Below are 230,686 nucleotides of genomic sequence, written 5' to 3'. Positions count from 1 at the left end.
AACATGCAGCGTCAGGCGGTTCCCCTTCTGACCACAGAAGCCCCGGCGGTAGGAACCGGGATGGAGACAAAAGCGGCCGTGGACTCCGGAGTCTGCGTGGTTGCGAAGCATTCCGGCGTGGTGGAACGCTCTGTTTCCAATGAGATTACCATCCGTACCGAGGAAGGCAGACGGGAAGTATATAAACTGACCAAATTTTCCCGAAGCAACCAGTCCAACTGCTACAACCAGAGGCCCATTGTATTTAAAGGCGACAGAGTAGAAGCAGGGCAGGTAATTGCAGACGGTCCCTCCACTTCCAACGGAGAGCTGGCACTGGGGAAAAATCCTCTGATTGGATTTATGACCTGGGAGGGTTATAATTACGAAGATGCGGTTTTATTAAGTGAACGGCTGGTGCAGGAAGATGTTTATACTTCCGTGCACATTGAAGAATATGAGGCGGAAGCCCGCGATACCAAACTGGGACCGGAAGAAATTACCAGAGACGTGCCCGGTGTGGGTGACGACGCACTGAAAGATCTGGATGAACGGGGAATTATCCGTATTGGGGCGGAAGTCCGCGCCGGAGATATTCTGGTGGGCAAAGTAACTCCCAAGGGAGAGACAGAGCTGACAGCAGAAGAACGTCTTCTGCGGGCAATTTTCGGTGAAAAGGCAAGGGAGGTCAGAGACACATCCCTGAAAGTACCCCATGGAGAATACGGTATCGTGGTAGACGCCAAAGTATTTACCAGAGAAAACGGAGATGAATTATCCCCTGGCGTAAATCAGGCAGTCCGCATTTACATTGCTCAGAAACGTAAGATTTCCGTGGGCGACAAGATGGCGGGACGTCATGGAAACAAGGGTGTGGTTTCCCGTGTACTTCCGGTGGAAGATATGCCTTTCCTGCCCAATGGCCGGCCTCTTGATATTGTGCTGAATCCTCTGGGCGTGCCTTCCCGTATGAATATCGGGCAGGTGCTGGAAATCCATTTAAGCCTTGCGGCAAAAGCCCTTGGATTTAATATTGCGACTCCGGTATTTGACGGAGCAAGAGAAGATGACATTATGGATACCCTGGACCTGGCAAATGATTATGTCAATCTGTCCTGGGAAGATTTTGAGACAAAGTATAAAGCAGAACTCCTGCCGGAAGTTATGGAATATCTCTATGAAAACCGGGGACATCGGGAAGTGTGGAAGGGCGTGCCCCTTTCCCGTGACGGAAAAGTAAGGCTCCGTGACGGAAGAACGGGAGAATATTTTGACAGCCCCGTAACCATCGGGCACATGCATTATCTGAAACTCCACCATCTGGTAGACGACAAGATTCATGCCCGTTCCACCGGACCATATTCACTGGTAACTCAGCAGCCGCTGGGAGGAAAAGCCCAGTTCGGAGGACAGCGTTTCGGTGAGATGGAGGTATGGGCTCTGGAGGCATACGGCGCATCCTATACTCTGCAGGAAATCCTTACGGTAAAATCTGATGACGTAATCGGACGTGTGAAAACTTACGAAGCGATAATCAAGGGTGATAATATTCCCGAACCGGGAATTCCGGAATCCTTTAAGGTACTTTTGAAAGAGCTGCAGTCTCTGGGCCTGGACGTAAAAGTTCTGGACGAAAACAGAGAAGAAGTGGAGCTGATGGAAACCAGCGAGTACGGCAATACGGATTTGAATTCCATTATCACAGGAGACCGCAATTTTGCCTTTGAAGAGGAAGAATCCTTCGGAGCCATGGGCTTCAGCAAGCAGGAATTCAGCGAAGACGAAGAACTGGTGGATATCGAAGAAGAGGAAGAAGAAGCGTTGGAACTGGAGGACGATTTCGCTGACTTTGACAGTGTTCTGGATGATTAGTCAAATATCCTGCAGAAATGAGGAAGGGAGAATCACATATGCCGGAAACAATGAATAAAGAAAAATACCAGCCAATTACCTTTGACGCCATCAAGATTGGACTGGCATCACCTGAAAAAATAAGAGAATGGTCCCGCGGAGAAGTAAAAAAACCCGAAACCATTAACTATAGAACCCTGAAACCGGAAAAGGACGGACTGTTCTGCGAAAAGATTTTCGGACCCAGCAAGGACTGGGAATGCCACTGCGGAAAGTATAAGAAAATCCGTTATAAAGGCGTAGTCTGCGACCGCTGCGGTGTGGAAATTACCAAGGCAAGCGTCCGCAGGGAACGCATGGGGCATATCGAGCTGGCAGCTCCCGTTTCCCATATCTGGTATTTTAAGGGAATCCCCAGCAGAATGGGACTGATTCTGGATTTATCACCCAGGACTCTGGAAAAGGTGCTGTATTTTGCCTCCTATATTGTACTGGACAAAGGCACCAGTGATTTGCAGTACAAACAGGTATTGTCGGAAGCAGAATACCAGGAAGCAAGAGAAAAATACGGCAGTGATTTCCGGGTAGGCATGGGCGCGGAATCCATCAAAGAACTGCTGGAAGCCATTGACCTGGAAAAAGATGCGGTGGAATTAAAGACAGCTTTAAAAGACGCCACGGGCCAGAAACGTGCCAGAATTATCAAACGTCTGGAGGTTGTGGAGGCTTTCCGGGGATCGGGAAACCGGCCGGAGTGGATGATTATGGATGTGATTCCTGTGATTCCGCCGGATTTACGCCCCATGGTACAGCTGGATGGAGGAAGATTTGCAACCTCCGACTTAAACGATCTGTACCGCCGGATTATCAACCGGAACAACCGTCTGCGCAGGCTGCTGGAGCTGGGCGCACCGGATATTATTGTGAGAAATGAAAAACGTATGCTGCAGGAAGCAGTAGACGCCTTAATTGATAACGGCAGGAGAGGACGTCCGGTGACCGGGCCCGGAAACCGTGCGCTGAAATCCCTGTCTGACATGTTAAAAGGAAAATCCGGACGGTTCCGTCAGAACCTGCTGGGTAAACGTGTGGATTATTCCGGACGTTCCGTTATCGTGGTGGGACCGGAGCTGAAAATTTACCAGTGCGGCCTGCCGAAAGAAATGGCCATTGAGCTGTTTAAGCCTTTTGTTATGAAAGAACTGGTATGCAACGGAACGGCCCATAACATTAAGAGCGCAAAAAAAATGGTGGAGCGTCTCCAGTCAGAGGTATGGGACGTTCTGGAAGAAGTAATCAAAGAACATCCGGTTATGCTGAACCGTGCGCCTACTCTTCACAGACTGGGAATTCAGGCATTTGAGCCCATACTGGTAGAAGGTAAGGCTATTAAGCTCCATCCGCTGGTATGTACGGCATTTAACGCGGATTTCGATGGGGACCAGATGGCTGTGCATCTTCCATTGTCTGTGGAAGCCCAGTCAGAGTGCAGATTTTTGCTGCTGTCTCCCAATAACCTGCTGAAGCCTTCTGACGGAGGCCCGGTGGCAGTGCCTTCTCAGGATATGGTCCTTGGTATTTATTACCTGACACAGGAACGTCCGGGAGCACTGGGAGAAGGAAAATTTTTCAAAAACGTAAATGAAGCGATTCTGGCCTATGAAAACGAGGCTCTGACCCTTCATTCCAGAATAAAAGTGCGCATTACCAGAACTATGCCGGGAGGCGAGGAAATCAGCGGCAATGTGGAGTCCACCCTGGGCCGCTTTATTTTCAATGAAATACTTCCTCAGGACCTGGGATTTGTGGACAGAAGCAATCCGGAGGACGTTCTGAAACTGGAAATTGATTTCCATGTGGGGAAAAAGGGTCTGAAACAGATTCTGGAAAAAGTAATCAATATCCACGGTGCTACCAGAACAGCGGAAGTGCTGGACGATATCAAAGCCATGGGTTATAAATATTCCACCAGAGCGGCCATGACGGTTTCCATTTCCGACATGACGGTGCCGGAGAAAAAACCTGCCCTGATTAAGAATGCTCAGGATACGGTGGATAAGATTACCAGGAACTACAAGCGCGGTCTGATTACGGAAGAAGAACGCTATAAAGAAGTTGTGGAAACCTGGAAAGAAACAGACGACATCCTGACGAAAGAGCTGCTGGATGGTCTGGATAAATACAATAACATTTATATGATGGCAGATTCCGGAGCCCGTGGTTCTGACAAACAGATTAAACAGCTTGCAGGTATGCGAGGCCTGATGGCTGATACCACAGGACGGACTATTGAGCTGCCCATCAAATCAAACTTCCGTGAAGGACTGGACGTACTGGAATATTTCATGTCCGCCCATGGAGCACGGAAAGGACTTTCCGATACTGCGCTTCGTACCGCAGACTCCGGTTATCTGACCAGACGTCTGGTGGACGTATCGCAGGAGCTGATTATCCGTGATATTGACTGCTGCGAAGGAAAAGAAGCGCCTGGAATGTATGTAAAGGCCTTTATGGACGGAAAAGAAGAAATTGAAAGTCTTCAGGAGCGTATTACCGGGCGGTTTGCCTGTGAAGATATCTGCGATGCAGAAGGAAACGTACTGGTCAGGGCCAATCATATGATTACCCCGAAACGTGCCGCCCTTGTGATGAGCAAAGGAGTGGATGACAAAGGGGAGTCTCTGGACAGAGTAAAAATCCGTACGGTGCTGACCTGCCGTTCCCATAACGGTATCTGTGCAAAATGCTACGGCGCCAATATGGCTACCGGTCAGGCAGTACAGGTGGGAGAATCCGTGGGCATTATTGCGGCCCAGTCCATCGGTGAGCCGGGAACGCAGCTTACCATGCGTACCTTCCATACCGGCGGCGTTGCCGGTAACGACATCACACAGGGTCTTCCCCGTGTGGAGGAGCTGTTTGAGGCGCGTAAGCCAAAGGGTCTTGCAATTATCACCGAATTTGCAGGAGTTGCCACCATCAAGGATACCAAGAAAAAACGTGAAATTATCGTAACTAACGATGAAACGGGAGAAACCAAGGCATACCTGATTCCCTATGGTTCCAGAATCAAAATTATGGACGGGGCAGTGCTGGAAGCCGGCGACGAGCTGACGGAAGGAAGCGTAAATCCCCATGATATTTTGAAAATCAAGGGCGTTCGGGCAGTACAGGATTATATGATTCAGGAAGTGCAGCGTGTATACCGTCTGCAGGGTGTGGAAATCAACGATAAGCATATTGAGGTGATTGTACGCCAGATGCTGAAAAAAATCCGCATTGAAAACAACGGAGATTCTGAATTCCTCCCTGGAACCCTGGTGGATATACTGGAATATGAGGACACCAATGAGAGTCTGGAAGAAGAAGGACTGGAGCCGGCAGAAGGCAAACAGGTGATGCTGGGAATTACCAAGGCCTCACTTGCCACCAATTCTTTCCTGTCCGCAGCATCCTTCCAGGAGACCACAAAGGTATTGACTGAGGCAGCCATCAAGGGTAAGGTTGACCCGCTGATTGGCCTGAAAGAAAATGTAATTATCGGTAAACTGATTCCTGCCGGAACCGGTATGAAACGTTACCGCGACATCCGCCTTTCTACGGATGTAAACGAGATGGACAGTATTTATTTTGAAGAAGAAATGCTGGATTTCAGCTATGTACCGGAAGAGGATGAACCGGAGGAAGAAGACTTCGGGGAAGAATTTGACGAGCTGGATGAGGTGGAAGAACTGGAAGTGCTGGAAACAGAATAAAATATGCGAAAACTGTCCTGGACTGTAAAATCAGAACAGAAGCCATCCTTTTTGCTGTAGCGGAAAGGATGGCTTTTTTTCTTCTGCAGGAAAAAATAATTATCGCACTGCGGCGGAAAGGGATGATGTCGCAGAAACGACCCGCCGCAGGCGGAGAATCCTGCAAAGCAGGATTCTTTTTCCAGGTCAGGAAAACAGATTTGTGAATAGAAATGGAAAATCCGGGAAAAATTAGAAAAAGTCCTTGACATGGCGATTTTATCCTTATATAATGATTTAGCGTGCATATGAATATGCACTTATATTTTTACCGTGGAAGCGCGGCTTTCACAGTAGGGATGCCCATGCGGCCCGCCAAAGGGCAGGCAGTGCATGATGTAAATTTACAGGAGGTGAAAAGAATGCCAACATTTAACCAGTTAGTAAGAAAAGGAAGACAGACATCTACAAAGAAATCTACCGCACCGGCTTTACAGAAAGGATACAACTCCTTAAAGAAACGCCCCACGGATACTTCTGCACCCCAGAAGAGAGGTGTTTGTACCGCAGTAAAAACTGCAACTCCTAAGAAACCTAACTCTGCTCTTCGTAAAATCGCCAGAGTTCGTCTTTCCAACGGAATCGAAGTGACAAGCTATATTCCGGGAGAAGGCCATAACCTGCAGGAGCACAGCGTTGTTCTGATCAGGGGCGGAAGAGTAAAAGACTTGCCGGGTACCAGATACCACATTATCCGTGGAACTTTGGATACCGCAGGCGTTGCAAACAGACGCCAGGCACGTTCCAAATATGGTGCAAAGAGACCAAAAGATGCCAAAAAATAATCTGATATAATTTCAGAATGATTCTGGCAGACAATAGTATCACAATGGTTAGTGTTGGAAACCGCGAGAGCGTACATTCTTTTTGACGCATAGAGACAGACGGAAAGCAGCAGGCTTTCCCCACAGACAGATTTCCGCACGAACACAGAACTGTGAGTACCGTTGAATTAATCGAGAAAATCAAAAAGATGATTAAGGAGGGAAGCGACGTGCCACGTAAAGGACATACTCAGAAGAGAGACGTATTAGCAGATCCACTGTACAATAATAAAGTGGTTACAAAACTTATCAACAACATTATGCTGGATGGTAAGAAAGGCGTAGCTCAGAAAATTGTATATGGAGCATTTAACAGAGTTGCAGAAAAAACCGACAAGCCGGCAATCGAAGTATTTGAAGAGGCTATGAACAATATTATGCCCGTACTGGAAGTAAAGGCAAGACGTATCGGTGGTGCAACATATCAGGTGCCAATTGAGGTAAGACCTGACAGGCGTCAGGCTCTGGCTCTCCGCTGGCTGACTCTTTTCTCACGTAAGAGAGGCGAGAAGACCATGGAAGAGAGACTGGCAAATGAAATTATGGATGCGGCGAACAATACCGGTGCATCTGTAAAGAGAAAAGAAGATATGCACAAAATGGCAGAGGCAAACAAAGCATTTGCGCATTATCGTTTTTAACATTTTTAGGAGGAAAAGACCTTGGCTGGAAGAGAATATCCATTAGAGAGAACCAGAAACATTGGTATTATGGCTCATATTGATGCTGGTAAAACCACCACCACAGAGCGTATTCTTTACTATACCGGTGTTAATTATAAGATTGGTGATACTCATGAAGGTACTGCCACCATGGACTGGATGGAGCAGGAACAGGAAAGAGGTATTACCATTACTTCAGCCGCTACAACATGTCACTGGACGTTACAGGAAAACTGTAAGCCGAAAGAAGGTGCTTTAGAGCATCGTATCAATATTATTGATACTCCGGGACACGTTGACTTTACAGTTGAAGTTGAGCGTTCACTCCGTGTATTAGATGGTGCCGTAGGCGTTTTCTGCGCAAAGGGCGGAGTAGAGCCCCAGTCTGAAAATGTATGGCGTCAGGCTGATACCTATAACGTGCCCAGAATGGCATTTATTAACAAGATGGACATTTTGGGAGCTGACTTCTATGGAGCTGTGGAGCAGATTAAGTCACGTCTGGGTAAAAATGCAATCTGCATTCAGCTGCCCATTGGCAAAGAAGATGATTTTAAGGGAATTGTTGACCTGTTTGAAATGAAAGCCTACATCTATAATGATGACAAGGGTGATGATATTTCAATTGTTGATATTCCGGATGATATGAAAGACGATGCAGAACTGTATCGTACAGAACTGGTGGAAAAAGTTTGCGAACTGGACGACGACCTGATGATGGAGTACCTGGAAGGGGAAGAACCATCTGTGGAAGCCATGAAAGCAGCTTTGAGAAAAGGTACCTGTGAGTGTGCAGCTGTTCCCGTATGCTGCGGTACTGCTTACCGAAACAAAGGTGTTCAGAAATTACTGGACGCAGTAATTGAATATATGCCGTCTCCGGTAGATATCCCTGCAATTAAGGGAACAGACATGGAAGGCAATGAAGTAGAAAGACATTCTTCTGACGAAGAACCGTTCTCAGCGCTGGCATTTAAGATTATGACAGACCCGTTTGTGGGAAAACTGGCATTTTTCCGTGTATATTCCGGTACGATGAACTCCGGTTCTTATGTTTTGAATGCTACCAAAGACAAAAAAGAGCGTGTGGGACGTATCCTTCAGATGCATGCCAATAAGAGAGCGGAGTTAGACAAAGTTTACTCCGGTGATATTGCGGCAGCAGTAGGATTTAAGTTTACCGCAACAGGAGATACCATCTGTGATGAACAGCATCCGGTAATTCTGGAGTCCATGGAGTTCCCGGAACCGGTTATTGAGCTGGCAATCGAACCCAAGACAAAAGCAGGACAGGGCAAGATGGGCGAGGCTCTTGCAAAACTTGCAGAGGAAGACCCGACGTTCCGTGCACACACCAACGCAGAGACAGGACAGACCATCATTGCAGGTATGGGTGAACTCCATCTGGAGATCATTGTTGACCGTCTCCTTCGTGAATTCAAGGTGGAAGCAAACGTAGGCGCACCTCAGGTTGCATACAAAGAGACCTTTACCAAGCCCATTGAGCAGGAATACAAGTATGCAAAACAGTCCGGTGGACGCGGACAGTACGGACACTGTAAAGTCAGATTTGAGCCCATGGATGCCAATGGCGACGAACTGTTCAAATTTGATTCCGAGGTTGTGGGCGGTGCAATTCCGAAAGAATATATCCCTGCAGTCGGGGAAGGTATTGAGGAAGCTACCAAAGCCGGTATTCTGGCAGGATTCCCGGTTGTAGGCGTTCACGCTACCGTATACGATGGTTCTTACCATGAAGTGGACTCTTCTGAAATGGCTTTCCATATTGCCGGTTCCATGGCATTCAAAGAAGCCATGAAGAAAGCAACACCGGTACTGCTGGAGCCTATTATGAAAGTGGAAGTAACCATGCCGGAAGAATATATGGGCGATGTAATCGGAGACATCAACTCCCGTCGCGGACGTATCGAAGGTATGGATGACCTGGGCGGCGGCAAGATTGTACGCGCATTTGTGCCTCTTGCTGAAATGTTCGGATATTCCACAGATTTACGTTCCAGAACACAGGGACGTGGAAACTACTCCATGTTCTTTGAAAAATACGAACAGGTACCGAAGAGTGTTCAGGAAAAAGTAATCACCGCAAAAGACTGATTTTTCTCTGCCGGCTAAGAGCAGCAAATTTGCCGGCAAAGACATGGAAAGTCATAGAAAGCACTTGAAAATCCGGTGATTATCGAATATAATCATAAATAGCTGATTATAATTTTCTATTCAATTAAGACAGCCCAGAAGGGCAGAAAATTAAGGAGGACGTTACAAAATGGCTAAAGCTAAATTTGAAAGAAACAAACCACATTGCAATATCGGAACCATTGGTCACGTTGACCATGGTAAAACAACCTTAACAGCAGCTATCACAAAAGTATTATCTGAAAGAGTTGCAGGAAACGAAGCTACCGATTTCGAAAACATCGACAAAGCTCCGGAAGAAAGAGAAAGAGGTATCACTATCTCTACCGCTCACGTTGAGTATGAAACAGACAACAGACATTATGCACACGTTGACTGCCCAGGCCATGCTGACTATGTAAAGAACATGATCACCGGTGCTGCACAGATGGATGGTGCTATCCTGGTAGTAGCTGCTACAGACGGTGTTATGGCTCAGACAAAAGAGCACATCCTTCTGTCCCGTCAGGTAGGCGTACCTTACATCGTTGTATTCATGAACAAATGCGACATGGTTGATGATGAAGAGCTGCTTGAACTGGTAGAAATGGAAATTACTGAAATTCTGGAAGAGTATGAATTCACAGACTGCCCGATTATCAAAGGTTCCGCTCTGAAAGCTCTGGAAGATCCGAGTGGAGAATGGGGCGACAAAGTTATGGAACTGATGGCAGCAGTTGACGAGCATATTCCGGATCCTCAGCGTGCAACAGATCAGCCGTTCCTGATGCCTATCGAGGATATCTTCACAATTACAGGTCGTGGAACTGTTGCTACCGGTAGAGTAGAGCGTGGTGTTCTGCATGTAAACGAAGAAGTTGAAATCGTTGGTATCAAAGAAGAAACCAAGAAAACCGTTGTAACCGGTATCGAAATGTTCCGTAAACTGTTAGACGAAGCTCAGGCTGGTGATAACATCGGTGCACTGCTTCGTGGTATCCAGAGAACTGAAATCGAAAGAGGACAGGTTCTTGCAAAACCTGGTACAGTAACATGCCATACCAAATTTACTGCTCAGGTTTACGTTCTGACAAAAGATGAAGGTGGACGTCATACTCCATTCTTCAACAACTACAGACCTCAGTTCTATTTCAGAACAACTGACGTTACAGGCGTTTGCAACCTGCCGGAAGGTACAGAAATGTGCATGCCTGGTGATAACGTAGAGATGAGCATTGAGCTGATTCATCCGATCGCTATGGAGCAGGGTCTTACATTCGCTATCCGCGAAGGTGGCAGAACTGTAGGTTCAGGCCGTGTTGCTACTATCGTAGAATAATCTTTAAATCAGAGTTAAATAAGTAAAATAAGCACCGCAATCCTTTGAGAAATCAAGGGGTTGCGGTTTCTTAATGCCTGAAAATAACAGCAAATAAAAGGAAAGCCACCTGCTGGGATTTCATTGAAAAAGCCTGCGGTTCTAAAATAGCTCTGTTTTTCCAGATATCAAACATATCCTTTGGCGTAAAGCAGAATTCAAAACTTTTCCGGCTCTCATTCAGTGAAGCAGGGAATCCATATTCTGAAACAGCAGGCGGAAACACTGACAGAGGATAAAGCACGGACCGATTGCAGGAAAAAGCAGTTGATTTGGGACATTTGGAGCGTGATTCCGGCAGAGAGAGCAGGTGCAGTCGAATTAGACAGTTAAAGGCAATGGAATGGGCAGAAAAAGCAAGTAAACGCCCAAAACGTATCTTTAACATGAGCCGACAGGAAAGGGGATTGACAGGATATAACAAATATGGAAAAAAAGCAGGGTGCGTCTGTGTACTAAAATCGTAGCAGATACAGATTTTTACGAAACGGATAAAGAAATGTAAAAGCTGATAGACCGGGTATGTTTGTCGGAACAGATAAAAGAGAACAACAATACAATCTGTAGCCTGACCGGGGAATGTAAGAAGATAGAGCCAGATTGCCGGGAGGGAGTGCGGGCGCAGCCGGAGCGCATGAAAGAACTCTGCAAAGAGAGGAATAATCTGTATGAGAAACGAAATGACCTGAAAGAGCAGAAACAAAAGAGTGAGAAGTCGTTGGAGAGATAAGAAATGTGGGGCGTGGCGGTTGCTGTGCCCTGTATTTTTGTGGTAAATGAGGAACGGAAGTGATATAATCAGATGAATAAATCGTTATTTTATGGAGGATATGGGTGAAGACATTTAATGAGCTAATTCTGGTGAATTATTGTTATCCAGATTGTATTCCATTAAAGAATATAATGAGACTTCCACAAAAAGAAGCATTTGCATTGGCTTCTGCGTTTGCAGAATCACATCCGGAAACTACAGCTTTTTATCGATTTGCAGATTTTGAAAATTATTATGCATTACGAAAAAAACAGGATGAATATTTATATTCACGATTCATTGAATCAGGTGGTATTCCGGAAGAAAAACATCCACTCTCTTTTGTGATAGAAGGAAGCGATTATCTTCTTGACTGGTTTGGAAAAGGAACAGAATCCAGATTACGTTTACAGGATATTCTGTCTTGCCACATCAGTTTCACAATAGGGGACAGTGGAGCTGATTACAGGAAATACGGAAATATAAAATTACTGACAATGGAGGATATAAAAGAGCAACTGCTGAAGTATGGTAACAATTTTGATACTTTTATGGAAGCAACAGGTAGGCATTATATAGAAGCACAGCTTTGGACAGACAAATATATTACAGAGGAATACCTGATAAAATAAAAGTTGTAGATATTGCAGAGAGAATATATGATAAATTTAAACGTTTTTCCTGTCAGGCTGTCTCTGTTCAGGTAAGACAACAGCTGGCAATATATTGATACATAAATATAACATGTTTTATTGTGAAGGTGATCATAAGAGGTTTGATTACTGTTTTCAGGCGGTTGCTGTGCCTTGTATTTTTGTGGTAAATGGAGCATGAACATGGTATAATCAAAGTTATAATCTTAAGGCCGCACAGGAGGTTGTTTATATTTGAAAAATTATGTTGTTTACAGGCATACAGGCAATTTGTCTGAGTCAGATAATGGTTGGGTAAAAGAATTAAATTTCATTTCCTGGAATAACAGAGAGCCTGCTTATGATATAAGAACATGGAATCAGGATCATACAAGATATGGTAAGGGCATTATGATTACGCCGAAGCAAATGTTTAAAATAAAAACTATTAAACGAAATAGATATATTTTAATAATATGGACGGTGCGAAAGGGAAAAGAGGGCAAATGGGTGCTGTGATTTTTCATCTTTAGATGAATTATATGCGGCCAGGAAGGCTGACGGAATTATTTAAAAAAGAGACTGGGAGGAAAGTATGGAATATGTAACGGCCACTTCCGACATGGTGAGTGCGATTTATAATGTTTTACATACAACGATTAAAACGGTATATGCAAAGTATTATCCCAAAGGGGTAGTGGATTTCTTTTGCCAACTTCATAGTGAAGAACATATTTTAGATGGTATAGCGTCTGGGAATATGGGTGTATTAGTTGAAAACCGTGTGGTTGTCGGAACGGGCTGTTTTGATGATAATCATATTACGGGGGTATATGTGCTGCCTGATTATCAGAAGCAAGGCTTTGGATCGTATATTATGGATTGCCTGGAAACTGAAATTTCAAAAAAATATGATGTGGCTGTTTTAGACGCTTCACTTTCGGCAGTGTTTTTATATGAGCACAGAGGTTATAAAACTGTGGGACATGGAATTTGTGAGTTGGAAAATGAGGTAAAACTGGTTTATGAAATTATGGAGAAAAAACTTAAAAATCAGTTGGTTTGAAGGTATATGAAAAGCGGTATAAAATGAAATGTAAAATCAGAAAATGGGAATTGTCAGATGCAAAAGGTTTAGCAATGGCTCTTTCTAATAGAAAAATACAGGATAATCTTCGAGATGGATTGCCATATCCTTACACAGAACAGGATGGAGCGGACTATATAATATTGCTGCCTGCCGGGTACTTGAAAAAGCAGGATTCATTCCTTATTGAAAACAGATGTGTGACTTTGTTTTGGTTATGTAGTGATGGCAATTTCACCCTATGTATTATCTGTAAATGTTTCACGAGAAAGTTTCAGAGAGCTTAATTTAGAATATACTGATTCAAAGGAATGGTTTAAAAGTTCAAAAGGAATATCGGCTGCAACATTTACGAAAATCACACCAGTTGCTCCTGTGGTAGAGATGAGCAAAGAAGATTCGGGATTTATGGATGGTTATGAAGTGTTGCAGGTGTACCGGCAGTCAGGGATTTATATGGAACTGTAATAATTTTTTGACATATTTATCGTATGGTGTTAAGATAATTACAGAAAGGGTGCTGCCAACAGGCGGTTGGCCCCATATAAAGTGAAACAGAAATTGCCGCTTAGTTTATCAGACAGGGCGGCTGTTTTTGTGATTTATGGCTTACGATGGTATGTCCAGGTCCGAATAAAGAAAAGGGGAGAGATAAAACCGAAATTTTCGGTTTGAGAGGATGGTTTATGAATAATACAGACAGCAGACCGCATGGAAATATTAAAAAAATTATAAAATGGTTTTTTATGGGAATAGCAGTAGTTTTGCCTGTAATGGTTATTGGAGTGACTGCTCTGTTTCGGAATGAATTGCGCACACTTTTGTCATTGGAAAAGATTGACGATTACGGTGCATATCAGATGACCTACTATGGCGATTATGGTTTTGATGAATTTTTAGAAGTGGGAGCGTCCAGCGATGAAGATATTGAAAAGTTTGTGACGAAAAGGCTGCTCAAAGGAATGCCTGTAAACCTTGGTGTTACAGGAGATGGTTGTACTGCTTTCGTAACAAAAAATGAAAAAGGGGAAGTAATATACGGGCGAAACTTTGATTTTCTGTATGCGCCATCACTACAATTATATACAGAGCCAGAGGATGGATATAAGTCAGTTTCTACGGTAAATTTATCTTTTGCCGGATATTCAGAAAATACTTTGCCGGATAGTTCACTTTTTGATAAATTTCTGACCCTGGCAGCACCGTTTTTACCATTTGACGGCATGAATGAGAAAGGACTGGCAATCGCATTATTAGCGGTACCTGAAGCCGAGCCGCCTTATGACAGTAACAAAATAACTTTGAATACGACGACTGCAATCCGATTGGTACTTGATAATGCTGCAACGGTAGAAGAAGCGGTTGAACTGCTCCGTAATTATAATATTTATTTTTCCGGAGATGTTGAATGTCATTATTTGATAGCAGATGCCAGTGGAGATTCCGTCATTGTTGAATTTTATGATGGTGAACTTCAGGTAGTAGAGTCAGAAAATGATTATCAGATTGCAACTAATTTTATCGCATATAACGATTTGAATATCGGCGAAGGCTTTACGGAATTTGAAAGGTATGATGCGGTAGAAAAAGAGTTACGGGAAAACAATGGCATATTAAATGAGAAGGATGTGATATCGCTTCTTGCTAAGGTTGGTGTGCAGGATGGAGAAGTTGATAAGTTACAATGGTCTGTTGTTTATAATCTGACCACGGGAGAGGTTCGTTTATTTATTCACAGAGATACAAACAATATCACAACGACAAAACTGGAAATGAGTTATCAAATACCCTGAGGACAGACGTAGTGTAAGTTCCGGATGTGCGGCTGCTGTCCTTGAATAATTGGAAGTTCTTTGACATTTTCATAATTTAGAGCCAGATAATAAAAATAAGCACTGCAATTCCCGGAGGAAATCCATTTTATGCAGAAGAACAAATTTTGCAGAGAGCGAAATAATATGCATAAGAGGCAGATGACGTAAAAGGGCGGGGCAGGAGAGAGAAGCCGTCAGAACAGCAGGAAATACAGAGCATGGCAGTTGTCATGCTCTGTATCTGTCTGTTGAAAGAAAATAAAATCAGCATGGAGAGATAAGGATATGGAAGCTAAAACATTAACATCAACAGACCGTCAGCTGCTGCTGTATGATATTTTTAAAAGCTGTGAACAGATATCGTTTGAAGAAATTACGTCCAGACTTCCTGTTGGAAGAAAAATGATACAGCGTGACATCAGGATGCTGACGGACGCCGGACTGATATGTGTCCGATATTCAAGAAAAGACAGAGCCTATGTACATTCCGGGCAAAAGTCGGTGTTTCAGGAAAGTGCAGAAGGAAGATACCGCACACATTTGCTTAAATTAAGGCGGATTGCAACTTTGATGACACAACTTTATATGGTGGATGATTCTTATTATTTTGGGGACAGTGAAAATGTTTATACCTGTAAAATGTGCTACTATGATTTGTTTCCGGATGCCAGTGAAAGGATGCGGCAGAGGGATTTTGAGCAGCTGAACAGGATTGGATATGATATAAGCTATGATAATACACAGCGGCGTTATTTTATGTGGGAGGACAATGGGCTGCGTGAGGATTTCGGCGTGTATCGGGAAAACGGAAAGCTGAAAAGAATTTAACATGGAAATTTTAGCGAACCTGATTCCTGAGAAGCTGCGTCTGGCACATGAGCGGGAAATTGGCGTATGGGAAGCAGAGGCGGAGGAAAAAGTGAAGGTGGAACGGAAGAAATAACGGGAAGAACCTGAGATGGAAAAGACGGAAAATTAAAAATTTAATTTTACAGAACAGGAAGGGAACAGGGTTATAAAGATGAAGATTATAATTCACCGCGGTACGCATCAGATTGGCGGGTGTGCTACGGAAATCCGCACGGAACAGCACCGTATTATTATTGACTGCGGCGCAAATCTGCCAGGCAGTGAAATGGATGATGCTATAACAGATGAGCAGCTTTTGGAAAAACTTTTTCACAGAGGGGAACCCTGTGACGGCGTATTGTTCAGCCATTACCATGGTGACCATATGGGGCTGTACAGGGAAATTCCCCAGGAGTACCCTCTTTACGCTGGAGCAACAGCAAAGAAAATGCTGGAATGCCTGACGAAACGGCTGGATTCCATCCCTGGCACAATAAAAAAAGGTCTGCCGCGTATACAGGGAATTCAACCATATTTTCCGAATAAACAGCTCATTTTTGGAGATATAAAGGTAACGCCGTATGTAACGGATCATTCCGCACTGGATGCGTATATGTTTCTCATTGAAGCCGATGGGAAGAAAGTTCTGTTTACAGGGGATTTTCGGGAGCATGGCATTGCCGGGGCAAAGAACACCCTTGAAAAACTGGTGAATACATACATAAAAGAAGTGGATGTCCTGATTACGGAAGGTACCATGCTCTCCCGCATGGAAGAAGTGAAACATAATCTGATCCAAACAGAAGAAGACCTGGGAAGACGCGCAGGGGAACTGTTTCAGGCGAATAAGGAATCTGTGATTTTAGTGTCTTCGACGAATCTGGACAGTATTATGGAATTTTACCATGGGCTTCCCTGGGGAATGGACTTTGTGTGTGATGCATATCAGGCAGAACTGATTCTGACGGCAATGGCGGATAAGGGGAAATATTATGCCAGGTACAGACCGAAACTGATACACGGGAAACCCCGGCGGTTCTGCATTGTGGGAGAGATGGAGGGCCTTGGGGCGGAGCAGAATTGCTGTAAAGCAGATTTCTCTGTTTTGAAAAAAAGGGGCTTTACCATGCTTGCACGGGAGAGTAACCCAATGTTTCAGAGAATTACAGCGAAGTTTCACGATCCCCTGATTATCTATTCCAAATGGACCGGATATCTGGAAGGAAAACATGCTGATCCGAAAATAAGAAATTTTATTGGAAATTATCGAATGGAAGTTTTGCATACAGGCGGACATGCGTATGCGGAAACAATTGAAAAGCTCATACGCCTGACAAATCCGGAAGTTATTGTGCCGATGCATACGGAGTGTCCGGAGAATTTTGGCAGGACAGAGGCATTTGAGGTTTATGGGGACAGAGTGAAAGTGCTTCAGGATGGTGAGGAATATTTATGTTAAAGAGAGAAGAACATATGGACAAAAAGCATTACAGTTTTTACGATATGGTAAAGAACTGGACAGTCAGTGACTTTCGCACGCCGGGAATCAAGGCGGAGGTCATTGTGGATATGCTGATATCGGATTTTATTGTGGATCTGATTCAATATCACTATTGGGACAGGGAGCAATACACAGCAAGGCTGCTGACGAAGGAGCTGCCTGTAAAATTATTTCCCAAAGAGGGGGAGGAAGAAATATCTGAGGAAAATAATCGAAATGCAAAGGTGGATTATCTGGTCAGTGTGGGAAATGAAAAACTGGTTCTGGTTGAATTAAAAACAACAAATGACAGTTATGTCAATAAGCAGGAGGAGCGAATGAAAGAAGCTGTGAAAAGAGGGCCGGATGAACTCCTGAAATTTTATGAAAAGATTGCCGGCCGGAAGAAAGGAAATTCATCAGACAGAATGAAATATAAAATCTCATTCGGACAATATCAGGAAACCTTGTCAGCAGCGTCACTCAGCAGGGAAGGGTTTAAAGAATTGGATTATTTGTATATTTCTTTGACTGATTATAACAGATTGCCTGAAGGGAAAAAACTGATATTGGAGGATTATTGCAGAAATGGCGTTAAGTATAAGGGATTTAGCAGCTGGCTGATGAATGATGAAAAGGGAGAAAAGAGAAATCAGTTATGGGAAAAAGTCAGTGATATTCTATTGGAATGTGCAGGAAAACCGGTGAAGTAAAGCGGAGAGGGATTAAGACGGGAAGGAAAAAGATTTATTTACAGCATATTGCGGAACTGGCACAGATGGGGTGAAAGGAGAAACGGATGTTTGGTGCAATTTTGGGAGATATTATTGGAAGCCCCTTTGAGTTTGACAGAGGGGATAAGACAAAGCATTTTGAACTGTTCTCGGATGGCTGCGGATTTACGGACGATACGGTGATGACAGCGGCAGTTGCGGAGGCTTTGCTGGCAGTGGGGAACAATGCTGAGGTGGAAGTAATAAAAGGGGAAGTCTGCCGGAAAATGCAGGAGTGGGGCAGAAAGTATCCGGACGCAGGATATGGGGAACATTTTCTGGACTGGCTTTATGAAGAGAATCCAAAGCCATACGGAAGTTACGGCAACGGTTCTGCAATGCGTGTATCTGCAGCAGGATGGCTGTATGCTTCACTGGAACGGACAAGAGAGGTATCTGCGGCGGCAGCGGCGGTGACACATAACCACCAGGAAGGGATAAAAGGGGCCGAGGCAGTGGCAAGCTGCATTTATCTTGCCCGAAACGGGATGGGAAAGGAAGAGATTAAAAAATTTGCGGCCCGTGAATTTTCCTATAATCTGAGTCGGACACTGGAACAGATCAGACCGGCATATTATCATGTGGAAAGCTGTCAGGAGACAGTGCCGGAAGCTATCATCGCTTTTCTGGAAGGGGTGAATTTTGAGGATGCAGTAAGAAATGCGGTATCTCTTGGGGGTGATACCGATACGCTGGCGGCCATTACGGGAAGTATCGCGGAGGCCTTTTTTGGCATACCGGAACATTTGAAACAGGAATGCAGGAACAGAATTGACCACAACCTGCGACAGGTTCTGGAAGCATTTGAAGTAAAGGTTCATGGGCGAAAGGAGAAATCAGAGTGAAAATCCCGGACAAATGAAAGGATGCTGATTTTTTGAAAATCAGAGGATATGGTCCGAATGGAGCATGAAAATTATGTATATAGGAAAGAAAAGAGAGCCGGGTGCAGAGCTCATACCATATATTGCTATTGCAGATGAATTTCCACATCAATATATGGTACAGAGCAGGTACAACGCACTCTTTTGACACATGCACCCATTCCCGGGCACAGAGAAGTTACTGTGTGACCGCCCGGAAGAATTTCCAGGCAGGCCTGGTATCCCTCAGGGCAAATCTGTGTACTTGTGTCAGAAACAGAATTTATGCTGTTTTAAAAATGCAGGAATATTCCGGTATCATTTTTGGCATAGGTCCTGGGTAATTATACGCCCTGAGCTATCATGGCTTCTGCCACTTTTTCAAATCCGGCAATGTTTGCTCCTGCCACGTAGTCGCCTTCTTTGCCATAACGTTTTGCGGCATTGTCCAGGTTATGGAAAATATTTACCATGATACCCTGAAGTTTGCTGTCTACTTCTTCAAAAGTCCAGCTCAGGCGTTCGGAGTTCTGGCTCATTTCCAGTGCGGAGGTGGCTACGCCGCCGGCGTTTGCAGCTTTTCCGGGAGCAAATAATACTTTATTCTGCTGCAGATATTCGGTTGCTTCCAGTGTGGTGGGCATGTTAGCGCCTTCTGCAACTGCAATACATCCGTTTGCCACCAGAGCTTTTGCGTCATCCAAAAGCAGTTCATTCTGGGTTGCACATGGAAGGGCAATATCACATTTTACGCTCCATACGCCTCTGCCCTCATGATATTCTGCGCCGGGTCTTGCTGCCGCATATTCGGTGAGACGCGCACGTTTTACTTCTTTTACTTCTTTCAGCAGTGCCACATCAATGCCTTCCGGATCATATACCCATCCGGTGGAGTCGCTGACAGTGACTACTCTGGCGCCTAACTGGTGTGCTTTCTGGGTTGCATAGATAGCCACATTTCCGGAGCCGGATACGCAGATGATTTTGTCCTTCATGTCGTGTCCGTTGCATTTAAGCATTTCTTCGGTCAGGTACAGCAGGCCGTATCCGGTAGCTTCCGTACGGGCCAGAGAGCCGCCGTAGGAAAGGCCTTTGCCGGTGAGCACGCCTTCATAAGTTCCGCGGATTTTTTTGAACTGGCCGAACATGTAGCCGATTTCTCTGGCTCCTGTTCCGATATCTCCTGCAGGAACGTCGGTATCTGCGCCGATGTATTTACAGAGCTCTGTCATAAAACTCTGGCAGAACGCCATAACTTCACGGTCGGATTTTCCTTTGGGATCGAAGTCGGAACCGCCTTTGCCGCCGCCGATGGGAAGTCCTGTGAGAGAGTTTTTGAAAATCTGTTCAAATCCCAGGAATTTGATGATTCCAAGGTTTACGGAAGGATGAAGCCTTAAGCCTCCTTTGTAAGGTCCAATGCTGTTGTTGAACTGTACGCGGTAACCGGTGTTTACCTGTACCTGGCCTTTGTCGTCTACCCATGGTACGCGGAATTTGAACTGTCTGTCCGGTTCGGTCAGACGCTCTAAAAGGGCTTCTCTGCGATATGTTTCTTCATTTGCTTCAATAACCGGGCGCAAAGAATTCAGAACTTCTTTTGCTGCCTGATGAAATTCAGGTTCTGCCGGGTTTTTTGCAATTACACGTTCTAATACTTCATCAACATAGCTCATATTATTTTCTCCTTATATTGTTAGAATTATCATCAACAGATATATTTTAGTATTATTTTTTTTATTTTGCAATATTTTTCTTTTATTCTTTACAGTTTTATTGTAACAGAGTGCGGATGTAAACCGAAGTATTCAGATAAAAAATTGAATTCTTCATACAAATCACTTTTTATTGCGGCAAAACAATGTATTATCTGGAATTACCTGAATATTTCCTGGGAGGAAAAGATAATCATCCGGTATTCTTCTTCTGTCAGCCCATAGGCTGCGGCAATCAGCAGGTCTGCTTTGTTATAGTATTCCAGCCATTTGCGTGAATCGGTTTCCTCTGACAGCTTTTCTGTAAGGGAAATAATGCACTGCTGTTCCTGCTGTGGTATGGGGGGAATGGGAATCTGTTCCAGACTGGCGCGCAGCACTTTCAGGGAGTGAAATTTATTTTCATAAATAAACTGGGCAGTTCTGGAATTTAAGAGGGCCAGAACATATCGGATGTCCAGGTGAGGAATCCGTGGAATTAAAATGTTGCAGCTGTTCAGGGACAGGCGTTTCCGGTTGTCGTAAGCAAACACAAGCTGGCTGCCGATAAAACGGTACAGGAGTTTTTCATCCGCCCGGTAGCAGGATTCAGGCGCGCACTGCTGAAAGGTTTCCGGCTGATAGGTGAGGTAAAGGTTCTGAGGCGTAATCCGGTATCTGTGAATATCAGTTCCTTTCAGCACCACTTCATTGTGGTCGGTTTTCCTGTGCTGGAGCAGTGCGGAATTATTGCCTGTGACAATGCCAAGAGCAAATTCTGCCTGGCCCTTCAGAAAGGTCATGTTATGCTGTTTTTCTGTTTTTTCGATTAACTGATATGCTTTATCTGTTATGTGAAAATTAAAATTTTCAGGGTTTACGCTGCGGCTGAGCAGTATTTCAAATTCCCGGTTTTGGCCGGAAATTTTCATATTTTTTGTGTCCAGCGGACGTCCGGTATTTGTGAGTTGTAAAATGACAGCGGGGCACTGTACGCCGTGGAAAGCATTTTCCAGGTATTCCAGGCGTTCTATCCGGGTCCGGGCTGCAATCAGTCTGCGCACCGGCAGATGGGATTTTACATGAAGCACAGCTTCGGGGATTATGAATGCGACGGTGCCGTTGGGGGCTGTACGGGTAAGGGCCTGTTCCAGAAAAACATCGCAGGATTCCGTATGATTTTTTCCGGCGGTCTGAAAATTCTTTTTTATATAGTTTTCGGCAGTTTTGTCAAACTGAAAGCCCCAGGGGGGATTTCCAAGAATCAGGCGGTATTGGCGGGAGTCCTGTTCCAGAAGAAAATCCCGGAGACGGATTTGTTTTTTGATTCTGGAAACGGGTTCATGCTGAAATTTCAGGGCCATGTTGATTCTGGCAAGGAAGATACTGTCTGCATCGGTATCCTGTCCGAAAATCTGTTCCAGCGGTAAGCTGTCCGGAAGCTGCAGCAGGAAATTTCCGGTGCCGCAGCATGGGTCCAGAACGTTGAAAGGCTGTTCCCGGAACTGTTCTGGCAGCAGGCTGTCCGTTAATTTTTTCACGATATGGGCAGGGGTATAGTAAGAGCCTGCGGCTTTCCGTTCACCCAGATTTTTCAGAGAAATATAAATCATGCCCAGAATATCCGCATTTTTTTCCGGCAGAAGGGTGACTGAAAGGTTCTTAAGAATATCTTCTTTCAGGAACTCTGATAAACATTGGCAGTCCTGCTGTTCTTTCCCTGTTAAGAGGTCATGGACAAGTACCCCATATTCCTTAAGGGGCAGGGAACCTCTGAGAAAATGGGACAGAAGATGACCTGTAAGTTCGGTCTTCCGTTTTTCGGCGGGGTACAGAAGCTGCAGGGCGCATTCTGCCAGAACCGCACGAATCTGGCGGTCTGTCAGGGAGAGCCCGGAAAGCTGTACCAGCAGGTTTTCGATCTGACCCAGATTGGGAGAGCCTGGTGGAAGATAATTCCGGTATGTGCTGTTTCCGGTAATGTATTTCTTGTTTCTTCTGGATTTCAGAGCGCTTCCGGGTTTTTCTTTCAGCTGCGTCAGAAGTTCCTCAGCGTATGCGGCTGAGAAACAGGGCTTTCCATTCCGTCTGGCGGAGGGAAGGAGTTTTCCCAGCTTTATCCAGTTTCGTCCGGTGGCCGGGGAAATGGAGAGAAGACTGCAGAGTTCAGGCAGAGAATATTCTTTTTTTTCAGATGGTTTCATGATTTTTCTCCTGTAATTACAGGTGCCTGCAATAATTGTTTTCATATTTGAAGTGGTTTCTGGATATGATAAAGCATAACATAAGGTGTTTGGCCTGTCAAAAGGGCAGAAAAGGAGAAGCGATGTGTACCAGTATTGCAATGAAAACAAAGGATTTTTATTTTGGGCGGACCATGGATCTGACCGAGGGATTTCAGGAGTGCGTGGTGTTTACACCGAGAAATTATGCTTTTCAGTTCCGAAAGGAGGGTATGCTGCACCGTCATTATGCCATGTTGGGGATGGCGTCTGTGATTAAGGGTATTCCGTTGTATGCAGAAGCGGTGAATGAGAAAGGTCTTTGTATGGCAGGACTGAATTTTCCCGACAGTGCATATTATCCCACGGAGGAAAAGGAAGGCAGCGCCAATATTTCTCCTTTTGAGCTGGTATACTGGGTTCTGGGAAAATGCGCTTCTGTGGAGGAAGCAAAAGAGCTGCTGGCAGCCACTCATTTAATCGGGATTCCATTCAGCGAAGAAGTGCCTCTGACGCCTCTTCACTGGCATATTGCAGACAGGGAAACGTCTATTGTACTGGAGTCCTCCAAAAGCGGGCTGGAGGTTTTTGAAAATTCCGTGGGAGTGCTGACGAATAATCCGTCTTTTCCTTTCCAGATGACAAATATCTGCCAGTATCAGAATCTGACGCCTGGGCCGCCTGAAAACTGTTTTAAACGGATTTCCACGCTGCAGTCTTTTGGGCAGGGACTGGGGAGCTTTGGCCTGCCTGGGGATTTTTCTCCCGCATCCCGGTTTGTAAAGGCTTCTTATCTGAGCATGAATTCTGTCTGTGAGGAGGATGAACAGAGCAGTATTTCTCAGTTTTTCCATATGCTGGATTCGGTGGCCATGGTAAGGGGGAGCGTGATTACTCCGGAGAAGTGTTATGAAATTACCCGTTATTCCTGCTGTATCAATGCAGATAAGGGCATTTATTATTATAAGACTTATTCCAACAGCCAGCTGACCGGGATAAATATGAACCGGGAAAACATGAATGGCTGCCAGTGCAGGAGGTTTCCGCTGAGGAATTCTCAGCAGGTGGCATGGATGAACTGAGAAATTTTGGTGGGACTTTGTTGTCTTCTGGTGTTGCTTACATTCGTTTTTACGTTTGGTAAATAGCCTTACATAGCAAAAGCCACCCTTGTACTTTGGCGAGTGAAAGGGTGGCATTGCTATCATAATCATTTGGTCAACCCCTTGTGGGCGGTTGTTTTTTATGTGTATACTATAGCACATCTGCTAAGAGTGTTCAAGAAGTTTTTTAAAATGGACAGCGCTTTTATTCAAAGACTCCATCTGTCATTCCTCCTTATGGGAGCCTGTGACAGCATAATTAAAAATCTGCTGGAATTTTGTTGGCCCGCCCCTGTATTTTACCCTCATGCAAACACTCCCAGAAACGCAAAAAAAGGCCGGAAACCCTTGATTTTAAAGGTTTCCGGCACCCCTGCCAGGAATCGATGCGACAGGATTTGAACCTGCGACCTCTGCGTCCCGAACGCAGCGCTCTACCAAGCTGAGCCACGCATCGATGTCACTATGGCATAATAACATACTTTTCGAGGTTTGTCAACAATTTTGATTTTCTTTTCATGATTCTTTTCAGGAATCCAGGCCGGAGCGGATTAACTGGCTGCGGATTTGCGGCCCAAGGGTCATTGCCAGAACCATTTTTATGAGATCTCCGGGAAGAAAAGGGATAACCCCGGCAAAAAGTGCGGACTTAAAATCAAGATTAGCCTGAAACGCCAGCCATGAGGTACCCAGTACATAGCAGACGATGGTACCCAGAATCATTCCAATCAGACAGAGGATACGGCTGGAAGAAAATTTTTCAATGAAAATTCCGGCAATAACGGCCATGGGAAGAAAACCTGCCAGATAACCTCCGGTAGGACCGAAAAGTTTTTCCGGTCCGCTGGTGAACCCGGAAAAGACAGGCATACCGGCCAGCCCGATTAACAGATAGACCAGATAACTGATGGATGCATCTCTGGTGCCCAGAAGATACAGAGAAAAATAAATGACAAGATTTGTCAGAGAAATCGGCACCGGTCCAATGGGAAGGGAACAGGGGGCCAGAATGCAGGTAATGCCAGTCATCAGACCGATAACAGCAATCTGGCGAATGGAAAAAAAAGCGGGAGAAGAGAAAGAGTCTTTTGTGTTTAAAGGTGATTTTTTCATAATATCCTCCTGAATTTTATCTATGCGTATGATTATAAAAGCTGACGCGCAAAATGTCAACTAAAATATTTGAAAAGTTTACAATTAACCTCTGTAAAAGGAACGGAAATAATTTTTGCTTGATTTCTGCCGGAAGAAGTGGTATATTTAGTTTAAAATTAAACTATGAGGTAAGAGAGATGGACTGGATGCTTGAGGGTCTTCTGCAGGGGACTCAGTTTCAGACATTATATAACCGGAAAATCGAAGCATTGCGCGCAGAATATCATCTGCGGAAAATTGATATTGACATTCTGTATTTTCTCTATAAGTCCGGGGAACGCAACACATCGAAAGATATCAGCAGTCTCAATTTATTTAACAAAGGGCATATTTCACAGTCTGTGGACCGTATGGTAAAGCAGCAGTTAATCTATGCGGTGCCGGACCGGTCAGACCGCCGGTGCAGGCACCTGATGCTGACAGAACAGGCAGCCGGACTGGTGGCTCAGGTATCAGAGCTGCGTATGCAGATGTATAACATTATACTGAACGGAGTGACGGAGGAGGAAAAGAAAGTGCTGCTTCAGGTGTCCGGGAAAGTGAATCAGAATATGAAGGATGCCCTGTGCAATCGAAGGAGGTACAATATGAGAAACGAAAACGAACTGATGGATTATGCCATAAAACAGGAAACAGTCTGCAGGAAAAATGACAGTATTTCAGATAAATTATTTGAGGAGTACGGGGTAAACCGGGGACTGCGTGACATGAATGGAAAGGGTGTGCTCACGGGGCTTACCACCATTTCCAAAATCGTATCTTTTCAGGATGTGAACGGAAAGAAGGAACCCTGTGACGGACAGCTGTGGTACCGTGGCTATAATGTGCAGAATCTTGTGAAACGAATGGGAGACGACGGGTTTGGCTTTGAAAAAACAGCTTACCTGCTGTTGTTTGGTGAAATGCCGGGAGAGGAAGAACTGAGAGAATTTTGCGGGATTATGGCCCGGTGCAGAACCCTTCCCACCAACTTTACCAGAGACGTCATCATGAAAGCTCCCACCAAGGATATTATGAATTCCATGACCAGGAGTATTCTGACGCTGGCGTCTTATGACAGCCAGATGGATTCTCCGGAAGTGATAAGCAACAGTCTGCGCCAGTGCATTGAGCTTATCAGTATTTTTCCCATGCTGGCTGTATATGGCTATCATGCCTACAACCATTACGAAAATGACGACAGCATGTACATACACCGGCCGGAGCCGGAGCTTTCCACAGCGGAAAATCTGCTGTTGATGCTGCGTCCCGATAAACAGTACAGCAGGCTGGAAGCCAAGGTACTGGATGTGGCGCTTCTTTTGCATATGGAACATGGAGGCGGAAACAACTCTACTTTTACCACAAGGGTAGTGACTTCTTCCGGTTCAGACACTTATTCTTCCATTGCGGCGGCCATGTCGTCCCTGAAGGGGCCCAAACATGGCGGGGCCAACATAAAAGTAATGGAAATGATGGAAAATATCCGGGGTCATATTCATGATGTGCATGACATGGATGAAATTGAAGCATATTTAAGTAAAATTCTGGAAGGAGAGGCCTTTGACGGCAAGGGTCTGATTTATGGAATGGGACATGCGGTGTATTCCCTGTCCGACCCAAGAGAACAGGTATTTAAGAAATATGTGGAGAAGCTGGCTGCAGCAAAGGCACGGGAGGAAGATATGCTGCTTTATAACAGCATTGAGGAACTGGCCCCAAGACTGATTGCAAAGAAACGTCATATTTTCAAGGGAGTAAGCCCGAATGTGGATTTTTACAGCGGGTTTGTATATGAGATGCTGGGGATTCCCAAAGAGCTGTATACGGCTATTTTTGCCATTGCCCGAATCGTGGGCTGGAGTGCTCATCGCATGGAAGAACTGATTGGAATGAATAAGATTATCCGTCCTGCCTACATGAGCGTTATGGAAGAAAAGGAATAGCCGGATATCTTTTGTTTCGGGAGTATGATAACAGACAGATACATAAAGACAGTCTGGCAGGAGGGGCGGAAAATCCATGAAACTGATGGGATGGAACTATGAGGGGAGAAAAATATCAGAAAAACTCCATCAGCAGATTCTGGAAATTACCGGGATTCTGAATGATTCAGAGCAGTCCGGCAGAAGAAGCTGGGGGTCTTTGCAGCGGTATATGGCAGAAGAACTGGGAACAAAGCCGGGCCAGATAAGAACCATCAAGCGGATGATGGAGGAATTCGGTATTCTGAAAAAGGGGGTTCTCAAATCTTCTGAAATTCCGGACAGAGAGCAGATTTACACGAAGAACGGGCGGATGCTGCTGGGATTGCTGGAAACGGAACAGCTTATGGGGCAGAAGCCCACGGAGGCTCATCTGGAGCAGATTCAGGAGCTGCGGGAGATTTACCGCCTGTATTATCAGAAAGAGCTGATTTCCTATACCTGTGAAAAAGGAATGCTGCATCCGTTAAAAGCCACGCTGAAAGCATTGAAAGCGTATGGATATCTGGATTACTGGGAATGGTATCTGCTCAATACCATTATCCGCAGAGATGACGACCTGCAGCAGGAGACAGAGCTTTTCCGTCTGATAGATGAATATCGGGCGGGAAAGTTATCTTTCCAGGACGGAGATGTGGTGGCAAATAAGCTGTCCCATATTTATGTATCCGGTAACTTTGCATATGCGGGATTTCTCCGGGAAGAAGGGAAGAACCTGAATTTGAAACTTACATTAAACGGAGAACTTCAGGAACTTGCAGATAAAATTACAGATGAGAGGTGAGCATGTGTCCCAGGAAGCGGAAAAAATGATTGATGCCCGGATTGACGCCAGACTGAGGAAGATTATGGAAGAAAGGAATCTGTATGAAGGGGCTGCACACAGCCCTCAACAGAAATCCGAAGAAAGAGCGGTTATGCCAGAACTGGCTTCCGGCGGGCTGCCAGCCCGGAAACCCAGGCAGCAGACGCTGCATCCTCTGAACCAGATTCTTTACGGGGCGCCGGGAACGGGCAAAACCTACAGTGCGGTGGAATATGCCCTTGCCATTCTGGAAAACAGAGCTGTTTCGGAAGCGCCGCTTACGAATCATGAACGGACTGTCCAAATGGAAACCTGGGAATCATACAGGGCTTCCGGTCAGATCGTTTTTACTACGTTTCATCAGAGCTACGGATATGAGGAATTTATTCAGGGTATCCGCCCTGGGACTTCCGGGGAGACAGTATCATTTCAGGTAGCAGACGGTATTTTCAAGAAGATGGCCGATGCTGCCCGGAAAGATATGGAGAACAGTTATGTGATTGTTATTGATGAGATTAACAGAGGAAATATTTCCAGAATTTTCGGAGAACTGATTACACTGCTGGAAGAAGATAAACGCTGGGGAGAACAGAACCAGCTTGCAGTTACGCTGCCGCTGGGAGAGTTATTTGCCATTCCGAACAATCTGTATGTGATTGGCACCATGAATTCGGCAGATAAATCCATTTCACTGATTGACGCCGCATTGCGCAGAAGATTTGATTTTGTGGAACTGGCTCCCAGGCCGGAACTGATTGGAGATGCCGTGCTCAGGGATGTGATGGTCAGACTGAACAGGTATCTGCGGCGGGAACTGCGGAGTACGGATTTGCTGGTGGGACATTCCTTTTTTATCGGAAAACGGGAAAAAGATCTGGGAAATATTATGAACCGGAATATAATCCCTCTGCTGTATGAGTATTTTTATGATGAGGAAGCAAAGGTAAAAAAGGCGCTGGAATGTATTTCAGACAGCAATTTTGAAACGGATGGTACAGGAAACCGGAGGGTTCGGGTAAAAGAGAAGGGCAGCCAATGACAAATGGTTTTGAATTTATGAAACTGAAAACAGAGCGCCTGCCAAAAGCCTGGCAGGAACCAGGGGCGCTGGCAGAGCTGGAGCAGTTTCTGCAGGAAAACTGGCGGCAGCGGGCTGTCTTTTACAGGGATGGGCAGGTGACCAGCCGGCAGCAGTTTATTGATTTTGATAAAAAAGACGGAATTAAACTTCAGAATTATATCGGCACCATTTTATTTCGAGGCGGGCAGCTCAATATTTTTCCTAAAATCTTTAAAGAAGATGAGGACGATTCTGATGGGGACAGGCTGATGCCGGACGATTTGATAAAGAATCTGGTTTACTGGCTTGGCTACTGTGACAGACTGCATTTTCCTTTTATCTCTGTAAAGAGTCAGCTGTCACATACGGAAAATCTTCTGGAACTGTTTATCACCGTTTATGTCCACTATGTAAAGGCGGCAGTGGACCGGCAGCGGTATTACCAGTATGAGGAAATTGCAGAAACCGGAACATTTATAAAAGGAAGAATTAATTTTAATAATTATGCCGGGAATTATGCTGCCGGACAGCCTCATCATCTGAATTATACATATTCTGGATTTGTATTTGACAATCAGATGAACCGGATTGTAAAGTGTACCTGCCAGCTCCTGCTGAATCTGACCGGTCAGGACGGGACGAAACAGATTCTGCAGAATATTCTTATGAAACTGGGGGATGTGACCAGCCAGGTCTGCCGGCCTGGTGACTGCGATGGAGTGCACCTGAATCTTCTTCACTCCCATTACCGGATCATTCTGAGTATGAGCAAAATGTTCCTGCTGAATCAGTCTGCTTCCTGCCAGACTGGGGTGGCAGATACCTTTTGCTTTCTGTTTCCGGCGGAACTGCTGTTTGAAGGATTTCTGAGCGGTTTTATAAAGGAAATGTTTCAGGGAACAGCGCAGGTGAGAACCCAGACCGGGGATCAGTACCTGGCCAGCCTGGTGGTGGACGGGGAAAATCTGGGAGATATTTTCCGGCTGCGGGAAGATATTCTGATTGAATCTGACCGGGGAATTGTGGTGCTGGATGCAAAATACAAGGAAATTGACCGGTTCCGGAAGGTGAAGGAGAACCGGAAATTAAAGGTGAGCGATAATGATATAAAACAGATGGCCGTCTATGCCGCAAAACGAGGTGCCAGGAAACTGTATCTGCTCTATCCCCTTCATCGTGATGAGGAGCCGGAAACCATGGAGGTGCGTTTTGATATTCACCTGGGAACGGACAAAGATTCGTCCTGCATTCCGCTGGAAATATTGAAAGTGCCTTTTGCCTTCGGGGAGAATGAAGGAGAAACCAGGGAACTGCTGCGGGGGATTCTGTGGCGAGTGCTGGAATGATTGATGTTCATATCTTTTTTTATCGCTGTTGCGGCTGGTGTAGCTTGCCACTGCATCATTAAATGGTTAGACGGCGATGACAGGAGCAACAAATAACCTGCTGGGTGCTTTGCCAGTATAAAAGTAAAGAAGAATCCCTAAACCGTACTGCCATACAGTTTAGGGATTCGTTCTTTTGTCAACGTGGACTTTTCATTTCTTTTTGCCTGTTGGCATTATAGCATATGCAAAAATGTTTTTCAATATGCTTCTATGCAAAAATTTTATCCTTAATACCCGGCCATTCAAAGCAGAGAAAATTTTGCAGGAGGGTTCCATTATAAAAAGTTCCGACAACTGCATATGGGTAAAAATAATTTAAAATCCTGTCCGGAATAATTTCTCTTTACCAGACAGGATTTTTTTTGTACAATAGAAGGGCAGCTGATGCGGTTTTAACCGTTATCTGTAAAATTCACAGAAAGGAAACAGAGATATGAAAAAGATCATTTGTCACAAAAGAAAAATATTCCGCAGAACCGGAGTTTGCTTAATACTGGCCATGGTTCTGCTGGCAGTAACCGGATGTGGAAATCAGGATATACGAAAAGACAGCCCTTCACAGGAAAGTGCGTCCGGGCAGGGGCAGGATGGACAGTCCCCAGACAGCCAGCAGAAAGACGGAGAGTTATCAGACAGCCAGCAGAAGAATGAAGAGTTGCCAGAAAGTAAACAGAAAGAGAAACAGTCATCAGACAACAGCCAGCCGCCGGCAGATCAGCAGACAGCAGGACAGACAGCTCAGAACGGAAATCAGACAGGAACGGTAAATCAGCCGAAGCTCAGTCAGGAGGAAGCCAGGGAGGCAGCCCTGGAACATGCCGGGGTGACCGGGGAGGAAGCTGTGATTATCAAAGAAGAACTGGACTATGACGATGGTGTAACAGAGTACGAAATTGAATTTGTGGCCGGCGGTATCAGATACGAATATGAAATCAGTGCTGAGGATGGGGCAGTACTTAGCAGTTCTCAGGAGCCGGTGGAACAGCTTTCGGAAAATCTCCAGGGACAGGGAATTATTTCTGTGGAAGAAGCAAAAGAGGCCCTGTTAAAACATGGGGGATTCACCCCGGAGCAGGTGACTTATACAAAAGTCGAGATGGAGCAGGACGACGGCGTGACAGAGTATGAGATTGAATTTTATGCAGGAGGAAAAGAATACAGCGGTAAGGTAAACGCATCTACAGGCGCCATAATGGAGTATGAGATGGAATAGGACAGTATACAAAAGGAAAATGTTTCTGTCAGGAGGAGAGGGAAATGACAAAAGAAAAACTGGCGCTTGAATTTATAGAACGTTTGAGGCAGGAGTATCCGGACGCAGGTTGTACCCTGGATTATAATCAGGCATGGAAACTGCTGGTCAGCGTTCGCCTGGCGGCTCAGTGCACGGATGCCAGAGTAAATGTGGTGGTACAGGATCTTTATGCAAAATATCCGGATATCGCATCGCTGGCAGAAGCGCCGGTGGAAGACATCGAGGCGATTGTCAGGCCATGCGGGCTGGGACGAAGCAAAGCCAGGGATATCAGCGGCTGTATGAAAATGATTCAGGAGAACTACGAAGGAAAAGTTCCTGATGATTTCCAGGAACTGCTGAAACTGCCCGGTGTGGGAAGAAAAAGCGCCAATCTGATTATGGGAGACGTGTTTGGGAAACCTGCCATTGTTACAGATACCCACTGTATCCGTCTGGTAAACCGTATGGGACTGGTGGATAATATCAAAGAACCTGAAAAAGTGGAGATGGCCCTGTGGAAGCTGATACCGCCGGAGGAAGGCAGCGGCTTCTGCCACAGACTGGTGTATCATGGCAGAGATGTGTGTACTGCGCGGACCAGTCCCCGCTGTGAAGCATGTTGTGTCAGTGACCTGTGCGCCCGAAATGGTGTATAAACAGAGAAAGTGAGGAAATACAGATGGCAGTAATCAGACCTTTTTGTGCAATCAGACCAGCCAGGGAAAAAGCAGCCGAAATAGCGGCACTTCCCTATGATGTGTACAATCGGAGAGAAGCGAAAGAGGAAGTGTTGAAACATCCGGAAAGTTTTCTGAAAATAGACCGGGCAGAAACTCAGCTTGCGGATACCGTAGATACTTACGATTCCCAGGTATACCGGAAAGCCCACGATACTCTGTGGGAGATGGTAAAAAACGGTTCCTTTGTAACAGAAGAAAAAAGATGTTATTATATATACGAGCTGACCATGAACGGCAGGAGCCAGACCGGAATTGCAGCCTGTGCTTCCATTGACGACTACGAAAAAGGCGTGATAAAAAAGCATGAAAATACCAGAGCGGAAAAGGAAAAGGACAGAATTAATCATGTGAGTATCTGCAATGCCCAGACCGGGCCGATTTTTCTGGCTTACCGCTCCAGTCCAATGATAAATGAAGTGGTGGAGAAAGTAAAAAAAGAAGAGGCACTCTATGATTTCACAGCGGAAGACGGAATCCGTCATCAGGTATGGGTGATTTCCCAGGAGAACCAGATTGAAACGGTGGAAAAAGCCTTTGCAGGAATCGGAGAAATCTATATTGCGGACGGACATCACCGGGCTGCTTCGGCAGTGCGGGTAGGGCAGATGCGTAGAAAAGAGCATCCCGGCTATACCGGAGAAGAAGAATTCAACTATTTTCTGTCGGTGCTGTTTCCCGACGAACAGCTTATGATTATGGACTATAACCGTGTGGTGAAGGATTTGAACGGGCTGACAGAAGAAGCATTTCTGGAAAAAGTATCAGAAATTTTTCAGGTAGAAAAAACGGATGCGGCAGGAGCAAAGCCAGAGCAGAAGGGCAGATTTTCCATGTATCTGAAGGGCGCCTGGTATCGGTGCGCCATGAAGCCGGAAGATATTCCGGACGATCCGGTGGAAGGGCTGGATGTGTCGGTACTGCAGAACCGTCTTCTGGCTCCTGTTCTTGGGATTAAAGACCCGAAAACTGACAATCGGATTGACTTTGTGGGAGGAATCCGTGGACTGGAAGGGCTGGAAGAGCGGTGCAAAACAGACTGTGTGGCAGCTTTTGCCATGTTTCCCACTTCCATTCAGGAGCTGTTTGCAGTGGCAGACGCAGGGCTTTTGATGCCCCCCAAATCCACCTGGTTTGAACCGAAACTGCGCAGCGGCCTGTTCATTCATGCTATTGGGAATCCAAACACCTGACAGAGACGTGAAATGGCTTCTTCCATGTGTTCCGGGGAAATGGCGGAATAGTTCATAATAAAAGTGTGTTCCACAGAGGGACATTCCTGTGCATAATACCGGGACAGAGAAGCCATGCCCAGCCCCAGTGATTTTGCCCGTTGGAGAATGATTTCATCGGGAACAGAGGTATCGACATACATCAGAAAATGCAGCCCTGCGTCTTCTTCCGTAATGGTAATATGGGGGGAGAGGGGGCTGTTTTTTAAACCTTTCAAAAGTAAATCCCGCTGACCGTGGTAAAAATTCCGCATACGATTAATGTGCCGCTCAAAATGTCCGTCCTGCAGAAAACGGGTCAGGGTGTACTGTTCAAAATTAGATACCGTACAGGAATAAAATCCCATGGTTCTGCGGAAACGCTCCATCAGATGATGGGGCAGTACCATGTAGCTGATTCGGACAGTGGAGGCCAGAGCCCTGGTAAAGGTGTTCATATAAATGACTTTTTCCATCACATCTATACTCTGGAGGGAAGGAATGGGCTTTCCCATAAAACGAAATTCGCAGTCATAATCATCTTCAATAATATACCGGGAGTCAGAACCGGAAGCCCAGCCCAGCAGCTCATATCTGCGGCCCACAGGGGTTACAATTCCCGTGGGAAAATGGTGGGAAGGAGAAATATGTACAATATCTGCTCTCAGTTCTTCCAGATTGTGAATACAGATTCCCTGGCGGTCCATGGGAATGTGGCGGCAGGTGACCTGGTTGCTTTTGTAGATGGCAGAAATTTTCTGATAGCCGGGCTCTTCCACTCCATAGATTTTTTCACGGCCCAGCAGCTGAATCAGCAGGCCGTAAAGGTATTCCGTGCCGGCTCCCACAATAATCTGTTCCGGCTGCACAGACATGCCGCGAAAATCTTTCAGATGGGCGGCTATGGCCTGCCGCAGAGGAAAAATACCGCCGCCGGGGGGATTTTTCATCAGTTCAGAACTTAAGCTGCCGATAACCTCCCGAAGCAGCTTTGCCCATATGGAAAAGGGAAAAGTGTCCGGATGGGTCTGGCTGCTGGTAAAATCCGCAAAATAAACATCTTCCGGCTGTTCCGGCACGGGTTCCCGGACAGGGAGCTGAGGTGCGGAAACCGGGCCCGCAGAAATATCTGCAGCATAATACCCTTTTTTGGGAATGGAATAAATATAGCCCTCTGCCAGAAGCTGGGCGTAAGCATTTTCAATGGTGATGGTGCTGACATTCAGATGTCCGGCAAAACTCCGTTTTGAGGGGAGACGGTCATTGGGGGCCAGGACTCCGTTCAGAATATCATTTTTAATACATTTATACAAATATTCGTACAGGCTGTCCGGGCCAATATCAGAAAAAGAATAGGTAAGCATATGAGGAAGCCTCCAGTCTGGCTGTTTTAAAACTCTTATAAATCAGTTTTTCAGTATTGCCAATATTATAATGAACAAAAGAGGATTTGTAAATAACTTGATAGAAAAGTTAATGAAATGGTATAATGTGGACAGATATTATACCGCTTAAAAGGGCACAGGTTTCCATATTTTATTACGAAGTGATTATGGAATGAATAATTTTATACAAAAATCAGGAGATAAAATGGCAAAAACACGAGCAGACAGAAAAAATTACAAGTGTGCATTTCAGAAACATGCCCATACTTATGATAACTGGAAAAATGGAAGTGATATCAGTCGCAGGCTTCTTTTGTGTTATTGTGTTGAGTGCGGGTTAAAATGCAAGATTATGCAGGATAATAATATTTACAGAACGTCACAGGCAGATACAGACCTGGAGAAAGTTCTTGGGACGCATGATTTCAGATTATTGCTTAAAGCAGTAAAACATGCTAAAGTTTATCAGTTCAAAGAGTTTAAAACAGAATATAATGAAGTTGTGACAGCGGAAAATTTTCATCAGGTTTGCAGGTATTGCATAGAGCAAAAAAAGGGAGAAACAGATTCTTTAAATGAATTTGAAAAAATATTGAAAGCTATTGCAGAGTGGTTGAAAGAGGAGATTTGATTTTATGAGATTTTTTACATGGAAGGATATTGAACGTTACTGTCTGAAGAAACGAAACCAGTGGGAAGGCTCCATAGATTCTATAGAAGTTTATCCGGATGAAATGATAGTATATGCAAAAGAGGATGTGAGTGACAGTCAGATTTTGGACATACTTGGCGATATTTTTCCAGGGAATATTAATTCTGCTGACAGCATCATAAACCTTGACAGAGAGGGAGAATATCTCCATATTTCTTTCGAAAGGGAGTATGACGTATGGAAAAAGATGACGAAACCTTTATTTGAGAAAGTGATTTACAGTGAGTCGGCTTATCCTTCCGGTGCATTGAAAGAACTGGCATGTCCTGTTGTGGCATTTCATTCTTATAAGGGTGGTGTTGGACGTACCCTTTCCCTGCTTGCATTTGCAGGAGCATGGACAAATGTGCATAAAAATGATGAAAAAAACAGGCTGCTTATTATAGATTCAGACCTGGAGGCTCCCGGACTGACCTGGATACAGGGAGGAGGAAACGAAGATGATTTCAGCTATCTGGATTTGCTGACATTGATTCAGGATATGGATAATATGGAAAGTGTGGTGGAAACAGCAGTACAGGAACTGGGAAGTCTGACTGTCTCCATTGAAACAGACCAGCAGGAAGTGGAACATATATTTTTGCCAACATTCCGGTATGATGAGCAGCTGTTTGATTTGTATGCTACTCCAGGGTCTGTTATAAGAGGAAAGAACAAAGCATATGTTCTGGCAGAAATAATATCCCATATAGCCTGTCGTCTCTGCGCTTCTGCAGTGCTTGTTGACCTGAGAGCCGGAATCAGTGAGTATTCAGCCCCATTGCTTTTTGATCCGAGGGTTAAAAAATATTTTGTAACATCTACTTCTTATCAGTCTGTGACAGGTACAAAAAAGCTCCTTGAGTATCTTGCAAAAGGACTGGAAATAACAGAAGCTGCAAACCTGCCGACAGTTTTATTAAACATGGTGCCTCCTGAACTGAATCCGGTGGAGAAGGAGGAAATTATCGGTGAGCTTATCAGCTGCTTTAAGACAGAAACGCATAATGAGCAGCTGTTGGATAATCTGGTAATTGAACTTCCCTTTGCAAGTGAACTGATTCATTTAACGAAACTTTCACAGATTCTGGAACGTCTGAAACCCAGGGATATGTATCGTATCATGGAAACTATTGTCCGGCAGTATTATGGCGTGGAAAGCACGAAGCAAAATAATTTTGGAGAAAAGCAGCGTGAAATAATACTGGATGAAATTTATCATTTTGCAGACAGGCAAATTACTGCGGAGGCGAATGGAGCTGCCGGGATGCTGCTGACAAAATCTGTAAAGAATTTATGTACCAGATATCAGACTCATATTCCGGCTGTGGTCATCAGAGGTGCCAAAGGTTCCGGTAAAACTTTTCTCTATCGACAGCTGGCAGAAAAAAAACAGTGGTTTGCGTTTTGTGACAATATTAATGAAAAAAATGTCAGAAGAAAAGGAGGACATATCCTGCCTGTACTGGCATCAAAAAATATCGGACAATTGAATGAAGTATTACAGGAATGTATTCGTGAATTTAATACAAATCTTTCTTTTGCGGAAGTGCCGGAATCGTTATATGTGGATAATTCCGGTAAAATCAAATTGCAGAGTGGACATAATACGGAATGGCTGACGTTCTGGGAACAGATGATTGCCGGTTCTGTGAATAAAAGATACCATTCTTTCGAACGGATAAATAAAGAACTTGAAAAACAGGGAGAAAAAATAGTATTTTTGATAGATGGTCTGGAAGATATTCTGCGCAATGTTTCTTCGGATGCCATACAACAGGAGGCAGTTCAGGTTCTGTGTCAGGATATTGTCAGTTTATTGTCAGTCAAATATAAAAACATGGGGATTATTATATTTTTACGCAGCGATATGGCTCAAAATGCAATTACTGTAAACTACGAACAGTTTAAACAATCTCAGGGAGATGTGGAACTGAAATGGTCTTCTGACGAGGCTTTAAAACTGACAGTATGGCTGGTGGGACAGGCTGCAGGTGATTTTTACGAAGGGTCTGTTCCAGTGGAAAATGCCACACGGGATGTAATAGACAGACATCTGGAAAAACTCTGGGGATTGAAATTGGGGAAAAATGATTCCAACGAAGCATATTCTTCAAGGTGGATTCTGGCAGCATTGTCTGATTTTAATGGTCAGCTGCAGGCAAGGGATATGATTCGTTTTTTGAAAAATGCAGCGCGGTCGGCTGTAAGAAATCCGTCTTATGAGGACCGCATACTGATGCCGGCAGAAATACGCAAGGGCGTGTCAATCTGTTCAGAAGAAAAAATTGAAGAAATTAAAACAGAGTATGAAACGTTGAAACCTATATTGGAAAAACTGAAAAATTTAACGCAGGAAAAGAAAATTCTGCCTTTAAATCCTGGAGAGAATCTTCTCACTCCTATGGAGGAAAAATTAATGATTCAGGCGGGATATCTGACAAGAGACGGAGAAAAGCTGTATTTGCCTGAAATTGTAAGACATGCACTGGGTTTCAGATATGAAAGAGGTGCAAGACCAAAAGTTCTGTCTCTGCTTTTAAAACACTAAAGTAATCCACATCCCGCCTGCACCACAGCATCTTTTTCTGAAATTCCGCCAGACTCCGACAGAATTCGTTGCAGAACTGTGGTATAACAGTTTTTATATGAAATGGCACGGAAACATAAGATATGTTGGAGGAAACTATGGACTTAAAAGATTTTTTACGACAGGAGGATTTTATTGTAAAATGCCAGTGGGGCATCAGCCTGATGAATGCCAGACTGCAGATGATAAATGCGGAACTCAGTATGCGCTGCGGCAGGAAAGTGATACACAGCTATTCCAGCAGGATTAAATCCTATGACAGCATTGCCGCAAAACTGCGGAAAAAGGGGCTGCCGGAAACGGTGCGCTCCATGGAGGAGCATGTCAGCGACGTGGTGGGAGTACGGGCGGTCTGCACCTATACGGACGATTTGTACCGGATTGGGGAAATGCTCTGCGCTCAGCGGGATATGCGCCTGTTAAAGAAAAAAGATTACATTCGTAACCCCAAAAAGAGCGGATACCGCAGTCTCCATCTGATCTTTCAGGTACCTGTGTCCTTTCAGGAAGAGGTACGATGGATTCGGATTGAGGTACAGCTTCGGACCGGAGCCATGGACTACTGGGCGGGACTTGATTACCAGCTTCAGTATAAAAAAGAAAACCGGGAGGCGAAAAATATCAGCCGTGAACTGAAAGAATATGCCAATGCCATAGAGCAGATTGACAGTAAAGTGCTGGAGCTGCGGAAGCGGATTGAAGCCATTTAAAGACAAAAAAGGACAAAATTATACAAAAAAGCACAATTATATGGATTTGTTGCTTGAAACCTGTGGTCTGAGCAGTTATAATCAAAAAAGAAATGTAAAAATATTTATAAAATATTTACAAATATTGGAAAGTATGGAGGAAGCACAGGTGAAAGAGAACACAGTACCAAAAAGAAAGGCAGCCTTTGGAATCAGAGAAAAGATTTTGGCTATTGCATTTGTTCCTCTGATTTCGCTTGCGGTAATAGCTTCAGTTTTTTCTGCAATGACATTAAAAAAAGGAATGGAAGACGAGGCTGTCAAACGTCTGGAAGATGTGGCCGACGGACTGAAACATTCCCTGCGGGCGGTGGATCAGGGGGATTTCAGGTCTGAAGGCGGAGAACTGTATAAAGGAGAGCATAATATTTCGGCAGATCTTGAGGTGCTGGATTCTTTCAGCGCCAATTCCAATATTGATATTACACTGTTCTGGGGAGATACCCGTACCGTAACCACCCTGATAGATGAGAGCACCGGAGAACGTATGGCAGGAACTCAGGCGGCAGAGCATGTGGTGCAGGCAGTGCTGGAGGGAGGAAATGGCTTTACGGACAATGACATTATGATTAATGGAACGCCGTATTTCTGCTGTTACATACCCCTGGAAAATAATGACGGAAGCATAGCAGGCATGATTTTTACCGGAGAGCCCAGCAGCGATATTGAAGATTACATTAATCAAAAGGTACTGCAGATCATTACGGTAGCAGTTGTGATTATTCTGCTGAGCAGTGTGGTAATCATATATTTTTCCCGTACACTTGCGGGAGCTTTCAAAGAAGAAGAAAAGATTATTGAGCAGCTTGCAAAAGGGAACCTGAATGTGCATGTGGATGAGAAATTTCTGGGACGGAAAGATGAACTTGGACATACTGCCAATGCGCTGCAGGAACTGATCCACAACCTTTCCGGCATCCTCAATCACATTCGGCAGTCCTCCAGTGAGCTTCTTGAGTCCGGCAATTCTCTGGATGAAATGGCAGAACGTGTCAATGCCAATGCGTCAGAGATTGGGAAAGCAGTGGAAGAAATTTCCATGGGTGCAGTCTCCCAGGCAGAAGAAATTGAGACTGCTTCCGGTCAGATCATGGATATGGGCCATGTAATTGAAAATATTGTGGAAGATGTGGACAAGCTCAATGTTACCTCCCGTGCCATGAAAGAAGCAGGAGATACTTCTGCGGAAATTATGCAGCATCTGGCGGCGTCCACAGAACGGACCATTGGAGCTATCAGAAAAATCGGCCTTCAGGTTTACGCAACCAACGAATCTGCTCAGAAAATCCGGGAGGCAGTGGACATTATAGCCTCCATTGCCAGCCAGACCTCTTTGCTGTCTCTGAATGCAAGCATCGAGGCTGCCAGAGCAGGAGAATTTGGAAAGGGCTTTGCAGTGGTGGCTTCCGAAATTCAGAAACTGGCAGACGAATCCAGTAATTCCGCTCAGACTATCACGGATGTTATCAATGCTCTGCTGACAGAATCGGAAATGACGGTGGAAATCATGAAACAGGTGGAATCCATTATTACGGATCAGAGAGAGAAGCTGAAAGCCACTCAGAACCATTTTGAAAATGTAACCACAGGTATCAACAGTTCCAGAGAAGACACTTCCATGATTGAAAAGCGGACCCATGTGTGCGATTCCTCCAGAAAAACCGTGGTGGATGTAATCAGCAATCTTTCCGCCCTGTCTCAGGAAAATGCTGCTTCCGCACAGGAAACCACAGCTTCCATGGAAGAACTTAACGCAACTATTAATCTTCTGGCAGATGCGGCCAACAGCCTGAAAGGCCTGTCCGGCCAGATGGAAGAAGAAATGAAATTCTTTAAATTTTAAAATCAGGGTTTCAGAAAGTTTTTTTCAATCAGATCAGAACCGGAATAGAAAGACCAGGCTCCGGAAATAATATGAAGGAAGCGGAACTTTCCCTTCAAAAATGTTACACCGGAGGAAACAGGATGAAACCTGAGAAAAAAAGGAGCCGTTCCGTAAAATCGGAGACGACGTACTCCATTACGGACATGAACGGCAAAAAGGAATGGGGACATTACAGCTATCTGAACACCAACGGTGAAACAGACAGCCCCCGCATCTTTTCTTTTCTGGATGCCAACGGCAGGACCGGAAGAAAAAGCCTTCTGTATTCTCTGCTTCATATGAACGGAATGCTGAAAGGCCAGCGTCAGTAAAATTTCATTGTACCAGGCCCGCCCTCTGGCGGGCTCCATAGCTGCTCTTACTGAGGAAGCGAAAACTTTCCCGGTAAAAATCCGGCCTGCTCGGCAGAGATGTTGAGCAGGCCGGTCTGGCATAATGCCTGGGAAGAGAGGGTCTCCTGTCGAAATCATGTAATTTCCGGACACCGGCTGTTCCTTTCGGCTGATTTATGAGCACCGGAGAGGATGAACTGTAACAGAGGATTAGCTTCTGTAATAGATTTCACGGGAACCATGGATGCTTTCCCCTACAGAATCGTGAATCCATTTGACCGCACCCTCCAGATCCCTGCGCATCAGATAAGACCACAGGGTGTAATTATTCTGATACAGGGTGTCAATTCCATAAAGGGAACAGAATCGTTCCCAGAGGGTAAGCACCGGGATGCGGAAAGAATGGAAAATCAGAGGAATCAGAGTATTTTTGGATAAAAAAGCAAGTTCGTGCTGGAATTCAAAAGCGGCTCTGGCGGCTTCGCTGTCAGCAGCGGCTTTTTTTATGGCTTCCACTTTTTCGTGAAGAAGTTCCAGATCCTCGTCTGTCACGTGTTTCAGAAAAAGCTGAACAGCAAAACAGTCCAGGCCGATACGGATTTCCAGAATGGAGCGGATTTCTTCATCACGCAGATGCCCTCCGTTGTAGTTCATAATGGAAATCAGAGTTTCCAGTGTTCCGGCCCGGCGGTAATCAGCCACAAAAGCGCCCACTCTTGGCCTGATAATCACAAAGCCCTTCCGTTCCAGTTCTGCAAGGCCGCCGTTTACCACAGCACGGCTTACCTGCATGGACTGAGCAAGCTGGCGTTCTGTGGGAAGTTTTTCTCCGGTTTTCAGTTTACCGGACAGTATCAAATGCTCTAACTGCTGTACAAACAGTTCGTGGAGCGAGGGCGCACAAAGTTTCTGAAATTCCATAAAACACCTCCTGTAATCTGGTAGAACCATATACCAATAAATGCATTAACATTATTATATTGTAAGTTCTGTCTAAAATCAAGTGGGAAATTCGTGAAAAATGGCGAAAAATTACGGGTTTGTTGACTTATTATGTGGGGAATGTTAAAATTATATCAAAGTGCAGCAAGTGAAAAAATCTGGTTCAACCAGAAACCGGAAGGAGAAGGAGGAGAAGTAAATGAGTGAATTCAGAGTTTTGGAGATTAAGCAGAGCGTTTTTGAAGATAATGACAGGGATGCGGAAGCACTGCGGCAGGATTTGAAACGGGAAAAAACATTTCTGCTGAATCTGATGTCGTCTCCCGGCGCCGGGAAAACCACCACCCTGACCCGCACCATAGAGTCTCTGAAAGATGAGATGAAGATTGGCGTGATGGAAGCAGACATTGATTCTGACGTGGACGCCCACACCATTTCAAAGACAGGAGCCAAAGTAATCCAGCTTCATACAGGAGGCATGTGCCATCTGGACGCAGATATGACACGTCAGGGCATCAAAGGCCTTGGTACGGAAGAAATAGACCTGGCCATTCTGGAAAATGTGGGCAATCTGGTGTGCCCGGCGGAGTTTGACACGGGAGCTTCCAGAAACGCCATGATCTTAAGCGTGCCGGAGGGAGATGACAAGCCCCTGAAATATCCCCTGATGTTCAGTATCTGTGATGTGCTGTTAATCAACAAGATTGATGTGCTGGAATATTTCGACTTTGACCTGGAAGCATGCAAAGAGCGGGCAAAAAAATTAAATCCAAATATAAAAATCATACCTGTTTCTGCCAGAACAGGGGAAGGAATAGAAGAATGGGCCGACTGGCTCCGTACGGAAGTAAAGAAATGGAGGAACGAATAGAATGAAAGATTTGACAAGGATGTATTTTCCGGACTGGTATAAATGTGAATACAAACAGAAAGTGCTGGATCTGGCCAATCATATCGGAAGAAAGAAGCCGGGATCCAAAGGCGCTTACCAGTGGGATGATCCGGAATATGTAATCCTGGAAGCCGGCGTGGATGACGATATGGCGGAAGTGGGCATGGGCCTTGGAATCAGCGAGAAACGCTCGGTTGCTCAGATTGCCGGCATCGTGAAAAAGCCGGAAGATTACTGTTTTGAACAGTTAAAAAAGCTGGCCGTTTACGGAGTCTGTTTCTGGAATACAGTAGATGGAGAAGAAGTGTTCTGGGCGGAGACCTGGATTCCCGGAACCATGGAAATGATTGTAAATAATTCAGAAAACTGTAAGAAATATCCCATTATCGGATATGCCATGGAGGCCTATGGACGCGTGAGAGGGCCCAAAAGTTCCGGCAGTTTTCCGGTAGGGGTGGGCCTCATGCGCGTGATTCCCATAGAGACAGCCATCGAGGGAAATACTCGCCGGGCTTCTTATGAAGAAGTGTCAAAGTATCTGAATGAAAATGATATTTTCACGGTGACAGACTGTTCCTGCCGGACAGACCGGGAGCTGATGGGAGAAGGCTGCGGCCATCTGAAAGAAGATATGTGTATTCAGATGGGCCATGCGGCAGAATACTACATTAAGACAGGAAGAGGACGCCAGATTACCAGAGAGGAAGCCTTTGAGATTATCCGCAAGGCAGAGGAAAACGGGCTGATGCATCAGATTCCCAATATTGACGGTTCCGGAAAAACCCATGCCATCTGCAACTGCTGCGGCTGCGGCTGCCTTTCTCTGCGTACCGCGGAAATGTTCAAAAATAACGATATGGTACGCTCCAATTATGTGGCAAGAGTGAATAAGGATAATTGTGTGGCCTGCGGCCAGTGCGTGGAAAACTGCCCGGTCAACGCCCTGAAACTGGGCCAGAAACTGTGTTCCTCCCAGCCGGTGACAGAAGACATTACCACCAAAGAAACACCGCGGGATACCAAATGGACGGAAGACAAGTGGAATCCTGATTACCGGATTAACCGGGAAGACGTGGTGGATACCGGAACAGCGCCCTGTAAAACCAACTGTCCGGCCCATATCGGCGTACAGGGATACATAAAACTGGCTTCTCAGGGAAGATATAAAGAGGCCCTTGAGCTGATCAAACATGAAAATCCTCTGCCGGCAGTCTGCGGACGTATCTGTAACCGCCGCTGTGAGGACGCATGTACCCGCGGAGATGTGGACGAACCCATTGCCATTGATGAGATCAAAAAATTTATTGCCCAGCAGGAGCTGGATAAAGACAGGCGGTTCCTGCCCACAAAACGTCACGATTACAGCGATAAGAAAATTGCCATCGTGGGTGCCGGGCCTGCCGGATTATCCTGTGCTTATTATCTGGCGCTGGACGGTTACACTATCACAGTTTTTGAGAAAGAACAGAAGCTGGGCGGTATGCTCACCATGGGAATTCCCGCGTTCCGTCTGGAAAAAGATGTGGTGGCGGCAGAAATCGAGATTATCCAGGAAATGGGCGTGGAATTCAGAACCGGAGTGGAAGTGGGCAAAGACGTCACACTGGATGAACTGCGCAGCCAGGGATACAAGGCATTTTATCTGGCGCCGGGTGCCCAGGGCGGCCGAAAAGTGGGCATTGAGGGCGAAGACGCCCAGGGCGTGCTGTCCGGAATTGAATTTCTGAGAAATCTGAATCAGGACGAGACCAGAAGAGTCAGCGGAAAAGTAGTGGTAGCAGGCGGCGGAAATGTGGCCATTGACGTAAGCCGTACTGCAGTGCGTGCCGGAGCGGAAACCGTGCAGCAGTTCTGTCTGGAAAGCCGTCAGGAAATGCCTGCAGCCGAAGAAGAAATTATTGAGGCGGAAGAAGAGCATATTGTTATTCAGAATGGCTGGGGACCCAAACGGATTCTGGTGGAAAACGGAAAAGTAAAAGGCGTTGAATTTAAGAAATGCATTTCTGTTTTTGATGAAAATCACAGATTCAGCCCAAAATACGATGAAAATGATGTAATGACCGTGGAGGCGGATTATGTGCTTCTTTCTGTGGGACAGTCCATTCAGTGGGGCGGACTGCTGGAAGGCTCCAAAGCAGAGATAAAGGCAAATGGCGCCATTATTGCAGATGATTTTACCTATCAGACCGGGCAGGAAGATATTTTTGCAGGAGGAGACGCATATACCGGGCCTAGGTTTGCCATTGACGCCATTGCAGCAGGAAAACAGGGAGCCATTTCCATTCACCGTTTCGTACAGAATGGCCAGAGCCTTGTATATGGCCGGGATCGCCGGATTTACAAAGAACTGAATAAAGAAGCGGCAGTGATTGAAGATTTTGACAATACACCCCGTCAGCGTCCGAACACCATCCGTTCTGAGAAGAAAGCAGAGGAGAGTTTCCGGGATCTGAGAGGAACCTTTACCGAAGAACAGATGCGCAGGGAAACAGAACGCTGCCTTGGCTGCGGCGCCACCGTTGTGGATGAATATATGTGCGTGGGCTGCGGACAGTGTACCACCAAATGCAAGTTTGACGCCATTCACCTGGAACGTGTTTATGACGGTGAAGGAGTGAAATTCCTGGACATGAAACCGGTAGTGGTAAAACAGATGGTGAAACGCCAGGGTAAGATTGCCGCCAAAAAGGTGAAAAGCCTGTTCGGAGGAAAAAATTAAGAAGTTCTCAAAATTTTAATAAGTTATTAAATTATCCTTTAATAAACAGAAAGCAGGTGGAAGACAGTGCATGAACTGGGCGTGGTAATGCAGGTAGTGGACGTGGTGGAGAAATTTGCCAGAGAAAACCAGGTGGAAAAAATTGATACGGTGGTGCTCCAGATTGGAGAACTTTCCTCCATGATTCCAAAGTATGTGGAGGAAGTATATCCGGCTGCTGCGGACGGAACCATGCTGGAAGGAAGCCGGCTGCGGGTGGAAATCATGCCTGCCAACGGACGCTGCAACCAGTGCGGCACGGTGTTCCCCCTGGTGGAACATGAGGGAGAATGTCCTCAGTGTAAGAGCGGCGACTGCGATATGCTCAGCGGCCGGGAATTTTATATTAAGGAAATTGTGTGTTATTGAAAAAAGCTGCCGCTTCAACGATGAAAAATCGTAAGCGGCAGTTTTTTTAAGACTGAGGCACCGGACGTCCCCGGCGGGCTTTTCCCTTTGGTTCGGGAGCGCCTTTTGGATTTTCTTTCCGGTCATATGCCTCGTGGGTCTGGGCCAGAGGTCCTTTTTGCCTGTCACGTTCCCGCACCAGGTAAAGGGGACGCTTTTTATTTTCCAGATAATCTCTGGAAAGGTACTCTCCCAGAATGAATATCATCATCATCTGCAGGCTGCTGAGGAAGATGACAAGGAGTGAGATCCCATACAGGCTTCCCATGCTGTGATGGAACATTGTCTGCTGAACCAGTGCCAGAATCCCCATACAGCAGGAAATCAGGAACAGAACCATTCCAAGGAGGCCGGGCAGCTTCAAAGGCGCGGTGGAAAAGGAGAGAATTCCGTCAAAAGCATAGGAAAACAGGCTTTTCAGATTCCACTTGGAGGTTCCGGCCGCCCGTTCCACATTCTGGAATTCCAGCCATTTCGTTTCAAATCCCACAAAGGAGAAAATACCTTTGGTATAGCGGTTGTATTCTTTCATCTGAAGAATGGCGTCCACCATGGTGCGGTTCATCATGCGGAAATCTCCGGCTCCGTCGCTCATATCCATATGGGTCATTTTCTGTATGACTTTGTAAAAGCTGCGGGAAAGAAGGCCCCGGATGGCGCCGTCTCCTTCCCGGCCCATGCGTTTTCCGGCGCAGCAGTCATACCCTTCCTGACTTAAGGCCTGGTACATGGGAGCCAGGAGTGCGGGCGGATGCTGCAAATCCGCATCCATGATTACGCAGTAATCGCCGGAGGACTGTTCCAGTCCCGCATACATGGCTGCTTCTTTTCCAAAATTCCGGGAAAAGGAGAAATAGTGGCAATGATTATCCCGATAACAGAGGAGCCGCAGAATATCCAGGGTGTGGTCCTTGCTTCCATCATCAATAAAAATAAATTCATAGTCCAGATCTGGTATGGCGGCGACGCATTTCAGTGTTTCCTGATAAAAAAGGGCAGCCACCTCTTCTTCGTTGTAACAGGGGACAATAATACTCAGCTTATTCATGAATTTCCTCTCCTTTCTGTGATACGGGGCGGGCATTCAGATATCCGGCGGATTTTCGGAAAATCTGGCATTTACAGATAACATAGTTGGCAATTACCGTGACAAAACTCACCGCAAGTTTGGACAGTATGGGGTGGAACTGGCAGTGTTGGATAAAAAGTGTCAGCAGCAGATTTTCTGTGAGAAGGGTCAGAAATCGGAGAGACACAAAAGAGACCAGTTCTTTTCCGATCTGATTCTCAGAATGGAACACGAAAATCCGGTTGGTTACATAGGCAAAGGATACAGCAAAGATCCATGCAATGGTGTTGGCGGTCAGATAATCTGCTTTAAAATGCAACAGGGTCAGATAGACCACATAATTAATCAGGGTGGTGGCTCCGCCTGTCAGCAGATAACTGAACATTTCCGAAAGAGAATTTCCGGAGGCAGAGACAGGCAGCTGGCGGTTGCTTTTCAAACTAAAATACTTTTTCATCATAACTCCTCTTTTCTTTTATATTTATATTCCAGCAGTATGCCGGTAAAAAACAGAAACAACGATATCAGACTGATGGCAGCAGCGGCCGTTTTTCCTGGCGGTACATAGGAAATGACAATCTCGTGGGTTCCGGCAGTCAGGGGGAATCCCACAAATCCTTCGTTGACAGACTGCAGGGAAACCGGTGTCCCGTCCACCCAGGCCTTATATCCCTGACGGAACGGGAAAGAGGTTACGAAAAAACCGTCTTTCTCACAGGTAGCAGTACCCTGAAACAGAGAATTTCCTGTTGTTTTTTCAGAATCGGCAGGCAATATGCCAGGATTGCCCCAAGCGGCAGTATCCATAATCCAGAACTGCAGGTCTGACAGCTGATACGTTCCCGGACTCAGGGTAATATCCAGTGAATCCAGTGTCTGACTGGAAGAAATCAGATAAGTGAACACATGGTTCTGGTTGGGATAAGGAGCGTTTTTGCCGGAAAGTTTATTCCGTGTGCCGTTGATATCCACGGTTACTTCCCTGCCTCCAGGTGATTCCACCCCAAAAGAACAGATTAAAATCCTGTCTTTGAAGGGTTTCTTCAGAGGGAGTGAAATTTTTGTTTCCTGTTTCAGAGACAGGGAAAGTACAGAATTGTCTTCCTGCTGCCAGGAGGCAGCCGAATCCTCAAATAAATCCGGCAGTTTTTTTTCTGTCAGGTGGTTCAGGGAAACCGGAGTAATCCGGGAAGTCTTCCGGAAGTTTTCAGCAGTAGCGCCCTCATTCACGGAGCCTGATGTCTCTCCCGGAGAAATATCTGCAATGGTATATCTGGTCAGAGCCTCCAGCGTGTAAGGAAATTCCAGTTTGTCAAATTCTTCCTGAGCCATTCGACAGGTGCTGGTATAGGCCACGGGAAGTACCTGACTGTTTTCCGCAATAATGGTATGGCCTTTTTGGGCAATGGGTTCATATCCCCAGGGGATATGGGAATCCGCAGTCTGGATATACCGAATCCCCATCAGATAAGAGAAAAAGGGATTGGCGTCTGTCATCAGTGCCACCCGGTTGCGGACCCGGATGGGATTTCTCATAATATTGTAATAGAAATCTGCATAATTGCTGTCTGTTACAGAGGAATACATGGTGGTGCGCCCCATGCCCTGCAGAGGAAGCACATTTACATTGGCGTAAGGCTCTGTGAGACAGTCGAAACGATAATTTTCCTCAGGCTGAAGTTCTTCCAGTTCCTCCTGTGAAAAAACAGCCTGCCGGGTGTCTGAGAGAGAGATAAATTTATCCTGCTGTCCCACTGTTACAGACACAGCCGCCGGAACCAGACAAAGGAGCAGATGAAAAGGAAGTAATTTCCGGTATGATCCGGGGAGCATGATTTCTGTCCGGTCCGGAGTGTGGTTTTTCGGATGTCCGCCGCCCCAGAGACCTTTTGCCAGATGGATTACAGCAAAGACCAGGGCTGTCAGGATGACGTCTGCCAGAGCCTCCTTAGGAAGTTCGAAAAGGGATACCGGTATCAGGCAGAGCAGGCCGCAGATCAGACTGTGGCGTTCTTTCCCGGTGAACAGAAGCTCCAGTGTGCGGGCACATAACAGCAGCAGCAGCGGAACCAGCGGAATCAGCACCTTATAGCGGATATACAGCAGGCCGCTCAGTAAATAAGGACAGATATTCAGGGTCAGACAGGCCAGCAGTATCAGAGCCATAATCCGTGTGCTTTTCCGCCGGATGCTTAACAGCAGCGTATAAAGGCAGAGAATGGTCAGCCCGCATCCATAGGGGCGGTAAAGCAGTGACTCCATGGAAAAATTCACGGAACACAGTTCAGATAAGGCAGGGGGAGTGCCGGCGTCCTTTTTGGTGGAAAGCAGATCCAGCCCCGTAGGCAGCAGCAGAAGGGCCCCGATTCCAATGGAAATTCCAATGGAAAAAAACAGTCTCAGCCAGTATTTTGCCCGTCTGGGTTTCTGAGTTCCCTCTGTTTCAGTATACAGCCGGAACAGAAACCAGAGGCCTGTTACCGCCAGAACCGCGGGAGCGAAATAGTAACTGTGCAGATAAACCATGACCAGAGAAATTACAAGCAGCCCGTGCTTTTCCTGCTCCACCAGCCGATCCACACCCAGCAGGGCAAGGAGCAGAAAAGGCATATAATTTACAAACATGATCTGGTGATGAGCATGGTAAAAACATGTGGCACAGGAATAAAGAATTCCGCCCAGAAATCCGAAAAAGGGAATGGCCAGATGTTTTTTCAGCCAGTAATAACAGAGCACACTGCCTGCCATCAGTTCCAGAACTGCGTAGCCGGAAAGAATCCGGCCCATGGAAACATCAGGCAGCAGGAAGGAAATCAGCACATCCGGCCGAAGCAGGCCATAATAGGAAAAATCGTAAATGTTGCTGCCGGCGCCGGCCGGGGTAAGATTCGGCAGAATCTGTCCGGTTTCATGGAAAATGGTCCGGAACTGTTCCGCTACAGCCAGGTGCTGGCTGAACCAGTCTCCCGCAGAGCCGAAAAGCGCGTTTTCCGGCAAAATAAGCAGTACGCAGCCAAGGGTAAATATAAGTAAAAGAAAGGGATAAAAATAAGTACGGTAATTAATTCTGTTCATAATATCCTCCCGATAAATTACAACGAGTCAGTACCAGATCCGACTGCAAGGAAAAGTATAAAAGTAAAATCTTAAAAAATCATCAAAGAAAATCTTAAAGATTCTTAAGAATTCCTAAAAGAAACATGGGGTGTGATATAATCTGCGTAAAGAGCCGCAGGCTCCGGAGCAGGGGTCAGGCAGAAGGAGACATCAATTATGGACACAAACAACATATCGTCCATTCTCGTAGTGGACGACAATCAGGAAATACGGGAAGTGGTAAACATTCTGCTGTCCGGAGAAGGATACGAGGTAGAGGAAGCCGCAGACGGAAGAGAGGCGCTGGAAAAAATTCAGCAGAACGGCTACGATCTGGTGATACTGGATGTGATGATGCCCAATATGAACGGATATCAGGCCTGCATGGAAATCCGTAAAAACAGCAACACACCCATTTTATTTCTGAGCGCCAAATCCCAGGTGGAGGATAAAACACTGGGATTTTCCAGCGGAGGAGACGATTACCTGCCCAAACCATTTTCCTATCAGGAGCTTATGAGCAGAGTAAAGGCCCTGATTCGCAGATATCAGGTTTACAAGGGCAAAGAGGAAGCAGGAGAAACCCCGGAAAAGGCCGGGAAAACAGAGCATCGGGGTTCAGAAAATATCATCACACTGCCGGGAATCAAACTTTATGAGGATCAGCAGAAAGTCCTGCTGGAAGGCAAAGAGATTGAACTGACGGATATTGAATTTTCCATTCTGTACCTGCTGGGAAAGCACCGGGGCCAGATTTTTTCAGTGCAGCGGCTGTACGAAAGCATCTGGGAAGAAGACTATTATTATGGAGCTGCCAATACGGTAATGGTGCACATCCGTAACCTGCGGGGAAAAATTGAGAAGGAACCGCATAATCCGAAAATTATCAGAAATGTCTGGGGGAAGGGATACCGCTGTGAGTAAAAAGAAAACGTCAGCCAGAAAAAAGCATGGGAAAAAGAGCATACGGGACAGAATCTTTCAGTTTCCCCGGAAAATGACCGGAAGACTGTTTCTGCTGTTGATTCTCTGCGCAGTCTTAAGCCTGTTTTCCTTTCGGTATATGATGCAGATGCAGACCTGGGTGTATACGGAACTGGTAAAACGGGGACTGACTTCCTTTAATCCGGCTGAGATTGCAGCAGAGCTGCAGGAGAAAGCGAAATATATTTCTTTTAAGGAAACAGGAGAAAAAGAACTGAAAAAACTTCTGGATGTGGAAAAATATGACGATGGATATACCATGATGGCTTTTTATGACGAGGAGAGTCTGTTTCAGTTCTACGGCATAGAGCCAGGGGTATGGGACTCTTTTATCAGCGATATGTTCTGGTATGGCGATGTGGGATATTATCGTGGACTGGACTATATGGGCGCCCTGGAATTTCAGGATATCACGGGAGAGGTAATGATTTATTCCATGCACCAGGCTAAAATTGTGCTGCCTTATTTTCTGATTGCCCTGATAATCAGTATGCTGTTTTTCAGTCCTGTACTGATTTATGTGTGGAACAGAATGCGCTATGTGGGAAGGCTGAAAAATGAGATTCTCGTAATGGCAGAAGGAGACCTGGAGCACCCTGTTACGGTGAAGGGAAAAGACGAAATTGGCATTCTGGCCAGGAATCTGGATGAAATGCGTCTGGCGCTGGATGACAATATCCGCAGAGAGCAGGAGGGAAAGAAAGCAAATCATGATTTAATAAGTTCTGTTTCCCATGATTTGAGAACACCTATGACTACATTATACGGTTATCTGGAGATTATGGGACAGAAAAAATGCCCGGAGCAGAAACGGGAAGAATATATTGCCAGATGTATTGAAAAGGTGGAAGAAATCCGAACCCTGTCAGATAAAATGTTTGAATATGCACTGGTATATGAAACCCATGAACAGACAGAGCTGTCAGAAATTTATCTGGGAGAATTGTTAGAAGAGCTGGAGGGACATCAGGAGTTCCTGCGACTGAAAGGGTATTGCGTGGAGACGGAGTTTCAGGTGGAAGAATCGGCAAAAATCCTGGGAAACCACATGCTGTTCCGGCGTATGTTCAACAATCTTTTTTCCAATATTCTGAAATATGGAGAGAAAGGAGCGCCGGTGGCTGTGAAGGCGGCTCTGGACAGAGGCAGCCTGCAGATGGTGTTCCTGAACGAGAGGCGCAAGCGGATGAAACAGGTAGAGAGCAACCGAATTGGACTGAAAAGCGTACGGAAGATGACAGAATTGCAGAATGGGAATTTCTTTATGGTGGAAGGGGAGGACACTTTCGCAGTAACCATGGAATTTCCCTTGATATAGAGAAAATGTGAATCAGGAGAGGAAGATAATATGAGAGAGCAGCTGACCAGAAGTGATGTCAGGAAAATAGAAGAAGAAATAGAATACCGGAAGCTGGTAGTGCGCAAAGAAGCCCTGGAAGCCGTAAAAGAGGCCAGGGCCCATGGAGATTTAAGCGAGAACTTTGAGTACCATGCAGCCAAAAAGGACAAGAATAAGAATGAGAGCAGAATCCGCTATCTGGAACGGATGCTGAAAACAGCAGTGATTGTGTCTGATTCCTCCAGAGAAGATGAAGTGGGAATCAACAATACGGTGACGGTGTATTTTGAGGAAGATGACGAAGAACAGGTGTTTCGCCTGGTAACTTCCATCCGGGGCAATTCCATGAAGAACCGTATCAGTACGGAATCCCCCATTGGAAAAGCTATTCTGGGACATAAAGTAGGAGACAGAATACAGATAAAAGTCAACGAAGACTACAGTTATTATATCGTGATTAAACAAATTGAAAATACGTCGGAAGATGCAGAGGAAGGCATCCGGAAGTTTTAATGACGTATGGTTTTCCCGTAAGATAAAAGCCCTCCGGGCAGGGACGCGCCGGAGGGTTATGAAGTATACACATTTTTTTATTTTACAAACTGTTCAATGGCATTTTTCAGGTCTTCTAACGCCTGGCTGTCCCCGTGTTCTACAGCATCCACAATACAGTGAGAGATGTGGTCCTCCAGAATAAGTTTCCCAATGTTATTGATGGCGGAGCGGACAGCCGCAATCTGTATCAGTACCTCGCTGCAGTCCCTGTTGTCTTCCACCATCCGCTTCACAGCTTCCATATGGCCGATGGCGCGGGACATGCGGTTCAGCACAGCCTGCGTCTGCTCATGGGTGTGTACATGAGAATGGGCCTGTTCCTGGTCATGTACATGAGAATGGACCTGTTTTTCGCTGTTCATTCAGAGAACACCTCCTTAACATAACTACAGCTGCCAGATTTCTTCGCTGGTGGAAGAGACGCAGGAAGCTCCGGCAGAAAGCATGGAAATCACGTCGTCTTTATCGTCCACAAGCCCGCCGGTAATAACAGGCACATTGGCCATCTGGCAGATTTTGCTGACAATTCTGGGCATCAGGGCGGGAAGTACCTCCACCACATCCGGACGGACATTCTGAAGCTGTTTTTCAATATTGGTAAGAGCCAGAGAATCAATGACGAAAAAGCGGAGTACCGTGAATAAAGATAATCTGGCTGCATATTTGATTAATCCTGGCCTGGTGGAAATAATACCATCGGCTTTCGTGCGCTGTTTAATAAAATCCACAGAAATTTCTTTGGAAGCCAGACCTGTAATCAGGTCGATATGAACCACAGCCAGTTTTCCGGCGGCTTTTACTTTTGCTACAATTTCAGAAATATTGCATATGTCCCCAAAAAGAATAAAAATAATATGGCTGTCGCAGGTAAGGGCCTTTTCCAGGCCTTCAAAGGTATTTACAGCCGCAATGACAGGAGAATCTTCAATTGCCTCACGATATTCTTTTTTCATAATCCCACTCCTTCTTGTCAAAAATCCGTGTATTTTCCCCGTTATTTATACCACCCGGCTTCTATTATACATGATATTACATGTAATAGAAAGGGGAATGCAACATATCCTTGTATATTCTCTCCCAAAAGTGTAAAATAAGAAAGAAATGTTTTCGAAATATAAATCAGCAGAGACGGTTGCTGCAGACTGCCGGAGGGAGGAAGCATATGGATGAAAAATTTATGCGGACCGGCCTGCTTCTGGGAGAAGCGGGACTGGAGAAACTGGCCGGGGCCAGAGTGGCGGTTTTTGGTATCGGCGGTGTGGGCGGCCATGCGGTGGAAGCTCTGGCAAGAAGCGGCGTCGGGCATCTGGAACTGACAGATAAAGATGTGGTCAGCATTTCCAATATCAACCGGCAGATTATTGCCACAACAAAAACGCTGGGACAATATAAAACGCAGGTCATGAAAGAACGGATTCTGGAAATCAATCCGGAGGCGGAAGTAAACATCCACAATTGTTTTTTCCTCCCGGAAACAGCAGAGGAATTTGATTTCAGGAAATATGATTATGTGGTGGATGCAGTGGACACAGTAACAGCCAAAATTGAACTGGTACTGAAAGCGCAGGAAGCGGGGGTTCCCATTATTTCCAGTATGGGTGCAGGCAATAAGCTGGAGCCCTGGCGGTTTGAAGTGGCGGATATTTACGAAACCTCTGTCTGCCCTCTGGCACGGGTAATGCGCCGGGAACTGAAAAAAAGGGGCGTTCGGAAGTTAAAGACCGTATATTCCAGAGAAGAGCCCAGGAAGCTCCTGATACAGGTATCTGACCGGTCCGGAAAAATAATACCGGGAAGCACAGCTTTTGTGCCTTCGGCGGCGGGACTGATACTGGCCGGGGAAGTTGTGAAAGATCTGATCAGGTAAAAGGGCCTGCAAAACAGGCGGTTTGGCCTGAGGCGGATAAGATTGACCGATAAGGAGAAAGATTTTATGAAGTTCATTCATATAGCAGATGTACATCTGGGAGCAAAACCGGACCAGGAGAAACCCTGGGGGAAAGAGCGGGAAAATCATAGCTGGCAGGCTTTTGCAGATGTGATTACGAAAGCCGGAGAGGAACAGGTGCAGCTTCTTCTGATAGCCGGAGACCTGTTTCACAGACATCCCCTGCTGCGGGAGCTGAAAGAAGTGAATTATCAGTTTTCCAGAATCCCCCGGACTCAGGTGGTAATGATAGCCGGAGAACATGAATATCTCAATGACCATTCTTATTTCGGCGCCTTTCCCTGGGGAGAAAATGTACATTTTCTGAAAGAGGAAAAGGTGGATTATGTGGAACTGGAAGGGCTCTGCACCAGAGTATACGGGCTGAGCTATCATCACCGGAATATCTATGAGAATCTCTGTGAGAACATAACTCTGAAAGAGGACGGTTACTGCAACATCTTTCTGGCCCATGGAGGAGATGAGGAACATCTTCCATTTCAGGTAAAAGAGCTGGAAAGAATGAATTTTGACTATGTGGCGCTGGGCCATATTCACAAGCCCATGCAGATGTCCGGGCATAAAGCTGTGATGGCAGGAGCGCTGCAGCCCACAGAGTGCAGGGACATGGGAGAACATGGGTATTTTATGGGAGAGGTGGAAAAAGGAGCGTGCAGCGTTGCATTCTGTCCCATACGGTATTGCGAGTATGTTTCCATGAACCTGAAAGTAAGTGAGGAAATCACCACGGAGGCTCTGCAGGGAGTAATAGAAGAACAGATAAAAAAAGCGCCGTCCCATCAGCTGTTTCGTCTGGTGCTCACAGGAACCGGCAGTTCGGAACGAATCATTGATACGAAAGCCCTGGAGCAGATGGAACGGGTGGTTCAGGTGTTGGACCGGTGCCGGCCGGATTATGATTTCCTGCAGTTGAAACAGCGGTATGAAGAACAGATTCCGGGAAGATATATTGAGGCTCTGGAGAAGCTGCCTCAGGATGAAATTACCCGAAAAGCATTATATTATGGTGTGGAGGCTTTGTTGGCAGAATGAAGATTACAGAAATTCAGATAAAAAATTTTGGAAAACTCCATAATATCAATATCCGGCCCCTTCCGGGAATCAATGTGATTTATGGAGAAAATGAAACGGGAAAATCCACGCTGCAGCAGTTTATTACAGGTATGCTGTTCGGGATAGAGAAGCAGAAGGGACCAGGGAGCCAGAATGACAGCTACCGCCAATACGAACCCTGGAACGACAGTTCCAGTTATTCCGGCGGGCTGAAATTTACCGTGGATGGAAAACCTTTTTTTCTGGAGCGGAATTTTTACCATAAGGAGCCTTCTGTAAAGCTGGTAAATGAAAAGGATCTGGAGGAACTTTCCGTGGAGCAGGGAGACCTGGAGATGCTTCTGGGAGGTATGAACAGAGAAACATATGAAAATACTTTCTGTATCCGGCAGGCAGATGTGGAAACGGACCGGGAATTCTCAGATATTCTGCAGAATTATTTTGTAAATGCCTCTCTGGGGCAGGAAGGCGGCATAGATCTGACCGGCGCCCGGAAACGCCTGAAAGAGGGACAGGAACGGGCCGCCCGGAAGCTACAGGAAAAAAGGGAAGAACGGAAGAATCATGTGGAAAAGCTGCTGCTGGAAGAAAAACTTCTGAAAAAAGATACGGAGCAGCTGAAAAAGCAGAAAAGTGACGGTTATAAGGGCCTTCTGCACAAACCGGAAGGGCTGATCCCTCCGGAGCATGATATTAACCAGATGGCAGAATATCTTAGGGATATCCGTCAGCAGAAGGAACAGCGGAGTTACCATATGCGGTTCGGCCTTTCTCTGTTCTTTATGCTGGCAGCCTTATGGGCAGGAATCTGGAACGGATTAGCACACAGGCTGTTTCAGGGAGCTGCGCCCGGATGGATCATTCTGGAGGCGGCCCTGTGTGTTCTGCTTCTGGCAGAATGTTGCGGAATGCGGTTCTGGCACAGGAAATCCAGAGAGTTGAAACTTCTGCGCAGGCAGCAGGAGGAGGAAGCCAGAGAGCGGAGCCAGTATACCTCCATGGAGCGGGAACAGCAGCGGTACAAGGAACAGCAGGAAAAACAGGCCCGCAGGCAGGCCGTGGAAGAACTTTTGCAGATCCAGCTTCTGGAAAAACAGACAGAGCTGATGAACCTGCAGGAAGAGCGCAGGGAATGGGAAGTTTCCTCAGAAGAAGAGCAGGAGTATGAGGAACAGGTGCGCGGATATGAACTGGCTTTCCGCACCCTGGAGCAGCTGTCTCAGGAAACTTATCAGGACACCAGAGCCCGGATGGAGCAGGAAATGTCTCAGATTCTGTCTGAGCTTACCAATGGAAAATACAGTAAAATCGGACTGGATGCACAGATGAACCTGGTGGCCACAGCGGGAAAGCGCAGGCTGTACCCCTGGCAGCTCAGCCGGGGAACCATGGAGCAGATGTATGTGGCCCTGCGGATGGGGGCCGGAGGATTTTTTACCAGAGAAGAATCCATGCCGGTGCTGTTAGACGAAGTGTTTGCAGCCTTTGATGAAAAAAGGCTGGATGGAGCCATGAAATGGCTGGGACAGCAGAACGGGCAGATTTTCCTGTTCACCTGTCAGAAACGGGAAATGGAAATCCTGGAGCGGCAGGGGATTCCTTTTGGAAAAATTATGCTGAGCAGATAAAGACGGAAAACAGGACAGAATATGAGTAAAAAAAAGAAGAAAAAGAAAAAATACCGTGTATTCTGGTTTTTTGCAAAACTGCAGATGCTTCTGCTTCTGTTAGTGGCCGGGGCAGTGGGCTGGTATTATTACGGAGGCTATGCCCAGAAGGTAAGCGCGTTGCAGCAGGAAGCCAGAATGCTGGTACAGAAATCCAGTGAAGCCACATTCCGTTCGGTACAGACCAGCCTGGTCTATGATACCAACGGGAAACTGATTTCCACCCTTAAGGGAGAAAAGGACGTATATTATCTGGAATACGAGGATATTCCCGCTTATGCGGTGGCGGCCATGATCAGTATTGAAGATAAGAAATTTTACCGTCATAACGGGATTGATATAAAAGCTATCATGCGCGCGGCCAAAGCCATGATAGAAAACGGAGAGGTGACCCAGGGAGGAAGTACCATTACCCAGCAGCTTTCCAAACTGATATTTCTGACCCAGGAGCGTACCTGGGAGCGCAAAATAGAAGAAATGTTTATTGCGGTGGGCCTGGAAAAAGTATACAGCAAAGACAAGATTATGGAATTTTATCTGAATAATGTATATTTTGGAAATGGTTACTATGGAATACAGGCGGCCAGCCGGGGATATTTCAGCCAGGACGCCAGGGATCTTTCCCTGTCCCAGATTGCCTTTCTGTGTGCCATTCCCAATAACCCCAGCCTGTATGACCCGGTGACCAAAATGGAAAACACCATAAAGCGCCGGGACAGAATTCTGCACCAGATGTTAGAGGACGGAAAAATCAGCCAGACCACCTGCCAGCAGGCCAGGACGGAACCCATCACCCTGAACCGGCCGGAAAAAACAAAAAACGATTATGTGGAAACCTATACTTACCACTGTGCCATCCGGGCGCTGATGCAGCAGCAGGGCTTTCAGTTTCAGACGGAATTTTCCTCGGAGGAAGAAAAGGCGAAGTATCAGGAAGAGTACGACGCACTGTACGGGGAATGCCAGAAAAACCTTTATACGGAAGGGTACCGTATTTATACTTCCATAGACCTGGATATGCAGCAGCAGCTTCAGGATGCGGTGGATAACGGTCTGGCCGATTTTACGGAACAGAATGAAGAAGGAATTTATGCATTACAGGGCTCTGCAGTCTGTATTGACAATCATACAGGATTTGTAAAAGCGATTGTGGGCGGAAGGAATCAGAATCTTCCCGGTTATACTCTGAACCGGGCGTATCAGAGTTTCCGCCAGCCCGGCAGCGCCATTAAGCCTCTGATTGTGTATACTCCTGCCCTGGAGGGCAAATATACTCCGGATACCATAGTGCAGGACGTAAAAACAGAAGAGGGGCCCTCTAATTCCGGAGGTTATTATGAAGGAGACATCACGCTGCGGTATGCGGTGCAGACTTCTAAAAATACCGTTGCCTGGAATCTGCTGGAGGAGATGACGCCTCAGGAGGGCCTTTCCTGCCTGAAAACCATGAAATTTTCCAGACTGGATTCCAGGGACAATCAGCTGGCCAGTGCGCTGGGAGGATTTACCAACGGAGTGTCCGCTGTGGAGATGGCCTCCGGCTATGGGACGCTGGTTCACGATGGTAAATACCGGGAACCCACCTGTATTACCAGAATCACCGACGCGGAAGATAATGTGATTCTGGAAACGGAAACAGAGGAAGTGGACGTCTATAAAATGAACGCGGCCCGTATGATGACAGATATGCTGGTGTCCGTGGTTCAGGAAGGAACCGGTCGGGGTCTTGCACTGAGCAATATGCCTTCTGCGGGAAAAACAGGAACCACCAATGACAACAAGGACGGATGGTTTGTGGGCTACACCAGCTATTACACCACCAGCGTGTGGGTGGGGTATGATATGCCCCGGGAGCTGCCGGGCCTGTCCGGGGCCAGCTATCCGGGAAGTATCTGGAAATCTTTTATGGAGCAGATACATCAGGGACTGGAGCCTGTGGAATTTCTGCCTTACATTGATGAAAATAAGGCGCCTCTGGATAATGAGGAATATCTGGAAAGCCTGAAGAATGAACTGGAAGATCTGAGCGAAGATTCCGGCGAGGATTTGCCGGAAGGAGCGGGGGAATAAAAAACTGAAATAATATCATAATAAAAACCCTTCGGACAGAAGGGTTTTTATTATGGCTTTCAGCCTACAGATTTTCATTTTTCAGTACATCAATGGTATTCTCTTTTTTTATTCTGCCCATGGAATAAAGTATGGTTGCGAATACCACAAGGAACACGCTGCCAACTGCAATTGCAATGCTGTACCAGGGAATGTAGAAGCTGGCATTGAGCCCGTTGGAAATGGTACGGTAAATGTACCAGGTTACAAGGAATGACACTGGAAGCCCGTAGAGCAGCCCTTTAAATCCGTAGAGAAGACATTCAAAATTCATCATTTTCTGAAACCCTTTGGGGGTCATGCCCACAGATTTCAGCATGGCAAATTCCCGCCGCCGCAGGTTGACATTGGTGGAAATGGTGTTAAACACATTTGCCGCCGCAATCAGAGAGATCAGTGAAATAAACCCAAAAGCAAAGACATTTACCACGGTTATCATGGCGCGGTCGCTTTCCACACTGGCTGCATAGTCGTACAGACTTTCTGAGGGGAGGCCTCTGGAAAGCAGAAGGCTGCGGATGGCCTCGTAAGTTTTTTCGTGATTCTCACACTGAATATACAGGGTTCTGGTGACATGATCTGTCAGTGGAATTTCGGGAAGGTTTCCGTACTCCGTATCAGGATCCGCAGCAGAGAATACTTCATCCATCCGGCTGAAGGGGTAGAACAGCCGGAGTGTGTCGCCGCCATGTCCAAATAATACAGGGCTCTGCTCCAGACTGGCTCCAATGATAAGAGGGATGGTCAGGCAGCTTTCTTCCAGTGAAAATGTCTTTCGGGTTTCGTTGTCATAGTTCCAGCCAGTACACTGGACTTCTCCGGTTTCCGGGTCTGAGGAAAGGTATACGGAATCATAGTCTTCCATCTGACGCATAAGGTACAGATTCGCATCGGGACATTCAGAACCGGAAAATATATGGTGGCTGTAATATTTTCCGTCATAGCCGTTGTATTCAAGCAGAGCATCCACAGACACAGCGGCAGGCTCCTTACTGTCAAAAAAAGGGGCTTCCGGAAGATTCTGTTCTTTCAGATAGCTGCGGAATAATTCATCTTCCAGAAAAACCAGCTCAAAGTCAGTCAGGAGCGGTGCGGATTCCAGGAAGTTTTCGTTCTGGGCAGAAGCAATCATTTTCCGGTAATCCTGATATTCCCGGCTGAGAAAAGAAGCAGGGACAGAACAGGTGAAATACAGCTCGCAGCTGTAAAAAGCAGAATTTACATCAGCGATTTCCCTTAATTCGGAAATAAGGGTATCTTCGGAATAACCGTCTTCCGGATGAAGTCTGTAAATAATATCATAAGAAGAGGCGGAAAGCACAGTTCCCATGGAATCCGTCAGATAACTGCACCAGCTGCTGGCTGAAATAAACAGCACAATACTCAGAAACAGGGAAATTACGGTAGCCCGGTATTTTTTGCGGTTGCGTTTGTAATTTTTGGTTGCAAGCATTCCCTCAAAACCAAAGAGTTTTTCCGTAAGCCGGGAGGTTTTCACTCTGCCGGGACGGATGGCAATGTCGCTGCTCTGGCGGATAGAATCAATGGCTGACTTTTTCACAGCCCGTTTTATCGGAATCCAGGCAGAAATCAGGATGGTCAGCAGGGAAATACCGATTGCTATGGCAAGGGCGGGAAAAGACGGATGAAGTTTCAGGGAAACCTCTTCGGCGGGTCCCAGAGCATTGATAAACCGGGAAGCTGCGTATCCGTAATTACCGGAAGCCTCCACACCAAGGACGCTGGCAATCATGTCTTTTGTGAAAAAGAAAGTAACGCCGATGCCCAGAAGTCCCGATAAGATGCCCAGAGGAATGCCGATACAGCTTAAAAACAATGCCTCAAATAAAACGCTTCCGGTCAGCTGTTTCCGGGTGGCGCCGATGGAAGACAGCAGCCCGAACTGTCTGGTGCGTTCGCTGACGGAAATGGAAAATGCATTGTAAATCAGGGAAATGGAGCCAAACATAATAATGGCAATCAAAATCCCGGCCAGACCAAACAGGACGCTGTTATACCGGCTCTCTCCGGAATATCCGTACAGACGCAGCAGGTTGTAATTTACCTCAAAACCATAGGATTCAGATTCCAGTTTTTCCATGAGGCTGTTCAGAATGGCCGTGGAATTTTTCCCGGAGGAGGTTCGGACATAAGTGGTATAAAAGTGTTCGCTGTCCTGTTCTCCAATGGTCAGGGCTGTGTAGGCAGGAGCCGTGTAATCCTCAAAGGAGGGACGCTCATAAAATCCCACCACTGTGTAGGTTCTGGATTCGCCGGGAATCAGTTTTTCGGAAATGGGACCGGATTCTTCTTCCCCTTTGCCGCTTTCTGCAGATTCCTGGTGGGAATTATTCAGATAACCGGTGAGATTGGTCAGTATTTCTCCATGATTGCCCATGCGGATTCCGGGTTTCAGGTCCAGCCTGTCATTAATGTTATAGTGTATGCCTCCGTTGGCGAACAGATGGTCAGGAAGCAGCAGTTCGCTGTTGTTTTCCGGCATTCGTCCCTGGGTGAGATGTATGGGCATCAGCTCTGTAAAATCATCCTGTATGCCGAAAATGCCCAGAAAGGGTTTCGATTCATTGGTGCAGTCCTCCAGTTTTGAGTATCCCAGAAGCTCCAGGGATACAGCCTGGCTGACCTGTTCGTCGGAGCCCAGAGTTTCCATATCTTTTGCGGAAATATCAGAGAATGCGCCATACCAGCTTCCGTCCTCATAAATGGCTGACTGTATCAGACAGTGTCTCAGGGAGGAAATGCTGATGGTGGTGGCGGAAAACATGGCTGCCGAGAGGATAATCCCCACGATGGTAACCAGTGTGCGGGCACGGTTTTTTCTGAGATTTTTTATGGTGATTTTCTGAAAAATATTCATGGACAGATCACCTCGTCTCTGATAATTTTCCCGTCTTCCAGGGCGATAATACGGTCGGCCTGGAGGGCGATATTTTCATCATGGGTGATGACAATCAAAGTCTGCTTATAGGTTTTGTTGGAGTATTTCAAAAGTTCCACAATTTCCTGGCTGTTTCTGGAGTCCAGATTTCCGGTGGGTTCATCGGCCAGGACCACTGCCGGGGCGTTCATCAGCGCTCTGCCGATGGAGACACGCTGCTGCTGGCCGCCGGATAACTGGTTTGGAAGATGCCCTTCTCTTCCTTTGAGAGAAAGAATATTCAGAAGCTCTTCTAAGCGCTGCTGATTTACCTCCCGGCTGTCCATCAGTACCGGAAGCGTCATGTTTTCTGTTACATTCAGTACGGGAATCAGATTGTAGAACTGGTAAATCAGTCCCACCTGGCGTCTGCGAAAGACTGCAAGCTGGCTTTCATTCTGAGCATAGACGTCGGTTCCCTCCATAAATACTTTCCCGGACGTGGGAACGTCCACTCCGCCCAGGACATGCAGTAATGTGGATTTGCCGGAGCCGGAGGGACCGATGATGGCAAGGAATTCTCCTTTTTGAACGGAAAAAGAAACGTCGTCCAGCGCTTTGACCTGATTCTCCCCGGAGCCGTAGATTTTCGTTAAATGTTCTGCTTTTAAAATTTCCATAAAAATTTGCTCCTTTTCATCAATTTCTGAATCTTATTCTAACCAGGTCCGGTGACAGAGCAGTGACTTCTCTGTGACAAAACTGTCATAATTGAAAATCTTAAGGGGCGGCAGAAATCAGGGGTGCTGCCGATAAAATTTAATCAGAAAACGTGCGCCCCCTTCCGGGCGGTTTTCGGCTTTCAGAGTTCCGTTTTGCTGAAGGACAATCATCCGGGACAGGGCAAGGCCAATACCCACACTCTGAAGCGAGGCATTTTTTCCCCTGTAAAACCGTTCAAACAGATGGGGAAGGTCTTCCGGGGTAAATCCATCACCGTTGTCCTCAATGATGATTTCCGTAAAAATTGTATTTTCTGAAAAGCTCACCTTAATACAGCCGCCAAAGGGCGTGTGTTCCATACAGTTTTTCAGTATGTTCAGGATTGCTTCCTGGGACCAGGAAAAATCTCCGGTGAACTGAACCTGGGAATCTCCCTTCAGGGTTAAAGTCTGCTCCCGCAGTTCCATGGGAATCATCAGAGGTTCCGCTGCCTGGCAGATCAGTGTTTCCACGTTTACCGCTGTTTGCTGGAGCTTTATGGTTCCTGCGTCCATTTTGGACATTTTAAGCAGAGACTCCACCAGCCAGTCAATACGTGAGAGAAGCTGCGTCAGCTCCAGCAGCAGTTCTTTTCTTCGGCCGGCAGATAAATCCGGTTTCATGAGAAGCGAGAGAATCAGGTTGGAGGAAGTCAGGGGAGAACGAATCTGATGGGAAATGTCAGCCATGGAATCAGCCAGAAATTTTTTGTCGTTTTCCAGAGCAGCCGCCTGTTCACTGAGCCGCAATGTCATTTTGGACAGTTCATTTTCCAGAATGGACAGTTCGCCTTCCCGGTAATTTTCAAAATGAATGGGAACCTGACTGTGGAGCATATGGTCAATTTCACGGCTGAGCTGTTCCAGCCTGCGGTATCTGCACCAGGTAATCCGGAAATGAGAAATAATATAAAGAAAGGAAAAAAGCGCCAGCAGAGTTCTGGCATGGGAAGGAAATAAAGTTCCGGTACCCAAAGCTGCAAGGAGCAGAAAGAGATGCCAGAGCAGGCTCAGCCTGATTTCAGGATTTCGGAAGAATTTCATAAAGTAACCTCCAGTATTTTTGTGTCAGTATCAGTCTCCCATCTTATAGCCCATGCCCCGGATGGTCTTAATCAGCAGGGGATTTTGGGGGTCTTCTTCGATTTTTTCCCGCAGCCGTTTGATATATACCGTAAGGGTATTGTCATTGACAAACTCCCCTGCCATATCCCAGAGGGCGTCTAAAAGCCGGGAGCGGGAAAGCACAATATCCTTATTATTCATAAAATACAGTAAAAGCCGGTATTCCAGAGCGGAAAGCTGTAGTTCCTGTCCGTCTTTTGAGACGGTGCCCCGGCTTACATCTGCTGTCAGATTCCGGTACTCCAGCAAAGTATTTGCCTTGCCGTAACGGCGCATGATATTGTGAATGCGGGAAATCAGTTCCCGCGGCCGGAAAGGTTTGGCAATGTAGTCGTCGGCGCCCAGATCCAGTCCTGTGACAACGCTGTACTCATCTCCGGATGCAGTCAGAAAGATGACAGGCAGGCTGGTGGTGGATTTTACAGCCCGGCAGATGGAAAAACCGTTTCCTTCCGCCAGGGAAACATCCAGCAGCAGCAAGTCAAAATCGGCGGCTGATTCTTCAAGCAGGGCCAGAGCCTTTGTCTGGCCATCCACCGATGTGATGGCAAAGCCTTCTTTCTGCAGAAATTCTGTTAAATTACTGACGATACTTTTGTCGTCTTCTACCAGTAAAATATGGGTCATAGGGGTATCCTCTCTGTCAGTTTCTGCGGCACTATTGCATTTGCAGCAGGTGTATAGTATAACTATAATATAAAAACAGCGGAGGTGCAATGGCGTCATACAAATTTAACGGATGATGTCTGTACGCTGCCCGTTGGAATATACAGGATAAAGGAGAGGTATGGCATGAAAAAATATGGTTTTGGCGTGGATATCGGAGGCACTACCTGTAAAATAGGTTTATTTGAAACCACAGGAAATCTTGTGGAAAAGTGGGAAATTCCCACAGATACCTGTGAAGAGGGGAAAAATATCCTTCCCGATATCGCAGCTTCCCTTCAGGAAAAAATGGCGGAAAAAAAGATTGGAAAAGAGGAAATTGAAGGAATCGGAATCGGGCTTCCGGGACCGGTACAGCCGGACGGAAGTGTGCCCTTATGCGTAAATCTTGGATGGAAAAATAAGAATATACCGGAAGAAATGGGGGGCCTGATGGACCATATTCCTGTGAAAGCCGGAAACGATGCGAATGTGGCTGCTCTTGGAGAAATGTGGCAGGGTGGCGGCAAGGGCTGTAAGAGTCTGGTTATGGTTACGCTGGGCACCGGCGTGGGCGGCGGTATTATCATTGATGAGAAAATCGTGGCGGGAGCTCATGGAGCAGGCGGAGAAATCGGGCACATTACGGTAAATCCCCATGAAAGCATTTCCTGTAACTGCGGCAGGAAGGGATGCCTGGAACAGTATTGTTCCGCAACGGGTATCGTGCGTCTTGCCAGAGAAAGCCTGGCAGAGAGCCATGAGACCTCTCTTCTGGATAAAGTGGAGGAAATTTCAGCCAAAGCAGTATTTGACGCATACAAAGAGCAGGATAAACTGGCAGAGAAGATCGTGGAGAAATTTGCCCGGATGCTGGGGAGGGCTCTGAGCAACATTGCCTGTGTGGCAGACCCGGAAACTTTTGTAATCGGAGGCGGCGTATCCAAAGCAGGAGAAGTGCTTCTGAAAGCGGTTAACCAGTATTTCAGGGAAGCTGCCTTTTCTTCCTGTGTGGATACGAAATTTGCGCTGGCTTCCCTTGGAAATGACGCGGGAATGTATGGCTGCATGAGACTGATTCTGGAGTAGAGCAGGAGTTTTACAGTTGAAATAAGGGACAGAAAAGTGGGATGAAATGAATACTGATAAGGGAAATGAGACAAAAGAATTAAGTTCTGTGATTCCGGAGAATATCAGGAAAAAAATATGGGAAAGCGGAGCCGGGGAGGAGCATTTTCAACAGGTATACAGAGTTGCGAAATGGGGAAAGTTAGAGGAAAAAGCCTTTGTCAGCACTTACGAGGAAATTTTACAGGGTTGGATACCGGATCGCTATTCGAAAGAAGAAGTGGGAACATATTCTACATCTGTATATACAAGCAGAAAGAACTGTGATAAATTTATCAATTGTCTGAAACGAAGCGTAAGGCTGAGAAAAGAATATCCACATCCGGTTTTGCTTACCGGAAATACATCTCATGGACTGGTACAGAGGACGGCTGAGAGGGTTTCTGACAATTCAGATTCAACACATATTGACTGGTGGATTTTTGAAGGAGCTATAAAAAAAGCTGTCAGAAATTTCAGAATTTGTGAGGAGAGTGATTAATGAAAGCATATTTCAAAAATGTTTTGGACACAGGGGATCTGAGTTTGGATAAAGTGCTTTTTGAATTCGAAAAACTGCCCATAATTTTTGTGTGCCGGGACAGGGAAGAATGTTATTATTTTTGTCTGTACACGGATATGATTATAGACAATACATGGATGGTTACAAAAGTAAGCAGAGGATTATTGCTGAAATTATTGGATGATGAAATTTCCATACTGGATATGTTTAAAATGTCCGGCAATGAGATAATCATTATTAGTCAGCATGGAGAGAGCATGTCCTGTGAAAAGAAAAAATTTCAGGATATATCGGAAGATGACCTTCCGGAGGAAAATGAAAAGCTGGAAAACCCCTGTCTTGCAGATTACAGAAAAAGGCTTCAGGATGAAATGAACAAAAAGAAGTCGATTATCTGTGGATATGAAGGAAAAGTATCTGACTCAGTACAGGATATTCTGATTCTGGGTTTTGAGGCCGGAGAGCAGATACATGCGAGGTGTATCAGAAAAATTCGGTTTGGCAAACCGATAAGGAATAATATTTTCTACCTTGATACAATAAGAAATGAAGAGGATAAATACAGAGAAAGAAATATGAAATTTCAGGAAAAATCCTTTTTTGTTGAGTCTATGGAAAGTGCAGGAGTCTGAAAATGAGAGTGAAATGTGAAGATATATCAGTTATAGATATGAGTTTTACAAAAAAAACAGACAGAGAACCGGGAAAACATGATATTCCTGTCAGTATGGAACCTGAATATGCAATGAGCAGTGAACCGAATGATAAAGCTGCAAGACTGATGATAAAATTTGAAGTTGGAGAGATGGAGAATGAAGAGCTTCCATTTTATTTTTCTTTGAAACTGGCAGGTATTTTCAGCTGGGATATCCTGACAGATAAGGAAGCGGAGAAGGAAGTAATGGAAGAAGGAACAGAACTGTTATTTTCATTCGCAAGAACTTTTCTGTATGAAATGATGGGAAAAGCCGGCTTAAAGCAGATTATTCTTCCAATTGAGCATTTTGGTAAATATGATATGTTTTCAGATGCATCATGATATTATAATACAGAAAGAAATGCATATCTTCTGCTGTGCAGAAAAACCGGACCGCTGGAATTTATCCGAAGGGTCCGGTTTTTTATTCTATAGGAAAGACCTTGTCACGCTAAAGCGCGAAAGTATCTTCCTATAGAATAAAAATAATATGCACAGGGTCTGCCCCAGCGAAGCGAGGCTACTCGTGCGAATAGAAAATGTCACTGCGTGACCGCACTCGGCGCAGCAAACCGTCCAGGTCCCTCATGAGTGAGGGACCTGGACGGTTTGTTCTGTAACGGGGATGAAATCATTCCCTGAATGCTATTTTTTCAGCGGCCTTGCAATCATCACAATGTTGCTTTCCTGCCTGTAATACCGCAGGGGCTTTTCCAGACGGTAACCATCTCCGTAATACATGGAAACATGGTAAATATTCCGGTATCTTCCGTTTCCGCCTCTGGGGGTCCGATAGAAAATCAGGTCTCCGGGAAGGAGTTTGGAAACGTCAAGGCCTTTGTAGGAAATGACTTTTCCAGTGCGCTCCATATAGGAAGCCATGGAAGCGGCCGTAGGCGCCCAGGAAGAGGTGCCGCCCAGAAGTTTTGCGTCACAGTCATAAGCCCGGAATACCAGAGCGCTGCAGTCATAATAACCTGCGGACATACGGCGGGCCTGGCTGTAGGAAGAACTGTTGATGATTTTGTATCCTTTCTTACACGCTTTCAGAGCCCGTTTGGATGCAACGCTTACATGCAGAGTGAAAGTATTGCCGTCTGCGGAGATAATGATGTCTGTAATTCCGCAGGCGCGGGGTGTGATAACCCCGGATTTGCTGACTTTCACAATGGACTTTTTCTGCGATTTATAGGTAATCTTACTTTTGGAAGAAACTCCCGTCAGTCTGATTTTTGATTTCTTTCCCACAGTCAGCATCCGGGAATCGGATTCTAACTGAGGATCGGTGATAATCAGGTCATGGCTGATGGTCTTGCCGTCAACCGTGACGGTAACCCTGGTCTTTCCGGTGGAAGTTTTGGCGGTAATGGTGCCGTCCTGGTCTATGGAGGCCAGAGAAGGCTTTTGAACCTTCCATTTTACACTGCTGAAAGGAGTGGTTCCGGTTAATTTCAGCCGCTGTGTTTTCCCTACGGACAGTACGGTGGCTGAAGTTTTCAGCCGGGGATCTGAAACCCTTACAGCGGTGGGAAATTCGGCGGAAGTCCCGTCAGAATAACGGACAGTTGCTGTGATTTCCGCTTTTCCTGTCTTTTCTCCTGTTACAGTTCCGCTGGCAGGATGAACCTGGGCCACGTTCGGATCAGAAGAATCCCACTGGATATTTTCTATGGAGATACCGGTTTTTTCAATATTTTCCAGTGTCAGGTTTTCCTGGGCATGTACGGCCAGAGCAATCTGCTGCTGGGCAATGCCGTTTTCGATTACTGTTATGTCGCAGGTACGTTTACAGGTTACCTTCTGTTCCCCGGTATCTGTGGTGCAGATGGCATTCAGAGTAACGGTACCAGGATTTTTGGCAGTGACTTTGCATTTGTTTCCGGAGGTGGAAATATCAGCCACGTCACCAGATGCATTGGAGAGCTGATAGGAAACAGAATCTTTTCCGGAAATATTGCTCAGATAAAAGGTGGCGCTGTTTCCCTGCACCAGTGTCTGAGAGGTGCGGTTCAGTTCGTGATCGTTATTGATTACAGTGACCTGGCATTCCGATTTTGCACCGGGAACGGAGGCGGTAATCGTAACTGTGCCGGGAGATTTTCCGGTAATAACGCCCTGTTTGTCCACAGCGGCGATTCTGGAATCAGAAGATTTCCAGCTGACCTGCCCGGAGGGACGGGCGGTGGTTTTCAGATGATATGTACTTTCCTCAAATAATGTAACAGAGGTCTTTTTAAACTGCACGGAAGGCTGTCTGACAGTGACCTGACAGCTTTTTTCCACCCCGTTGCAGGAAGCGGTAATGGTGGCGGTTCCTGTTCTTTTTGGTATCAGTTTTCCTCTGTAATTGACGGAAAGGATTTTCCGGTCGGAGGTTTTCCAGGAAATGTTACCTTCCGGAACTGCAGCGGCTTCCAGATAAACAGGATTGTGCAAATATACCGTTGCCTTTGATTTTAAATTCAGAGTCTGAGAATTTTTGCGTCCACGGGAATCTGAGGCAGTAACTGCCAGCGGACCGGTTTCCTGAGGGGAATCAGATATAACAGCAGTCTCCTGAGAGAAAGGGGAAGTTTCCTGAGATGGAATGGAAGCTGCCAGGGAAGTAAAGGGTGTTTCCAGCAGAAGCAGGCAGCCCAGGGCAAATGCAAAAAACTTTTGGGATTTCATTGGTAATGCCTCCTGTGTATTTCATAAATTTATCGTATGCAGTCGAAAATTACGTCCTTGTCTATAATAATAATCCCTTTTTTCCTGAGTTTCAAGATGGCAGAAAAAAATTTTACATTTTTATTACAAAATTGTGGCTGGAATGGTATAATTTTCCCTGAAGAAGGACCGTCACAGGGAAGAACCCCGGATGCAGAAGGGAAAAAGCCGGAATGCAGCGGTCCCTGGCAAAGCGCAGTAAAAGCAGACACAACAGAAAGGATGAGATTATGGCAGGAATGAATCCCACACAGATTTTTCAGATGATGGGGGCGTGGCAGAAATTTACAGCAAATCACCCCAAATTCCCGAAGTTTTTGAAAGCAGTTGCCGCAGAGGGAATCAAAGAGGATACATTAATTGAAGTAAATATTACCACGCCGGAGGGCAAAACCTACTGCTCCAATCTGAAAATCACCCAGTCAGATTTAGAGCTGTTTAAACAGATGAAAGACATGACATAGTTTTCAGGGAGTCATCCGTCTGATGGCTCCTGCCGGGAGGATGTGTTTACCAGACAGATTCCGGTACAGACCAGAACCAGCGCCAGCAGGCTCCGGACGCCGGAAGCCTGCCCGGTTTCTCCCAGCAGAAGGGCGGACAGCACCACTCCAAATACCGGATTCATAAACCCAAAGACAGTCACTCTGGAAACAGGGTTGTATTTTAGCAGAATGCCCCACAGGGAATAGGCCAGAGCGGAAACAAGTGCAAGATAGAGAAGCATCCCTGTTCCGGAAGGAGTGAAATGTCCAGGGCGTCCGCCCATGGCAAGGCCGCAGAGAATCATGATAATCCCGCCTGCGAAAAACTGCCATCCGCTTAACAGTACCGGGTGTTCTGTTTCAGAATACCGTTTTAAAAATACGGAGGACAGGGCGTAGGCAACGGCAGAAAGAAAAATAAAACCTTCTCCCTGGAAACGCATGTTACTGTCCAGCCCGGAGCCGGTAAGATTTATCAGTATCACTCCGGCAAATCCTGTCAGGCACCCGGCAATTTTCAGGCTGCTTAAGGATTCCTGGTGGAAAATCAGACTTGCCACCAGAATAGCCACAAATACATTCATGCCTGTGATGACAGAGGCCTTTACTCCGGTGGTATGGGCCAGACCCACATAAAAGAACAGATATTGTATTACCGTCTGCAGCAGGCTGAGCCGGATAATCTTTCCGGCTGTTTTGGCTGATTTCGGTATCAGCAGTTTCCGGTTTATCAGGCTGCCTGTGAGAATGGTAAGAATGCCGGCCAGAGTGAACCGGAATCCGGCAAACAAAATCTGAGCCGGCGTGTCGGCAGCTTCAATATGGAACAGTTCGTATCCGATTTTAATACATGGAAATGCACTTCCCCACAGAGCGCAGCATATCAGGGCGCCTGTCTGGACCACAGGTGTTTTCTGCAGCCAGTGTGTTGTCTCTTTCATAATTTTCCTCACTTTTTGTATTTTCCGGCAGCTCTTTGGAATCTTATATAGCTTACCGGATTTTTCTGTGAATTTCAAGAGAGAAGAAAAGCGGAATATGCTTGAATTTACAGTGGAGAAATGATAGTATGAAACCAGAAAGGTACAGGTGATAGTATGAAAGGTGCATTAAAAGAACCAGGAACACGCAGAGTATTAAATCAGGGAATAAATGAGACAAAAAAAGAAATCGTTCTCAGAATGCTCAGAGACGGGGCATTATCTGTGGAGAAAATTGCGGAATACGCAGGACTGGATGTTGCGCAGGTAGAACAGCTTGCAAAACTTTAGAAAGCGCAGAGATGCAGCATCTGGAAAGGAGAACAAAAATGTATCAGTTTACGGAGGACTGTTTGACGGGGATTACCCGGATTGATGAGGAACATGAAAAACTGTTTGAGCTCATGAACCGTACCATGGAGCTGCTTCACAATCAGATACTTCAGGATAAATATCATCAGGTTATGGGAGTGCTGGAAGAACTGAAACAGTATGCGGATACGCACTTTGCCAATGAGGAAGCCTATATGGCAGCCATCAATGACCCGGAGCTTGCCATTCAGAAAAAGCAGCATATGGCGTTTCGGGAGAAAATTGACGTGCTGGATTTTTCAAATATTGATGAGCTGGAGAACCAGCATGAGACACTGGAGAATCTGATGCAGTATCTGACCCGCTGGCTGTATCAGCATATTTTAAGCAGTGATATTATAATTGGAAAAATGCCTTCCGTGGAGGAATGGAATGCGGCGGATAATCCCTGTGTATTTACGGAAAAATATATGACGGGAATTCCTCTGATTGACGGAGAGCACGAAACATTGTTTGAGATTATCGGAGAGGCAAATGAACTGGTGAAAGCAGAGCTCCTTCACGATAAATATGACAGAATTATGGAAATTCTGGAAAAACTGAAAGGTTACACCAATGAGCATTTTCAGGATGAAGAAGAATATATGGAAAGTATCGGATATCCGGGGCTGCCGGCTCAGAAAATGGCCCACCGGGCTTTTGTCACAAAGCTGGAGGAAATAGACCTGGAGCAGATTGACCAGAATCAGCAGGAATATCTGGAGGAACTGATGGAATTCCTGTTTGGCTGGCTGTCCAATCATATTCTGAAATCAGATAAGCTGATTGCAGAGCATAAGGGGAGGGACTGAATGATGGAAACACAGGCATTTGGAACGAATCAGAAGGAAGAAAACACTTCTCTGTACATACTGGAAAATAAAAATCACATGAAGATAAAGGTGTCAGACCACGGGGCCACACTGGTATCCGTACTGGTACCGGATAAAGAGGGAGCCCTGAAAGATGTGGTTCTGGGTTATGATTCTGCTTCTGAATATGAGAATCACACCTGCTATTTCGGGGCTACCGTGGGAAGAAACTGCAACCGGCTGGAAAGTGCTCAGGTGGTAATCGACAATACACCCTGCACAATACCGGTGGATGAAAGGGGAATCAGCCTGCACAGCGCTCCCAATGGATTTGAACGGGCATTGTGGAAGGTGAAGGAATCTTCTGACAGCAGTATTACCCTGTCTCATCTGAGCACCGAAGAAGAACAGGGATTTCCGGGAAATCTGGAAGTGGAAGTTACCTATACCCTGACAGATGACAATGCAGTGGAAATCAGTTATCAGGGGAAAGCAGATAAAGCCACTGTTATGAATTTTACCAATCATTCTTATTTTAACCTGGGAGGCCATGACAGCGGGCCGGTTCTGAACCAGAAATTACAGATTCTGGCGGAAAGCTATACGCCGGTGAAAGATGCCATGTCCATTCCCACGGGAGAGATTGCACCGGTAGCGGGGACCCCTCTGGATTTCAGAACCATGAAGCCCATAGGGCAGGATATTGAGGCAGATTTCCACCAGTTGAATTTTGCCGGTGGTTTTGACCATAATTTTGTCCTCAGTGAAAAGCCAGGAGAACTGAAAGCCATGGCAAATGCTTACTGTGAAGAAACAGGGATTGCCATGGAAGCCTTTACAGAATCCTGCGGCGTGCAGTTTTATGCGGGGAATTTCATAGGTTCTCAGACTGGAAAAGGAGGGGCAGCCTATGAAGACAGATGCGGTTTCTGTCTGGAAGCTCAGTTTTATCCCAATGCATTAAACAGGGAGAACTTCCCCTCTTCTGTTGTAAAGGCGGGGGAAGTATTTACCACGAAAACTATCTATCGTTTTTCTGTCAGATAGAGGAAGAACTTTAATGGAAGAAAGAAAATTATCGGATGATTTTACACAGGGAAGTATTGGGGGAAAATTATTGAAATTTATGATACCCGTTCTGGGAGCGCTGATTTTGCAGGCCATGTATGGGGCGGTGGACCTTCTGGTGGTGGGACAGTTCGGCACCAGCGCCGGAATTTCGGCAGTTTCCACCGGGAGTAATATTATCAATCTGGTCACATTTGTAATTGCCGGCCTGACCATGGGCGTAACGGTTTTAATCAGCCGATTTCTGGGAGAAGGGGCCACGGAGAAAATCGGGAAAGTCATTGGCGGAGCCATTGCTTTTTTTATGGCTCTGACGGTTTTTATGATGCTGCTTCTGCTGATTTTTGCGCCCGGACTGGCAGGATGGCTGAATGCGCCTGAGGAGGCCTTTGATCTGACGGTGACTTACGTGCGTATTTGCGGTGCAGGACTGGTATTTGTGGTTGCCTACAATGTAATCAGCGGAATTTTCAGAGGCCTTGGGAACTCCAGGCTGCCGCTGATTTTTGTGGCCATTGCCTGTGTGGTGAATATCGGAGGAGATTTGCTGTTTGTGGCAGTTTTTCATATGAATGTGGCGGGAGCAGCCCTTGCCACCATTCTGGCCCAGTTTGTCAGCGTGGTCATATCGCTGATAATAATCCGCAGGCAGCGTCTTCCTTTTTCTGTGACAAGGCAGGATATCGGGTTCCACCCGGAGATTAAAACTTTTCTGAAACTGGGGTTTCCCATTGCACTGCAGGATTTCCTGGTGAATATTTCATTCCTGATTCTGTGCGCTATTGTAAATGGAATCAGTCTGGAGGCTTCTTCCGGATATGGGATTGCCCAGAAGGTGACGGCTTTTGTGATGCTGATTCCTTCTTCCCTGATGCAGTCCATGTCTGCTTTTGTGGCTCAGAATGTGGGAGCGGGAAAAGAGGATCGGGCAAAAAAAGCCATGGTGACCGGGATGGCGGCAGGAGCCTGTATCGGAGTTTTTATTTTCGCCCTCAGTTTTTTCCGGGGAGATGTGCCTTCGGCGCTGTTTACCACAGATCCGAAATATATTGCCAGGTCTGCGGAATATCTGAAGGGCTTCAGCCCGGAAGCGATTCTGACCTGCCTGGTGTTCAGCTATATCGGATATTTTAACGGCCATGGGAAAACCATGCCGGTGATGATACAGGGGATTTCTTCGTCTTTTCTGGTGAGGGTTCCGCTGTCGTATCTGTTCAGTATTCAGCCGGGGGCAAATCTGGTCACCATAGGACTGGCGGTGCCCATAACTTCTGTTTACGGCATTCTGTTTTTTACGGTATGCTATCTTATGTTTCAAAAGAAGGAACAAAGGAGCTGAACCACAGAAATAAAAAGGTGCAAAGACCCGGTTGGGGGCTCTGCACCTTTTTTATTTTGTTCTTCTATTAGGAAAGACCTTGTCACGCTAAAGCGCGAAAGTGTCTTCCTGTAGAAGAACAAACAATGATGCGCAGCTCGCGGGGGCGATGTTTATTGCTGCGCAATCCGCTCGCGCGCGGAGAATGCGCATAGCGCATTCTTTTTTACAGGAAAGACCCTGACGCGTCAGCAGAAGACTATTTGTTGCTTCTTCTCCAGATATGCATTTTCTCTGCTTCTGCAATCAGTTCATCTCTGAAATCAGGATGCGCCACGGAAATAATGGCTTCGCATTTCTGCCATGCGGATAATCCCTTTAAGTTTACTTTTCCATACTCAGTTACAAGATAGTGAATATTGGCACGGGTATCGGTAACCACAGAACCGGGATGCAGGGTGGGCAGAATTCTGGATTTCAGCTCTCCGTCCTTTGTTTTGAAAGTGGAGGAGCAGCAGATAAAGCTCTTGCCGCCGTTGGAAAGGTATGCGCCCAGCACGAAGTCAAGCTGTCCGCCTGCACCGCTGATGTGTTTGATACCGGAGGATTCGGAACTTACCTGTCCGAACAGGTCGATATCCACAGCATTGTTGATGGACATAAAGTTGTCCAGAGCGGAAATGGAGCGGATGTCGTTGGTGTAATTTACCGGAGCGCTTAACAGTTCCGGATTGTCGTCGATGTAGTCGTACATTTTTTTTGTTCCCGCGCCGAAGGCAAATGCCTGACGGAACCGGTCAATATTCTTTTTGGAACCATTGATTTTTCCTGCTTTGGCAATATCCACAAAAGCATCCACATACATTTCCGTATGAACGCCCAGATCTTTTAAATCAGACTCTGCGATCAGGGAGCCCACTGCATTGGGCATACCGCCGATGCCAAGCTGCAGGCAGGCGCCGTCTGGAATTTCTTCCACGATTAATTCAGCTACTTTTTTATCTACATCAGTGGCAGGTCCGCCTGCACCCAGTTCTCCGATGGGAGGATTCTCACCCTGTACAATAAAGTCCACATCGGAAATATGTACACCGTTTTCAAATCCGCCCAGACAGCGGGGCATGTTTTCATTTACTTCTACAATAATTTTGGCGGAAGTTTCACATACAGCTGTCAGATGGGAAGCATTTGGCCCGAAATTGAAAAATCCATGTTTGTCCATGGGTGAAACCTGGAACATGGCAACGCTGTTTCGCACAGGCAGTTCCCTGTAATAACGGGGCAGCTCAGAATAACGGATAGGAGCATAGTAAGCGCATCCGCGGCTAATCAGTTTGCGCTCAATTCCGGACATATGCCAGGAGTTCCAGGTGAAGTGTTCCCCGGCATCTTCACGTTCAAAAATTGCCAGCGGTTTTAAAAGGATGCCGCCGCGCAGGTTGATATCGTCCAGTTCGTCCGTGCGCTCTGCCAGTGCACGGTCCAGCAGATCCGGAGTGCCGTTGCACCATCCGTAATCTACCCAGTCACCGGATTTGATGACTTTTACAGCTTCTTCGGCAGATACAAGTTTCTGCTCATATTCCTGTGTGTAATCCATGATTAAATCCTCCCTGGAGATTAAAGTATTAAAGTGTCAGAAGCGTCCGTTGACACTCTGATTGTTAAAGATGTAACATATTTTCATATTAGCATTTTTCCATTCGGGGGTCAATAAGGTATTGGGGCAAAATTTTTGTGGAAGAATCAGACGTTCTGTACTATAATAGAAGCAGGTCATGATTTGAACTGACCGACGGTAAAAAATTGGCAGTAAAGGAGAGGAAACAATGAGATATGAAGTTTTAGGCGATACCATGCCTGCAGTGGAAGTGTTTTTTGATGCGGCAGGAGAAACCATGTATACCCAGTCCGGCGGAATGGCCTGGATGACAGAGGGAATTTCCATGGATTCCAATATGAAAGGCGGTCTGGGAAAGAGCATTGGAAGAATGTTCTCCGGAGAGTCTCTGTTTATGGCTACTTACAAAGCAGAGAGGCCGGGAACCATGATTGCATTTGCCTCCACAGTGGCCGGTGAGATTCTTCCTGTGGATGTGGGAGCAACCGGAGGCATGATCTGCCAGAAGGGTTCTTTTCTCTGTGCAGAGGAAAGCGTAACCTTAAGTGTGGCTCTTACTAAAAAGCTGTCTGCGGGACTGTTCGGCGGAGAAGGTTTTATTCTGCAGGATATTTCCGGCAGAGGTATGGTTTTTCTTGAGATAGACGGAAATAAGGTGGAGAAGCAGCTTGCGCCGGGAGAAGTAATCAAGGTGGATACCGGAAACGTGGTTGCTTTTGAAAAGTCTGTGAAGTATGAAATTGAGACCGTAAAAGGCCTGAAAAATATCTTTTTCGGCGGGGAAGGCCTGTTCCTGACCAAACTCACCGGACCTGGAAGAGTGGTACTGCAGACCCAGAACTTTAATGAGTTTGCCGGAAGAATTATCCGTATGGTGCCCGGCAGGTAGGCAGATACCGGTATTTTGTATGGAACAGGGGAAAGGGCAGGAAATCTCGTGTGCAGAAGCAGGGATTCCTGCTCTTTCCCCACTTTTTTATTTTTATTCAGAAAAAATAAAAAAGGGTATTGACAATTTGGTGTTTAGCAGGTAAAATGATATCGTTGCTGAGGAACAGCAGGCCCAGTTAGCTCAGTTGGTAGAGCAGAGGACTGAAAATCCTCGTGTCTCTGGTTCGATTCCGGAACTGGGCATTTACACTGAATAATTATTGTGCGGGTGTAGTTCAATGGTAGAACACCAGCCTTCCAAGCTGGATACGTGGGTTCGATTCCCATCACCCGCTTCTGCGATAGTGGCGTAGTTGGTAACGCGCGACCTTGCCAAGGTCGAGACCGCGGGTTCGAGCCCCGTCTATCGCTTTTGCGGATAACAGTCGCAAACTTAAGGATTTTCCAGTAGAATCAAAGGTTTGCGGCTGTTTTTATAATTTTCGGCAGGCAGTTTGCCTCTGTATTCCTGCAGGATGGCAGGCTGACGGAACAGACAGGATATTTTTTGAAAATTTTTTGCCTGTCGGCTCCTTTGCCGGGTGTGATCAATATGATGACCAGTTATTTTCAGGCATTGGGAAAAGCAGTAAAATCACTGACGGTTACAGTTCTGAGAAATGCTGTCCTGTTTATTCCGGGAGTAATTATACTGAATTATTTCTGGAAGCTGAACGGTGTAATTGCAGCTCAGCCTGTGGTGGAAACCCTGATAGCCGCAATTTGTGTAATTATGTATATCAGAGATATAAAAACAGGCAGCAGCTGACCGGCTGGTGCCTGTTTTTCATCTTATAGGAAAGACCTTGTCACGCTAACGCGTGAAAGTATCTTTCCTATAAGAGAAAAATAATATGCGCAGGGTCTGCCCACTTTGTTCGAACAGATTTCTTTCAATTCGTACCAGGGAAAAGGAAAAGTAAATAAGTCTGACAGTATTTTACTTTTGACAAAAGTATGTTAGAATATAAAGATAAGAGTGTGGTATTCAGAAGAGGAATTGAAAGGGGTAGCAGATGAAAGTCTTTAAATTACATCTGGCAGAAGTAACAGTTGGAATATTCTTCGTAATAATGGTGGCCTGCTTTTTCAGAGGAAGTGGATATGATACGGAATTTTCCGCTGCTGTTCCCTGCAATGAAGACTGGATCTGTGTTACAGAAGAAGGGATTACGGAATATCCGGTACTGCCTGAGAAAATTTCCATACCGGAGGGCAGAGAGGAGATTATCCTGCGCAGAGAGCTGGATGAAGATGTGATTTCCATAAATTCTCTGGGTTTTTATACTTCCCATCAGGAAGTGGCTGTTTTTGTGGAAGGAAAACAGATATACAGGAAAAAAGCGCCGAAAAATGTTCATAGCAAAACGCCGGGAAACTGCTGGAATTTTGTTCAGATGCAGGAAGAATATGCGAAAAAAACGCTGGAAATACGCCTGCGGAACTGTTATGATTATGGCAGTGTGGAAGTGCCGGAGTTTACATATGGTCCCCAGTCGGCTATTGTGGTGCAGCAGCTTAACAGGAAAACACCGTCTCTTTTGACTGGCATCAGTATGCTGGTACTGGGACTGATACTGGTGATCAGCTGGTTTACCATCGGGAAAAAAAATGCATTTTCATGAAGGCATTCAGTGGCTGGGGCTGTTTACCATTTATTTTGCCATATGGTCAACCATGGAGACGCAGGTGCCCGCTCTGATGTTCGGCCGGGAAATTATGTGCAATCAGATAACTTTTATGAGTCTGAAACTGATGGTGCTGCCCATAGTCTGCTTTATTCAGGTAGTCTACCAGATGAAAGGCAGCCGGCTGTGGAATGGGTTTGCCTTTATGGGGATTCTGGATTTTGCAGCCAGTTTTGTATTTCAGTTTTTCGGATGGGCAGATTACCGGGAAACCATATGGGTAACGCACCTGATTGGAATTTCTATTATTTTTGCGGCAATGATAAGCGGAGGAAGCATTCTGTTTAAGCGGCGAAAAGAGATTTTTGCCTGGAAACGCCGGGTGTATATCAATATTATCGGTATCTGCATAATAGGCGGTTCCATGCTGATGGACGCATTGAACTATTATTATCGGTTTTATGATGATGTGGCAGCTTTTTCCAGAGTTGGATGCCTGCTTTTTATCCTGATACTGACGGTACAGTTTCTGGATGTGTCCATGGGACTGATAGAAGCCGGAAAAAAAGCCGAAATTATCAGAGAGGAAGCGGAAACGGACGGGCTTACCATGCTGAAAAACCGAAGAGTATTTGAGGCGGATTTTCAGGGGATACCGGAACATAAATTTGAAAAATGCGCAATTGCCATGTTTGACCTGAATAATCTTAAGAAGGTGAACGACCTGTTCGGACATGGAATGGGAGATTGCTATATTATAACCGGAAGTGAAATTATCCGGGATGTATTTGGGGAATTTGGAGAAATATATCGGATAGGAGGAGATGAATTCTGTCTGATCTCGGAACGTATCACCAGCAGAGTGTTTCAGGAAAAAGAAGAGGATATGTGCCGGCGTCTGGAGAGTCTGAAGGGAATTCAGACCAGTATAAAAGAGTATATGCAGATTGCTTCAGGCTGTGCGGTGTTTGACCGGAAAATGGACAGAAATCTGCAGGATACTATGGGGCGTGCAGATAAACAGATGTATCAGTGTAAGAAAAGGCAGAAGGAACAGAAAACAGGAGGTGTCTGAGATATGCGTTATATACCTGTTGCGGATGTGGAAAAGGGAATGGAACTGGGACAGAATATCTATGACGGAGCCGGAGGGCTTTTATGGGAGAAGGGTTTTTTCCTGATGGATGAGACGGTCTGGAAACTGCAGAATCTGGGAATTCCGGGAATTTACATAGAGGATGAATTCAGCTGGGATCTGGAGGTGCCCCGGTTTATAGCGCCGGAATTGAAACAGGAGGCGCTGCGGCTGGTGCACGACCTGTTCCAGGAGGAGCGTTATCAGGAGGTGGAGCAGGATTATATTCAGGAAGTGGCGGGAAAGATTACACGTCAGGTCCTTGCAGAGCGAGGGCGGATGTATAACCTGATTGATACCAGAATTTCAGAAGATTATACATTTTTCCACTCAGTCAATGTGGCGGTTCTTTCTGTCATGCTGGGGGCGGCAACGGGGAATCTGGGACTGGAGGAACTGAATACGCTGGCCGTTGTGGCTCTGCTTCATGATGTGGGAAAGCGATATGTGGAACAGGATGTGCTGAATGCAAGGCGGGGGCTTACGGAAGAAGAACGTCTGCTGGTGGTGCAGCATCCCAAGTTAAGCTATGATTTTCTTCAGGAGCATTTTGACTTTTCTCCGGAAATCTGTACAGGGGTGCTGGAACATCATGAATGGTATAATGGCTGCGGCTATCCCATGCGCAGGTCAGGGTATGAGATTTCCTATTATGCCAGAATTATCAAGGTGGCAGATGTGTTTGACGCCCTTACATCCAGACTGCCCTATCATGATCCGATTTCCCCCTCCGGTGCGGTGGATTATATTATGTCCAATACCTGGGCGGAATTTGACCCGGATCTGGTGGAGATTTTCACAAAGAAAATCGCTGTGTATCCGGTGGGCTGCGAGGTGGCCCTGTCCGACGGCCGCAGGGCAGTGGTGTGGGAAAATCATCCGGAATCACTGCTGAGGCCCATAGTGAAAGTGCTGCCGGAAGGGGAAGTGCTGGATCTGGAGTCAGGCAGGGAGGGAAAAGAACTGGCGATTCTGGAGTTGTATATGTAAATGGTAAAAAATTAACAGGAAGTGAGAGCGTGGTGGTACAGAAAGAAACCATGGACGTACTGCTGGCAGAAAGTTTTAAGGAGCTGGCATGCCGGCAGCCCATTGAAAAAATAACAATCAAGGCGGTTACAGATAAGGCAGGAGTGATACGCCCTACCTTTTACAATCATTTTCAGGATAAATACGAATTGCTGGAATGGATTATACAGGTTCAGATTTTAGAGCCCATCCGGCCCCTGATCCATGCAGGGATGGTAGATGAAGCTCTGATACTGATTTTTACTTTATTAAAGAAAGAAAAGGAATTTTATGAGATGGCGGTGCGCCTGGAAGGTCAGAACTCCTTTGAGGATATTGTGAAAAAATGTGTGGAGGGAATTCTGATGGAAGTAATTCAGAGTAAAAGCCCTTCTGCCCGGCAGAAGCATCCCTGGCTGACGCCGGAACATATTGCCCAGTATTATGCCCAGTCCATGTGTTTCGTGGTAATCCACTGGATAAAAAGCGGAATGACAGTGGAGCCGGAAGAAATTACGAATATTTACAATTATATCATTACCCGTTCCATGAGCCAGGTAATCGAGGAACTGTAACAGAGAGGGATTTTAAAGCCTGAGTCAGCTACAAAATCTCTCCTGTGTTTTCCAAAAGCTACAAAACCTGTAAAATGTATATTTGAATTATACAGAAGAAAAGGATTGAATATTTCAATATTCAGTCTTTTTTTTTATACTCTTCATGAGCTAAAAAATATTGAAAGAGGAGCGAGAGGAAGAAAGATGATTAAATTTGGAAAAGGAGTTGTAAAGTTAAGAGTACCGATTTTCATTATCAGTTTACTGCTTTTGATTCCGGCAGCAATCGGCATGATAACCACCAGGGTTAATTACGATATACTGACTTATCTGCCCAAAGATATTGAAACTATGAAAGGCCAGGATATTCTGGTAAATGAGTTTGGTACGGGAGCGTTTTCCATGTGCGTCCTGGAAGACATGGAAAACAAAGATGTTGTGGAGCTGAAAGCGAAGATAGAGGAAGTTGACCATGTCAAGGCGGTTGTCTGGTACGACTCCATTGCAGATTTATCACTTCCCATGGAATTTCTGCCGGAGGATCTGGTGGATAAATTCAATTCCGAAGGCACCACACTGATGGCTATTCTGTTTGAAACCTCCATGTCGGCGGATGAGACCATGGATGCCATCGAAGAGATCCGCAGTCTGGCAGAAAAAGGATGTTTTGTCAGCGGTATGTCGGCAGTGGTAACGGACATTAAAAACCTGTCCAACAGGGAAACACCTGTTTATGTACTGATTGCTGTGCTGTTATCTTCCCTGGTACTGGCACTGACCATGGATTCTTTCCTGGCGCCGGTATTCTTCCTGTTAAGTATCGGAATGGCCATTCTTTATAATCTGGGAAGCAATGTGTTCCTGGGAGAAATTTCCTATGTGACCAAAGCCCTGAGCGCAGTGCTTCAGCTGGGAGTTACCATGGACTATTCCATCTTCCTGTGGCACAGTTACGAGGAAAACCGGGAGCGCTATCCGGGGGATAAAAACCGGGCCATGGCCCATGCGGTATCCAATACCCTCACATCCGTAGTGGCAAGTTCCATTACGACAGTGGCCGGTTTTGTGGCATTGTGTTTTATGAGTTTTACCCTTGGCATGGACCTTGGAGTGGTAATGGCCAAAGGCGTGGTATTCGGCGTTATCGGCTGTGTAACCATTCTCCCGTCCATGATACTGATTTTTGACAAAGCCATTGAAAAGACCAAACACAAACCCATTATTCCGGATCTGGGCGGAATCGGAAACTTTGTAACGAAGCGGTTCCCCATATTTGTAGTAATTTTCCTGCTGGTATTAGGACCTGCAATTTACGGATATACCCATACCCAGGTGTATTATGATCTGGCGGGCACCCTGCCCAAAGACCTGGCAAGTATTCAGGCCAAAGAAAAACTGGAAGACAAATATGAGATGAATTCCACTCATATGGTACTGGCAGACAGCAGCCTGTCCGGTAAGGAAGCCTCTGCCATGATAGAGGAAATGCAAAACGTGGACGGTGTGAAAGCCGTAATGGGAATGGATTCCATTGTGGGCCCGGCATTTCCAAAGGAAATGATACCGGATGATATCAGGGAGGCCCTGATGGATGAAAATTATCAGCTTATGCTGGTAAGTTCCGAATATGCCATTGCTTCAGATGAAGTAAATGCACAGATAGATGATTTGAACAGAGTAATTAAGAAATATGATCAGAAGGCCATGCTGATTGGCGAGGCGCCCTGTACCAGAGATTTGATTTCCATTACGAATACGGACTTTCAGACCGTAAGCGTGGTATCCATCGGAGCAATCTTTGTGATTATTCTGCTGGTATTCAAATCCATCTCACTGCCGATTATCCTGGTATCCGTGATTGAATTTGCAATTTTCATCAATATGGGTATCCCGGCATACACAGGAACCACCCTTCCCTTTATTGCTTCTATTGTAATCGGAACCATCCAGCTTGGAGCAACCGTGGATTATGCAATCCTGATGACCAACCGTTATAAGAAAGAGCGGAACCGGGGGGAGAACAAAAAGACTTCCGTTACCATAGCCCTTTCCACATCGGTACAGTCCGTATTTGTCAGCGCACTGAGTTTCTTTGCGGCAACCTTCGGCGTTGGTATGTACTCCAATATCGACATGATCAGTTCTCTCTGCATTCTGATGGCAAGAGGAGCGTTGATCAGTATGTTTGTGGTAATCTTTATCCTGCCGGCAATGTTCATGGTATTTGATAAGATTATCTGTAAATCAAGTATGGGATTCGGCAGCCGTAAAAAAGAAGCAGCAGCAACCGTGAAAACCGTTTAACATTAAATTGCAGGAGGAAATAACATGAAAAATCTGGAATTAAAGAAAAAATTTAGAAATAAATATGTCATTCGCGTGGCAGCAGGAATGGTGACCGTGGCAGTCATCGGAACCAGCGCAGGTGTGAGCACATACACGGTGCGGGCGGAAAAACAGGAAACGGTGCAGGAAACGCAGGACGAAGAAGATACGGAGGAAAAGGCAAAGGAAACTCTGGAGAAAGCATTGTCCATCGGAGAGGAAAACGAAGAAGCCGGTAAAGAAGAAACCGTTTACGTTGTGGCAAGTCCTGACGGTACTGCCAAAAATGTGATTGTAAGTGAATGGCTGAAGAATAAAGACGGAGCCGCAACTGTGGAAGACGTTTCTGATCTGAAAGATATTGAAAATGTAAAAGGAGAAGAAACCTTTGAAAAGAACGGGGATAAGATAACCTGGCAGGCAGACGGCAAAGATATCTATTATCAGGGAACCACGGAAAAAGCTCTTCCTGTCACGGAAAAGGTAACGTATTTCATGGACGGAAAGGAAATGTCTCCGGAAGATATGGCAGGAAAAAGCGGGAAGGCAACCATCCGCTTTGACTACACCAACAATGAAAAAACCACACAGGTCATTGACGGAGAAACATATGAGGTGTATGTGCCCTTTACCGTTATGACAGGAATGATTTTACCGGAAGACTATGCAAATGTAGAGGTAACCAACGGAAAAGTGATTTCCGACGGAGATAAAAAAGTTGTTGTGGGCATGGCAATGCCCGGCCTGAAGGAAAGCCTTGCCATAGAAGAAGGAGATCTGAAAGAGGATATTGAAATTCCGGAATATGTGGAGGTAACGGCAGATGTGGAGAATTTCTCTCTGGAAATGACCATGTCCATTATCATGAATGACCTGGTGGGACAGGCGAATCTGGGAGAAGGCTTTGACCTGAGCACCCTGGACGAGGAACTGGACACCCTGACAGACGCTTCCGGAAAGCTGATAGATGGAAGCAGGGAGCTGTCAGAAGGACTTGGCACCCTGAAAAAGAGCATGAAAGAATTTGCATCCGGAGCAGGTACCCTGAAAGACGGTATTACAAATTATACCAGCGGAGCATCACGGTTAAATGAAGGGATCAACACCCTTGCCAGCTCTTCCGGTACGCTGACAGAGGGGGCAGATACTTTAAACAGCAGCGCTGCAACCCTGAATCGGGGTGTGGCAGAACTGGATAAGACTCTGAAAGCCAAAATGACAAAGGAAGAAAAAAATGCTCTGATGAAACAGGCAGACGCTGCCATTGAATCCGCCTTTAAGGATGGCGAGACCGGAACAGAGGCAATCAGAAATCAGGCCTCTTCTGTATTCTATGACAGTCTTGCCAATAATGAGGGAGCCAAAGCCCAGGTGGCAGCAGGCCTGAATACCTATACGGAAACGGTGCTGAATACGGTGCTGAGTCAGGCCTTCAGTCAGGCGGCAGCTCAGGGAGCGAAAAACCAGGCGATGGTACAGTATGCGCCGGCAGCCATTCAGCAGGCTGTTGTGGGAGTCGCCGATACGGTTGAAAAAGGGACACAGGCGAAGACAGCGGAGGTGACTGCAAATGCCATATCTGCCGGCCTGTCAGAAAAAGCGCCACAGATTATAGCGGCGGTTAATGCGGGTCAATTAGATGAAGCTGCTTTGCAGGCCATGATAAACGATGCCTGTCAGCAGGCAGGTGCAGCGGTGGGAGCAAATCCGGATATTTATGCAGGAGTTATGGCGAATGTGGATGGTCAGAAGGAAGCCATTGCCAGCCAGACCATGGCCGGGCTGGAAGCTCAGGTAGACGCAGGCCTTCAGTCAGCAGACAGCCAGGCACAGATTCAGTCCACCGCCGCACAGCTTACCTCTTCTGCAGTGGCGGCAGCCATGGGCAATGAAACTTTAAAAGCAGGCATGAACTCCACTGCCTCCCAGATTGTAACAGGAATTGCAGCAGGTGCAAAAGATACCGTTGGTTCCGCAGTGGCTGATACTGCCAAAACGGCAGCTAAAACAGCAGCAGAAACCGCAACGCTGACTGCAGTTGCAGGTACGAAGGCACAGATTTCCGAGGCAATCAATGCAAAAGATAAAAACAGCGGCCACAGCCTGGTCAGCGGTATGCAGGCACTGAGCAACGGGACACAGACCATGAGCGACAATATTCCGGCGCTGACGGCAGGCATCTCTCAGCTGACCAGCGGAGCAGCTACTCTGGTTTCCAACAACGGAGCGCTGGTGGAGGGAGCAGGAAAACTCTCAACAGCAACGGGACAGATTGAAGATGGTGTGGATAAACTGGCAGAAGGTTCTGACAAACTGATGGACGGTATGATTCAGTTTGATGAAGAAGGAATTCAGAAACTGCTGGATGCCTATAACGGAGACGTTAAGGAGCTGTTAAGCAGGCTGGAAGCAGTAGTGGAGGCAGGTAAGGAATACCAGACCTTTACAAAAGTTGCAGAGGGAACAAAAGGATCTGTAAAATTTATTCTTCGTACCGAGGGAATCAAAGCAGTTAAGGAAGAAGAATAAACAGGCAGACAGGGCAGGAGCGGAGTTATGAGTGTTGTGGAAGAGCTGATTATTATATTGGGAATATCTCTGGATATCTTTGCAGTGATGGAGTGCCAGGGGTCGCTGGTGGCCAGAGTGGAACGGAAACAGTTAACGGCATTCTGCGGAATACTGGTGGCGGGGCAGGTATTTGCTCTGGGAATTGGAGATTTCATTTCTGTACTCCTGTGCAGAAGCATAGGAAAAAAGGGAGATATTTTTCTGGGCCAGGTAGTTGCAGCCGCAATTTTCCTGTGCCTGGGAGTCAGGCTCTTTCTGAAAGCCTGGCGGAATGAGCGGATTGTAGAGCGCCGGGAAGAAAAATTTGATGTTCTGGAATTTGTCAGACTTTATGCAAGAACCAGCATTTTTACTCTGCTCACCGGCCTTGCCTTTGGATTTCTGGAAAGCAGTATGTGGATTATTCTGATACTTATTACCATAATGACTGTTCTGGTGACGGTATCCGGTATGTATACCGGTTACCGGCTGGGATTTGAGCATAAAATAAAAGCCTATCTGGCCGGAGGATTTCTGCTGGTTGTGGGCGGAATGAATGTGATTATCAGCCGCATATGGGAGCTGATATAGAAAAATAAAATGAGGATTACATGCAGGACATACCAGGGCGGATAAAAGCATGTCCCTTTTCAGAAATGCAGCAGGATTCTTTATTACCAAAAAGGAGCTGAAAAATCATTTGCAGATTTTTCAGCTCCTTTTCAAAGTCTGAACGGTATCATAAGTTATCAGCTTCAGAATCCCTGCTGCGGCTTTCCGGCATGGGGAATTCCCGTATATTCCTCAATGTCACGGTTCAGAGTAACCAGATCTTCTCTGATTAAATCGTGGACAGAGCTGTGTCCGGTAATTCTTGCGAAGGTTTTCAGCTCTTCCAGTGTTACGTTCAGGAAATTGGCTGTACGCTGTGCCGCTGCATCAATATGCAGACGTGACCTCAGTTCCGGATCCTGAGTGGCAATTCCCACAGGACAGTTGCCGCTTCCGCAGATTCGATACTGCTGGCAGGCTGCGGCTATCAGGCCTGCGCTGGCAATGGCAACTGCATCGGCGCCCATGGCCAGTGCTTTTGCAAAGTCAGAAGAAACACGCAGTCCCCCGGTAATAATCAACTCTATGTCAGAATGGACAGAATCAAGGTATGTTCTTGCCCGGTGCAACGCATAGATGGTGGGAATACTGGTGGCTTCCCGCAGAAACAGCGGGCTGGAGCCGGTGGCCCCTCCCCGGCCGTCAATGGTGATGAAATCAGGAGCCGCATAAACGCACTCAGCCAGATCCTTTTCGATGTTTCCGGCCGCAATCTTAATGCCGATGGGGCGGCCTTCCGAACGTTTCCGGAGCATATCCACCATCTGTTTCAGATCTTCCCTGGAACTGATTTCCGGAAATTTGCTGGGGCTTTGAACATCCTCTCCCATTTTTTTCCCGCGCAGTGCGGCAATTTCTTCCGTTACCTTTTCACCGGGAAGATGGCCGCCCATGCCAGGTTTGGTGCCCTGCCCTATTTTGATTTCTATTGCGTCGGCTTTTTTCAGATTTTCATCCGTTACACTGTATTTGTTGGGAACGTATTCAAAAATATATTTGTAAGCGGCCTCCTGTTCTTCCGGCAGTATACCGCCTTCTCCGCTGCACATGGCAGTTTTTGCCATGCAGGAGCCTTTGGCCAGTGCAACCTTGATTTCTCTGGAAAGGGCTCCGAAGGACATGTGGGATATGTAGACCGGGTGTTCCAGTATCATGGGTTTTTCGGCATGTTTTCCGATAACGGTCCGGGTATCCACCGGATCTTCTTCATTCAGCGGAAAACGGGCAAGCTGGGCGCCCAGAAGCAAAATATCATCCCATCCCGGCAGAGCCATCAGCGTTCCCATGGAGCCGCCGATGCTTTTTCCGGTAACAGCCATTTCGTGGATTTCCTCCATGTACCGGGCTGATTTGTCATGGCGTTCAAACCGGGCGTCATAGGCAAGATCCCCTTCAAAGGCTGCTGCTTCTTCTGTGCTGTCATCTTCTGAAATTTTTTCGAATTTGGATATGGGCTGTTTGCAGACCGGGCAGGCCTCCAGTTCTTCCAGCTTTTTTCCTTCTTTTTCCTCATCAAAAATTGCTCCGCATATGCTGCATTTGTATACTGCCATATTTCTCCTCCTTTGTTTTATAAAAAATAATATCAGTAATTATTATTATTTTATATAAGAAAAAGAGAACTGTCAAGGGTACAAATCGTGATAAAGTAAAATAAACAGTGGCGATAATAGTCGTTTCGTGATAGAATAAGAGAAATGAACAGAACGGGAAAGGCCGGAACATAATTATGAACGATAGCAGCAATATTGCATATGTAAGTATATCAGAATGGAATAAAAAGGTAATGCGCTTTATCTGGATCAGCACAGGTCTGGTTATTTTTATTGAAGTGCTGCTGTTTGTTTTCTTCCAGCCGGTACCGGAATGCAGTAAAAGAGAGTACTGGGAAATTTTTGTTTTAAGACCCAGTATTCTGATGGTGCTGGAAGCCGCCTGCATGGAGCTGACTTTCCGCTGTCTTGGGAAAATTCTGGGGGAACAGGTGATTACGGTAGTGTTTCTGATGATGCAGTTTGTGCTTCTGGGGACTGTGGTGGCTGTACACAGTTCTGTGCCCTATATGTGCATGGTACTGACCTACCCGGTAATTTTTGCCAATGTATACCGGGAAAAGTATTTTCGCTATGTGGCTTTTGTGATGGCGATTCTGGTTTATGCAGCCATCAATTATGGGATTATTCCCTCCACGGAGTTTAAGCCTGACAACAGCAAAGAGGTATACCTTGTGATTTTTGTGGGCTTTATCATGGTGGCTTTTTCTTTCAGCAAGGTACTGACCTCTGTGGTGGTGAATTTTGAAAAGGAGAATCAGAAGATCCATCAGGAGAAGGAAGAGATTCTGGAAATTTCCCAGAGGGATTCCATGACCGGCCTTTACAATCACAAAATTTTCTATGACAGACTGAATGATCAGCTTCAGAAATGTGACAAGGACTATCCTCTGTCGCTGATTATCATAGATATTGACAATTTCAAGAGAATCAATGATACCTTTGGACATGCCACGGGGGACAATGTAATTCTGAAAATAGTTTCCCTGATTCAGAACAATATAGATGAAACCGATATAGCCGCAAGATACGGCGGCGAAGAATTCGGGCTGATTCTGGTGGGAAAAGGTGAGATGGAAGCCTATAATCTGGCGGAACGGATTCGCCGGGAGGTGGAACAGGTTACAGTGGAAGGCGTTACCGGAAAAATAACCATTTCTCTGGGGATGACCGAGATACAGCCTCAGGATAAAAACAGCATTCTGCTGTTTAAGGAAGTGGATGCGGCATTATATGAGGCGAAACAGACCGGGAAAAATAAAACGGTCTGCCGGGGCTGGAAAAAGGGAAGTAATAATGATTATACTTACCGTCATTTCAGCAGCCGGGAAGAAAAACCCATGTCATAGACAGGGGGAATTTACCGGAATGGGGCCAGAGAATCCTGCTTTGCAGGATTCTTTTTATTCACGGATATGTTCCAGTCCCTGGTCAATGATGGTGAGCACATGGGAATCCAGCAGAGAATAATAAATGGTTTTTCCCTCTCTGCGGTTTTTGACCAGCCGGTTCTGCTTCAGAATACTGAGCTGGTGAGAGATGGCGCTCTGGGACATGCCCAGTTCCTTTGCAATATCATAGACGCATTTCTCCTGGTCTACCAGAGCGTACATAATCTGGAGTCTGGTAGGCGTTCCGAATATTTTAAATAATTCTGCAAGTTCTTCAAATTCTTTCTGATTCATGAAAATTCCTTTCGTTCAGGCGGGGCTTTTATTGCAGTCACCCTGCCCCTGTTATTGATTATACCGTTAAAAATCTTTCACATCAACAGAAAAAAGCAACAAATACATGTATAGTTATGATATAATATGCACTGAGGAGGGACCCATCCTGCCTTTGGGCAGGACGGGAGGAGCCCTGAGTGCGGAACCTGGCGTACTGCACAGCAGAATTGTAATATGCATATGCACTGAGGAGGGACCCATCCTGCCCAAAGGCAGGACGGGAGGAGCCCTGAGTGCGGAACCTGGCGTACTGCACAGCTGAACAGTAATATGCACTGAGGAGGTGACACTGCAGCATGGAACTGGAACTTACAATAAAACAGACACAGAAGCTGGCCCTGACGCCTCAGATGGAACAGTCTCTGTTTATGCTGCAGATGGGCGGACCTGAGCTGGAGCAGTATATTGAAGACGCAGTGCTGTCTAATCCCATGCTGACCTGTCAGGAGCCGGAAGAGGAGAAACAGGAAGAACCGGAAGCAGAGATTCCCGCAGAGTGGGAGCGAAAGACATATTATATGGCCGGGGAACCCTGTGTTTTTGGACAGGAGCAGGAGTATATCAACGGGCTGGTAGATGAAAAAAGCTGCGGAACCAGTCTGAAAGATCATCTCAGGATGCAGCTTTATACATGGAACTTAAATTCCACAGGACAGAAAATTGCAGAATATCTGATAGAGTGTATGGAAGAATCCGGATACCTGAAAATGAGCAGTCTGGAGATTTCCCGTATTCTGGGTCTGACGGAGCAGCAGGTGGAAGGAGAAATCCGCACTCTGCAGAAACTGGAGCCATGCGGCGTGTTTGCCCGGAACCTGCGGGAATGCCTTTTATTGCAGATTGCACAGCTGGAAGGCGATACAAAAGACTTATACACACTGGCTGCAGACTGCACAGATGAAATCATACATAATAAAATACCGCAGATATGCCGCAAAACCGGATGGAAGCGGGAAAAGGTACAGGGGCTGATTGCCCGGATCCGGGAACTGGAACCTGTGCCGGGACGTGGGTATGGAACCGGAACCCAGGGAGAATTTATCTATCCTGATATTACGGTACGGAACAACCATGGAACGTATCAGATTATTTTAAACCGGGAAAGAATCTCATTTCCCAGAATCAATCAGGAGTATCTGCCCCTTCTGAGCCGGGAAAAATCGGGAGCAGACTATGAATATCTGCAGGAACAGTACCGGGAGGCCAGAATCCTTCTGAGAAACATGGAACGGAGAGAGGAAACCCTGCGCAGAGTGGCGGAGGCTGTTGTGGAACGGCAGGAAGCATTTTTTGAAAAAGGAAAAATGTACTTAAGTCCCCTGAATCTTGCAGATATTGCACAGGACACAGATCTTCATGAATCTACGGTAAGCCGGGCGCTGAAAGAAAAATACCTGGAATGCCGCTGGGGAATTTTTGAACTGAAATATTTTTTCTCCAACAAAGGAGCAGAGAAAAATGCACGCTCCTGCATAGAAAAAATCATTCAGGAAGAGGATAAGACAAATCCACTCAGTGATTCCCGGATTGTGCAGGAACTGGCAAACATGGGAATAGACATTTCCAGACGGACGGTGGTGAAATACCGGGAACAGCTTCAGATTCCCAATGTCCGCCAGCGGAAAGAATATCACTGAAGTTCAGGAAGAAGGAAAGCGTGATGAGAGAAGACAGAACGGAAGCAGTGGTGAAAATTCGCAGTGAAAAAGGACTGCACGTGAGAATCGCAGCCATGCTGGTGCAAAAAGCGGAAAGGCTTCGGCGGAAATACCATGTGAATTTCCATATCCGGCGGAAAGGATTTCATGACGTGCCTCTGACCAGCCTTCTGCTGGTTACTTCCATGAAAATCAAAAAAAATGAGGAAATCATTCTGATTACCCAGGGAGAGCAGGTAGAAGAAGCCGCCGCGGAAATGAAAGAGTTTCTGGAAGGAGATTTTCTGGAAAATGATCTGAATCTGAATCAGGCGGAACTCAGCCAGGTGGATACGCTTTTACAGGAACACGTAATCACTGCGGAAAATATATACAGCAGTATTGCCAGCGGACTGGTGGTGACAGACAAACAGGAAACCGTTATAATTTATAACCGGGAGGCAGAAAAGCTGCTGGGCATTCCGGAGAGAGAAGCACTGGGCCGCAGGGCCGAAGAAGTGTTTGGGGGCAGTAAAATGCTGCGGGCCATACGGGACAAAGAACCTATGACCGTCTATACCCAGACCATCGGAACTTCTACCATGGTGGGAAATACCAGGCCCATACTGGAGAACGGGGAAATAAAGGGAACCATTACCACATTAGAAGATGTGTCTCAGCTGGTGCGTATCAGCTGGGAATTTGAAGAAGTAAAAGAACTGAAAGAAAAATATTATCAGATTCTGGAGGCTGTACAGGACGGGATCTGCGTATTTGACCAGAAGGGCATTGTTACCTATGTAAACGGGGCCTGGCAGGATATCACCGGGGAACAGGTACAGGAGGGCGCCGACATACTGGCTTTTGACGACGGAGGAAGCGCTGCCAGGGTACTGGAAAAAGGCCAGAAAATCATGGGTACCATCTGCCAGAAAAAGAACGGGAAAAATCTGGTGCTGAATGTGGTCCCCATCATTGTAAATCAGCAGATTTTGGGGGGCATTTCCGTGGTGAAAAGCCTGAGCGAGGTACAGGAACTGGTGGAGCGCATTCACCATCTGTCAGCCAAAACGGAATATCTGGAAGAAGAGCTGAACAGGCGCAACAAGCTGAACCCGGCATTTAACCGGATTGTGGGTATCAGCAGCAAACTTTATGACGCCATGCAGCTTGCGGCAAAGACAGCGGACAATAATTTTAACGTGCTGATCCGGGGAGAAAGCGGCACAGGCAAAGAGCTGATAGCAGAAGCCATTCATTATTCCAGCGGGCGGGCCAGCCATGATTTTATCCGGGTAAACTGTGCGGCCATACCGGAAAATCTGCTGGAAAGCGAGATGTTCGGCCATGTGAAAGGAGCCTACACAGGAGCCATTAAGACGAAAATCGGAAAATTTGAGCTTGCCCATAAAGGAACGATTTTTCTGGATGAGATTGGAGAACTGGACAAATCCATGCAGGCAAAAATGCTGCGGGTAATTCAGAAAAAAGAATTTCAGCGGGTGGGAGACGACAGGACCATCCAGGTGGACGCCAGGATTATCGCCGCCACCAACCGGAATCTGGAAGAACTGGTGGAAAAGGGAGAATTTCGGGAGGATTTGTACTATCGTCTCAATGTAATTCCCATCTGGCTGCCGCCTCTGAGGGAACGCCGGGAAGATATTCCGGTGCTGGCAGAGCATTTTCTGAACAAAATTGCGGCAGATTTAAACCGGGAACCCAAATATTTAACGCCGGAAGCCATGGAAGCCATTCTCCGGTATTCCTGGCCGGGAAATATCCGGGAACTGGAAAATGTGATGGAGCGGGTTAATATTCTGGCTGACAGAGCCCAGGTGGGGCGAAAAGACCTGCCCCATTATATCAGCGAAAATTATACCGGCGGATCTTATGAAAAGCATGGTTTTGCATATGGAAATTCCGGGGCGGAAAACGCGGCAGCCGGTGAAGGGCGTATTTCTCCCCAAAACAGCCTGAGCCTTCCGGGAGATATGGGGTGGGAAGCTCAGGAACTGTATCCCTGGGAATATTACGAGAAAGAAATTATAAGACGGGCGCTGGAAACATACGGAAGTTTTAACGGAGCGGGAAAAGCCCTGGGGCTGACCCATAAAACCGTGGCGTCCAAAGCCCGGAAATATCAGCTGGAAACAAAACGGTGAACAAACTGGCACAGAATTTGCTTATATATTAAATATAAGCGATTGGGGAAAATTCCCCAATACATGCCAGATAAATATATAAAGAGACAGGAGGATTTTTATGGCAACCAAAATATATCAATGTATGCAGAAAATCGGAGAAGATATCATTGCAAACAAAGAATTTCTTACAGATCTGGATTCCGCAATCGGCGATGCAGACCATGGAATCAACATGGCAAGAGGATTTACGGAAGTATTGCAGCAGCTTCCTCAGGATGAAGAAGATATCAGCGTGATTCTGAAGAAAACAGGTATGGTACTGTTATCCAAAGTGGGCGGAGCATCCGGTCCTCTGTATGGCACTGCATATATGAAAGCAGCGGGCGCTGTAAGCGGGAAAAAGGAAATCACACTGGAAGATACAAAAGAGATGATGGAAGCAGTAATCGGCGGCATTAAAATGCGCGGTAAGGCAGAACGGGGAGAAAAGACCATGCTGGATGCCCTTGAGCCGGCGCTGGAGGCTCTTACAAAGGGAATCGAAGCAGGGGAAAGCCCGGAAGACTGCCTGAATCATATGTGCGACGCGGCAAAAGAAGGAGTGGAATTTACCAAAACCATCCGTGCTACCAAAGGACGCGCAAGTTATCTTGGAGACAGAAGTATCGGACATCAGGACCCAGGCGCAACTTCATCTCTGATTACACTGGAAGCAATTCGTGCATTTTATCTGGAAAATATAAAGTAACATAAAGCGAGGTAAATATGGTAGGATTATTGATTGTTTCCCACAGCAGAAAAGCGGCGGAAGGAATTTATGAACTGGCAGTACAGATGGCAGGAAAAGACCACCGTGTCGTGGCAGTGGGAGGTATGGAAGACGGAAGCATCGGAACAGACGCACTTCGTATCCGTCAGGGCATTATGGACGCCAGCGACGGGGACGGCGTGGTGATTCTGGCAGATCTGGGCAGCGGAATTTTAAGTTCTCAGATGGCCATAGATCTTCTGGAAGAAGACATTGATGTGGTGATTGCGGACGCACCCATTTTAGAAGGGGCAGTGAGCGCAGCTGTGCAGGCGGCCATAGGCGGAACCATGGCAGAAGTTGCAGAAGCGGCAGAAATGGCGAAACAGTTATCAAAAGTAGAGTAAAAAATTGTTAATTCTTTCACAGAATCCCTGTTTGTGCTGTAAAGCACACAGAATGGAGGAAATCATGAAAACAGCAACTTATACTGTGACAAATGCATTGGGAATCCACGCAAGGCCTGCAGCCGACATTGCAAGATTTGTCGGAAAGCACAAAAGTGAAGTGACCCTTACCAACGGAGCCAAAAAGGCCAATGGGAAAAGTGTTCTGATGATTACCGCGCTGGGAGCCAAAAAGGGAGCGGAAGTGACCGTGACTGTTTCCGGTGAGGACGAAGAAGAAGTTTTTACACAGTTAGACGATATGTTCGCTCATGGATTTTATGAGGAATAGGAGAGAAAATATGCTGGTACGTGGAAATGTTGTAGTGGAAGGCGTTGCGGTTGGAACCATCCGTTTTCTGAACATGGATTACGAAAAACATCTGCAGTCTTACATAGCCGGAGGGGTCGGGGAAGAAACCGAAAAATACGAACATGCACTGGCCATGGCGAAAAAAGATCTGGAAACCATGTTAGAATCCGGAGAAAACCTTTCCGAGAGCGAACTGGAGATTATGGGAGCCCATCAGATGCTGCTGGAAGATGTGGCGTTTGTGGAAGCAATTACCGGGTACATACAGCAGGCAATGACGGCACCGGCGGCAGTTTTACGGGCGGTTTCTGATTTTAAAGCCATGTTTGACGAGATTGACGACCCTTATCTTAAGGAGCGGCAGAATGATGTGGTGGATGTGGGAAACCGCCTGATACGAAAAATACTGGGACTGGAAGAATTTTCCGTGGAGGGAGATCAGGTCATTTTGTGTGCCAGAGATCTGGAGCCCTCCGTTATGGCGGGCCTTCCGGAGGAAAAAGTGAAGGCAGTCCTTCTGGAAAACGGGAGCAAGACTTCCCATACGGTGATTATTGCCAGGGCAAAAGGCTTTGTGACCATGGTTGGGGTGGAACTGACCCCTCAGATGGCAGCCCAGGGCGAAACGGTTCTGGTGGACGCTGTCAGAGGAGAGGTTACGCTGCAGCCTTCTCTGGAGCAGATACAGGAATTTCAGGAAAGAGTCCGCAAACAGGAGCAGGAGCGTACCGTTCTGATGGAACGGGCCCAGCTTCCGGCCTGCACCAGAGACGGAAAGGAAGTGCTGGTGGCCGCCAATATCAGCAGTCCGGAGGATATGGAGAAAACCTCTGTATATGGCTGCCAGGGCGTGGGACTGTACCGGACAGAATTTTTCTTTATGGAGTCTCCTGAACTTCCTTCAGAAGAAAAGCAGTTTGAGGCTTACAGGTCTGTGGCAGAGCAGGCAAAAGGCGCTTTATGTGTCATAAGAACCCTGGATATCGGCGGAGACAAGAGCTGTGACTGCCTGAAACTGGCAGAAGAGGAGAATCCTTTTCTGGGGTTCCGTGCAATTCGAATCTGCCTTCAGAACAAAGAGATGTTCAAAACCCAGCTTCGGGCTATTATGAGAGCCGGCGCTTATGGAAAAGTTGGAATTATGCTTCCTATGGTGACCATGCTTTCCGAGGTTACAGAAACCCGGAAGCTGATGGAGGAAGCCATGGAAGAACTGAGAAATGCGCAGCTTCCCTTTGATGAAAATGTTCCCCTGGGAATTATGGTGGAAACACCGGCCTCCGTGGTGATGGCCCCTGTGTTTGCCCGACATGTGGATTTCTTCAGTATCGGTACCAATGATCTGGTGCAGTATACGCTGGCAGTAGACAGAGGGAACCAGACAGTAAATTATATTTATGATTATTTTGACCCGGTAGTCATACGCTCCATTTTTCAGGTGGTGACGGCCGCTCACGAAGCCGGAATCTGGGTGGGTATGTGCGGCGAAATGGCGGGAGACCGTCTGGCCATGCCTTTCCTGACGGCAGTGGGTATGGATGAACTGAGCATGAGTGCCTCTCAGGCGCCGGCTGTAAAAGAACAGATCCGTAATCTGGATTCCAACCGGTGTGATCTTGAGGAACTGCTCCGGTTTACAGATAAAGAGGAGGTTCGGGCTTACCTGGAGAAGGTTGGTAGTAATGGACAGGATACCTGGTAAAAAATATCAACCTGGTAAAAAATATCAAAGACAGAAAAGAATGAAGGAATATCCTGCCATTTGCAGAAAGACTGAAATGGCATGGATTTTGCTTAATATATTTATATACCATAATCACTTTGTGATATGGCAGCTGATGCAGTTTAACAAGGCGTAGTACAACGCAGGGAGAAGGAGGAAATTGCTTTGAAAAAAATGATTAACAAACCGGATGACGTAGTAGAAGAAATGTTACAGGGGATTGTAGCAGCACACCCGGAATATGTAAAAAGGGCAGAAGGATGTGACGTTCTGGTAAGAGCCGGTGGCTCTCAGGGGAAAGTAGCGCTGGTAAGCGGCGGCGGAAGCGGACATGAACCGGCACATGGCGGTTATGTTGGAAAAGGTATGCTGGACGCAGCGGTTGCAGGAGCCATGTTTACCTCACCTACACCGGATCAGGTATATGAAGCAATTAAGGCATGCAACGGCGGCAAGGGTGTTCTTCTGGTGATCAAGAACTACACCGGTGACGTAATGAACTTTGAGATGGCTGCAGAAATGGCCGGAGACGAAGGCATTGAAGTGGAAAAAGTTGTGGTAAACGACGACGTTGCAGTGGAAAACAGCACATGGACCACCGGAAGAAGAGGTATCGCAGGTACCATTTTTGTACATAAAATTGCAGGCGCATGCGCAGAGGCAGGCGGAGATTTACAGACGGTAAAGGCTGCAGCAGAAAAGGTTATTGCAAATGTTCGTACCATGGGTATGGCAATTGCACCCTGTACTGTTCCGGCAGCAGGCAAACCGAGCTTTGAGCTGGGTGAAAATGAAGTGGAAATCGGAATGGGAATTCACGGTGAGCCGGGAACCCACAGAGAAGAAATCCGCACAGTAAAAGAAACCACCGATACACTGTTAGAGAAGATTTTTGCAGAAGACATTTATCATGAAGGCGATGAAGTTGCTGTTATGGTAAACGGACTGGGCGGAACCCCGCTGCAGGAATTATATCTTGCAAATCTGAGAGTATCTGAAGTGCTTGCAGATAAGAAGATTAAAGTTGCAAAGACACTGGTAGGCAACTTCATGACATCCATTGACATGGCAGGCTATTCTGTAACACTGCTGAAACTGGATGATGAGCTGAAAAAATATCTGGAAGCTCCGGCAGACACACCGGCATTTGTTCAGGTATAAATTCAGAATAAAAAGGAATCCCGTAAGCGGGGTTCCTTTTTTCTTCTATAGGGAAGTCCCTGTCACGCTAAGGCGCGAAAATGTCTTTCTGCAGAAGAAAAAATAATATGCGCAGGGCCTGCCGCAGAATGCCCTTGCTGTCTGGCAGAATTGATGTTATAGTAAGTGCATATCGGGAGTTCGGAGGAAAAAGAACATGAAGATTCTGTTAGCGGCCATCAATGCAAAATATATTCATTCCAACCTTGCGGTTTACAGTCTGAAATCCCATGCGAAAGAATATAAAGAACATATCAGTCTGGCAGAATACACCATCAATCACCGGACGGATTATATTCTGCAGGAAATTTACAAACAGAAACCGGATGTGCTGTGTTTTTCCTGTTATATCTGGAATTTTTCCTGTGTGCAGGAGCTGATTCCGGATTTGCACAGACTGCTGCCGGATCTGGCAATCTGGGCCGGAGGGCCGGAAGTTTCTTATGAGCCGGAGGAGTTTTTGACAGAGTATCCCATGGTGGCCGGGGTTCTGTGCGGTGAAGGAGAAGAAACGTTCCGGGAACTCTGCGGTTATTATCTGGGAACAGGGGGAAATACCCTGGAGCAGACAGCGGGCCTGGTATTTCGAAATCAGGACAATCTGCTGATACGGACCCTGCCCCGAAAAGTTCTGCCCATGGATGAACTGCCTTTCTGCTATGAACAGCTGGAAGATTTTGAGAACAGAATTATCTATTACGAGACCAGCAGAGGCTGTCCTTTTTCCTGCAGCTACTGCCTTTCTTCTATAGAAAAAGAACTGCGGTTTCGTTCCTTTTCCCTTGTAAAGGAGGAACTGCAGTTTTTCCTGGATCATCAGGTGCCCCAGGTGAAATTTGTGGACCGGACTTTTAACTGTAATCACAGCCATGCCCTGGAAATCTGGCAGTATCTGAAAGACCATGATAATGGAAAAACAAATTTCCATTTTGAGATAGCGGGAGATTTACTGACAGAAGAAGAACTGGCTCTGATTGCCTCCATGCGGCCGGGACTGATTCAGCTGGAAATCGGGGTACAGTCCACCCATCCTTCCACCCTGCGGGAAATCTGCAGAACCACAGATATGGAACGGCTGGAAAAGGCTGTGGGTAAAATACGACAGGCCGGAAATGTCCATCAGCATCTGGACTTGATTGCAGGACTGCCGGAAGAAGATTTTCATACCTTTGGGGAATCTTTCCGTCAGGTGTATCAGTGGAAACCTCAGCAGCTCCAGCTGGGTTTTCTGAAAGTGCTGAAAGGCTCCCGGATGCAGGAAAACCGGGAAAAATACGGACTCCTTTACCGGAAACGTCCGCCTTATGAAGTGCTGGCAACCAACTGGATTTCCTATGAGGAAATACTGGATCTGAAACTGGTGGAGGAAATGCTGGAGGTATATTACAACAGCGGGCAGTTTGAACAGACCATGAAGGTTCTGGAGCTGACAGAGGAGAATCCTTTTGAACTCTATCTGAAACTGGGGAAATTTTATGAGAGCCGGGGACTGCTGGCAGTCAGTCATTCCCGGCTGAGACGCTGTGAGATTCTGCTGGAATTTGCAGAAGAAAGGGACGGGGAACACACGGAGCTTTATCAGGAAACGCTGATTTTTGATTTGTACTTACGGGAGAACTGCAAGACCCGTCCCGGCTGGGCGAAAGACCGGCCGGTCTGCCGGGAGCTGGTCAGAAAATACGGTAAAAAGGGAAAAATGTCCCATCTGGAGCTTTTTTTCCATGATATGGAAGAAATACTTGAAAATGCAACCCTTACCGCATATCCCCGCAGAACAACAGGAGGGCAGCTCTGGCTGTTTTTCTATGAAGAACGGGACATTCTGAGCAGGCAGGCAAAAGTAATAAAAATACAGGAAGAAATGCCATGACAGAATACGGGAGGAACTATGACGAAACGAACAAAAGAAATTCTGGACCGGCTGGACGAAGCCTACGGCAGGGAATATCGCTGCTATCTGAATCATGATAACCCATGGCAGCTTCTGATTGCGGTGATTATGAGCGCACAGTGCACCGATGCAAGGGTTAATATTGTGACAAAGGATCTGTTTCGGAAATACGATACCCTGGAAAAATTTGCGGCAGCAGATGTGGAAGAACTGGAACAGGACATTCATTCCATTGGATTTTATCATAATAAAGCCAGAAACATCATTCTCTGTGCCCGGAAACTGGTGGAGGAATTTGGCGGCCAGGTGCCGGAAAGTCTGGAAGACCTCACTTCTCTGCCAGGAGTGGGCAGGAAAACCGCAAATGTAATCAGGGGCAATGTTTACAATGAGCCCAGTGTGGTGGTGGATACCCATGTGAAGCGGATTTCCAGACGACTGGGGCTGACAAAAGAAGAAGATCCGGTGAAAGTGGAGTATGATCTGATGAAAGCCCTTCCAAAAGACCACTGGATTTTATATAATATTCAGATTATTACGCTGGGAAGAAGTATCTGTACCGCCAGAAATCCAAAATGCAGTGAATGCTTTCTGAGTGATTTGTGTAAGGCGGAAGATAAAAAGAACTGACAGAGGGGAGGCAGGTTATGCCCGAAAGTTATGTGGTGGTGGATTTGGAGATGACCGGGCTGCAGGCCAGAACGGACCGAATCCTGGAAATTGGCGCGGTGAAGGTAGAGAAGGGACGGGAAGACCAGGTTTTTCACCGGATGGTGAACCCCCATATGGAACTTTCAGAGGAGATTATAAAACTCACCGGAATCACCGGTGAAATGGCGCAGAAAGGCTGTGAAACAGAAGAAGCCGTGAAGGAATTTCAGGAATTTTCAGAAGGGCTTCCTCTGGTGGGCCATAATATTCTGTTTGATTACAGTTTTCTGAAACAGTACATTGTGAATTATGGGGGAACCTTTGAAAAAGAAGGAATTGATACGTTGAAGCTGGCCCGGAAATTCCTGCCGGAAGCAGAGAAAAAAACACTGGATTATCTCTGTGAATTTCTGGGAATTTTCCGTGAACAGAACCATCGGGCCCTGGAAGATGCTAAAGCTGCCGCGGAATTATTCCGATATTTACAGGAAAGGTTTGAATTTCAGGAGCCGGAGGCCTTTTGGCCAAAACCATTGCAATATAAAGTGAAACGGCAGGGGCCTGCCTCTCCCAGGCAGAAAAAGCGTCTGGAAGAACTGGCACGCTGGCATAATATTGAACTGCAGGTGGAGTTAGACAGCCTTACCAGAAATGAAGCCTCCAGAATCACAGACAGGATTCTGGCAGCTTACGGGAAAATTCCCAGGTAACGGGCAATACACTTATGGGAAAGAATTTAATTACCAGGAAGTTCCGGTGTGTCCATTTTTTTCAGCATGGCCAGAACAGGTTCTTTCATCAGGGAATTCAGGCTGGCCGCACTGTTTTGTAAAGAACGAAGAGCTTCTGTATTTCCCTTTTGCTGATAAAGTTCGGCCAGAAGCTGATAGGTGGATTTCATATCGCTTCCCACGGATACGGCAAAGGCCAGCACGGTAATGGCTTCTTCCGTATGGGAAAGTTCCTGCAGACGGTGCCCCCAGGAATTCAGGGTCCGCACCAGCAGAGTGAAATTCTGATCGTACCGGGTCAGCAGGGGCAGGTTGGCAGCTCCGTAATTTAACTTCAGTTCCGTGTTGCTGATGCCGGTCAGGTTCAGGATTTTTTCATCTTTCAGTTTCAGAACCTGTTTTTCGCACTGTTGCAGAAAATCATCCTGAAACAGGGCAAAGGGCAGGGAAACGCCGGTAAAATCCACATAATTCAGATTGGAAATGTCCTGTTTTCTGGTGGCATTTGCAGCGTTTTCCCGTTCCCAGAATTCGATTTCCGGGTCGGAGTGATTGCTTTTATGACGTTTCCAGGAAACTACAAGCATAAAAATTAAAGTCCAGCCAAGGATAATAGGGAGTCCCATAATCTCTGATTCCTTTCTCTTACAGAAATGGAGGTGAATCTGATGTTGAATTTTAATAATCCGAAAACGAAAAAGACATTTGCCGCAATTGTTGCTCTGATTCTGGTGGCATCCATGGTGATTTCCGTATTTCTTTCAGCATTTGTATAATTGTTCACCTGTTCATAATATACAGAAAGAGCGGTATTATGTCAATGAAATTCGTGGTTTCGTATCTTGAAAAATCGCATTTTTATGATAAAATTAAAAAGGTAGAAGTTTAACGAAGCATGATAGCAGGAGAATAGATTATGAAAAGAAATTGGAAAAAGTATCTTTCAGCTGCCGGCGCGGTTCTGGTGCTGACACTGGCTGCGGTAATTACGATTCCGGTGGATGCAGAGACAAAGGAGACGGATACCATTCCGGGACGGGTGTATTTCGGTGATATTGCTGTGGGCGGCATGACCCAGGAAGAAGCGAAAGCGGCAGTGGAGGAATATGTGGACGAACTGAACAGTGAAACCATTACCCTGCAGGCCGGTAAGAATACCGTACAGGTGCCCGTTTCCCAGATGGGGATTTCCTGGGGAAATCCGGATATTGTAACAGAAGCGGTATCTCTTGGCAAAAGCGGTAATCTGATTACCCGTTATAAGGCCATGAAAGATCTGGAAAATGAAGATAAGAAATATGAACTGGCTTTTCAGGTAGATACTCAGATGGTGGAAAAAGTTCTGGAAAACAATGCGGAACTTCTGAATACAGAGGCAGAAAATGCAGGACTCACCAGAGAAAACAATTCCTTTACGGTAATTCCGGGCAGCCAGGGTGTTACGGTGAATGTGGAGGAATCTGTGGAAATTCTGGAGAAATATTTTTCTCTGGAGTGGAATGGAGAATCCGGAAGCGTTGAGATTGCAGCAGATGTGGTAGATCCGAAGGGAACCGAAGAGGAACTCAGTAAAGTACAGGATCTGCTGGGAGGATTTAATACGTCCTATTCAAGTTCCGGAGCCGGACGTTCCAAAAATGTGGAGAACGGGGCTTCCAAGATTAACGGTTCCGTTATCTATCCGGGGGACAGCTTTTCCGTATACGAGGCGGTCAGCCCCTTTGAACCGGAAAACGGATATGAACTGGCAGGTTCCTATGAAAACGGAACTACAGTGGAAACATATGGTGGCGGTATCTGTCAGGTATCAACTACCCTGTACAATGCGGTGATTCGTGCAGAACTGGAAGTGACTGAGCGGTTCAATCATTCCATGATTGTAAACTATGTAGATCCTTCCGCTGACGCGGCCATTGCAGGAACATACAAAGATTTAAAGTTTGTCAACAATACAAAGGCGCCCATTTATATTGAAGGCTATACCTCCGGACGATCCCTTTATTTTAATATATTCGGAGAGGAAACCAGAGATCCCGGCCGGGAAATCAGCTTTGTCAGCGAGACACTGTCCACCACAGAGCCAGGTACCCAGTATCAGGCGGCCCCGGGACAGCCCATTGGATATATGAGCCAGACCCAGTCTTCACACACCGGTTATACGGCCCAGCTGTGGAAGGTTGTAAAGGTAAACGGCGTGGAGCAGAGCCGGGAAATATTCAACAAGAGCACCTATAAACCTTCTCCCAGAATTGTGGCAGTGGGGACAGCTTCCGCCAGTCCCGATGCGGTGAATGCCATGAACGCGGCCATTGGTTCTCAGGATGAAGGCGCCATCAATGCGGCGGCAGCCCAGTGGAACGATGCAGCAGTGGCGGCCCAGCAGCAGGCAGAGGCTGATGCAGCGGCGGCAGCGGCAGCCCAGCAGGAACAGGAAAAGAACAAGGATAAAGACAAGGACAAAGATAAAGACAAAGACGAAGATAAAGACAAGGACAAAGATAAAGACAAGGATAAAGACAAAGAAAAAAATGACGATGATGGCGGAGACGACGGAAAAGATGATGATACCGGGGACGACGAAGAATAATCGGTTATAGAAGAGAGAAAGATAAGGCTGTTTCAGTAGTGAGACAGCCTTATCGTAGTCAGAAGGGTTGAGGACATGAAAACAGGAAAGATTCCGGAAAGCGTATTGAAACGTTCCGTATTGAAACAAATCCATACAAAGCGGGAAGAAGTTGTGTTGGGAGCCGGCGTGGGAGAGGACTGCGCTGCTGTGAAGCTGGCAGAAGATGAGGTGTTTGTGATTTCCACAGATCCCATAACGGGAACTGCCACAGATATTGGAAATCTTGCCATTCATATTACCATGAATGATCTGGCTTCCGCAGGGGCAGAGCCCATAGGGGTAATGCTCACCATTCTTCTTCCGGAAGAATCTGAAGAAGGAGAACTGAAAAAGATTATGGGCCAGATGGAGGTTGTCTGCGCCCAGGCAAAGGTGCAGATTATGGGAGGGCATACGGAAGTTACCAGAGCTGTCCGCCAGCCCCTAGTAAACGTCTGCGGCGTGGGAAAGGCAAAAACGGGAAAACTGGTGTCTACAGCAGGAGCCCGGCCGGGAGATGATATACTGGTCAGCAAATGGATTGGGCTGGAAGGAACCTCCATCATTGCAAAGGAAAAGGAAACGGAGCTGCTGAACCGGTATCCTGCGGCGCTGGTGAAAACAGCCCAGGAATTTGACTGTTATCTGTCGGTACTGCCGGAGGCCGCAGCGGCCGTCAAGTCCGGCGTCAGCGCCATGCATGATGTGACTGAGGGAGGGATTTTCGGCGCCCTCTGGGAACTGGCGGAAAGCTCCGGCGTCGGACTGGAAATAGATTTGAAAAAAATACCTGTGAAACAGGAAACCATAGAAATCTGTGAATTTTTTAATATAAATCCCTATGAGCTGATTTCCAGCGGATGTATGCTGATGGCTTCGCCGGATGGAAACATGCTGATGAGAGAACTGGAAAAACAGGGGATTCACGGAGCAGTCATCGGCAAGGCAGTATCCGGCAACGACCGCATTCTGTTCAATGAAGAAGAGAAAAGATTTCTGGAGCCGCCCAAAACCGATGAGCTCTACAAAGTGGTGTAGGAAGGATGGAAGTATGGAAATGAGAGAGAAAATTCTGACTTTTATAGAAAAAAACAGCAGAGTGGATTTAAAAGAGCTGGCCATTATGCTGGGAGTGGACGAAGCTGCTGTGGCCAATGAAATGGCTGCCATGGAAGAAGAGCGGATTATCTGCGGATACCACACGCTGATTGACTGGGAGAAAACCAGTATTGAAAAGGTAAACGCACTGATAGAAGTACGGGTAACCCCCCAGAGGGGAAGAGGATTTGACAGCATTGCCGAGCGGGTGTACAACTATCCGGAGGTAAATGCAGTATATCTGATTTCCGGCGGCTATGATCTGCTGGTAACCCTGGAAGGAAAGACGCTGCGGGAGGTGGCCCAGTTTGTATCTGATAAACTTTCACCCCTGGAATCCGTACTGAGTACCAAAACCAACTTTATTCTGAAAAAGTACAAAGACCACGGAACGGTAATTGCGAAACCCAGGGAAGATGAAAGGATGTTGGTGAGCTAATGAGAAATCCCTTATCAGAACGCATTGTGGAAATTCCTTTTTCCGGAATACGGAAATTTTTCGATATTGCCGCAGAAATGGAAGACGTGATTTCTCTGGGGGTGGGAGAACCGGATTTTGACACCCCCTGGCACATTCGGGATGAGGGAATTTATTCTCTGGAAAAGGGAAGGACTTCCTATACTTCCAATGCGGGATTGAAGGAACTGAAAATGGAAATCGCGAAATATCTGGAGCGGAGGTTTCAGGTTTCCTATGACTATGATACGGAAATGATGATAACAGTGGGCGGCAGCGAGGCCATAGACATTGCCATGCGTGCCATGCTGGATCCAGGAGACGAGGTTCTGGTGCCCCAGCCCAGTTATGTTTCCTATGGGCCCTGTGCAAAGCTGGCCGATGGAGTTCCGGTTATTATCAATCTGAAAGAAGAACATAATTTCCGGCTTACAGCCCAGGAACTGGAGGATGCTGTTACGCCGAGAACAAAGCTGCTGGTACTTCCTTTTCCCAATAATCCCACGGGAGCCATTATGGAACGGGAAGATCTGGAAGCCATCAGCGAGGTGATAAAAAAGCATGATCTTTTTGTGCTGAGTGATGAAATTTACGGAGAACTTACATATCTGGAAGGACAGGACCATGTGACCATAGCCTCTCTTCCAGGCATGCGTGAGCGTACCGTACTGATTAACGGATTTTCCAAAGCCTATGCCATGACCGGCTGGCGTCTGGGCTATGCCTGTGCGCCCCGGAACATACTGGAGCAGATGCTGAAAATCCATCAGTACGCTATAATGTGCGCTCCCACCACCAGTCAGTATGCGGCGGTGGACGCTGTGCGGAACGGAGACGCAGATGTGGCGGCCATGCGGGAGGAATACAATGGAAGGCGCCGGTATCTGATGCACCGGTTTCGGGAAATGGGGCTCCGGTGTTTTGAGCCTTACGGTGCTTTTTACGCTTTTCCATGTATTCAGGAGTTTGGCATGACGTCTGAAGAATTTGCCACCAGAATGCTGCAGGAAGAAAAGGTGGTGGTGGTGCCAGGGACTGCTTTTGGAGACTGCGGAGAAGGATTTTTAAGAATTTCCTACGCCTATTCTCTGGAAAGCCTGAAAGAAGCCCTGGATCGGATGGAATCTTTTATCCGAAAACTGCGGGAGAGGAAACAGTAATGGCGGGACTGAATCTTGTACTTTATGAACCGGAAATTCCGGCAAATACGGGGAATATCGGGCGTACCTGCGTGGCTACAGGCACCAGACTCCACTTAATTGAACCCCTGGGCTTCCAGCTTTCGGAAAAAGCGGTCAGACGGTCAGGGATGGATTACTGGAAGGAACTGGATGTGACCCGCTATGTGAACTGGAAGGATTTTCTGCAGAAAAATCCGGGCGCCAGAATTTACATGGCCACCACAAAAAGCCGCCAGGTCTATACAGAGGCCAGTTATGAGCCGGACTGTTATATTATGTTCGGAAAAGAAAGCGCCGGAATTCCCGAGGAGATTTTGAAAGAATACGAAGATACCTGTGTGCGGATTCCCATGCTGGGAGAAACCCGTTCCCTGAATCTCTCCAATTCCGCGGCAGTTATTCTGTATGAAGCGCTGCGGCAGAACCGGTTTGCCGGTCTGAAGCTGCAGGGAGAGCTTCACCGGCTGAGCTGGGAGGAGTGACCGATGAATTTCATAGAAGCAAGAAAATTAATATTTGAATATATCAGGCGCGACGAGGAAGGCAATGTGGAGGGAATCCTCACAGCTCTGGACGGTGTGAATCTGGATATAAAACAGGGGGAATTTGTGGCCATTTTAGGACATAACGGATCAGGGAAATCCACGCTGGCCAAACATCTCAATGTGCTGCTGCGAGCCGGAGAGGGGACATTGTGGATTGACGGAAAGGATGCTCAGGATGAACAGTATCTGTGGGAAATCCGCCGGAGTGCCGGAATGGTATTTCAGAATCCTGATAATCAGATGGTTGCCAGCGTGGTGGAAGAAGACGTGGCTTTTGGACCGGAAAATCTGGGGGTTCCTTCCGAAGAAATCCGAAACCGGGTGGAGAGCAGCCTTCATTCCACAGGGATGCTCTCTTACCGGAAGCATTCTCCCAATAAACTTTCCGGGGGCCAGAAACAGAGGGTGGCTATTGCAGGAGTCATGGCCATGGAGCCAAAATGCATTGTACTGGATGAGCCTACAGCCATGCTGGATCCCAACGGAAGAAAAGAAGTGATGAATGCCGTGGAGCGGCTGAACCGGGAAAAGGGGATAACGGTGATTCTGATTACCCACTATATGGAAGAGGTGATCCGTGCCCATAAAGTGTATGTGATGGATCGTGGAAAAGTTGTGATGCAGGGAACGCCCCGTGAGATTTTTTCTCAGGTGGATACCCTGAAATCCTGCCGTCTGGACGTGCCTCAGATTACGCTGCTGGCGTATGAACTGCGGAAAGCCGGACTGCAGGTGCCGGAAGGGATTCTCACAGGACAGGAGCTGGTGGAAGCATTATGTCAATTATATTAGATAAAGTCAATTATGTGTACAGCCAGAAGACCGCATACGAAATGCAGGCTCTGAATAACATCAATCTGAAAATTCAGGATGGTGAGTTTATCGGGCTGGTTGGACATACCGGCTCCGGGAAATCCACTCTGATTCAGCATTTGAACGGACTTCTGCGGGCCACCTCCGGAGGGATTTACTATAATGGAAGGGACATCTGCGAGGAAGATTATGACCGGAAAGAACTGCGCGGGAAAGTAGGGCTGGTTTTTCAGTATCCGGAACATCAGCTGTTCGAGAGTACAGTGTTTGCAGATGTGTGCTTTGGCCCCAAAAATCTTGGACTATCTTCCAAGGAGGCAGAACTCCGGGCATTTACAGCTCTGCGCAGTGCGGGGCTGGAAGAAGAATACTGGTATCGTTCTCCCTTTGAACTTTCCGGGGGCCAGAAGCGCCGGGCGGCCATTGCCGGAGTCCTGGCCATGAAACCGGAGGTGCTGATACTGGACGAACCCACAGCCGGGCTGGATCCAAAAGGTCGGGATGAGATACTGGACCAGGTGGCAGCCATGCACCGGGAACTGAATATGACAATTATCCTGGTGTCCCACAGTATGGAAGATGTGGCAAATTATGTAAGCCGGATGATTGTTATGAATCAGGGGAGCATTCTGTTTGACGGTACGCCTCAGGAGGTGTTCCGCCATTACCGGGAACTGGAAGCAGTGGGCCTTGGGGCTCCTCAGGTCACATATCTGATGCACCAGCTGCAGGAACGGGGCCTGCCGGTAAATGCGGACGCCATCACAGTTGAGGAGGCGAAGGATTCCATTTTGCAGGTCCTGGCCGGAAAGCAGCAGAGAATATCACAGGAAAACTTTCTGAAAGATAATGAGAAAAAATTATGATTAGAGATATTACCATCGGACAATATTATCCTTCCAAATCCCTTCTGCACAGTCTGGACCCCAGAGTGAAGCTGATGGGGACGCTGATCTATGTGCTGTCCCTGTTTCTGTTTCGCGGGCCGGCGGGACTTGCGGCAGTTACACTGGGCCTGATTGCCCTGGTCTGGCTGTCCCATGTGCCTTTCCGGTATATGGTAAAGGGCCTGAAGGCAATCTGGGTGATTCTGATTATGACAGCAATGTTCAATCTGTTTCGGACGCCGGGAGAGCCTGTGGTGTCTTTCTGGATATTCCGCATTACAGAGGAAGGGTTGAAAAGCGCAGGATTTATGGTAGTCCGCCTGAGCTTTCTGATTCTGGGAAGCTCTGTGCTGACACTGACCACCACGCCCAATCAGCTGACGGACGGACTGGAAAAGGCTTTGAGGCCTTTGAATAAAATCAGAATTCCCGTACATGAAATTGCCATGATTATGTCCATTGCTCTGCGGTTTATTCCTGTTCTGATTGAAGAAACAGACAAAATTATGAAAGCGCAGCTTGCCAGAGGCGCAGATTTTGAGAGCGGAAATCTTATCCGGCGGATAAAGGCCATGGTGCCTTTACTGGTGCCGCTGTTTATTTCTGCATTCCGGCGGGCAAACGATCTTGCACTGGCCATGGAGGCCCGCTGTTATCAGGGCGGGGAAGGACGGACAAAAATGAATCCTTTAAAATATACGGGCAGAGACGGTGCTGCTTACCTGGTGATTGCAGGATATTTTACAGGTGTCATTTTGCTGCGGATACTGTTATAAACCATAAAGGAATAAGAGTCAGAGAATCGGAATTTCTGATCAGCAGGAGAAATATTGTGAAACGGATAAAACTTGTGGTTGCCTATGACGGCACAGATTACTGCGGCTGGCAGGTACAGCCCAGCGGAATTACCATAGAAGAAGTGTTAAACCGCAGTCTTTCAGAACTTCTGGGAGAGGATATTCAGGTGACTGGAGCCAGCCGGACGGATTCCGGGGTACATTCTCTGGGAAATGTGGCTGTGTTCGATACGGAAACCAGGATTCCCGCCGATAAAATCTGCCTTGCACTGAACCAGAGGCTGCCGGAGGACATTGTGGTACAAAGCTCCTGTCAGGTGGAAGAGGATTTCCATCCCCGCCGCTGTTACAGTGAGAAAACATATGAATACAGAATATTAAACCGAAAAATCCCGATGCCCACCCTGCGCCGGGATACTTATTTCTGTTACCGCAATCTGGATGTGAAGAAAATGCAGCAGGCAGCAGATTATCTGGTGGGAGAACATGATTTTAAAAGTTTCTGTTCTGTGAAAACAGATGTGGAACATACGGTACGCCGGATTCTGTCCTGTGAGGTGAGAAAATCTCCGGAGGATATTATCACCATCCGGGTAATCGGAACAGGCTTTCTCTATAATATGGTAAGAATTATTGCAGGAACACTGATTTGCGCAGGGAGCGGGGAGCTGGATCCGGAGGACATGCCAGGGATACTGGAAGGGAAAGACCGGAGACTGGCAGGGCCCACCGCACCGGCCCATGGACTTACCATGACAGGCATTTTATATAAGAATGAAATTTCCGCAGAATTGGAAAAAAAACGGTTGAAATTTTAAATATATCCAGATATAATTTTTATAATCGTGTACTGTCCGTCAGGAAAATCAGATCCGGCAGAGAATGCCGAAAAAGAAAGGAGCGTAAACTGCATGCTAAAGAAGATGGATAAGATGAAGATAAAGGAAAGACTGCAATATGGGTACAGTATGGTGATCGGTCTGATGGTGGTCATTACAGTCTGCGCCATTGTGGGGCTTTTCCTTGTGCAGGGAAAAATGAATTCTTATATTAATAGAGACCAGGCCGCCGATACTGCGGTGAAAAACTGCAGAATTGAGACAAATACTTCTGCAAGATATATTCGGGAAATGGCATTAAGCGATGATCCGGAATTGTTTAAGGAATACAAAGGAAATGTGCAGGAAGGAATGTCAGCGATTGAAGAGGCGCTGAAGGACCTGAAAGCATCAGACGCTATTCACAGCCAGTTAAATCAGGAGTATGAGGACGCCATTCACAGCTGGATGGAAATGGGCGACCGTATTATAGGAGAGCTGGAGGCGGGAAACAAAGAAGAAGGAATCAGACTGATTGTATCAGAATGTACCCCCATGCTCCGGGAGGCGGTGGAAATTGCGAAAGAGATTGATGCCGCCACCAATCTGCAGAAAGAAGCATCCATAAGCACAGTCAAGGGAACCATTGTGTTGGTTATTGTGATTATGGTGCTGATCCTGGGCCTTGCTGTTTTTACAGCCATGAAAGTGGGAAATCGGATTGTGGATACCATTGTGGTGCCTCTGAAAGAAATTGAAGGAGCAGCCATTGATCTGTCCAGAGGAAATCTTCACACGGAAATTACATACAGAAATGATGATGAAATCGGTAAACTGGCCCATGCTCTGAGAAGTTCAATCGGAAGGCTCTGGGATTATGTGGAGGATATTGACCGGGCCATGAAAGAATTTTCCCAGGGAAATTTTGACGTACAGGCCAATGTGGAGTATCGTGGGGATTTTATGGGAATTGAAGATTCCTTTATGCATTTTGAAAAAAATATGGCCGATATGGTGAAAAATGTCCAGTCTGTGGCAAATCAGGTGACAATAGCTTCTGAGAGAATTTCGGTAAATTCCACAGATCTGGCAGAAGGCGCTTCCGAGCAGGCAGGCGTTACCCAGGAACTTTCCGCTACTATTGAGAATGTTTCCGGTCAGATTGACCGAAATGCAAAGGAAGCCATTGATATCAGCAGGGAAGTGCAGCAGGTGGGGCAGGAACTGGAACACAGCAATGGAAAGATGCAGGAAATGGTGGAATCCATGAACCGTATCGGAGAATCTTCCGATGAAATCAGTAAAATCATTGCAACCATCAATGAGATTGCAAGCCAGACCAATCTGCTGGCTTTAAATGCTTCTATCGAAGCGGCACGGGCAGGAGAAGCCGGAAAAGGATTTGCAGTGGTTGCTGACCAGGTATCTCTTCTGGCAGCTCAGAGTGCGGAGGCAGCCACCGAATCCACAGCACTGATTGAAGAATCCGTGCGTGCAGTTAAGAGCGGAATGGACACAGCCAACGAGACGGCAGAGCAGCTCCAGCATGTAGTGCAGGGGGCCCGGACCATTATCCGGAAAGTGAATCTGATTGCAGAGGCTTCAAAAGAGCAGGCCAGTGCAGTGGATCAGATTAACCATGGTGTGGATCAGATTAACCATGTGGTTCAGATAAATTCGGAAACTTCTGAAGAATGTGCCTCTTCCAGTCATGAAATGACTGCTCAGGCGGAATCTCTGCGGGATCTGATCCGGCAGTTTAAGGTGGGAAAATTTTAGATAACAGTTCAGCCATGGCCTGTGTCTGCACGAACCATCTACCGTGAATGTGCACGGAATACAGGCCGGACTGCTGTAATTCCGGAATAGAAATTCCAAAAAGGAATTGACACCGGAAAAGCTCTGTAATATAATGAGACAGTATGGCAAGTGAGAAATGCAAGCCTTTCTCCGGCGAAGCGTTTTTGCTTTGATGTACAAAGAAAAATGTAAATGGTGTGAAAAGGATAGTTCGGATGAATTTCTTATAATTTCGGACGGCATCCGGATATCAGAGTAACATTGTAAAATTCCAGGAGGTAACATTCGATGAAAACTTTTATGGCCAGCCCGGCAACAATTGAAAGAAAATGGTATGTAGTTGATGCTGAAGGAAAGACACTGGGACGTTTGGCATCAGAAGTAGCGAGAGTATTAAGAGGAAAACACAAACCCATCTTTACTCCCCATATGGACACCGGGGACTATGTAGTCGTTGTCAATGCAGACAAGGTGAAAGTAACCGGTAAAAAATTAGCCCAGAAGATTTATTACCATCACTCCGAGTATGTGGGTGGAATGAAAGAAACCACATTAAAAGAGATGTTAGCAGACAAACCGGAAAGAGTCATCGAACTTGCTGTGAAGGGAATGCTTCCGAAAGGACCTTTGGGAAGACAGATGTATAAGAAATTATTTGTCTACGCAGGACCGGAACACAAACATCAGGCTCAGAAACCAGAAGCATTAACATTTTAATCAGGAGGTAGAAAAAGATGGCTGATACAAAGTATTACGGAACAGGAAGAAGAAAAAAATCAATTGCCAGAGTATACCTGGTACCGGGAACCGGCAAAGTTACGATTAATAAAAGAGATATTGATGAGTATCTGGGTCTGGAAACCCTGAAGGTTATTGTACGCCAGCCTCTGGTGGCAACAGATACGGTTGATAAATTTGACATTCAGGTAAATGTAAAAGGCGGCGGATATACCGGTCAGGCAGGCGCCATCCGTCATGGTATTTCCAGAGCTCTTCTGCAGGCAGATGCAGACTACAGACCGATCCTGAAATCTGCAGGATTTCTGACTCGTGATCCGAGAATGAAGGAGAGAAAGAAATACGGCCTCAAAGCAGCACGTCGTGCTCCGCAGTTCAGTAAGAGATAATTTCTCTTGAGATAAGCAGTTATTTGCAAGCAGGAAATATGGAACCCACAGACAGATTTTGTTTGTGGGTTTTTTCGCGAGACTGATTATGATATACTTATATTGAATCGAAAAAGAATGGAGGAATTAAGTAATGCCAGAAATATCATTGTTTTACGGAATACGAGTTACAATGTATTATGACGATCATAACCCGCCGCATTTTCATGCTGAATATAATGGAAATAAAGCAATTATTAGAATTGACGAAGCAAGGGTGATTAAGGGGGCATTACCGTCAAGGCAGTTAAAGCTGATTTTGGCATGGTGTGTTCTCCATCAGGATGAATTAATGCAAAATTGGGAATTATCAAAAGATGGAAAACCGTTGAACAGAATTAACCCATTAGTGTAACGGAGGTGATAGTATGTTTCCAAAGGTGGTGCAGGTTATTCCAATGCAGGATTATTCAGTATATGTATATTTTGAAGATGGAAAAATAGTAAATTATGATATGTCACAGATGATTGAAAAAGGGGCGTTTTGCTGTTTAAAAGAAATAGAAATATTTTTGGATAGATGTACAGTGATGAACGACACACTTGCATGGGATATCAGTGGAAATTGGGATGATACAACCTGTCTTGATATTGATCCGGACACATTATATGCATTGCCACATGTGCAGGAAGCCATTGCATAGTATAAGAAGTATTTGACCGGAGGGTATGTGATAATATGAAATCATATGGATAACTGGCAAGTAACTGACAAATTGCTTGAAAATGCCGTATTTTAGGCATTTGAAACTATCCAAGAGATAAGCAGAATAATTATACAGATTCAAGAATATGGACTCCGCAGGTTTTCCTGCAGAGTTTTTTATTTAACTTTTCAGGAGATTAGGGGTATAATAAATTTAATGTAATACGAACTATGAGGTGCTGTTATGTGCGATGTTAAGAAATATGAAAAAATCTATGAAGATATACAAAAACTGCAGCCGGAAGACACTTTACAGCTTGTACTGGAGGCTGAAACGGAAGAACAAAGAAGTTTTTATGAAATGGTTGGTGATTTTCTCCTGCAAAAGAAACAGAGGCAGGTAATCGAAAGGAATCTCTTTATGAGATATTGAGAGAATTTGGCGATTGGAGAAAAATGACTGACATTATGACTGCGGGAAAAATGGCGGTAAAGAAGATAAATAGGTTTTTGATGAGGGCATTACATTTAATCAGGAGATTACATTATGTGGGAAATCCATTTTAAGCAATATAGCAAAAGCAAAGAAAAGAGGATATGTGGAGACATTTGATAATTTGAAAAAGGCTTTGCCGGAAAGCAATCTGGCAGTATTCTATGATAACACGATAGAATTTCACAGGTTTGCAATATATAAAAATGGAAATCTGGTTAGGGTTTCGCATAATGTGCCGAAGTGGTATGAAAAATTTGTGGCAGATATGGAGTAAAAATCTTATAAAAATCATCGTGTGATTTTATAAATCATTATGGGTAACTGACACGTAACTTACAAATGCATAAATAATGTTGAAAAATCAGGATTCTAAATTCTCCAAGAGGAGATATGGTACCGAAAAATGTCTTTTATTGTCATTGATTATATTGTATAATGATAAAAAGTACAAAGGAGAATTCCTATGAAATTGCTTAAAACAAGTGAACAATTGATATCTCATATGAAAATAAAGGGAATAAAATTTGATATAGTAAAGGAAGAAGATGCAAAGATTTTTCTACAAAATAATAATTATTACATGAAACTGGCATCTTACAGATCGAATTATGATAAACGAAAAAGTAATGGTGAGTACATAAATCTTGATTTTGCGTATTTGCAGGAATTGTCAACAATTGATATGCATTTGCGTTATTTAATATTACAAATGTGTCTGGATGTTGAGCATGCTCTTAAAACGAAGTTGCTAAAAGATATAGAGGATAATCCGGAAGAAGATGGGTATGATATTATTAGAAGATTCGTTACAAAGTATGAGAGAAGTTGTCAGAACATACAGAAGCATAAATCCAGTGAATATTGCAGAAAATTGATAGAGAAGTATTATCCATATTTTCCAGTATAGGTATTCGTGGAATTAATATCTTTTGGAGATATGGTTAAGTTGTATGAATATTATACGGAGAGATACTCGGGGCGTTTAAAGAATAGTGAGTTGTTGTACTCTATCAGAGATTTAAGAAATGCAACTGCACATAGTAATTGTCTGATAAATAAACTGCAAAAAGGAATAAACAAGCCGTCTGTAAAAATTATAAAATTTGTTTCAAATATAGACGGAATAGGTGCGTCTATGAGAAAGAGCAAATTGAGTAATGAGTTTTTGTATGATTTTGTTTCGTTACTTTATGTTTACAACGAATTTATCAATGTAGATGTTGTAAAAGAGAAAAGATTTAAGCAAATACAAGAATTTATAGATGGTTGTGCAGTAAAAAATAAAGAGTATTTTGATAAAAATGAGTGCATAAAAACAGCATATACATTTGTTAAAAAAGTTATTGACTATATATATGAACCGTGTTAATATAAATACATGATAAAAAAATTAAATTTTTGTAGGGAATGGGTTTTTACTCGTTCCCAATTTTTTTTGTAAAAGCGGGTTATATAGCCAGGAGATATTTCCGGTAACGAACACGTAACTGATAAAATGTATTAGAATGGCTTAAAATCAATATTTAAGGTTCAGCAAGAGAAAACACGGACGAGTATTTTAAGCCTATAAAGCTACAGAGGGCAGCGATCTGCTACTTTCCCAGGGGTTTGTATTAACGGTATTTATTCTGGAATTTATCCAGGGATTATATTACAAAAATTATGAATGCCTGTAACTGTTAAACAGATAAAATTTCATGATACATCCGGAGGTACCCTGAATGCTGCACCTGATCATAACAACTCTCCTGGGCTTCGCCCTGAGCGGCCTGTGGTTCGCCAGTTTCCAGTTCCTGGGCAGATATATGGCGAAGAAAGACAAAAACAGTGAAATCAGCAGATGTCTGCTGCCGCTGTTTGCTGCCCTGGCGCCTGCAGTTCTGATCCTGTACTGGAAGGGCAGCTGGTCTTTACATATCCACAGCCTGAAAAACCTGGGCTGGTGGGGGATTACCCTGCTGACCACAGGGGTGGTCTGTATGCTTATTTCCTTCCGTCAGAAAAAACAGGCCTCCTGTACCCGGCGGGAACTTCTGTTTCGATGTGTGGAAGCCGGCATGATGGAAATTCCCATGCGGCTTATGATGCAGAACTTTGTGTGTCTGCTGTTAAATCTGTGGAAAGAAGATATTCTGTACGGAATTATCATAAATGGACTTATCTGGTGTTTTTCCGTTCTTGTCCAGGAAGCCATAACAAAACAATACGAAGGAATTATCATTGATCTGGCTGCGTCTTTTGTATTTTCACTGGGAATCGGATATGTATATCTGGAGTCGGAGTGTATTATTTTTGCTGTTACAGCACATATGCTGGAGCGCTTTATCGGAACAAAAATGAACCGGTAAAACAGCTGTATTTATATAACAGTTACTGACCGGATACTTTCAGTCTGATGGCAGAATTTTCTTGACATGAATCCGAAATCGGATTATACTAACAATTAGTCCGATTTCGGATTCAGGGAGACTAACTATATGAAGTCAAGAAAAAATTGATAAGATTTTATAGTTTTTCTTAACAGATAAAAAATTGCATGACAAATAAGGCAACGGAAGTTGCCTTCAAAAAGGATATTTTATTTGTTACATTTGTGGAACAAATGCAGTGTTGTTTTTTAACAGTGAATAGATTACTCGAATCAATTTTTTGCCTACATGGCTTTGAGCTACATTAAAGTGTTTTCCTTCGGATCGCTTTTTTGCCATATAAGCGGCAAAAGTGGAATCCCTCATAGAAACCAATCGTGCAGCTTGCATGACAGCCCAACGCAAATATGTGGATCCTCTCTTAACCATAGGTGTTTTAGACGCATTGTATTTCCCAGACTGGTAAGTAGAAGGTTCCATTCCTGCAAATGCCAGAAGTTTCGCTGGTGATGAGAAATTATTTATATCACCAATCTCAGCAAGTATGATGGCAGCAATTGTATATCCTATGCCAGGAATGGTCATAAGTGGCGTGTTAAGTTCATCTACGACAAGTTTGATTTGTTTATCCAAAGTATTTATTTCAACCTGAACGGATTGAATTAATCGAATTGTCTGTTGCAACTCAAAAGTTAAGGATCTGTTGGATGAGCCGATAGAGTTAGCTGCAAGCTCCCGTAGCTGAATTGCTTTTTCACGGCCATATTTTCCACGGGAAGCCTTAGAAATAACATTTGTTAAATGAGTCAGATGACATCTGCGTATTTCGTCCGGGCATGGCAATTCAAGTAATAACTGATAACTGGAAGATTGGTGGATAGACCATACAAGGGCAGGCAGTTCAGGGAAAATGATATCTATTAATCGAGTAACAGAAAGCTTAAGTTTGGAACGGTAACCAATCATACGATAACGATGCCTTGTTAGTGACTTTAGCTCTTGGATTTGGTATGATGAAGGTGAATAGGATTTTGATTCATCAGAAAAGAGCATAGTTGCAATGACTTTGGCGTCACACTTATCTGTTTTGGTTTTTCTAAGGGTTCCAGCCTTACGAAAAGCATTTGTTGCTAAAGGGTTCAGTACAGTAATATGAAAGCCTTTGGAATACAGATAGTTTGTAATGTTTGTGCTGTAATGACCTGTTGATTCAAGTCCTGTTTTTACGTTTGAAAAATCAGTTGACTCAAGCGCAGAGATGATTGAGGTGTAAAGTGTATCGAAACCTTCTTTTGTGTTTGAAATACGAAGGGAATCCGTAATGATAATACCATTAGAATCAATGATACAGCAGTCATGTTTGGATTTGGCTACATCAATGCCAACAAATAACATAAAGAATCACTCCTTTGTAATAAATTTACGCTGTGTTTCCGCAAACTCTATGTTGAAGGTATCCTTGCTATATATAAAACGTTATGCGTTATCTAACTAATTAACAACTAAACATAGAGCTGTGGTTAGAGCCTCCAAAGGAAACAGTCAGCTTATAGGGAAGCTGCCGTAGGTGATATTACTAATCCACAGCGTCTACAACTGATTATATAGAAAATAATCAAGAAAGGAAAATGTGTAGTGAATTTCCCTATGAGTTCATTATACAAGGTGAAAGCATGAAATTTAATCCAGGAGAACATCTGGAAGAATTTAACCGTCTGTACCGGGAAATGGACCGGATTTATCATGAGCTTGCGGTGAACGCAGGAATGTCTGACAGTGCTTTTTTTATTCTGTATGCCATTGTGGAGATGGGAAACGGATATCTGCAGAAGGACATTGCGGAGCGTTATTCTATCAGCAGGCAGACGGTGAATTCTTCCGTGCAGAATTTAAAAGCAAAAGGATATATTGAAATGGAACCGGGAAACGGACGGGACAGGCATGTTTATCTGACCCCCGCGGGGCAGCAGGTTGCGGAAAGAAATATATATCCGGTGATGAAAATGGAAAAAGCTGCTTTTCAGGAAATGTCTGAACAGGAAAGCAGAGAGCTGCTGAAACTTACCAGGAAGTACGTCCGTATTTTTCAGGATAAGACAGAACACATGCGATAAACGCAGCTGGGGTGTTTCGTGACGGAAAAGTATCTTTGGACAGTCTGCAGCTGTATTTTGACGGAGCGTAACGGAAGAATAACGGAATAATGACAGAATGGAGGAGACAGAATGAGAATACAGTTATCGGATCATTTTACTTATAAAAAATTACTGCGTTTTGTGATATCCCCTGTACTTATGATGATCTGCACGTCTCTGTACGGAATTGTGGATGGATTTTTTGTATCCAATTATGTGGGCAAAACGCCCTTTGCGGCAGTGAACCTGATTATGCCGGTCTGCATGGCATTTGGCACCACAGGCATTATGATTGGTACAGGAGGCAGTGCAGTGGTTTCCAAAACCCTGGGTGAAGGCAAATCCGGAGAGGCGAACCAGTATTTTTCCATGTTGGTGTACTTTGCAGCAGTTTTAAGCCTGGTGTTGTCAGTGGTGGGATTTGTCTTTGCGAGGCCCATTGCCGCTGGCCTGGGGGCAGAAGGGGAACTGCTGGAATATTCAGTGCTTTACAGCCGGATTCTGGCATTCGGGCTCACTGCCTTTGTGCTGCAGAATGTTTTTCAGAGTTTTTTTGTCACAGCGGAAAAGCTAGGACTGAGCCTGAAAATGTCTCTGCTGGCAGGAGGCACCAATATGGTACTGGATTACCTGTTTGTGGCGGTATTTCGCTGGGGGCTTGCGGGAGCGGCTGCGGCCACGGTGGCAGGACAGATTGCAGGAGGTATCATTCCTCTGGTTTATTTTGCACGGAAGAATGACAGTCTGCTGGGGCTGACCAGAACCGGAATCCACTGGCAGGTGCTGTGGAAAACCTTTGGAAACGGTGCTTCAGAGATGGTTACCAATCTTTCCACTTCCATTGTAAATATTCTGTATAATTTTCAGCTTATGAAGCTGGCGGGAGAAAATGGCGTGGCCGCATATGGAATTATCATGTATGTGAATTTTGTTTTTATGGCCATTTATTTTGGTTATGCAATTGGCAGCAGTCCGGTAGCAGGCTATCACTATGGAGCGGGCAACAAAAAAGAACTGAAAAGTCTGTTTCGGAAAAGCCTGGTGCTGATGGGCACAACCGGACTGGTGCTGACTGTACTGGCAGAGCTGCTCGCCGGTCCGCTGGTGGCGGTATTTGCCAGCTATGATAAGGAGCTGTCTGACATGACCTGTCATGGGTTCCGTCTGTATGCACTGGCATTTTCCATGATGGGAATCAATGTATGGGGTTCGGCATTTTTTACAGCATTGGGAAAGGGAGGCGTGTCAGCGGCAATTTCATTTCTCAGGACCTTTGTGTTTCAGATTGCAATGGTGCAGCTTCTTCCCATGTTTTTGAGCATGGATGGAATCTGGCTGGCCATTGTGGCTGCGGAACTGCTGGCCCTTATGGTTACCACAGGCTTTTTTATCTCATGGGAAAGGACTTGTCACACGAATGCATGAAAGAACCTGTCACGCTGACGGGTGAAAGGGATGGTTTATTTGCTCCGGTAAAAAGAACCCCTGTCTTTGGGGAAAACCCGTGTTTTTTCTTCTGTTTCTGTTAATACTAATGAAAAAAACAGAAATGAGGAAAAACCATGAAAACATTTCATCAGCTATATCTGGATATCTTAAAACAGGAAGCAGGAAAGGGGCGTGTACTGGAGGAAGAGTACGATCCGTATCACATGGATTGTCTCCTTCATCCGGAGAAACACGCCCCTGTGATATTTGCAGAGGAATGTGAACAGTGCGCCTATGAGAAAGCCTGTGAGAGAAGCTGTATTTTTGATGCGTTTGAACAGGATGAAAATGGAAAAGTCCATATTAACCGGGAAAAGTGTGTGGGCTGCGGCGCATGTGTGGAGGCCTGCAGGCTGGAAAAACTGGCGGCAAATAAAGATGTGGTCCCGGTACTTCGGGCGGTCAGAGGAAAGCAGCAGGAAGTGTATGCCCTGGTGGCTCCGGCTTTTCTGGGCCAGTTCGGGCCGGACGTCACCACCGGAAAGCTGCGGGCGGCATTTAAGGCCATGGGATTTCAGGGGCTGATTGAGGTAGCTGTGTTTGCGGATATTTTAACGCTGAAAGAGGCGTTGGAATTTGATGCGAATATCCGGGAAGAACAGGACTTCCAGCTTACAAGCTGCTGCTGTCCTGTGTGGATTGCCATGCTGCGTCAGGTGTATCAGGAGCTGATGCCCCATGTGCCGGGAGCAGTATCTCCCATGATTGCTGCGGGAAGGGTGGTGAAAAAACTTCATCCTGACAGTGTAACCGTATTTATCGGCCCATGTATGGCCAAGAAAAAAGAAGCCAGAGAAGAGGATATTGCAGATGCGGTGGATTATGTGCTGACCTTCCAGGAGGTACAGGACATGTTTGAGGCAGCGGACATTCATCCGGAACAGTTAGGAGAAGACGACAAAGAACATTCCTCCAAAGCAGGACGGATTTACGCCATGACAGGGGGAGTCAGTGAGGCTGTAAAATTAACGGTGAAGCAGCTGCGGCCGGAGCGCAGCATTGAGGTGCGGGCAGAACAGGCAGACGGAGTGCCGGCCTGCCGGGAAATGATAGAACGATTGAAAAAAGGAGAGACAAAGGCCAACTTTTTTGAAGGAATGGGATGCCGGGGCGGCTGTGTGGGAGGCCCGAAAATCATCATAGACAAAGAAGAAGGAAGAAAAAATGTGGAGCGCTACGGGGAAGCGGCAGAGTACCGGACGCCTCTGGAAAATCCTTTCGTGGGGGAACTCCTGGAACGTCTGGGATTTCACACCGTGGAAGAATTTCTGGAAAAAAGCGATATTCTTGTAAGGAAATTCAGTTAGACCTTGTGGGAAATGAAAATTTCCTGTAGAATGAGAGAGGAAGTGTTTTGTCCGGAATACAGAAGGAGGAAAGGTAATGAAATTATTTATTGACACAGCCAATGTGGAAGACATTCGCAAAGCAAATGATATGGGGGTAATCTGCGGAGTGACCACCAACCCCTCTCTGATTGCAAAAGAGGGCAGAGATTTTAATGAAGTAATCAGAGAGATCGCAGCCATTGTGGACGGACCCATCAGCGGGGAAGTAAAGGCAACCACCACGGATGCGGAGGGCATGATAAAAGAGGGACGTGAGATTGCGGCAATTCATCCCAATATGATTGTAAAAATTCCCATGACTGTGGAAGGTCTGAAAGCTGTTAAGGTACTCTCAGAAGAAGGCATTAAAACCAATGTGACACTGATTTTTACAGCAAATCAGGCATTGCTGGCGGCCAGGGCAGGAGCCACCTATGTATCGCCTTTCCTGGGACGGCTGGACGATATCAGTCAGCCCGGCATTCAGCTGATAGAAGATATTGTTACCATTTTTGATAATTACGGACTGGAAACGGAAATCATTGCGGCCAGCATCCGCAATACCATCCATGTCCATGACTGTGCGCTGGCCGGTGCAGATATCGCAACCATTCCCTGGAGCGTTATTGAGCAGATGACGAGACATCCGCTGACAGACCAGGGGATAGAAAAATTTCAGAAAGATTACAAAGCAGTATTCGGGGAGTAAAAGGGGTGAATGAGGGGAACCAGACAGCAGTATCTGTTTCCGTTACAGGGAGTTTTCCGGTTCCTGGAGCAGAGAGAAACAGTCAGCACATTCTTTTATACAACAAGGAGAAATTATATGGAAAATTTAGAACTTCAGAAAGCAGCCAATGAAGTCCGTAAAGGAATTATTACTTCCGTACATGCGGCGAAAGCCGGCCATCCCGGCGGCTCCCTTTCCGCTGCAGAGGTGTTTACTTATCTGTATTTTGAAGAAATGAATATCGACCCTCAGAACCCGAAAAAGCCGGACCGGGACCGGTTTGTACTTTCGAAAGGCCATACGGCTCCGGGACTGTATGCAGCTCTTGCAAACAGAGGCTATTTTCCGGTGGAAGATTTAAAAACACTGCGTCATATCGGTTCTCATCTGCAGGGACATCCCTGTCTGCAGCACACACCGGGGATTGATATGTCCAGCGGTTCTCTGGGACAGGGAATTTCCGCGGCAGTGGGCATGGCAGTATCGGCTAAAATAAGCGGCGACAGTTACCGGGTGTACACGCTGGTGGGCGACGGAGAACTGCAGGAAGGCCAGGTGTGGGAAGCGGCCATGTTTGCAGGACACCGGAAACTGGACAATCTTGTGGTGATTGTGGACAACAACGGACTGCAGATTGACGGTAAAATTGAAGACGTATGTTCGCCCTATCCCATTGATGAGAAATTCAGAGCTTTTCAGTTTCATGTGATAAACGTGGCAGACGGAAATGATTTTGATTCTCTGCGGGCAGCTTTTCAGGAAGCGCGTACGGTGAAAGGACAGCCTGTGGCCATTGTACTTAAGACATTAAAGGGAAAAGGCGTTTCCTATATGGAAAATCAGGCGGGATGGCATGGTAAGGCCCCCAATGACGAAGAATATGAGATTGCCATGAAAGAACTGGAGAAAGCAGGTGAAGCATTATGCCGGAAGTAAAGAAAATTGCAACCAGAGAAAGTTACGGAAAAGCGCTGGTGGAACTGGGAAAAGAACATGAAAATCTGGTGGTGCTGGATGCAGACCTTGCTGCCGCCACCAAAACAGGGCTGTTTCAGAAAGAATTTCCGGAGCGCCATCTGGACTGCGGAATTGCAGAATGTAATATGACAGGTATTGCGGCAGGCATTGCCGCAACGGGAAAAGTACCTTTTGTAAGTTCCTTTGCCATGTTTGCAGCAGGCAGAGCTTTTGAGCAGGTGCGTAATTCCATCGGTTATCCCCATCTGAATGTGAAAATAGGAGCCACCCATGCGGGCATTTCAGTGGGAGAGGACGGAGCCACCCATCAGTGTAATGAAGATATTGCTTTAATGCGGACGATTCCAGGCATGACCATTATCAATCCCGCCGATGACGTGGAAGCCAGAGCGGCGGTAAGGGCAGCTTATGAAATGGACGGCCCTGTGTATCTGCGGTTTGGACGTCTGGCAGTGCCTGTGATTAATGACGAAGCAGATTATAAATTTGAAGTTGGCAAAGGCGTACTGCTGCGGGAAGGAACGGACGTGACCATTGTGGCTACGGGACTGTGCGTGGCAGCTTCTCTGGAAGCGGCAGAAAAACTCGCATCCGAAGGCATCCATGCGGAAGTGATCAATATCCATACCATTAAGCCTCTGGACGAAGAACTGATTCTCCGGTCCGCAGGCAAAACAGGAAAGGTGGTTACCGTAGAAGAACATTCGGTTATCGGCGGTCTTGGCAGCGCAGTCTGCGACTGTTTATGTGAAAAAGCCCCTGCACCGGTATGTAAAATCGGTATCAACGATGTGTTCGGCGAGTCTGGACCGGCAATAAAACTGCTGGAAAAATACGGGCTGGACGGCCAGGGAATTTACGAAAAAGTAAAAAAATTTGTCTGATTGAAAGATTCAGAATCAGGACTGTCATGAGCCCGTGGGCTGACAGGCAGATCGGGGCGGCGGCCCAGGAGAAATGGAGGAACCATGTACACAGCAGAAATTGTTTCTGTGGCAAAACGGGATAACAATAAAAAGCGGAATTATCTGGTGCTGAACCGCTATCAGGGAAAGCACATTCCCGCATCTCCGGAAAAAGCGCTGGACATGTTCTCGGCTCTGGCAGAGCTGGTGCGCCGGCGGTATCCCGGAGAGCGTCTGCTGGTGGTGGGATTTGCAGAGACAGCTACAGCCATTGGAGAAACCCTGGCGGCAGAGCTGAATACCTATGCCATACATACCACCAGAGAACAGATTCCGGATGGAGAATATCTGTATTTTACCGAGTCCCACAGCCATGCCACAGAGCAGAAGCTGGTGAAAAACGGGCTGGAGGAAATTCTGGAACAGACAGACCGGGTGGTATTTGCCGAGGATGAGGTGACCACCGGGAATACCATCAGAAAAATTATCCTGCTGATGCGGGAGACTTACGGAGAACATCTCAGGTTTTCTGCGGCCTCCCTGTTAAACGGCATGGATGAGGATTCTCTGAAAGTTTATCAGGAAGATGGAACAGACCTGATTTATCTTGTGAAAATGGATTACAGCAGCTATCCGAAACAGGCAGAATCCTTTAGAGGCGATGGTACTTATTATGACTGCCGCTTCAGAGCAGAAGCTGCCGGTTCTGATTCTGGCTGTATTCCGCCAGCTTCCCCTGGGCTTTCAGGAGACAGCCATTTTGGGAATCTCTGCAGTATTGCAGAGATTCCCGGCGCTGTCAACACCAGAAAACTACATCATGGAAAAACTTACCAGGCAGCGTGTGAACAGATGTGTCAGCAGATTTTCCGGGAAATTTCTGTGGAAGCGGAAGAAAATATACTTGTGCTTGGCACCGAGGAATTTATGTATCCCGGTCTGTATCTTGGCCGGAAACTGACAGAGCGGGGAAATCGGGTGCGGTTTCATGCCACTACCCGCAGTCCCATTGAAGTGAGCCGGGCTTTGGAATATCCCCTCCATGAAAGGTATCAGCTGGCCAGTCTGTACGATGCTGACCGGGTGACTTATCTCTATAATCTGGCGTCCTGCCACAGGGTACTGGTGCTCACGGACGCGGCGGTGACAGAAGAAGGGCTGGCTTCCCTGCTGTATGCACTGAAGTGTGCCGGCAACGATAATATTCAGGTAATCAGGTGGTGCTGAAATGAGAAGTTCCTACAGAGAAGACGATGTGATCTTTCTGCTGAAAGATATTACGGGAATGGTGAAGCCTCAGCCTGCCCGGGAGCGGGAAAAGGCAATTCAGGCGGGACGCCATTACTGCGAAATGCTGCCGTTAGAATACGTTCCCACCCAGGCCTATATGGAGGCCTATCAGGAAGGGCTTGAGCAGTTTGCCGGACTTACCGCTCAGGCAGTGGGCATTCTGGCAGATAAAATCATGGAAAAAAAGGGCAGCCAGGCGGTGCTGGTTTCTCTGGCGCGGGCAGGAACTCCTGTTGGGATCCTGCTGAAACGTTATATCCGCAGAAAATATGGGGCTGAGGTAAAACATTATTCCATTTCCATTATCCGGGGCAGAGGAATCGACGCCAACGCCATGAAATTTCTTCTGGAAAAATATGAGGCAGAAAGTCTTCTGTTTGTGGACGGATGGATAGGAAAAGGGGCCATACTGGGGGAACTTAAGAAGGAGCTGGCCGCATACCCTGGCGTTTCCGATGAGATTGCCGTTCTGGCAGATCCGGCCGGTGTGACAGAACTCTGCGGTACTCACGAAGATATTCTGATTCCCAGTTCCTGTCTGAACTGTACTGTTTCCGGACTGGTAAGCAGGACGTTTCTTCGGGACGATATTATCGGCCAGGAGGATTTTCATGGAGCAGTTTACTATGAAGAAATGGAACAGGAAGACCTGTCATATGATTTTATTGGATCCATAGAACAGGAATTTGATTTTTGTCTGCCGGCAGAAGAAAGCCGGAGCCATTCTGTTTCTGATGTAAAAAGCAGGACAGAAAGCGCAGGACTGCGGGAAGTCAGGGCCATTGGCCGTAAATTTGGAATTTCAGATCTGAATCTGATCAAGCCGGGAATCGGAGAAACCACCAGAGTGCTTCTCAGGCGGATCCCATGGAAAATATTAATCAGCAGCCAGTGCAGGAAAGACCGTTCCCTGAACCACATTGTAAGGCTTGCGGAAGAAAAACAGGTGCCGGTGGAATATTATCCCCTGGTGCGCTATAAATCCTGCGGAATCATAAAGAAGCTGGCAGATACCTGATATTTCAGATATTCTGCCGGGGCTGCCTGGTTCATTTCAGGCCATAGGCTTCTGCCAGTGCAAGGGTCCGCAGGGCCCAGTTGCAGTGGGTTTTATATTCATTCATACGTTCTTTTACAATACTGCCCGATACCAGGGAAGGGGAATCAGCATCCCAGTCCAGAATGGATCTGGCGTCATTGTAGTCTTTGAGAGGTACTCTGTAGGCCTCGTTTACCAGTGGAATCTGCCGGGGATGAATCACAGTTTTGCCGATAAATCCGCATAACTGATCGTCATTCAGTTCCTGTTTCAGTCCGCTGTCCCAGTTTTTTCCGCTGTAATATTCCCAGACGGGACCGGAAATGACATAGTCCATACCGAATACTGTGACAATATCAGAAAAAATACTGCCGATGGGCCGGATTTTGTGAATGGATTCCGTACTGTGCCTGCGAAACCCGAACTGATGGCACAGGTCGTTGCCGCCTACCCGGATATTCAGCACATACCGGGAAACAGAATCCAGCTTTTCCTTTAATTCATACAGAATTCTGTATCTGTTCCGTAAATCAATGATGGAAGGGCTCTCCAGAATGGGCATCATGTAAAAGGTCTGATTCGCATTTTCGTTGATATCGCAGATTGTCCGGATATAAACATCTGCATTTTCCGGGGAAAATTTCGGAATATTAAATCCTGCGATAAGTTTCCCGGAATCTCCCAGACGGTGCAGCAGGCTTTTAATCTGGGTATGGTTTCGGACTCTGATAAAGAGTTTGGGCATGAAAAAAGGCTGGCGGGACCGGATGCGGTCCAGGGATTTTACAGAAGCAATCAGTGTCTCCTCTGCTTCAGCCACCCGGTCGTCCCGTATGGCATCCTCCAGGCACAGGGCCAGGGAAAACTGTCTGCCGAATTTTTCATGGGTCAGTGAACTGACAATGGTTTCGTTGCTGGCGGGGCAGTAGAGCAGCGGGCCAACACGGTATGCGTTTACAGAATGATTCATATGAAATTCCTCCTCAGAAGAGGATTATACCACAGATACCGGGAAATTTACAGAGCATGAAAGGACGGATATTTTCCCGGCCCTTGAATTTGAGCCAGGGGAGTGTTATCCTTTAGACAGTGGAAAATTCATAAGATTCAGGTAAGATAATGATAAAAGGTGGCCCAAAATGCATACAGAGAAATTTAAAACCAGAAGAAATGTGATAAAGCTGTCTTCTCCGGAAGAGTTCCGGAATGCGAAGGGAAGCTGCAGCCAAAACTGCAGAGAGGTTTACTTTTTACGGATTGAGGGTCTGAATGGACAGGTGCTTCAGGAAATCCTTTCCATGGACCGGATTCTGACAGAAGATATGTATTCAGGAAACGGGTATTATCACAGATGGAGCAGTCTGCCCAGACTGGCAGACACAGAAGATGCAAACTACTATGGAGGCTGTTATGAGGAGTGGAACAGGAACGGAAGGCAGAGAATTCCATTAAAATTTGCGGAACATCAGCAGGAACTTTCTCATATTCTGAGCTGTGCATGTGAAGAAGCCCTGGATGTACTGCGGAAATGCAAACCCGGACTGAGCGTTTCCATGGAAAAAAATTTTGTTGTGAAGCTCCTGTACTGGCTGGACCATACCGTAGCTGCAGCCCTGGAGAACTGGAAGCAGCAGGACACCAGGAAGGTGGTATTTGAAAATATCTGCAGACAGCAGGAATATCTGTTTTGCTTTCTGCTGACACTGCTGGGATTTGATGTGCTGCTTATTCAGAGTAATCAGGATATTGACCGGGAACTGGAAGATCTTGGCCTGTCTGTCCTGTGCAGAACAGAACACAGAGAGGAGATTTCCCTTCCGGAATACATGGACCGGTCCCGCCGGATCAGTCCGGGGCAGGGGACAGCTTCTGCATGTCAGCCAGAAGGAAAGGCCAGTCCGGGGCCGGCCCGTGTAAAGGTGAACACCAGAGTGCCGGAGCGGGACAGAAGAACCAGAGAAATGATGGACGCCGGACAGAAGAAGACAGCGGCAGGCGCCGGACGGGGGCAGAGTGTTTCATTGCAGCCTTCCGGCAGTTTGCAGGGAAATCATACAGGAAATGCACAGCGAAGAGAGCTGTCTTACGAAGAACTGGCCACGCTGGCTTCTTCTGTGGTGCAGATTATGATACATGATGACAGGGGGGACGTGATTGGCGGGGGTTCCGGTATTATGATTGGCCGGGATGGGTATATTCTTACCAATAACCATGTGGCCTGCCGGGGCAGATACTATTCCGTGCGCATTGAAGAGGATGAGAAAGTATATCAGACGGACGAGATGATTAAATATAATTCCGTACTGGATCTGGCGGTTCTCAGGATACAGCGGAAACTGCAGCCCATTCCCCTTTACGGAGGAGAGAAAAAACTGGCCAGAGGCCAGAAAGTGGTGGCCATCGGAAGCCCGCTGGGACTGTTTAATTCCGTATCAGACGGGATTATTTCAGGATTTCGGGTAATCGAAGGAGTGGATATGATTCAGTTTACCGCCCCCATTTCCCACGGAAGTTCCGGAGGGGCAGTGCTTAACATGTATGGTGAGGTGATTGGAATCAGTACCGCAGGCTACGATGACGGCCAGAATATCAATCTGGCAGTGGGATATGAATACATACGGGCCTTTGTACAGGGATTTATAAGGTAATTTTGTGAAATTCTTGAAAAAAACCCGGAAAAACGCTATAATGATAATCATACCTGAAAAGGAGATGAAATCTGTGTCAGAACATAAAAAACTGAAACTGTCTTTTAATTCTCCGGTTATTCTCAGCTTTACCATAATCTGTTTTCTGGCAATGCTTCTGAATATTGTCACCGGAGGAGTTACCAATCACATATTCTTCAGCGTATACCGTTCCTCCCTGCTGAGTCCCCTGACCTGGCTGAGGTTTTTTGGTCATGTACTGGGCCATGCAGGATGGGAACATTTTTTTGGAAATATTACGCTGATTCTGGTGGTGGGACCGCTGCTGGAGGAAAAATACGGTTCCGCCAACCTGCTGTTTGTTATACTGGCCACGGGGCTTGCTACCGGGGTGGTTCACTTTATTTTCTTTCCCGGTGTGGGACTTCTGGGCGCCAGCGGCGTGGTGTTTGCCCTGATTCTTTTGTCTTCCTTCACCTGCGTGGAAGAAGGGGCCATTCCCATTACCTTTGTGCTGGTGGCGGTAATCTATATGGGCCAGCAGGTGTATCAGGGGATTTTCATAAAGGATAATGTATCGAATCTGACCCATATCCTGGGCGGTGTGGTGGGAGCAGCACTGGGATATGTTATGAATAAAAATAAAATGACAAATTACAGTAAAAGCAGAAAACGCTGATTTTTGCTGTAAGGACGGTTCCGGGCCGGGCAGATGTCAGGCAGAGCAGATAAGATAAGGATAAGCGGAAAGCGATTGTGAAAGTATATGTTTGAGCGAAAAGAACTTCAGGATTTACAGGATTATTTTCTGAATCTGGACAGCAGGGGAGCACAGGGAGTATTTTTCTGCCGTATCAACGGATACAGCAGTGAAATACAGGCGTTTATTCAGAAATATTACGAGGCGGCAAGAACTGCAGGTGTGGTGATTGAGGGGAGAATTCCGAATCCGGATGAGCGGAATCTGGATTACTATGAGGAAATCATGGGAATGGAATTTCAGATGAGCACGGGGTTTATTTCCGCAAGCCTGAAGAAGTGGCTTCCCAGAATGAGAGACTATCAGAGGAGCCAGATGGCCCTGTCCATCTATGATACACTGGAGGACATGCGCAGGGAAGGCAAAAATGAAAATATGCTGAAAAATGCATATATCAAATTTATGTGCTGGCTTTACTATAAGTTTGAGCGTATTGTCAACCGGCTGGGAGAAAATAACCTTCCCAAAATACTCTATGAGGGAGAAGTCAGCAATTATGAATTAAAACTCCTGACCATACTGTCCGGTGCCGGCTGCGATATTGTGCTTCTCCAGTACAAAGGTGATGAAAAATATTTAAAACTGGATATGGCATCCAGATTTTCCCATGCATATCAGGGAGACCATCTGGTTCCCTTTCCGGAGGATTTTTCTCTCCGTCAGCTTCGGCAGCAGATGGAACAGGAGAGGAACATTCAGCGGCTTTACGGGCCGCCTCCGGGAATTTTGCCCTGTACCAATGCCTGGATTGAGGGACAGGTACTGGAGAATATCCGCAGGAGTCCCGGAAGCCGGGGGAAGGATGAAAAACTGTTTTATAACTGTTTCTGCCGGATAATCGGAGTGGAAGATAAACTGACGTATCTGAATGAGTGGTATCAGTTCGGACAGGAAGTAAAAAAGAAAGGCAGAAACCTTCTGATTCTGGAACATGGGATTTTGGCGCCTTCTCCGGAGGAAGTCAGCAGAATACGCAGGAAAACCTATAAGGATGAGGAACAGATGCTGCTGGATTTGTCAGTGAGCAATATAAAGTCCGGTGCAGAGCCGGAACTTCAGAAACTGATGCACCGTGCATTTCTGGATGTGATGCTGGAAAAATCCCCTCAGCCGGAGGGCGGCAGCAGTCAGGCAGACAGAAATCTGAACAGGCTCACCGGGCAGGCCGTGTATCTCCTGTGCTGGCTGCAGAGGTATCAGTCTCAGTTATTTTCCCACTGGCACATGCCGGAGATTGGCTGCGTGATTTATCTGGGGGGATGCAAAACGGAACAGGAAGCCATGTTTCTGCGGTTTCTGGCAAAACTGCCCACAGATGTACTGATTTTAAATCCTGATTTAAGTACCAGGTGCTGTCTGGAGGATTCCTGGCTCTGTGAAGTCCATTTTACCCAGTCCCTGACTGTGGACAGATTTCCCCAGGACAGCTCCCAGGTTCAGATGGGGACTGCCGCCTATCATGCGGAGCGGGAACTGGATGCCATTATGTATCAGGATTCCGGAATTTACCGGAATCAGCAGTACGGAAAAGCCAGTGCGGTAACGCTGCAGACCATGTATGAGGAAATCGGGCTTTTGTGGGACCAGGAGCTGAAATACCGGCCTAATTTTGGCGTCACAGAAGGCGTGGTCAGCCTTCCGGTTATTTTTGCCAAAGTGTCCGGGGTGAAAAACGGGGTTTCCGAATACTGGAGCGGTATCCGAAAGCTGGTGACAGAGAGCACCATTGTGGTGAAGAAAGCGCCTTATATCAGCTCCACAGAGGCAAATCCCATGAAATCTTATGCCACAGAGTTTTTTAAAAACGGGAAGCTGCAGAGAAATAAAATAAAAAACCATCCCAGATATCCTTATGGGTTTCTGCGGGAGGAGATGCAGGAGCATATTCTGGACAAGCTGCAGCTTCTGATTGAACAGAAGGTTATAAAGGGGACGTTTGAGAATGGAATGGAGTATACCATTATTTCCACGGTTCTCAATCTGAACAAAGAGATACTGCGGCTGATACAGAAATTTGATTTTACCAGGAAAAACCCGAAATTTATATATATCAATACAACGGAGGAAATGATTTCCCTGGAGGATTCCATTCTGGTGTCCTTTCTGAACCTTGTGGGATTTGATGTGATATTTTTTATTCCCACAGGCTATCAGTGTATCGAAAAGTATTTTAACAGGAAACTCATGGAAGAACACCAGACAGGCGAGTATATGTATGATTTGCAGATACCGGATTTTGGAAGGCTTCCATCTAACCCGCGTCAGTCCTGGCGCGACAGATTATTTAAGAGAGGTAGTTGAATATGGGACTTGATTTTAGCAAAACCGCAGTGCAGCAGCCCGTAACCGTACCGGACACCAAAAATGAAATCGAAGTGGTGGAACAGTATGACATTGCGGCGGACCGGCAGCAGATGAATGATACGCTGACCAATTCTGCGGAGGTGGATGCCCTTGTCAGCACCATTGAGGTGCACAATCTGGAAACTATTGTGTCTTTCGGCTCGGAAGCGGCAGAGGAGATTTCCAAGGCTTCTGATGTGGTATTGAACAGTATGAACATGTCGCAGCTTGATGATTCCAGCGAGATGCTGAATACTCTGGCAAAAGTGATGGCCAAATTCGATATTGATGAGCTGAAGGAAAATCCGGGGCTCTTTGGAAAAATGTTCGGTAATCTGAGAAAACAGCTGGATAAAATTCTGGCCAAGTATCATACTATGGGGGATGAAGTAGATAAGATCTATGTGCAGCTGAAGCAGTATGAATCAGAAATCAGACAGTCCAACCGGAAACTGGAGCAGATGTTTGAAGCTAACGTAAATTATTATCATGAACTGGTAAAATATATTCTGGCAGGTGAACAGGGCTGCCGGGAACTGGAGGAATACATTGCAAAGCTGCAGGCTGATTTTGAGGCCACCGGAGATAATTCCATTCAGTTCGAGCTTCAGAGTATGCAGCAGGCTCTGATGATGTTAGAGCAGAGAACCCAGGACCTGAGAACTGCGGAAAGTGTGGCCATGCAGTCCGTTCCCATGATCAGGACCATGGAATTCAGCAATATGAACCTGGTGAGAAAAATTAATTCAGCATTTATTATTACCCTTCCGGTGTTTAAACAGGCGCTGGCACAGGCAATTATGCTGAAAAGACAGAGAATTCAGGCGGAAGCCATGTCTGCGCTGGATGAAAAGACCAACGAGATGCTGGTGAAAAATGCCAGAAATACGGTGGAGCAGTCTAAGATGACCGCACAGCTTGCCTCTGGCAGCTCCATCAAAATTGAAACACTGGAAACAACCTGGAAGACCATCGTAAACGGTATTGACGAGACAAGACAGATTCAGGAAAATGCCAGAAAACAGCGGCAGCAGGATCAGATGAGGCTTGAAGGTATCAAAACAGAGTTTAACAGGATGTATCATATGCCGGAAAAATAAAACTGACCATAGTAAAGGAGGATTTGTACTATGCCAATTAATTTAACCAAAGGACAGAAAGTTGATTTAACCAAAGGGAATCCCGGTTTAAAGAGCATTATGGTGGGACTGGGCTGGGATGTGAATGCATTTGATTCCGGTGCGGATTTTGATCTGGACACAGCAGCGTTTCTGTTAGGGCCCAACGGAAAATGTCCCAGTGAAAAAGAATTTATTTTCTACAGCAATCTGGAGCATTCCAGCGGCTCCGTAAAGCATATGGGAGATAACCTGACCGGAGAGGGTGAGGGAGATGACGAACAGATTCTGATTGATCTGTCTCAGGTGCCCATGGGAGTTGACAAAATCGCATTTACCGTAACCATTTATGATTCTGAAACCAGACGTCAGAACTTCGGACAGGTATCCAATGCTTTTATCCGGATTGTGGACGACGCCACCGGACAGGAGCTGATCCGCTACGATCTGGGAGAGGATTTCTCCATTGAGACGGCAGTGGTGGTAGGAGAGCTGTACCGCCATGGCGGAGAGTGGAAATTCAATGCCATCGGAAGCGGATTCCAGGGCGGACTTGCCGCGCTGTGCGGCCATTTTGGCATTGAAGTTGCATAATACCTGGTCAGGTATACAGACAAGGAGGAAAACAGATGTCGATTAGTTTACAGAAAGGTCAGAAAGTCAGCCTGTCAAAAGACAACGCGGGACTTTCCAGGATACTGATAGGATTGGGCTGGGATGAGGTGCAGCGCAAAAAGAAAGGGCTGTTTGCCCCAAAACCCCAGGAAATAGACTGTGATGCCTCCGCACTGCTTTTGAGCAGCGGCCGACTGGCGGGAAAAGAGGATGTGGTATTTTTCGGCAACCTTCAGCACAAATCCGGTGCAGTGCTCCATATGGGAGATAACCTGACCGGAGCCGGAGACGGGGACGACGAACAGATTGTGGTGGATCTGTCCCGTGTGCCTCAGCAGTACGACAGAATTGTGATTGTGGTCAACATTTATCAGGCAGTACAGAGAAAACAGCATTTCGGCATGATTCAGAATGCGTTCTGCCGTCTGGTGGACGAAAGGAATAACAGAGAGATGTGCCAGTACAATCTGACTGAAGATTACTCCGGAATGACCGCCATGATTTTCGGGGAAGTTTACCGTCATAACGGAGAGTGGAAATTCAATGCCATCGGGCAGGGAACCACGGATACGGGAATCGGTGAACTGGCCGGCCGGTACACATAAACACCACAGGGACAATACAGTCATGGAGTCCGCAGAAAAAGCGGGTCCATGACTGTTTCTATGGAATATTAAAAAAGAAAATGGAGATACAGAATGAAGTTTAAAGGACTTACAGATAAGGAAGTGGAACTTTCCAGAGGGCAGTATGGCTCCAATGAGATTCCGGATTCAGAACCAACCACTTTCTGGGAGGAATTCAAAGAAACCTTTGGAGATCCCATGATTAAAATACTGCTGGCCATTGCAGCCCTTATGATTGCAATGTTTTTCTTTGGATATGCAGAGATTTATGAGCCTCTGGGCACCATTGTGGCAGTATTGATTGTGGCTGTAGTGTCAGCCAAAACAGGGGTAGCCAGCGATACCAAATACCGGGAGTTAAAGGACAGCACCAAAAAAGACCAGTGCAAAGTGCACCGGAATGACATGATTACAGTGATTGACGTGGACGACGTGGTGGTTGGCGACAAGGTACTGCTCCAGTCCGGAGACAAGATTCCTGCAGACGGGATTCTGATTTCGGGAAGCCTCAGCGTGGATAACTCCGCTCTGAACGGTGAAGCGGAGGAATGCAAAAAGAAGGAAACTTCTGCAGAGACTGTTCTGGCAGAGGATATTACAGGAGATACCTTTGTGGACTCTTATTCTCTGTTCCGTGGCGCTGTGGTTTTCGACGGAGAAGGCGTACTGGATGTGCGTAAAGTGGGTCTGAAAACCATGATGGGCAAAATGGCCGAGGAAATGCAGGAAAACGAGCCGGATTCTCCTCTGAAAGTAAAGCTGGCCAAACTGGCAAAGCAGATTTCCACTTTCGGCTATATCGGCGCCATTGTGATAGCAGTACTGTACTTTGCATACTTTATAGTTTCCGCAGGAGGCATTTCCGCATATTTTGCATCCGGAATTGAAGTAATTATCAAAGATATCGTCAATGCTGTTTCCCTTGCAGTGGTAATCATTGTCTGTGCAGTGCCGGAAGGACTGCCCCTGATGATATCCCTGGTGCTCATGCAGAATACCAGTAAAATGCTGGATCACAACGTGCTGGTGAGAAAAGCGGAAGGTATTGAGACGGCAGGTTCTCTGAACATTCTGTTCAGTGATAAAACAGGAACCATCACAAAAGGTATGCTGGAGGTAGTGGACTTTTTTACTGCTGACGGTACGTCCATTCCCATTTCAGAGCTTGAAAGCCATCAGAATGTGAAGGAACTGCTGAATCTGGCCATCGGGAAAAATACCCAGTCCATGTTTGACGGAGAGCATCGCGTTATCGGCGGCAATGCCACAGACCAGGCGCTGATGAAGTTTATCGGGGAAGAGACATTCCGGACACTGGAAGCGGACAAAGAGCGTTCCGTATCCAGATCCCAGGGCTTTAACTCCACCAATAAATTCAGTCAGGCCAGAATTGACAGTGTGGGGAAAACCTTCTATAAGGGAGCGCCGGAACGTCTTTTAGCCTTTGCAGGAAAATATCTGGACGGGAATGGAACGCTCCGGGACATGGATAAGGCTGCCCTGGATAAGAAAATCGACGAACTGGCTTCCAAAGCCATGCGTGTGCTGGCATTCGGTTATTCCGAAAAAGAACTGGTGGAAAATAAAATCAACGAAGATATTGTAATTATCGGACTGGTGGGTATCCGGGACGATGTGAGGCCGGAGGCAAGAGAGGCCATTGAGGAAGTACAGAAAGCCGGAATTCAGGTGGTTATGATTACCGGAGACCGTCTGGAAACTGCGGTTGCCATTGCCAGGGATGCCGGACTGCTGCGGGCAGATTCGGACAAAGCCCTTTCTTCCGCACAGTTAAATGAAATGTCTGATGAAGAAGTGAAAAAGATTATCCCTCATATCCGGGTGATTGCCAGGGCGCTGCCTACAGATAAGTCCAGAATGGTGCGTCTCTGTCAGGAAATGAACCTGGTGGTAGGCATGACCGGAGACGGCGTCAACGACTCTCCTGCTCTGAAACGGGCGGATGTGGGATTTGCCATGGGAAGCGGAACGGAAGCAGCAAAAGAGGCCGGAAAGATTGTAATCCTGGACGATAACTTTAAATCCATCAAAGACGCCATCTGGTATGGCAGAACCATTTACCATAATATCCTGAAATTCTGTAAGTTCCAGCTTGTAATCAATGTGGCGGCAGTGGTGGTCAGCGCTATCGCACCTTTCTTCGGGGTGGAGGAGCCTCTGAAGGTAACCCATCTGCTGTTTGTAAACCTGGTAATGGACGGACTGGGGGCCATTATGCTTGGAAATGAGCCGGCTCTGAAAGAATATATGAGCGAGAAGCCCAGAAGAAGAGACGAGAGTATTGTCAGCAAAAAGATGATGGCTCAGATTGTCACAATGGGCGTCTGGCTTGTAATTCTCAGCTTTGTGTATCTGAAGCTGCCATTTTTCCGGAATCTGTTTGAAACGGAAGAACAGCATCTGACAGGTTACTTTGTGCTGTTTATTGTCAGCGCTCTGTTTAACGGATTTAACGTAAGAGATGAGAAATTTGCCATTTTCCAGGGACTGAATGAAAATACCGGATTCCTGAAAGTATTTTTCATCATTATTCTGGTACAGGCGGTCATTGTCAATGCGGCCCTGATTCCTTTTGAAGCCTTTACCTGGATTGGAAATATGTTCAGCTGTGTGCCCTTTGGAATTTCCGGCTGGATTGCGGTGATTCTCCTGGCAGTCACCATGATTCCTGTGGATCTGGTGCGAAAAGCAGTAGTGGAGCGATAAAGTGACGGAATTATTTCATACGAAGCCAGGTGAACCGATGACAGTGTTTCATGCAGATCTGGATAATACGCTGATTTATTCTTATAAACGCGGAATGGATGTTCCGGGAAAATGGGTGGAACAGTATCAGGGCAGGGACATTTCCTTTATGACGGAAATGTCCTGGCGCCTGCTTAAGCAGGTGCGCAGCCGGGTGCTGTTTGTGCCCACAACCACCAGAACGGTGGAACAGTATCAGAGAATTACATTTGGAACGTCTCCGCCGGAATATGCACTGGTATGCAACGGAGGCGTTCTTCTGATAAACGGGGAAAGGGACGAAGACTGGTATCAGGAGTCCAGGGCGCTGATGGCAGACTGCCGGGAAGAACTGTATCTGGCAGAACAGCTTCTGAAAAGAGATGAACAGGTAACCTTTGAAGTGCGAAATATTGAAGAGCTTTTCGTATTTACCAAAAGCGCCGGGCCAAAAGAAACCATGGCAGAACTTAAGACACGGCTGGATGAAAGACTGGTGGAGATAAGCTCTCATGGAGAGAAAATTTACATACTTCCCAGGAAACTCAGCAAAGGGGAAGGGGTAAAACGTTTCCGGGACCGGGTACATTCCCCCCTGGTGATAGCGGCGGGAGACAGCAGGTTTGATATTTCCATGCTGGAGGAAGCAGACATTGCTCTGGCGGAGAACAGCCTGAGGACGGAACATATCCGCCATGACAGTATTTTTTATCCGGAAAAGGGCAGATGGTTTTCTGAGTTTGTGCTGGAGTATGTGAAAGATTTCACAGAATGAAAATGATGAGTTGTTTTCCGATGTATCACTGGATGATGAAACAGGTACACGCTTTCTTACGAATGTTTGGTAGGAAAAGGTTTATTGTTACTGTTAGTGCTGTGGCAGCGGACAAAGCAATCATAGAACTGTGGGCAAAGAAAAATCCAGAATGAATGTCTGTTGCCCTCAGTGTAGTATATATGAGGGATTTAGGGGGTTTCACGGAAGAAGAAACAATTTAGGATGATGAAAAGAGTTATCTGATATACTTTTTGATATATCGGTTGGCTCTTTTTTGATGGAATAGATAGTTTGTAATAACTATTTATAGTGTCCTTGAGTTGTATTTTGAAATGAAACAAAAGATGAGAGAGATGTTTTGTGTCAGGTGTAAATTAAAATTTGTGAAAATACTTTACGAAAGGTAATAATAGAGATATAATTATATCAAAAAAATGATACGAGGTGATATGGATGATTATAAAAGCATCAGCATCATTAAGAAATGATTATACAACGATTTCTAATATGGCAAAAGAAACAAAAGAGCCAATATATATCACTAAAAATGGTGAGGGTGATCTGGTTCTCATGAGTATAGAGGCTTTTGAAAGGCGGGAACAGATTTTACAGCTTCGTGCGAAGGTGCTTCAGGCAGAACAGGAGCGGCTGGATGGAGCCGAGACAGTCAGCGTTTCAGAGGCCAGAAAGCGGTTAAGGGAGAGGGCAGATGGCATATAAGGTGGAAATCCTTCCTGTTGCGTGGGAGGATTTAAAACGTATCGAGGATTGGTATCTGGTACAGTTTGATGTGGAAACGGCTTTGAAAGTAAGTGACCATATATTGAATGTGGTAGAACGTTTGGAGGAGTTTCCGGATTCAGGTTCTTTAACACCAGATGAATGGCTGAATCAGCAGGGATACAGAATGGTTATATGTGAAAAGCATGTTGCCATTTATAAGCAGATTGGTACAGTAGTTTATATTTACCATATCGCGGATACCCGGACAGATTATACGAAGTTGTTTTATTAGTTTTGCAAATGCATTTCTAAATTATAGTTGTTAAAATATTAAAGTGATTGATGGACAGATTTGTTACGAAAATACTTAAATATTGCTATAGATAAGTCGGAGCAATTATCGAGAATGAGTTAATCTATTCATAAGTGATATATGGCACTTCTGCGGTATGTGGGAGTGCCGCTCAATTAAGCAAAGGCAGTTCGGAGAATCGAAAAATCTTATAATTTCGTGTATACTTAGAAAAAGAAATTAGACTGAGAAAGCGGAGTTTGTGAGGAAAAACATATGATTAGAATAAGACCATATAAAGAGTTGGATGCAGATATGATATTATCGTGGTGTCAGGATGAAAAAGCATTTTATCAATGGACAGCAGGTATACTCGGTAATTACCCTATAACACAAAAAGAATTTTGTTTTGTTGAATCTCTAATGCCGTTTACTGCATTTGATGAAACAGGAATTGTTGGCTTTTTTACACTAAGGAACCTTGATGAATCATTGGATGAATTACGCTTTGGATTTGTAATTGTAAATCCTCACAAGAGAGGAAAAGGCTGTGGAAAAGCTATGCTTCAGCTAGGTCTAAAATTTGCATTTGAAATATATGGAGCAAAAAAAGTATCATTGGGTGTTTTTGAGAATAATCTTCCAGCTTATTACTGTTATAAAGCAGTTGGTTTTAGCGGTGTAGTTCTTGATACAACAGAAAAATATTGTATTCTTGGTGAAGAATGGAAGTGCAAAGAATTGATTATGGAAAATAGATAGATTCCCGTTTGTTGAATTGGGCAGATGTGAGGTTTTATATAGACATGGATTATAAAATTCGAGAAATTAAAAAAAATGAATATCCAATATTATCTGTTTTTTTATATGAAGCAATTTTTATTCCAGAGGGCATGGATAAGCCACCAAAATCTATTATAGAACAGCCGGAGCTACAAGTATATATTGCAGATTTTGGTAAACCAGATGATTGGTGTTTAGTTGTGGAAACAAAAGCGAAGATTGCAGGTGCAGTATGGGTGCGTATTATGAATGATTACGGGCATATTGATGATAAAACGCCCTCATTTGCCATATCACTGTATGAGGAATACAGGAATTTGGGCATTGGTACAGCACTTATGGGAGCTATGCTGCAATTTTTGAGAGAAAAAGGATATAAGCAGGCATCTCTTTCTGTGCAGAAGGTAAATTATGCGGTTCATATGTATCGGAAAGCAGGTTTTGAGGTCATTGACGAAAACGAAGAAGAATACATCATGGTTTGTCGGTTGTAATGTGATGGGGAGGGAATGTGTAAGTGGCTGGTAATTTAGATGAAAAAGCAATAAAGGAAGTTTTAAAAAAGATTATTGAGAATAATAACAATATTCCGTATAAGGCTAAAGAGGAAATGAAAGCGATAATAGAATTGGAACATAATCCAGAGAAATTGCTGCAAGAGTGTCTGCTGTATATGCTGTCATATAAGGGATAATCTGTGCTAAAGGAAGTGGTTGCGAACTGGATGCGTAATCATTCCACAATCTCATTTTGGGGTTTGTGGGAACAGATTCATAATCCCAATTTTAAACCTATCGAATTCGATAGGTTTAAAGCGGAGTCGGGAGATAATGCATTTACATTGACACCGCAACAGTGGATAAAAGCAACTGACGCAATCGGTATTATATCAAAATCTGGACGATACGGCGGTACATATGCCCATACAGATATAGCTTTTGAGAAGCTATGACAACAGACATTACAGATAAGGAGATAATTGGAAGATGGAAAAGGTAAAAGGATTGGAAAAATATATTACTGGGGAAAATGGCATAGGATATACCCTTGGGGAAGATGGTCTCTATTACCCTGATTTAAAACTGCCAGAGGAAGGGCAATACAATATCGGCAAATACGGTCTGATGCGGTGGGAATATCTGAAAACTTGCCGCAGATGGGAATATATTAGGATGCTGCTGGCAGGGGAACTTCATAGGCATCTGCATGAGGTTGACGAGGAATGCCACGAGAGGATAGAATCTTTGGCGGGGCAGATGAAAGCCAGTGCAGGAATTACAGAAGAATTGAAATCAACGGATTTTATGCAGTGGATTGGACTTGTAAATAATGTGAGGAACACAGCAGAGGAAATTGTGCTGAAAGAGTTGGTGTATGTATAAGAATTAGAAAAGTTTGTTTTGGGGAATACTTGATTTTCCTGACATATTGTTTTCGGATGGTGCAAGAAGGGGCATTTAAAAAAAGTGCCCCTATGCTTCGTTAGGATTGCCTTTGATGTGTTGGCAAATATCCTCAACTTCACAATCCAGTATTTCACAAAGGCGGTCAAGGGTAATCGTTTTTATTACCTTATTTTTTCTCAGGCGGTGAAGCTGTGCTTCGTTTATATGGTAATCTTTAATAAGTGCATATTGTGAAATCCCCTTTTTCTTCATGGTTTCCCATAAACGGTCATATACAATCATAGTCGTTCCTTTCTGGAAAGTATATAACTATTATTCCATGAGATTCGGAAATATAATATTGTACGTGTACGAACAATATTTGTGCAAAAAAATAAAGGTATATAATTTTAAATTTAAAATATACCTTTACTCTTTGGGTTCATCTTTTACATATTGGCAAATATCTTCCACGTTACAATCCAGGATTTTGCATAAACGGTCGATCGTGACTGTTTTTATGACGCTGTTTTTTCTAAAACGGTCTAGCTGTGATTCATTTATGTTGTAGTCGTGAATAAGTGAATATTGTGAAATCCCCTTTTTTTCCATAGTTTTCCACAATCTGTCATACACTATCATTTTTTCGCCCCTTTCTATTGATTTAATTTCATTATTGCATTAAAATAGGTGAAACGACATTGTTCGTGTAAGAACAATAAAAATAAATGTTTTGTTTCAATAGAGAGGAAAAATGATGGATATTGAAAGTTTTGTTTCCATGCTGTTAAAAAGCATGAGAAAGACAGGCCTGCCTATCGCAGAAGTAGAACAGTTACATGAGAACAAATGGTTGTTTGGGATAGAAATGTCTGATAAAAGTGAGTTTTTGCTTAAAATTGGAAAGCGGGATACAGAACAAGAAGCATATTTAATGGGATTAGATGAAACGAATAGTAAAATTCATGACATTTATGAGCGGTATACAAATAGTTGGGAATTTAATGAAACCTTGATGCACAATGATTTTAATATAACATGGTTGATGGAAGAATTGGATTATGAGAATTATCGGAAGTTAGAAGATTATATTTTGTGTTATTGTTCCAGAAATGATGAACTTTTATTCAGACTTGGATTTAAATATGCATGGTCTTTGTTTCATGAATGTATAACAGAGGAGAAGGTAGAAAATACTGATAAAACCAAGGGATAAAAATGTCATAAAAACTTAGAAATGAGTATGTGAAAGGGTTCAGTGCTTGAGGACAGCCAGTTTTTAATGAAAAGTAGGAAAGAGTGTGCCAATATGGTTTTTGCGTAACTGAATAAATGGGCAGTGAGATTCATGATATTTATGAGTGATATATAATAGGCAGAAATTAACGGGAATTTCGTTGTACAATGATTTTAACATAGAATGGTTGTAGGGAAGATTAGATTTTGAGAGTTATCGGTGGCTACAAGATTGAGGAGTAACGAACAAAAGTAAGAGCTTTGCAGGGTAATTTAGTGATTTTATTGAATATAATAAAAAGTACATAGTGTAGGTGAGAAAAAGACGATTGCTATAGAGATAGTCATAAATGATAGAAATCAAATGATAAAAAGTGATTGCAATTTCTTGCAGTTCTGCTATACTATGGGTAAAGGTAAATGTTTGCCGTTGGCTATGCGACGGGGTAAAAGAAACATAGCAGGTAATTTTGCCACTTGCCGATGGTGTGGGGTATAAATAATTCGGTATGTAAATGCTTGCCACTTGCTGTATAGGTGGGATATAAGTAATATAGTTCGTTCATAAATCCCCGTCATTTTTTGATGGGGATTTTTTCTAAGGAGAAACGATGGAAATAAAGCAAGGGTACTCTTATCATATCAAAGATGAATTTTTTGATTTCGTTCAAGATAAATATTTGATGGGAAATAAAGAGAACGGAAATTACCGACCACATTTTTTAGCAATTCAAGATACCAAAAATGAAGAATTGTATTGGATGATTCCGATTAGTTCCCAAGTGGACAAATATAAAATTATTATCGAAAAGAAAATAAAAAGATACGGAAAGTGCAATACAATCATAATAGGAAAATTTGCAGGAAGGGACAATGCTTTTTTAATACAAAATGCCTTTCCAATTATAAAGAAGTTCTTTGACCACGTACATACGATTGAAAATAACCCTATTATGATACACAGCAAACTGAACAGGGAATTGACTGTTAATTTACGGGAAGTGATAGCGATGTATCGAAGAGGGATTCATCTGATTTTTCCAGATATTGATTATATACAAGGAAAAATGGAAGAGCTGTTAAATGTAAGATAATGGCAGAGGTTAAAAAATACGCTGCTTCTATTTTGCTTCTAAAAAATCGAAAACGAAAAATAGGATAGGAAAATCCGTGTAATATAAGTAAATAAAAGGATAAAAAAGACATAAAAGTATCTTATGTTAGAAATTAGGAAACGAGTTTGCGTCTTGGATTTCACCAGACACGTGAAAAAGTTTCGGATATTCCGCCTGACAATATTCTTAATGATATTGAGGAATGTAAGATGGATGATTTAAGAACAGAGTTTTACAAAAATAATACTATTGCCAGTAATGATGCGCAGCTCGCAGGGTTGCTGTTTATTGCTGCGCAATCCGCTCGTGCGCGGAGAATGCGCTATGCGCATTCTTCTTTATAATGGCAAACAGTGAATGGAAGTGATATAATCAAATAGAGAAATCAGGAGCGGGGAAATTACGTGAATAAGAAAACAGAAGAATCAAGAATTGCATACAATAAAATAGCATCTGAATATGATGCGTCAAGGGAAGGACGATATACAAGATTTCATATTATGGAATTATCTGACACTATAGATTTGCATGAGGGTAATGTTGTCCTTGATGTTGCATGTGGAAATGGAACTTTGCTGCGGGAATTATCGAAGAAAGCAAACATCCAGGCAAATGGAATAGATATATCTGAGAACATGATTTGTTCTGCAAAGATGCGGTATCCTGATATAAATTTTGAGGTAAAACCATGCTATCCGCTTGAATGGAGTAATGAAAGTATTGATATTATAACTGTATGTTGTGCATTCCATCATTTTGACAATCCGCAAGGGTTTCTAAATGAATGTAAAAGGGTCTTGAAGAAAAACGGTACAGTGTATATGGCTGATCCTGATTTTGGAGCAGTGGTCAGATTTATAGCAAATAAATTTTGGTTTCCCTTTTCAAAAAGCGGAGATGTAAGAATATACAGCAAAAAAGAGTTGAGGGAAATCTTTTACAATTGTGGGTTTAAAACAGTGCAGGTTTACAGTAAAGGAGAAGGGGTATTTCTTAAAGCTGAAAATTAGCATTCAATTTTTGCCTGCAGGAAAGGCGGAATATTATTCCCTGGTAATTATGAGAAAGGTGTACAGATGAGTATTTACAGAATAGAAAAGGATCATATGGAATGTATCAGTCCGCTGTTTGCAGGATGGCAGGAATCCCTGATCTGGTCCTGTCTGCAGGGCTGTATGGGAGAAGCCTGGGCAGACTCTCCCATACAGCCCGATTCTGCCAGAATCCTTCTGGCGGATTTCTGCTTTTTTGCAGGAAAACCGGACAGAGAACTGGTGACGGAGGAAGTGGGAAGTAAAAGCCGTGAATTTCTGATTATGGTGCCGCCTCTGGATGAGACAGGAGAAAGCTGGGCGGAGGAAATAGAGAAGGCTTATGGAAGCCGCTGCAGGCGGGTGGAACGGTATGCCATCAAAAAGGAACCGGGGATTTTTGACCGGAAGAAGCTGGAAGAGATTGTAAATACCCTGAAACCGGAATATGAAGTAAAACTCATAGACGAGGAAGTGTTCAGTCAGACCCGGAATCTGCCCTGGGCTTTAGACTTCACCTCTCAGTTTGCCGATTATGAAGAATATCACAGGCGGGGGCTGGGAGCAGCAGTGCTGCGGCAGGGAAAACTGGTGGCGGGGGCCTCCTCCTATACGGTTTATCAGGGCGGAATTGAAGTGGAAATCGGGACGGAACAGTCCCATCGGAGAAAAGGCCTGGCCTCTGTGTGCGGAGCCAGACTCATTCTGGAATGCCTGGACCGTGGCTGGTATCCAAGCTGGGATGCCCAGAATCTGTGGTCTGTGGGGCTGGCAGAAAAACTGGGGTATCATTTTGACCGGCCTTATCCTGCCTGGGAGATTTATGGAGAAAATCATATGCAGTCAGACTGACTGAAATAGAAACGCTGCTTCACAGAACATTATCTGTCTGGAAAGCAGCGTTTTTTATCTTATCCAGGAAAGACCTTGTCACGCTAAAGCGGCCGCACGCGGCGCAGCAAACCGTCCAGGTCCCTCACTCATGTGGGACCTGGACGGTTTGTTCTTTCATCCATATACTGTTTCAGATGTTTTATAAGAAAATATACTTCAGGATAAACAGAATGGTCAGTACATACATCAGAATACTGATTTTCTTTTCTCCGGCTTTTCCTGTCAGCAGATTGATAACAGTCCAGGAAATAACGCCGATGGAAATTCCCTCGGAAATGCTGTAGGCCAGCGGCATTGCAATAATGCACAGGAAGGCCGGAATCGCTTCTGCCATATCTTCAAAGTCAATTTTCATAACAGAACCCATCATGTAGAATCCCACAATAATCAAAGCAGGCGCAATGGCAAAAGACGGAATGCTTAAGAATAAGGGGGAGAAAATAACGGATAACAGGAACAGAAGTGCTGTGGTCAGTGAAGTAAGCCCGGTACGTCCCCCTGCGGTTACGCCGGAAGCGCTTTCCACATAAGTGGTGGTTGTGGAGGTACCGAACAGGGCGCCCACACAGGTGGCGATAGCGTCAGACAAAAGAGCCGGTTTAATCTGAGGCAGTTTTCCATCTTCATCCAGCATGTCCGCTTTGGAAGAAACACCGATTAAAGCTCCAAGGGTATCAAATAAATCCACAAACAGGAAGGAGAACATGATAATGAGAAAGTTTCCTATTTTAAGAGTGCCAAAATCTACGGTAAACACAGCGCCGAAAGTTTCTTTAAAGGAAGAAAAATCAAGACTTACGATACCGGATGGAATGACAGAATACATACCGGCATCGGGAGAAGGTACATAAATACCTGTAAGTTCACAGAGGATACCCAGAACCCAGGTAATCAGGATACCGAGAAGAATACCGCCTTTTATCTGCTTTACCAGTAAAACAGCAGTAATCAGCACACCCAGCAGGGCAAGGATTGCGCCCACACCGACAGAATGGAAGGTATCACCTTTGAAGGTCTGGTAGGTTACCAGAGTGGCGTCGCTGTGCACAATCAGTTTGGCGTCCTGTAATCCGATAAAAGCGATAAACAGACCGATACCAACGCCTACAGCTGATTTTAAAGTCATGGGAATGGCATTGAAAATAGCTTCACGTACATTGGTGAGGGATAAAATAATAAAAAGAACACCTTCCACAAATACAGCAAACAAAGCTACCTGCCAGCTGTAACCCATACTGACAACAACTGTGTAGGCAAAGTAGGCGTTCAGTCCCATGCCGGGAGCCAGAGCGAAAGGATAGTTGGCAAGCAGGGCCATCAGCAGTGTACCCATAAAAGAAGCCAGAGCTGTGGCAATCAGCACTGCGCTGGGATTCATACCGGCAACAGACAGAATATTGGGGTTCACAGCCAGAATGTATGCCATTGTCATGAAGGTGGTAAATCCTGCTATAATTTCAGTTTTTACCGTAGTGTTGTTTTGTTCCAGTTTGAAAAATTTTTCCAACATAAATTTACTCTCCTTTTCCAAAAAAATGGTAACAGCTCAGAAGCCGCGGAAACAGAAGGCCGGACAGATCAGATATGTCCGGAGCCTGGGGCTTCTGAACAGCTGAAAAAAATACGAAAGTAATTATAACATGTATTTTGGAAAAATACCATGAAAAAATACTTTTCCTTTGGTTTTATTTATGATACAATAAGCAAAGTTTTCATATAATAACAGGAAACGGTGAAACAGGATGGCTGACTGATTGGAAAAATTGCAGGGGGCTGACATGGTTACGATACTGATAAATTTATGGATAAAGAACAAAGATGATGTAAAAAATCCAAAAGTACGACAACAGTATGGGATGCTCTGCGGCATGGTGGGGATTTTTCTGAACCTGATGCTGTTTCTGGGAAAATTTCTGGCAGGTACCATAAGTCATTCCATTGCCATTACAGCGGATGCCTTTAACAACCTGTCTGACGCCGGATCTTCCTGTGTAACGCTGGTGGGCTTTAAAATGGCAGGAGCAAAACCGGATATGGGTCATCCTTTTGGACATGGCAGAATAGAATATATTGCAGGGCTGATTGTTTCCGGAGCGATTATCCTTATGGCTTTTGAACTGGTTCAGAATTCGGTTTCCAGGATTATTCATCCGAAACCGGTGGAATTTCAGACGCTGACGGCAGCAATTTTATTTTTCTCTATTCTGGTAAAATTATACATGGCATATTATAATTACAGGATTGGCAGAAAGCTGGATTCTGCGGCCATGCGTGCCACAGCCACAGACAGTCTGAGCGATACCTGCGCCACAACGGCGGTGCTGCTGGCAGCCATTGTGGGAGAAATCTGGGAGGTTCAGATTGACGGGTACTGCGGTGTGCTGGTGGGAATATTCATTTTCTATGCAGGAATCAGCGCGGCCAGGGAGACACTGAATCCCCTGCTGGGGCAGGCGCCGGATGAAGATCTGGTTCACAGGATTGAGGAAACCGTACTGTCACATCAGGAAATCTGCGGCATTCATGACCTGCTGGTGCATGATTATGGCCCAGGCAGACTGATTATTTCCCTTCATGCAGAGGTTCCGGCAGAAGGAAATATTCTGGAACTTCATGATGTGGTGGATAACGTGGAGGGAGAGCTGCGCAGGAACCTTCATTGCGATGCGGTCATTCATATGGATCCGGTAGTTACGGAAGATGAACATATTCTGGAGCTGAAGCATAAGGTGGAAAAGCTGATTCATGACATGGATGATGTGATTACCATGCATGATTTTCGGGTGGTTGCAGGACCTACCCACACCAACCTGATTTTTGATGTGGTGGTTCCGTATGAATATGAAATGAGCGATGAGGATTTAACGGAGCAGATACAGAAGAGAGCCTGCGCGCTGCTGGGGGAAAACCATTATGTGGTAATTCAGGTAGATAAAGCATACTGCAAACAGGGATAAAACTGGTACTTTAGGGAGATAATCAGGATTGTCAAGGAAAAAATGTTTGAAAAATTGTTCAGTTTTTCTCGGATAAAGGATGGCAGTTCAGTGGAAATTACCAGTTTTGCAGAAAAGCACTTGAAAAAGAAAAGCCGTTGGAGTATATTTATAAAGGTATATGACACAGGGAAACGGCTGGCATGATAGTATTACATGGGAAAGAGAGATAAGATGAGCGAGAAGAAAATTATTGTATCTAATGTAGCTAAAGAGTACAGCAATCCAATTGCAGAGTTGGTGCAGGTGGCATGTCAGTTTGACAGTGAAATCAGGCTGGAGAACAATGAAGCACGAATCAATGCGAAAAGTATTATGGGAATCATGGCATTTAATCCGTCAAAGGGAATGACTGTTAATATAGTGGCTGATGGAAGCGATGAAGAAGAAGCTCTGTTGGCAATGGAAAAATTTTTAGTCTGTCAGTAAAAAATCAGGGAGGAAACCAGGATGGCAATCGAAAAGAAAGAGGTAAAAGCAACTCCGGTAAAGGCAACAGCAAAGCCGGCAGCGGAAGCAAAAGAAAGTGCTGTTGACACAGAAGTAAAAGAGGTAAAAAAGACGACAGAAAAAGCAGAAGAGACTCAGAAGACCGCAGAAACGAAAAAAGAGACCGTGAAGAAAGAAGCTCCCGCAAAGAAAACTGCTAAAAAAGCTCCCGCAAAGAAAGGGGAGGCCAAAACAGAAAAAATAGAAGAAATCTATCTTCAGTTCCATGGCCAGGAAATTTTCACAAAAGAGATTCTGGAAAGAGCAAAACAGGCTTATGTGTCAGAAGGACACAGAGAATCATCCATCAAATCCATTCGCTTATACATCAAACCGGAAGAAAACATGGCTTATTATGTAATCAATGAAAAAATTGCAGGTGGTGTAACGCTGTAAGTTTTCATAAAAATTTTATAATAATTTATTATGCTTATCGAAGAAACTTTAGCCGGGCATAATGTTTGGAAATCAGAATCCACCTGCTTTTAAGATTGCAGGTGGTTTTTATTATCTTACAGGGAGACCCTGTTACATTCATGGGAGAAAGTATTTTGGTAAGATAAAATAATTATGGGTACTCGTGGAGAGGGTGATCCGGTAAAATATACGGGAGAAGGATATGCAAAGGATAATCGTAGCAGATGATGTGGAAATAAACCGGGAGTTACTGCGTAATATACTGGAGCAGGATTACAGGATGGAGATGGCAGAGGACGGAGCCCAGGCGCTGCAGAAGCTGCAGGAACATCAGAAGGAAACAGCAGTGGTTCTTCTGGATTTGCAGATGCCGGGGGTGGATGGCTTTCAGGTTCTGGAAGAAATGAGACGAAGGGGATGGATGGGGAAAATCCCGGTTCTGATTATAAGCGGAGAACATGGGGTGGAGGTGGAAACCAGGTGCTTTGAACTGGGGGTATCAGATTTTATACGCAAACCTTTTGAGAGTTCCATCGTCCGCAAAAGAATACAGAATGCTGTGGAACTGTTTGAATATAAAAAACAGCTGGAACAGAAGGTGGCAGAACAGGCAAAAGCCCTGGAAAAGCAGTCCCGTATTATAGAAGTACAGGAAGAAGAACTGAGGGGCTCCGGCTCCTTTAACCGGCTGATGATGGAATACCGGGCGGCCATTATGGAAGTGGAAACCAAACTGAAGGTGCTGAATGAGGATTTTTCCCAGGCCTATAACAGGAATCCATTTGAATCTATCAAGACCAGGTTGAAATCCCCCAAAAGCATCTATGAGAAACTGGAACGGAAGAAATTTCCCGTGACGGTGGAAAGTATTCGGGAAAACCTCACGGATGTGGCCGGGGTTCGGGTGATCTGTTCGTTTCCCGATGATATTTACCGTCTGGCAGCTCTTCTTATCAGGCAGGACGATATTTTTCTGGTGCGGGAAAAGGACTATATTAAAAATCCCAAGCCTAACGGGTACCGGAGCCTTCATCATATTCTGAATGTACCGATTTTTCTGTCGGAGAAAAAAGAATATATGAAGGTGGAAGTACAGTTCCGCACAATCGCCATGGATTTCTGGGCCAGCCTGGAGCACAAACTGAAATACAAGAAAGATGTGGATGACACAGATGAAATTGTAAGCCAGTTAAAGAAATGCGCGGACTCCATTGAGCGGCTGGACTATCGGATGCAGGAAATACGCAATAAAATTGACAGTTCCAGAGAATAGAGAATCATAAAGGAGATGGTATCATGTACAGACTGCTGATTGTGGAAGACGATGAAGTCATTGCCAAAGCCATACAGAAGCATATGGAGGGATGGGGGTATGAGGCTGTATGCGTGGAAGATTTTAAAGATGTACTGCAGGTTTTTGTGGCACAGAAACCACAGCTTGTACTGATGGACATTTCTCTGCCCTTTTACAATGGGTATCACTGGTGTGATGAAATACGAAAAATCTCCAGAGTGCCGGTAATCTTTATTTCTTCGGCTTCGGACAACATGAATATTGTAATGGCAGTGAATATGGGGGGAGACGATTTTGTGGCAAAGCCCTTCGATCTGAATGTGCTGCAGGCAAAGGTACAGGCCATGCTGCGGCGGACTTATGATTTTGCCGGGGAAAATAACCTGTTAGAACACCGGGGCATGATTTTCGACAGCAGCAGAGGTACGGTGCTTTATGAAGGAGTTCAGGTGGAGCTCACCAAAAATGAAATCGGAATCCTGAAAACACTGACAGAACAGAAGGGGAAAATCGTCACCAGAGAGAAACTCATGGAGCGGCTGTGGGAATCCGATAATTTTATAGATGATAATACCCTTACGGTAAATGTGGCCCGGCTGCGGAAAAAACTGGAAGAAGCCGGGATTGAGGGTATGATACGGACCAGGAAGGGAATCGGTTATACTCTGGACTGAGGGGCTTATTGCAGAGCAGGATTACATATAACGCAGGCCTGTTTCAGAGCAGGATTCATACAGAAGGCTTTCCGGAACAGGTTTATGGCAGAGCAGAAAATTTACTGCAGGAAAGGAAATGATAATGCACGGAATGGGAGGATATATCCGCCGCCATCGAATGGGGATCTTTGTTTTTATGATTTTTGCCGCAGTGTTTGCCGCTGTGCTGTATCTGTACCGGCTTCCTATGGAGCCTGCGGTGTATGCCATCAGCCTGTGTATGGTGGTGGGAATTCTGATTCTGGCTTTGGACTGCAGGCGTTACTGCCAGAAAAAGAGGAAACTGGAATGGCAGATGGAAGCCGTGAAAAACGGTACGGAAAAACTGCCCGGGCCGGAAGATGATATTGAAAGGCTCTATCAGGAACTGCTGGAAAATGTCCGGCTGGAACGGATACGTCAGGTAGAAGAACTTATAAAGGAAAAGGGAGACATTACCGATTATTTTACCCTGTGGACCCATCAGATCAAAACACCTATTGCGGCAATGGGGCTTTTGCTGCAGCAGGAAATTGACAGCCAGGAGCAGTATTACCGGCAGAAAAGGGAAATCGAATCAGAGCTGTTTAAAATTGAACAGTATGTGGAGATGGTGCTGCAGTATCTGCGTTTAAACAGCAGCATCAATGATTTTGTGTTAAAAGAATATGAGATTGACGATATGATCCGGCAGGCAGTGCGCAAATATGCGCCCATGTTTATCCGAAAAAAGCTCACCCTTCACTATGAAACTCTTCAGGTAAAGGTGGTGACGGACGAAAAATGGCTGGTTTTTGTGTTGGAACAGGTGCTGAGTAATGCCATTAAATACACTGCAGCGGGAGATATTTTTATTTATCTGGAGAACGGCTGCCTGACCATAAAAGATACCGGCATGGGAATTCTGCCGGAAGATCTGCCCCGGATTTTTGACAAAGGATACACCGGCTATAATGGCAGAAGTGACAAAAAGGCTTCCGGCATCGGCCTGTATCTGGTACAGAAAATACTGAATAAACTGGGCCATAAAATTCTGGTGGAATCAGAACCGGGAGCAGGAACCACAGTCAGACTCCTGTTCTGATTACCCGTTTATGGCAGTTTCTTTATGTTTTCGGCGATGATTCCGGGAAATGCCGCCTCATATATTTTGTGATATTCTTCAAAGGATACCATGTGGCCGCTGGTGAGCAGCAGCATTTTTATACCGAATAATTCCAGAGAACAGGGCATGACAACCATGTTGTTTCTTATATAAAATGCTTTTCTTCGAAGACGTTCTTCTTTGTTTTCGGATTCTTCTTCCGGATCTTCAATTTCCAGAATCAGCTTTTTATCCCTATACCGGTCTTTCAGCAGACAAAGGGCTGCGGAGCCTTTATTCTGTCCCCGCATACCGGGGACAACGGCAAAGTAATCCAGCAACGCCATATCCTGGTGGAGAACGGTAATGGCCAGACCCAGGAATGTATGGTCTTCCCCTTCCAGAGCCAGCAGTTCCACGAAACCTTCCTGGCTTTTTGCCAGAAGAAGGGGAAAAGGTTTTCGCTCGGAAGCCGGAAAGGCTTCCAGGTAAAGACGTTCCAGACTGGCAAGCTGAGATTCGGATGTGCAGATGGTCAGTTTCATAATCGTTCCTTCCTTTCTTTTTGTTGCGGGTTTTGATTCCGGGATACTCAGGGCATATCATAACACGGGGGCCTTAGAGCAGTCAACCGTCTTTTCCCCTCCAGGGGGCCCCTCCTTACCGCAGGCCTTTCTGCAGTCTTTACCGTAAATCTTACAAAACTGTAAGAAATGCTTTTGAAATGTAAGGCAAAGTTAAGGCAGACCAGAGGCAGTTTCTGTATACTGTACCTAGAACAGCAAACAGAGAATAAGGAGGATATTATGGCGATACTGGAAGTAAGCAATGTGAAAAAAATATATACTACAAGGTTTGGCGGCAATCAGGTGCAGGCATTGAGTGATGTGAGTTTTTCTGTGGAAAAAGGAGAATATGTGGCGATTATGGGAGAGTCAGGCTCCGGAAAAACCACGCTGCTGAATATTCTGGCGGCTCTGGACAAAGCAACATCCGGTCTGGTGCTGCTGAACGGAAAAAATCTGTCCACTATCCGGGAGGCAGAGGTGTCTCAGTTCCGGAGAGAGAACCTGGGGTTTGTTTTTCAGGATTTCAACCTGCTGGATAATTTTAACCTGCAGGACAATATTTTTCTGCCTCTGGTGCTTGCGGGGAAAAATTACAATGAGATGCGGACGCGTCTGATGCCCATTGCGGAAAAACTGAAAATTAAAGATATTCTGAATAAATTTCCCTATGAAGTTTCCGGCGGGCAGAAGCAGCGCGCTGCAGTGGCGCGGGCGCTGATTACCAATCCTCAGCTGATTCTGGCCGATGAGCCCACCGGGGCGCTGGATTCCAGAGCGGCGGACAGCCTGCTGGCTCAGTTTCAGGAAATCAATGAGGCAGGCCAGACCATACTGATGGTGACCCATTCTATCAGGGCCGCAAGCTGTGCCAGAAGGGTACTGTTTATCAAGGACGGACAGGTGTTCCATCAGCTTTACAAAGGTTCCGGCAGTGATGAGGAAATGTATCAGAAAATTTCTGATACCCTTACAGTAATTACGACAGGTGGTGGAAAACATGAATAATTTCTTTTATGGAAAACTGGCATTCAGCAATTTAAAGAAAAACGGAAAACTGTACCTGCCCTTTATCGCAGCAGCCATTGGCATCGGGGCCATGTACTACATTATGCTGGCAATTACCGGGGATAAAGGTCTGGATGAGATGAACGGAGCCGCGGAGCTGAAGATGATACTGGGGCTTGGATGCGGTGTGATTACGCTTTTTTCCGTGGTACTGCTGTTTTACACCAACAGCTTTCTTATGAAACGCCGTAAAAAGGAATTTGGCCTGTTCAACATACTTGGCATGGAAAAGCGCCATATCGGCAGGATGATGTTCTGGGAAACCTGCATGGTGGCTTTTATCAGTATTGCAGGCGGTCTGGCGGCGGGAATCCTGCTGTACAAACTGGTAATGCTGGTGCTGCTTCGTATTACCGGACTGGAAATACCCTTCGGGTTTGAAATTTCAGTTTCTGCAGTCATCGGGATGTCAGGCTGCTTTCTGGGCATTTTTGCAGTGACACTGATTTATAACCTGTTTCAGGTGGGAAAGACCAGGCCCATTGAACTGCTTCACAGTGCAAATCGGGGAGAAGCAGAACCGAAAACACGTTGGCTGATGACATTAATTGGGTTTGTGGCATTGGGCGTTGGATACGGCATTGCCATTGTTGTGAAAAATCCCATAGATACGCTGCTTATGTTTTTTGCAGCGGTGCTTCTGGTAATTCTGGGAACTTACTGCCTTTTTACAGCGGGAAGTGTGGCCGTATTGAAACTGATGCGCCGGAAAAAAGGATATTATTACCGGACCAGCCACTTTATTTCCGTATCCGGTATGATTTACCGGATGAAACAGAACGCCGCGGGGCTTGCCAATATCTGTATTCTGAGCACCATGGTACTGGTTATGATTGCCGGCACACTGTCTCTGTATGCAGGGATGGAAGATGTGGTTCAGACCATGTGCCCCAGAGATATTGTGGTAAGGGTGTACGGCTGTACAACGGAACAGAGAGAAGCTGCTGACAAAATGCTGGATCAGGCGCTGCAGGAAGTTGGAATTGAGGTAAAAGAGGAAAAAGACTATATGGCTCTGTCTGTGGCTGCCTGGAAAAAGGGGGAGGAGATACGTATTTGCAGAAGTTCTGAAACCGGAATTGCAGAAGGTACTCTGAGTCAGCTGGAATTTATAACGCTGGAAGAATATCATCGTCTGTCCGGAGAACAGAAAGAACTGTCAGAGGATGAAATCCTGGTTGCTGTCAGACAGGGAGAAGATGGAGAAGAAAATTATAGTTTTAACGGAAAAATGTTCAGGATTAAAGAATATGTGGATGCAGCAGCCATGGAAGGGCTGGATAATAATGTGATTTATGACGGCTACATTATAATTGTAAAGGATCAGAATATTCTGAATGAAATGTATGACATGCAGAAAGAAATATACGGAGACCGGGCAAGTACACCTGACTATTGTATTTATGCGGATGTTGCGGGAACCAGACAGCAGATTCAGGAATGCGCGGGGAAAATCGAAGAGCAGGCAGAAATTTATAATCAGGGCCGGGGCGAGCAGGAAACGATTATCTTAAGGGTGGATAATCAGGTGGATACCAGAGAGAATTTTCTGATTCTCGGCGGCGGATTCCTGTTTCTGGGACTGTTTCTGGGATTTGTATTTCTGATGGCAACGGTACTGATTATTTATTACAAGCAGATATCTGAGGGGTATGAGGACAAAGATCGGTTTGAAATCATGCAGAAAGTGGGCATGAGCCCCAGAGAAGCCAGGGGTGCTATCCGCAGCCAGATTCTGAAAGTGTTTTTCCTGCCGCTGGTGATGGCCTGTATACACCTTGCCGCAGCCTTTCCCATGATGAACCGTCTGCTTTTGCTGTTTGGAATGCAGAATGCGGGGCTGTTCGCAGTCTGTACGCTGATTGTGACAGGAGTTTTTGCAGTGATTTACGGTATTGTGTATCTCATGACAGCCAGATCCTACTATCAGATTGTGTGGGGAAGCAAAAGGTAAGGATGTTTCCTTCCCTGAAAATTCTTGTTACAGAAACTATGATGATAATAAAAAGAATGCGCGAAGGGGTGCTTCATATAAGGAAGTGCTCCTTTTGGCATTTTAGGAAATTTGTAAAGACGGTTGGATATGATGAATTTGTAGGAATAATTAAATATACTGGAGGAAACTACGATGAAATCATTATTTGAGCAATTCGGCGGCACATACCGAAAAGAAAACGACTATGTCATTCCAAATCTTGAAATGCCAGATATAGCAAATTTTAAAATTGGTATTTACGGTCAACGGCATCTATATTTTTTGCAGCATTATCGTAGAGTAACCTATATTAATTTACTTACGAATGGAAATCTCAATAAATATCATGTTGAGATTGACAAGCAGGCACAAAAACGTTTTTTTCGGATTTTAGAGCAGATGAAACAAAAACAAGAAATGACAGAACAAGTAAAGGCAATTAACCCTATAAAATGGACACAATTAATGAATTGTATCAGATAACAGGCAAATGAAATAGTTTCGTAAAACTTATTTTTAATTGATTTTTTAAGCGGAATTGGCGCACAGCTAATGCCGCTGTTTCATCTGAGAAAGTGGAAAAATTCATCCGTATATGGTAAAATGGAGAACACATATGCAGGCATAGGATAGGATATACTGGTTGGAGGAAGATAAGAATGGCAGGCAGAGAGGTTGGCTTTATTGTGGATGATGAATATAAAGCATGGATAGAGAATATAAAGAACAGGATAAAGCATAGTCAGATAAAGGCTTCTGTTAAAGTGAATCATGAGATGCTCGATTTATATTGGGATATAGGCAGAGATATTGTTGCCAAGCAGAAAAATGCGAAATGGGGAGAGGCGTTTCTTGCAACAATGAGCAAGGATTTACGAAAGACTTTTCCTAATATGTCGGGTTTTTCAGTCCAAAACTTAAAAAGCATACGTTATTGGTACAAATTTTATAATTCCGATGAAAATGGCTTACAGCCTGTAAGCCAAATGGAATTAATTGAAAAAATAATCAAATCTATTCCGTGGGGACATAATCAAAGGATTATGTATAAGTGTAAAAATATTGCGGAAGCATTATTTTATGCGCAGAAAACGATGGATAACGGTTGGAGCAGAACTGTTTTAGAGCATCAAATAGATAACGGTCTATATAACAGACAGGGCAAAGCTATTAACAATTTTCAATTAAAATTGCCAGATCCGCAGTCTGATTTGGCTGAACAAACATTGAAAAATCCATACAATTTTGACTTTCTGGCTTTGAGAGAAAAATATGACGAAAAAGAATTGGAAGATGCCCTTATCAATCAAATTACTCAATTTCTATTGGAACTGGGCATAGGTTTTTCGTATCTTGGCAGGCAAATACATTTGCATGTCGGCGAAAGTGATTTTTATATGGATTTACTTTTTTATCATGTCCGCCTTCATTGTTATGTTGTCGTGGAACTAAAAACGGAAAAATTTAAGCCAGAATTTGCAGGTAAATTAAATTTCTATGTCACTGCTGTCAATAAGCAGATAAAAACAGAACAGGATAATCCAACAATAGGTATTCTTATATGTAAGGATAAAGACGACGTCGTTGCTGAGTATGCGCTTGATGATATTTCACAGCCAATCGGGATTGCAGAATATGAATTGACAAAGGTACTTCGTGAAGAATTTAAAAGTAGTCTACCGACAGTCGAAGAAATAGAGAGTGAGCTTTCTGAATAAATTGGCTTACAGATTGTAAGCCAATTTGATATAAGTAAAAAATAATTAGCAGAGATTATAAGAAGAGAATTTAATTATCATTAAATGCTTTAAAATGTGGTTGATATAAATATTTATCACATTTTTATTTTTTTAAATGATTTTAGTCAATAGACTACAAACCATAATTTTGTATCATGAATAAATGCAACGAATCAAACAATATTTATTTTACAAACCACTTATTTTATGCGAAATATAAGCAATCTGTAATATATTATAACTTGCATATACTTGTTTTGTAAAATATGTTTTGATAAAAACATACTATATATTGTGTTTGCTGCTTTGTTTCAGAACCAAAAATGATTTCTAAACAAGTTGAAATATTTAATACGTTGGCAATGACGATATATGGATATATACTATATACGAGGTACGAGGAAGGTGGTATTTTGGATACGAATATTATTGAAAAACTTTTACGAGAATTATTAGGAGATAAAATTACTTACTGTACAAACTAAATCTGAAGCTATCCAAAAGTTTAATGCAGATTTTCTTACTTCAAATTTAAGGCGTCAAATGTATGAAGCAATTGACGGAGAAAGAACTTTGCAGCAAATTAGCGGTGACATAGGTTGCAAGTTAAATACACTTCAGATTTTTGCACAATTGCTTGTAGATAATGACTTAGTAGACTATCATATGAAAGGGAATGCACGCATTCTGAGTAAGTCTCTTTCAAAAATTGCAGTATATTATGCAAATAAAGAATTAGAGGAGGCACAAAATGGCCAATGATAAACTGGAAAGTTTATTTGAAGAATTTTTACTAATGTATAAAGTAGTTAACAGGAAAAAAATTATTGATATTCTTAGAGAGGAATTAAATACAGAACAGCTTATAGAAATATATCAAATGTCAAACGGAGAACGGTCAACAAGAGAAGTTTCTGCTATATTAAAAAACAAATGTTCGCACACAAAAATTGCTAATTTATGGAGTAAATGGGCATTACTTGGATTAGTAATTCCAGCAACACGAAAAGGACGTTATAAAGCAGCATTTGATTTAGATGAATATGGCATTTCTAGTGTAGTTGAAGAAGAGGAGGGTGCTTAATGGATAATGTAATAAATGAAAAAATTCTTGAGGAACTCGCTACTATTCGAAAATTGCTTACTGTTTTGTCACAGGATAAACTTTTGGATTTCAATGAACAGATAAGTAATCGTTATCTTACAACGGAACAGCGCAAGAAAATGTATGATTTATTCGATGGGACAAAGAGCCTAAAAGAAATAGCAACAGAAGTTAATACATCTTCTGAAGCGGTAAGATTGTTTGCTGTTTCCTTAGAAAAAGCAGGGCTAATTGAGTATATTTATAATTCGAAAGCAAAATGTCCCAAAAGATTGTTTTGATAGGTAGGTAGCATTATGAGCGAAAGTGGAGAACTGTATACAACTGTAAATTATATAAAGCACAAAGTTGATGCTCTTGAAAAAATCGAATTACTAAATCTTCGTTCAAACAAAGAATTACATAATGAATATATTACTCTATTTACTGGTGATAGTGTTCTATTTGATGTATATAAAGCGATAGATGGGATAAAAGCGCAAAAAGAAATTGCTCCCATTGTAGGTAAGACCGAAATGACAGTATCAAATAAAATCAAAATTCTTTTGGAATATGGCTTAATAGAAATTAAAGAAGTGGGCGTTAATGGAAAAAAATATATAAACATTCAATTGCTGAACAAGCATTTAAATTAACAAGGTTATAAAAATATGCATACAGATATAGATAAAACGGTAATAAGAATAGTTCAAGATTATTGTTTCAAAAATAGTGCAATAAATTTAATTATTGAATTTGTTTTAACGATAACGCCATCGCTTGTTGCTTCTATAGAAAATGGAAATTTGGCGCTTAGTGATTTGAGAAAGATACTACAAAAAAGGAAAGATTTTTTCTTTGCAAATGACCTTGATATAAATTTATTTTGCAAAGGATTGTACAAAAAGTTAAATTATGAGCTTTCTTTCTATGCTGATATTTCTTTCTATAAGTCTATTTTAATATTTAAACAGAAGGTGGAAAATGGCAATTTTAGAGGTTTTCCTAAAGCTTCCACATCAGAAGATACCTTACGGAGTACCCTTTCAATATATATTCAACAAGAAACATTTTGTGAACCACGATCTGGAGCAGGTAATAATGATATAACCGTACCTACTGAAAAGGTTATTATTGAAACAAAGCTGTGGAAAGGAAATGAATATTATAATTCGGGATTTCCAGAACTAAATGATTATTTAAAAAAAGCTAATTATAATGAGGGATATTATATTGTTTTTGATTATAATAAAAAACCCAATAAAGTAATACAAGAAAATGGAGAGGTTTTTGATAAACAATATGAAGGAAAGCTGATACATATATTTTTCGTTATTATGAATCCCGTAACGCCTTCACAACTATACAAAACCTCAAAAGAAAAATCTTAAAAGCGTCATAAGAAAATCCCAATGCTTAAATGAAATTTAGCGATGTCTTACCAAGCACTGAATTTGGTTATCCAAATTCGCTTGTTAGGGACATTTGCCCCTAATACCCCATAAAAGAACGCAGAGTCAGTAGCAAGTAGGAATCCCTCACTGCTTACTGGCTCTGTTTTTATTCCGCAATTTTTTACAATTCAAATTTTGTGCTTATTGATATGATATTAGCAGGCAAGAATACTGCCAATAAGATTTGAAAGGAAGTGCTGAGAATGGATTATAAAAATCTGTTTGAAAAATTCAACGAGGGAGGGAAGTTACTTTTACCAGATGCTACGGTAGCCTTTGACGCTATTCCGTGGTCGAAACATCCTACTTTTGATGGTGTGGAATTAAAACATATTATCACATCCGAAAAGACAGATGGACAGTTCAGCTTCCATCTCGTGAGGCTAGCTCCCAATAAGAAGATTGGCAATCATATCCACGAAAAGCAATTAGAAACACATGAGGTTATTTCTGGTGCAGGTATTTGTGTGAACAATGGAGCGGAGCTGCCCTATGAAGCAGGCATAATTTCCATTTTCCCTATCGGAGTGCCGCACGAAGTCATTGCAGGAGAAAATGGTCTTTACCTGTTCGCAAAATTTATGCCTGCATTGTGCTAACTCATTTCCCCAGTTTTAATTTCCTCAATATTGCTGAATGGCATAGAGGTATCCTTTAGGATTGTTTGGGAAGATAATTTGTAAGTCAGCGGAGGTAAGCCTACCTGCTTTTCAAATTGCTTTATGAAGTGGCTTTGGTCGCAAAAACCTGTGGACAAAGCCACTTCTGTTATTGTTTCGGCGTTGTGCATCAATCGTTGTGCCTTGCGGATGCGGTTTTGAAGCTGAAACTGATGCGGTGTAAGCCCCACTTCTGCCTTAAAACTTCGGATAAAATGGTATTTACTGATAAATGCGTTTTGTGCCATTTCTTCAATACTAAATTTGGTTTCGGGATATAATTCCAACTGCCTTTTTAGGTTATTGATAAATGGATTTTGGCTTTCAGAGTGCCAATCTGTATAGACGGCAAACGAGTTTAAGCAGTTCAATAGTTGTAATATCTGGTACGGATTGATTCTTTCTGTATTGAAAGCATTTATTAACAGAGCCATTATGTTATGCCTTATTTTATCGGCGGAATAGTGTGCGGCAATATTTTTATCAATACATAAACTTAGCAAAGTATAGCTGCTATGTGTTGAAATGCTATGCGGCATATATGGGCAAATGATAAAGGTCTGATTTTTTTCATAAACCTTTTCATTATTATTCGCAACAAGCACAATAGAGCCATCTAACACAATGCCGATTGTGAGTACAGAAACATGGTTATGTGTGGGATAGGATATTGTTGAATTTTCGCAGAAAATCAATTCCATGCCCATTTTGAATTGTATATGTAGCGTATGCTGTTTGTTGCCATAAGTATTACTTCCTAACTATTTATGTACTTGCCAGATATTGTGCTTTATTTACTCGCTGAGGTTTTCATCTCCCCATTGTTTCATATGCTCAAAAACGGGAATGAAACTTTTGCCTAAGTCGGTAAGGTTATACTCCACACGGGGAGGTACTTCTTTGTAGTCATAACGGGTAAGGAAGCCATCGGCTTCCAGTTCCCGAAGCTGCTTTGTCAGGCTTGATTCCGTAATATCGCCGATATGCCTGCGAAGCTCCCCGAAACGGTGTATATCCCGAAAGGCGATATAATAAATGATTTCGATTTTCCATTTACCGCCTAAAATTTTTTGTATGGTAGAAACTGTTTTGCAGCGTTCAACAGCCAATGTACTTTTTTTCATTCCTGCCACTCCTTTCTGAAATAGTATAACACGCCTTTTCTTAAAAATCAATGTACCGCTTTGATATAGGTACTATAAAAAAGTACAGTACTTGTACAATCATTGTACGAAAGTATAATTAGTATAGACTACAGAAATATCCCTATATGCACAAAAAGAAGCGCAGGAATAAGGAAAGGAGATGTGTTTATGCACTACACAGGAACAATTTGGCGACCGCCGTATGAAGCGGCATCACTTTTGTTAGAAGTAACGGCAGGCTGTACGCATCATAAATGCAAGTTTTGTACCTTATATAATGATTTGCCGTTCAAATTCAGAATGTCCCCTCTTGAGGATATTGAGAGTGATTTACGGGAGGTTAAAAGGGCAACAAAAGGTTGGAACAGCGGGCGTACCCGCCGAGTATTTTTAACGGGAGCTAACCCCTTTGTTTTGTCTTATGACAAATTAACTGCGATTGCAGAGCTAATCCGCAAATATCTCCCGTCAGTTACATCTATCGGCTCATTTGCGAGGATTACAGATGTTACCCCTAAAACCGATGAGGAGCTTGCTAAACTGCGAGATATGGGATATGACGGTCTGACAATAGGAATAGAAACAGGTGATGATGAAGCCCTGCGGTTTATGAATAAGGGATATACCTCTGCTGACATCATAGAACAATGCCAGAGATTAGATGCAGCAGGCATTCATTACAGTTTCTTTTACTTGGTAAGCATTTCTGGGGCAGGTCGTGGAGAAATCGGAGCAAAATTGACGGCTGATATATGCAATCAGATACACCCTACGCTAATCGGGGCAAATATGCTTACGATTTATCCCGATTCAGAGCTTTATACGGAAATACAGCGTGGGAACTGGCATGAAGAAGGCGAACTTGAAAAGTACAAAGAGGTACGGACACTCATTGAAAATTTGCAGATACCTACCATCTTTGCGGCAATGGGAGCTTCCAATGCGTATCAGTTTCATGGGCAACTGCCGAAAGACAAAAATAAGTTGTTGGCATTTCTCGATGAAATTATAGGAAATGTCAGCGAAGAAGAATTACAGAGGTATAGAAAAAGCGTTCATCATCTGTAAGTGAAAGGAAGAGCAATCATGCACTTTACAGGCAGAACTTGGCGACCACCGTATGAAGCTCATTCGATCATCATACAGGCTACCTCTGGCTGCACCTACAATAAATGCAAGTTTTGTAGCCTGTATAAAAACGAGTGCTTCCGAATGTCGCCTATTGAGGAATTTGAGGAAGATTTAGCAGAGATAAAAAGTTATCAGCCGAACGCCCGAAGAATTTTCTGGACGGGAGCTAACCCGTTCGCAATGAGTTATGAAAATCTCAAGCTGCGGGCGTTGACGGTAAGGGACTATCTGATTAAGTGTCAAACAATGGCTATGTTTGCGAGCATCCGTGATATTAAAAATAAAGAGGTATGGCAGCTTAGAAAATTGAGGGCGATGGGCATTAACGGACTGAGTATAGGAGTGGAAAGCGGCGATGACGAAACGCTTGCCCTTGCCAATAAAGGATATACCTCGGCGGATATTCTGGAGCAATGCAGGAAATTGGACGAAGCAGGCATTGAATACTACTTTGTTTATATGACAGGGCTTGCGGGGAAAGGTGGAGGATACCAGAATGCAAGGAATAGTGCAGAGCTGTTCAGTCAGCTTAATCCGTATTTTATTTCCGTGGACTCTCTCACGCTTTTTCCAGACACAGAGCTTTATCAGATGGCACAGCAGGGCTTGTTTGTACCTGCCGAGGAAAAAGAGCGTATCCGTGAGTTGCAAATTTTAATCAATAACCTAAATATACGCACACACCTGTTTGCGAACACGGTATCTAATTTCACGCCCGTAACGGCGTATCTTCCCTATGACCGTGAAAAGGTAACAAACGAACTGCAATTTGTTTTAGATAACACGGACGAAAGGGAGATGCAGGAATATAGAAATAATTTGAAGTCTTTGGGATAAGGCTTGTAATTGAAGTTATAGCCCACCAAATAAAAAAACAGCGTTTTGGTGGGCTGTATCTTCACGCCCAAATGAAAATAGTTTAACCCTCCAGACCTGTTTGAGTTTGGAGGGATTTACGGACAGTGAGGGGAATGTGCTTGATTTCATTGTTGATGAAGCGGTGGACGTTGCGGAAACCGTTGTTCATGCGGTGATGGTGGACAGGCTGAAAGCCGCCCTGCCCTTATTGTCGGATGGTGAGCAGGCGTTGGTAAAGGCAATCTTCTTTGAAGAACTTCCCGAGCGGGAAGTTGGGGTGCAGTTAGGCATAACACAGAGCGTTGTCAATAAACGCAAAACTAAAATCCTTGCGAAACTGAGAAAGATAATGGAGGTTTAAATTTAAGGCGTTCAGCCCCCTTGTTTTTTCCTTTGGGAAAATGAGGGGGCTTTTGTCTGCCCTCTCAATCAGTTTTAATTGGAGGAATTAAAGATGGCATACAACCACGGACGAGAGGAGAGAAAATGGCGCATCTGGAAAGAAGCCGAAGAAAAAATTTTGCGTGAGTGTGGCATTGATGAAGCGGTTATTGAGAAAATCCGCACAAACGACAGGGCAGATTTTAATTCCAACAGGCGGTTTTACCGATGGGCGAGCGATTTCGGAGAATACCTTGAGGGTATAGCAGACAGGGAGAAGCAGACGGAAGTAAGGTCTGTTTCTGATTTACTGGACGAGATTGAAAGCGAAAATCTGTACCTTGCCTTAATCACGGTGGACAGGCGCACATTGCAAATTGTCCTGCTGAAAATGCAGGGATTTTCCACAAAGGAGATTGCCCTGCTTGTGCATTTAACCGCAGGGGCTATCTATGCAAGGATGCAGCATCTACGGAAAAAGCTAAAAGATTTTAAACAATAGAGGGCAAATTTTAACTTTTTCAAGGACTATAGGGTGAGGGATATTTTTTCTCACTCTATTCTTCATGGGAGGATTATTGCATATGGACAACTATATAGACAAAAGAACAAAGGAGCAATTTACCGAAGATACCGCTATTCGAGAAGCAATCAACAACATTTACGATATGCTTGCTGATTTGCCGAAAGAGAAACGCCTTGCTTTCTTTGAGCAAATTTCAAAACCAAAAGATTTGGATTTTGTAAAGGAGATAGATAGTATTTATTATGTTGTCTGTTCCCACTTCAATAAAGAACAAAGGGAAGATATGATAACCAAAGTCAATCGGATATTAGGTACAGAGGTATGAAAATATTTTTAATTCGCACTTTAAAGCGTTGAAGTGGGATGGCAGATATGGTAGAATAGCATCACTACAAACATCATATCCGACTGTCGGAAAGGAGTTTATTTTGAACAGACAGTCAGAAAAAATTACTGCCCTCTATTGCAGGCTTAGCCGTGACGATATGTTGCAAAGGGAGAGCAACAGCATTACTAATCAAAAATCAATTGTGAGCAAGTACGCAAAGGATAACGGATCTCAGAATCCCCAATTTTTCGTAGATGACGGATATTCTGGTGTCAGCTTCACAAGATCGTCTTTTATGGAACTGATGGAGCTTGCCGAGGCGGGAGAAATTGGAACGATTATTGTCAAAGACCATTCAAGGCTTGGCAGAAACCGCCTTGTTGTCGGTCAGCTATTGGAAGAAGATTTTGTCCGTCTGGGTATCCGCTATATTGCCATTATGAACAATATTGACACAAAGGACGGATTGAGTGATTTTCTCCCTGTGCAGGACTGGTTCAATGAGATGCATGCCAAGAATACTTCAAAGAAAGTACGGGCGGTATTCCAGAACAAAGGCATGTCGGGGAAACCTCTTACAACGGTTATCCCCTACGGTTACAAGAAGAACGAAGCCAATCCTGCCCATTGGTTGATTGACGAAGAAGCCGCAGAGGTTGTACGCAAAATATTTCGCCTATGCGTTGAGGGATACGGACCGACGCAGATAGCAAATATCCTTTTTTCGGAGGGTATTTCAACGCCAACAGAGCATTGGCAGGCACAAGGGCGAAAGACATCTGTACTTCCTGCTGTTCCACATAAATGGGCGGCAAGGACAGTTGCGGATATTCTGGAACGGCTTGAATACTGCGGACATACGGTTAATTTCCGTTCCAGGACACGCTCTTTTAAAGATAAGACCAAGATTCACAGACCGAAAGAGGAATGGAAAGTATTTGAAAATACTCATGAAGCCATTATTGACAGCGAAACATGGGAACTTGTACAGGAGCTTAGAAGCCACAAGCACAGACCAAACCGTACAGGCGAAATCAGTATTTTTTCAGGATTACTCTATTGTGCCGACTGCGGGGAAAAACTGTATTATAGCGTGACGAACAATTACAGCCGAGAGCAGGCATACTTTTTCTGTTCTAACTACCGCAAGAATACTGCAAACTGTACGGCACATTATACTCGTGAAAAGGTTGTCCATGCCTTAGTGCTTGAAAGTTTGCGGCGTGTGCTGTTCTATGTGCAGGCGTTTAAAAAACAGTTTGTGCAGGAGCAGCTTGACAAATCAAGCGAAGAACAGCGGAAAGAAATTGCCAAGAAGCGGCGTGAATTAGCCAAATGTGAAAAGCGTATTACTGAACTTGACGTATTGTTTCAGCGGATTTATGAAGATAATGTATCGGGTAAACTGAGCGATGAGCGTTTTGCAACAATGTCGGCAAGTTATGAAGCCGAACAGAAAATGCTGAAAGAATTACTTACCCAATTAAAATTGGATATTGAAATGCAGGACGGCAAAACCGCAAATGTATCAGCCTTTCTGGAAAAGGTCAAGAGGTATACCGAAATCAAGGAACTTACACCTGCCATCGTCAATGAATTTATAGACTACATCATGGTATCCAAGAAAAAGGTCATAGACGGAAAGACAGTGTATCCTATTGATATTTACTATAATGGAGTCGGTATTATCAACGCCCCATCCGCTGAAGAATATGAAGAAATGTTCCAGGAACGCTTGAAACAGAAGCGTTCCAAAGAAGAAAAAACGGCATAGCCACAAGACAGAGATGCCCTTGTACCCTTCACTTCCTTATGTGAAGGGTACGAAGCGCATTCTTTTTATCTGAATTTTTATCTGACTTTTTCTCCGGCTTTGTACCGTTTCACCAGAGATTCAATTCTCTCATAGGGATCCAGCAAATCACTGATGGATGTGTCATGGTTCAGAGTATCAATAATATAGGCAATGTATTTGCTCATATCGCAGTCAATGTAGTAGGGTTTGCTTAACAGTTCCGGTGTCTGGTAGGTAAGATTGGTGGTTACCACTTTATAAATGATACCTTCTTCCACTGCTTTGTCGAATTTTTCCAGACCATTGGTAAACAGACCGAAGGTAGCCACTACAAAAATACGGTTTGCCTGTCGTTTTTTCAGTTCGGTGGCGACATCAATCATGCTGTCGCCGGAGGAAATCATATCGTCGATAATCAGCACGTCTTTTCCTGCCACTGAAGATCCCAGAAATTCATGGGCTACAATGGGATTGCGGCCGTCCACAATCTTGCTGTAATCTCTGCGTTTGTAGAACATTCCCATATCAAGACCCAGCACATTTGCCAGATATACTGCACGGTTGGTACCTCCCTCATCCGGGCTGATAACCATCATATGATCGCTGTCAATCTGCAGATCATCGGTTTCCCGGAGAATGCTTTTGATAAACTGGTAAGCAGGCTGTACGGTTTCAAAGCCGTGGAGCGGGATGGCGTTCTGTACGCGGGGGTCGTGGGCGTCAAAGGTGATAATATTATCCACACCCATGCTGATTAATTCCTGAAGGGCAAGGGCGCAGTCCAGAGATTCCCTGCCGGTGCGTTTGTGCTGGCGGCTCTCGTAGAGGAAGGGCATGATGACTGTGATTCTTCTGGCTTTTCCCCCTACAGCGGCGATGATACGTTTCAGATCCTGATAGTGGTCGTCGGGAGACATATGGTTTTCATGGCCGCATACGGTGTAGGTAAGGCTGTAATTTGTCACATCCACCATAAGAAACAAATCGTAACCACGGACAGAATGCCTGATAGCGCCTTTGGCTTCACCGCTGCCGAAACGGGGAGTGTGGCATTCCATCAGATAGGTGTCTCTCTGGTAGCCCCGGAAGGCAATATCATTTTCATGTTCGTGTTCCCGTTCCGCACGGAACCGTACAAGGTAGCGGTTTACCATTTCTCCAAGTTCCCGGCAGCTTTCCAGAGGAATCACGCCCAGAGAGCCGGTGGGGATAGTTTCATAGTTTCGTTCGTTACGCTGCATGGTAAAGTCCTCCATAAATATATATTGAAAATGTTTATGTGTATCTTCGAGTTTGGGCTGCGTCCTGATCCGTTTCGGACGGAGACTGCAGGTTACGTTCTGCCCGGTCTGGCCTGTCCCAGTTTTTTCTGCAGACGTATATCGTTTCCAAATAGCTTTATCATGGTGTAGCTGCTGGAAATTCTGGAAAAAGTGCGCTCTGAGTAAGTGTCAACTAACTGACTCAGACTCAGGTTGGTGGAAATAATGGTGGATTTCCGCCGCAGGATGCGCTCGTTGAGACACAGGAATAACTGAGAGGATGTAAAAGCATTGGAAAGCTCCGTGCCCAGATCATCCAGAATCAGCAGATCGCAGTCAAATATATTTCGATAGTCTTCACTGTACTCCGTTTCTCTGCCGAACACATTTTTCTCAAAAATGTGGAACAGAGAGGAGGCGGTAAAATAAATAACCGAATGTCCGGAGTCCAAAAGCTCCTTTGCAACACAGTTGGACAGATAAGTCTTGCCAATACCGGTATCTCCATAGAAAAACAGGTTGCAGAATTCCAGGTCAAATCCTTTAATAAAGTCCAGACAGACAGCCACTGCCTGCTTTGCAGTGGCAAGGCTGGTCAGGCCGGTGGAAGGATTTTTCTGAGTATCTGAATAGTAATCATAGGAAAAATTCTGAAAATTTTCCAGTTCCAGAATCTGCCGCAGATTGGACTGGGTGTAGACCAGATCTATGGAAGCCTGTCGGAAACAGTGACATTTTTCTCTGCCGATATATCCGGTGTCCTTACAGTCCGGGCACTGGTACGGGGGTTCGAAATAGTCAGCGGGATATCCATGGTCTGTCAGTATCTGCTTTTTCTCGGCAGTGAGGTCCGCAATGGTTTTTTTCAGGCGGGAAAGGGCCTGGTCATCCCCGTCCATCAGTTTTCGCGCCTGTGCCACAGAAACGGAAGAAATGGTTTTGTCGATTTCTGCAAATCTGGGAAACCGGCGGTAGAGCATGTCCATCCGTTCCATTACAATATGGCGGTTTTCCAGTTGCCTGGCCTCATAACGCCGGATTAAGATGTTGTACTGTGTATTGCTTAAAGCCATGGAAGCCTCCTTCAGGGTGTGTATCATACGAAAGCCAGGGGTATTACCTTCATGGTATATGTAATAATGTCTGCAGCTGTGCATCCTTCAGAGGGTGTGAACTGCTGTGACGGCGGCCTGGGGCAAACAGGTCTCTCAGTGTGCACTGTTTAACAGCTCTGCTTCCAGCTGTTCCAGATTATAGGTGCGCTGAGGAAAACTGTTGAACCGGTTTGCAGCGGCTGTCCGTACAGAAGCAGACCGGGCAGATTTTTCTGCGGTTTTTGCAGCCTGGAAAGAAGCGTCGGCTTTCCGGATGTCAGCGGCAGTACGAATGTTCTGTCTGTGCCAGTTTCTCAGAATACGGTCTGTGTATTCAAAATTAGGCTGATGTATCGTCAGAATCGTGCGGCTGCAGGCTTCAGTAATCATATCCTGGCTGAATCCCAGTTCTTTGCTCCAGGTTTCCAGATAGGCGGATTCTGCAGGAATCAGGTTCCGTCCCTGAATTCCCAGGGATTTCAGAACTGCGTAATGAAGCTGGCTGTGGGTATTGACGTTCTGTTTTGCCTGGGTTACGGTTGTAATACCGGAATCTTTCCAGCTTAAAGCAATCTTTTCCATATAATGCAGGCTGGAATGGCCGCCTGCGATACAGTATTCCAGAAGATAGACAATTAAATCTGTGGAATGTCCAAGACCGTCGTACCAGTAGAGCAGAGTCTGGATGTCAGTGGAGGTCAGGGGCCTGCCCAGATAACTTTCCGCCACAAATAAAAGTTCCCGGACTTCTTCCTTTTCCTGAAAGGCCGCCAAGTGGTCTGCAGTATAAGAAGGTTTCTGAGGCAGAGAGGCAGAATTCCCGCAGGCTGCTTTCCTGTTTTCACAGCCGTATTCCTCCGGCCGGGGATTTTTTATCACAGGAGTATCCGCTTTTTTCAGGGGAACTGCATCATTTTTTGGGGAGGCCGCGTCAGAATCCAGAAAATAGATACCGGAAATAGACCTGTCCTCACCGTATTCCAGCCGCAGCAAATTCATTTTTTCCCAGTATTTTAAAGCCCGCTGAATATCTTTCTCCGTGTGGTCGAACCTGTCCGCAGTTGCGGAAATGGAAAAACTGCATCCCGGCGCGTTCATGCAGCGGAGCAGATATAAGTAAATTTTTACAAATTCTCCGTTGGCGCCGGCCATGTATTCGTCAATGAAGCGGTTGGGAATTTCCGTTGTAGAATGATTGTTGTCTTTGCCTAATGTAATGTTTGCCATAATATCCTCCAGGTGAATTTCCTTCCATAATCTGAATCACATAATTCGTAATGCGAAATCTCTTAATGTGGATTCAAGTATAGCACATAAAAATCAAAATGAGAAGCAAAATTTTTCCTGAAAACCCAGTAAAATCAAGGGATTGAGGAAATGTGGAAAGGGTGGACAATGTGGATAAACGGACCGGAAAATCTTATGGTAACAGAGGAAAATCTCCAAAAGCCGGAAAAACCCGGAAATCTTTCAAAAGGGGATTATTGTGTTATGTAAACTTAAAAATCCACATCCAAATTGGAAAAAGTTATCCAGTTTGAATGTGGATAATGTGGATAACTATTTCCCAAGCAGGTGTTCTCCTACTTGCACAATATCTCCGGCGCCCATAGTTATCAACAAATCACCGTTTATACATTTATTTAATAAAAAGTTTTCAATTTCGTCAAAAGAGGAAAAATAGTAACATTCTTTTCCAAGATTTTGTAACTTTTCCTGAAGGTTTCGGGAGCTGATGCCCAGGGTATCCGTTTCACGGGCCGCATAAATATCTGCCAGCACAACCAGATCCGCCATGGAAAGGGAAGCGGCAAATTCCTCCATGAACGCTCTGGTCCGGGTATAGGTATGGGGCTGGAACACACATATGATGCGGTGGTTCCCATAATTTCTGGCTGCCGTCAGAGTGGCGGTGATTTCTGCCGGATGATGGGCATAATCGTCGATAATGGTAATGCCGCCGCCAAGGGTTCCCTTGTATTCAAACCGCCGCTCAGGGCCTTTAAAACCGGACAGGGCAGACTGAATGTGTTCCAGAGAAATACCAAGTTCCAGTGCCAGTCCGCAGGCTGCCAGAGCGTTGCTGACATTGTGAATGCCGGGGACGTTCAGGGAAATGGGGCCAACAGCCTTATTTTCGTGCATTAAAGTAAAGTCTGCGCATCCCTGAGTGTTAAAAACGATATGATCAGCATAATATGAATCAGAGGGAGCCAGTCCATAAGTGGTAATTTTGCAGGGGAGTCCTTCCGTGAGTTCCGGAATACCGTCAATTTCTCCATTAATAATCAGGGTGCCTTCCGGAGACACATTTTTTGCAAACTGCTGAAAAGAACTGCGTATATCATCAAGATCTTTGAAGAAATCCAGATGATCTTCTTCTATATTTAATATGAGGGCATATCTGGGGTAAAAGTTCAGGAAGCTGTTGGTATATTCACATGCTTCCGTCAGAAATATATCTGACTGGCCCACACGGATATTTCCCTGAATGGAGTTCAGGATGCCGCCCACGGATACAGTGGGGTCTGCGCAGGCTTCCAGAAGAATCTGGGTAATCATGGAGGTAGTGGTGGTTTTGCCGTGGGTTCCGGACACGGCAATGGACTGCCGATAATTGTCCATGATCTGGCCCAGGAGTTCTGCTCTGGTGAGAGTGGGGAGCTGCTGCTCTACAGCAGCTTTTAATTCCGGATTGTCCGGATGGATGGCCGCGGTGTATACTACTGCGTCAATGCCTTCTTTTATGTTGGAGGCCCGCTGGCCCAGGAAAATTTCAGCGCCCATTGTTTCCAGTTTCTCTGTGAGTTCTGAAGTTCTGGCATCGGAGCCGGAAATGCGGAAATTTTCTTTTAACAGGATTTCGGCAAGGCCGCTCATGCTGATGCCTCCGATACCGATAAAATGAAGATGAATTGGTTTTTTGAAGTTGATTTTATACATATTTTTCTACCTGCCGCTCTCTTTAAATTAATCATTTTTATTCTATACCAATATAAGGCATTTTGCAAATTGAAAATGCGGAGGTTTGGGAGGAAAATCATGGCAGTCTCTGGAAGAATAGGGGTAAATATTGTATGAAATGACAAATAAATCTATTTTTCACGAAAAAAATTGTGAAATATGTGTACTAAAAGATTCTTTTGTGATATAATTGGTCTACAGGAAACAAGAAATTAATTGACGAGAGGTGAGAGACATGATTCGTAAAGAAATGATTGCCATGCTCTTGGCTGGAGGACAGGGAAGTCGTCTGGGAGTACTGACTTCTGAAGTCGCAAAACCTGCGGTAGCATTTGGCGGCAAGTACCGAATTATTGATTTTCCGTTGAGTAACTGTGTGAACTCCGGGATAGACACCGTAGGGGTATTAACGCAGTACCAGCCATTGCGGTTAAATGCTCATATAGGAATTGGAATTCCGTGGGATTTGGATCGCAATCATGGCGGAGTCACCGTATTGCCTCCTTATGAAAAGAGCGATAACAGTGAATGGTATACAGGTACTGCCAATGCAATTTACCAGAATTTAAATTATATTGAAAGCTATCACCCGGAATATGTACTGATTCTCTCAGGAGATCACATTTATAAGATGAATTATGAAGTGATGCTTGATTTCCATAAAGAGAATAATGCAGATGTCACGATTGCTGCCATGCCGGTACCATGGGAGGAGGCAAGCCGATTTGGACTGGTAATTACCGATGAGAACAAACAGATTCAGGAGTTTGAAGAGAAACCGGCGAATCCCAGAAGCAATCTGGCCTCGATGGGCATTTATATTTTTACCTGGAGTGTGTTAAAGGAAGCGCTGATTACCATGTCGGAACAGAGTAACTGTGATTTCGGCAAACATATCATTCCTTACTGCAGGGAAAACGGCAGACGTCTGTTTGCCTATGAGTATAACGGATACTGGAAGGATGTGGGAACCCTTGGTTCCTACTGGGAGGCCAATATGGAACTGATTGACCTGATTCCGGAATTCAACCTGTATGAGGAATACTGGAAGATTTATACGAAGACTGAGGTGATAGAGCCTCAGTACATTTCACCGGAGGCTGTGACAGAACGCTGTATTATCGGGGAAGGCTGTGAAATCAACGGTCAGATTTACGGCTCGGTGATTGGGCCGGGGGTTATTGTAGGTAAGAATTCTGTAATACGGGACTCCATTATTATGGAAGGAACCGTGATCGGTGATAATGTTACCGTAACCAAATCCATCATTGCGGAAAACGTAACAATCGGCAATAACGTGGAACTTGGCATAGGAGATGAGGTTGAGAATAAGTTAAACAGCAGTGTTTATGCTTTCGGCCTTGTGACAATTGGAGAGAATTCCGTGATTCCGTCAGGCGTTAAGATAGGAAAGAATACGGCGGTATCCGGTGAGACAGCAGCAGAAGACTACCCCAATGGCATTCTGGCAAGCGGAGAATCTATCATTAAGGCAGGTGACATAGTATGAAGGCATTAGGGATTATATTAGCAGGTGGAAATAACAGTAAGATGCAGGAGCTTTCCAACAAGAGAGCCATTGCAGCCATGCCGGTGGGCGGAAGTTACCGGTGTATTGATTTTGCCCTCAGTAATATGAGCAATTCCCATATTCAGAAGGTGGCTGTACTTACCCAGTACAATGCCAGAAGTCTGAATGAGCATTTAAGTTCTTCCAAATGGTGGGATTTTGGACGGAAACAGGGCGGCCTGTATGTATTCAATCCTACGGTCACCTCCGACAACGCATGGTGGTATCGGGGAACCGCAGACGCCATGTACCGGAACCTGGATTTTCTGAAGAGAAGTCATGAACCTTATGTGATTATTGCGGCAGGGGACTGTGTGTACAAAATAGACTACAACAGAATTCTGGAGTACCACATTGAGAAGAAGGCAGATATCACCATTGTATGCAAGGACATGCCGGTGGGGGATGATGTAAGCCGCTTCGGTGTGGTACGCATGAATGAGGATTCCAGAATTGTGGAGTTTGAAGAAAAACCCATGGTTGCCCAGTCTAATACTATTTCTGCTGGAATTTATGTTATCCGCAGAAGACAGCTGATTGAGATGCTGGAGCGCTGCGCCGAGGAGAACCGTCATGATTTCGTAACGGATATTTTAATCCGGTATAAGAATATGAAGCGTATTTACGGTTATAAAATGGAAGAATACTGGAGCAATATTGCTACGGTGGAATCTTACTATAAGACCAATATGGATTTCCTGAAGCCGGAAGTCCGGAGATATTTCAGGAATGAACCCAAGATTTATTCTAAAATTGATGATCTTCCGCCGGCTAAGTACAACGTGGGCTCTGATGTGCGCAACAGCCTGATTTCCAGCGGGTGCATTATCAACAGCAAGGTGGAGAATTCAATCCTGTTTAAGAAAGCCTTTGTAGGAAAGAACTGTGTTATCAAGAATTCGATTATTCTGAATGACGTATATATCGGAGATAATACACATATTGAGAACTGTATTGTAGAAAGCCGCGATACACTGCGCGCCAATACTTATTTCAGCGGCGGCGACGGAATCAAGGTAGTATATGAACACAACGAAAGGTATGTTATCTGACCCATGGTTGGATAGCATATGAAGGGGGCAGGAGATTTATGCAGATTACAGATGTGAGAATCCGCAAGGTAGAGAAGGAAGGAAAGATGCGGGCGGTAGTTTCCATAACTATTGACGAGGAATTTGTGGTACATGATATTAAAGTGATTGAAGGAGAGAAGGGCCTGTTTATTGCAATGCCCAGCAGGAAGGCAGCAGACGGTGAATACCGGGATATTGCCCATCCCATCAATTCTCAGACCAGAGAGACCATACAGCAGATTATACTTGATAAGTACCGGACGGAAATGGAAGCTGTGGAAGCATAGACCGAAATTAATTATGAAATGTAACAGTGGAAGCCAGTGCAGAGGGATTTTGCACTGGCTTTTGAATCGGGAAAAGGTGTTTTTTGTATATGGTTTTTATTTATGAATCCCGGCATTTCAAAACAGAGAAAACCGGCAAAAAGATATCTTCTGTCAGAGTATGTTTATCGTTATAACGCTTATAAAATGTAATTCGGCTGATTTTATATTTTCTATATTTTTACCAATAAATCCATAAATATGGAACTTTTATAAATTTCACCTGTAAATAACCCCCAAAAAGGCAGCCGCTCCGTCAAAGTGTCTGCCCTTTCCTGTCCTTGTCCTCTTACCCACACCTGAAAACTCCCTAATGCCCGATAGGCGGGATTCCTCCGCCAGCCGCAGGGCGGGAATGTAGTAATCACCCTGCAAAAACATAGCCAGGACCGTTGGTATCGTCATGGATTTTTTTCTGGCGTTTTTTTCATTTATGACCTCCTGTATTCAGTTTTTTCAGAATCCGGTTGTTCGTGTCCCTGTTCATGCGAATTTATCAGGCAACTGAACTCAAACGTATTCAGCAGAAAGGAGGGCAATAGAAGATGAAATATCCCAATCCAAGGAACAGGAGAGCCGTTGGGACAAGCGGCAGATCTGTTCCGGTGATAAACAGTTTTTCTCTGTTTATGAAGTACCCTCCGGCTCTTAATTGGGAGTTGGAGGTATTTTGTTGCAGGGGCATAAAGACCTGAAGGAAAAAGATTGAAGAAGCAGGAGGGCAGTATTATAATGGAAACAGGTGGAACATAAATTTAAATGCAGAGTAGAAAAGCAGGCAGGATTGAGGAGAGATAAAAGGAATGGATAATAAATATAGATTGTCAATGATGATTGTATTGATCATCATGTTGTTTCTGTATATGTTGGGCGTGGTTGAAATCACAGATGCGAGTAATTTTTCATTTACTTTGGCTGCGCTGATATTCAGTGTAGCATTGGCGGTGGATACCTTTGCAGAAACAAATAAAATTGCAGAGATCATTTCATTTGTTCTCCAAATGATGGCATTACTGGTGGTCGTATTAATTCCAAATCTTAAAGATTTCAGTTTTCTGAAAAAAATTATGGATGTACTGGATACAAATGTATTATTGATACTGGCGTTATTTTTTACTTTTGCAGGGCAATGGGCTGCAGAAATAAAGATAAAAGATATTAAAAACAGAGGGGGAAAATAGAATGTACACAAATGATAAAACGTATGAAGTTATATTAACAAGCGTGGCAGATATTAGTATGTCAAACTGGCAAATAACAAAAACGGTAGATATGATGACAATGGTAAATAATAAATTTGCCATTCTTTCTAAAATTAATAAGCTGCTTGAAAATGGGGTAAACAAAAAAGATATATTTGTAGCAGATCGATCTTTTTTAATTTCTACGAGTTATCGAACTTACTTTGAAAAAGGAGATACATTTTTTGGAAGTCCTCAGGATGTGCTGAAAATGTGTAGTTTAGGGCGGTTTTATACAATGGAGCCAAATGAGGATATTTGTAAAATCAATTGTCTCTTCGGGCTTCACAAAAAGTTAAATTCTATTTTAAATAATAATTTAAAGTGCAGGATTCGAAGTGCTTATTTGGCTGAAAGTTTTTCTGTATTATTTCAAAAATCTTTAGACCAGGCTTGCGAAGTACTGCTGGATGGAGTATTAGAGCAGGTATGGGAGAAATTTGAAAGAGGAAGTTTTGTCGAGATGGAAAAATGGAATAAAATGATCAGGGAACTTGATAAGCAGAAAGAGAATGCTCTAAAGAGGGATAGAGAAAGATTTGAAAAGATAATGGAAGAAAGCAAAATTGTTTTTGCCAGTACATATAACAGGCTTGAGCGGCCAGTGGTAGGTGTATATCATCAGGATGTACCTTCCATAGAGATTATAAACGCAGATCAGATGTTTAAGAATGGAGAGGAATCGGAAACTCAGATAAAGTTAAGAAGGATAACGAAAAACAGCCCCGTCGTTATAGCATTACTGGTAACGGGACCGATGGCAGGCTTTTTGGGGTATTTATGTTATCGGGACCATAAGGTGAATACTCAAAAGGCTTCACAGAATATTTTAGATATTCCCAAAGATTCTAATACAGCAATTAATAATATTCTTGGAACTGATAATGGAAGATTGATAAATACCGGAAATGTGAACAATATTGATTCGCAAGTCAAAGAAATGGCACAGCATAATCTTTTCCGTCTGGAGAATGTAACGAATAGAAGGGTGATGGAGATGGAAATGAGAAGAGAAGTAAATATCAGAGATTAAGATAGAAATAGATTTTTGCATTCAAATCAGTTACAGAAATAACGGTAAAAATTAATAAAATTTTGAATACATTCACTCCTAAATTTTCAAATAATGTGATATACTGTAACGGAGTTTGTTTGATCGGTTTGAAAAATCTGTAACAGTGGGAGTATCTGCTCTGTTACAATCATCTTCGGAAAAAATTTTTCAGACCCGTTCCAGGAAAGGATTAAGAGTATGTTGGAAATTTTAAAAGCGGTAGTATATGGAATTGTAGAAGGAATTACAGAATGGCTCCCGGTGAGCAGTACCGGACACATGATTCTGTTAGAAGAAATCATGCCCATGAAGGTATCTCAGGAATTCTGGAATATGTTTCTGGTAGTGGTACAGCTTGGTGCAATCCTGGCTGTGGTTCTGCTGTTCTGGAATCGGATTTTCCCCTTTCAGCGGAACAGAAGAAGGCAGATTCGGATAGACTGGAAGATTATGAACCTTTGGGTTAAGATTCTTGTGGCATGTATTCCGGCGGGGATTGTGGGAATACTGTTTGATGACTGGCTGGAGGAACATCTGTACAATTTCCGGGTAGTAGCGGTTATGCTGATTGCAGTGGGAATTGTTTTTATTGTGGTGGAGAACCGGAACCGGGGTGTCAGACCCGTGATCTGCACCACCGATGAACTGGACTATCGGGTGGTTCTTCTGATTGGCATGTTTCAGCTTGTGGCCGCAGTGTTTCCGGGAACTTCCCGCTCCGGAGCAACCATAATCGGTGCGCTGATGATTGGCGTGTCCCGTACCGTGGCGGCAGAGTTTACATTTTATCTTGCCATTCCTGTTATGTTTGGCGCCAGCCTGTTAAAATTATTAAAGTTTGGTTTAACTTTTACATCTATGGAGCTGGGAATCCTGTTTACCGGAATGATAGTGTCTTTTATTGTGTCCGTTGTGGTCATCCGTTTCCTGATGGGATATATTAAAAAACACGACTTTAAGGTGTTTGGCTGGTATCGGATTGTTCTGGGGGCAGTGGTGCTTCTGTACTTTGGCGTGATTGCATAAGGATAGGTACCATCTGATGAAATAAGGATTTATATTTGGAGGTAAAATATGGTTGGAAAGGTGTATGTTCCACCTGTTAAAATACAGGGTATAAAGACAAAATTAGTGTCGTTGATTTCAGAAGAAGTTGACATTAGTGATGATACTGTATGGTATGAACCTTTTATGGGATCAGGAGTGGTTGGTTTGAATCTGGCTCCGCAACGAGCAGTTTTTGCAGATATAAATCCATATGTTATTAATTTATATCAACAAATCAAATTGGGGAATATTGATTCATATATGGTACGTGGGTATTTGGAAAGAGAAGGAAAACTTTTAGAAAAAAAAGATGATAGATATTATTATGAAGTGCGAGACAGATTTAATGAATATCATAATCCGTTAGATTTTTTGTTTTTGAACAGAAGCTGTTTTAATGGAATGATCAGATTTAATAAAGAATATCGATTCAATGTACCTTATTGCCATAAACCTGCACGTTTTTCTAAATCTTATATTACTAAAATTGTAAATCAGGTAAAACATTTGGAAGAAATATTAAAAGTAAATTCATGGGAATTTAAATGTCAGTCATTTGAAGAAACAATAAGTGAAGCAGGTGAAAATGATTTTATTTATTGTGATCCTCCATATATTGGCAGGCATGTGGATTATTATGATAGCTGGAATGAGGAGCAGGAAATCAGATTAAAAGATGCGTTATTTGCTTCAAAAGCAAAATTTATGCTTTCTACATGGGATGAAAATAAATATCGTAAAAATGAGTATATAGAATCCGTATGGGGAATGTGCTATAAAGTGAATCAGGAACATTTCTATTTTATCGGTGCAAGTGAAAAAAACAGGAATGCTATGAAAGAAGCGTTATTAACTAACTATGATCCTGATAAAAGCAGGAATGCAAGGAGCGAGGAAGCAGAACAGATTTCTTTAGAGTCCCTGATAAGACAGGGATAGATAAGATGTAAATGGTGAGTAACAGATATTTAATAAGAGTGAATAATTAAATGGAGGGCCAGATTGGAGTTTGATTTTATAAAGGAATTTTATAAAAAGACAGGAGAAAGAAATATTTCATGGGAAATTAAAGCATTAGTAACTCCGGAGGGAAATGTTTATACTTTGGGGAGTGATTCAAAGTTAATAGGTAGAATATTTGAACTGATTTCGTATGAAATTATAAAAGAAATTGCAGACGAAAATGAATTGTTGCTGTTGCCTTCTGACAGGCAAACGGTGTACCCGGATTTTACATTAATGAAAGATGAACGGGATGAAAGAAAAATCGCGATAGATATAAAATCAACATACAGACTGTCAGGAGAAGACAGAAAATCGAAACTTTTTAATTTTACTTTAGGTTCGTATGCTTCCTTTATGCGAAATGGAACAAAAAATATTATGTTTCCTTATGCGCAATATGCAAAACATTATGTGATTGCTTTTATATATACAAGAAATGAAAGAGCAAGTGAAGGAGAAAAGCATCATATAAGCGAACTTCAGACATTGCAGGTTCCATATAAAGATGTGGAAGTTTTTGTACAGGAGAAGTATAAAATTTCCGGAGAAAAGCCTGGTAGCGGAAATACTGAGAATATTGGATCGTATAAAACGGATAAAATGGATTATCTGATTAATGGGGAAGGACCTTTCTCAGTTTTGGGTTTGGAGATTTTTGAAGAATACTGGGCAGGTTATCCGAAATACAGGGCAGAGAAGAAAAATTATACTTCACTTGAAGAGTATTTTGAATGGTGTGAAAGAAATGGAAGAGACATGACTGAAGCTAAAAAAATGTATGTGTATTGGAAAGAATTACATAGAACTATGAAATAGATAAAGGAGACGCCCATGTTTATCATTGCGGGACTGGGAAATCCCACCAGACAGTATGAAAAAACCCGTCACAATGTAGGTTTTGATGTCATTGATCTGCTGGCGGAAAAATATAATATAAAAGTAAATGAGAAAAAGCACAGGGCGCTGTGCGGAACGGGGATTCTGGAGGGGCAGAAGGTGCTTCTGGTGAAACCTCAGACATTTATGAATTTAAGCGGTGAGAGTATCGGAGCAATTCTGAATTATTATAAGATACCGCCGGAAACAAATTTTATGGTGCTTTATGATGATATCAGTCTGCCTCCCGGCAGGCTCAGAATCCGGAAAAAGGGCAGCGCAGGAGGGCACAACGGCATAAAAAATATCATAAGCCATGTAGGAACTCAGGAATTTCTGCGGATTAAGATTGGGGTCGGAGAGAAGCCCCAGGGCCGGGACCTGGCGGATTATGTGTTGAGCAGGTTTTCCAAAGAAGAGCGGGAACTGGTGGAAGAAGCCTTTGGAAAGGCCTGTGAGGCGGCGGCAATGATGGTACAGGGAGAGACTGACCGGGCCATGAACCAGTTTAACTGAATGCAGGAACAGGTGTTTTCGGGAACATACATGATATGGAGGCGATTATGAAAAGTTTTACAGAGCCTTTGTCGGAGCTGAAAGAATATGCAGATTTAAAGGCACAATTAAAGAAAGGAAAGGAAGTGATGCAGGTTTCCGGGTGCATAGATACCCAGAAGCCTCATTTCATGTACAGTCTGCTCCGGGAAGGGGAAAGCTGTCTGATTGTAACTTTTCAGGAACAGAAAGCAAAAGAACTGTATGAAAATTACAGGTTTTTCGACCGGCAGGTGTTGTACTATCCTCCCAGGGACGTGCTGTTTTATCAGTCGGATATCCGGGGAAATCTGCTGACAGGAGAACGGCTCACTGCGGTAAAAGCCATTCTGGAGCAGAAGCAGGTGACGGTGATTACCACTTTTGATGCCCTGATGGACAGAATTGTACCTCTTGCACATATACGTCAGGCTATTCTGGAATATTCCCTGGGGGAAACTCTGGATATGGAAGAGGTGAAAAACCGTCTGGTGCAGATGGGCTATGAGCGTAATTACCAGGTGGAGTCCGCCGGGCAGTTTGCCATTCGGGGCGGGATTCTGGATATTTTTCCCCTGACAGAAGAAAATCCCTGTCGTATTGAGCTGTGGGGAGATGAAATTGATTCCATGCGCAGGTTTGATGTGGAGAGTCAGCGCTCTATTGAAAATCTGGAGCGGGTGCGCATTTATCCGGCCAGCGAAATGGTGATGTTTCCGGAACTGACAAAACGGGGGCTGGAGGCTCTGGAAAAAGAGAAAATCAGACTGTATGAAAAGTTCCGAAAAGAAATGAAAACTGAGGAAGCTCACCGGCTGAAATCAACGGTGGATGCTTTTATGGAGGAAATCAGAGAACTGGGTCAGGGGACCGGTACGGACAGCTATCTTATGTATTTCCTGGAAGAAACCGTTTCCTTTCTGGATTATTTTGATTGGGAACATACGCTTTTATTCCTGGATGAGCCTGCCCGTCTGGCAGAAAAGGGCAGGGTAGTGGAACAGGAATTTTCAGAGAGCATGAGCCACCGTCTGGAAAAAGGCTACATTCTGCCGGGACAGATGGAGGCACTGTATTCGGGAAAAGAGATTTTTGCAGGAATACAGCGGAAAAAATGTGTGGCCCTGACTACCCTTGACCTTAAGGTCAGCGAGCTGGAGGTGGATCATCGGTATACGGTTTCGGTGCGGAGCGTAAATTCCTATAACCGCAGTTTTGAACTGCTGATTAAGGATTTACAGCAGTACAGGAAAAACAGGTATCAGGTGATCCTGCTGTCCGGCTCCAGAACCCGTGCCGGACATCTGGCGGAGGACTTGCAGCAGGCCGGGCTGAACTGCTTTTACAGCCAGGATTATGATCATCCGGTGCAGCCGGGAGAGGTGATGGCTGCGTACGGAAAGCTCAAAAAAGGCTTTGAGTATCCGGACATTAAATTCGTGGTGATTTCGGAAAGCGATATTTTCGGCGGGGAACAGAAGCGCAGGAAAAAGCGCAGAGTGTACGAAGGAGAAAAAATTCAGAGCTTTACGGATTTGAGTATCGGGGATTATGTGGTACATGAGCGCTATGGCGTAGGAGTCTACCGGGGAATTGAGAAAGTGGAGATTCAGAAAATCGCCAAAGATTATGTGAAAATCGAATATGATAAGGGGAGCACCCTGTATGTACTGGCCACTCAGCTGGAAGCCATTCAGAAGTATGCAGGCGCAGAGGCCAAAAAGCCGAAAATCAACCGGCTGGACGGACAGGAATGGAGCAGGACCAGAAGCCGGGTGAAAGGCGCGGTGCAGGAAATTGCGAAAGAACTGGTGGAACTGTACGCGGTGCGCCAGCAGTCGGATGGCTTTGCCTATGGAGAAGACACGGTATGGCAGAAAGAATTTGAAGAGCTGTTTCCCTTTGATGAAACCGAAGACCAGGAGCTGGCCATTGAGGCTACCAAACGTGATATGGAAAGCAGGAAAATCATGGACCGGCTGATCTGCGGAGACGTGGGCTACGGAAAAACGGAAATTGCCATCCGGGCGGCATTTAAAGCCATTCAGGATGGAAAACAGGTGGTATACCTGGTGCCCACCACGATTCTGGCCCAGCAGCATTACAATAACTTTGTCCAGAGGATGAAGGACTTCCCGGTGCGGGTGGATCTGATGTGCCGGTTCTGTACGACCGGCCAGATGAAAAAGACCGCAGAGGATTTGAAGCGGGGCATGGTGGATATTGTGATTGGCACCCACCGGGTACTTTCCAAAGACGTGGTATTTAAGGATTTGGGTCTTCTGATTATTGACGAGGAGCAGCGGTTTGGCGTGGCTCATAAAGAAAAAATCAAGCAGATGAAGAAAAATGTGGATGTGCTTACCCTGACGGCCACCCCTATTCCCCGGACCCTCCATATGAGCCTGATTGGCATCCGGGATATGAGCGTGCTGGAGGAGCCTCCCATGGACCGTATGCCCATACAGACTTACGTGATGGAATATAATGAAGAAATTGTGCGGGAAGCCATCAACCGGGAGCTGGCCAGGGAAGGGCAGGTGTATTATGTGTTCAACCGGGTGAATCAGATTGTGGAAGTGACTTCCAGGATTGCCCGGCTGGTGCCGGAGGCGAACGTGGCCTTTGCCCATGGCCAGATGAAGGAGCGGGAGCTGGAAAATATCATGTACCAGTTTATCAACGGAGAAATTGATGTACTGGTATCTACCACAATTATTGAAACAGGACTTGATATTTCCAATGTCAATACCATGATTATTCAGGATGCGGACAACATGGGCCTGTCTCAGCTTTACCAGCTTCGGGGCCGGGTGGGGCGTTCCAGCCGGACAGCCTATGCTTTTCTCATGTACCGGCAGAATAAAATGCTGAAGGAAGTGGCGGAAAAACGTCTGTCGGCCATAAAGGAATTTACAGAGCTGGGCAGCGGTTTTAAAATAGCCATGCGGGACCTGGAAATCCGCGGGGCCGGAAACCTGCTGGGCGCCCGGCAGCACGGCCATATGGAGGCGGTGGGCTATGATTTGTACTGTAAAATGCTGAATGAAGCGGTAAAATCTCTGAAAGGGGAAATACAGGCAGAGCAGTTTGACACCACCATGGAACTGGATGTGGACGCCTTTATTCCCCCTGCCTATATTCCAAATGAATTTCAGAAACTGGATATTTACAAGCGGATTGCAGTGATTGAAAATCAGGAAGAACGGGAAGAAATGCTGGAAGAACTGATTGACCGGTTCGGAGAGCCTCCGAAATCTGTGGAAAACCTGCTGGCCATCGCGTTGCTGAAAGCAAAAGCCCATAACTGCTATTATACGGAAGTAAAAGAAACTGGTGAGAAAATTAAATTTACATTTTATTTTCAGGCCAACATTAATCCTGCCAATATTGCTCAGATTACGGAAAAATACCAGGGAGCGCTGCAGTTTATCCGGGACGCCAAAGCTCCCTGCTTTGAATACCTGAAAAATCATAATACCCGCCAGAAAAATGCAGGCACGCTGGAAAAGGTGGAAAGGATTCTGGAGGATACCTGGGAGCTGCTGGTGGAGCATGGGGAATCGCAGCCGGGCACATGAATCGCCCATTGGAATGACTATGGCTGAGAGACCAGTTCAGCCCACTCCCTTTTTAACAATTCCCGGATTCCGTAACAGGGAAGCCATAGGCTGAACGGTTGCGAACTGTTTGAAAATATTGTGAAAACTGTTGCTACCGGCGAAAAAAAGAATTATAATATCAGCAGTATGCCTGAACAGGTTTGGAATTCAGGTAAAGTTATGATACTGTACAGGAAACGGTGCAGTGAGAGAATACACAGGAGGATGTTATGAAAGGAAAGAAAATCTTATCTTTGTTACTGGCGGCAGCCATGGGAATTTCTGTATTGACAGGCTGCGGCAGTTCCATAGACGGAAAGAAAGCAGGCGCAACCCTGGACGGAGAGGAGATATCCCTTGGATTTATGAATTTTATGGCCAGATATCAGCAGGCCATTTATGACGGGCAGTTTTCCGGCATGTTCGGAACCGGGATGTGGTCTCAGGACCTGTTCGGCGAGGGAACGGATATGGAAACCTCCGTTAAGAAAAACGTGGCGGATAATATTGAGACCCTGTACCTGTTGGAAAACCATATGAAAGATTACAATGTGGAGATTACCGAAGAAGAACTGGCCAAAATGGATGAGGCAGCCGGAAAGTTTCTGGAGGATAACAGCGAAAAAGCCATAAAGCAGATGGGGGCTACGCAGGAATATGTGAAGGAGATGCTTCGCCTGAATACGATCCAGACAAAAATGCGCAAGGCCATGGACGCAGAGGTGGATACAGAAGTTTCTGATGAAGAAGCGGCCCAGAAAACCATCAGTTATGTAAAAGTAAATAACAAATCCACCACAGATGAAGAGGGAAATTCCAAAGACTATACAGAGGAAGAAAAGGAAAATCTGAAAAAAGAGGTGGAAACCTTTGCAGCTTCCGCCGGAGAAGATTTTAAGACTGCAGCGGAAACAGCAGGTTATACCGTTTCAGAAGCCTCTTACGGCGCAGATGATGATTCACTGGAAAAGGTGCTGACAGAAGCTGCGGACAAGCTGAAAGACGGAGAACTCACCGGCGTTATCACCGGCGAAGATGCATTTTATGTGGCTCGCATGGACAGTACCTTTGATGAAGAAGCCACGGAAAAGAAAAAAGAGGAGATTGTCACAGAGCGCAAAAACGAACATTACCAGGAAATGTGCGACAAGTATAAAGAAAGCGCGAAATTTGAACTGAATGAGAAAGAATGGGCGAAGGTGAAATTTGATGACCTGTTCACCATAAAGCAGGAAGAAACACAGGAGCCTGAAACGGAAAATACAGAGGATAATGCAGAGAACCCGGAATCCGGTGACAGCGCAGAGAATGAAGACGCAGGAGACAATGCAGAGAACCCGGAATCCGGTGACAGCGCAGAGAATGGAGACGCGGGAGACAATGCAGGGAACCCGGAATCCGGTGACCATCAGGAAAACACAGACAATCAGTAAGCAGAGCAGTGAGTAAACAGGGGGCTGCCGCATTGAAAATCTTTCATGCGGCAGCCTTTGTAAAGGTGATTGACATGAAAAAGACATACAGTGCGGGAATTCTGCTGCTGGCTGCGGCGCTGCTTGCGGGAATTGCACTGATACAGGAACAGGGCAGTGAGATGAAGCGGTATGAAACAACATTTTTTGACAGTTTCGATACTGTGACAGTGATTACCGGATATGCAGAAAGCCAGAAGGAGTTTGAAGAACAGGCCGGGAAACTGCAGGAGAAGCTGCGGTATTATCATGAACTGTTTGACATATATCACAGTTACGATGGAATAAATAACGTGAAAACCATCAATGATGCAGCCGGGAAAGAGCCAGTAAAAGTAAATCAGGAATTAATAAATATGCTGAAGCTGGGACTGGATATGTATCAGAAAACAGAGGGAAAAATCAATATCGCTTACGGCAGCGTGCTGTCTCTGTGGCATGAGTACCGGGAGCGGGGACTGGCAGAGCCGGAACATGCGAAACTGCCGCCGGAGGATTTACTGGATGAGCGAAGACAGCATACAGATATTTCCGGACTGATAATAAATGAGGAAGCATCCACCGTATTTCTGGAAGACGGGGAAATGTCTCTGGATGTGGGGAGCATTGGAAAGGGATATGCGGTGCAGCGGCTGGCAGAGTATGCACAGGAAGCCGGAATGGACCATTTGCTGTTCAGTGTGGGCGGCAATGTATGCGCAGTGGGCAGTAAGCCGGACGGAACCCCCTGGCGGGTGGGAATTGAAAATCCTGATTTGGAGAGTGACAAAAGTTATGTGGGAACTGCGGAACTTTCCGGAACATCCATTGTAACCAGCGGGGATTACCAGAGGTTTTATGTGGTGAATGGAAAACGATACTGCCATATTATTGACCCGGATACGGGAATGCCTCCGGAAAATTTTCCGCTGGTATCGGTGCTGACAGAGGACTCCGGGCTGGCAGATGCATGGTCTACAGCACTTTTTAATATGGAATTTGAGAAGGGGCTGGCTCTGGTGGAGTCAGTGCCGGAGGTGGAAGCACTGTGGATTATGGAAGACGGAGAGATTCGCTGTTCCGGAGGATTTGAATTTCATGAAGAAAAATGATGTGATTTTAATTGGAGTAATTCTGGTTCTGGCCCTGGTATCCTTCGGAGGGATTTACCTGTATTCTGCCCAAAATACCGGAAATGGAGAAGCAGTGGTTTATCTGGACGGTGCGGAACAGGGGCGTTATTCTCTGGATCAGGAGCTGTCCCTGGAAATACCTGCAGGGCAGGGGAATTATAACGTGCTGGAAATCAAAGACGGAAAGGCAGACATTACAGAGGCTTCCTGTCCCGATAAAATATGCGTAAACCACCGTCCGGTGAAAAATCCGGGGGAGCGTCTGGTGTGCCTGCCCAACAGAGTGGTGGTGGAAATTGAAAAGGACAAAGAGCCGGGACTGGACGCTGCCGTCAGATAGAAGGGAGACAGATATGGCAAAAAAAGCTGCATATATGGGAATGCTCACAGCCCTTGCCTTTGTATTTTCCTATATTGAATTTCTGATTCCCGTCAACGTGGGCATTCCCGGAGTCAAGTTAGGTCTGGCAAACCTGGTGACCATTGTGGCCCTGTACATTATGGGTGTCCGAGAGGCCTGTACCCTGTCACTGATTCGGATTCTGCTGACAGGCCTTACCTTTGGAAATCCTGCCAGTATGATATACAGCTTTGCGGGAGGCCTCCTCAGCCTGCTGGTGATGGTGTGCGCCAGGAAAGTGAAACTGTTCTCCATAACGGGAGTCAGCGTGCTGGGCGGGGTATTCCATAACCTGGGACAGATTCTGGCTGCCGCCATGGTGGTGGAAAATGCGCGGCTTCTGTATTACATGCCGGTGCTGATGCTGTCCGGGACCATTGCCGGAACATTGATCGGACTGCTGGGGGCTGTGCTGGTCAGAAGGCTGGAAAAGCTGAAAAAAGAGTGAGAAGAATAACATATCTGATTTATATGGAAAGGGTTATAATCTGAATGAAAAAAGATATTCAGATTATGGCCCTTTTCACAGCTGTGGAGAATACTTTTCAGATCAGCCGTCCTCTGAAGCGTTGTGTAACAGACATTTCAACTACCTCTTGAGAGAACTCAACCACCGGTTGCTGTCCGGATTCCCTCAGTTTTGGTAGTATGGATTCAGCAGCAGAGAAACCAGAAAAGCAAAGGAGGAAGGAAATGAAAAACTTACCAGGAAACAGAAAATTTGAGAAAAGTATGGCAAAAGAATGGAACCATGTTATGATAGCAGATGAAAATATTTCTTATCATGGTGGGCTGGAGCAGGAAGCCATCAGAACCATGCGTTACACTGCAGGAATGGAACTGGAGCGGATAAAACAGTTACTGCGATAATCAAAAAACAGGAAAAGGAGAAAAATTATGTTTGATACAAGAAAAGTCGGAAAGAAAATTGCAGCATTGAGAAAAGAGAGAAATAAAACCCAGATGGAGCTGGCAGACGAAATGGGCGTCAGTTATCAGGCAGTGAGCAACTGGGAGCGGGGCAATTCCATGCCGGATATTTCAAAACTTCCTCAGCTGTCACTGATTCTGGGAACCAGCGTGGATGAAATTCTGGGTGAATCCAAAGAAGCGCAGCTGTTGGAACATGTGATTGCCGGGACAGAACAGACATTTCTGAAGGAACAGGAGACAGAAGTGGAGACTATAGCAGAGGTTGCGCCTCTGATGAAACCGGAACAGACGAAAAAACTGGTGGAACATGTGGTGGAATCCAAAGAGGAACAGGGAGAAGATGGCTTCAAAGGAGAAAAAAAGAAAATTTCCGTAAAGGAACTGACAGTCCTGGCGCCTTATCTGGAGGAAAATTATCTGGAAGAACTGGTGGAAAAATACGGGATTTCGAGTGATATGCACAGTCTGGCAGCCCTGGCGCCTTATCTCTCAGAGAATGCTCTGGATAAGATTGCCCTGGAGTCAGAAGGAAGTATGAAAGAGCTGGCAGCCCTGGCGCCTTTTCTTTCAGAGAATGCCCTGGATAAGATTGCCCTGGAGTCAGAGGGAAGTATGAAAGAACTGGCAGCTCTTGCCCCATTTCTTTCAGAAGAAACATTGGATGAAATTGCCCGGAAAGTTGAGGAAGATCCCAAAAGCCTTACGCCCCTTGCTCCGTTTCTTTCAAAGGAAATACTGGGAAAAACAGTACTTAAGGCACTGGAAAAAGGAAACATTGAAAACTGTGTGAGCCTCTATCCTTTTCTGGATGATGAAACACTGAAAAAAATTGCGGACCGCCTGATGAAAGAACAGGGAGCAAAATCTTTGCAGGCACTTATTCCGTTCCTGTAGAAAAATCACCCTTTCGTTAAATATTTGTAAAATAGTCAGAAAATTAAAGAAAAAAATCACCAAACGTATAAAAATAAGGGGGGGGGGTAGAAAGTGTACAAAATTCACAAAAAGTCAAAATTATTGAAACATCAATTGACTTTTTATATAAAGGGGACTAGAATGAAAGAAGGTCATTTGTGAAGAAAATGTGAAGCAAGAATGAAAGTTTTATGAATTACGGACAGTCCCCCTGGAATTCATATATTGGCGCCTTCTTTACAGGATTACTCATAGGTGATAAAAAACTATTATCTATTTAACGAAAGGAGTTTTTTTATGAGAAAAAGTGGAATGACAGCACGTGTTGCAGCTGTTGTACTGGCTGCCAGCATGGTCATGACAAGTGTGCTTCCTACTTTTGCTGCGGAAAATCTGACAGTGGAAACTGATGATAAGGCGGCAGTGGATGGCGTGTCCAAGGTTATCGGACTGCGGGGAGAAGCAGACTGGAATGTTCTGGCAGGTGGTACTGCTTATGAGACACCTTACAGTTATGTGAACAAAGACAGTGACAGTGTGTATGTGGCAGGAACCAAAGAGACACTGGAGACCATGAAATTTGGAGACGAACTGTACAAGAACGGGGAAAATTATTATACTGGCGCTCGTATGGTGAATCCGTCAGTGATCCGTTTATCCGGACCCGCAACTATTGTAGTGGATGGATTACAGCCGGATCCCACCACGGGACTTTATGTGGTAAACGGGAAATATTATGCTTATGTGAACTCAACAGACCAGGTGCAGAAGGATGCGCAGGGTAATATTACCGGATATACACATCTGGCAAGTTATGTAAGCGATAATAATGAAGTTAATGTTCTGGGAACCGTACCGGGAGAGTTTGAAGACGACTATTATTATGCAGGCGATATGCAGACAGCGGTAGACGCGGCTTTTGGCAGAAAGCTGGATGCTGCCCGGATCGGATATGATTGCTATGCAGGAACTGACGGAAAGCTGTATAAAACTATTACTAATGTCAGAACTGCAACTAATCCGGAAACAGGAAAATATGTTGTAAAGAGCGTATATTCATATAAGACCAATGAAATTGCGCTGGATAAGAGATATCAGCAGATTTCATGGAATCCGGTTACCAATAAGACAGAAGTAGACAGCAATGGAAAACTGTTATACGTTGGTTACCAGATTAAGATGAATGATGTGGATGTTGTTTCCGGCAACGTTGCATCCAACAACGGTAGTCTGCAGACAATCTACAGAGGTACCACATATACAACTCCAATTGGCTATACTGCAGCAGAGAAGAATAAGTTTGAAGTAAGAGCTGTATATTACACTGCTACTCAGAATTATGTTGCTGCAGTGGATGAAGAAACCCAGCAGCCATATGAGAGCAATGAAGGAACAACTTACGAAATCGTTAAGACCGGTGCATGGTCAGAGCCATTTACCTATGCATGGTCCATGCCTTCCGTACCGGCAGTGGCAAATCTGCAGTTCGTTCAGAAGAGTGTTGGTAAGGGAGAACTTTCCTGGAATGCAGCAAAAGAGGCTCATGGTTATAAAGTTGAATATGTAAGTTCAAATACACTGGTGGATCCGGCTGCTTACGGAGAATTATTTGAAGATGCCAATTCTGTCAGAGTAGGTGCAAATACCACACATTATGATGTTACTAACAGAGCAACAAATAATTATGAATATACATATTACAGAGTATGTGCGTATGTGGAGACAGAGGATACAAGACTGTATGGTGATTATTCCAATGTCGTTGCAGTTGGTCTGGATAAGAGAGAGAATACTCCTGAAATCAAAAACCTGCAGATTGAGCAGAAGATGGATGGTTCTTTTGATCTGACATGGGATGAAATCGACAAAAATGCAGAAGTAGTTGTGTATGCTTCCCAGGATAAGAAAATGTTCAATACACCGGAATTTACCTATCGTCAGCTGAACGCAACCGGTAAAGATGCGGCAGGAAAAGAATACAGACTGACAGAGGTATTCGGACTTCAGGATAAACTTGCTATTATTGATAAAAAGGTAGAATCCTATACCGGAACAGGTATTGACAGGGTTTCCAGTACACAGCTTGATCTGGAAGTTGGAAAGAAATATTATTTTGTAGTTGCGACAGTTGACAGCATTAACCGTGGTACTGACCGTTCTGCAGCAGGCAAATATATTGCCAATGTGGCAAAGGTTCCCGGCGCAGTGAACAATGTAAGTTTTGGTTACTACAATGACATTGTAACCTCCAAAACAGTTTCCGCAACACCTGCAATCAATATTACACAGCCTTCTACAAAATCCGGCAAAACTACTGTTACCATGTATTTCAACAAGACAGAAAACGTAACAGGATACCAGATTTACCGTAAGAACAGCAAAGGTAAATTCAAAAAGATTGCAACTATTAACTCTGCACAGTATGCAGACAAAGAGCTGAAAGAAAACACCATTTACGATTATCAGGTAAGAGGATATTATTACAATCCGGATACCAAAAAGACTGCATACAGCGATTATGTGTACTTCTCAGCAGAGACAGGCAATGACAAATTTATTGAATTAAATGTAAACAAACAGAGCAAGAATTCTGTAAAACTGAAATGGACCAAGGTTTCAGGCGTAACTCAGTATGAGATTTACAGAAGCTATATGACAGGTACAAGCACGAACTATACACAGAAAAATAACTCCGGTTATGGATATGGCGATGGCGCTTATGCACTGTCCAATGCAAAATGGGAGAAAATTAAGACCATTACCAATGCAAAGACCACATCCTTTACTGACAAAAAGCTGAAAAAGGGAACATCCTATACTTACAGAATCGTTGCTACTTATGCTTCCGGAGCAGCTACCAGACAGGTTTGGGCTTCTGACAGTGTAGTTATGAAAGCAACTGCACCTCAGGATGTAAAACTGACACTGAGCAAGAACAATGTGAAAGTAACATGGGATAAGGATACCTATGCTTCCAAGTATCAGATTCGTTATAAGAAATACGATGCAGAAAACAGAGCAGAGAAATTAACCTGGACAGTAAAATCCACCAAGAAGAATTACTATACCATCAAAAATATTGCAAAAGGCGGAAAAGTTGAAGTTCAGGTACGTGCATACGGCGATAAGAAATGGTCAGTGTATACAGGCACTTATACCAAAGCAAACGGTGAACTTGCAGCAGCAAAGAACGTAACTGCAAAAGAGGTTACAGAGACTCTGGCAGACGGCAAGACCAAGACTACAGCAGTTAAGGTTACCTGGAAGAAAGTTTCCGGCGCTGCATATTACAAAGTATTCCGTTCCACCAGCCCGGTTGCAGACTACAATGCAGATAACAAGACATATTACAGACCGGATGATGATAACTTTACACTGATTTCCAAAGAGAGCAATGCTGATGAGACTTATGACAATGTATTCTACAAAGATTACAAGAATGTATCCGGCAGTGTTGTGGGAACAAAAGCAACAGACCGCGCACGTCTGCAGACAGGTGTAACCTATTACTACTATGTAGCTGCATACAGTGAGAATGGTACAAGAATCTCCAAAGGATTCAATAAACCTGCAAGCATCTGTTACAAAGCTACTCCGGTTATCAGCAAAGTTACCATTAAAAAGGGTAAAGTAACCCTTAAGGTTGCTAAAGTAACTGGTGCAAAACAGTATGAAATCTATCGTTCTACCAAGAAGAACAAAGGTTACGAAAAGATTGGAGTGACCAAGAAGAATAAGACAACTTATGTAGATAAGACTGTAAAGAAGGGCAAGACATATTACTACAAAGTAGTAGCTGTTGGTACCAATGGACTGAAGGGTGACTTCGTTTCCAGCGCATCCGCAGCAAAGAAAGTAAAAGCAAAATAAAACATATTGTTTATCCGGGAGGCCATTGGCCTCCCGGTTTTTTATTCTATAGGAAATTCCTCTGGATTTCCTATTAGAATAAAAGACAATAATGCACAATGCAGTGCAGTCAGATGAACATACAAAAGCCCCCTCAGAGCTTTTCAGGGGACGACGCTCTGAGGGGGTATGTTAATTTATACTCTCCAGTCATAATAACAAATGAAGGAGGTAAAATATGACACTTTTTGGTGAATTTTGTAAAATTCACCAATTATGATGAAAAACAGCTTCTGGCTGCAGTTCAAAGAAATCAGAGTTGAAATATAAAATCAATCAGTAAGAGATAACAGGCAGACATGCATTTTGTCTGCCTGTTATCTCTTACTGGTCGACAGGAGTTACAATCGGTTTACCATCTTTATCTACTAATACGGTCATTCCGCAACCACTTGTCTTGTTTGAGGAAAGTAACAGATAATTAACACCTGTTTCAGTGTCTACAATAATTTTTCTGACATTTACAACACCCTGTGAATAAGTTTCAATAAATCTTTCGTCTTTCATTTTTTTATTCCTTTCTTTTTTTGGTAATATTATAATTTATTTTTCCAAAAATAAAAAGCCTTTTTTATATGAAAATAAAATAATTTTATTTACGAAACATTTTATGAAAATCTTTATGGAAAAGCCTGTTATGAGATAAAGATATGGGATTGTCAATTGCATTTATTGGTATTATAATAGTAAAGCAAAAAAACTGTTCCATCCTGTACAAATTCATGATGTAAACAGGAAGCAAAAAGAAATAAAAGAGGAATCCATATGAAGAAATTACTGATATATCTGAAAGATTACAGAAAAGAGAGTATTCTGGCTCCGCTGTTTAAAATGCTTGAGGCCTCCTTTGAATTGATTGTGCCGCTGGTGGTGACAGCCATTATTGATGTGGGAATCAGGGAGCGGGACAGCGGCTATATTTTAAAAATGTGTCTGGTGATGGTGGCGTTGGGACTGATCGGCCTGTTATGCTCAGTGACAGCCCAGTATTTTGCGGCAAAAGCGGCGGCAGGATTCGGCACCAGGGTACGCCACAGGCTTTTTTCCCATATTCAGACGTTTTCGTTCTCAGAAATCGACCAGGTGGGAACAGCAACGCTGATTACCAGAATGACCAGTGACATCAATCAGGTGCAGTCCGGAGTCAATATGGTGCTGCGGCTGTTTTTGCGGTCCCCCTTTATTGTATTTGGAGCCATGATTATGGCTTTTACCATTGACGTGGAAGCGGCGCTGATTTTTGTAGTGACCATTCCTTTGCTGTCACTGGTGGTATTTGGCGTGATGGCAGTCAGCATTCCCCTGTACCGGAAAGTACAGGAGCGTCTGGATAAGGTTCTGGGCATTACCCGTGAAAATCTCACAGGAGCAAGGGTCATCCGGGCATTCCATAAGGAAGAGGAAGAAAAGAGCAGATTTGAGGAAGGGCTGGAAAACCTCACTGCCATGCAGAACCATGTGGGCAGGATCAGCGCTTTTCTGAATCCCGTCACCTACGTTATCATTAATGGAGCAACGATTTTCCTGCTGTATACCGGTGCCCTGCAGGTGGACGCCGGCGCCCTTACTCAGGGAGAAGTGGTGGCGCTGGTTAATTATATGTCTCAGATTCTGGTGGAGCTGATTAAGCTGGCCAATCTGATTGTGACAATTACAAAAGCAGTGGCCTGCGGCAACCGTGTGGAATCTGTCCTGGAAATCCAAAGCACCATGCCCAGGGAAACAGGAGAAATCCGGCAGAAATCATCTTTACGGAAGGAAACCACAGAATCCGGGACTCCTACAGAGCGCCGGAATGATACAGATTTTCAGAGACAGGAAAAACAGCCGGCAGTACAGTTTTCCCATGTGGGCCTGACCTATGAAAAGGCCGGGGCGGAAAGTCTGACAGACATTGATTTTTCGGTAAATCCGGGAGAAACGGTGGGAATTATCGGCGGTACCGGTTCCGGGAAAACATCCCTGGTACATCTGATTCCCCGGTTTTATGACGCAACCAGAGGAGAAGTATTAATTAATGGAAGAAATGTAAAAGAATATTCCCTGGAAGAGCTGCGCCAGAAGGTGGGAATTGTCATGCAGCGGGCGGTATTATTTCGGGGAACCATCCGGGAAAATCTCTGCTGGGGCAAAGAGGACGCCTCAGAGGAAGAACTGATGGAGGCCCTGGACATCGCCCAGGCAAGAGAAGTGGTAGAAGGAAAGGACGGAAAGCTGGAAGCCTTTGTGGAACAGGGCGGAAAGAATTTTTCCGGCGGTCAGCGGCAGCGGCTTACCATTGCACGGGCGCTGGTAAGGAAACCGGAAATTCTGATTCTGGACGACAGCGCTTCGGCCCTGGACTATGCCACAGACGCCAGACTGCGCAGAGCCATCCGGGAAATGGAAGAAAGTCCCACGGTTTTTATTGTGTCTCAGCGGACCTCTTCCATCCAGCATGCAGATAAAATTATTGTGTTGGAGGACGGAGAGATTGCAGGCATGGGAACCCATGAAAATCTGCTGGAAACCTGCGGCGTTTATCGGGAAATTTATGAGTCCCAGTACAGGAAACAGGAAGCTGCCGGCTGAAAACACGGACTGAGCATGGGGAAAGGAATCTGAATGATTATGGAAAAAAGCAAAAAAAGAAAACAGACAGAGACTTTGAAAAAGGTCCTGAATTATATTGAACATTATAAAATTTTTCTGGTACTGTCGCTGTTTTTTGCGGTGGCCACCGTAGCCTCCACCCTGTATATTCCAGTGCTTACCGGACAGGTCATAGACCATATTCTGGGCCCGGAACAGGTGGAGTTTCCGGTTATTTTCAGGCTGCTGGGAAAAATGGGAGTTATCATGGGCCTGACAGCGCTGGCCCAGTGGCTGATGAATGTGTGCAACAATAAAATCACTTATGAAGTGATTCAGGATATCCGGCGGGAAGCCTTTGCCAAAATAGAAATACTGCCTCTGAAATTTATTGACGGTCATTCCCACGGCGAGCTGGTGAGCCGGGTCATTGCAGATGTGGACCAGTTTGCGGACGGACTGCTGATGGGATTTTCCCAGTTGTTTACAGGCCTGGTTACCATCCTGGGTACGCTGCTGTTTATGCTGAGTATTAATGTGAAAATTACGCTGGTGGTGGTGCTGATTACGCCGGTTTCCCTGTTTGTGGCCAGTTTCATTGCAAAGCGTACCTTTTCCATGTTTATGCTGCAGTCCTCTACCCGCGGGGAGCAGACTGCATTAATTAATGAAATGATAGAAAATCAGAAAGTGGTACAGGCATTTTCCAGAGAGGAAAAGGTACTGGAAACTTTTGACGAGATTAACGAAAGGCTGGAAAAGGCTTCTCTGCAGGCCACCTTTTTTTCTTCTCTGACCAATCCCACCACCCGGTTTGTCAACAGCCTGGTGTATACAGGGGTAGGGTTGGTGGGGGCCTTTTCTGCCATGAGAGGATTGCTGACTGTGGGGCAGCTTTCCTGTTTCCTCAGCTATGCCAACCAGTATACCAAGCCCTTTAATGAAATTTCCGGCGTAGTGACAGAGCTGCAGAATGCCCTTGCCTGTGCAGAACGGATTTTCAGCCTGATTGAGGAAGAAGCCCAGGTACCGGAGCCGGAGAATGCGGAAATTCTGACAGATGTGAAGGGTACTGTGGATTTGGAGCATGTTTATTTCTCCTATACACCGGAGAAAAAGCTGATTGAAGATTTCAACCTGAAGATAAAGCCGGGACAGCGGGTGGCCATTGTAGGGCCCACCGGATGCGGAAAGACCACCATGATCAACCTGCTGATGCGTTTTTACGATGTGGACAGCGGAAGCATTCAGGTGGAACATCTGGATATTCGAAAAGCCACCAGAAAGAGCCTGCGGGAAAGCTATGGAATGGTGCTGCAGGAAACCTGGCTGAAAGCAGGAACCATCCGGGAAAATCTTATTATGGGAAAACCGGAGGCCACAGAGGAGGAAATAAAGGAGGCGGCGAAAGCGGCCCATGCCCACAGCTTTATCAAGCGTCTTCCAAAGGGGTATGATACGGTTATCGGTGAAGAGGGGGGAAGTCTGTCTGCCGGACAGAAACAGCTTCTGTGTATTGCCAGGGTAATGCTCTGCCTGCCGCCCATGCTGATTCTGGATGAGGCAACATCTTCCATTGACACCAGAACAGAAATGAAGATTCAGAATGCCTTTGCAAAAATGATGCAGGGACGGACCAGTTTTATCGTGGCCCATCGTCTGTCCACCATTCAGGAGGCAGATATCATTCTGGTAATGAAGGACGGACATATTCTGGAGCAGGGCAGCCACGAAGAACTGCTGAAGAAAAAAGGATTCTATTCAGAACTTTACAACAGCCAGTTTGCGGTGTAGCCTGAACCGGGAAAATGCCCTGACAGAATAAGCGATGGTCATGCCCTGCCCGGATGAGGAACGTTATGTGGTGACTGAAACTCAAAAACCTTTTTTAATGATTTCCTTTCCAAATTTAGCCTGCAGGGATTCCATGGCTCTTTCTGCCCGGAGTTCTTTCTGAGTTTTGGGCAGATCAAATAAAGACATCTGTACCGGTTCCGGCTCCGTGGCCAGCCGGGAGGTACGCACACCAAGAAGCCGGACAGGTTCTCCGTTCCACAGCTCGTCAAACAGAAGGCAGGCGTGATGGTACAGGACCTGTTCTTCGTCTGTACTGACAGGAAGCTGCATCTGATGTGACACCCGGACAAAAGAAGCATAGCGGATTTCCGTACTGACCATGCCTGCAAGCTGGCCATAGCGTTTCAGACGCCCGGAAACCTGCTGACAGAGCTTTCGCAGGACCCATTTTGCGTCGGCAGAGGTTTCGGCGTCTCTGGCCAGAGTGGTGGAGTTGCCCACCCCTTTTAACTCACTCTCTTCTGTCTGCACAGGAGATTCGTCCAGCCCGTTGGCAAACTCCCAGATTAAACGTCCATGGCTTTTCAGATGACTTTCCAGAACAGCCACATCTGTGTGGGCCAGATCCCCGATGGTGCGGATTTCCAGTTTGGCCAGGGCAGCGGCGGATGATTTTCCCACCATAAATAAATCCCGTACGGGAAGAGGCCACATTCTGGCAGGGATTTCCTCCGGAAACAGCGTGTGCACCCTGTCCGGTTTCTGGAAATCGGAAGCCATTTTTGCCAGCAGTTTGTTGGTGGAAATGCCAATATTAACTGTAAAGCCAAAAGTATCCCGCACCGTGTCTTTTATCAGGGCTGCGGCGGCCGCAGGGCTTTCATAATTTTTCAGGCAGTCAGTAAAATCCATATAACACTCGTCAATACTGACCTGTTCCACAGCGGGGCAGAAGGTAACCAGAAGCTCCATCAGCCGCCGGCTGCAGGCTGCATACAGGCTGTGATCCGGAGGTTCCAGTACAAGGTGGGGACATTTCCTAAGGGCATGGGCCACAGGCTCTCCTGTTGAAATCCCGTATGCTTTTGCAGGAATGGATTTTGCCAGAACCACCCCATGGCGGCTGGCCATGTCTCCGCCGATAATGGCGGGAATTTCCCGCAGATCCTGTGGGGAGCCGTTTTTTTTCTTTTCCACCGCTGACCAGGAAAGGTAGGCAGAATTTACATCAATATGGAAGATAAGTCTCTGATTCATAAATATCCCTCCTGTCAGGTTAGATTATACCATACATATGTTCTGCTGAAAAGATAAATTCCCCCGGTTGACGGTCACATTACGGTTTTTGTCGAAATCCAGGATATATTTCCCTTTGACAATATTTTAACGTAGTGATATACTAAACAGGTGTACCATGGATGAGACAGGTTCCTGCCTGACTCATTGTTTGTGGGAATAAACAGAATAGAGGTGGAAAGAATGGCAGTACAACAGGCAGATATTAACAGAGTGCGTGCATCTGTTTCAGGACAGTTAGGTAACAAGGTCATGATTCAGTTGGACAGAGGCCGAAACCGGGTTGACATTCAGGAAGGTGTGATCAAAGGAGCGTATCCTTCTGTTTTTACCATACTGGTTGACGATGAAAATGAGAAAAATCCACCCCAGCTACTTTCTTTCAGTTACGCCGATGTCCTGACAAGAGACATAAGAATGAAATTGTGTTAATACAAGGAAAATGAATAAAACTCTTCAATTCGGAATAAAATGTACAAATATTCAGGATTGGAGAGTTTTTATTGTGGAATTATCAAAAAAATATATACATATGAATCGGGAAAAAGGAAAAGCTGCCACACAGATTACTCTGGATGATGATTTCAATGTACCGGATACAAAACCGGATCTGATACGGATTATTCTGGACAAAGGGGAAATCCGGCTGGATGAAACCACCATTACCCAGGACCATGTGTGGCTGAAAGGCGTACTGAAATTTTCACTGTTGTATCGGAGCGACCAGGAGGAAGGCAGGATTAACAGCATGAGCGGGGAGATTCCATTTCAGGAAAGCCTCGCTATTGACGGAGCCAATGAGTACGATACGGCAAAGATGCGGTGGGAAATGGAAGATTTGTCCATTGGCATAATCAATTCCAGAAAACTCAGCGTAAAAGCGCTGGTGGCGCTGGAGGCGGAAATTGATGAAATTTATGATGAGGAGATTGTAACGGGAGCAGAGCGGGAGGGCGGCGTCCAGCTTTTAGAACAGACCCTTTCAGCCATGGAACTGTTTCTGGCCAAAAAAGACACCTGGCGTTTTAAAGAAGAAATTCTGCTGCCCTCCAACAAGCCGAATATCCGGCAGGTTCTGTGGAAAAGCGTACAGCTGCGCAGTGTGGAAATGCGTCTGATGGACAGCCAGCTGAACGTTAAGGGGGAGGCCCTTGTGTTTGTCCTGTATGAAGGGGAAGAGGAAGACGAACATTTGCAGTGGATGGAGACAGCCCTTCCCTTTAACGGGATGATTGACTGCAATGGCTGTAACGACGATATGATATGCGACGTGTCTTACGACATTGCAGGAATTGAACTGGAAGCGAAGCCTGATTATGACGGAGAAGAGCGTATGCTCCACCTGGAACTGGTGCTGGATCTGGAAATACAGGTATTTACAGAAGGAGAAGACAGGATCGTAGCAGATTTGTATGCGGTAAATGAAAAACTCACGCCCCTTTATCAGGAAGCGGTTTTTGAAAAACTGTTGCTGCGCAATGCATCCAAATGCAAAATTGCTGAAAAAATGAGTCTGGACAAAAACCAGGAGCCCATTCTGCAAATCTGTGCCAGCGAGGGAACTGCAGTGGTGGAGCAGACTGAAATTGTGGAAGGAGGCATTCAGGTAGAAGGAACCCTTCAGATTAATATTCTGTATGTGACAGCAGACGACAGGATGCCTGTGGCTTCCGTGAAGGATATTCTGCCCTTCCATTATCTGATTGAAGTACCGGGAATGAACCGGTCCTGCCGCTATCATTTACAGACAGGAATTGACCAGCTCACCACAGTGATGACAGACAGCAGCCAGGTGGAAATCAAGGCGGTGCTGAATCTGAACTGTATTGTGTTCGAGCAGCAGAAAATTCATAAGATAAAAGAGGTGGAGGAAGAACCTCTGAATATGGAGGAGCTTCAGGAAAGTCCCGGCATTATTGGTTATATTGCCAAAGAAGGCGACCAGCTGTGGAATATTGCCAGGGAAAATTATACCACTATTTCAGAAATTGTAAAAACCAACCAGCTGGCTTCCGAGCAGATAAAAGGAGGAGATAAAATACTGATTATCAAAACAGTGGGATAGGAAAAGGCCCTGAAAGGCAGCAAAAGCATGGAAAACTTTTGCTGTCTTTTCTGATACAGACGTTCTCCGGTTGCTATCATGGGAAGATGGTGTTATAATCACCTTGTACAAAAAAATCACGGGTGCACAGGCCTGCTGATACGGAGGGGATTACTCAGAAAGGAGATTTGCATGAAATCAAAGAAGCTGGTAGCGGTATTGCTGGTAATTGTCATGGGAATTTCACAATTTTCCATAGCGCTGGCGGACAAGAAGTCAGATGCGGAACAGAAGAAAAAAGAAGCGGAAGCGAATTTAAAATCAAAGCAGAATGAGATTAACCGGATAGAGGAACAGCAGCAGGAGCTGCGGGGAGAAATTAACAAACTGGACGCGGAACTGGTAAACGTTATGATAGAGCTGTCTACCCTGGAAGAAGAACTGGCGGTGAAGCAGGACGAGCTGGAACAGACCAAAGCAGACCTGGAACAGGCCAAAGTGGATGAAAAGAACCAGTACGAGGCCATGAAACTGCGGATTCGTTTTATGTATGAAAAGGGAAATTCCACCATGCTTACCAGTATTCTGGAATCCGGGAGTATTGCGGATTTACTGAATCGGGTGGAATATGTCAACGAAGTGTATAAGTATGACAGAGAGCTTCTGACAGAGTACCAGAATACAAAAGATCAGGTGGCCATGCTGGAACAGCAGCAGGAAGAAGAGATTCAGACACTTGAAGTAAAACAGCAGGAATTTCAGGTGGCAAAGGAGAATTACGAAACCACTATTGCCCAGAAAGAAAATGAAGTGGAGAACTTTAAAGGCATGATGGAGGAGGCCAGGTCACTGGCAGCCAGATATCAGGACACCATCAACGCCCAGAATACCATTATTGCCCAGGAGAATGAAAGGATTGAGCGGGAACGCCGCGCAGCGGAGCAGGCAGCGGCAGCGGCGGCAGCAGCAGCGGCCGCAAACAGGAATAACAATTTTTCCGGAGGCGGAGGCTCCGGCAATTCCGCAAGCAGCGGCAGCACTGCAGACAATACCGGAGGCGGAGGCAATAAAAATCCGGCTTTCAGCACCGGGGTAAGCGGAAGCGCGGTGGTAAATTATGCGCTGACATTTGTGGGAAATCCTTATGTCTGGGGCGGCAAAGATCCCAATACCGGCGCGGACTGCAGCGGATTTACCAGCTATGTTTACGGACATTTTGGAATCAGTATTCCAAGCTATTCCTATTCCCAGCGTTCCGTGGGAAAAGAAGTGAGTTACGCCAATGCCCAGGCAGGAGATCTGATCTGTTATGCGGGGCATGTGGCCATTTATATGGGCAATGGGCAGATTGTCCATGCCAAAGGGACTGCATACGGAATTGTGGGATATGATAACGCAACTTATCGTCCGATTATTACCGTACGGAGAGTTTTATAGAGACAGGAGGAAGGACAGATGGAAATAAAAACATTGCAGAATGATATGATAGCAGCCATGAAGGCCAAAGAGAAAGGGCGCAAAGACGCCATTTCCGCACTGGTCTCCGCAGTAAAAAAAGCAGCCATTGATGAGGGTTGCCGTGATAATATTCCAGAAGAACTGGTGGACCGGGTGATTTTAAAGGAACTGAAAACGGCAAAAGAGCAGCTGGATACCTGCCCTGCGGAACGGAAGGATCTGCTGGAAGAATATCGGCTGAGGCATGATGTGATTCAGGAATATGCGCCCGCTCTTATGTCGGAAGATGAAGTACGGACTTACATTACGGAGAAGTTTGCAGAGATTGTGGCAACCGGGAACAAAGGCCAGATTATGAAAGCAGTGATGGCCGAGCTGAAGGGAAAAGCAGACGGAAAAGTAATCAATCAGGTAGTGGCAGGTTTGTGCAAATAGGAGACGGAGAATGATAATACAGTTACCCGGAAAAGTGAAGTTTATTATTGATACCCTGACAGACGCAGGATGGGAAGCCTATGCAGTGGGAGGCTGCGTAAGAGATTCTGTTCTGGGGCGGGTTCCGGGAGACTGGGATATTACCACCTCTGCTTCTCCTGAGCAGGTAAAAGGGTTATTTCCCAAAACGGTGGACACGGGAATCCAACATGGAACCGTGACAGTTCTGGAAGGCGGAGAGGGGTTCGAGGTGACGACCTACCGGATCGACGGAGAATACCAGGACATGCGCCATCCCAGTGAGGTGGTATTTACTTCAGATTTAATGGAAGATCTGAAACGCAGGGATTTTACCATCAATGCCATGGCCTATAATGAAAAAGAAGGGCTCATTGACGCATTTGACGGAATAAAAGATTTGCAGGAAAAGAAAATCCGTTGCGTGGGGAATCCGGAAGACCGGTTTGGTGAGGACGCCCTGCGCATGATGCGGGCTGTGCGGTTTGCGGCCCAGCTGGGCTTTACCATAGAAGACCGGACCAGGCAGTCCATGGTATCCCTGGCAGGGAATCTTGGAGCGGTCAGCCCTGAGCGGATTCAGACGGAGCTGGTGAAATTGCTGATATCCGACCACCCGGAGGAAATGCGGACCCTTTATGAGACTGGTATGACCGCTGTATTTCTGCCGGAGTTTGACGCCATGATGGACACGCCTCAGAACAACCGCCACCATTGTTATAATGTGGGAGAGCATACCATTGCGGCCCTTCAGAACATCCGGCCGGACAAGGTGCTGCGGCTGACCATGCTGTTTCATGATGTGGCAAAACCCGTATGTAAGAGCCAGGATGAAAACGGTATCTATCATTTTTACGGCCATCCCAATCTGGGCGCGCGTATAGCCAGAGAGATTCTCCGCAGGCTCAGATTTGACAATGATACCACCGACAGGGTGACAGCTCTGATTACCTGGCATGACCACAGACCTCAGCTGAAAGAGGCGGCAGTGCGGCGTACCATACATCGGGTGGGCCTGAGGCAGTATCCGGATTTATTTGAGGTAAAGCAGGCGGATACCCTGGCAAAAAACCGTTATAAACGTAAGGAAAAACTGGACTATCTGGAAGAATACCGACGGATTTACCAGGAAATTCTGGACAGGAATCAGTGTCTGACGTTAAAGGATCTGGCAGTGGACGGGAAAGATCTGATTCAGGAGGGAATGGAGCCGGGAAAAGAGCTGGGAACTGTGCTGGAACATCTGCTGGACCATGTGCTGGAGGTTCCGGAAGACAATACCAGGGAAAAATTACTGGAATTGCTGAAAACTGAAAGAAAAGCCGAATAGAATCCGACCCTTTCACATATGATAGAAAGACACAGGAAATAAGCCTGTGAATATCATGGTGGAGGGGTTTATGTGTATAATCGAGAAAATCTGATTTTGGAACAGTATCCATTTGAAGTAAAGCAGACATCCAAAGGCAGAGGTGCATGGATCTGTGATACGGATCAGGGATTGAAAATTTTAAAAGAATACAGAGGCTCCGAAGGAAGGGCAGATTTCCTGTGCGGTCTGTTAGAATTTTTAAAGGAACGTGGACAAGAACGGATTGACTGCCTGGTCAGGACCAGAGAAGGCAAAACCATTGCACAGGACGTGGACGGCACAGCCTATATGGTGCGGGACTGGTATGAGGGCAGAGAATGCGATACAAAAAGCAGAGATGATATTTTAAAGGCAATCCGGCATCTGGCCGATATACATAATATTCTGAGAATATTTCCGGAAGAAATCCCAGGCTATCTTCAGATAAGCAGGGATACTCTGCTGGAGGAAAATGAGCGCCATACCAGAGAACTGAAAAAGGTGCGCAATTTCATTTCTTCCCGGAAAAAAAAGAATGATTTTGAAATGGAATTTCTGAAAAGTTTCGACATGTTTTTCAGGGAGGCCCTGGAAGTAACCAGCCTTCAGAAACAGGAGCTGGAGAAAGAGGCCGGAACCGGGGAAAGCATTTACGGTATCTGCCACGGGGATTACAATCAGCACAACGTGGTGTTTACCAGACAGGGAATCGCGGTACTGAATTTTGAGAAAGCCACTTATGATATTCAGGTGTCGGATCTGGGAAATTTCATGCGTAAAATTCTGGAAAAGCACAACTGGAATATGGGGCTGGGCATGGATATGCTGAGCGCCTATCATAAGATACGGGCCTTAAGCCGGCAGGAGATGCGCCAGCTTTATATCAGGCTTGCCTATCCGGAGAAATTCTGGAAGATAGCAAACCATTATTTTAACACCAGCAAAGCCTGGGTATGTGGGAGGAATCTGGAAAAACTGGATAAATTTATTTCCCAGAACGAAGCCAGAGAGAGTTTTCTGCACCTGATTGGGGATTTGCCCTGAGAGAACGGAATCCGGTGCGGCCCGCCAGGAAATATAAGGAGGAATAAGCGTGCAAAAGAAAAAAATATACCGTATCAGCTGGATTCTGCTGCTGCTTTTTTTGCTGGCAGGCTGCGGAACCGGCCAGAAGAAAATCACAGACGGCAGCGAAGCCTACACGGGAAGAAAGGACAATGAAGAACTGGGCCTTGAGGAGGTGGAGGTTCCTAAGGATGACGGAAAGCTGTACATTGTGACAGCCATTGATTCAGAACGGAAAATCATGACTCTGCAGGACCATGAAACCACCCGTGAAAAACCCTTTAATTATACAGGCGCCACTTATATCAGAGGAAAATACGGGGATAATCTGACCATTGACCAGATTTCGGCCGGAGAGCTGGTAACCATTGAGCGGAAAGGAGAAACGCTGACGGATGTGCAGATTTCCAATGAAGTATTTTCCTATGATGACCTGCATAATTTTTCACTGGACAGGAAAATGCAGACATTGAGCGTGGGCGGCACCACATACTTTTTTGACGACAATGTGGGGGTTTTTCACAATAACAGTAAAATTGCTCTGTCAGACATCAGCGAACAGGATACCATATGTCTGAAAGGAGCAGACAGACAGATTTACACCATTCAGGTTAAGGCAGGCCATGGAACGGTGGCGCTGCAGAATACGGAAGTATTCCAGGGCGGATATATTACCATTGGAAACCTCCTTTCCATGAAGATTACGCCCCAGATGCGGATTGAGGTGCCGGAGGGGACCTATCTTCTGTCTGTTGCCAATGACGGATATGGAGGAAGCCGGGAAATCCAAGTGGAGGCCAATCAGGAAACACTGGTGAATCTGGATGAACTGAAAGGCGAGGGGCCGAAATCCTGTCAGATCCGTTTTAAAGTGGAGCCGGAAAACGCAAGCGTATACCTGGACGGAAAACGGATAGATATCAGCAAGGCAGTGGAAGTGCGCTATGGAACCCACCGGCTGACTGCAGAAGCCGACGGATATGAGAAGTGGAGCAGAATTCTGATTGTCAATTCCAAAACCGCGGAACTGACCATTAAGCTCAGCGATAAAAGCTCGGATGAGACCATCGCAACGTCCAACAATAATAATAACAATAATAACAAAAACAATGTAACACCCGATAACGCCTCAGGTTCCGGAAATTAAGCGGATGAACTGTTACCGTTTTTCAAAAAACAGTTGAGAAAAATCATTCCATGAAGTATGATAAGAGTAGCTTATTTCCAGAAAAAGGAAAAACAGCAAAAGCAGAACGAGGAGGATTAACATGGATTACAAGGAAATGTACCAGGAGTGGTTGAATAACCCGTATTTTGATGAAGCGACCAAAGCAGAATTACAGGGAATTGCAGAAGATGCAAAAGAGATAGAAGAACGTTTTTACATGGATCTGGAGTTTGGTACAGCCGGGCTTCGCGGCGTGATTGGAGCCGGTACCAACCGCATGAATATTTATACGGTGCGCAAGGCAACCCAGGGGCTTGCAAATTATATTGCATCTGTAAATGGACAGGCCAAAGGCGTGGCAATCGCATACGATTCCCGCAGAATGTCACCGGAATTTGCAGATGAAGCCGCATTGTGCCTTGCTGCAAACGGAATCAAAGCATATGTGTTTGAATCTTTGAGGCCCACACCGGAACTGTCCTATGCGGTGCGCAGACTGGGATGTATTGCAGGTATCAATATTACCGCAAGCCATAATCCTCCGGAATACAACGGATACAAAGTTTACTGGGAGGACGGCGCCCAGATTACACCGCCCCATGACAAAGGCATCATGGATGAGGTAAAGAAAGTTACCGATTATGCGTCTGTAAAGACCATGGACAAGGATGAGGCCAAAAAGGCAGGCCTTTACGTTACCATTGGAACAGATATTGACGATCCCTATATTGAAGAGTTAAAGAGCCTGGTTTTACGTCAGGACTGCATTGACGCAGTGGCAAAGGATATGAAGATTGTATACTCCCCCCTTCATGGAACCGGAAATATCCCGGTGCGCCGTGTATTGAAGGAGCTGGGCTTTGAGCATGTATATGTAGTGCCGGAGCAGGAGCTGCCGGACGGAGAATTCCCCACAGTCAGCTACCCGAATCCGGAGTCAGAAGAAGCCTTCCAGCTGGGCTTAAAGCTGGGCAAAGAAGTAAATGCAGACCTGATTCTGGCTACAGACCCGGATGCAGACCGTCTTGGCGTGTATGTGAAGGATTCCAAAACGGGAGAGTATCACAGCCTTACCGGAAATATGTCCGGCTGTCTGATTGGAGATTATGTAATCAGCCAGAGAAAGGAACAGGGAGGCCTTCCTGCAGACGGCGCCTTTATCAAGTCTATTGTGTCCACCAATATGGCAGACGCCATTGCAAAATACTATGGCATTGCCCTGGTTGAAGTGCTTACCGGATTCAAGTTCATCGGCCAGAAGATACTGGAATTTGAAAATACCGGAAAGGGAACCTATCTGTTTGGTATGGAAGAAAGTTATGGCTGCCTCACCGGAACCTACGCAAGAGACAAGGATGCGGTAGTGGCTTCCATGACATTATGTGAAGCGGCTGCTTATTACAAGACCAGAAATATGACTCTCTGGGATGCCATGATTGCCATGTATGAGCGTTATGGCTATTACAAAGATGATGTAAAAGCCATCACCCTGAAAGGAATTGAAGGGCTGGAGAAGATTCAGGAAATCATGAATACCTTAAGAGAAAATACACCGGCAGAAATCGGCGGGTATCAGGTTGTTTCCGCAAGAGATTATAAGAAAGGCACCATTCAGAATCTGGCAGAGGGCAAAGAAGTACCCACCGGGCTTCCTTCCTCCAATGTGCTCTATTATGATCTGACAGACGACGCATGGGTGTGCGTCAGACCTTCCGGCACTGAGCCAAAGGTGAAATTTTATTATGGCGTAAAAGGCGCTTCCCTTGCCGAGGCAGATGAAAAATCAGAAAAACTGGGAAAAGAAGTGCTGGCCATGATTGATAAAATGCTGTAAATCCTCTGAAATGTGGAATTTTTCTTGACAAACATTATAAAAACAAGTATAAATATGTGTGTGGGTAATCCTGAAAAGGTATTTCATCCTGAAAGTGGGAAATTTTCGCCTGTACAGGGCGGCAGGAAAAGTCGTTAAAATCGGAAAAGAGAAAGCATGATGTGTACCTTTACAGACCCGAACCATAATAAACAAGTAAGAATCCAGAGGAGGAATATTGTCATGAACAAAGCAGAATTGATTGCAGCCATGTCTGAAAAAGCGGAATTGTCCAGAAAGGACGCAGAGAAAGCATTAAAGGCATTTACTGATGTAGTTACAGAAGAATTACAAAAAGGAGAAAAAATTCAGTTGGTTGGATTCGGTACCTTTGAGGTTTCCGAAAGAGCAGCAAGAACCGGAAGGAATCCTCAGAGCGGTGCAGAAATGGTAATCCCGGCGTCCAAAGCACCTAAATTTAAGGCAGGCAAGGCTTTAAAAGATATGATTAACGCATAATTAAGTTTATGACATTACGGAGGGCTTTCTCAGGAAAGCCCTTTTATTATTCTACAGGAAAGACCCTGTCACGCTAACGCGCAAAAGTGTCTTTCCATAGAATAAAAAAGCTCTTATCGCACTGCGCACTCTTTTGAAAGGAAAAAATTATGAGACTGGATAAATTTTTAAAGGTGTCACGTCTGATTAAGCGAAGAACCGTGGCAAATGAGGCCTGCGACGCAGGCCGGGTATCGGTAAACGGAAAAGTGGCCAAAGCCTCCCTGGATGTAAAGCCGGGAGACGTGATTGACATTGGTTTCGGCACAAAAAATGTAAAAGTGGAAGTTCTGGCGGTACAGGATACCAGCCGGAAAGAGGAAGCAAAAGAATTGTTCAAATATCTGTAATTATACGCATAAAACGGTCCCTCCTTCATATATTTAAAAAGGACATCCATAGTCCCGGAAATATGGAAGGAGGTTTTTGAATGGAAGAAAAAGCGGCGGGAGGCAGCCATAAGATTGTAATATCCAACCGTAAAAACGGAGTGTTAAACGGAGTGATAGATGTGCTTTCCTTTGATGTGGGAGAAATTCTGCTGGAAACAGAGCTGGGTATGCTGATGATAAAAGGAAATGACCTTCATGTAAACCGCCTGACACTGGAAAAGGGGGAGATAGATATTGAGGGAAAAATCGACAGTCTGACCTACTCGGATATGAAGCCCTCCTCCAGACAGGGTGAATCTTTTCTGGGAAGACTGTTCAGGTAATGCAGATAAGTGAAGGAATCCTGAAGGAAGCAGACGTATTGCTGGCCTCTTTCCTTACCGGAATGATACTGTTATTTGTATATGATCTGCTTCGCATTATCCGAAGGCTGATTTCCCATAAATCCTGGATGACAGGGGCGGAGGACCTGCTGTTCTGGATTGGCAGTGCAGTTGCGCTGTTTGCCATGCTGTACCGGGAAAACAGCGGCTATATCCGGGGATTTGTAATCGGCGGAGTGATGGTGGGAATGCTGTTTTATAACCTGCTGTTCAGCTCCTGGGTGGTAAAAGGAAGCGTGTTTCTGCTGGAAAAAATACTCTTTGCCCTGAGCCGGCCTCTGGTGTGGACAGCCCGTGTACTGAAGCGGCCGGCAGGAGTTGTGAAAAAAAGGACGAAAAAAGTCCTGAGGTTTTTGAAAAAACAATTGAAAAAAATATGGAAAGCAGTTAGAATAGGATTATGCAAATTGTAAGCTGCCGTTCGCCGGAGCACTGTCCGGAAACGGGAGCGGCTGCAGTCAGGGAAAGGTTATTATATGGGAAAACGTGAAAGAGCACGGAAGTCAGGTGCGGAGAGAACCCGGCTGAGGAGAAGAAGGAAACAGAATAAGTCCAGCATCATATGCATTACGCTGATTGTCTTCACCTTAATCGGAGTCATGTCCGTGCAGATTGTATCTGTGTACCAGCGGAATGAATCTTACAGAGCGCAGGAAGCAGAGCTTCAGGCTCAGCTTGAGACGGAACAGATCCGGCAGGGTGAACTGAAAGAGTATGAAGAGTATGTAGGTACCAAAGAATACATAGAGCAGGTGGCAAAGACCAGACTCGGACTTGTTTACTCCAATGAGATTATTTTCAAGGAGAAAACAGCAGAGGGAGAATAGCATTTGCCTGAGCGCCTGCCAGTACAGTGATGAAGGGCAGTCATGAATTTCCTAAAAAGCATAAGCCCCTTAGAATCGCCATAAGCAGTGGTTCTAAGGGGCTTTTTGTCTAAAAGTTTTTGAAAACCTGTCCCTGGTTTGACAAACATTTCAGCCGCTCCTTTTTATAATAACTCCTGCACGTCCGGTACAGACACAGACGCCGGACAAAAAGGAGGATGAGATATGACTGGAACAAAAAGAATGGGAACGAGATGGAAAGAAATCGGGCTGTATGGACTGGCAATGCTGGCGGCAAGAGGAGCATTTGCGGGGTGCTATCCTCTGATACCGGGGTTTTTCACAGCCTGCTATATGGAAGAAGTGAACCGTACGCTGCTTTTGATTTTCAGTATTTTTGGCATGGCATTGTTTGTGCCGGTGCAGGCAATGGCCAAATATACCATGGTACTCCTGGTGACAGCGGTGGTAATACGTCTGGTGGAGTGGGCCAGCAAAAGCTGCCGCACGTATGTGGGGGCAGGCGCTGCGGGAGTCAGCGTGTTCCTGCTGACGATGGCAGGTGAGCTGATGCAGGTGCGCAACCGGACCGTGGTGTGGATGGGAATTCTGGAATCCGTACTGGTGTGCGGTATGGTGCTGGTGCTGTCCCCCATACTCCATGGATTTCTGGAATGGAGGTTTTCTGGCGGGGAGGGGCAGCAGGGGACCGGGCAGACAGCCCCGGAACATGGAGAAAAACTCCAGACTTACGCTCAGTCTTTCAGCGGCCTGTCCCAGATTTTTTCCCGGATGGAAAATTTTAAAAGTAATTTTGAGCCGGAGGAAATGGGAAAAATGCAGCAGGAAATTGCCGGAAAAATCTGTATGTCCTGCGACCAGTGCGCCATCTGCTGGCAGGAGGATACCAGTCCCATGTACGAGCTTTTTTTCCGTCTTTTTCATTCCATCGAAAAAAGAGGCAGTGCGGAAGAAGAACTGCACCGGGAACTGGCGGACTGCTGCCCCTGGTCTGCCAGCATCATAGAAGAAGCGGTGGGCGTATTTGAAAAGGCAAAGCTGAATCTGGCCTGGTATAACCGTCTGCTGGAAAACAGAGGGATTATTGCGGAACAGTTAGACGCCATGGCCTATATTATGGAGGACTGCGCCACAGAATATAAAGATGTGAGCCGGCAGGAAAGCAAACTTCTGAGCTCTGTGAAATACAGGCTGAAAGAGCGGGGAATTACAGCCAGTGAAATTCGCCTGTACGAGAGACAGAACGGGAAACTGTCTCTGCAGATGAGAGCCGCGTCCAAATGGGGAAACTGCGTGCCAGTGAAAGAACTGGCAAAAGGAATCAGCCAGGGACTGCGGCGAGACATGGTTCCAGGGAAATACATCCGTTCCCTGATTGGAAAAGAAGAAAATTTTCTGACTTTCGAGGAAGACACTCTGTATCATGCCCTGCAGGGGGTGGCCCGGCTTACCAGGGACGGGGCTCAGGTGTCGGGAGACAGTTTTTCTTTTCTGGAACTGGAAGGCGGGGAATGCGTGATGGCACTGTCAGACGGAATGGGTTCCGGAATCAATGCTTGTAAGGAAAGCGAAATGGTGATAGAGTTAATAGAGAAGTTTCTGGAAGCGGGATTTCGGAAGGAGACGGCAATCCGCATGATGAATTCCGCCATGGTGATCCAGGGAGAGGAAGGGATGTTTTCCACGGTGGACCTGGCAGCCATTGACTTATATACGGGAATCTGTGATTTTTATAAAATCGGCGCTGCCGCCACCTTTATCAAACGGGGCGAGGAAGTGGAGTGTATTTCATCGGGCAGCCTTCCGGCGGGAATTTTTCAGCAGCTTGAGATTGAAAAAACCAGCAGGCAGCTGAAGGACGGAGATTTTGTGGTGCAGGTCACAGACGGAGTGCTGGACGATCTGCATGTGCCCGTGCCTGAGGACGCCATGCAGGAAATTCTGGAAACTGTGGAGACAAATAATCCCGGCCAGATGGCCAAACAGATACTGGAACGAATTTTACTGTTTACTGCGGGAAAGGTACCGGACGACATGACGGTGCTGGTGGCAGGAATCTGGGAGAAATAAATGCAGAAGAGAATCATGGCTTTTATGAAAGAACATCATATGGCAGAGGAGGGAGACTGTATTCTGGCAGCGGTGTCCGGCGGTGCGGATTCCGTCTGTCTGCTGCTGATCCTGCAGGAACTGGCACAGGCCGGGAAAATCCGCCTGTGCGCAGTCCATGTGGAACACGGAATCCGGGGAGAGAACAGCAGGAAAGATGCATGTTTTGTGGAAGAAATCTGCAGGCAGCACCGGATTCCCTGTAAAATATTCCATTGCCAGGCAATGGAATATGCCAGGGCACATAAAATGACAGTGGAGGAAGGAGCCAGAATTCTGCGGTATGGCTTTTTTGAGCAGGCAGCCGAAATATTCAGAGCTGACAAAATTGCAGTGGCCCACAATCAGAATGACTGTGCGGAAACCATACTGTTTCATCTGGCACGGGGTACGGGGCTTAAAGGCCTGTGCGGAATCCCCCCTGTGCGTGATAACATTATCCGCCCGCTGCTGTGTGTAAAGCGCAGAGAAATCGAAGCATTTCTGGCGGCAGAAGGCCAGATATTCTGCCAGGACAAAACAAACGAAACACTGGATTATACCAGAAATAGAGTCAGGCATCAGATTTTGCCGGTGCTGGAGGAAATCAATTCTGAGGCTGTGGCCCATATGAACCAGGCGGCGCAACAGGCGGCGGAGGCAGAGGCGCTGGTGCGGGAGCTGACAGAAGAAAGAAAGGACAGATACATCCGCCGGGATTTGCAGACCGTATGTATTTCCGGGAAGATAACAGAGGAAAAACCGGTTCTGCAGAAATCCCTTCTGCACAAGGCCCTGGCGGAAACCGCAGGCAGCAGCCGGGATATTTCCGGGCGCCATGTACAGAGTCTGCGGGAACTGTTTGAAAAGCAGACGGGCAGGAAACTTTCTTTTCCCTGCGGGGTGGAAGGAGTGCGGACCTATGACGGAGTGGAGCTTAAAAAGGAGAAGGAAATATCCGATGAAAAATCCTGTGCTGTATGGGATGCAAAGGAAACCTGGATACTGCCGCCGGAAGGAATTCTGAAAATTCCTTTCCGGGGATATGAAATACACACCCGAATACTGGAAAATAATCTTCAAAATGAAGAAATTCCCAAAAAGATGTATACGAAATGGCTGGACTATGATAAAATAAAAGGCACCATGCTGTTAAGAACACGTCGGGAAAAAGATTTTCTGGTGATTGGCCCGGAGGGCAGACGAAAAAAACTGAAAAAATTTTTCATTGATGAAAAAATACCGGGGCCGAAGCGGGAACATATGCTGCTGCTTACAGACGAGACCCATGTGGTCTGGGTGATCGGCAGCAGGCTTGGCGAAGATGTAAAAGTGACAGAGGACACCAGAAGAATTCTTGAGATACGGGTATATGGAGGAAATATTTGTGAGTGAGAAAGTTCGTGTGCTAATTTCAGAAGAAGAAGTGGAAAAAAGAATCTGTGAGATGGGAAAAGAAATCAGTGAATATTATAACGGGGAGGAAGTTCATCTGGTCAGCGTGCTCAAAGGCGGAGTGTTTTTTACCTGCCAGCTTGCAAAAAGGCTGACGGTGCCGGTCTCCCTTGATTTTATGTCCGTTTCCAGCTATGGCAATCACACCAAATCCAGCGGTGTGGTAAAAGTCATCAAGGATCTGGATGAAGCCATTGAAGGAAAGCATGTACTGGTGGTGGAAGATATTGTGGATTCCGGCAGGACGTTAAGCTATTTACTGGAGAATCTGAAGAGCAGGAAGCCCAAAAGCCTGAAACTGTGCACATTACTGGATAAGCCGGAACGCCGGGTGACAGATGTGCATGTAGATTATACCGGATTTGAGATACCGGATGAATTCGTGGTGGGCTATGGCCTTGATTATATGCAGCATTACAGAAATCTTCCCTATGTGGGAGTAGTAGAAATAAATGATTAAAAAAGACAGTCAATGAGAGAGGAGGCATAAGAAATATGAATGCACAGAAACGCAACCGGGCGTTTGGATTGTATCTTGCAGCCATCGCCGTTCTGGCGCTGCTCTGGATTCTGCGGGACAGTTCCTCCGGTTTCGGGCAGAATGGCCTGTATACTTATGCACAGTTTGAACAGGATCTGAAAAGTGAAAATGTGGTGTCAGTGGTGGTTTCCCAGAACCGGGAAGTACCCAGCGGCCAGGCGGATGTAACGCTGAAAGGAGATTCCGGCAAAGGCGGCGGGAAAGTGCTGTATGTATCGGATATCAATACATTGCAGGAAACCATGAAATCCTATGATTTTGCAGATTATGTGGTGAAGGAGATGCCGGAGGAAAACTGGCTGATTTCCATACTTCCCACTCTGATTTTGTTTGCTGTACTGTTTGTTTTCTATATTATGATGACCAATCACGCATCAGCGGCTTCCGGAGGCGGAAGCAAAATGATGAATTTTGGCAAGAGCCGGGCCAAAATGACCACTGACGAGAATAAAAAAGTGACGTTTGGAAGTGTGGCAGGCCTGAAAGAGGAAAAAGAGGAACTGGAAGAACTGGTGGATTTTCTGCGGGCGCCCAGAAAATATACGAAGCTGGGAGCCAGAATTCCCAAGGGGGTTCTTTTGGTGGGGCCTCCGGGAACCGGTAAAACGCTGCTGGCCAAGGCTGTGGCCGGAGAGGCAGGCGTGCCCTTTTTCAGCATTTCCGGTTCTGATTTCGTGGAGATGTTTGTGGGCGTGGGGGCATCCCGTGTCCGTGATTTGTTTGAGGAAGCCAAGAAAAATGCACCCTGTATCGTATTTATTGATGAAATTGACGCAGTGGCCAGACGCCGGGGCACCGGAATGGGCGGCGGACATGACGAACGGGAGCAGACCCTGAACCAGCTTCTGGTGGAAATGGACGGTTTTGGCGTCAACGAAGGAATTATTGTGATGGCGGCTACCAACCGTGTGGATATTCTGGATCCTGCCATTATGCGTCCCGGCCGGTTTGACCGAAAGGTTCATGTGGGAAGGCCGGATATTGGCGGACGTGAGGAAATTCTGAAAGTTCATGCCCAGAACAAACCCCTGGGAGATGATGTGGATCTGAAACAGATTGCCCAGACCACTGCAGGGTTTACCGGAGCGGATCTGGAAAATCTTCTGAATGAGGCGGCTATTTATGCGGCAAAAGAAGACAGGGGATATATAATTCAGGGAGATATCCGAAAATCCTTTGTAAAAGTGGGAATCGGCTCGGAGAAGCGAAGCAGGATTATCACAGACAAAGAGAAGCGGATTACAGCCTATCATGAAGCAGGCCATGCGATTCTGTTCCATGTGCTGCCGGATGTGGGCCCGGTGTATTCCGTATCTATTATACCCACCGGCGTGGGAGCGGCAGGCTATACCATGCCCCTGCCGGAGCGGGAAGAGATGTTTAATACCAAAGGCCGGATGCTGCAGGAAATTATTGTGGATCTGGGCGGCAGAGTGGCGGAAGAACTGATTTTTGATGATATTACCACAGGAGCTTCTCAGGATATCAAACAGGCTACCAGTGTGGCAAAAGCCATGGTAACCAAATACGGTATGTCAGAGCATGTGGGTCTGATTAATTACGACAACGAAGACGACGAAGTGTTTATCGGAAGGGATCTGGCCCATACCAGGTCTTACGGAGAAAATATCGCCGGAGTCATTGACCAGGAAATCAAGCGCATTATTGACGAATGCTATCAGAAATCCAGAAGTATTCTGCTGGAGCATGAGAAGATTCTTCACAAATGCGCGGATCTTCTTCTGGAAAAGGAAAAAATCAGCCGGGATGAGTTTGAAGCCTTATTTGAAGGGTAAATTGTGCAAAATTACTATGGAAATCCAGAGGGATAGGCAAATGGTACTGTACAAATCTTATAAAAACAGGTTGCAATTTTTGTGAAGTTTGTGCACACTTATTGGAGGTTTTATGGTACTATAATTACTGTAAAAACCCCCCAATACATTATATAGTTTTTGCTACACCCCATAGTAAAAATACCTTCTCCTAAAAAAGGCAGCCGTGAAAAAGCTGCCTTTTTTACATAGCAGGAAATCTTTTGGATTGCCTGCATCAGATGAAATGAAACCATGGTAGGAAACTCGTGAAAATATTGCCAGTTATGATAAAAAAGAGGTATAACCATGAGCAAATATTCCATTTATGAACTGAATCAGAGGCAGCAGTATATGATGCAGATGCGCCCGCTGCTGCGCAAGCACGCATTGTTTTCAGACGGTACCAGGGATTACAGAAATCCTCCGGAACCGGGAGAAAATGAAAAGGTCACCCTTACTTTCCGGACAGCCAAAAATAATGTGGATATTGTATGGCTGTGCACAGAACAGAGAAAAATTCCCATGAAGAAAGAGGAAACCAGAGGGGAATTTGACTACTACCGTACAGAAGTGCAGCTTGAGACGTCAGAGTACCGGTATTATTTTGAAATAGCAGCAGGCATGCTCCACTGTTATTACGATCGGATGGGAGTGACGCCTCAGGTAAGGCCGGAATATGCTTTTGCCATTGTGCCGGGATTTTCCACACCTGACTGGGCAAAGGGAGCCGTAATGTATCAGATACTGGTGGATCGTTTTTGCAATGGAGATACTTCCAATGATGTAAAGACCAATGAATACTACTATATCAAGGTATACAGCCAGGGTGTGGATGACTGGGATAAATGTCCGGAAAATTTTGGCGTGGGCGAATTTTACGGCGGCGATCTGGCGGGAGTTATGAAAAAACTGAATTATCTGCAGGATCTTGGCGTCGAGGTTCTGTATTTTAATCCCCTGTTTGTCTCGCCTTCCAACCATAAATATGACATACAGGATTACGACTATATTGATCCTCATTACGGTGTGATTATTGAAGACGGAGGGGAAGAACTGCCTCCGGGAGAAACAGATAATGCAAAGGCCACCAGGTATATTAAGCGTGTTTCTGACGTTAAGAATCTGGAGGCCAGTAATGAACTGTTTGCCTGTCTGGTGGCAGAGGCTCACAGACGGGGTATGCGAGTGATACTGGATGGTGTATTCAATCACTGCGGTTCTTTTAATAAATGGCTGGACCGGGAACTGATTTATGAAAAGGAAGTGGGATATGCCACCGGAGCTTATATTTCCGAGGACAGTCCTTACCGGAATTTCTTTCAGTTCCATGATGAGAACTGCTGGCCTTACAATAAGACATATGACGGCTGGTGGGGGCATGATACGCTGCCCAAGCTGAATTATGAAGGCTCTCAGGAACTGTACGATTATATTCTGGAAATCGGAAAGAAATGGGTATCTCCTCCTTACAATGCAGATGGCTGGCGTCTGGATGTGGCGGCAGACCTGGGCCATTCTGTGGAATTTAACCATCAGTTCTGGCGGGATTTCCGGAATGCGGTAAAGGAAGCCAATCCGGAGGCCATTGTGCTGGCGGAACATTACGGTGACCCGGTGGAATGGCTGCGGGGAGACCAGTGGGATACGGTGATGAATTACGATGCCTTTATGGAACCCCTGACCTGGTTCCTCACCGGTATGGAAAAGCACAGTGACGGCTATCGGCAGGATATGCTGGGGAATTTCCAGAATTTTGAAGGCGCCATGAATTATTATATGACCCGCTTTATGACTCCTTCTCTGCAATGTGCCATGAATGAGCTGTCCAATCATGACCATTCCAGGTTCCTGACCCGTACCAATCATAAGGTAGGACGGGTGGATGCCCTGGGAAGCGCTGCGGCAGGGGAGGGAACCAACAAAGGTGTGATGAAAGAAGCCGTGGTGGTACAGATGACCTGGCCGGGAGCGCCCACCATTTATTATGGAGATGAGGCCGGGGCAGTTGGCTTTACCGATCCGGATAACCGCAGAACGTATCCCTGGGGCAGAGAAGACCAGGAACTGCTGGAGTTTCACAGGGATATTATCCGGATTCATAAGCAGTACGAAGCGCTGCGGACCGGGTCTCTGAAATTTTTAGGCGGAGATTACCAGGTGATGTGTTATGGACGGTTCAACCGTTATCAGCAGTTTATCATTGTGATCAATAATGATTATGTGTCCCGTGAAATGGAATGGAGGGTCTGGCCTGCGGGACTGGAACGGGAAACCAGACTGGAACAGATTATGTTCACCACGCCGGAGGGTTATTCTACCGCTTCCGTGATTCATGAGGTGCATAACGGACGGATTAAGCTCACCCTTCCGCCCAACTGTGCGGTGATTTTGAAAAACCTGTAGCGTCAGAGCAGTCATACCGGGCTGTTCCGGATTCTGTGATTACAGTTGCCCGGAGCGGCCCGGTAATATTTTGCTGTAATTTTAGAAAGATATTTTAAGATTAGTCTTGCATGTGGAAAAATCATATGCTATAATACATTATTGTCAGGACAGGCAATCATGCGGTTCCTGTATTATGGATGGATTCCCGAGTGGCCAAAGGGGGCAGACTGTAAATCTGTTGGCGACGCCTTCGAAGGTTCGAATCCTTCTCCATCCATTCAAGAAAGCAGACATCTATTCAAGAAAGCAGAGGGAAAAACCAAAGCGGTTCGAATCCTTCTCCATCCATTCAAGAAAGCAGAGGGAAAAACCAAAGCGGTTCGAATCCTTTTCGTATAATGAAACAAATAGCGAATATTTTTATGCCGCAGTGGCGGAACTGGCAGACGCGCAGGACTTAAAATCCTGTGGTGGCGACATCGTACCGGTTCGATTCCGGTCTGCGGCATTACGATTAAGTGCTTCAAATCCTTATAAATCAAGGGTTTGGGCATTTTTCTTTTTGGAAAAGTGTATGTACATGTATGTATTTTTTTATTTCAGATTCATGTGTATTTGTATCCTTTACTTGCCGATGAGAATGATTTTTTATTGCGAGGAGAGAAGCAGATGATTTAAGAAAAGAAACATTTGAGAAGCGGAATGATTCTATTGTGGATATAACGGATATTATGAAACAGTGGAAAACTTACGGGCAAAGGCGATAATTACCAGAAAAAATGGGGATGAAAAGCTGGAACGTGTACATTTAAACCGGATAATCCAGATATATGTATGGAGGAATTAGCATTACTGGGAATTGGCAGATTATGTATATTACAAAAAGTTAGGCTAGCTGATTCGGAAAGCATCAGATAGGACATTAAAAGCTATGGTAGAAAAAATAAAAAGGGAAAGAAATAGTGGAAAAAGCTGGAGGGTTCCAGCTTTTTTTAGTGGCAGATAGTTCTGTTCCATTGTTCTTTTAATTCCTGTGCATGAGGTTGTAGTTTTGTCATTAGATTATGTGCATTTTGTTCTGATATGATATCCAGTTCAGAAAGTTTTAGAATGACGATGAATATGAGGAAGACAAAAGGATTCTCCTGTGCCAACATGTTTACCTCATCCAGATATGCAGACTTCTGATTGTTGTAATTTTCCAAATAAGCATGGTTGATAGTGAAATCTTGTATCAAAAACTGGGAGAAAGGCTCATGGATATGCAGTGAGAATTTACTCCCGTCTATGCATTGAATGATAAGTGTATCATTTGTATCGTCTAATTCAATGTTTTTTAGAAAAGTGTCATTTTCATTCAGTATTTGAAATAGCAGGTCTTTAAAAAGCTCTTTTTTCAATATGTATTCCTCCCCATAGTATGATTATATAATAACTTGCGCTCTGACGCAACTAGAAAAATCTCGTTATGGATAAAATACAGATAACGAGGTGTGCGGATGAAAAAAGAGAGCAGAGTAATACAGGTAAATGATATCAGTATTGGTGAAAATATACAGAATCTTAGAATGGAAAAAGGCTTAAAGCAGACAGATGTAATTGCAAGATTACAGTTACTGGGTGTAGAGATTTCGGTGTATTCCTATTCGAAGATAGAAACAGGGAAACAGAATCCGACAGTGAGTTTGCTGGTTGGATTGACGGAAGTGTTTGGGTGTGATTTCAACACGATATTTAGGGGGATGAGAAAATTTTATGGATGTAAATAATATTTTATCAATCATAATAAGTATACTTGGTTCATCGGTGATTACATTAGTGCTATCTGTATTGATTTTTAACCCATTACAAGAAAAAAGACAATATATTTTTAACGAAAAAAAACGAGTTTATGATTCAATTATTATATTTGCACAAATTGTTTTATATCCTGAAGAAGCAAAATATTCCTTAGGAGTGATAAGCTATAATATACAAGAGTTATCTGACGAAGAAAATATAAAAAATGCCATGAATGACTTGAAGATGGCTATTCCTAAATTATATTTGATTACAAAAAATAATAAAGTTATAGAAAATACACAGGAATTTATAAAGAATGTAGATGAGGAGAGTTTCAATAGACTTTTAGAAGAATTAAGAAAAGATTTATATAAATAGTAATTGTAAGCACCCTGCATGTACATACGTCAGAGGACTTCGGACCCCTCCTTTCTGTCAGTGTCTGAGAAGATCCGCTACAGTTCGATTCCGGTCCGGGCATTACGATTAAGTGCTTCAGATAGAGAAAACAGGCCGCGGGGCGTGATTTGCGGCCCGGAATTTCACAAGGGCCTGTCTGGTGCTCAGTATTCCAGCCCTTCCTTTTTACACAGTTCATGAAAATCTTCAGATTTATCATTTTCCTTTGTATATTTTTATCCGCTAAAAGGAGCTTTGTGTTACTGTTCCTTTAACGCTCTCCATTCGTCTTCTAAAATTGACATCAGAATGTCATCTGCATACATGGCGCCATCCATAACAGCATCTCTCAAAACACCCTCCCGCCGGAAACCGGCTTTTAAGTAAGTTTTTTCTGCTCCTGGATTAAAAGAATAAACATCCAGCTCCAGACGATGCAGCTTCAGTTTTTCAAATGCAAAGTCACGGGTTACTTCCGTAGCCCAGGTTCCGATTCCTTTTCCCCGCTCTGTCGTGTGATAAAGGCAGATACGGAAATTAGCGCTGCGCAGATTCCAGTCGATTTCATTGATTACACTTTCACCGATAATCCTTCCGTCGGGCGCGATAATTAAAAAGAAATATCTGTCGTCTTCTTCCAGGGATTTCAGGAAAAAAGAAGTCACTTCTTCTTTCGTAAAGTTTTCTTTGCAGCCTGTCAGACGTGCCACTTCCCTGTCCAGGGGGCAATAATTTTGTTCGTAATAATTGGTAACATCGTCGGCTCTGGCCATCCGTATGGAAAATCCGTTTTTTTCTTCTGTAATAGCTGTGTTCATTTTATGCTTCCTTTCTGAATCTTTCTTTGTATTTCTTTAATAATACCATATTTACAGGCGGTGTTGAAAAGAGAATGTTTGTATGATAGTATTAAGGAAACGTGAGTTGTGAAAGTACAGAAAGAATACTGTGATGTATGGGATTGCTGCAGATGGACTGGCATATGCGCTGTATGGGATGACAGGAGGGAAAATCTGCGGCGGGGAGAAGTATTTCAGGAAAATTTGTCTGGGAGGTAGCTGCCATGGGCGGGATGAAAGAAAAACTGCATACCGGAGAACTGTATTTGCCGGGGGATGAAGAAATTATAAGTGAGCAGGTGGTCTGTCAGGATAAACTGTATGAGTACAACCTGACCAGGCCCTCAGAATCGGAGAAACGGGCTGAAATGCTCAGAGACATGTTGGGAGACTGCGGGGAAGGCGTGTATATTGAAGCGCCTTTTTATGCAAATTTCGGAGGAAAACACTGTCACTTCGGAAAAATGGTTTATGTGAATTATCATTTAACCTGTGTGGATGACACACACATATACATTGGGGATTATACCATGATCGGGCCCAATGTTACCATTGCCACCGCAGGACACCCCATATTGCCGGAACTTCGGGAACAGCTTTATCAGTATAATATGCCGGTTCACATTGGCAGGAACTGCTGGATTGGAGCTGGGGCGGTGATTATGCCGGGAGTTTCCATCGGAGATCATTCAGTCATCGGAGCCGGAAGCGTAGTCACAAAAGACATTCCTTCCGATGTGATTGCAGTGGGAAATCCCTGCCGGGTCATGAGGGAAATCAACGAGCACGACAGAAAATATTATTTCAGAGAGCGGGAAATTCCCTGGGAGGAACTGGAAAAAAACGGGTAAACAGCAAAATGCTTTTCTGTTTTCTGCCGATATAAACAGAAACAGGAAGGGGAATGAAAGATGGAGACTGGATATAAAGTAACAGAACATAAAGAACGGAGTGTTTTGAACTGCTTTCATATGAAAAAATCCGGGGAAAAAGATATTCCGGACAGCAGTTTTTCTTTTTATCAGACATACAGAGCGTTTTCCTGCGGCAGGTCTGGCCTGGGAGATGACGGTTTTTCCGGTCCCACAGAGGAAGAATTATATCAGGTAAAGGCAGAACGGAAAAAGAAATGGAAACGGGAAGCGGAATACAGCCGCCTGCTGGAAGAAAGCTCTCTGAAGCGGAGATACAAAGAAAAAATTAAAGTACGCAGGAACCCGCACGGCAGTTTAACCACAAGGTCTTACGCAGAGAGGAAAGAAGATGGGAGAACAGGAACAGAAGCAGGAAAATCTGAGAATACAGAAAACAGAGTGGATATACAGTCAGATTCAGAAACAGCGGGAAGCGGAGGATGCGCTGTTTGAGCAGCTCCGTCAGGAGCAGGATGTACTGGACCGGCTGAACCAGTCAGTGGAGAATAATCTGGAACGGACCAGAGAGGCCCGGAAATACAATCAGGAAATTCAGGAACATATGAATGCGCAGGTTTACGCCATGTACGGCATTACAGAAGATAAGCTGCAGGGAATCCGGGAGTACCGCAACGCCTATTATCAGGGATGTGCCTTCTCTCTGTTTCTGCTGTCCGTGGTACTGGTGGTACTGTGCGGCGTGCTCCATGGATTTCAGTCACAGATCTGTCTGTTTATGATTGCTTTTACCGGAATTGAGGGGGCGCTTCTGACTCAGGAGAAAAAAAGAGGAAAACTGATGGATATACTCTGTAAGACGCTGTATCTTTTGATGTTTCCCCTTATGATGGTGGTATTTGTCTGTTTTGAGCTGAACTATCCGGAATATCATATGATATTGCTGGTTCTGGCAATATTCGGTCTCTGCGTCCTTGTAACGGGGACAGCCGCTTATTTCTGCTATAATCCCTATCGGAAAGAGAAGCAGAAAGTGGGAGAAGCGAAGGATACGCTGCGGGAAATTGAAAAGACTGCCAGGAGGGAAGTACGGAAAAACCGGAAATCCAGAGTAAAATCAGAAAAACAGCAGGCGCTGTTAGAGAAAAAGGAGACATTTCTGACAAAGTTCCGGAAAGCGGAGAAATATCCGGCGGAGGATATACCGACAGCGGCAGAGGGATCTGAGGCGGTGGAGGAAATCCCTGCTGAATCAAAAGCAGAGAATGAATAATTTAAGGCCCCATGGCGTAAGCTGTGGGGCCTTAAATCTGTCAGGTGGAGCAGAATCGAAAATATCAGTTTCCGATTTTGATATATGTAATGAATCAGGAGCTATGATAAGTATAAGTAATTAAGATTTTGCTTTTCGGACTGCTTCTGTTAATACGGGCAGTACCTCAAACAGATCCCCTACGACACCATAGTCGGCCACACCGAAAATCGGTGCATCCGGGTCTTTGTTGATGGCGATAATGCGGTCAGAACTGCTCATACCGGCCAGGTGCTGGATGGCGCCTGAAATTCCGCAGGCAATGTAGAGTTTTGGGCCTACGGTTTTACCGGTCTGTCCAACCTGGTGAGCATGGGGAATCCAGCCGGAGTCCACAGCTGCGCGGGAAGCGCCTACTGTGCCGCCCAGAACTTCTGCCAGTGCCCGGATGGGCTCAAATCCTTCCGGACCTTTCACGCCGCGGCCGCCGGATACAATAATCTGTGCACCTTCCAGATCTACCGTTTCCGCATCCAGTTCCCGGATTAATTCCAGTACCTGCGTACGGATATCTTCAGAAGGAACGGAAATAGTTTCGTTGATTACGCTGGCCTTGTTATCGGAGGGTTCTGTCATTTTAAATACGCCGGGGCGAACAGTACCCATCTGAGGACGGTGTTCCGGACACATAATGGTTGCCATCAGATTTCCGCCGAAAGCAGGACGGGTCCATGCCACATTTCCGGTTTCGCTGTCAATATCAAGAGCAGTACAGTCTGCGGTCAAGCCGGTGTGAAGGCGGCATGCAATTCTGGGGCCCAGATCCCGGCCATTGTTGGTGGCGCCGATTAACATGCTGGTGGGGCCGTATTTTTCTACCAGTCTGGTAATGGCAATGGTATAGGCGTCGGTGGAATATTCTCTGAACTCTTCTCCGTCTACTGCAATGACAGTATCAGCGCCATGACGGGAAGCAGCTTCCACAGAAGTGCCCACGTTGCAGCCGATTACAATGGCTACCAGTGCGCCGCCCTGTTTTTTTGCCATATCTTTGCCAGGGTTTAAAAGCTCAAGGCCGACTTTTTTCGGTGAGCCTTTTAAGCCAGCCTGTTCCAGATTGATTTCGGTCAGGTCTGCAGCGGTAATGTCAGGAATTTCTGCCCGATTGGCAGCCATTTTCCGTTTCAGGGCAGGATATCCGGGATCCTAGGAAGGTTTGGTGTAAGTCACAAGGCAGGGCATGGAGGCGGTAATTACCTGTACGCCTTCTTCCACTTCTTTTTTTACAATGATTTTTCCGTCTTCCACGGAGGCTTCCAGCCCGTATGTAATCTGAGGAAGGCCCGGATGTTCTGCAATTTCAGGGCCAACCTGTGCGGTATCGCCGTCAATGGCCTGTTTTTCCGCAGAAAATCAGGTCAAAGTTTTCCTCCAGTGTCTCTATGTGGCGGATGGCCTGAGAGAGAATATAGCTGGTGGCCAGTGTGTCAGAACCGCCGAATGCCCGGTCGGCCGGTAAGGAGATATGCTTTGTCAGCCGCAATGGCAAGGCATTCCTTTAAGGCATTTTTTGCCTGTGCCGGGCCCCTGGAAAGCACAACAATTTCGCAGTAACTGAAAATGTCCTCTTTGGTCAGAGTTTCCTTTTCGCTCAGCTGGATGAAAGCATTTATTGCCTGCCTGCGGATGGGGTCAGGCACGCCGATTACGGTGGCATCGGAAATCATGGGGTGGGAGGTCAGGACACATTCCACTTCTGTACAGCTGATGTTTTCTCCGGAGCGTTTGATAATGTGACCACAGCGTCCCGGAAAAAAGAGCCAGCCCTCTTCATCCAGATAAACCCAGTCGCCGGAATGAAACCAGCCTTCGTCATCCAAAAGGCGTCTGGTGGCTTCTTCATTCTGATAATAGCCCTGTACCAGAGAGCGTCCGGGTACACCGTGAACACAGATTTCCCCTTCGGTTCCTGGAGGGAGAGTGTTGCCCTGTTCATCCACAATTTTAATTTCGTAAGAAAGGGCGGGGCGGCCCACGGAGGGCCAGTGCTGGTCGCCCCAGGGCGGCACGCAGGTTACTGCGGAAACAGTTTCCGTCATACCGCAGGAGTTCAGGAGCCTCACATGAAACCGTTCTTCAAAGGCCTCTTTTTTTTCGTCGCTGAGGCCCATGGAAAAATAAATCTGTTTCAGGCAGTGATTCTTTTCCCAGGGCTGAACCGGCTGCATCAGCAGGGTACGGTTCATTAAGGACATTCAGGGTGCTTCCGGTACAGATGACAGGGGCTGCAGCCCGCCGTAAATGAGGTTGCAGTGGGTGCAAACTACCCCTTTGGGATAACGGGTGGTTCCCGATGTGAACAGGATGACAGCGGCATCTTCGAAGCATACGGCTGTCTGTGTCCGCAACGTATCCGGCTGCTGTTCCATGGCGGAGTTCAGGGATACCACTCCGGGATCATCAGATTCTTTGCCTGCCAGTATCAGAGTCCGGAGGTTTAATTTCTCATAAAGCTCCAGATATATCCCGATGGAGCAGGGTTCTGCAATTAAATGGGAGATGCCGCATTTCTGGATGATATAGCTGCATTCTGCTGCCTGAAAATGCTCGTTGACAGGGACGGAGACGATTTGGGTGATTGCCGGCCGGCAGACCAGATATTCCGGCCGGTTGTGCATGTGCAGAGCCACAAAATCGTCTTTTTGTATCCCAGAGTTTACAAGCAGGTTGGCGGCCTGCCTGACCAAAATCCGCATTTTTGAAAACGGGCGCGGCCTTATCTTTGTTGATGGCAACAAGGACTTTTGACTTGTTGATGCCGCCGATATGCTGCACCTGGCCGGATACGCCCGGCACAACAATCAGTTCCGGGAAAATGGAAAATAAAAAGGTACTGACAGAATTAAAAGACGGTGTGCTGATTGTGACAATTAACCGGAACGAGCGCAGAAATGCCATTGACCCGGAAACTTCCGCCATGATGGAGGAAGTGCTGAATCATGCGGAAAAAGACCCGGAAGTGGGCTGCATTATTATTACCCGGAGCAGGAGAGAAGAGCTTCTGCACAGGGGAAGATTTAAGCGCTTACGATGAAAACGGCGGATGCCAGACCATTATGGAGCATGGATTTGCAGGAATTACAGAACGTGTCAGGGCAAAGCCGATTATCTGTGCGGCAAACGGTGCCGCTGTGGCAGGAGGACTGGAAATTGCAGTATCCTGTGATCTGATTGTGGCGGCAGACCATGCACGGTTCGGACTTTCCGAGGTAAAAGTAGAGCTTCTGGCAACCAGCGGCGGTTTAATCCGTCTGCCCAAACTGATTCCCCAGAAAATTGCGGCTGAAATGTGCCTGACCGGAAAACTGATTTCCGCGCAGCGGGCATATGAAGTGGGACTGGTAAATTTACGTGGTTCCGGCGGACCAGGTAATGGATAAGGCTATGGAACTGGCCCGGACCATCGCTAAAAACGCACCCATTTCTCTGCGTCTCACCAAAGAGATTTTCCACATTGCACCGCAGGTATCTCAGGAAGATGTACAGCGTTTCTGCAATCGCTGCCGGGATTATATTGAAAAAACAGAAGACGCAACAGAAGGGCCCAGAGCGTTCCCTGAGAAACGTCAGCCTAACTGGCAGGGAAAATAAATTTATCCGGCGGACTGGAAAACAGGACAGGAAACAGAATAAAACTGGCGGAGGAAAGGATGTTCTGTCAGAAAATAATAAAAATATAAGGAGGAAATTTTTATGGATTTCATAATTACAGAGGAACAGGAACTGATGGTACAGGCAATTGGGGAAGCACTGACACGGGAGAATCTGGAAAATTATTTTCAGGACTGTGACAAGAATCATGAGCATCCGGAAAAATTCTGGGACATTTTGAAAGAGCTGGGCTGCTTCAGTATGTTTTTACCGGAAGAAGCAGGAGGAGACGGAGAGGGAGCCGTTACCATGTTTCTGGTGATGGAAGCCCTTGGAAGATGCGGCGCCCCGGTATATCTGTTTTGGGATCATGTAAAGGCAGACGCCCTTCTGGAAAACGGAACCAAAGAGCAGGTTGACAAATTTATGCCGCTGTTTTGATTACTGCCTGACACTGGCTAAAAACAGCGAGAATCCGGAACAGCTTACCCTCTGGTTTGTACCTGCTAATGTGCCGAACTGCAAGAAAGAGCCAATGGAGACCATGGGCCTTCATATGGAAAATGTAAATGATATCTGGTTTGACAATGTGGAAATTGAAGAAAAAGACATGTTAAGCACCGAAGGAAACGGATTGCTGGCTACTTCCAGAGGCTTTGCTTATGAACGTCTGACTGATGCGTTCAACGTTTATGGCCAGGCTCTCTGCGCATATGAAGATGCCTGCCGCTATGCGAACCAGAGAATTGCATTTGGAAAAGAAATCGGAAAACTGCAGTTAATACAGAATCATATTATGGAAATGGCTATGCGGATTTACTCCATGCGCGATATGCTTCTGCATTTTGCATGGAATAAAGATAATGACATGTTAAAGCGAGAAGAGGCTTCTATTGCAAAACAGTACTGTTCAGAAGCAGCCAATGAAGTTGTTGACCATGCAATGAGGTAATGGCAGGAATCGGATTCTGCGGAAGCCGTGTCAGCCGCATTTACCGTGATTTGAGAATCACACGTATTTCCGGCGGTACAGGAGAAATCCAGACTGTAATTGCAAGTAAACAGATTCTCAGAAGATATAAGTAGGAGAAAGGCAAACGCGAAGCGTTTCTCCCATGCCTTTCGACGACCTGCCGCCGAAGGGAAGCGAGGGGGCGTTACCGCAGGAGAAAGGCAAAC

At 45.3% G+C, this 230,686-nt stretch carries 224 protein-coding genes, 6 tRNA genes and 3 pseudogenes (1 of these 233 cut by a window edge); 192 read left to right on the top strand and 41 right to left on the bottom strand.

What is annotated here, in order from left to right; genetic code table 11:
• The 16 genes from C805_RS22050 to C805_RS21985 all read left to right on the top strand — a co-directional run.
• Positions 1–1,851 carry the final stretch of a DNA-directed RNA polymerase subunit beta gene (locus C805_RS22050; RefSeq protein ID WP_016216243.1) on the top strand. 2,016 nt of this gene lie to the left of the window's left edge, so 1,851 of the gene's 3,867 nt are visible here — the last part of the coding sequence; the start codon falls outside the window, past its left edge; the stop codon is at positions 1,849–1,851.
• Positions 1,852–1,889: 38 nt separating this feature from the next.
• Positions 1,890–5,585, top strand: coding sequence for a DNA-directed RNA polymerase subunit beta' (gene rpoC / locus C805_RS22045; RefSeq protein ID WP_016216242.1), 3,696 nt, complete (start codon positions 1,890–1,892; stop codon positions 5,583–5,585).
• A 401-nt stretch (positions 5,586–5,986) separates the two neighbouring features.
• Positions 5,987–6,409, top strand: a complete 423-nt coding sequence (gene rpsL, locus C805_RS22040; protein ID WP_031201683.1) for a 30S ribosomal protein S12 — start codon at positions 5,987–5,989, stop codon at positions 6,407–6,409.
• Positions 6,410–6,618: 209 nt separating this feature from the next.
• Positions 6,619–7,089 carry a 30S ribosomal protein S7 gene (rpsG, locus tag C805_RS22035; RefSeq protein ID WP_016216240.1) on the top strand — a complete coding sequence of 157 codons (471 nt, stop codon included), beginning with the start codon at positions 6,619–6,621 and terminating at the stop codon, positions 7,087–7,089.
• A gap of 21 nt (positions 7,090–7,110) precedes the next feature.
• Positions 7,111–9,225 carry an elongation factor G gene (fusA, locus tag C805_RS22030; RefSeq protein ID WP_016216239.1) on the top strand — a complete coding sequence of 705 codons (2,115 nt, stop codon included), beginning with the start codon at positions 7,111–7,113 and terminating at the stop codon, positions 9,223–9,225.
• A 169-nt stretch (positions 9,226–9,394) separates the two neighbouring features.
• Entirely contained in the window at positions 9,395–10,582 is a 1,188-nt protein-coding gene (gene tuf / locus C805_RS22025; protein ID WP_016216238.1) for an elongation factor Tu, read from the top strand.
• A 565-nt stretch (positions 10,583–11,147) separates the two neighbouring features.
• The gene (locus C805_RS22020) at positions 11,148–11,351 is read left to right on the top strand and encodes a hypothetical protein (RefSeq protein WP_371197674.1); all 204 of its coding nucleotides are present in this window, start codon (positions 11,148–11,150) and stop codon (positions 11,349–11,351) included.
• Positions 11,352–11,455: 104 nt separating this feature from the next.
• A complete protein-coding gene (locus tag C805_RS22015; RefSeq protein WP_016216237.1) occupies positions 11,456–12,004 on the top strand; it encodes a hypothetical protein in 549 nt (182 codons plus the stop codon).
• A gap of 255 nt (positions 12,005–12,259) precedes the next feature.
• Positions 12,260–12,523, top strand: coding sequence for a YdbC family protein (locus C805_RS0106625; RefSeq protein ID WP_016216236.1), 264 nt, complete (start codon positions 12,260–12,262; stop codon positions 12,521–12,523).
• Between the two features lie 76 nt (positions 12,524–12,599).
• Positions 12,600–13,070: a GNAT family N-acetyltransferase gene (locus C805_RS22010; protein ID WP_016216235.1), complete on the top strand. Its 471-nt coding sequence runs from the start codon at positions 12,600–12,602 to the stop codon at positions 13,068–13,070.
• Between the two features lie 246 nt (positions 13,071–13,316).
• Positions 13,317–13,559 carry a hypothetical protein gene (locus C805_RS26855; protein WP_196811096.1) on the top strand — a complete coding sequence of 81 codons (243 nt, stop codon included), beginning with the start codon at positions 13,317–13,319 and terminating at the stop codon, positions 13,557–13,559.
• Positions 13,560–13,777: 218 nt separating this feature from the next.
• Entirely contained in the window at positions 13,778–14,884 is a 1,107-nt protein-coding gene (locus C805_RS22005) for a linear amide C-N hydrolase (protein ID WP_016216234.1), read from the top strand.
• A 306-nt stretch (positions 14,885–15,190) separates the two neighbouring features.
• The gene (locus C805_RS22000; protein WP_016216233.1) at positions 15,191–15,733 is read left to right on the top strand and encodes a hypothetical protein; all 543 of its coding nucleotides are present in this window, start codon (positions 15,191–15,193) and stop codon (positions 15,731–15,733) included.
• A gap of 193 nt (positions 15,734–15,926) precedes the next feature.
• Positions 15,927–17,213 carry an MBL fold metallo-hydrolase gene (locus C805_RS21995; protein ID WP_016216232.1) on the top strand — a complete coding sequence of 429 codons (1,287 nt, stop codon included), beginning with the start codon at positions 15,927–15,929 and terminating at the stop codon, positions 17,211–17,213.
• A complete protein-coding gene (locus C805_RS21990) occupies positions 17,207–17,947 on the top strand; it encodes a hypothetical protein (RefSeq protein WP_016216231.1) in 741 nt (246 codons plus the stop codon). The genes C805_RS21995 and C805_RS21990 overlap by 7 nt, the downstream gene beginning before the upstream one ends.
• Before the next feature lie 86 nt (positions 17,948–18,033).
• Positions 18,034–18,852 carry an ADP-ribosylglycohydrolase family protein gene (locus tag C805_RS21985; protein WP_016216230.1) on the top strand — a complete coding sequence of 273 codons (819 nt, stop codon included), beginning with the start codon at positions 18,034–18,036 and terminating at the stop codon, positions 18,850–18,852.
• A gap of 362 nt (positions 18,853–19,214) precedes the next feature.
• Here the strand turns inward: C805_RS21985 and gdhA are convergent, their stop codons facing one another.
• Positions 19,215–20,546, bottom strand: coding sequence for an NADP-specific glutamate dehydrogenase (gene gdhA, locus C805_RS21980; RefSeq protein ID WP_016216229.1), 1,332 nt, complete (start codon positions 20,544–20,546; stop codon positions 19,215–19,217).
• Positions 20,547–20,746: 200 nt separating this feature from the next.
• The gene (locus C805_RS21975) at positions 20,747–22,768 is read right to left on the bottom strand and encodes a TaqI-like C-terminal specificity domain-containing protein (RefSeq protein ID WP_016216228.1); all 2,022 of its coding nucleotides are present in this window, start codon (positions 22,766–22,768) and stop codon (positions 20,747–20,749) included.
• Positions 22,769–22,890: 122 nt separating this feature from the next.
• Here C805_RS21975 and bsh point away from each other — a divergent pair, with 122 nt between their 5' ends.
• Positions 22,891–23,868, top strand: a complete 978-nt coding sequence (gene bsh, locus C805_RS21970; RefSeq protein ID WP_016216227.1) for a choloylglycine hydrolase — start codon at positions 22,891–22,893, stop codon at positions 23,866–23,868.
• Between the two features lie 404 nt (positions 23,869–24,272).
• Here the strand turns inward: bsh and C805_RS21965 are convergent.
• A tRNA-Pro gene (locus C805_RS21965) sits at positions 24,273–24,346 on the bottom strand.
• A 71-nt stretch (positions 24,347–24,417) separates the two neighbouring features.
• Positions 24,418–25,002 (bottom strand): biotin transporter BioY, encoded by a 585-nt coding sequence (locus C805_RS21960; RefSeq protein ID WP_016216226.1) that lies wholly within the window; start codon positions 25,000–25,002, stop codon positions 24,418–24,420.
• 53 nt (positions 25,003–25,055) lie between these two features.
• On the opposite strand from C805_RS21960, the pseudogene C805_RS27240 reads away from it, so the two are divergent.
• From C805_RS27240 to C805_RS21935, 8 genes and pseudogenes are all read left to right on the top strand, one after another.
• Positions 25,056–25,460: pseudogene (locus C805_RS27240) on the top strand (MarR family transcriptional regulator); the annotation flags it as partial.
• A 171-nt stretch (positions 25,461–25,631) separates the two neighbouring features.
• Complete coding sequence (locus C805_RS0106585; RefSeq protein WP_031201673.1) at positions 25,632–26,969, top strand: citrate/2-methylcitrate synthase; 1,338 nt, start codon at positions 25,632–25,634, stop codon at positions 26,967–26,969.
• A 76-nt stretch (positions 26,970–27,045) separates the two neighbouring features.
• Positions 27,046–27,792, top strand: a complete 747-nt coding sequence (locus C805_RS21955) for a hypothetical protein (protein WP_016216224.1) — start codon at positions 27,046–27,048, stop codon at positions 27,790–27,792.
• Positions 27,764–28,852 (top strand): McrB family protein, encoded by a 1,089-nt coding sequence (locus C805_RS0106580; protein WP_155957667.1) that lies wholly within the window; start codon positions 27,764–27,766, stop codon positions 28,850–28,852. Before C805_RS21955 ends, C805_RS0106580 begins: the two co-directional genes overlap by 29 nt.
• A complete protein-coding gene (locus tag C805_RS21950; protein ID WP_016216222.1) occupies positions 28,849–30,219 on the top strand; it encodes an McrC family protein in 1,371 nt (456 codons plus the stop codon). Before C805_RS0106580 ends, C805_RS21950 begins: the two co-directional genes overlap by 4 nt.
• A 475-nt stretch (positions 30,220–30,694) precedes the next feature.
• Positions 30,695–31,474 carry a PepSY domain-containing protein gene (locus C805_RS21945; RefSeq protein WP_016216221.1) on the top strand — a complete coding sequence of 260 codons (780 nt, stop codon included), beginning with the start codon at positions 30,695–30,697 and terminating at the stop codon, positions 31,472–31,474.
• 44 nt (positions 31,475–31,518) lie between these two features.
• Positions 31,519–32,154, top strand: coding sequence for an endonuclease III domain-containing protein (nth, locus tag C805_RS21940; protein ID WP_016216220.1), 636 nt, complete (start codon positions 31,519–31,521; stop codon positions 32,152–32,154).
• Between the two features lie 23 nt (positions 32,155–32,177).
• Positions 32,178–33,428, top strand: a complete 1,251-nt coding sequence (locus C805_RS21935) for a DUF1015 domain-containing protein (protein ID WP_016216219.1) — start codon at positions 32,178–32,180, stop codon at positions 33,426–33,428.
• Here C805_RS21935 and C805_RS21930 read toward each other — a convergent pair.
• Positions 33,401–34,810, bottom strand: a complete 1,410-nt coding sequence (locus C805_RS21930; protein WP_016216218.1) for a MocR-like pyridoxine biosynthesis transcription factor PdxR — start codon at positions 34,808–34,810, stop codon at positions 33,401–33,403. The genes C805_RS21935 and C805_RS21930 overlap by 28 nt on opposite strands.
• A 193-nt stretch (positions 34,811–35,003) precedes the next feature.
• Here C805_RS21930 and C805_RS21925 point away from each other — a divergent pair, with 193 nt between their 5' ends.
• The 5 genes from C805_RS21925 to C805_RS21905 all read left to right on the top strand — a co-directional run bounded on the left by C805_RS21925 (position 35,004) and on the right by C805_RS21905 (position 41,057).
• Complete coding sequence (locus C805_RS21925; RefSeq protein ID WP_155957666.1) at positions 35,004–35,462, top strand: hypothetical protein; 459 nt, start codon at positions 35,004–35,006, stop codon at positions 35,460–35,462.
• 4 nt (positions 35,463–35,466) lie between these two features.
• Positions 35,467–38,073: a KGGVGR-motif variant AAA ATPase gene (locus tag C805_RS21920; protein WP_016216216.1), complete on the top strand. Its 2,607-nt coding sequence runs from the start codon at positions 35,467–35,469 to the stop codon at positions 38,071–38,073.
• A 137-nt stretch (positions 38,074–38,210) separates the two neighbouring features.
• Positions 38,211–38,822: a GTP pyrophosphokinase gene (locus C805_RS21915; protein WP_016216215.1), complete on the top strand. Its 612-nt coding sequence runs from the start codon at positions 38,211–38,213 to the stop codon at positions 38,820–38,822.
• A 148-nt stretch (positions 38,823–38,970) separates the two neighbouring features.
• Positions 38,971–40,704 carry a methyl-accepting chemotaxis protein gene (locus C805_RS21910; protein WP_196811095.1) on the top strand — a complete coding sequence of 578 codons (1,734 nt, stop codon included), beginning with the start codon at positions 38,971–38,973 and terminating at the stop codon, positions 40,702–40,704.
• A 122-nt stretch (positions 40,705–40,826) separates the two neighbouring features.
• Positions 40,827–41,057 (top strand): hypothetical protein, encoded by a 231-nt coding sequence (locus C805_RS21905; RefSeq protein WP_016216213.1) that lies wholly within the window; start codon positions 40,827–40,829, stop codon positions 41,055–41,057.
• A gap of 231 nt (positions 41,058–41,288) precedes the next feature.
• On the opposite strand, the gene C805_RS21900 is transcribed toward C805_RS21905, so the two are convergent.
• A complete protein-coding gene (locus C805_RS21900; protein WP_016216212.1) occupies positions 41,289–41,999 on the bottom strand; it encodes a FadR/GntR family transcriptional regulator in 711 nt (236 codons plus the stop codon).
• Between the two features lie 220 nt (positions 42,000–42,219).
• On the opposite strand from C805_RS21900, the gene hypB reads away from it, so the two are divergent.
• From hypB to C805_RS21885, 3 genes are all read left to right on the top strand, one after another.
• On the top strand, positions 42,220–42,891 hold the full coding sequence (gene hypB, locus C805_RS21895) for a hydrogenase nickel incorporation protein HypB (RefSeq protein WP_016216211.1): 672 nt from the start codon (positions 42,220–42,222) through the stop codon (positions 42,889–42,891).
• Between the two features lies 1 nt (position 42,892).
• Positions 42,893–45,631: an FAD-dependent oxidoreductase gene (locus tag C805_RS21890; RefSeq protein WP_016216210.1), complete on the top strand. Its 2,739-nt coding sequence runs from the start codon at positions 42,893–42,895 to the stop codon at positions 45,629–45,631.
• A 66-nt stretch (positions 45,632–45,697) separates the two neighbouring features.
• Positions 45,698–46,039, top strand: coding sequence for a hydrogenase maturation nickel metallochaperone HypA/HybF (locus C805_RS21885; RefSeq protein ID WP_016216209.1), 342 nt, complete (start codon positions 45,698–45,700; stop codon positions 46,037–46,039).
• A 46-nt stretch (positions 46,040–46,085) separates the two neighbouring features.
• Here the strand turns inward: C805_RS21885 and C805_RS21880 are convergent, their stop codons facing one another.
• The 3 genes from C805_RS21880 to C805_RS21875 are packed head-to-tail and all read right to left on the bottom strand — an operon-like array spanning position 46,086 to position 50,222.
• On the bottom strand, positions 46,086–47,126 hold the full coding sequence (locus tag C805_RS21880; protein ID WP_016216208.1) for a glycosyltransferase family 2 protein: 1,041 nt from the start codon (positions 47,124–47,126) through the stop codon (positions 46,086–46,088).
• A complete protein-coding gene (locus tag C805_RS0106565; protein ID WP_242832708.1) occupies positions 47,119–47,607 on the bottom strand; it encodes a GtrA family protein in 489 nt (162 codons plus the stop codon). Before C805_RS0106565 ends, C805_RS21880 begins: the two co-directional genes overlap by 8 nt.
• On the bottom strand, positions 47,604–50,222 hold the full coding sequence (locus C805_RS21875; RefSeq protein WP_016216206.1) for a YfhO family protein: 2,619 nt from the start codon (positions 50,220–50,222) through the stop codon (positions 47,604–47,606). Before C805_RS21875 ends, C805_RS0106565 begins: the two co-directional genes overlap by 4 nt.
• A 198-nt stretch (positions 50,223–50,420) precedes the next feature.
• On the opposite strand from C805_RS21875, the gene C805_RS21870 reads away from it, so the two are divergent.
• The 3 genes from C805_RS21870 to greA are packed head-to-tail and all read left to right on the top strand — an operon-like array spanning position 50,421 to position 53,079.
• Positions 50,421–51,167: a response regulator transcription factor gene (locus tag C805_RS21870; protein WP_016216205.1), complete on the top strand. Its 747-nt coding sequence runs from the start codon at positions 50,421–50,423 to the stop codon at positions 51,165–51,167.
• Positions 51,160–52,545, top strand: a complete 1,386-nt coding sequence (locus C805_RS25490; protein WP_016216204.1) for a HAMP domain-containing sensor histidine kinase — start codon at positions 51,160–51,162, stop codon at positions 52,543–52,545. The genes C805_RS21870 and C805_RS25490 overlap by 8 nt, the downstream gene beginning before the upstream one ends.
• Positions 52,546–52,575: 30 nt before the next feature.
• Complete coding sequence (greA, locus tag C805_RS21865) at positions 52,576–53,079, top strand: transcription elongation factor GreA (RefSeq protein ID WP_016216203.1); 504 nt, start codon at positions 52,576–52,578, stop codon at positions 53,077–53,079.
• A gap of 77 nt (positions 53,080–53,156) precedes the next feature.
• Here greA and C805_RS21860 read toward each other — a convergent pair whose 3' ends face one another.
• Together C805_RS21860 and C805_RS21855 are read right to left on the bottom strand one after the other, a co-directional pair.
• Positions 53,157–53,483, bottom strand: a complete 327-nt coding sequence (locus tag C805_RS21860) for a metal-sensing transcriptional repressor (protein WP_016216202.1) — start codon at positions 53,481–53,483, stop codon at positions 53,157–53,159.
• A gap of 24 nt (positions 53,484–53,507) precedes the next feature.
• Positions 53,508–54,074, bottom strand: coding sequence for a glycerol-3-phosphate responsive antiterminator (locus tag C805_RS21855; RefSeq protein WP_016216201.1), 567 nt, complete (start codon positions 54,072–54,074; stop codon positions 53,508–53,510).
• A 209-nt stretch (positions 54,075–54,283) separates the two neighbouring features.
• Here C805_RS21855 and C805_RS21850 point away from each other — a divergent pair, with 209 nt between their 5' ends.
• The 4 genes from C805_RS21850 (at position 54,284) to C805_RS21835 (ending at position 59,859) form a co-directional block, all read left to right on the top strand.
• Positions 54,284–54,988, top strand: coding sequence for a tRNA threonylcarbamoyladenosine dehydratase (locus tag C805_RS21850; RefSeq protein WP_016216200.1), 705 nt, complete (start codon positions 54,284–54,286; stop codon positions 54,986–54,988).
• Between the two features lie 66 nt (positions 54,989–55,054).
• Positions 55,055–56,101, top strand: a complete 1,047-nt coding sequence (locus tag C805_RS21845; RefSeq protein WP_016216199.1) for a metallophosphoesterase family protein — start codon at positions 55,055–55,057, stop codon at positions 56,099–56,101.
• On the top strand, positions 56,098–57,750 hold the full coding sequence (locus C805_RS21840; RefSeq protein WP_016216198.1) for an ATP-binding protein: 1,653 nt from the start codon (positions 56,098–56,100) through the stop codon (positions 57,748–57,750). The genes C805_RS21845 and C805_RS21840 overlap by 4 nt, the downstream gene beginning before the upstream one ends.
• 21 nt (positions 57,751–57,771) lie before the next feature.
• On the top strand, positions 57,772–59,859 hold the full coding sequence (locus C805_RS21835) for a transglycosylase domain-containing protein (RefSeq protein ID WP_016216197.1): 2,088 nt from the start codon (positions 57,772–57,774) through the stop codon (positions 59,857–59,859).
• Positions 59,860–59,923: 64 nt separating this feature from the next.
• On the opposite strand, the gene C805_RS21830 is transcribed toward C805_RS21835, so the two are convergent.
• From C805_RS21830 to C805_RS21815, 4 genes are all read right to left on the bottom strand, one after another.
• Positions 59,924–62,776 carry an ABC transporter permease gene (locus C805_RS21830; protein WP_016216196.1) on the bottom strand — a complete coding sequence of 951 codons (2,853 nt, stop codon included), beginning with the start codon at positions 62,774–62,776 and terminating at the stop codon, positions 59,924–59,926.
• A complete protein-coding gene (locus tag C805_RS21825) occupies positions 62,773–63,456 on the bottom strand; it encodes an ABC transporter ATP-binding protein (RefSeq protein ID WP_016216195.1) in 684 nt (227 codons plus the stop codon). The genes C805_RS21830 and C805_RS21825 overlap by 4 nt, the downstream gene beginning before the upstream one ends.
• A gap of 117 nt (positions 63,457–63,573) precedes the next feature.
• Positions 63,574–64,581 carry a sensor histidine kinase gene (locus tag C805_RS21820; RefSeq protein ID WP_016216194.1) on the bottom strand — a complete coding sequence of 336 codons (1,008 nt, stop codon included), beginning with the start codon at positions 64,579–64,581 and terminating at the stop codon, positions 63,574–63,576.
• Positions 64,582–64,611: 30 nt separating this feature from the next.
• On the bottom strand, positions 64,612–65,289 hold the full coding sequence (locus C805_RS21815) for a response regulator transcription factor (RefSeq protein ID WP_016216193.1): 678 nt from the start codon (positions 65,287–65,289) through the stop codon (positions 64,612–64,614).
• Between the two features lie 165 nt (positions 65,290–65,454).
• Between C805_RS21815 and C805_RS21810 the strand changes: the two genes are divergently transcribed.
• The 4 genes from C805_RS21810 to C805_RS21795 are packed head-to-tail and all read left to right on the top strand — an operon-like array spanning position 65,455 to position 67,976.
• On the top strand, positions 65,455–66,396 hold the full coding sequence (locus C805_RS21810) for an ROK family glucokinase (RefSeq protein WP_016216192.1): 942 nt from the start codon (positions 65,455–65,457) through the stop codon (positions 66,394–66,396).
• Positions 66,397–66,442: 46 nt separating this feature from the next.
• Positions 66,443–66,916, top strand: coding sequence for a hypothetical protein (locus tag C805_RS21805; RefSeq protein ID WP_016216191.1), 474 nt, complete (start codon positions 66,443–66,445; stop codon positions 66,914–66,916).
• Positions 66,916–67,569 carry a hypothetical protein gene (locus tag C805_RS21800; RefSeq protein WP_016216190.1) on the top strand — a complete coding sequence of 218 codons (654 nt, stop codon included), beginning with the start codon at positions 66,916–66,918 and terminating at the stop codon, positions 67,567–67,569. Before C805_RS21805 ends, C805_RS21800 begins: the two co-directional genes overlap by 1 nt.
• A 2-nt stretch (positions 67,570–67,571) precedes the next feature.
• Positions 67,572–67,976: a protein-export chaperone SecB gene (locus C805_RS21795; RefSeq protein ID WP_016216189.1), complete on the top strand. Its 405-nt coding sequence runs from the start codon at positions 67,572–67,574 to the stop codon at positions 67,974–67,976.
• A 303-nt stretch (positions 67,977–68,279) separates the two neighbouring features.
• Here the strand turns inward: C805_RS21795 and C805_RS21790 are convergent, their stop codons facing one another.
• Positions 68,280–70,304: an Ig-like domain-containing protein gene (locus tag C805_RS21790; RefSeq protein WP_016216188.1), complete on the bottom strand. Its 2,025-nt coding sequence runs from the start codon at positions 70,302–70,304 to the stop codon at positions 68,280–68,282.
• A gap of 96 nt (positions 70,305–70,400) precedes the next feature.
• Between C805_RS21790 and C805_RS0106555 the strand changes: the two genes are divergently transcribed.
• Entirely contained in the window at positions 70,401–70,586 is a 186-nt protein-coding gene (locus tag C805_RS0106555; protein ID WP_022751403.1) for a hypothetical protein, read from the top strand.
• Positions 70,574–70,807 (top strand): hypothetical protein, encoded by a 234-nt coding sequence (locus C805_RS21785; protein WP_016216187.1) that lies wholly within the window; start codon positions 70,574–70,576, stop codon positions 70,805–70,807. The genes C805_RS0106555 and C805_RS21785 overlap by 13 nt, the downstream gene beginning before the upstream one ends.
• Before the next feature lie 11 nt (positions 70,808–70,818).
• Here the strand turns inward: C805_RS21785 and C805_RS21780 are convergent, their stop codons facing one another.
• Positions 70,819–71,769 carry a DMT family transporter gene (locus C805_RS21780; protein WP_016216186.1) on the bottom strand — a complete coding sequence of 317 codons (951 nt, stop codon included), beginning with the start codon at positions 71,767–71,769 and terminating at the stop codon, positions 70,819–70,821.
• Between the two features lie 156 nt (positions 71,770–71,925).
• On the opposite strand from C805_RS21780, the gene C805_RS26555 reads away from it, so the two are divergent.
• The 4 genes from C805_RS26555 to C805_RS21765 are packed head-to-tail and all read left to right on the top strand — an operon-like array spanning position 71,926 to position 75,378.
• Positions 71,926–72,099: a hypothetical protein gene (locus C805_RS26555; protein ID WP_016216185.1), complete on the top strand. Its 174-nt coding sequence runs from the start codon at positions 71,926–71,928 to the stop codon at positions 72,097–72,099.
• 38 nt (positions 72,100–72,137) lie between these two features.
• The gene (locus tag C805_RS21775; RefSeq protein WP_016216184.1) at positions 72,138–72,971 is read left to right on the top strand and encodes a bacteriohemerythrin; all 834 of its coding nucleotides are present in this window, start codon (positions 72,138–72,140) and stop codon (positions 72,969–72,971) included.
• Positions 72,972–74,018, top strand: coding sequence for an aldose epimerase family protein (locus C805_RS21770; RefSeq protein WP_016216183.1), 1,047 nt, complete (start codon positions 72,972–72,974; stop codon positions 74,016–74,018).
• Positions 74,019–74,031: 13 nt separating this feature from the next.
• Positions 74,032–75,378, top strand: coding sequence for an MATE family efflux transporter (locus C805_RS21765; RefSeq protein WP_016216182.1), 1,347 nt, complete (start codon positions 74,032–74,034; stop codon positions 75,376–75,378).
• Positions 75,379–75,616: 238 nt separating this feature from the next.
• Here C805_RS21765 and C805_RS21760 read toward each other — a convergent pair whose 3' ends face one another.
• Positions 75,617–76,957 carry a butyryl-CoA:acetate CoA-transferase gene (locus C805_RS21760; RefSeq protein WP_016216181.1) on the bottom strand — a complete coding sequence of 447 codons (1,341 nt, stop codon included), beginning with the start codon at positions 76,955–76,957 and terminating at the stop codon, positions 75,617–75,619.
• A gap of 229 nt (positions 76,958–77,186) precedes the next feature.
• On the opposite strand from C805_RS21760, the gene C805_RS21755 reads away from it, so the two are divergent.
• The 12 genes from C805_RS21755 (at position 77,187) to C805_RS21700 (ending at position 87,702) form a co-directional block, all read left to right on the top strand.
• Positions 77,187–77,867: a TIGR00266 family protein gene (locus C805_RS21755; protein WP_016216180.1), complete on the top strand. Its 681-nt coding sequence runs from the start codon at positions 77,187–77,189 to the stop codon at positions 77,865–77,867.
• A gap of 172 nt (positions 77,868–78,039) precedes the next feature.
• Positions 78,040–78,112 (top strand) — tRNA-Phe (locus C805_RS21750).
• A 21-nt stretch (positions 78,113–78,133) separates the two neighbouring features.
• Positions 78,134–78,204: transfer RNA gene (locus C805_RS21745), tRNA-Gly, on the top strand.
• A gap of 3 nt (positions 78,205–78,207) precedes the next feature.
• A tRNA-Gly gene (locus C805_RS21740) sits at positions 78,208–78,280 on the top strand.
• Positions 78,281–78,344: 64 nt separating this feature from the next.
• A complete protein-coding gene (locus C805_RS21735; protein ID WP_081640364.1) occupies positions 78,345–78,677 on the top strand; it encodes an MATE family efflux transporter in 333 nt (110 codons plus the stop codon).
• A 247-nt stretch (positions 78,678–78,924) separates the two neighbouring features.
• Positions 78,925–79,533 carry a hypothetical protein gene (locus C805_RS21730; protein WP_016216178.1) on the top strand — a complete coding sequence of 203 codons (609 nt, stop codon included), beginning with the start codon at positions 78,925–78,927 and terminating at the stop codon, positions 79,531–79,533.
• Positions 79,520–80,611 (top strand): GGDEF domain-containing protein, encoded by a 1,092-nt coding sequence (locus C805_RS21725; RefSeq protein WP_016216177.1) that lies wholly within the window; start codon positions 79,520–79,522, stop codon positions 80,609–80,611. Before C805_RS21730 ends, C805_RS21725 begins: the two co-directional genes overlap by 14 nt.
• 3 nt (positions 80,612–80,614) lie before the next feature.
• Entirely contained in the window at positions 80,615–81,661 is a 1,047-nt protein-coding gene (locus C805_RS21720) for an HD-GYP domain-containing protein (protein WP_016216176.1), read from the top strand.
• Between the two features lie 29 nt (positions 81,662–81,690).
• A complete protein-coding gene (locus C805_RS21715) occupies positions 81,691–82,254 on the top strand; it encodes a TetR/AcrR family transcriptional regulator C-terminal domain-containing protein (RefSeq protein ID WP_016216175.1) in 564 nt (187 codons plus the stop codon).
• A 186-nt stretch (positions 82,255–82,440) separates the two neighbouring features.
• Positions 82,441–84,540, top strand: a complete 2,100-nt coding sequence (locus tag C805_RS21710; RefSeq protein WP_016216174.1) for an efflux RND transporter permease subunit — start codon at positions 82,441–82,443, stop codon at positions 84,538–84,540.
• Positions 84,541–84,564: 24 nt separating this feature from the next.
• A complete protein-coding gene (locus tag C805_RS21705) occupies positions 84,565–87,090 on the top strand; it encodes an X-X-X-Leu-X-X-Gly heptad repeats protein (protein WP_016216173.1) in 2,526 nt (841 codons plus the stop codon).
• Positions 87,091–87,117: 27 nt separating this feature from the next.
• Entirely contained in the window at positions 87,118–87,702 is a 585-nt protein-coding gene (locus C805_RS21700; RefSeq protein ID WP_016216172.1) for a manganese efflux pump, read from the top strand.
• 164 nt (positions 87,703–87,866) lie between these two features.
• Here the strand turns inward: C805_RS21700 and C805_RS21695 are convergent, their stop codons facing one another.
• Positions 87,867–89,276 carry a glutamate synthase-related protein gene (locus C805_RS21695; protein WP_016216171.1) on the bottom strand — a complete coding sequence of 470 codons (1,410 nt, stop codon included), beginning with the start codon at positions 89,274–89,276 and terminating at the stop codon, positions 87,867–87,869.
• A 176-nt stretch (positions 89,277–89,452) separates the two neighbouring features.
• Between C805_RS21695 and C805_RS25485 the strand changes: the two genes are divergently transcribed.
• On the top strand, positions 89,453–90,625 hold the full coding sequence (locus tag C805_RS25485) for a GGDEF domain-containing protein (RefSeq protein ID WP_016216170.1): 1,173 nt from the start codon (positions 89,453–89,455) through the stop codon (positions 90,623–90,625).
• Between the two features lie 54 nt (positions 90,626–90,679).
• Here the strand turns inward: C805_RS25485 and C805_RS21690 are convergent, their stop codons facing one another.
• Positions 90,680–90,961: an ArsR/SmtB family transcription factor gene (locus C805_RS21690; RefSeq protein WP_016216169.1), complete on the bottom strand. Its 282-nt coding sequence runs from the start codon at positions 90,959–90,961 to the stop codon at positions 90,680–90,682.
• 338 nt (positions 90,962–91,299) lie between these two features.
• Here C805_RS21690 and rpoN point away from each other — a divergent pair, with 338 nt between their 5' ends.
• The 10 genes from rpoN to C805_RS21640 all read left to right on the top strand — a co-directional run bounded on the left by rpoN (position 91,300) and on the right by C805_RS21640 (position 102,469).
• Complete coding sequence (rpoN, locus tag C805_RS21685; RefSeq protein ID WP_016216168.1) at positions 91,300–92,640, top strand: RNA polymerase factor sigma-54; 1,341 nt, start codon at positions 91,300–91,302, stop codon at positions 92,638–92,640.
• 23 nt (positions 92,641–92,663) lie between these two features.
• Positions 92,664–94,805, top strand: coding sequence for a sigma 54-interacting transcriptional regulator (locus C805_RS21680; RefSeq protein WP_016216167.1), 2,142 nt, complete (start codon positions 92,664–92,666; stop codon positions 94,803–94,805).
• A 100-nt stretch (positions 94,806–94,905) separates the two neighbouring features.
• Positions 94,906–95,535 (top strand): dihydroxyacetone kinase subunit DhaL, encoded by a 630-nt coding sequence (dhaL, locus tag C805_RS21675; protein WP_016216166.1) that lies wholly within the window; start codon positions 94,906–94,908, stop codon positions 95,533–95,535.
• A gap of 17 nt (positions 95,536–95,552) precedes the next feature.
• Positions 95,553–95,942 (top strand): dihydroxyacetone kinase phosphoryl donor subunit DhaM, encoded by a 390-nt coding sequence (dhaM, locus tag C805_RS21670; RefSeq protein WP_016216165.1) that lies wholly within the window; start codon positions 95,553–95,555, stop codon positions 95,940–95,942.
• A 64-nt stretch (positions 95,943–96,006) separates the two neighbouring features.
• Entirely contained in the window at positions 96,007–96,273 is a 267-nt protein-coding gene (locus tag C805_RS21665; protein WP_016216164.1) for an HPr family phosphocarrier protein, read from the top strand.
• Positions 96,274–96,283: 10 nt separating this feature from the next.
• Complete coding sequence (gene ptsP / locus C805_RS21660; protein ID WP_016216163.1) at positions 96,284–97,996, top strand: phosphoenolpyruvate--protein phosphotransferase; 1,713 nt, start codon at positions 96,284–96,286, stop codon at positions 97,994–97,996.
• Between the two features lie 186 nt (positions 97,997–98,182).
• A complete protein-coding gene (dhaK, locus tag C805_RS21655) occupies positions 98,183–99,178 on the top strand; it encodes a dihydroxyacetone kinase subunit DhaK (protein ID WP_016216162.1) in 996 nt (331 codons plus the stop codon).
• A gap of 196 nt (positions 99,179–99,374) precedes the next feature.
• Positions 99,375–101,087 (top strand): B12-binding domain-containing radical SAM protein, encoded by a 1,713-nt coding sequence (locus tag C805_RS21650; protein WP_016216161.1) that lies wholly within the window; start codon positions 99,375–99,377, stop codon positions 101,085–101,087.
• An 18-nt stretch (positions 101,088–101,105) separates the two neighbouring features.
• Positions 101,106–101,738 (top strand): endonuclease III, encoded by a 633-nt coding sequence (gene nth / locus C805_RS21645; protein ID WP_016216160.1) that lies wholly within the window; start codon positions 101,106–101,108, stop codon positions 101,736–101,738.
• 17 nt (positions 101,739–101,755) lie between these two features.
• Positions 101,756–102,469, top strand: a complete 714-nt coding sequence (locus C805_RS21640) for a 3'-5' exonuclease (protein ID WP_016216159.1) — start codon at positions 101,756–101,758, stop codon at positions 102,467–102,469.
• 26 nt (positions 102,470–102,495) lie between these two features.
• Here the strand turns inward: C805_RS21640 and C805_RS21635 are convergent, their stop codons facing one another.
• The gene (locus C805_RS21635) at positions 102,496–103,116 is read right to left on the bottom strand and encodes a hypothetical protein (protein ID WP_016216158.1); all 621 of its coding nucleotides are present in this window, start codon (positions 103,114–103,116) and stop codon (positions 102,496–102,498) included.
• Between the two features lie 290 nt (positions 103,117–103,406).
• On the opposite strand from C805_RS21635, the gene C805_RS21630 reads away from it, so the two are divergent.
• From C805_RS21630 to C805_RS25480, 19 genes are all read left to right on the top strand, one after another.
• Positions 103,407–105,077: a VanW family protein gene (locus C805_RS21630; RefSeq protein ID WP_016216156.1), complete on the top strand. Its 1,671-nt coding sequence runs from the start codon at positions 103,407–103,409 to the stop codon at positions 105,075–105,077.
• A 75-nt stretch (positions 105,078–105,152) separates the two neighbouring features.
• Positions 105,153–106,136, top strand: a complete 984-nt coding sequence (locus tag C805_RS21625; protein WP_016216155.1) for an AIR synthase family protein — start codon at positions 105,153–105,155, stop codon at positions 106,134–106,136.
• Positions 106,137–106,155: 19 nt separating this feature from the next.
• Positions 106,156–106,635: an Lrp/AsnC family transcriptional regulator gene (locus C805_RS21620; RefSeq protein WP_031201652.1), complete on the top strand. Its 480-nt coding sequence runs from the start codon at positions 106,156–106,158 to the stop codon at positions 106,633–106,635.
• Positions 106,635–107,813, top strand: a complete 1,179-nt coding sequence (locus C805_RS21615) for an aminotransferase class I/II-fold pyridoxal phosphate-dependent enzyme (protein ID WP_016216153.1) — start codon at positions 106,635–106,637, stop codon at positions 107,811–107,813. The genes C805_RS21620 and C805_RS21615 overlap by 1 nt, the downstream gene beginning before the upstream one ends.
• A complete protein-coding gene (locus C805_RS21610; RefSeq protein ID WP_016216152.1) occupies positions 107,813–108,316 on the top strand; it encodes a tRNA (cytidine(34)-2'-O)-methyltransferase in 504 nt (167 codons plus the stop codon). Before C805_RS21615 ends, C805_RS21610 begins: the two co-directional genes overlap by 1 nt.
• A 3-nt stretch (positions 108,317–108,319) precedes the next feature.
• The gene (locus C805_RS21605; RefSeq protein WP_016216151.1) at positions 108,320–109,171 is read left to right on the top strand and encodes an energy-coupling factor transporter ATPase; all 852 of its coding nucleotides are present in this window, start codon (positions 108,320–108,322) and stop codon (positions 109,169–109,171) included.
• Complete coding sequence (locus tag C805_RS21600; RefSeq protein ID WP_016216150.1) at positions 109,156–110,058, top strand: energy-coupling factor transporter ATPase; 903 nt, start codon at positions 109,156–109,158, stop codon at positions 110,056–110,058. The genes C805_RS21605 and C805_RS21600 overlap by 16 nt, the downstream gene beginning before the upstream one ends.
• Positions 110,055–110,855: an energy-coupling factor transporter transmembrane component T family protein gene (locus C805_RS21595; RefSeq protein ID WP_016216149.1), complete on the top strand. Its 801-nt coding sequence runs from the start codon at positions 110,055–110,057 to the stop codon at positions 110,853–110,855. The genes C805_RS21600 and C805_RS21595 overlap by 4 nt, the downstream gene beginning before the upstream one ends.
• Positions 110,856–110,911: 56 nt before the next feature.
• A complete protein-coding gene (truA, locus tag C805_RS21590) occupies positions 110,912–111,694 on the top strand; it encodes a tRNA pseudouridine(38-40) synthase TruA (protein WP_016216148.1) in 783 nt (260 codons plus the stop codon).
• Positions 111,695–111,787: 93 nt separating this feature from the next.
• Complete coding sequence (locus C805_RS21585; protein WP_016216147.1) at positions 111,788–113,473, top strand: HAMP domain-containing methyl-accepting chemotaxis protein; 1,686 nt, start codon at positions 111,788–111,790, stop codon at positions 113,471–113,473.
• Positions 113,474–113,782: 309 nt separating this feature from the next.
• Positions 113,783–114,211 carry a 50S ribosomal protein L13 gene (rplM, locus tag C805_RS21580; protein WP_016216146.1) on the top strand — a complete coding sequence of 143 codons (429 nt, stop codon included), beginning with the start codon at positions 113,783–113,785 and terminating at the stop codon, positions 114,209–114,211.
• Between the two features lie 17 nt (positions 114,212–114,228).
• Entirely contained in the window at positions 114,229–114,621 is a 393-nt protein-coding gene (gene rpsI / locus C805_RS21575; protein WP_016216145.1) for a 30S ribosomal protein S9, read from the top strand.
• Between the two features lie 133 nt (positions 114,622–114,754).
• Entirely contained in the window at positions 114,755–115,015 is a 261-nt protein-coding gene (locus C805_RS21570) for a DUF4160 domain-containing protein (protein WP_016216144.1), read from the top strand.
• 13 nt (positions 115,016–115,028) lie between these two features.
• On the top strand, positions 115,029–115,304 hold the full coding sequence (locus tag C805_RS21565) for a DUF2442 domain-containing protein (RefSeq protein WP_016216143.1): 276 nt from the start codon (positions 115,029–115,031) through the stop codon (positions 115,302–115,304).
• Positions 115,305–115,550: 246 nt separating this feature from the next.
• Positions 115,551–115,739: a hypothetical protein gene (locus C805_RS21560; protein WP_016216142.1), complete on the top strand. Its 189-nt coding sequence runs from the start codon at positions 115,551–115,553 to the stop codon at positions 115,737–115,739.
• A gap of 166 nt (positions 115,740–115,905) precedes the next feature.
• Positions 115,906–116,076 carry a hypothetical protein gene (locus tag C805_RS27235; RefSeq protein WP_022751396.1) on the top strand — a complete coding sequence of 57 codons (171 nt, stop codon included), beginning with the start codon at positions 115,906–115,908 and terminating at the stop codon, positions 116,074–116,076.
• Between the two features lie 189 nt (positions 116,077–116,265).
• Positions 116,266–116,709 carry an Abi family protein gene (locus C805_RS27620; RefSeq protein WP_016216141.1) on the top strand — a complete coding sequence of 148 codons (444 nt, stop codon included), beginning with the start codon at positions 116,266–116,268 and terminating at the stop codon, positions 116,707–116,709.
• Positions 116,710–116,739: 30 nt separating this feature from the next.
• Positions 116,740–117,171, top strand: coding sequence for a hypothetical protein (locus C805_RS27615; RefSeq protein WP_242832707.1), 432 nt, complete (start codon positions 116,740–116,742; stop codon positions 117,169–117,171).
• A gap of 352 nt (positions 117,172–117,523) precedes the next feature.
• Positions 117,524–118,150 (top strand): hypothetical protein, encoded by a 627-nt coding sequence (locus C805_RS25480; RefSeq protein WP_016216139.1) that lies wholly within the window; start codon positions 117,524–117,526, stop codon positions 118,148–118,150.
• 237 nt (positions 118,151–118,387) lie between these two features.
• Here the strand turns inward: C805_RS25480 and C805_RS21540 are convergent, their stop codons facing one another.
• The gene (locus C805_RS21540) at positions 118,388–119,566 is read right to left on the bottom strand and encodes an IS110 family RNA-guided transposase (protein WP_016216138.1); all 1,179 of its coding nucleotides are present in this window, start codon (positions 119,564–119,566) and stop codon (positions 118,388–118,390) included.
• 278 nt (positions 119,567–119,844) lie between these two features.
• Between C805_RS21540 and C805_RS21535 the strand changes: the two genes are divergently transcribed.
• The 8 genes from C805_RS21535 (at position 119,845) to C805_RS21500 (ending at position 128,043) form a co-directional block, all read left to right on the top strand.
• The gene (locus C805_RS21535; RefSeq protein WP_016216137.1) at positions 119,845–120,285 is read left to right on the top strand and encodes a MarR family winged helix-turn-helix transcriptional regulator; all 441 of its coding nucleotides are present in this window, start codon (positions 119,845–119,847) and stop codon (positions 120,283–120,285) included.
• A 111-nt stretch (positions 120,286–120,396) separates the two neighbouring features.
• On the top strand, positions 120,397–121,731 hold the full coding sequence (locus tag C805_RS21530) for an MATE family efflux transporter (protein WP_016216136.1): 1,335 nt from the start codon (positions 120,397–120,399) through the stop codon (positions 121,729–121,731).
• A 137-nt stretch (positions 121,732–121,868) separates the two neighbouring features.
• Positions 121,869–123,101, top strand: coding sequence for a [Fe-Fe] hydrogenase large subunit C-terminal domain-containing protein (locus C805_RS21525; RefSeq protein WP_016216135.1), 1,233 nt, complete (start codon positions 121,869–121,871; stop codon positions 123,099–123,101).
• Positions 123,102–123,177: 76 nt separating this feature from the next.
• The gene (gene fsa / locus C805_RS21520) at positions 123,178–123,831 is read left to right on the top strand and encodes a fructose-6-phosphate aldolase (RefSeq protein WP_016216134.1); all 654 of its coding nucleotides are present in this window, start codon (positions 123,178–123,180) and stop codon (positions 123,829–123,831) included.
• 117 nt (positions 123,832–123,948) lie between these two features.
• On the top strand, positions 123,949–124,788 hold the full coding sequence (locus C805_RS21515; RefSeq protein WP_016216133.1) for a transketolase: 840 nt from the start codon (positions 123,949–123,951) through the stop codon (positions 124,786–124,788).
• Entirely contained in the window at positions 124,776–125,714 is a 939-nt protein-coding gene (locus C805_RS21510) for a transketolase family protein (RefSeq protein WP_016216132.1), read from the top strand. The genes C805_RS21515 and C805_RS21510 overlap by 13 nt, the downstream gene beginning before the upstream one ends.
• A gap of 84 nt (positions 125,715–125,798) precedes the next feature.
• Entirely contained in the window at positions 125,799–126,962 is a 1,164-nt protein-coding gene (locus C805_RS21505; protein ID WP_016216131.1) for a phosphoribosyltransferase domain-containing protein, read from the top strand.
• Between the two features lies 1 nt (position 126,963).
• Positions 126,964–128,043, top strand: coding sequence for a cysteine protease StiP family protein (locus tag C805_RS21500; protein ID WP_016216130.1), 1,080 nt, complete (start codon positions 126,964–126,966; stop codon positions 128,041–128,043).
• Between the two features lie 31 nt (positions 128,044–128,074).
• Here the strand turns inward: C805_RS21500 and C805_RS21495 are convergent, their stop codons facing one another.
• A complete protein-coding gene (locus tag C805_RS21495; RefSeq protein ID WP_016216129.1) occupies positions 128,075–129,034 on the bottom strand; it encodes an HpcH/HpaI aldolase/citrate lyase family protein in 960 nt (319 codons plus the stop codon).
• A gap of 169 nt (positions 129,035–129,203) precedes the next feature.
• Between C805_RS21495 and C805_RS21490 the strand changes: the two genes are divergently transcribed.
• From C805_RS21490 to C805_RS21430, 15 genes and pseudogenes are all read left to right on the top strand, one after another.
• The gene (locus tag C805_RS21490) at positions 129,204–130,712 is read left to right on the top strand and encodes a trypsin-like peptidase domain-containing protein (RefSeq protein WP_016216128.1); all 1,509 of its coding nucleotides are present in this window, start codon (positions 129,204–129,206) and stop codon (positions 130,710–130,712) included.
• A gap of 73 nt (positions 130,713–130,785) precedes the next feature.
• Positions 130,786–131,391, top strand: a complete 606-nt coding sequence (locus C805_RS21485; protein ID WP_016216127.1) for a rhomboid family intramembrane serine protease — start codon at positions 130,786–130,788, stop codon at positions 131,389–131,391.
• 87 nt (positions 131,392–131,478) lie between these two features.
• Positions 131,479–133,773: a YceG family protein gene (locus tag C805_RS21480; RefSeq protein WP_016216126.1), complete on the top strand. Its 2,295-nt coding sequence runs from the start codon at positions 131,479–131,481 to the stop codon at positions 133,771–133,773.
• A 2-nt stretch (positions 133,774–133,775) separates the two neighbouring features.
• Positions 133,776–134,915, top strand: coding sequence for a toxic anion resistance protein (locus tag C805_RS21475; RefSeq protein ID WP_016216125.1), 1,140 nt, complete (start codon positions 133,776–133,778; stop codon positions 134,913–134,915).
• Between the two features lie 30 nt (positions 134,916–134,945).
• Positions 134,946–135,527 carry a TerD family protein gene (locus C805_RS21470; protein ID WP_016216124.1) on the top strand — a complete coding sequence of 194 codons (582 nt, stop codon included), beginning with the start codon at positions 134,946–134,948 and terminating at the stop codon, positions 135,525–135,527.
• Between the two features lie 35 nt (positions 135,528–135,562).
• Positions 135,563–136,153, top strand: a complete 591-nt coding sequence (locus C805_RS21465) for a TerD family protein (protein ID WP_016216123.1) — start codon at positions 135,563–135,565, stop codon at positions 136,151–136,153.
• A gap of 93 nt (positions 136,154–136,246) precedes the next feature.
• On the top strand, positions 136,247–138,901 hold the full coding sequence (locus C805_RS21460; RefSeq protein WP_016216122.1) for a calcium-translocating P-type ATPase, PMCA-type: 2,655 nt from the start codon (positions 136,247–136,249) through the stop codon (positions 138,899–138,901).
• A gap of 1 nt (position 138,902) precedes the next feature.
• Positions 138,903–139,694 (top strand): HAD hydrolase family protein, encoded by a 792-nt coding sequence (locus C805_RS21455; protein ID WP_016216121.1) that lies wholly within the window; start codon positions 138,903–138,905, stop codon positions 139,692–139,694.
• A gap of 456 nt (positions 139,695–140,150) precedes the next feature.
• Positions 140,151–140,417 (top strand): type II toxin-antitoxin system prevent-host-death family antitoxin, encoded by a 267-nt coding sequence (locus C805_RS21450; protein WP_016214568.1) that lies wholly within the window; start codon positions 140,151–140,153, stop codon positions 140,415–140,417.
• Positions 140,407–140,712, top strand: a complete 306-nt coding sequence (locus tag C805_RS21445) for a type II toxin-antitoxin system RelE/ParE family toxin (protein ID WP_016216120.1) — start codon at positions 140,407–140,409, stop codon at positions 140,710–140,712. Before C805_RS21450 ends, C805_RS21445 begins: the two co-directional genes overlap by 11 nt.
• A gap of 276 nt (positions 140,713–140,988) precedes the next feature.
• Complete coding sequence (locus C805_RS21440) at positions 140,989–141,474, top strand: GNAT family N-acetyltransferase (protein WP_016216119.1); 486 nt, start codon at positions 140,989–140,991, stop codon at positions 141,472–141,474.
• Positions 141,475–141,518: 44 nt separating this feature from the next.
• Entirely contained in the window at positions 141,519–141,989 is a 471-nt protein-coding gene (locus C805_RS21435) for a GNAT family N-acetyltransferase (RefSeq protein ID WP_016216118.1), read from the top strand.
• Between the two features lie 23 nt (positions 141,990–142,012).
• On the top strand, positions 142,013–142,189 hold the full coding sequence (locus C805_RS26850) for a hypothetical protein (RefSeq protein WP_016216117.1): 177 nt from the start codon (positions 142,013–142,015) through the stop codon (positions 142,187–142,189).
• 15 nt (positions 142,190–142,204) lie between these two features.
• Positions 142,205–142,438, top strand: a pseudogene (locus C805_RS0106500) (KilA-N domain-containing protein); the annotation flags it as partial.
• Between the two features lie 43 nt (positions 142,439–142,481).
• On the top strand, positions 142,482–142,877 hold the full coding sequence (locus C805_RS21430; RefSeq protein ID WP_016216116.1) for a TnpV protein: 396 nt from the start codon (positions 142,482–142,484) through the stop codon (positions 142,875–142,877).
• A gap of 90 nt (positions 142,878–142,967) precedes the next feature.
• Here C805_RS21430 and C805_RS21425 read toward each other — a convergent pair whose 3' ends face one another.
• Positions 142,968–143,183 (bottom strand): helix-turn-helix domain-containing protein, encoded by a 216-nt coding sequence (locus C805_RS21425; protein WP_016216115.1) that lies wholly within the window; start codon positions 143,181–143,183, stop codon positions 142,968–142,970.
• A gap of 126 nt (positions 143,184–143,309) precedes the next feature.
• On the bottom strand, positions 143,310–143,522 hold the full coding sequence (locus tag C805_RS21420) for a helix-turn-helix domain-containing protein (protein WP_016216114.1): 213 nt from the start codon (positions 143,520–143,522) through the stop codon (positions 143,310–143,312).
• A gap of 112 nt (positions 143,523–143,634) precedes the next feature.
• Between C805_RS21420 and C805_RS21415 the strand changes: the two genes are divergently transcribed.
• From C805_RS21415 to C805_RS21395, 5 genes are all read left to right on the top strand, one after another.
• Entirely contained in the window at positions 143,635–144,096 is a 462-nt protein-coding gene (locus tag C805_RS21415) for a hypothetical protein (protein ID WP_081640361.1), read from the top strand.
• Positions 144,097–144,727: 631 nt separating this feature from the next.
• Positions 144,728–145,210, top strand: a complete 483-nt coding sequence (gene cptIN / locus C805_RS21410) for a type III toxin-antitoxin system CptIN family toxin (RefSeq protein ID WP_016216112.1) — start codon at positions 144,728–144,730, stop codon at positions 145,208–145,210.
• A gap of 146 nt (positions 145,211–145,356) precedes the next feature.
• Positions 145,357–145,575, top strand: a complete 219-nt coding sequence (locus tag C805_RS21405) for a hypothetical protein (RefSeq protein ID WP_016216111.1) — start codon at positions 145,357–145,359, stop codon at positions 145,573–145,575.
• 60 nt (positions 145,576–145,635) lie between these two features.
• Entirely contained in the window at positions 145,636–146,241 is a 606-nt protein-coding gene (locus C805_RS21400) for a class I SAM-dependent methyltransferase (RefSeq protein ID WP_016216110.1), read from the top strand.
• A gap of 66 nt (positions 146,242–146,307) precedes the next feature.
• A complete protein-coding gene (locus C805_RS21395; RefSeq protein ID WP_016216109.1) occupies positions 146,308–147,114 on the top strand; it encodes a GNAT family N-acetyltransferase in 807 nt (268 codons plus the stop codon).
• 181 nt (positions 147,115–147,295) lie between these two features.
• Here C805_RS21395 and C805_RS21390 read toward each other — a convergent pair whose 3' ends face one another.
• Positions 147,296–148,666: an NCS2 family permease gene (locus C805_RS21390; protein ID WP_016216108.1), complete on the bottom strand. Its 1,371-nt coding sequence runs from the start codon at positions 148,664–148,666 to the stop codon at positions 147,296–147,298.
• Positions 148,667–148,910: 244 nt separating this feature from the next.
• Between C805_RS21390 and C805_RS21385 the strand changes: the two genes are divergently transcribed.
• From C805_RS21385 to C805_RS21360, 6 genes are all read left to right on the top strand, one after another.
• Positions 148,911–150,113, top strand: coding sequence for a cation diffusion facilitator family transporter (locus tag C805_RS21385; RefSeq protein WP_371197673.1), 1,203 nt, complete (start codon positions 148,911–148,913; stop codon positions 150,111–150,113).
• 213 nt (positions 150,114–150,326) lie between these two features.
• Positions 150,327–150,581: an HPr family phosphocarrier protein gene (locus tag C805_RS21380; protein ID WP_016216106.1), complete on the top strand. Its 255-nt coding sequence runs from the start codon at positions 150,327–150,329 to the stop codon at positions 150,579–150,581.
• Between the two features lie 21 nt (positions 150,582–150,602).
• Positions 150,603–151,037, top strand: a complete 435-nt coding sequence (locus tag C805_RS21375; protein WP_016216105.1) for a DUF6465 family protein — start codon at positions 150,603–150,605, stop codon at positions 151,035–151,037.
• A 223-nt stretch (positions 151,038–151,260) separates the two neighbouring features.
• Complete coding sequence (locus C805_RS21370) at positions 151,261–152,331, top strand: response regulator (RefSeq protein WP_016216104.1); 1,071 nt, start codon at positions 151,261–151,263, stop codon at positions 152,329–152,331.
• A 23-nt stretch (positions 152,332–152,354) separates the two neighbouring features.
• Complete coding sequence (locus tag C805_RS21365; RefSeq protein WP_016216103.1) at positions 152,355–153,026, top strand: response regulator transcription factor; 672 nt, start codon at positions 152,355–152,357, stop codon at positions 153,024–153,026.
• Positions 153,027–153,144: 118 nt separating this feature from the next.
• On the top strand, positions 153,145–154,131 hold the full coding sequence (locus C805_RS21360; RefSeq protein ID WP_016216102.1) for a sensor histidine kinase: 987 nt from the start codon (positions 153,145–153,147) through the stop codon (positions 154,129–154,131).
• Positions 154,132–154,139: 8 nt separating this feature from the next.
• On the opposite strand, the gene C805_RS0106480 is transcribed toward C805_RS21360, so the two are convergent.
• A complete protein-coding gene (locus tag C805_RS0106480; protein WP_016216101.1) occupies positions 154,140–154,676 on the bottom strand; it encodes a hypothetical protein in 537 nt (178 codons plus the stop codon).
• A 261-nt stretch (positions 154,677–154,937) separates the two neighbouring features.
• Here C805_RS0106480 and C805_RS21355 point away from each other — a divergent pair, with 261 nt between their 5' ends.
• The 10 genes from C805_RS21355 to C805_RS21310 all read left to right on the top strand — a co-directional run bounded on the left by C805_RS21355 (position 154,938) and on the right by C805_RS21310 (position 162,616).
• Positions 154,938–155,705 carry an ABC transporter ATP-binding protein gene (locus C805_RS21355; RefSeq protein ID WP_016216100.1) on the top strand — a complete coding sequence of 256 codons (768 nt, stop codon included), beginning with the start codon at positions 154,938–154,940 and terminating at the stop codon, positions 155,703–155,705.
• On the top strand, positions 155,698–157,719 hold the full coding sequence (locus tag C805_RS21350; protein ID WP_016216099.1) for an FtsX-like permease family protein: 2,022 nt from the start codon (positions 155,698–155,700) through the stop codon (positions 157,717–157,719). Before C805_RS21355 ends, C805_RS21350 begins: the two co-directional genes overlap by 8 nt.
• 174 nt (positions 157,720–157,893) lie before the next feature.
• Positions 157,894–158,223: a TnpV protein gene (locus C805_RS21345; RefSeq protein ID WP_016216098.1), complete on the top strand. Its 330-nt coding sequence runs from the start codon at positions 157,894–157,896 to the stop codon at positions 158,221–158,223.
• A 176-nt stretch (positions 158,224–158,399) separates the two neighbouring features.
• Positions 158,400–159,458 (top strand): PDDEXK nuclease domain-containing protein, encoded by a 1,059-nt coding sequence (locus C805_RS21340; protein WP_016216097.1) that lies wholly within the window; start codon positions 158,400–158,402, stop codon positions 159,456–159,458.
• A gap of 564 nt (positions 159,459–160,022) precedes the next feature.
• Positions 160,023–160,241 (top strand): hypothetical protein, encoded by a 219-nt coding sequence (locus tag C805_RS21335; protein WP_016216096.1) that lies wholly within the window; start codon positions 160,023–160,025, stop codon positions 160,239–160,241.
• On the top strand, positions 160,231–160,563 hold the full coding sequence (locus C805_RS21330) for a hypothetical protein (protein WP_016216095.1): 333 nt from the start codon (positions 160,231–160,233) through the stop codon (positions 160,561–160,563). Before C805_RS21335 ends, C805_RS21330 begins: the two co-directional genes overlap by 11 nt.
• Complete coding sequence (locus C805_RS21325; protein WP_016216094.1) at positions 160,563–160,865, top strand: hypothetical protein; 303 nt, start codon at positions 160,563–160,565, stop codon at positions 160,863–160,865. The genes C805_RS21330 and C805_RS21325 overlap by 1 nt, the downstream gene beginning before the upstream one ends.
• 15 nt (positions 160,866–160,880) lie before the next feature.
• Positions 160,881–161,219 carry an ATP-binding protein gene (locus C805_RS21320; protein ID WP_016216093.1) on the top strand — a complete coding sequence of 113 codons (339 nt, stop codon included), beginning with the start codon at positions 160,881–160,883 and terminating at the stop codon, positions 161,217–161,219.
• A gap of 15 nt (positions 161,220–161,234) precedes the next feature.
• On the top strand, positions 161,235–161,954 hold the full coding sequence (locus tag C805_RS21315; protein ID WP_016216092.1) for a hypothetical protein: 720 nt from the start codon (positions 161,235–161,237) through the stop codon (positions 161,952–161,954).
• 266 nt (positions 161,955–162,220) lie between these two features.
• Positions 162,221–162,616, top strand: a complete 396-nt coding sequence (locus C805_RS21310) for a cupin domain-containing protein (RefSeq protein ID WP_016216091.1) — start codon at positions 162,221–162,223, stop codon at positions 162,614–162,616.
• On the opposite strand, the gene C805_RS21305 is transcribed toward C805_RS21310, so the two are convergent.
• Both C805_RS21305 and C805_RS21300 read right to left on the bottom strand, forming a co-directional pair.
• Positions 162,613–163,383, bottom strand: coding sequence for a helix-turn-helix domain-containing protein (locus tag C805_RS21305; RefSeq protein WP_016216090.1), 771 nt, complete (start codon positions 163,381–163,383; stop codon positions 162,613–162,615). The two genes, C805_RS21310 and C805_RS21305, sit on opposite strands and share 4 nt — an antisense overlap.
• Positions 163,384–163,470: 87 nt before the next feature.
• Complete coding sequence (locus C805_RS21300; RefSeq protein WP_016216089.1) at positions 163,471–163,800, bottom strand: winged helix-turn-helix transcriptional regulator; 330 nt, start codon at positions 163,798–163,800, stop codon at positions 163,471–163,473.
• Between the two features lie 189 nt (positions 163,801–163,989).
• Between C805_RS21300 and C805_RS21295 the strand changes: the two genes are divergently transcribed.
• The 6 genes and pseudogenes from C805_RS21295 to C805_RS21275 all read left to right on the top strand — a co-directional run bounded on the left by C805_RS21295 (position 163,990) and on the right by C805_RS21275 (position 168,819).
• Positions 163,990–164,889 carry a B12-binding domain-containing radical SAM protein gene (locus C805_RS21295; RefSeq protein ID WP_016216088.1) on the top strand — a complete coding sequence of 300 codons (900 nt, stop codon included), beginning with the start codon at positions 163,990–163,992 and terminating at the stop codon, positions 164,887–164,889.
• Between the two features lie 18 nt (positions 164,890–164,907).
• A complete protein-coding gene (locus C805_RS21290; RefSeq protein WP_016216087.1) occupies positions 164,908–165,789 on the top strand; it encodes a radical SAM protein in 882 nt (293 codons plus the stop codon).
• Between the two features lie 100 nt (positions 165,790–165,889).
• Positions 165,890–166,171 (top strand): annotated as a pseudogene (locus C805_RS0106470) (sigma-70 family RNA polymerase sigma factor); the annotation flags it as partial.
• A gap of 93 nt (positions 166,172–166,264) precedes the next feature.
• On the top strand, positions 166,265–166,693 hold the full coding sequence (locus C805_RS21285) for a sigma factor-like helix-turn-helix DNA-binding protein (RefSeq protein ID WP_016216085.1): 429 nt from the start codon (positions 166,265–166,267) through the stop codon (positions 166,691–166,693).
• Between the two features lie 82 nt (positions 166,694–166,775).
• Complete coding sequence (locus C805_RS21280; RefSeq protein WP_016216084.1) at positions 166,776–167,042, top strand: hypothetical protein; 267 nt, start codon at positions 166,776–166,778, stop codon at positions 167,040–167,042.
• A gap of 103 nt (positions 167,043–167,145) precedes the next feature.
• Positions 167,146–168,819: a recombinase family protein gene (locus C805_RS21275; RefSeq protein WP_016216083.1), complete on the top strand. Its 1,674-nt coding sequence runs from the start codon at positions 167,146–167,148 to the stop codon at positions 168,817–168,819.
• Positions 168,820–168,896: 77 nt separating this feature from the next.
• Here the strand turns inward: C805_RS21275 and C805_RS21270 are convergent, their stop codons facing one another.
• The 4 genes from C805_RS21270 to murC all read right to left on the bottom strand — a co-directional run bounded on the left by C805_RS21270 (position 168,897) and on the right by murC (position 174,139).
• Positions 168,897–170,081, bottom strand: a complete 1,185-nt coding sequence (locus C805_RS21270; RefSeq protein WP_016216082.1) for a ribose-phosphate pyrophosphokinase — start codon at positions 170,079–170,081, stop codon at positions 168,897–168,899.
• Positions 170,082–170,173: 92 nt separating this feature from the next.
• A complete protein-coding gene (locus C805_RS21265; RefSeq protein WP_016216081.1) occupies positions 170,174–171,175 on the bottom strand; it encodes an ATP-binding protein in 1,002 nt (333 codons plus the stop codon).
• Positions 171,176–171,310: 135 nt separating this feature from the next.
• Complete coding sequence (locus C805_RS21260; protein ID WP_016216080.1) at positions 171,311–172,423, bottom strand: DnaD domain protein; 1,113 nt, start codon at positions 172,421–172,423, stop codon at positions 171,311–171,313.
• A 333-nt stretch (positions 172,424–172,756) separates the two neighbouring features.
• Positions 172,757–174,139: a UDP-N-acetylmuramate--L-alanine ligase gene (gene murC, locus C805_RS21255; RefSeq protein WP_016216079.1), complete on the bottom strand. Its 1,383-nt coding sequence runs from the start codon at positions 174,137–174,139 to the stop codon at positions 172,757–172,759.
• A 256-nt stretch (positions 174,140–174,395) separates the two neighbouring features.
• Here murC and C805_RS21250 point away from each other — a divergent pair, with 256 nt between their 5' ends.
• The 17 genes from C805_RS21250 (at position 174,396) to C805_RS21180 (ending at position 195,190) form a co-directional block, all read left to right on the top strand.
• Positions 174,396–175,670 carry a glucose-1-phosphate adenylyltransferase gene (locus tag C805_RS21250; RefSeq protein ID WP_016216078.1) on the top strand — a complete coding sequence of 425 codons (1,275 nt, stop codon included), beginning with the start codon at positions 174,396–174,398 and terminating at the stop codon, positions 175,668–175,670.
• The gene (glgD, locus tag C805_RS21245) at positions 175,667–176,782 is read left to right on the top strand and encodes a glucose-1-phosphate adenylyltransferase subunit GlgD (RefSeq protein ID WP_016216077.1); all 1,116 of its coding nucleotides are present in this window, start codon (positions 175,667–175,669) and stop codon (positions 176,780–176,782) included. The genes C805_RS21250 and glgD overlap by 4 nt, the downstream gene beginning before the upstream one ends.
• A 38-nt stretch (positions 176,783–176,820) precedes the next feature.
• The gene (gene spoVG, locus C805_RS21240; protein WP_016216076.1) at positions 176,821–177,090 is read left to right on the top strand and encodes a septation regulator SpoVG; all 270 of its coding nucleotides are present in this window, start codon (positions 176,821–176,823) and stop codon (positions 177,088–177,090) included.
• Between the two features lie 842 nt (positions 177,091–177,932).
• On the top strand, positions 177,933–178,310 hold the full coding sequence (locus tag C805_RS21235) for a hypothetical protein (protein WP_016216075.1): 378 nt from the start codon (positions 177,933–177,935) through the stop codon (positions 178,308–178,310).
• Position 178,311: 1 nt separating this feature from the next.
• Positions 178,312–179,403, top strand: a complete 1,092-nt coding sequence (locus C805_RS21230; RefSeq protein ID WP_016216074.1) for a hypothetical protein — start codon at positions 178,312–178,314, stop codon at positions 179,401–179,403.
• 219 nt (positions 179,404–179,622) lie between these two features.
• Positions 179,623–180,450, top strand: a complete 828-nt coding sequence (locus tag C805_RS21225) for an undecaprenyl-diphosphate phosphatase (RefSeq protein ID WP_016216073.1) — start codon at positions 179,623–179,625, stop codon at positions 180,448–180,450.
• Between the two features lie 48 nt (positions 180,451–180,498).
• Positions 180,499–181,410, top strand: a complete 912-nt coding sequence (locus tag C805_RS21220; RefSeq protein ID WP_016216072.1) for a DNA adenine methylase — start codon at positions 180,499–180,501, stop codon at positions 181,408–181,410.
• 63 nt (positions 181,411–181,473) lie between these two features.
• The gene (locus C805_RS21215) at positions 181,474–182,292 is read left to right on the top strand and encodes a type II restriction endonuclease (protein ID WP_016216071.1); all 819 of its coding nucleotides are present in this window, start codon (positions 181,474–181,476) and stop codon (positions 182,290–182,292) included.
• 15 nt (positions 182,293–182,307) lie between these two features.
• Positions 182,308–182,868, top strand: coding sequence for an aminoacyl-tRNA hydrolase (gene pth, locus C805_RS21210; RefSeq protein WP_016216070.1), 561 nt, complete (start codon positions 182,308–182,310; stop codon positions 182,866–182,868).
• Positions 182,869–182,915: 47 nt separating this feature from the next.
• On the top strand, positions 182,916–186,467 hold the full coding sequence (gene mfd / locus C805_RS21205; protein WP_016216069.1) for a transcription-repair coupling factor: 3,552 nt from the start codon (positions 182,916–182,918) through the stop codon (positions 186,465–186,467).
• A gap of 251 nt (positions 186,468–186,718) precedes the next feature.
• On the top strand, positions 186,719–187,921 hold the full coding sequence (locus C805_RS21200) for a hypothetical protein (RefSeq protein ID WP_016216068.1): 1,203 nt from the start codon (positions 186,719–186,721) through the stop codon (positions 187,919–187,921).
• A 32-nt stretch (positions 187,922–187,953) separates the two neighbouring features.
• Positions 187,954–189,051, top strand: coding sequence for an FAD:protein FMN transferase (locus C805_RS21195; RefSeq protein WP_016216067.1), 1,098 nt, complete (start codon positions 187,954–187,956; stop codon positions 189,049–189,051).
• Positions 189,038–189,412 carry a NusG domain II-containing protein gene (locus tag C805_RS21190; protein ID WP_016216066.1) on the top strand — a complete coding sequence of 125 codons (375 nt, stop codon included), beginning with the start codon at positions 189,038–189,040 and terminating at the stop codon, positions 189,410–189,412. The genes C805_RS21195 and C805_RS21190 overlap by 14 nt, the downstream gene beginning before the upstream one ends.
• 13 nt (positions 189,413–189,425) lie before the next feature.
• Positions 189,426–189,920 carry a Gx transporter family protein gene (locus C805_RS21185; protein ID WP_016216065.1) on the top strand — a complete coding sequence of 165 codons (495 nt, stop codon included), beginning with the start codon at positions 189,426–189,428 and terminating at the stop codon, positions 189,918–189,920.
• Positions 189,921–190,165: 245 nt separating this feature from the next.
• Complete coding sequence (locus C805_RS26550) at positions 190,166–190,342, top strand: hypothetical protein (RefSeq protein ID WP_016216064.1); 177 nt, start codon at positions 190,166–190,168, stop codon at positions 190,340–190,342.
• A gap of 27 nt (positions 190,343–190,369) precedes the next feature.
• The gene (locus C805_RS25475) at positions 190,370–191,299 is read left to right on the top strand and encodes a helix-turn-helix domain-containing protein (protein WP_016216063.1); all 930 of its coding nucleotides are present in this window, start codon (positions 190,370–190,372) and stop codon (positions 191,297–191,299) included.
• Between the two features lie 318 nt (positions 191,300–191,617).
• Entirely contained in the window at positions 191,618–195,190 is a 3,573-nt protein-coding gene (locus C805_RS21180) for a fibronectin type III domain-containing protein (protein ID WP_016216062.1), read from the top strand.
• A gap of 363 nt (positions 195,191–195,553) precedes the next feature.
• Here C805_RS21180 and C805_RS21175 read toward each other — a convergent pair whose 3' ends face one another.
• Positions 195,554–195,736: a DUF6440 family protein gene (locus C805_RS21175; RefSeq protein WP_016216061.1), complete on the bottom strand. Its 183-nt coding sequence runs from the start codon at positions 195,734–195,736 to the stop codon at positions 195,554–195,556.
• A gap of 258 nt (positions 195,737–195,994) precedes the next feature.
• Between C805_RS21175 and C805_RS21170 the strand changes: the two genes are divergently transcribed.
• Both C805_RS21170 and C805_RS21165 read left to right on the top strand, forming a co-directional pair.
• Positions 195,995–197,800 (top strand): ABC transporter ATP-binding protein, encoded by a 1,806-nt coding sequence (locus C805_RS21170; protein WP_016216060.1) that lies wholly within the window; start codon positions 195,995–195,997, stop codon positions 197,798–197,800.
• A 39-nt stretch (positions 197,801–197,839) separates the two neighbouring features.
• Positions 197,840–199,594: an ABC transporter ATP-binding protein gene (locus tag C805_RS21165; RefSeq protein WP_031201618.1), complete on the top strand. Its 1,755-nt coding sequence runs from the start codon at positions 197,840–197,842 to the stop codon at positions 199,592–199,594.
• Positions 199,595–199,675: 81 nt separating this feature from the next.
• Here C805_RS21165 and C805_RS21160 read toward each other — a convergent pair whose 3' ends face one another.
• The gene (locus C805_RS21160; protein ID WP_016216058.1) at positions 199,676–200,854 is read right to left on the bottom strand and encodes a DNA polymerase Y family protein; all 1,179 of its coding nucleotides are present in this window, start codon (positions 200,852–200,854) and stop codon (positions 199,676–199,678) included.
• 222 nt (positions 200,855–201,076) lie between these two features.
• Between C805_RS21160 and C805_RS21155 the strand changes: the two genes are divergently transcribed.
• The 20 genes from C805_RS21155 (at position 201,077) to C805_RS21060 (ending at position 221,220) form a co-directional block, all read left to right on the top strand.
• On the top strand, positions 201,077–201,325 hold the full coding sequence (locus tag C805_RS21155; protein WP_016216057.1) for a Veg family protein: 249 nt from the start codon (positions 201,077–201,079) through the stop codon (positions 201,323–201,325).
• Positions 201,326–201,398: 73 nt separating this feature from the next.
• On the top strand, positions 201,399–202,958 hold the full coding sequence (locus C805_RS21150) for a DUF3794 and LysM peptidoglycan-binding domain-containing protein (protein ID WP_016216056.1): 1,560 nt from the start codon (positions 201,399–201,401) through the stop codon (positions 202,956–202,958).
• Positions 202,959–203,129: 171 nt separating this feature from the next.
• Positions 203,130–204,374, top strand: a complete 1,245-nt coding sequence (locus C805_RS21145; protein WP_016216055.1) for a C40 family peptidase — start codon at positions 203,130–203,132, stop codon at positions 204,372–204,374.
• Between the two features lie 18 nt (positions 204,375–204,392).
• A complete protein-coding gene (locus C805_RS21140) occupies positions 204,393–204,830 on the top strand; it encodes a GatB/YqeY domain-containing protein (protein ID WP_016216054.1) in 438 nt (145 codons plus the stop codon).
• Positions 204,831–204,840: 10 nt separating this feature from the next.
• Positions 204,841–206,178 (top strand): CCA tRNA nucleotidyltransferase, encoded by a 1,338-nt coding sequence (locus C805_RS21135; protein ID WP_016216053.1) that lies wholly within the window; start codon positions 204,841–204,843, stop codon positions 206,176–206,178.
• Positions 206,179–206,250: 72 nt separating this feature from the next.
• Complete coding sequence (locus C805_RS21130) at positions 206,251–207,243, top strand: CotS family spore coat protein (protein WP_016216052.1); 993 nt, start codon at positions 206,251–206,253, stop codon at positions 207,241–207,243.
• Positions 207,244–207,292: 49 nt separating this feature from the next.
• Positions 207,293–208,411, top strand: a complete 1,119-nt coding sequence (locus tag C805_RS21125; RefSeq protein ID WP_016216051.1) for a PEGA domain-containing protein — start codon at positions 207,293–207,295, stop codon at positions 208,409–208,411.
• 121 nt (positions 208,412–208,532) lie between these two features.
• The gene (locus C805_RS21120; protein WP_016216050.1) at positions 208,533–210,266 is read left to right on the top strand and encodes a phospho-sugar mutase; all 1,734 of its coding nucleotides are present in this window, start codon (positions 208,533–208,535) and stop codon (positions 210,264–210,266) included.
• A gap of 156 nt (positions 210,267–210,422) precedes the next feature.
• Positions 210,423–210,764, top strand: coding sequence for an HU family DNA-binding protein (locus C805_RS21115; RefSeq protein WP_371197672.1), 342 nt, complete (start codon positions 210,423–210,425; stop codon positions 210,762–210,764).
• 149 nt (positions 210,765–210,913) lie between these two features.
• Positions 210,914–211,153: an RNA-binding S4 domain-containing protein gene (locus C805_RS21110; protein ID WP_016216048.1), complete on the top strand. Its 240-nt coding sequence runs from the start codon at positions 210,914–210,916 to the stop codon at positions 211,151–211,153.
• 80 nt (positions 211,154–211,233) lie between these two features.
• Positions 211,234–211,518: a sporulation protein YabP gene (gene yabP / locus C805_RS21105; protein WP_016216047.1), complete on the top strand. Its 285-nt coding sequence runs from the start codon at positions 211,234–211,236 to the stop codon at positions 211,516–211,518.
• Positions 211,518–211,991, top strand: a complete 474-nt coding sequence (gene yabQ / locus C805_RS21100) for a spore cortex biosynthesis protein YabQ (RefSeq protein WP_016216046.1) — start codon at positions 211,518–211,520, stop codon at positions 211,989–211,991. The genes yabP and yabQ overlap by 1 nt, the downstream gene beginning before the upstream one ends.
• A gap of 63 nt (positions 211,992–212,054) precedes the next feature.
• The gene (locus C805_RS21095; protein ID WP_016216045.1) at positions 212,055–212,405 is read left to right on the top strand and encodes an FtsB family cell division protein; all 351 of its coding nucleotides are present in this window, start codon (positions 212,055–212,057) and stop codon (positions 212,403–212,405) included.
• 225 nt (positions 212,406–212,630) lie between these two features.
• On the top strand, positions 212,631–214,496 hold the full coding sequence (locus C805_RS21090; RefSeq protein ID WP_016216044.1) for a SpoIIE family protein phosphatase: 1,866 nt from the start codon (positions 212,631–212,633) through the stop codon (positions 214,494–214,496).
• Positions 214,497–215,909, top strand: coding sequence for a tRNA lysidine(34) synthetase TilS (gene tilS, locus C805_RS21085; protein ID WP_016216043.1), 1,413 nt, complete (start codon positions 214,497–214,499; stop codon positions 215,907–215,909).
• Entirely contained in the window at positions 215,902–216,429 is a 528-nt protein-coding gene (gene hpt, locus C805_RS21080; RefSeq protein ID WP_016216042.1) for a hypoxanthine phosphoribosyltransferase, read from the top strand. The genes tilS and hpt overlap by 8 nt, the downstream gene beginning before the upstream one ends.
• Positions 216,430–216,464: 35 nt before the next feature.
• Positions 216,465–218,306 (top strand): ATP-dependent zinc metalloprotease FtsH, encoded by a 1,842-nt coding sequence (gene ftsH, locus C805_RS21075; protein ID WP_016216041.1) that lies wholly within the window; start codon positions 216,465–216,467, stop codon positions 218,304–218,306.
• 327 nt (positions 218,307–218,633) lie between these two features.
• A complete protein-coding gene (locus C805_RS21070; protein WP_016216040.1) occupies positions 218,634–220,730 on the top strand; it encodes a glycoside hydrolase family 13 protein in 2,097 nt (698 codons plus the stop codon).
• 177 nt (positions 220,731–220,907) lie between these two features.
• Positions 220,908–220,989: transfer RNA gene (locus C805_RS21065), tRNA-Tyr, on the top strand.
• Positions 220,990–221,136: 147 nt separating this feature from the next.
• Positions 221,137–221,220: transfer RNA gene (locus C805_RS21060), tRNA-Leu, on the top strand.
• A 484-nt stretch (positions 221,221–221,704) separates the two neighbouring features.
• Here the strand turns inward: C805_RS21060 and C805_RS21055 are convergent.
• Positions 221,705–222,112 carry a hypothetical protein gene (locus tag C805_RS21055; protein ID WP_016216039.1) on the bottom strand — a complete coding sequence of 136 codons (408 nt, stop codon included), beginning with the start codon at positions 222,110–222,112 and terminating at the stop codon, positions 221,705–221,707.
• A 99-nt stretch (positions 222,113–222,211) separates the two neighbouring features.
• Between C805_RS21055 and C805_RS21050 the strand changes: the two genes are divergently transcribed.
• Both C805_RS21050 and C805_RS21045 read left to right on the top strand, forming a co-directional pair.
• On the top strand, positions 222,212–222,481 hold the full coding sequence (locus tag C805_RS21050; RefSeq protein WP_016216038.1) for a helix-turn-helix domain-containing protein: 270 nt from the start codon (positions 222,212–222,214) through the stop codon (positions 222,479–222,481).
• Entirely contained in the window at positions 222,468–222,872 is a 405-nt protein-coding gene (locus tag C805_RS21045; RefSeq protein ID WP_016216037.1) for a hypothetical protein, read from the top strand. Before C805_RS21050 ends, C805_RS21045 begins: the two co-directional genes overlap by 14 nt.
• A 281-nt stretch (positions 222,873–223,153) precedes the next feature.
• On the opposite strand, the gene C805_RS21040 is transcribed toward C805_RS21045, so the two are convergent.
• Positions 223,154–223,711 (bottom strand): GNAT family N-acetyltransferase, encoded by a 558-nt coding sequence (locus C805_RS21040; protein WP_016216036.1) that lies wholly within the window; start codon positions 223,709–223,711, stop codon positions 223,154–223,156.
• Positions 223,712–223,956: 245 nt separating this feature from the next.
• Here C805_RS21040 and C805_RS21035 point away from each other — a divergent pair, with 245 nt between their 5' ends.
• Genes C805_RS21035 through C805_RS0106415 form a run of 3 tightly spaced genes read left to right on the top strand, consistent with a single transcriptional unit; the run spans position 223,957 to position 225,877 of the window.
• On the top strand, positions 223,957–224,583 hold the full coding sequence (locus tag C805_RS21035; RefSeq protein ID WP_016216035.1) for a sugar O-acetyltransferase: 627 nt from the start codon (positions 223,957–223,959) through the stop codon (positions 224,581–224,583).
• 60 nt (positions 224,584–224,643) lie between these two features.
• Positions 224,644–225,099, top strand: coding sequence for a hypothetical protein (locus C805_RS0106420; protein ID WP_031201615.1), 456 nt, complete (start codon positions 224,644–224,646; stop codon positions 225,097–225,099).
• A complete protein-coding gene (locus tag C805_RS0106415) occupies positions 224,996–225,877 on the top strand; it encodes a hypothetical protein (RefSeq protein ID WP_016216034.1) in 882 nt (293 codons plus the stop codon). The genes C805_RS0106420 and C805_RS0106415 overlap by 104 nt, the downstream gene beginning before the upstream one ends.
• Before the next feature lie 120 nt (positions 225,878–225,997).
• On the opposite strand, the gene C805_RS21030 is transcribed toward C805_RS0106415, so the two are convergent.
• From C805_RS21030 to C805_RS25470, 4 genes are all read right to left on the bottom strand, one after another.
• The gene (locus C805_RS21030) at positions 225,998–227,032 is read right to left on the bottom strand and encodes an electron transfer flavoprotein subunit alpha/FixB family protein (protein ID WP_016216033.1); all 1,035 of its coding nucleotides are present in this window, start codon (positions 227,030–227,032) and stop codon (positions 225,998–226,000) included.
• Between the two features lie 30 nt (positions 227,033–227,062).
• Positions 227,063–227,248: an adenine nucleotide alpha hydrolase family protein gene (locus tag C805_RS26545; RefSeq protein WP_155957664.1), complete on the bottom strand. Its 186-nt coding sequence runs from the start codon at positions 227,246–227,248 to the stop codon at positions 227,063–227,065.
• A gap of 95 nt (positions 227,249–227,343) precedes the next feature.
• On the bottom strand, positions 227,344–228,111 hold the full coding sequence (locus tag C805_RS26845) for an AMP-binding protein (protein ID WP_016216032.1): 768 nt from the start codon (positions 228,109–228,111) through the stop codon (positions 227,344–227,346).
• On the bottom strand, positions 228,112–228,612 hold the full coding sequence (locus C805_RS25470; RefSeq protein ID WP_016216031.1) for an AMP-binding protein: 501 nt from the start codon (positions 228,610–228,612) through the stop codon (positions 228,112–228,114). It abuts the gene before it with no gap.
• A 32-nt stretch (positions 228,613–228,644) separates the two neighbouring features.
• Between C805_RS25470 and C805_RS27215 the strand changes: the two genes are divergently transcribed.
• From C805_RS27215 to C805_RS27375, 6 genes are all read left to right on the top strand, one after another.
• Complete coding sequence (locus tag C805_RS27215; RefSeq protein ID WP_371197682.1) at positions 228,645–228,950, top strand: enoyl-CoA hydratase/isomerase family protein; 306 nt, start codon at positions 228,645–228,647, stop codon at positions 228,948–228,950.
• Positions 228,856–229,296 carry an enoyl-CoA hydratase-related protein gene (locus C805_RS21015; protein WP_016216030.1) on the top strand — a complete coding sequence of 147 codons (441 nt, stop codon included), beginning with the start codon at positions 228,856–228,858 and terminating at the stop codon, positions 229,294–229,296. The genes C805_RS27215 and C805_RS21015 overlap by 95 nt, the downstream gene beginning before the upstream one ends.
• Positions 229,289–229,507, top strand: coding sequence for an enoyl-CoA hydratase-related protein (locus tag C805_RS27385; RefSeq protein WP_016216029.1), 219 nt, complete (start codon positions 229,289–229,291; stop codon positions 229,505–229,507). Before C805_RS21015 ends, C805_RS27385 begins: the two co-directional genes overlap by 8 nt.
• A 102-nt stretch (positions 229,508–229,609) precedes the next feature.
• Positions 229,610–229,948, top strand: a complete 339-nt coding sequence (locus tag C805_RS27210) for an acyl-CoA dehydrogenase family protein (protein ID WP_016216028.1) — start codon at positions 229,610–229,612, stop codon at positions 229,946–229,948.
• Positions 229,923–230,459, top strand: a complete 537-nt coding sequence (locus C805_RS27380; RefSeq protein WP_256379643.1) for an acyl-CoA dehydrogenase family protein — start codon at positions 229,923–229,925, stop codon at positions 230,457–230,459. Before C805_RS27210 ends, C805_RS27380 begins: the two co-directional genes overlap by 26 nt.
• Positions 230,459–230,593, top strand: coding sequence for an acyl-CoA dehydrogenase family protein (locus C805_RS27375; RefSeq protein ID WP_016216026.1), 135 nt, complete (start codon positions 230,459–230,461; stop codon positions 230,591–230,593). Before C805_RS27380 ends, C805_RS27375 begins: the two co-directional genes overlap by 1 nt.
• Positions 230,594–230,686 lie beyond the last annotated feature (93 nt).

It is taken from the genome of Eubacterium sp. 14-2 (assembly GCF_000403845.2).
Taxonomy (GTDB): Bacteria; Bacillota; Clostridia; order Lachnospirales; family Lachnospiraceae; genus Petralouisia.
This window is presented reverse-complemented; position numbering and strand designations above follow the sequence as displayed.

What these genes read in the sequence shown, in the direction of transcription:
- C805_RS21335 (WP_016216096.1), top strand. Translation starts at nt 160,023, where the DNA reads ATGTATGAAGCAATTGACGGAGAAAGAACTTTGCAGCAAATTAGCGGT.
- C805_RS21650 (WP_016216161.1), top strand. Translation starts at nt 99,375, where the DNA reads ATGAAGATTCTGTTAGCGGCCATCAATGCAAAATATATTCATTCCAAC.
- C805_RS21395 (WP_016216109.1), top strand. Translation starts at nt 146,308, where the DNA reads ATGAGTATTTACAGAATAGAAAAGGATCATATGGAATGTATCAGTCCG.
- C805_RS21730 (WP_016216178.1), top strand. Translation starts at nt 78,925, where the DNA reads ATGAAAGTCTTTAAATTACATCTGGCAGAAGTAACAGTTGGAATATTC.
- C805_RS21450 (WP_016214568.1), top strand. Translation starts at nt 140,151, where the DNA reads ATGATTATAAAAGCATCAGCATCATTAAGAAATGATTATACAACGATT.
- C805_RS21890 (WP_016216210.1), top strand. Translation starts at nt 42,893, where the DNA reads ATGAAAGATTTGACAAGGATGTATTTTCCGGACTGGTATAAATGTGAA.
- C805_RS0106420 (WP_031201615.1), top strand. Translation starts at nt 224,644, where the DNA reads ATGGAGACTGGATATAAAGTAACAGAACATAAAGAACGGAGTGTTTTG.
- C805_RS21935 (WP_016216219.1), top strand. Translation starts at nt 32,178, where the DNA reads ATGGCAGTAATCAGACCTTTTTGTGCAATCAGACCAGCCAGGGAAAAA.
- C805_RS21145 (WP_016216055.1), top strand. Translation starts at nt 203,130, where the DNA reads ATGAAATCAAAGAAGCTGGTAGCGGTATTGCTGGTAATTGTCATGGGA.
- C805_RS21605 (WP_016216151.1), top strand. Translation starts at nt 108,320, where the DNA reads ATGAATTTCATAGAAGCAAGAAAATTAATATTTGAATATATCAGGCGC.
- C805_RS21135 (WP_016216053.1), top strand. Translation starts at nt 204,841, where the DNA reads ATGATAATACAGTTACCCGGAAAAGTGAAGTTTATTATTGATACCCTG.
- C805_RS21610 (WP_016216152.1), top strand. Translation starts at nt 107,813, where the DNA reads ATGGCGGGACTGAATCTTGTACTTTATGAACCGGAAATTCCGGCAAAT.
- C805_RS26845 (WP_016216032.1), bottom strand. Translation starts at nt 228,111, where the DNA reads ATGTCCTTAATGAACCGTACCCTGCTGATGCAGCCGGTTCAGCCCTGG.
- C805_RS0106480 (WP_016216101.1), bottom strand. Translation starts at nt 154,676, where the DNA reads ATGAAACTGACCATCTGCACATCCGAATCTCAGCTTGCCAGTCTGGAA.
- rpsL (WP_031201683.1), top strand. Translation starts at nt 5,987, where the DNA reads ATGCCAACATTTAACCAGTTAGTAAGAAAAGGAAGACAGACATCTACA.
- C805_RS21110 (WP_016216048.1), top strand. Translation starts at nt 210,914, where the DNA reads ATGAGACTGGATAAATTTTTAAAGGTGTCACGTCTGATTAAGCGAAGA.
- C805_RS21840 (WP_016216198.1), top strand. Translation starts at nt 56,098, where the DNA reads ATGAAGATTACAGAAATTCAGATAAAAAATTTTGGAAAACTCCATAAT.
- C805_RS25480 (WP_016216139.1), top strand. Translation starts at nt 117,524, where the DNA reads ATGCTGCACCTGATCATAACAACTCTCCTGGGCTTCGCCCTGAGCGGC.
- C805_RS21330 (WP_016216095.1), top strand. Translation starts at nt 160,231, where the DNA reads ATGGCCAATGATAAACTGGAAAGTTTATTTGAAGAATTTTTACTAATG.
- C805_RS21375 (WP_016216105.1), top strand. Translation starts at nt 150,603, where the DNA reads ATGGCAATCGAAAAGAAAGAGGTAAAAGCAACTCCGGTAAAGGCAACA.
- C805_RS25485 (WP_016216170.1), top strand. Translation starts at nt 89,453, where the DNA reads ATGAACGATAGCAGCAATATTGCATATGTAAGTATATCAGAATGGAAT.
- C805_RS21805 (WP_016216191.1), top strand. Translation starts at nt 66,443, where the DNA reads ATGAATACTGATAAGGGAAATGAGACAAAAGAATTAAGTTCTGTGATT.
- C805_RS21445 (WP_016216120.1), top strand. Translation starts at nt 140,407, where the DNA reads ATGGCATATAAGGTGGAAATCCTTCCTGTTGCGTGGGAGGATTTAAAA.
- yabP (WP_016216047.1), top strand. Translation starts at nt 211,234, where the DNA reads ATGGAAGAAAAAGCGGCGGGAGGCAGCCATAAGATTGTAATATCCAAC.
- C805_RS21900 (WP_016216212.1), bottom strand. Translation starts at nt 41,999, where the DNA reads ATGGAATTTCAGAAACTTTGTGCGCCCTCGCTCCACGAACTGTTTGTA.
- C805_RS21775 (WP_016216184.1), top strand. Translation starts at nt 72,138, where the DNA reads ATGTATCAGTTTACGGAGGACTGTTTGACGGGGATTACCCGGATTGAT.
- C805_RS21860 (WP_016216202.1), bottom strand. Translation starts at nt 53,483, where the DNA reads ATGAACAGCGAAAAACAGGTCCATTCTCATGTACATGACCAGGAACAG.
- C805_RS21235 (WP_016216075.1), top strand. Translation starts at nt 177,933, where the DNA reads ATGGATAATAAATATAGATTGTCAATGATGATTGTATTGATCATCATG.
- C805_RS21640 (WP_016216159.1), top strand. Translation starts at nt 101,756, where the DNA reads ATGCCCGAAAGTTATGTGGTGGTGGATTTGGAGATGACCGGGCTGCAG.
- C805_RS21810 (WP_016216192.1), top strand. Translation starts at nt 65,455, where the DNA reads ATGAAAAAATATGGTTTTGGCGTGGATATCGGAGGCACTACCTGTAAA.
- C805_RS22000 (WP_016216233.1), top strand. Translation starts at nt 15,191, where the DNA reads ATGGAAGCTAAAACATTAACATCAACAGACCGTCAGCTGCTGCTGTAT.
- C805_RS21180 (WP_016216062.1), top strand. Translation starts at nt 191,618, where the DNA reads ATGAGAAAAAGTGGAATGACAGCACGTGTTGCAGCTGTTGTACTGGCT.
- C805_RS21270 (WP_016216082.1), bottom strand. Translation starts at nt 170,081, where the DNA reads ATGCAGCGTAACGAACGAAACTATGAAACTATCCCCACCGGCTCTCTG.
- C805_RS21560 (WP_016216142.1), top strand. Translation starts at nt 115,551, where the DNA reads ATGTGCGATGTTAAGAAATATGAAAAAATCTATGAAGATATACAAAAA.
- C805_RS21465 (WP_016216123.1), top strand. Translation starts at nt 135,563, where the DNA reads ATGTCGATTAGTTTACAGAAAGGTCAGAAAGTCAGCCTGTCAAAAGAC.
- C805_RS21120 (WP_016216050.1), top strand. Translation starts at nt 208,533, where the DNA reads ATGGATTACAAGGAAATGTACCAGGAGTGGTTGAATAACCCGTATTTT.
- C805_RS21480 (WP_016216126.1), top strand. Translation starts at nt 131,479, where the DNA reads ATGTTTGAGCGAAAAGAACTTCAGGATTTACAGGATTATTTTCTGAAT.
- C805_RS21515 (WP_016216133.1), top strand. Translation starts at nt 123,949, where the DNA reads ATGGAAAATTTAGAACTTCAGAAAGCAGCCAATGAAGTCCGTAAAGGA.
- C805_RS21425 (WP_016216115.1), bottom strand. Translation starts at nt 143,183, where the DNA reads ATGATTGTATATGACCGTTTATGGGAAACCATGAAGAAAAAGGGGATT.
- C805_RS21915 (WP_016216215.1), top strand. Translation starts at nt 38,211, where the DNA reads ATGGACTTAAAAGATTTTTTACGACAGGAGGATTTTATTGTAAAATGC.
- C805_RS21250 (WP_016216078.1), top strand. Translation starts at nt 174,396, where the DNA reads ATGATTCGTAAAGAAATGATTGCCATGCTCTTGGCTGGAGGACAGGGA.
- C805_RS21305 (WP_016216090.1), bottom strand. Translation starts at nt 163,383, where the DNA reads ATGGGCATGGAATTGATTTTCTGCGAAAATTCAACAATATCCTATCCC.
- C805_RS27375 (WP_016216026.1), top strand. Translation starts at nt 230,459, where the DNA reads ATGGCAGGAATCGGATTCTGCGGAAGCCGTGTCAGCCGCATTTACCGT.
- C805_RS21695 (WP_016216171.1), bottom strand. Translation starts at nt 89,276, where the DNA reads ATGGCAGTATACAAATGCAGCATATGCGGAGCAATTTTTGATGAGGAA.
- C805_RS21285 (WP_016216085.1), top strand. Translation starts at nt 166,265, where the DNA reads ATGGCATACAACCACGGACGAGAGGAGAGAAAATGGCGCATCTGGAAA.
- C805_RS21770 (WP_016216183.1), top strand. Translation starts at nt 72,972, where the DNA reads ATGATGGAAACACAGGCATTTGGAACGAATCAGAAGGAAGAAAACACT.
- C805_RS27215 (WP_371197682.1), top strand. Translation starts at nt 228,645, where the DNA reads ATGGCAACAAGGACTTTTGACTTGTTGATGCCGCCGATATGCTGCACC.
- C805_RS21490 (WP_016216128.1), top strand. Translation starts at nt 129,204, where the DNA reads ATGCATACAGAGAAATTTAAAACCAGAAGAAATGTGATAAAGCTGTCT.
- C805_RS21045 (WP_016216037.1), top strand. Translation starts at nt 222,468, where the DNA reads ATGGATGTAAATAATATTTTATCAATCATAATAAGTATACTTGGTTCA.
- C805_RS21190 (WP_016216066.1), top strand. Translation starts at nt 189,038, where the DNA reads ATGAAGAAAAATGATGTGATTTTAATTGGAGTAATTCTGGTTCTGGCC.
- C805_RS21880 (WP_016216208.1), bottom strand. Translation starts at nt 47,126, where the DNA reads ATGAATAAGCTGAGTATTATTGTCCCCTGTTACAACGAAGAAGAGGTG.
- C805_RS0106565 (WP_242832708.1), bottom strand. Translation starts at nt 47,607, where the DNA reads ATGATGAAAAAGTATTTTAGTTTGAAAAGCAACCGCCAGCTGCCTGTC.
- C805_RS21875 (WP_016216206.1), bottom strand. Translation starts at nt 50,222, where the DNA reads ATGAACAGAATTAATTACCGTACTTATTTTTATCCCTTTCTTTTACTT.
- C805_RS21170 (WP_016216060.1), top strand. Translation starts at nt 195,995, where the DNA reads ATGAAGAAATTACTGATATATCTGAAAGATTACAGAAAAGAGAGTATT.
- hypB (WP_016216211.1), top strand. Translation starts at nt 42,220, where the DNA reads ATGAGTGAATTCAGAGTTTTGGAGATTAAGCAGAGCGTTTTTGAAGAT.
- C805_RS21220 (WP_016216072.1), top strand. Translation starts at nt 180,499, where the DNA reads ATGGTTGGAAAGGTGTATGTTCCACCTGTTAAAATACAGGGTATAAAG.
- rpoC (WP_016216242.1), top strand. Translation starts at nt 1,890, where the DNA reads ATGCCGGAAACAATGAATAAAGAAAAATACCAGCCAATTACCTTTGAC.
- nth (WP_016216220.1), top strand. Translation starts at nt 31,519, where the DNA reads ATGACAAAAGAAAAACTGGCGCTTGAATTTATAGAACGTTTGAGGCAG.
- C805_RS21280 (WP_016216084.1), top strand. Translation starts at nt 166,776, where the DNA reads ATGGACAACTATATAGACAAAAGAACAAAGGAGCAATTTACCGAAGAT.
- C805_RS0106415 (WP_016216034.1), top strand. Translation starts at nt 224,996, where the DNA reads ATGGGAGAACAGGAACAGAAGCAGGAAAATCTGAGAATACAGAAAACA.
- C805_RS22010 (WP_016216235.1), top strand. Translation starts at nt 12,600, where the DNA reads ATGGAATATGTAACGGCCACTTCCGACATGGTGAGTGCGATTTATAAT.
- C805_RS21290 (WP_016216087.1), top strand. Translation starts at nt 164,908, where the DNA reads ATGCACTTTACAGGCAGAACTTGGCGACCACCGTATGAAGCTCATTCG.
- ftsH (WP_016216041.1), top strand. Translation starts at nt 216,465, where the DNA reads ATGAATGCACAGAAACGCAACCGGGCGTTTGGATTGTATCTTGCAGCC.
- C805_RS26555 (WP_016216185.1), top strand. Translation starts at nt 71,926, where the DNA reads ATGAAAGGTGCATTAAAAGAACCAGGAACACGCAGAGTATTAAATCAG.
- C805_RS21850 (WP_016216200.1), top strand. Translation starts at nt 54,284, where the DNA reads ATGGATGAAAAATTTATGCGGACCGGCCTGCTTCTGGGAGAAGCGGGA.
- C805_RS26550 (WP_016216064.1), top strand. Translation starts at nt 190,166, where the DNA reads ATGAAAAACTTACCAGGAAACAGAAAATTTGAGAAAAGTATGGCAAAA.
- rplM (WP_016216146.1), top strand. Translation starts at nt 113,783, where the DNA reads ATGAAAACTTTTATGGCCAGCCCGGCAACAATTGAAAGAAAATGGTAT.
- C805_RS21665 (WP_016216164.1), top strand. Translation starts at nt 96,007, where the DNA reads ATGAAAACAGCAACTTATACTGTGACAAATGCATTGGGAATCCACGCA.
- C805_RS21700 (WP_016216172.1), top strand. Translation starts at nt 87,118, where the DNA reads ATGAGTGTTGTGGAAGAGCTGATTATTATATTGGGAATATCTCTGGAT.
- C805_RS21985 (WP_016216230.1), top strand. Translation starts at nt 18,034, where the DNA reads ATGTTTGGTGCAATTTTGGGAGATATTATTGGAAGCCCCTTTGAGTTT.
- C805_RS21230 (WP_016216074.1), top strand. Translation starts at nt 178,312, where the DNA reads ATGTACACAAATGATAAAACGTATGAAGTTATATTAACAAGCGTGGCA.
- C805_RS21295 (WP_016216088.1), top strand. Translation starts at nt 163,990, where the DNA reads ATGCACTACACAGGAACAATTTGGCGACCGCCGTATGAAGCGGCATCA.
- C805_RS21830 (WP_016216196.1), bottom strand. Translation starts at nt 62,776, where the DNA reads ATGAATATTTTTCAGAAAATCACCATAAAAAATCTCAGAAAAAACCGT.
- C805_RS27620 (WP_016216141.1), top strand. Translation starts at nt 116,266, where the DNA reads ATGAAATTGCTTAAAACAAGTGAACAATTGATATCTCATATGAAAATA.
- C805_RS0106555 (WP_022751403.1), top strand. Translation starts at nt 70,401, where the DNA reads ATGGCAGAAAAAAATTTTACATTTTTATTACAAAATTGTGGCTGGAAT.
- rpoN (WP_016216168.1), top strand. Translation starts at nt 91,300, where the DNA reads ATGGAACTGGAACTTACAATAAAACAGACACAGAAGCTGGCCCTGACG.
- C805_RS21355 (WP_016216100.1), top strand. Translation starts at nt 154,938, where the DNA reads ATGGCGATACTGGAAGTAAGCAATGTGAAAAAAATATATACTACAAGG.
- C805_RS21995 (WP_016216232.1), top strand. Translation starts at nt 15,927, where the DNA reads ATGAAGATTATAATTCACCGCGGTACGCATCAGATTGGCGGGTGTGCT.
- C805_RS21345 (WP_016216098.1), top strand. Translation starts at nt 157,894, where the DNA reads ATGAAATCATTATTTGAGCAATTCGGCGGCACATACCGAAAAGAAAAC.
- C805_RS21030 (WP_016216033.1), bottom strand. Translation starts at nt 227,032, where the DNA reads ATGGCTGCCAATCGGGCAGAAATTCCTGACATTACCGCTGCAGACCTG.
- murC (WP_016216079.1), bottom strand. Translation starts at nt 174,139, where the DNA reads ATGTATAAAATCAACTTCAAAAAACCAATTCATCTTCATTTTATCGGT.
- dhaL (WP_016216166.1), top strand. Translation starts at nt 94,906, where the DNA reads ATGGCAACCAAAATATATCAATGTATGCAGAAAATCGGAGAAGATATC.
- ptsP (WP_016216163.1), top strand. Translation starts at nt 96,284, where the DNA reads ATGCTGGTACGTGGAAATGTTGTAGTGGAAGGCGTTGCGGTTGGAACC.
- C805_RS21820 (WP_016216194.1), bottom strand. Translation starts at nt 64,581, where the DNA reads ATGAAATTCTTCCGAAATCCTGAAATCAGGCTGAGCCTGCTCTGGCAT.
- C805_RS21460 (WP_016216122.1), top strand. Translation starts at nt 136,247, where the DNA reads ATGAAGTTTAAAGGACTTACAGATAAGGAAGTGGAACTTTCCAGAGGG.
- C805_RS21320 (WP_016216093.1), top strand. Translation starts at nt 160,881, where the DNA reads ATGAGCGAAAGTGGAGAACTGTATACAACTGTAAATTATATAAAGCAC.
- cptIN (WP_016216112.1), top strand. Translation starts at nt 144,728, where the DNA reads ATGGAAATAAAGCAAGGGTACTCTTATCATATCAAAGATGAATTTTTT.
- C805_RS21565 (WP_016216143.1), top strand. Translation starts at nt 115,029, where the DNA reads ATGTTTCCAAAGGTGGTGCAGGTTATTCCAATGCAGGATTATTCAGTA.
- C805_RS26855 (WP_196811096.1), top strand. Translation starts at nt 13,317, where the DNA reads ATGGCAATTTCACCCTATGTATTATCTGTAAATGTTTCACGAGAAAGT.
- C805_RS21570 (WP_016216144.1), top strand. Translation starts at nt 114,755, where the DNA reads ATGCCAGAAATATCATTGTTTTACGGAATACGAGTTACAATGTATTAT.
- C805_RS21835 (WP_016216197.1), top strand. Translation starts at nt 57,772, where the DNA reads ATGAGTAAAAAAAAGAAGAAAAAGAAAAAATACCGTGTATTCTGGTTT.
- C805_RS21945 (WP_016216221.1), top strand. Translation starts at nt 30,695, where the DNA reads ATGAAAAAGATCATTTGTCACAAAAGAAAAATATTCCGCAGAACCGGA.
- C805_RS21710 (WP_016216174.1), top strand. Translation starts at nt 82,441, where the DNA reads ATGATTAAATTTGGAAAAGGAGTTGTAAAGTTAAGAGTACCGATTTTC.
- C805_RS21690 (WP_016216169.1), bottom strand. Translation starts at nt 90,961, where the DNA reads ATGAATCAGAAAGAATTTGAAGAACTTGCAGAATTATTTAAAATATTC.
- glgD (WP_016216077.1), top strand. Translation starts at nt 175,667, where the DNA reads ATGAAGGCATTAGGGATTATATTAGCAGGTGGAAATAACAGTAAGATG.
- C805_RS27385 (WP_016216029.1), top strand. Translation starts at nt 229,289, where the DNA reads ATGGATAAGGCTATGGAACTGGCCCGGACCATCGCTAAAAACGCACCC.
- C805_RS21680 (WP_016216167.1), top strand. Translation starts at nt 92,664, where the DNA reads ATGAGAGAAGACAGAACGGAAGCAGTGGTGAAAATTCGCAGTGAAAAA.
- C805_RS21310 (WP_016216091.1), top strand. Translation starts at nt 162,221, where the DNA reads ATGGATTATAAAAATCTGTTTGAAAAATTCAACGAGGGAGGGAAGTTA.
- pth (WP_016216070.1), top strand. Translation starts at nt 182,308, where the DNA reads ATGTTTATCATTGCGGGACTGGGAAATCCCACCAGACAGTATGAAAAA.
- C805_RS21225 (WP_016216073.1), top strand. Translation starts at nt 179,623, where the DNA reads ATGTTGGAAATTTTAAAAGCGGTAGTATATGGAATTGTAGAAGGAATT.
- C805_RS21525 (WP_016216135.1), top strand. Translation starts at nt 121,869, where the DNA reads ATGAAAACATTTCATCAGCTATATCTGGATATCTTAAAACAGGAAGCA.
- tilS (WP_016216043.1), top strand. Translation starts at nt 214,497, where the DNA reads ATGCAGAAGAGAATCATGGCTTTTATGAAAGAACATCATATGGCAGAG.
- C805_RS21530 (WP_016216136.1), top strand. Translation starts at nt 120,397, where the DNA reads ATGAGAATACAGTTATCGGATCATTTTACTTATAAAAAATTACTGCGT.
- C805_RS21415 (WP_081640361.1), top strand. Translation starts at nt 143,635, where the DNA reads ATGATGGATATTGAAAGTTTTGTTTCCATGCTGTTAAAAAGCATGAGA.
- C805_RS21315 (WP_016216092.1), top strand. Translation starts at nt 161,235, where the DNA reads ATGCATACAGATATAGATAAAACGGTAATAAGAATAGTTCAAGATTAT.
- C805_RS21035 (WP_016216035.1), top strand. Translation starts at nt 223,957, where the DNA reads ATGGGCGGGATGAAAGAAAAACTGCATACCGGAGAACTGTATTTGCCG.
- C805_RS21725 (WP_016216177.1), top strand. Translation starts at nt 79,520, where the DNA reads ATGCATTTTCATGAAGGCATTCAGTGGCTGGGGCTGTTTACCATTTAT.
- C805_RS21160 (WP_016216058.1), bottom strand. Translation starts at nt 200,854, where the DNA reads ATGAATCAGAGACTTATCTTCCATATTGATGTAAATTCTGCCTACCTT.
- C805_RS21925 (WP_155957666.1), top strand. Translation starts at nt 35,004, where the DNA reads ATGAATAATTTTATACAAAAATCAGGAGATAAAATGGCAAAAACACGA.
- C805_RS21420 (WP_016216114.1), bottom strand. Translation starts at nt 143,522, where the DNA reads ATGATAGTGTATGACAGATTGTGGAAAACTATGGAAAAAAAGGGGATT.
- C805_RS21050 (WP_016216038.1), top strand. Translation starts at nt 222,212, where the DNA reads ATGAAAAAAGAGAGCAGAGTAATACAGGTAAATGATATCAGTATTGGT.
- dhaM (WP_016216165.1), top strand. Translation starts at nt 95,553, where the DNA reads ATGGTAGGATTATTGATTGTTTCCCACAGCAGAAAAGCGGCGGAAGGA.
- C805_RS21175 (WP_016216061.1), bottom strand. Translation starts at nt 195,736, where the DNA reads ATGAAAGACGAAAGATTTATTGAAACTTATTCACAGGGTGTTGTAAAT.
- C805_RS21535 (WP_016216137.1), top strand. Translation starts at nt 119,845, where the DNA reads ATGAAATTTAATCCAGGAGAACATCTGGAAGAATTTAACCGTCTGTAC.
- C805_RS25475 (WP_016216063.1), top strand. Translation starts at nt 190,370, where the DNA reads ATGTTTGATACAAGAAAAGTCGGAAAGAAAATTGCAGCATTGAGAAAA.
- C805_RS21300 (WP_016216089.1), bottom strand. Translation starts at nt 163,800, where the DNA reads ATGAAAAAAAGTACATTGGCTGTTGAACGCTGCAAAACAGTTTCTACC.
- C805_RS21950 (WP_016216222.1), top strand. Translation starts at nt 28,849, where the DNA reads ATGACAAATGGTTTTGAATTTATGAAACTGAAAACAGAGCGCCTGCCA.
- C805_RS21200 (WP_016216068.1), top strand. Translation starts at nt 186,719, where the DNA reads ATGAAAGGAAAGAAAATCTTATCTTTGTTACTGGCGGCAGCCATGGGA.
- C805_RS21155 (WP_016216057.1), top strand. Translation starts at nt 201,077, where the DNA reads ATGGCAGTACAACAGGCAGATATTAACAGAGTGCGTGCATCTGTTTCA.
- C805_RS21780 (WP_016216186.1), bottom strand. Translation starts at nt 71,769, where the DNA reads ATGAAAGAGACAACACACTGGCTGCAGAAAACACCTGTGGTCCAGACA.
- nth (WP_016216160.1), top strand. Translation starts at nt 101,106, where the DNA reads ATGACGAAACGAACAAAAGAAATTCTGGACCGGCTGGACGAAGCCTAC.
- C805_RS21350 (WP_016216099.1), top strand. Translation starts at nt 155,698, where the DNA reads ATGAATAATTTCTTTTATGGAAAACTGGCATTCAGCAATTTAAAGAAA.
- C805_RS21615 (WP_016216153.1), top strand. Translation starts at nt 106,635, where the DNA reads ATGAGAAATCCCTTATCAGAACGCATTGTGGAAATTCCTTTTTCCGGA.
- C805_RS21795 (WP_016216189.1), top strand. Translation starts at nt 67,572, where the DNA reads ATGAGAGTGAAATGTGAAGATATATCAGTTATAGATATGAGTTTTACA.
- C805_RS21585 (WP_016216147.1), top strand. Translation starts at nt 111,788, where the DNA reads ATGCTAAAGAAGATGGATAAGATGAAGATAAAGGAAAGACTGCAATAT.
- C805_RS21365 (WP_016216103.1), top strand. Translation starts at nt 152,355, where the DNA reads ATGTACAGACTGCTGATTGTGGAAGACGATGAAGTCATTGCCAAAGCC.
- C805_RS21620 (WP_031201652.1), top strand. Translation starts at nt 106,156, where the DNA reads ATGAGAGAGAAAATTCTGACTTTTATAGAAAAAAACAGCAGAGTGGAT.
- mfd (WP_016216069.1), top strand. Translation starts at nt 182,916, where the DNA reads ATGAAAAGTTTTACAGAGCCTTTGTCGGAGCTGAAAGAATATGCAGAT.
- C805_RS21505 (WP_016216131.1), top strand. Translation starts at nt 125,799, where the DNA reads ATGTACACAGCAGAAATTGTTTCTGTGGCAAAACGGGATAACAATAAA.
- spoVG (WP_016216076.1), top strand. Translation starts at nt 176,821, where the DNA reads ATGCAGATTACAGATGTGAGAATCCGCAAGGTAGAGAAGGAAGGAAAG.
- C805_RS21140 (WP_016216054.1), top strand. Translation starts at nt 204,393, where the DNA reads ATGGAAATAAAAACATTGCAGAATGATATGATAGCAGCCATGAAGGCC.
- C805_RS21765 (WP_016216182.1), top strand. Translation starts at nt 74,032, where the DNA reads ATGGAAGAAAGAAAATTATCGGATGATTTTACACAGGGAAGTATTGGG.
- C805_RS21990 (WP_016216231.1), top strand. Translation starts at nt 17,207, where the DNA reads ATGTTAAAGAGAGAAGAACATATGGACAAAAAGCATTACAGTTTTTAC.
- C805_RS21510 (WP_016216132.1), top strand. Translation starts at nt 124,776, where the DNA reads ATGCCGGAAGTAAAGAAAATTGCAACCAGAGAAAGTTACGGAAAAGCG.
- C805_RS21870 (WP_016216205.1), top strand. Translation starts at nt 50,421, where the DNA reads ATGGACACAAACAACATATCGTCCATTCTCGTAGTGGACGACAATCAG.
- fsa (WP_016216134.1), top strand. Translation starts at nt 123,178, where the DNA reads ATGAAATTATTTATTGACACAGCCAATGTGGAAGACATTCGCAAAGCA.
- C805_RS21340 (WP_016216097.1), top strand. Translation starts at nt 158,400, where the DNA reads ATGGCAGGCAGAGAGGTTGGCTTTATTGTGGATGATGAATATAAAGCA.
- C805_RS21360 (WP_016216102.1), top strand. Translation starts at nt 153,145, where the DNA reads ATGATAATGCACGGAATGGGAGGATATATCCGCCGCCATCGAATGGGG.
- C805_RS21960 (WP_016216226.1), bottom strand. Translation starts at nt 25,002, where the DNA reads ATGAAAAAATCACCTTTAAACACAAAAGACTCTTTCTCTTCTCCCGCT.
- yabQ (WP_016216046.1), top strand. Translation starts at nt 211,518, where the DNA reads ATGCAGATAAGTGAAGGAATCCTGAAGGAAGCAGACGTATTGCTGGCC.
- C805_RS21430 (WP_016216116.1), top strand. Translation starts at nt 142,482, where the DNA reads ATGGAAAAGGTAAAAGGATTGGAAAAATATATTACTGGGGAAAATGGC.
- C805_RS21845 (WP_016216199.1), top strand. Translation starts at nt 55,055, where the DNA reads ATGAAGTTCATTCATATAGCAGATGTACATCTGGGAGCAAAACCGGAC.
- C805_RS21185 (WP_016216065.1), top strand. Translation starts at nt 189,426, where the DNA reads ATGGCAAAAAAAGCTGCATATATGGGAATGCTCACAGCCCTTGCCTTT.
- rpsI (WP_016216145.1), top strand. Translation starts at nt 114,229, where the DNA reads ATGGCTGATACAAAGTATTACGGAACAGGAAGAAGAAAAAAATCAATT.
- C805_RS21165 (WP_031201618.1), top strand. Translation starts at nt 197,840, where the DNA reads ATGGAAAAAAGCAAAAAAAGAAAACAGACAGAGACTTTGAAAAAGGTC.
- C805_RS21760 (WP_016216181.1), bottom strand. Translation starts at nt 76,957, where the DNA reads ATGGATTACACACAGGAATATGAGCAGAAACTTGTATCTGCCGAAGAA.
- C805_RS22005 (WP_016216234.1), top strand. Translation starts at nt 13,778, where the DNA reads ATGAATAATACAGACAGCAGACCGCATGGAAATATTAAAAAAATTATA.
- C805_RS21265 (WP_016216081.1), bottom strand. Translation starts at nt 171,175, where the DNA reads ATGGCTTTAAGCAATACACAGTACAACATCTTAATCCGGCGTTATGAG.
- C805_RS21785 (WP_016216187.1), top strand. Translation starts at nt 70,574, where the DNA reads ATGGCAGGAATGAATCCCACACAGATTTTTCAGATGATGGGGGCGTGG.
- C805_RS21015 (WP_016216030.1), top strand. Translation starts at nt 228,856, where the DNA reads ATGCGGAAAAAGACCCGGAAGTGGGCTGCATTATTATTACCCGGAGCA.
- C805_RS25470 (WP_016216031.1), bottom strand. Translation starts at nt 228,612, where the DNA reads ATGCGGATTTTGGTCAGGCAGGCCGCCAACCTGCTTGTAAACTCTGGG.
- C805_RS21540 (WP_016216138.1), bottom strand. Translation starts at nt 119,566, where the DNA reads ATGTTATTTGTTGGCATTGATGTAGCCAAATCCAAACATGACTGCTGT.
- bsh (WP_016216227.1), top strand. Translation starts at nt 22,891, where the DNA reads ATGTGTACCAGTATTGCAATGAAAACAAAGGATTTTTATTTTGGGCGG.
- C805_RS21325 (WP_016216094.1), top strand. Translation starts at nt 160,563, where the DNA reads ATGGATAATGTAATAAATGAAAAAATTCTTGAGGAACTCGCTACTATT.
- C805_RS21500 (WP_016216130.1), top strand. Translation starts at nt 126,964, where the DNA reads ATGAGAAGTTCCTACAGAGAAGACGATGTGATCTTTCTGCTGAAAGAT.
- C805_RS21815 (WP_016216193.1), bottom strand. Translation starts at nt 65,289, where the DNA reads ATGACCCATATTTTACTGGTAGAAGACGACAAAAGTATCGTCAGTAAT.
- C805_RS21070 (WP_016216040.1), top strand. Translation starts at nt 218,634, where the DNA reads ATGAGCAAATATTCCATTTATGAACTGAATCAGAGGCAGCAGTATATG.
- C805_RS21755 (WP_016216180.1), top strand. Translation starts at nt 77,187, where the DNA reads ATGAGATATGAAGTTTTAGGCGATACCATGCCTGCAGTGGAAGTGTTT.
- C805_RS21595 (WP_016216149.1), top strand. Translation starts at nt 110,055, where the DNA reads ATGATTAGAGATATTACCATCGGACAATATTATCCTTCCAAATCCCTT.
- C805_RS21380 (WP_016216106.1), top strand. Translation starts at nt 150,327, where the DNA reads ATGAGCGAGAAGAAAATTATTGTATCTAATGTAGCTAAAGAGTACAGC.
- C805_RS21390 (WP_016216108.1), bottom strand. Translation starts at nt 148,666, where the DNA reads ATGTTGGAAAAATTTTTCAAACTGGAACAAAACAACACTACGGTAAAA.
- C805_RS21470 (WP_016216124.1), top strand. Translation starts at nt 134,946, where the DNA reads ATGCCAATTAATTTAACCAAAGGACAGAAAGTTGATTTAACCAAAGGG.
- C805_RS21905 (WP_016216213.1), top strand. Translation starts at nt 40,827, where the DNA reads ATGAAACCTGAGAAAAAAAGGAGCCGTTCCGTAAAATCGGAGACGACG.
- C805_RS21435 (WP_016216118.1), top strand. Translation starts at nt 141,519, where the DNA reads ATGGATTATAAAATTCGAGAAATTAAAAAAAATGAATATCCAATATTA.
- C805_RS21040 (WP_016216036.1), bottom strand. Translation starts at nt 223,711, where the DNA reads ATGAACACAGCTATTACAGAAGAAAAAAACGGATTTTCCATACGGATG.
- C805_RS21495 (WP_016216129.1), bottom strand. Translation starts at nt 129,034, where the DNA reads ATGAATCATTCTGTAAACGCATACCGTGTTGGCCCGCTGCTCTACTGC.
- C805_RS21475 (WP_016216125.1), top strand. Translation starts at nt 133,776, where the DNA reads ATGGGACTTGATTTTAGCAAAACCGCAGTGCAGCAGCCCGTAACCGTA.
- C805_RS21930 (WP_016216218.1), bottom strand. Translation starts at nt 34,810, where the DNA reads ATGCTTACCTATTCTTTTTCTGATATTGGCCCGGACAGCCTGTACGAA.
- C805_RS21630 (WP_016216156.1), top strand. Translation starts at nt 103,407, where the DNA reads ATGAAAAGAAATTGGAAAAAGTATCTTTCAGCTGCCGGCGCGGTTCTG.
- C805_RS21855 (WP_016216201.1), bottom strand. Translation starts at nt 54,074, where the DNA reads ATGAAAAAAGAATATCGTGAGGCAATTGAAGATTCTCCTGTCATTGCG.
- C805_RS21115 (WP_371197672.1), top strand. Translation starts at nt 210,423, where the DNA reads ATGATGTGTACCTTTACAGACCCGAACCATAATAAACAAGTAAGAATC.
- C805_RS0106585 (WP_031201673.1), top strand. Translation starts at nt 25,632, where the DNA reads ATGAGAAACGAAAACGAACTGATGGATTATGCCATAAAACAGGAAACA.
- C805_RS21720 (WP_016216176.1), top strand. Translation starts at nt 80,615, where the DNA reads ATGCGTTATATACCTGTTGCGGATGTGGAAAAGGGAATGGAACTGGGA.
- C805_RS21975 (WP_016216228.1), bottom strand. Translation starts at nt 22,768, where the DNA reads ATGAAACCATCTGAAAAAAAAGAATATTCTCTGCCTGAACTCTGCAGT.
- greA (WP_016216203.1), top strand. Translation starts at nt 52,576, where the DNA reads ATGAGAGAGCAGCTGACCAGAAGTGATGTCAGGAAAATAGAAGAAGAA.
- C805_RS21790 (WP_016216188.1), bottom strand. Translation starts at nt 70,304, where the DNA reads ATGAAATCCCAAAAGTTTTTTGCATTTGCCCTGGGCTGCCTGCTTCTG.
- C805_RS21095 (WP_016216045.1), top strand. Translation starts at nt 212,055, where the DNA reads ATGGGAAAACGTGAAAGAGCACGGAAGTCAGGTGCGGAGAGAACCCGG.
- C805_RS21625 (WP_016216155.1), top strand. Translation starts at nt 105,153, where the DNA reads ATGAAAACAGGAAAGATTCCGGAAAGCGTATTGAAACGTTCCGTATTG.
- C805_RS21090 (WP_016216044.1), top strand. Translation starts at nt 212,631, where the DNA reads ATGACTGGAACAAAAAGAATGGGAACGAGATGGAAAGAAATCGGGCTG.
- C805_RS21955 (WP_016216224.1), top strand. Translation starts at nt 27,046, where the DNA reads ATGAAACTGATGGGATGGAACTATGAGGGGAGAAAAATATCAGAAAAA.
- C805_RS21635 (WP_016216158.1), bottom strand. Translation starts at nt 103,116, where the DNA reads ATGGGACTCCCTATTATCCTTGGCTGGACTTTAATTTTTATGCTTGTA.
- C805_RS21370 (WP_016216104.1), top strand. Translation starts at nt 151,261, where the DNA reads ATGCAAAGGATAATCGTAGCAGATGATGTGGAAATAAACCGGGAGTTA.
- C805_RS27210 (WP_016216028.1), top strand. Translation starts at nt 229,610, where the DNA reads ATGGATTTCATAATTACAGAGGAACAGGAACTGATGGTACAGGCAATT.
- gdhA (WP_016216229.1), bottom strand. Translation starts at nt 20,546, where the DNA reads ATGAGCTATGTTGATGAAGTATTAGAACGTGTAATTGCAAAAAACCCG.
- C805_RS21260 (WP_016216080.1), bottom strand. Translation starts at nt 172,423, where the DNA reads ATGGCAAACATTACATTAGGCAAAGACAACAATCATTCTACAACGGAA.
- tuf (WP_016216238.1), top strand. Translation starts at nt 9,395, where the DNA reads ATGGCTAAAGCTAAATTTGAAAGAAACAAACCACATTGCAATATCGGA.
- C805_RS21600 (WP_016216150.1), top strand. Translation starts at nt 109,156, where the DNA reads ATGTCAATTATATTAGATAAAGTCAATTATGTGTACAGCCAGAAGACC.
- C805_RS21800 (WP_016216190.1), top strand. Translation starts at nt 66,916, where the DNA reads ATGAAAGCATATTTCAAAAATGTTTTGGACACAGGGGATCTGAGTTTG.
- C805_RS21440 (WP_016216119.1), top strand. Translation starts at nt 140,989, where the DNA reads ATGATTAGAATAAGACCATATAAAGAGTTGGATGCAGATATGATATTA.
- C805_RS21920 (WP_016216216.1), top strand. Translation starts at nt 35,467, where the DNA reads ATGAGATTTTTTACATGGAAGGATATTGAACGTTACTGTCTGAAGAAA.
- C805_RS27615 (WP_242832707.1), top strand. Translation starts at nt 116,740, where the DNA reads ATGGTTAAGTTGTATGAATATTATACGGAGAGATACTCGGGGCGTTTA.
- C805_RS21825 (WP_016216195.1), bottom strand. Translation starts at nt 63,456, where the DNA reads ATGGAAATTTTAAAAGCAGAACATTTAACGAAAATCTACGGCTCCGGG.
- C805_RS21705 (WP_016216173.1), top strand. Translation starts at nt 84,565, where the DNA reads ATGAAAAATCTGGAATTAAAGAAAAAATTTAGAAATAAATATGTCATT.